Origin of the sequence: Arthrobacter sp. B1I2, from assembly GCF_030816485.1 — a bacterium.
Lineage (GTDB): Bacteria > Actinomycetota > Actinomycetes > Actinomycetales > Micrococcaceae > Arthrobacter.
Genome location: NZ_JAUSYC010000001.1, coordinates 1,588,032 through 1,814,357 on the forward strand (window position 1 = coordinate 1,588,032; position 226,326 = coordinate 1,814,357).

The following is a 226,326-nucleotide window of genomic DNA, read 5'->3' on the forward strand; positions in this document are numbered from 1 at the left end:
CGTCAAGGTCAGCAAGCTGAAGGCCATCGGCGCCATGGTGGTCCAGGGTGGTGCGGAGTACGCGGCCGCTTACCAGGCCGCCGTCGTGCACGCAGAGGAAACCGGCGCGGTCTACTGCCACGCCTATGACCAGCCTGAAATCGCCGCCGGCGCCGGAACGGTGGGCTCCGAGTTGCTGGAACAGTTGCCGGACGTGGCCACCGTGCTGGTGGCAGTGGGCGGTGGCGGGCTGATGGCGGGAGTAGCCGCCGCCGTCGAAGGCTTTGCCAAAGTGGTGGCCGTGGAACCGGAAACCGCGCCCACCCTGCATGCTGCCCTGGCGGCGGGGGAACCGGTGGACGTCGCGGTATCGGGCATTGCCGCGGACTCCCTGGGTGCCCGCCGCGCCGGCGGCATCGCGTTCTCCGTCGCGCTCCGCTGCGGCGTCGAAAGCATCCTGGTCTCCGATGAACAGATCGTTGCCGCGCGCTCAGCGCTGTGGAACGACTACCGGATGGTGGTTGAGCACGGCGCCGCAGCCGCTTACGCCGCGCTGGCCTCCGGTGTGTACGTGCCGGGGAAGGATGAACGCGTTGCCGTCATCCTGTGCGGCGCCAACACGGATCCGGCCACGCTCTAGGCACAAAAAACACAAGGGACCGGCCGGCTGTCCCGCAGCCGGCCGGTCCCTTGAACAGATTGTTTAGCCGCCGGCCTGGCCGCAGAACTTGCTGTAAGTGCTGCCGGCTTCCTGGTAGCCCGACTGGAGATCGGCCAGCTTGTCCTTGTCCGGGTTTTCCTTGGCCTGCTCATCCGTGTAGGCGAGGATCGAGGCCAGCGCGGGCTTGAGATCGTCCGAGGCAACCGCGTGGATGGGGCGGATCTGGTTGGCGAGGTTGTTCATGCCCGTCTTGCCGGCGTTGTTGGCGGGGTTCGACACAACGGCCTGGATCCGCTCACAGGTTTCAGCGGTGGACAGTTGGTGTGTGGCGGAGCAGGCCGTGGCGGAAGCAACGAGGCCGGCGGCAAACAGGGCTGTGGCGAATTTCTTCATGGGTCCCTCGGTAGTGGTCAGAGGTTTCGATTGTAAGCAGATTGGGTACCCCGATGCCTTCGCAAGCCCGAGACCTGAGCTTAAACTGGCAGCACCAATCGTGCGGAGCTTCCGCAGATGGGCCCCGCGCGCATCAACCCAGTCTAAGGATCCAGCATGCGCCAAACAGTACGCCGCCGTGCCGCCGCAGGGCTCGCGGCCTCTCTTTCATTGCTTCTTCCCACTGCCCTTCCGGCCTCGGCCGCGTCGCCTTCCGGTGAGATAGTGCTCGACGGCGCCACCTCCGCCGAGGGCATCGCGGCAGGGGAGGGCAAGACTTTCTATGCCGGGGAACTCACCACTGGTGATATTTTCCGCGGTGACATCCGCAAGGGCACTGCCACCCGCTTCATTGACGCACCGGCGGGCCGCGCCGCCGCCGGAATGAAGGCCGATACATGCCGCCACCTGCTGTTTGTGGCGGGTGCCAACACCGGCAAGGCGTTCGTCTACGACACCAATACCGGTAAGCCCGTTGCCGACGTAGACCTGGCCAAGGGATTCATCAATGACGTCACGCTGACCAGTGAGGGCGCCTGGTTCACCAATTCGGCGGCCGCGGAACTCTACTTCCTGCCAGTGGACGAACACGGGGATTTGGGCAAGGTGAAGACCCTCAAGCTGAGCGGTCCGGCAGCGGACGTCAAGCAGGGGTTCAACCTCAACGGGATTGCCGCGTCCGAGGACGGCAAAGTGCTGATCGTGGCCCACTCCCTCAACGGAGCCCTCTACACGGTCAATCCAAAGAACGGCAAGAGCGCTGAAATCAGGGGCGTCAAGGTTCCGTTTGTGGATGGCATCCTGGTGCGGGGCGATAACGTGTGGGCGGTTCAAAACCAGCTGAACCAAATAACGCGCCTTGATCTTTCCACCGATCTGTCCTCCGCCGTGGTCAGGAACACCATCAAGAGCGACGCGTTCAATATCCCCACTACCGTTGCCCTGTTCGGGGAGGACACTCTCGCTGCGGTTAATGCGCAGTTCAACCAGCCGCCCAGCCCCTTCGAGGTTGTGCTGGTTCCGGCCTGGAAGTAGCGCCTCAAAACGCAAAGCCGGCCGGCCGTAGAAACTGCCAGCCAGCTTTGCGTGGGATGAATCAAATAGTCCGGGGCGCCTTGGCCAGATTGCCCTTCAGCTCTGCGGCGCTCTGGCGTGCCACGTAGGCCGGGCGGTCCCGCTCCACGCGCCAGCTCTCGGACAGGGTCCCGACATTGACGGTGTCGAAACCGAACTCGTCGTAGAGGCGGGTGACCAGTTCTGCGGCTTCCGGGAAGTCGCTGGCGGTGGCCAGGGCGCGGCGGTTTTCAGTGCCGGCGGGAGTTCCGTCGGTGGTGATGTCCTTGGCCATGATGTGGTTGAAGCCCTTGGCCACCTTGGACTGGGGCAGGTGCTCCTGCAGCAGCCCGGAGGTGGTTGCTTCACCGTTGTCCAGGGCGGGGATCCTGCCGTCGCGCTCCCAGTAGTAGTTGTTTGTATCGATCACAATCTTTCCGGCCAGCGGCTCCACCGGGACGTCCTTGTAGCTCTTCAGCGGCACGGTGACCACTGCGAAGTCGCCGGCCGCAGCCGCCTCAGCTGCGGTGGCCGCCCGGGCCTTGGGGCCAAGCTCCGCCACCAGGTCCTGGAGGGTTTCCGGCTCGCGGGAGTTGCTGATGACTACGTCGTAGCCCAGTTCCACGGCCTTCCGTGCAACCTTGCTTCCAATATGTCCTGCACCGATGATTCCGATTGTTGTCATATTTGCGGCAACACCGGCCTGCGCACAGATATTTCTGCCGGTTGCCGGGAATAAAAAGCCAGGAGCGCGCTACTTTCCCAAGTAGCGGCCGGGCCGGTGGTTCAGGGCGACGACCAGGTTCAGGAGGGTGGCGCCGGCCGCGGACAGCAGCACCATCAGCGGCGGAACGAGGACGAGCGAGGCCAGGACGATGGCCACGTCCAGCACCATCTGCACATATCCGGCCCGCCATTTCAGTTTGTCCTGCAGGAGCAGGGCCAGGATGTTGAAGCCGCCCAGGCTGGACTGGTGGCGGAACAGGATCAGGAGTCCGACGCCGGCGAGCAGGTTCCCGCCCAGCACGCCGTAGACCGGGTCAAGGTGCAGCGACCCCAGCGCAGCCGGGTGCAGGCTGGCCATGATGGACACCAGCGCGATGGCTGCGCCGGTACGGAGGGCGAAGTTCCAGCCTTTCTTCCACACCGCCAGGGCGAAGAACGGCAGGTTCACCGCGAAGAAAATGACGCCGAACGGCAGCGCGACCGAATAGCTGAGCAGCAGCGCCAGGCCGGCGGTGCCGCCCGTCACGGCCCCGCTCGACTTGAGCAGGAACAGCCCCAGCGACGCCGCGAAGGTGCCGGTCAGGATGCCCAGGACGTCCTCAACCACGGAATGACGGAGGGCCGACGGCGGCGCTGAAGGTGCCGCCGTCGGCCTTTCCATGTGCCGGCTTGCGGCAGCAGGGGCTGCCTCGGCGGGAGTTTCGGTGGAGGTACTCATTGGGCCGCGCCCGCTTCAGGCAGGAACCGCCCGCGGTTGGCCAGGACGGCCATGACGCGGTCATTGGTGGCAGCATCCGCCAGGGTGATGCGCACCCCGTCCACGGCGTAGCCGCGGGCCAGGATGTCAGCCTCGGAGAGCGCGTCCAGGAGTTGTAGGCGCAGTTCGTCGGACGCGCGGAGCCAGTAGAAGTTGGCCTGGCTCTCCGGCACGTCCCAGCCGTACCCGCGCAGGGCCTCGATAACCCGGGTACGTTCCGTGGCCACCGCCTCGGTACGCTCGAGGATCTCGTCCCCGGCCGCAAGCGAGGCAACCGCGGCGGCCTGCGCCATCCTGTTGACGCCGAAGGGGACGGCGGTCCGGCGGAGGCCCTCGGCAATGTCCGGGCGGGCAATGGCATAGCCGATCCGCAGCCCGGCCAGCCCGTACGCCTTGGAGAAAGTCCGCAGGACGCAGAGGTTGGGGTGGCGGCGGTAGAAGTCGAGCGAGTCCACGCCGGGCCCGCGCTGGAACTCGATGTAGGCCTCGTCCAGCACCACCAGCACGCGCGGCGGAACCGACCGGAGGAACTCCTCCAGGGCCTCCGGGCTGATGGACACGCCGGTGGGGTTGTTGGGCGAGCACAGGATCACCAGCCGGGTGCGCCCGGTGATGGCGGCGGCCATGGCCGGAAGATCGTGATGCTCGCTGGCCAGCAGGGGCACGGGAACCGAAACGGCGCCGGCCACCGCCACCAGGATGGGATACGCCTCGAAGGACCGCCACGCGTACACCACCTCGTCGCCGTGGCCGCAGACCGCAGAAATGATCTGCTGCAGCACACCGGAGCTTCCCGGGCCGGCGGCAACCTCCTCGGCGCTGACGCTGAAATGCCGGGCAATGGCTTCCCGTGCCTCCACCGCCCCCATGCTCGGGTACCGGTGGATCCGGCCTGCCTCGGCTGAGATGGCCTGGCTGACGGACGGCAGGGGAGTGAAGTGGCTTTCATTCGAGGCCAGGGCGGCGGTCAGGTCGGACTGTGCGCTCTTGCCGGCCACGTAGGCGGGAAGTTCGGCGACGGCGGCACGGACCTCGGGAGTGGCGGCTTCGGGAAGGGTGCTGGTCATGGACAGCATGGTCCGGGATAACAGGACGTCTGCGCAACAGAGCTGTTGCTGGCAGGACAGATCCGGCCGTTCTGCGTGGCTGGGATGGCAAAATGCTCACTATGCACCTCATCGATGCCCTTGACGCAGAGATCCTCCTCACACTCGACCGGGACCCGCAGGCCACCGTCCTGTCCCTCTCCAGGACGCTGGGCGTGGCCCGTAATACGGTGCACGCCCGGCTCCGCCGCCTCGTTGGCGACGGCAGCCTGGCCCCCTTCAGCCAACGCGTTCGGACCGGGGCGCTGGGCCTGCCGCTCATTGCCTTTATTTCGATTTCCATCAGCCAGTCCTCCAGCGACGTTGCCGTGGCGGCGCTGCAGACCATCCCGGAGATCATCGAGATGCATGCCACCACTGGCGATGCCGACCTGCTGGCCAAGGTGGCCGCCAGGGACCCGGCCGATCTACACCGCATCACCAACGCGATGCTGGCAATTGACGGCGTCGTCCGCACCAGCACTGCCATGTCACTGGTGGAAGTGATGCCCACCCGCACACTGCCGCTGCTGCAGGCGGTTGCGCGGAAGTAGCGGCGGCGGCCTCTTAGGTCAGCTGTTCCAGGGCGTCAATGAGGGCGTCCACGAATGCGGTAAGGACGGCAGGCTGGGTCCGGCCGGTCATGGTCTGGATCTGGCCCTGGCGCTGGCGCAGGACGGGATGCTCCAAGCGTACGGCCACCAGCTCCTCCCGGTCGCGGCGGTCCAGCGACAGGCCGCCCACCAGCGAAACGCCCACGCCCGCCCGGGCGAACTGAATCACCGGGTTGATGTGGTCGCTCTGCAGCGTGATGGTGGGGGTGAGGCCTTCGATCTGCATGGCGAGATCGAAGAGTTCCCGCTGGCTGGACCCCGGCGCGGTGACGGCAAGTTTGTAGCGGCACAGGTCCTGGAGGGTCGCACTGGGCTGCGCCGCCAGCGGATGGTCCGGCGCCACTACCGCGAAAGCTACAGGGGTGGGCATGGAATGCTCCACTGTCACCTTGGACTGCGGCCCCAGGGAAAAGACAGCGGCCACATCGGCTTCTCCTTCGGCAACCCGGCGCGTGCCTTCGGTGGAAGCCACGACGTCCAGGTGGAATTCGACGTCGTCGTGCTTTCGGCTGAAATTTGCGATGGCTGACGGGACCCAGACCCGGCCGAAACCTTCCGCGCATGCCACGCGGAGCGTGCGGGTCTTGCGCTGCATGGAGACCAGCAGTTCTTCGCGGACCGCCGCTCCCTCTGCTTCCGCCCGCCGCACGTAAGCGAGCAGCAGCCGGCCGGCCTCGGTGAGTTCAACTCCCCGCGCATGCCGGTTGAAAAGGGCCATGCCCAGTGAGGTTTCCAGCTTCTTGATCTGGCGGCTGATAGCGGACGCGGACACGTGGAGCCTTCCGGCGGCATCAGTCAACGTGCCCTCCTGCGCCACCGCGTCGAAGTACAGCAGTGCCGGTGTCAGCATGTTCATTACGGCCCCGATTTATCTATGGTTTGCATTCAAGTCAAAGCTGATCGACAAAATGATACTGGTTGTTTTCCATTCCGCGACCTAGTTTGGAACTCACATTCCAACGTCAAAGGGCCAAAATCGATGCAGCAGCGTGAACAGCTCCTCGGAGCAGCAGGGGATTATGTGGACTCGGGCAGCTTTGAGAGGGACCTCGCCACGCTCGTCTCCTACCCTTCGGAAAGCTCGACGACGGAGGGCCGCGTTGCACTGAAGTCATACCTTGACGAAGTGATAGAGCCCGCGCTGGCTACCCTGGGTTGCTCAGTGGAGCGGTTCGACTCCTGGCGTGGCGGCCTGAATTCCTTCCTGCTGGCCACCCGGCACGAAGGCGCCGGCCTCCCTACCGTCCTCTGCTACGGCCACGCAGACGTAGTGGAGGGACAGTCCGCGGGCTGGACCAACGGCCGCAGCCCCTGGAGCCTTGGCGCCGAAGCCGACCGCTGGTATGGCCGGGGTTCGGCGGACAACAAGGGCCAGCACTGGATCAACATCGTGGCGCTGCGGCTCCTCCTTGAGCAGCGCGGCAGCTTGGGTTTCAACCTGGTGTTCCTCCTCGAAGGCGCGGAGGAGATCGGTTCGCCCGACCTCGCGGACTTCGCAGCCGAACACCGTGATGCCCTCCAGGCGGACGTCTTCATTGGCTCCGACGGGCCACGGCTGGCAGCGGAAAGCCCCACTGTTTTTCTGGGTGCCCGCGGGGGCGTGACCTTCCACCTCACGGCCGATCTCCGCAGCAGGTCGTACCACTCTGGAAACTGGGGCGGACTGCTGCGCAATCCGGCAACGACGGTGGCCGCCGCCGTCGGTTCCCTGGTGGACGGGCACGGCATCATCAAGTTGCCGGAGCTGCTGCCAGCAGGGATTCCGGAATCTGTGGCCGCGGCCCTGGAACTAATCGATGTGGTGGCCAACCCCGGCGACCCGGCATCAGATCCCACTTGGGGCGACGGTTCGCTCAGCCCCGCCGAGCGGCTGTACGCCTGGAACACCCTGGAAGTCCTGGCCTTTGGGGCCGGCAATCCGGACAAGCCGGTCAACGCCATTCCAGGGTCCGCCCGCGCCACCCTGCAGTTGCGGTTCGTGCCTGGAACCGACACCGCGAATCTCGAATCCGCCGTCCGGCGGCATCTGGACGCCGCCGGGTTCGGCATGGTGGACATCACGGTGGGCAACTCCTTCGAGGCCAGCCGGCTTGATCCGGGAAGTCCATGGGTTTCCTGGGCCCTTGGGTCGCTCGAACAGACCACGGGCCGCAAGCCGGTACTGCTGCCCAATATCGGCGGGTCGCTGCCGAGCTTTGTATTCGCCGATGTTCTCGGCCTGCCCACGCTGTGGATTCCGCATTCGCACCCCGGCTGCCAGCAGCACGCTCCGGACGAGCACCTTCTGAAATCCGTCGCCCGGGAAGGCCTCCAGATCGCCGCCGGACTGTTCTTCGACCTCGCCGTGGCGGCCAGTCCTGCCGGCGCTGACACCGGCGCAGACAACACCGCCATACCCGCCAGCTCCGTTTCCTGAACCCCTGGAGTTTCCATGACCATTCCGCAACAGAAGAATCAACCAAGTCCTGCCCAGACGGGTCTTGCCCATTCGATTCCTAATCAGTCGAGCTCCAGTCAGGGCGAGGCGCCGCAGTCCGCTACCCGCGGGATCATCGCCGCGACCATAGGGAACGCGCTCGAATGGTTCGACATCGCCATTTATGCGCTTCTGGCCATCTATATCGGCCGGAACTTCTTCCCCAGTGATGATCCTGGTGTGGAGCTCATCCAGGCCTTCGCGGTATTCGGTGTCTCGTACCTTATCCGGCCGCTTGGGGGACTGGTACTGGGGTCTTTTGCGGACCGGCACGGGCTCAAGAAGGGCCTTTCCGTCACCATCCGGCTCATGGTCTTGGGCACCGCCCTGCTTGCCTTCATGCCGAACTATGGAACCATCGGCATCCTGGCTCCCATCGGGATCGTCCTGGCCAGGCTCATCCAGGGCTTCTCCGCCGGTGGCGAGTTTGGCGCAGCCACCGCCTACTTGATCGCACAGAACAGCAAGCGCAAGGGGTTTCTGGGGAGCTTCCAGTTCGCCAGCCAGGGCCTTGGCGGCCTGATCGCTGCCATCTTCGTGGCTGTCCTGACCACCGTCCTCACCGACGCCCAGATGACCGAGTGGGGCTGGCGCATACCCTTTTTGTTCGGCCTGCTGGTGGGGCCGGCCGGCTTCCTGATCCGGAAGGAAATGCGCGAGGTCCCCGCACCCACGGATGCAGGGGGCAAGAAGCACTCGCCCATCAAGGAAGTGTTCGCCACCCAGAAGACCGGGATGCTCATTGCCGGCGGCGCTTTGGCAGTCTCCACCGCGCTGAATTTCATCCTCCAATACATGCCAACCTTCGCGATCAAGCAACTGGGGCTTGAACCGGGCATCTCGTTCACCTCGCTGATCATCACCGGCGTCATCCTGACCTTCGGAACGCCCCTGGTGGGGCACCTCTCGGACAAATTCGGCCGCCTGGCAATCATGGTGCCCACTGTGATCGTGCTGCTGCTCGCCGTCGTACCGCTTTTCATGTGGGTAATCAGCGCGCGCTCCTTTCTGGTGCTGGCACTCGTGATGACGGTCCTGGGCCTGCTCAAGGCCGCTTACTTCGGCGCCCTGCCATCTGTCATGTCCGATTCCTTCGATACCCGGGCCCGGGCCACCGGCCTCTCCTTCAGCTACAACACGGCGGTGGTTGCCTTCGGCGGTTTCACCCCCATGATCGCCACCTACCTGGTTCAGCAAACCGGCCAGGCGGTGGCGCCGGGCTACTACCTGGCTGTAATCGCGCTCATTAGCCTTGCTGCACTGGCAGCGGGAGTGAAGCTGCGCGGCATCCGCTGACCTACCCCGACGCCCGGTCACTTCTGGCACATTTTCCTCTCGACGCCCCCTCATCTATGACGGATTCTTCCGAGGCGCCCGCTCACTTTCCCCTTCAGAAGGCGGAAGGTGAGCGGGCGTTGTTGGTGTGGCATGAGCGGGCCTGCGCAGGTGCACAAACAAACGTAATAGAACAAATACTCCCAAGCTGTATCGGTCAAACCCTTGACTGGATTTGTAAGGCACTGATAAACCTAGAGGGCAGAAAACGTTTCCTGCCGTTTCCAATCCCCCCTCAAAGTCCCTTGGGGAGGGGGAATCGGGCTATAAATGAAACGTTCCAAACTGTCGTGCGGCAGACTCAGCTGCCGCCGCATCAAAGGAGATGTTCTTTTGGCAAACCCCTCAATGTGTTCCCCGAAATCCCCAGCGGGCAGGGCGTGGAAGGCGGCGCCGGCCGCAGCGGCGGCCACGCTCACCGCAGCGGCCCTGGCCTTCACCGGCGTCCCGTTTGCTGTTGCTGATCCCGGTCAGGGCAGCCCCGCCGCTCCGGCCGCCCCCGCAAAGTCCGGCCTGACCCGCCAGGTGGAGAACCTGGACCGGGCCCCCGTTGCTGTGCTGACGGATCAGGGCGTCACCCTGGGCTGGCGGATGCTGGGCCTGGACAAGGACAGCGTGGGCTTCCACGTCATCCGCGACGGCGTCCAGATCACCGACGAGCCCATCCGCAGCACCACCACCTATGTGGACCCGGCGGGTACAGCGGCTTCCAAGTACGTCATCAAGACAGTGGGCAACGGCAATGGGCAGGACAAGCTCAGTGCCGAGTTCAGCCCGCTGGCGCAAAACTACCTGCCCATCAAGCTGGACAAGCCGGCCGACGGCGTCAGCAAGGATGGCAAGCCCTATACCTACAGCGCCAACGACTCCAGCGTTGCGGACCTGGACGGTGACGGCGCCTACGAGATCATCCAGCTCTGGAACCCGTCCAACGCGCAGGACAATTCCAAGTCCGGGTTCACCGGAAACGTCTACGTTGACGCCTACAAGATGGACGGAACCAAGCTGTGGCGCATCGACCTGGGCCACAACATCCGGGCCGGCGCCCACTACACCCAGATGCTGGCCTATGACTTCGACGGCGATGGCAAGGGCGAAGTGGCCTTTAAGACCGCGGACGGAACCACCGATGCGGCCGGTACCGTAATCGGGGATCCGGCGGCGGATTACCGCAACAGCGCCGGCTACGTCCTGTCCGGGCCGGAATTCCTCACGGTATTCAATGGCGCCAGCGGCACCATCATGGACACGGTTCCGTATGATCCGCCCCGCGGTAGCGTTGCCGCCTGGGGTGACGGTTACGGCAACCGTGTGGACCGGTTCCTTGCCGGTGTGGCCTACCTGGACGGTGAGCACCCGTCCCTGATGTTCAGCCGCGGTTACTACACTCGCACCGTCCTGGTCACCTACGACCTGGTGGACGGCAAGCTGGCCAAGCGGTGGAAGTTCGATTCCGACGTTGCCGGCGCCGAGTACAAGGGCCAGGGCAACCACAACCTGTCCGTGGCGGACGTGGACCAGGACGGCAAGGACGAGTTCGTCTTCGGCTCCATGACCATCGACGACGACGGCACACCGCTGTACAACACCAAGCTGGGCCACGGCGACGCCATCCACACCGGTGATCTGGACCCCTCCCGGCCCGGCCTGGAGACCTTCGCTGTCCATGAGAGCATGAGCCAAAGCGGCAACCGCGGGGCCACTTTCCGCGATGCCGCCACGGGCGAGGTGCTCTGGAGCATCCCGGCTGTCATGGACACCGGCCGGGGCGCCACCGGTGACATCGATCCGCGTTTCCCCGGCTCGGAAAGCTGGGCTGTGGGTGGTGACGCTGCCTGGAATTCACCGGTCGGGTTCCTGATGTCGGCCAAGGGCGAGCGGATCTCAGACAAGATTCCGGCTGCGAACTTCATGGCCTGGTGGGACGGCGACCTGCTCCGCGAGATCGTGGACCACGACTTCGATGCAGCCACCCAGGTGGGCGTTCCGACGATCTCGAAGTGGAACTGGGAGACCCAGGCCAGCGACAGGCTCCTGACCGCCACCGGCGCCAGGACCAACAATGGCACCAAGGGCAACCCGTCCCTGCAGGCGGACCTGCTCGGCGACTGGCGCGAGGAACTCGTGTACCCGTCGGCCGACAGTACTGAACTGCGGATCTACACCACCACCTCACCCACCGACGTGCGGCTCCGCACGCTGATGCACGATCCGATGTACCGCACCGGTGTGGCCCGGGAGACGGTTGGCTACAACCAGCCCCCGCACCCGAGCTTCTTCATCGGCCAGGACATGCAGACCCCGGCCATCCCGGCTGTCTACTACGCAGGTAAGGCCAAGTAAGAAACCGGACAGCAAAGTGCCGCCCGCCTTGGGGGAAGGCGGGCGGCACTTGCTTTTGCGGGTGGCGGTCAGTGGCCGCCGAGGTTGCCACCGACAGGCGGCAGGCCGCCGTCGTTGCGGTCGTCCCCGCGCCGTTCTCCGGCGCTCAGGTTCTCACCCTCGAGTGTTTCATCGGACTCACCCGTGGTGTCCACCAGGCCGTTGGTCTGGTCGAACGTGTGGCCGATCCTGCCGTCATCCAGGTCGGCGAGGGAGCCGGAGGTGCCGGCTGCCGACGTCGTGCCGGCCGTTGCGCCAGCTGTCCCCGTGCCCGGGTAGGCGCTGCCCGTGGTGGCTCCGGTGGTGAGGGGCTCGGCCGGGACTGCGCGGGCGGTGCCGGTGGATGAAGTGTCTGTCGTGGTCGTGTCCGTCGTCAGCGGGGTAACGGTGGCCGGCTCGCCGGGAGTTACTGGCGTTACCGTTTCATCGGCAGCCGCTGTTTCTCCCTTGTTGCCGCTGGCGGCCATTGCCGCTGCTGCGCCTGCAGCTGCTGCGATGCCCACCCCGGCGGCAACCTTGCCGGAGACGCCGGCCTTGCCGGAATCACCGCGGGATGCGCCCGCGTGCTCAACGCCGGGCGTGCCCACAGTGGCGCCGGGGTTGACGGTACCGCGCCAGGCGCCGCTCGCGTAGCCTTCGTCTTCGATGAATTCCTTGAACTTCTGCAGATCCGATTCGGCCTGCCGGTCCACGACGTTGAGCTTGTCGCCCACCTTCTCGATGAGGCCTTCGGGCTCGTACTCGAGGGTCAGCTTGATGGAGGTCTGGCCACCGCCAACGTCCTCGAAGTCCACAGCGCCGGCGTTCGTGGCGCCTTCGGTGGCGGCCCAGGCAACCCTGCGGTCCGGAACCTGTTCCAGGATCTTGGCTTCCCACTGCCTGCGGATGCCGCCGATCTCGGCCACCCACTCCAACCGGTCGTCACTGAGCTGCGTGACACTCTTGACGCCGCCCATGAAGTGCGGGAACTCCTCGAACTGGGTCCACTGGTTGTAAGCGGTGCTCACCGGTACGTTCACCAGAATGCGTTTTTCCACCTTCGTGCTCATAACGTCTCCTTTGCTTTGTTACCGGGAACTGATGAGTCGGGAAAAATCATCAGCATGCTTACCAACATACCTTTTGGGTTGGAATGTTTCCAGAGCCTAACTTTGCTGGACAAAAGAAAACCGCGACGGCGGCACCTGGCCGGGTGCCGCCGTCGCGGTTTGTTCCATGCTGGCTGCGTCAGACCAGGTAATCGCCGATCAACGCCAGGTTCTGGATGACTGCAAGCCCGAACTGGGCGGTGTCGTTCGTGGAGACGGTGGGCGCTTCATCCACCGGCAGCAGCACGTGTGGCGGCTCAATCCTGCGCAGCGTGAATGCTGACTGGTGGTTCAGGTGCTCCCCGCCCTCGGCAAAGCTCTCCCATGCCCGGGCCGCCAGGTCACGGTCATGCAGCCTCGCCGCCGCGTAGGCCGTCAGCCGGCTGTGCGCCTGGGTGAGGTAGATGCCCTCAAGCGGCTGTCCCACGGCGTCCACCTGCTCCTCCTTGGTGGCCAGGAAGAGCCGGCAGTACTGCAGCCAGGCCCGCTCGAACTCCGGATCCGGCAGCAGGTCCACCAGTTCGCTGCAGATCTCCACCAGCCCGAACACGGCACTGAGGTGCGAAACCTGGATCTGCTCCCGCCCGGTATCGAACCGTCCCTTGTCCAGGTCGTACAGGGCCTCGCCGGTGAGGAAGCCGTACTTGAGCGCGCCGATGTCCGCCATGGTTCCCAGCAGCCGGTCGCGCGACCGTGGGTTGCCGGTGCGTTCCCAGTCCGTGAGCCAGGTGGCGGCGAGCGAGCCCCAGTCCGTCCCGAGGCCCACGCCCAGGGCGCCGCGGTTGGGGCGGTAGGTTGCTGCGTCCGGCCGGACCTTCCGGACGGGGTCCAGGCCCAGGAAGTTCTGGTCGCTGTCCACCAGTTCGGTGAGCAGGTCCCCGGTGCGCTCGTCCGCCGTGAGGTAGTAGTAGAAGCGGCGGTAGGCGGGCGTGCTGATCCGGAGCTGCTTGGCGCTGCAGCCCCAGTGCTGGACGTTGTGCCGGGAGCCCAGTCCCTTCCACGGACCCAGATGGTAGACGTCCACCTCGCCCGTGTGCCGCGTCATGGCCTCGGCAAAGCGGAAGATGTCAGCCCTGCCCGAGCGGAGGTAGGAATACCAAAGCCAGAGGTCCGGGGACAGCTCCGAGTTGTCCCAGGCGTAGCCGCCCACGTCGTACCGCCACACATGCCGGTCGAAGTCGTAGGTGTGCATGACGTCGCCGTAGTTCCAGAAGCCATACCAGCGGCGCTGCTCCACCTGGCCGGCGTAGAAATCAAACAGGAAATCCAGCCGGTCCTCGAGCCGGGCCCGCGCGGGAGTGCTCCGGTCCACCGGATCCCAGTCGCCGAAGACACCTGCCGAATGCAGGTACTCCGGAGTGGCCTGCAGCAAGGCGGGGGTGGAGGCGGACGCGGCGTCGGCCGCGAGGCTTTCGGTGGCCGGGGTGGCGTCATAGGCGAACAGGGTTAGCTCATGTGTGCGGGCAATCCCCGTAGGGTTGCCGAAGCCGGGCTCGTAATCCTCATAGGTGATCTCCAGGCCTTCGAGCTGCTCCTCGAACGTGTCCTGGCCCAGGCCGTCGTGGTAGAAGCGCAGGTCCATGGGCTGCGCTTCGGGCGAGTAGAGCCAGGCGGTCAGCGACGCCTCGCCGGTAGCTGCGCCGCGGATGTCCAGCTGGCCTGGGTGGGACTGCCAGAAATCCTTGACGCCCACGCCGAATCCGCCGCGGGTATCACTCAGGGAGCAGAAGCCCGCCGCGCGGGTTCCGCCGGAGATTCCCACCCAGCCGCGTCCGGCGGCGGTGCGCTTGCGCAGCTCGAAGCCATCAGCGGTGAGCTGGCTGAGCGTGTAGTCACCCCAAGTGGGGATCAGGTGGAGCCGGCCCGAAACTTCCGGGTTCCAGGTATCCAGCGGGGGAGTGGGGCGGCCGGTGATCTGCGCCTCCCGCACCTCCATTCCGGGGTCGCGGCGGAGTCCGGTCAGGCCGCGCACCGCTTCGGTGAGGAACCCGCCGTCGGCTCCGGCGATGCGGATGTGCCGGTTGTGCAGCTCGTCCTCCAGCGGCACCGTGAACCGCACGCCGAGTCCGGCCAGGAAGTCGCTTTCCGCGTCCCCGTCCCAAATAAAGGAGTGCACCATGCGCACGCTGCGGGCGTTCGCGTAGAAGTAGAGGCGCACCACGAAAGGCAGCCACCCCTTGCTTCCGCTTCCCGGCGTATCCGGGTGGTGCCGGCCTTCCAGCCGCACCACGGCGCGCACGGGGCCGCTTTGTTCCAGGACGACGGCGGTGAGCTTGCCCGTGAAGGCGTCCCGGCCCACGGTTCCCGCGCCTTCCGGAACACGGCCCTGCACCAGGCTGACCAGCCGGGCGTCCCGGGCAATCTCCCGCCCGTCCCGCCAAAGGCTGCTGAAGAGGGCGGACCCGTTGCGGTTGATCACCATCTTCAGGACCCCGGTATCCACGGTGAGTGCGTTGGCGCCTTCGGTGACCGTGACTGACGGACCGCCCGACGCCGGCTGGCTGCCGGCGGTGGCCGCGTCGCCGTCGGCCGTCACGTGGTAGGTGCCCGAGGGCGTGTCCGTGGCCGGCAGGGCGATGCCCGCCCACTTCAAGGACCCGTCCGGCCACGTGGCCAGCGGCCACGCCTGGCTGGGGATGGGTGTGCCGTCCCCGTCTGCAACTGCCACGGCCGCCGCGCCTGGCACGGTGCCCCGCGGGAACGGCATGCCCCAGGTGGTGCCGCCGCTGGTTTCCGCTGGGGTTTGGCCGTCGATCCACCTGATAAGGGTGCTGTCCGTCATGTCATCCAATTCCACTGGTGTTTGCTGCGCTAGAAGTCCCGGCTCAAATAGGAAAGCGCTTTCTCACTTCGCTCTACAACGTAGTAGACCAGCGGTGCGCGTGCAAGGGGTTTCTGCCAGGCGGGACAGGAGTATGGGAAGCCCGGGGAAAGCGGGGAGGGGACTACTTCGCGGCGCCGTCCCCGTCGTCGTCCGGTCCTTCGGCGGGGTCCTGGGTATGCATGCGGAGGTCCTGCGGGTCCGCGTCCGGATCGCCTTCCGCAGGTGCCTGGTTGTGGACCCGGTCGTCGTCATCCTTTTCTGGATGCTCAGTCATGACTGCTCCTTTGGTGGCGGTGGCGTGCGGTACCCCTCATTCAGCGCCCAGCCGCCTGGCCTGTCAAGGACCATCCACACCCTCTGGCCGGAGCCGTCCTTGTGCACTGGACTGGCGGAGCAGTGAGCACCAACCGCCGTTCCCCGTCCTCGTCCGGCCACCTCGGGGACCTGGAGCCGGACGCCGCCAAGCTCTCCCGCTAGTTTCGCCGGTGTCCACCGGGCATGCGGATGCCCGCCGTCCCAGCAACGGCGGGCATCCGAGTCTATGGGCAGGCGTGTCAGTCCAGCGGCAGGGTTACCGTTACGCTGGTGCCTTCGCCGGGGACGGAACTGATGTCCACCGCGCCGCCCGCTTCCTGCACGGCGACCGCCATGAGCCGCAGCCCGTAGCCGTGGTGCCGCCCGCAGGTGGCGAGGCTGCTGTCAAAGCCCGTGCCGTCGTCGGCCACTACCAAACGGATGCCGTGGTCAACGGCTGCCAGCTGGATGTTGAGCGTGGACGCGGACGAAAACTTGAACGCGTTGCTCAGCACCTCGCGGGCGGACTGGTACAGGAGGGACGCACAGTCCGCAGGGATCTCCAGGCCCCAGTGGGGAGTGTCCCAGTGGACCGTGGTCCCGTGCTGCCGCAGGGGGGCCGTGAGCCGGTCAATGCACCCGGCCAGCCCCAGCGTGTGGAAATCCAGCGGCTGCTTGTCCGTCAGCACGCCTCCCACGGTTGTGACTTCGTTGTCCAACGCTGCTTTGCTTCCCATGACTTCCTGGCTCCCCAACAGCTGGTTTGGTCTTATGGCTCCAGCCTGGACCTGCAACGTCTAGGGATCGCAAGGTTTGCCTCAAGATCCCATCAATTCCTTGTGCCGGGCGTGACGCGGGGCATAGGTCCGGCGGCGTTCCCTGTGTTTCATTTCCGCGGGACGGGGGACGGATGACGTATGCCTACTTGGTTAATGTCACTTGCATGGGGCACCGGTGCCGGCGCTGCCCTGGTCCTGGGAGCAGCCGTGTCCTGGCGGTGGTCGATTCCGTCCAAGATCGTCTCCACGGTCATGGCCTTCGGCGCGGGCGTGCTGATCTCGGCCCTTGCCTTCGAGCTCGTGGACGAGGCTGTCCAGGGCGGCGGCCTCTGGCCCACGGTGGCGGGGTTCCTGGCCGGTGCGGTGGTGTACGTGGGCGCCAACATGCTCCTGGCCCGGGCCGGAGCCAAGCACCGCAAGCGCTCCGGGGGCCAGCAGCCCTCCGAGAAGGACGACCCCGGCAGCGGCACGGCCATCGCCGTCGGCGCACTGCTGGACGGTGTCCCCGAGTCCGTGGTGCTGGGCGTCGGCCTGCTGGCCGGGGGAGCAGTCAGTCCTGCCATGCTGGCGGCGGTCTTCATCTCCAACGTGCCCGAGGGACTCTCCGGAACCGCCGGCATGAAGAAGGCCGGCCGGAGCAGGGGCTACGTGTTCGGGCTCTGGGGCGGCATTGCGGTTCTCAGCGGGCTGGCTGCGCTGCTGGGATACGTGGCGTTGGAGGGTGCGCCGGAGGAACTGGTGGCATTCATAACCTCGGTGGCTGCCGGCGCGATCCTGGCGATGCTGGCGGACACCATGATTCCGGAGGCCTTCGAGGAGCACCACAACCTGACCGGACTGACAGCGTCCGTGGGCTTCCTGACGGCGTTCACCATCCACCATCTGGGGTGAGGGAGCGGGGACGCAGCCGTGGTGGTTAGGGACCCCCTAGGCGCCAGCCAGGACCGGAGCCGTGAGTCTGCCGTCCCGCATGGTGGCCACAACGTCAGTCAGCGGCACGAACTCGGTGTCATGCGTGACCATCACCGTGGCCACCCCGAACTCCCTAGTTACCTGGCGCAGCAGGCCGATGATCGAGGCGCTGCGTTCGTGGTCCAGCGCCGCGGTGGGCTCGTCCACCAGCAGCACCTTGGGGTTCCCCATAAGCGCCCGGGCAATGTTCACCCGCTGGCGCTGGCCACCGGAGAGCTGGTGCGGCAGCCTCCGGGCACTCGCGGAGAGTCCAACGATTTCCAGCAGTTCGGCAGCCTTCGCCCGGGCCGCCTTGGCGGGCCGGCCGCGCAGGAGGTCGCTGATGATGAGCTGTTCGACGGCGGTGAGCGAGGGGATCAGATTGGGCTGCTGGAAGATGATGCCCACCTTGCTGCGCCGCAGGGCCGTGAGCTCCTTGTCCTTGAGGCCGGTGGTAACGGTCCCGTCGACGATGACCTGTCCGCGGGTGGGGCGGACCAGGGTGGCGGCAACGGCCAGGAGGCTGGACTTGCCGGAGCCTGAGGGCCCCACGAGCGAGACCAGCTGCCCGGCCTGCGCCGTGAGGCTGACCGCGTCCAGGGCGGTAGTGGTTCCGCTGCCGTCCGGATACTCGAGGGTGACGTTGACCAGGCTCAGCGGAGCGGGGGTGGAGGAAGGCATTGATTTTCCTTTCAGGAAGCGGGAGGGGTTAGTTGCCGCCGAGGGCCAGCAGCGGATTGACTTTGGTGGCGCCCCGGACCGCCAGGGCGGCGCCGGCCAGGCCCAAGGCGACGATCCCGACGGCGGGCACGACGGTGGTAGCGGCGTCCAGCAGGAACGGGGCAGCCTGGGCGGCGAGGGAACCGGCCGCGACGCCCACGGCGCCACCCACGCCGGCTCCCGCCACCAGGACGATCGCAGCCTGTGCCATGGCGTCCCGGAGAATGTAGGAACTGGGCGCGCCCATGGCTTTCAGGACGGCGATGTCACGGGTCCGCTGGATGGTCCAGACGGTCAGGAACGCCACGATCACCAGGGCCGAGATCCCGTAGAGGAACGCCTGCATCAGGGTCAGGGAGCCGTTCTCGCTCTTGAAGGAGCCCAGCGCCTGGAATGATCCAGTGCGGGACTCGCTGACCGTGTGCGCGGCTGCGTTGGCGGCGGCCTCGTCCACCTTTGCCTCGTCCGCGTAGGTGACGGCGACGACGGTGGCCAACTGCCCGCCGTCGGACACGTGCGCCGCCTTGGCCCACGCCGGGAGTGCCGTCCACACCACGCTGGTGTGTGCGTACCACTGGTCCGGCACCACGGCCGCGACGGAAAGCTCCACGCCGCCCAGGGACACCGTGTCCCCCTGGCCAACGGACAGTGCCTCGGCTACCGAACTGCCCACCACAGCCGTGCCGGCGGTAACCCCGGCCGGTGCCAGCTGACTTCCCGGCGTGATGCCGAAGACAGCCACGTTGGCCGTGCCCGACCCGCCGGCCGTTTGCGCCCGGGTCTGCGTAATTCCGAGCGGCTCGGCGGACCGGACGCCGGGCTGGTTCCTCCAGCTGTCCACCTGCGCCGTCGTCACGGAGCTGTCCGTGTAGGACGCCTTGGGAACGGCGGACCCCGGGGCGCCGAAAGCGACGGTATCCACCGGCCGGGCACTGGCCGCGCCGAGCTTTTCGATGGCGGAGGTTGATTGCTCGGCGAGTCCCGCTGTCAGGCCGGACAGCATGACCAGCAGCAGGGTGATCAGGGCAACGACGCCGCCCATCATGGCGAACCGGCCTTTGGCGAAGCGGATGTCGCGGATTGCCAGGAACACGTTGTTTCTTCTCTCAGCAGGGGTGGATTCTTCTGTCCTTCCACTCTCCCGGGGGCAGACTGTTGCGGCATCGCGGGGACGGTTGATCCGCGGGCATGGAAAGGTTGAACGCGGAGTCAACCTTTCGGTTGGTCCCGTGCCGGCCGTCGCGGCATAAGCTGATGAAATGCCTGCCACGCCCCTGCCCCCATCATCCACGGAGGCTGCCTGGGGCCCGGCGAAGGGGCCGTTGAACGCCCTGGAAAATGCGTCGTCGGCGGCGATCCTCCGGGTCCTGCGCGTCACCCTCCACACGGGGTTTGCCGTGCTGCTGGCCGTGGCCCTGGTCCGGATGCTCATGGCCGGAGGTTCGCTGCGCTGGCTGTGGGCGGCCGCCGCCGTCGTCCTTGCTGCCGTCTACCTTGCCGGGACGGTCCTCGAAAAACGCCATGCCGAGGCCCGGACCGGGTTCAATCCCCGCCGCTACGGCCTGCTGTGGCTGGGCCTGGTCACGGCACTGTGGGCGTTCCTGCTTGCCGGCAGCGCCGACTTCGCCTGGCTGGCCTTCCCAATCTTTTTCCTGCACCTTCACCTGCTGCCCCGGCGTGCTGCACTGCTGATGATCGCGCTGATGACCGCGGCGGTGATTGCCTCCCAGTGGGCTGCGAGTGGTGCCCCAGTACCGCATGTGGCGGCCGTGGTGGGACCCGTGCTGGGTGCGGCCTTTTCCGTGATTACCGGCCTCGCCTACGCCGCCCTGTACCGGGAAGCCGAGAACCAGCGGCGCGCGGCGGACGAGCTGCGCCGTACCCGGGAGGAGCTGGCCAGGTCGCAGCATGAGGCGGGCATGCTGGCGGAGCGGGAGCGGCTGGCCCGGGAAATCCACGACACCCTGGCGCAGGGGCTCTCCAGCATCGTGCTCCTGGGCCGGGCCGCCGGGCAGTCCCTGGGTGAGGGTGATGCTGCCACAGCCTCCGCCCGCCTGGCACTGGTGCAGCAGACCGCCGCGGACAACCTTGCCGAGGCGCGCAGCTTTGTCCGCGGCCTGGTTCCGCCGCAGCTGGAGGGGCCCACCTTGGTGGAGGCCCTGCAGAGGCTCTGCGACCGGATGGAGACCGCCGCCGCGGCGTCGGGGGTGGCGCTGCGCTGCCGGCTGGAGGTGGACGGTGAGCCGCAGGACCTGCCCCAGCCTGTCCAGGTCGCGTTGCTGCGGGCGGCGCAGTCGAGCCTCGCGAACGTCCGGGAACACGCCGGGGCCGCGACCGCCGTCGTCAGCCTTGCCTTCCTGGGCACGGAGGTAACCATGGACATTTACGACGACGGCACGGGCTTTGACCCGGCGGCTGCGGCAGGTGCCGCGGACGCCGCCGACGGCAGCGGATTCGGGCTGCGCTCGCTGGGGGAACGCGTCACGGCGCTGAACGGTTCGCTGGCCGTGGAGTCCGCGCCAGGGGAGGACACGGTGGTGGCCATCCGGCTGCCGCTGGCTGGTGGAAGCGATGGATGAGGTGCGCGTCCTGCTGGTGGATGACCACCCCGTGGTCCGCGCCGGGCTCAGGGCCATGCTCACCGGGTTCGAAGGCATTTCCATTGCCGCCGAGGCCTCTGACGGCAGGGCGGCGCTGCACGAACTGGCGCGGCTGACGGCGTTGGGTGAGGCGCCCGACGTTGTCCTCATGGACCTGCAGATGGGGGAGGGGATGGACGGCGTTACGGCCACCGCTGAGATCCGGAAGCTTGATGCGGCTCCGCCCGTCCTCATCCTGACCACCTACGACACCGATGCGGACATCCTCGCCGCGGTGGAGGCAGGGGCCGGCGGTTACATGCTGAAGGACGCGCCGCCGGAACAGCTGCGCCAGGCGGTCCTGCAGGCCGCGGCGGGTGGCACGGTCCTGGCACCCCGGGCGGCGGCACTGCTGATGGACCGGATCAGCAACCCCGGCACCTCGCTCACCCCGCGCGAAGTGCAGCTGCTGGAACTGCTGGCCACCGGCCTGTCCAACCGGGCCATCGCCAAACAGGTCTTCATCTCGGAGGCCACTGTGAAGACGCACCTGGTGCACATTTACGGCAAGCTCGGGGTGGACAACCGGACCGCTGCCATCGCCGTTGCCACCCGGCGCCGGATCATCCGGCCGCCGGGTGCCAAGGGCTGACCTGTCTGCTGGCCGCGGCGGCGTGCTGCACGGGACGCGTCCCGCCAGCCCGTGCAGTACGTTTATTCCACTGTGTTTACAGACGCCGTTGCGTCAAGGTGCCGCTGTTCAAAGGAGAATGAATGTCCCGTCCGGTTCCAGCCGTTGATGCCCTTCTTGCCAAATACGGTGCCGCCGATGCCTGCGCTGCCGAGCTCCTCTGCGACAGTCACGACCCAAACGCCATCGCATTCACGGTGGTTGCAGCGGACTTGTCCCGCGAGGACATTACCTACGGGGAGCTCCGGGAGCGCTCTGAGCGGGGAGCTGCGGCCCTGGCTGGGCTGGGAATTGGTCCTGGCGACGCCGTGGCGACGCTGATGGGCAAGTCGATGGACCTTGTTGTCATGCTCCTGGCCATCTGGCGGCGGGGCGCTGTCCACGTACCCCTGTTTACGGCGTTTGCCTGGCCGGCAATCGAACTTCGTTTACAGGCGTCAGAGGCAAAAGCTGTCATCACGGATGCGGACCAGCGGGCAAAGATCCATGACACCCCCGCGGCCGTCATCGTTGTTGGCGCCGAGACGGCCCTGCCGGACCTTGCACTGACACCGCTCCTGGCCGCGCACGAACCGGGAATCCCGGCCGAAGCCGTGGGAGGGCACGGCGCGATGGTGCTGATCTTTACCTCCGGCACCACAGGCGCACCCAAGGGCGTCCCGGTGCCTGTCCGGGCGTTGGCCGCTTTCCGCCAGTACATTGAGCTCGGATTGGATGTCAGCGAGGACGACGTCTTCTGGAACGCCGCAGACCCCGGCTGGGCCTACGGCCTGTACTACGGGATCCTGGGTCCCATGGCGGCAGGGCGCCGGAACCTCCTGCTGCGCCCGGGATTTTCCCCGGAACTCAGCTTCAAAGTGCTGGAAGCCTTTTCAGTCACCAACTTCGCGGCTGCGCCCACCGTGTACAGGACCATGCGTGCCAAGTCCCCGGCCGGAACGGCTCCTTTCCAGCTGCGGCGGGCGTCGTCGGCCGGCGAGCCGCTGACGCCTGAGGTGATCAGCTGGGCCCGGGAGGTGCTCGGTGTTCCGGTAAGGGACCACTACGGCCAGACAGAACACGGCATGATGATCATCAACGCCTGGCACGACGACGTCAGGACGGAGCTCCGGCCGGGTTCCATGGGACGCCCGTTGCCCGGGTGGAGCTGTGCGGTCCTCAAGGACAACACGGATGAACCGGCCGCGCCCGGGGAAATGGGCCGGGTGGCGGTCAACGTGGCGGAAAGCCCCATGATGTGGTTCGAAGCGTACAAGGATGCCCCCGAAAAGACGGCTGAAAGATTCAGCCAGGACGGGCGTTGGTACCTCACGGGTGACGCCGGCATGGTTGACGGGGACGGCTACTACTACTTTTCATCCCGTGATGACGACGTGATCATCATGGCCGGATACCGCATTGGGCCTTTTGAGGTTGAGAGCGTCCTGGCTACCCACCCGGCGGTCCTGGAAAGCGCGGTGGTGGGCGCTCCTGACGAACTTCGCGGAGAAGTTCTGGAAGCGTACGTCGTCCTGGGAGCCGGGTATAGCGGCGGTGACGACCTGGTGGCCGAACTGCAAACCATGGTCAAGACCCAGTTCGCCGCACATGCCTATCCGCGGCGCATCCACTTCGTTGACGACCTTCCCAAGACCCCGTCAGGAAAGCTGCAGCGCTACATCCTGCGGCAGCAGCGCGCGGCGGGGCATCACAGCTAGCAGGATCTAAACGACGACGGCGGGGCGCGGCACTATGGTTCGATGCCATGGGTGCCGCACACCGCCGTCGTTGTTGCCTGGGTTCGTCTGCCCTTCCTCAGGTCAGACGCTGCCCCTCAGCAGGCCCTGCCGTGCCAGGTCATCCGCCACGATCCGGGCCAGTTCCGCTGCACCGTTCCGGTTGGGGTGCAGGGTATCGCCGGTCATGAAGAGGGCCAGGGTTGCCGCCGGGCCGATTTCGGTGAAGTACGTGGAGGACAAAACGTTCAGATCCACCAGCGGCACATTTTCTTCCTGGGCCAAGGCCACGGTGGAGTGCCGGTACCAGCGGTCCACAGAGCTGTGGACGCCGTCCGCGAAGTCGGTGGCCCGGCCCTGCGGCGTGACCAGGACAGGAGTGGCGCCGGTGGCGGCCACCTGACGGACCATGTCCCGCATGATCTCCTTGAACTCGGCCTCGGTGGTGGCGTTCTTGGCTGCGGTGTCGTTGATGCCCATCTCGAGGAGGAACAGGTCGCCGGGCTTGATGTACTGCAGGATTGCCTCGAGCTGGCCGTCATTGCGGAATCCGCGGGCAATCTGGCCTCCCGTCGCCATGTTGCGGACATCGAAGGCCTCAGGGTCCACGAACTGGGGGAGCAGCTGTCCCCAGCCGCCCTGCACGCTCGATGCCAGGGGGTAGTAATTGGCCACCGTGGAGTCGCCGCCCACCCAGATGGTGCGGTCCATCTCCGGCTGGCGGGAGACTTTCTCGATCTCCATGGAGCTGAGTGTGAATGCCGTTCCGGCCTTGCCCTCGGTGACAAGCAGGTTCAGCTGGCCGTCCGTCACCGGGATCTCGAAGGAGTCCGTGGCGCCGTTGCCGGTCATGTTCATGACCTGGAAGACGCCCTCGGCCGCGATGCTTGCGCGGGATGTGTCGCCTAAAGTGACGGTGATTTTGTACAGGCCCTCTTTCAGGTCCACGTTAAAGGTGTTGGTGCTCTTGGTGCCGAACTCAAGGAAGCGCACGGCATCGCTGCCGGCGCCGGTCCCCTTCGCGGGGACATCGGCCATGTGACCGGGAGTGTTGAAGCCGTAGCGTTTGTCCGCACTGTAAGCGTCCGTTGCGCTGACCCCGCTGTATCCCTTCTCCACTGGCCCGTTGCCGTAGTCGAAGCGATAGTTGCTGGGCTCGGCGTTGGCGGCCGGGACGGCGACGGTAAGCCCGGCCCCGGCGAGCAGGACCGCGGCAGTCAAACTGCCAGCGAACGCACGTTTCGCCGTCGAACTGGTCGCATCTCTGTTGTTCGCGCTAACAAGCATGGTCATCTCCTTTGATGAGCGTGATGAGTGGGTGCTGGCGCCGAAGTCGGCTTGTATCGATTCAACTGACGCGTTACAGCATTTGTAACAGTGCTCGCCAGGAGGAGTCTAGACCCTTCGTCCGGCTGCTCCCGCAGCCGTTATCGGCTATTTCTCAAGGTCTTTTCTCAAGAACTCAACGCGTGGGCAGCGGAAATTTCTATTAGCGCCCGGTCTTCTTGACCCAACTTTGTAGCTTTGTTGCCGCTTCTCTGCTGCTCATTTGAGGTCCGGTTGGAACACTCAAAAGAAAGTGATGCAGCGGAAATTGGGGTGGTTGAAGTGATGTGCCTTGCGCGGAAATCCATGGCAGTAAACAGCCCGTGGCTTTTCCGGCCGGCGGTGATTGCGTGATTACCGTCATAATCCCAGCCCACAACGAAGAAGCGGGAATTGGCGAAGCCCTCAGGTCCCTCCGGAATCAGACAATTGTTCCGGACAGGATCATCGTTGTGGCGGATAACTGTACGGATGCCACCGGGGACATATCCCTGGCCGCAGGCGCCGAGGTTGTCAGGACAGAGGGCAACAGGGACAGGAAAGCTGGGGCCCTGAACTTCGTTCTGGCAGATTTGCTGCCGGATTCCGCGGCCGAGGATCTAATTCTGGTGCAGGATGCGGACTCGCAGCTTTCCCCGGATTTCATCGAGCGCTCCGTGAGCTACCTGTCGGCGGATTCACGGCTCGGCGCAGTGGGAGGCGTCTTCAGCGGCGGCCACGGCGGCGGTTTTGTGGGCCACCTGCAGCGGAACGAGTATGCGCGATACGCGCGGGACGTCCGCCGGTTGAAAGGGAAGTGCCTGGTGGTCACCGGGACAGCGGCCTTGTTCAGGGCCAGGACCCTCCAGGATGTGGTGCAAGCGCGCCTCGACGGCGGGCTCCCGCCGGGAAACGGCAGGGGCGGGGTGTATGACACTTCCGTGCTCACGGAGGACAACGAGCTGTCCTTCGCATTGCTCACACTCAAATACCGCATCCGCTCCCCGGCCGACTGCACACTCGTCACCGAGGTCATGCCCACCTGGCGTGAACTATGGGCGCAGCGGCTGCGCTGGAAGCGGGGTGCGGTGGAAAACTGCGTCCAATATGGGTGGACCCGGGTTACCCGTCCGTATTGGGCCCGGCAGTTCCTCTCGGTGATTGGCGTGCTGGTGACCCTCGCCTACCTCAGTACGGTGGCGGTTGCACTGGCCACGGGGGCGGGAATGCAGATTCAGCCGTTCTGGCTCGCCGTGACCGGTGTCTTCGTGATCGAACGTGTAGTGACTGTGCGCCTCAGGGGGTGGCGGTACATGCTGGCCGCCCTCACCATGTATGAGCTGGTCATCGACCTGTTCCTGCAGGCAGTCCACGCGAAGGCCTATGCAGATGCAGTATTCAACAAGAAGAAAGCGTGGTAACCCATGTACAACAATCCAGCAATTCCCGCGGCAGCTGGTGCCGGGTCCGGAACCCTGGCCATGACCGGTGCGGGTGACGTGTTCTGGTTCGCCTTGGCCGCCTTTGCGCTCCTGGCTCTCGGCCTTGCCATCAAGAGGATCGTCCCCGTCCGCGTCTCGAAGTAGCCCGCCACCAGGGGGCGCCGGCTGGAAGTGCATCAACGCTCCAGCCGGCGGACCCGGGACGACATGGAAAATGCGGCATACCAGTGCGGTATGCCGCATTTTCCATGTCGGGGACTCGGGCCCTAGGTAGTCACGATGACCGGATTGGAACACGCGGAGGCGTCGCAGATTTTGTAGGTGGTGGTGCTGCCGCCCTTGACGCTCGTGGTGAAACTCCCCGTATTGGGAACCGACTTCTGGGTGTTGTTGGTCCAGAGAGTGACGTTCGTACCCGTCGCCCCGCTCCACGTCAGGGCGGTGGACCTGACGGACTTGGACTTGGTGGTGGAGGCGCTGAGTTTGATGGCCGACACTTGCCCTGAAGGCGCAGGTGCTGCGGCGTCTGTGAAGGAAAAGTCCCGGACCACCACGCTCTCGGGCTTCACATGGGCAGGATCGCCGGCCCCTCCGCCTGTTACCCAAAGGTTGAAGTGGATCTGTTCCTTGGCCGGGACCGGCACGGTGGCGCCCTCGAGGACCGTCCGCTTCAGGAGTGGGCCCGTATAGCCTTCGCCGGCAAAGGTCTCGAACGTGATCCGCCCCGGTTCCCACACCATCCGGTGCGTGGTGATGGGGCTGTTCGTCACGTCGAAGGTCACGGTGTTATTGCCTTGGCCTGCCGGTTTTGTGGCATCAAACCAGTAGCCGTGTCCCTGGCTGACCGGCCACGACTGGCCGTAGGCCGCTCCGCCACCCCAGGCCGAAGCCTCGCACAAGTCGATCTCGTTGTAGCCAGGTTCCGCGACCGGGTCGTATGTGAAGAGGCAGCCCCACACGACTTCCTTTTGGAGGGTAGTGCGGTCCTTTTCCACTGTGGTGCTGTAGGTGCCATAGCCAAATCCCTGCCGGGTGGACTGGAATTCCGCTCCCACCGGTGCGTCCCCAGTGGGATTGGTGAGATTCAGGGTGACGTAGCCGTTGGGGTCCGGGTTGCCGACGTTGCCGGCCGCGAAGACCTTGTTGTATTGCGGCGCCCCGCCCCAGAAACGCTTTTCCCAGTTGAAGCCCTTCCAGGTGAAGTCCCCCGCCGGGCCGGGGTTCGGATCGGTGGGGGTGGTGTCCGCGGCTTGCGCAGGGACCATCCCTGCCAGCGTAGCCAGGACGACGGCAATGAGCATCGCCCACGACTTGCCGCGGCGTGAGGGATGGAAGAACGAAAAGCGAAGACAGGCCATGCAAACGCCCCTTATCGGATGCTCCCAGCGAGCAAGGTCGCGCCCCCAGTTGAGCACAGCTTGATCATCAGGCACCTGCCAGGAAAAAGGCAATAGCCCGCTTGGTTTTTGTGGCCTTGAACCGATTCTCAACGTAAGCGGCATTTGCCCTCAACAAATACGCAATTTTCGAGAAAGATCAGCGAAATCACAGGCGGGCGGAAAGAATACGAATTTTAACCAAATGTTTTGGGTAATCTCCTTGTATACGCAACGGTGCAGTTTGCCGGCCATCCAAAATACATTCGACTCCGAATACATTTCGACAGTTCGATTTTCGTGTGCCAGGGTGCCACGGGCGGCAGGAACACAATTTTCTGAACATGGGGGCATGAATGGTGGAGCGCGGCGTGGCCGTGGTGGTGGAAGACGACGACGATGTTCGTACCGTTCTCACCGAAGTACTGCTGCAGTCCGGATTCGCTGTTCAGGCCGCGTCCACAGGGAATGACGGGGTAGAAGCCGTCAGGAACCGTTATCCAGACATCGTCCTAATGGATGTGGGCTTGCCTGACTTTGATGGGTTTGAGGCATTGCGGCGGATCAGGGCATTTAGCGACGCCTATCTGATCATCATCACCGGGCGTGTGGATGAGGCAGATGCCCTGATGGGCTTCGCCGCCGGCGCGGACGACTTCCTCCCTAAGCCGTTCCGGCCCAGGGAACTCCGCGCCCGAATCGGTGCCATGCTTCGTCGGCCAAGGGTTCTCAGCTATACCGAGGCCGAGGCCGAGGGCGCTGCCAGCAAGCACCACCAATCTGATGAGCAGACCGAAACCGGACCGTCCCTGCCGGCAACGAACGAGGCGGCAGGAACAAATGAGCCACTGCGGAACCGCTACGACTTCGCCCACAAGGGACTCACCCTGCATGAGGACTCCCGGCAGGCCACGATAGACAGCGTGCCTGTTGAGCTCACCCGCACCCAGTTCGACCTGTTGTTGGTGCTCATGGAAAACGGCCGGAGGGTCCAGACCAAGGCCGACCTCGTGCGCAGGCTGCGGAATGAGCCGTACAACACGGGCTCGTTCGTCAGCACGGGTGAGGAACGGGCGGTGGAAGTTCACCTTGCCAATCTTCGAAGGCGTCTTGGTGACCGTTCGCGCCGTCCCCGCTGGATAGAGACGGTGCGCGGAGTCGGATACCGCCTGACCCAGTAACGGGGAAAGTCTCGACGACGTCAGGAGCCTTTTGCTCGTGGGGCTGTTAGCGTGGAGGCCCAGCCACAGAAGGAGGAGCGATGTCCATCAATTCACCTGATTCACTGCCGGAGGACGAGCCGCAGGAGGGCGCGGCGGCCGGGGAAGGCAACGCCGACGGCGGGATCCCCGGAGGTAAGGACGGCGTCGGGATTTCCGACGGCGCCGAGCCCAACACCTTCGAACCCGAAGAGGACCCGGACGCCGCGGCCGAGCCAGCTGATTGAGGTCCCTTGAGCACTGCTCAAGGTTGGCTCAAGATTGGCCCAAGCCGCTGTTTTTGGGCAGCTGGGCAAGCTACTGGCCCGTAGTTTTTTAAGTGCTTCCACGTCAGTTCCCCGGCAGGAAGCACTGGAAGCCCCTGCGCTGGAGCTAGACTCGCGCGGGGGCTTCCCCCCAATTTCAGTGGTGCTTCAGCTGCGTGCGGGAGTCAACCAGCGCGAAGTGCTCCACGACGGGAAACGGCTCATAGAAGCGGTGCAACAGCGACCGCCACTGCTGGTACTCCGGGGAGCCACGAAAACCGACCGTGTGGTCCTCCAACGACTCCCATTCGACCAGCAACAGGTAGGTGCTTGGGGATTCGATCGAGCGCGACAGCGACAGCGAGATGAAGCCCGGCATCGAGGCAATGATGGGGCGGGCCTGGCCGAAAGCGGCCTCGAATTCCTTCTCAAGGCCTGGGATGACGGGAAGCAGAGCATGTTCGGTAATCACCGGGCCAGTCTGCCACCCACGCCCGTCTAAGCGTTGTTTATCCAGTAGCGGCGCTTGCCGTTGCGTGTGTCCTCGTACCGGCCGCCGTTCTTTTCGATGGTTGCCCGTGATCCGGCGTTGTCCTCATCGCAGGTCAGCAGGACCCGTTCGATCCCCAGCGCCCGTGCTAAGGGAAGCGCGTCGGCAAGTGCTTTCGCAGCGTGGCCGCGCCGCCTCACGGAGGGCCTGACGCTGTAGCCGATGTGCCCGCCTTCGTTGAGGAGGTAGTCGTTCAGCTGGTGCCTGATCGCCAGCGAACCGAGGAAGGTGCCGCCGTCGACAATCCACAGGTAGGTGCAGGGCACGTACCCGGGCTTCCGCACCGTTTCGGGCAGCGCGTCTTTGACGAGGAGGTCGACGAAGCGGCGGAATACCTGGATGTCGTTGAGATCGTCAAGGGACCAGCCGTCCGCACCCGCACCGTCCTGCCGGGCTCCGGCAAACTCTGCGGCGGCTTCAAGCCAGGACGAGTGGAGGTTGCCGTTTGGGGCGATGAGCTGGGCCATCACAAAATCCTACGTTGCCGGGGAGGTGCAACGGCATAAGGGAGGGACCGGCCGCCGTATTGCGGAGACCCATGGTGGTCTTCCCTGCGCTTCGTGCTGGCTGCTGCCTAACCCGCCTACCGCGCCAGGGCTTTCCGAACAGCGGCCGCCAACGCGCTGCGGTGCTTGTCCAGCCAAGCGATTCGCTGGTCTTCCAACCGGATCTTCGTGTAGTCATTGTCGGAGAGCCGTTCGCCGTGCCGTGACCGGCTGAGCCGCCCCAGGCCGCGCTTCAAACGTTTGGCCTCCAGCAGCAGCGGCAGGGCCTCTATCTCTGCATCGGTAGGCCGCAATTCCCGGCTGTAGGCGGCCAGCAGTTCATTGACCCGGCTGAGGTCGAGGGCGACCTTATTGTCGGCTTCGCCTGGACGGGTGTAGACCTTGCCGACGTCATGGACGGCGACGGCAAGGTCCAGGACGCGCACGTCCGCGTGGGCACTGTCGAAGTCCAGGACGCCCGCTATCTCGCTGCCGTTGAATACCAGGCTGCCTCGCCGGGCACCGCCGTGCACCACCACCCGGGGCAGGTGTGGCAGGACTGCTGTTAATTGTGCGACCAGGAGCGCGGTCCGGGTTCTCAGGGCCGGCTCTACCCCTTCGTCATTTGCCCGTGTGCGCAATTCAACCAGCACGGCGGGTTCGGTCAATGCGGCCGGAAGGTCGGCCACGGTCTGGTGGTACCGCGCGAGTGTTCGTCCCATAGCCCGCACATGCGCCGGCGACGCATCGATGAACGGTGTCCCTTCGACTCCCCGCGTGGCGATCCATAAACGGCCATCCAGCTCGGCGTGGTCCTTGCCGGAGCTGGCGAAGGCCACCTCCGGTGCGGGGAATCCCCGCTCCCGAAGCAGCCGCATGAGGCGGAGTTGGCGGGTGAGTTCCTCATGCGGTTTGGAGCGGTAGGAGCGGCGCAGGTAGTGGACACCATCCGCGGCCTCTACGCGCAGGTGCTCGTTTTTGCCGCCTGCCACGGGGGCAACTGAGTTCCAGCCGCCCAGTGGCCACAGGCTCGCGAGCTCGGACAGCGGGAGCTCCACCCCTGCACGGTCCAGCAGGACGCCCACAGTTGACGTCATGCGCCTGCCCGCCCTTCTGCCACCCGGTAGAACTCCTCCCGGTAGTGCCGGAATACATCGTCTCCGCCGTTGCGCCAGTCGGCGTCCGCGCTTTTCACCTCGCGGTTGAGGCTGTGGAATATATACCGGGCCCAGTGAAACTGCAGGTTTCGCAGCCGCTCGACGCCCGCTGCCTCCCGATACGCGCCGAGGAAAGCATTGCACGGCTGGTCGGCCCGGGAAATGTCGCCGGTGGCTGAGTGAACGCCTTGGCGCAGCCGGTGGAGGAACTCGGCCACATCTCGGGCGGGGTCCGCCGGGGCGCTGCGGTCGAGATCAATCACCGTAACAGTTTCCTTGGTCAGGAAGACGTGGATCGGCCGGTACTGCCCGTGGCTTTGGGCATTGACGCCGTCCACGGTGTCATGGGTAAGGTCGTCCAACCGTTCGAGCATGCCCAATGCCACCTCAGCGTAGCCAGGACGGTCAGTCACCACTTTGACAAGGCGTTTTGCCAAGCTCGTCAGTTCCCCTGTCACCAGTAGGGAGTGTGGAGCCCCGACCCGGAGATCCACCTTATGCAGGTGGGCCAGCCACCATCCGGCCCGTGCGCAGCCCTCGGTAAGTTCAGCGCCGTCGTGGAACACTTCCGACAGTGCCTTGCCCGGGGCACCCCGGCACAGCAGGACCTTTTCGTCCCCGCACCACGCCAGCGGCTCGACAGCCTGGAACGGGGAACCGGTCCCCAGCCCGACATTGCGCAGGGCCTGCAATTTTGCGTGCACGGCAGGGCCGTCGTCGAAGGGGAACAGCTTGGCGAAAACAGGGGGGCCGCCGTCGAGATTGATCTCTACAGTGGCAGCCCCCGATCCGTCCAGCTGAATCACCTTTGTTGTCCACGTACCTCCGTCCGAGGCGCCCGCAAGCGCCGGATTCAAGTGTGGGCGGACACAGCGGTTGAGGAACCCCGGTTCACAGACCCGTTCCGCACGATTGACCTGCTGCTCCTTGATATGGCGGTGCTGGGATCGGATTTGGGTGCGGTTCATGCGTCATCCTTTACTGGGAAGGGGTTATGGGTAATCCAGCGCACTCGTGCGCACTCGCGCTTCAGCAGCAGCGAAAAGCTGAGGGCGTCCTTGGACTGCCGGGGTACTATCGCTTGCTTTGTCAGCAGGTTCTGGCACTTTTTGGCGACCACAATCAGCCGCTGGGCTTGGAAGACCTCCGGCAGGGCCGCGAAGTCCGCGTCCGGTAAGGGGGCATGGCTGCGGTAGTGGCGAAGAAATGCCCGGCCACGGTCAGTGTTGAGGGACGGACCGCTGGGGCGGTTCGGGATTTCCCGGCAGAAAGACCTCAATGCATAGGCCAAATCCAGGGCCAGGAGATCATAGGCGGATCGGTCGAAGTCAAGCACCCCGGTCAGCTGGTGCCCGTTGACCAGCACAGCCGACTGGCCGTAGGAGCCGTGAATCACCAGGGAGCGCAGTTCCTTCTGTCGCTGCCCGAGCCCGACATTCAATTGCTCCATCCGTTCGCCCAGATACCGGGCCTCTTCGGCCACTGCCGCTGCCGCCTGCGGGGTAAGCAGCGGCACGACGACGTTGACCGCCGCGTAGAGGTTTTCCTGCCCAAGTTGTCCCAGGGAAGCCAGCCCTGATGACCGATTCGGCTCTCCTGCCGGCGTTAGCTCCGAGACGATGGAGTGGTAGCGGGCCAGTCCCCGGGCAGCCGCCTCCAGTTGGGCCGGGTCGCCGGGATCGTAGGCGCTTCCCGGCAGCAGGCCCATCACCATGTGCAGGACGCCTTGAGCCTGGAAATAGATGCCGCCGTCCCGCGTCCGCTGGATGGGTGGGGCGGGATAACCGTGCCCTCGCAGGTGCTCAAGAAGGGCGAACTCGAACCGGGCCCCCGCCACGGTCTTCAGATTGTGTGAGCGGCGCAGTACCATCTCGCCGGCATCGGTTTGGACGAACCAGCTGATGTTCGATGAGCCCTTGTCGGTTCGGCGCCAGGAGCGCCAACGGCCGAAGCCATATGCGTTCTGCAGCAGAGGGAACAGCGCGGCTTCATCGACGGCGGTGGCCGGCAGCCTGCCGCCTTGACGGGCCACGGAACTGTGGAGCAGCCCGTGCTCTGCCGACTCGGTTGAGGGATCTGTGACGCCGGACAGTACATGCGTCCTGCTGCGGGTGACACCAGCCGCCAGGTCTGTGGGGCCCGGCTGGAAATTAAGCTCGTTCACGGTCGGCTTCCTCTCCGGTAGGTGGCGGGCTGGTCAGGTTCGACTATGGACTGTGGGGAGGGGTGGCGCCCATTGCCGTGGCTGGTGCCGTTCCACGTAGGGCGTAAGCCGGTGATGCCCTGTAGACGGCACATCTCGCTGTAGAGGCCCCCGCCGGCGAGGAGCCGGTGGTGGGTACCCCGCTCCACTACCCGACCCGCATCAAGGACGATGATCTCGTCCGCTGCCATGGCCGCAGCCATGCGATGTGTGATGATCACTGTGGTCCGCCCGGAGGCCACCTGCCGAAGGGCCTCCAGCAGCGCATGCTCGGATTGCGCGTCCAGACCCGTCGTCGGTTCGTCGAGCACGAGGATAGGGCAGCCCTGCAGCAAACCGCGCGCCAGCGCCAAGCGCTGCTTCTGGCCTCCGGACAGTGTTGCCCCGCGTTCAGCCAGCACGGTGTCGTAGCCGCGGGGCAGCGCCTGTACGAAGTTGTGGGCCTGGGCCGCGCGGGCTGCATCCTGGACCTCTTCCAGCGAGGCATCCGGCCGGCCGTATGCAATGTTCTCCCGGACGGATGCCCGGAACAGCACGGCGTCCTGGGTAACCAGCCCCACCTGGGCGTGCAGGCTCTTGCCAGTCAGGTCACGTAAGTCTGTGCCGTCCAGAAGGACCCGGCCGCTGGTGGGGTCCTGCAGCCGGCACATAAGGGCAGCGATTGTTGATTTCCCTGCCCCGGTGGGTCCGACGACGGCCAGGGAGCTGCCCACCGGGACCGTCAGGTCCACATCCCGCAGGACCGGGCGGTCATGGGCGTAGGCATATCCGACCCCGTCCAGGCTCAGCTGCTTCCGGGGTGGACCGGCGGGAACGGCACCGGGTTTGTCCTGGATGTCAGGGCTGCGCCGGAGGGTGTCAGCGATGCGCGCCGCGCGCACTCCGGCACGAGTCAGCTGCGCGGGCAGCTTGGACAGGGCGCGTGTTGGGCCGAAGAAGTCACGCAAGTACGAGGTGAAGATGACCAGGTCTCCTGGTGTTAGGGCACCTTCGAGCACACGCTGGGCTCCTAGCCAGATCAGTGCTGTGGTGGCTACAGCCACCACAGCATCCACGGCAGCGCCAAACGCCGCGCTTGTGCGCGCCGAGCGCAGCACAGCAGAGACTGAGGCATCGGAGTGGCGGCGGAAGCGCTTGGACTCGTCCTCTTCCCGTCCTGCGGCCTTTACCAGCTTGATCGCTACCAGTGACTCCTGCGCTACCGCCGCCAGGTCGCCCTCGCTGTCGCGCGCGTTTTCCTCCACAGTGCGGATGCGGGCTCGAAAGCTGGACACCGTGAGCAGCAACAGTGGCAGCACCAACAGCAGTGCCAGGCTGAGTTGCCAGTCCATGATGAGCAGCACCCCGGTCATGCCGGCCAGCGTGAGCACGTGCGTTGAGGCGTCAACGAACGTCACGGTAAGCAGTGCCCGCACTTTGTCGACGTCTCCGGTCAGGCGGGTGGTCAGTTCACCTGTTGGTGTTCCTTCGTGGTATGCAAGGGGCAGCCGCTGCAGATGATCGTAGAGCTCGGTGCGGATTGATGCCGCGACACGTTCGCCGACCACGGTCAGGATATAGCTTCGGACCGCACCGACCAGGGAGTCCAGCACGGCGATGCCGGCCAGCGCCACGACGACCAGGATAAGGATGTACTGGATGTCCTGACTGGTGGGGTTCCCGCTGGGCAACAGCACTTCGTCGAAGAGATACTTCAACGGCCACGGCTTGAGCAGCGCGATGCCCGTCCCGGCGACCGCGAGTAGCGCGGCCAGCAGGCAGCCGGGCCATTGCGGGCGCAGGAACGGCCCGAAGGTACGCAAGATCATGTGGGCCTGCATGACCGGAATAGGAGTGCCTTGCGGGTGTGCCGCTGCGGCAGCGATGGGAGTCCGGCGCCTGCTGGTTCGCCTCACCGGGACCACTTTCCCGCGGCGGCGCTGAGGGCCCCTTCCCAAGCGTCCAGCCAGTCTGGGACGAACGCGGAGTCCTTGACCGGGCGCACCACGAGGCGGTAGAAAAGGACCTCTGCGAAGGTACGGGCAACGTAGGCAGGGACCGACCGGACTGCTCCTTCATCGCCGCCGGCAGCCAGGTAGTCTTCCAGGAACGTGTCCACCCAGGGCACGGCGGCCGCCAGGTTTCCATGACGGGAGGCGCCCATGGTCAGGGTCTGCCCGACGAAATGGCCGAGGTCCCGCCCGGCAGGGGCCCATGCGGCGCGGTCGAAGTCGATTACCACGAGACGGTTCCGGTCCAAGTGGATGTTCTTGGGTTGGAAGTCGCCGTGTGTGAGCACGCAGGCCCCGTCCGCCCCGGCCAGCTCCTCAACGGTGGCTGCGGCGAGCTCGGTCACTCTGGCGGCGGCCTGGGGCAAGAGCCCGGCCAACGCCTCCGCATACTCGGCCAGCTTGAGCCGCTCGAAGTCTGCCGCCAGATCGGGCACATGAACACCCCTGACATGGTGGAGGCGGGCCAGCCAGCGCCCTGCTCGGCCCGCTTCGGGCGCGGCGGACCGTGGGTCGCCGTCAAGGAGTGAATGCAGCGTGGTGCTCGGGGCCTCCTCCTGCGCGAGGAGCTGACGGGACGGGTCAAACCCGTATGGTGCAGGGACCCTGAGCTGTGCGTCGTCGAAGCCAACCTGACGCAGGCTCCCGAGCAGCCGCCATGCCTGCTCGCCGCCGCCGGCAAGGTAGGCCTTGCCGATCACTGCCAGCAGAGTCGAGGTACCGGACCCTGAGTCAAGGGCTACGGTCCACCGGACAACGGGCCGGCTTCGGGAGGCGTGCACAACCGAGCGTGTGAGCACTTGCGCCCGTCCCGGAGGCAGGGCATCAAGCGGTGGCGGCGAGGCGAGCAGAGCCTCGGCAATCGCGTGCCTCTGCGCACGTGCATCAGTGTCAGGGTTTGGTGCACTCATGCCCGGTCTCCCGTCAGCTCGCGTGCGGCCAGGGCGGCGAGCCGTTCCCGGGCCGACTTCACCGTTTCTTGGGCGACCTCCTCGTTGATCTCGCCGAGACCGATGAGCAGGTGGAAGGATCTTGCTTGGGCGCGCAGGCTGATGAGGACGCCGTGCCCCGGTTCCGGTGCTTCCGGGTCGCACCACGCGCTGTCTTCGTCGTCGGCCAGCGCTACCCATACCTGTGTTGCCCGGTTGGAGGCGCCCTGCCAGCTGGTTCCTCCAGTACGCTGCAGCTCTGCCACACCGTGGCGGAGTAACCGGTAGTAGTCCGGCGACAGGCACGTATGGACGGTGATCCCGTCTGCGCCCGGGGGCAGGTCATAGGCCACCAGCAGGGAAGGAACAGCGTCATCAAGGACCGCCCTTTTGCACAACCCAAACAGAGGGCTGTCCTCCTGCACATTCCTCAGTTCCGACACGATTATGCCGTCCCCCCAGTGAATGCTGACCTCGTATCGGTCATGGACCCCTCCGCCATCGGCAAGGCCGCCGGGGTGGTTGGCTGGGACGTCCATGTAAGTGTTCAGCTCCTCCTGGCGGTTCCAGTCGTCAGTGGGGTTGCCGATCACCAAAACGCCTCCGTTTGGGCCCCGGTACGCCAGGTAGACCAGCCGACCGCCATGCTCCGGCGCGAGCACCGCGAACAGGTGCTCGCTTCGCATCACCAGCTCCTCGGCGCCGTCGTCGTCAATGTCAACCATCTCGGCCTCTAGCCGGCGGGCCTGCCGGCCGAACCACACGGCGGCGGCGGCCAACACGCGGGCGGCTCTGCCATGGCTGGCCACAGCCTTTGCCCAGGCGGCCGGCAGCCGGTCGGGGTGGTCAGTGTCGTGCCATGCCGTTTCATACCCGGAAGCAAGGACATGCTTCCAGGCCAGCGCCGTCAGCCGGGGCTCTGCACCCGCTTGCTCTGCGTCGGCCACCACACGGCGGGCCCGGGCGAGGTACTCCTGATAAGGGGCCCACGCCTCGTCCTTGGACCAGCCGCTGTAGTCCTCTCCCGCGTGCCAATCGTTGGCCAGTTCCACGAAGGTTCCGCGTTCCACAACCCGAACACCGGGGCTCCTCCGGCGCTGGCGAAGCCACGATGAGAGGTTCACAGGTAAAAGCTTGGGCTGGGTGGCAAGCCAGCGCAGGAACTCCTCATACCGACCGAGTGCACTGGGATGCCACGGCCCCACGCCCGCGCTCCTTTCCATGTCGTCCGCATAGACCAGGATGCTGTCATCACCGGGAGCAGTTGGAAGCTCGGCGGCCCGGGCCAGGCTACGCCAGTGGCTCTTGTCAGCAGGAGGAATCCAGTAGCGCAGCCGGGTGGACATCGGCACGACCTGCAGGCCCTTCCCGCCCTTGATACGGTATGGGCGCAGGGCATCCGAAGGCGGAGGGCTGGCAGGGTCAGCCCCGTCAAATTCAAGCCTGTCGCTGACTCCGTGTGCACCGTCGGAGGGATATAGCAGCCGGTCATCGAGCAGGACGTAACGGTATCCGCCGTTTGGCAGCCGAGGATCGGTCAGGACCTTCGCAAGGCGGTCCGTATCCCACACCCGCTCAGGGACCCAGCAGATTTCCAGGTCGCCCGGGGCGCACCCGAGGTGGTGCCGGTAGAGCCAAAACAACTCCAGCAGTTGCCGCCGGTTGTACTCCCTATCGAAGGCGGTAAGGATGTTTTCCGAGTATGTCCCGCCCGTGAGTGAGACCAGGCCGACGTCGCAAAGCCGGCGGACCTCCGCCAGGAACCAAGGGTGCTGCCAGGCTATGGCTTCAATCAGCGTCCCGGAGAAGTGGAGGTTCAGCGGGACGCGGTACTTCTCGTGCATCCGCAGCAGCGCACTGTACCCCCTGACGAGCGAGGTCAGGCCCTCCCGGTCCTTGTAGCCGTCGGTAATCAGGAACTGATTGGCATGATGGACGAGCGCCAAGGGAAGCGGAGCGGGACACGGCCTCGACGGGTGTCCCGGTTGGCCGATCTGTTCGATGCTCCGGCGGACCTCCACGTTGCTGCGTGAGTGCAGGGCCTCCTCGTACATGGCCAAGTACTCACGCGCAGGCACCCGCCAGGAGAAGTCCGCCTTCATTGCCCGCCGCTGGAGACAGTTCATTTCGGGCACCCGTGAGTAGACTGCAAGTGCGTTGTCCACAGCGGACAGCATGGACGCGACGCGGCGTTGCACGAAGACGAAACCCAGACCTTCGGCCGGGTCCTCGACGTAATCCGTCACGGTGTCCGCGAGGCCACCGGTGCGGCGCACGACGGGGATGGTGCCGTATTTCAGGGCGATCAGCGGCGTCAGCCCGCAGGGCTCGAAAACGGACGGCGCAAGGAAGAAGTCGCTGCCTGCGTAAACCTGCCGGGCCAGGGACTCACTCGAAGTGGGATGGTAGCTTACGCTTTCCGGGGTAGCGCCGGGTGGCGGACTGCAGTTGGCGCCGGTACCGGGGCGCACCCTCGCCCAGCACCACCACCTGGGCTCCCCGGGCGACGAACTGCTCCACAGCGGAAGTCAGCAGGCTGATCCCTTTCTGGGATACCAGCCGGGCAACCATGCCGAAGACCGGTCGGTCTGGAGAGGACTCCAGGTTGCTCAGCTTCTGCAGGACTTTCTTGTTCGCGCTCTTGCCTGCGATAAAGTCCCCGTTGTAGCGGGTGTCGATCCACAGGTCCTGCCCGGGGCTGAACTCGGCGTAGTCGACGCCATTAAGGATGCCGCGGGCGGCGCCCCTGCGCGCGCGCAGCAGCCCGTCCAAACCCGCTCCAAGGGCCGGGGTGAGGATCTCCTCCATGTAACGGGGACTAACGGTGTTAATCCGGTCTGCGAACGCGATACCACGTTCGAGGAGACTTCCACCCTCCGGCAGTCCTATCAGCTGGTTGGTCGCCGCTCCTACAGGCCCCTGATAGGTGATGTTGTGGATGGTGAAGACGATCCCAGTACTTGCTAACGCCTGCCTGTGCAGTCCCTGCCGGGCTTCCTGCGCCACGAGCCCGCAATGCCAGTCGTTGCAGTGGATGATGTTCGGACGCCATTCTTCCTGGGCAGCCAGAGCTGTGACTGCTTTGGAGAACAGCACAAACGGCATGACATCGTTGTCCTGGTAGCTGTACGGTAACTCCCGGTCGAACCACCCCGGAGCGTCGAGTGCGAGGACGTCCACGGCGCTCAAGGACTGGAGCCGGCGAACAATGACGCGCTCGGTGATCGGACCGAACGGCACGTCGATCGTCAGCACCGGGCTGCCTCCGAGGCCTCTGTAGGCAGGGATCACGAGACGGACGTCAAGGCCCAGTTCGGATAATCTCTTCGGCAGAGCACTGCTGACATCAGCCAGTCCGCCCACCTTCATGAACGGGTAGGCCTCGGCACTGGCGAACAGCACCCGTTGCAGAGGAAGGGCCGGGGCAGTGAAAGTGACCTCCGGCGGTTCCACTTTGCGGAGGGCGCCGTCCTTGGTCCCGTTGGTGGGGAGAGATAGTTCACTGCGCATCGCGCTGGCATCCTGCGTGCCGAATCACTCCGGATATTCCGGTGCGGTTCGTTTTAGGGCCAACGTCAAGGCTTTGGCGGAGGAACCGGGCCATGATCTCCGTTCCCATCATTGATCGGGACGGCTCCACCGCCAGTTCCGATTACTGGGACGCCTTATTCAGGCTCATGGGGTGCCATGGCTGTAGGAAAATGCTGAATTGCCACCCGCAACCCGGCAGGCCCCCGGCATCGCGGGGACGGAACTGGCGGCATAAGAACTGAGTAACGCGGCCAGACACGACCTTGCTTTCTGCGAATTTCCCATCGCGGACAAGCGAAACCACGCCCATTCTGGCATAGCGAACTGTGTGTCCTCATCGGGTAATCACCCCCTTTTAATGGGCAATACTTCCCCTTTTTACGGGCAATAACCCCCCACAATGCGGGCGATAACCCCTCTTCAATGTGCGGGCAATATCGGGAATAACCGCAATAACCCCCCACATTTCGGGTAATCACCCTACTTGAACGGCATTATGAGCAGTCCGGGCCGGCTGCGGATGCAGTCGGCCCGGACGGGGGTTCAGGCCACCCTGGTCAGTTCACCGTGTTACGCCAGGTCGAAGTGGTCCAGCTCCATGACCTTGGCCCAGGCGGCCACGAAGTCGTTGACGAACTTCTCCTTGGCGTCGTCGCTGGCATAGACCTCGGCCAGGGCGCGCAGCTGGGAGTTGGAACCGAAGACCAGGTCCACAGGGGTGGCCGTCCACTTCAGCTGGCCGGTGGCAACATCGGTGATCTCGTAGACGTTCTCCTCCGACTCGGACGCCTTCCACTTGGTGCCCGGCGAAAGCAGGTTGACGAAGAAGTCGTTCGTCAGGACCTGCGGCTTGTCCGTCAGCACACCGTGGCTGGAACCGCCCACGTTGGTGCCCAGGGCCCGCATGCCGCCCACGAGCACCGTCATCTCCGGAGCGGAGAGGTCCAGCATGTAGGCCTTGTCCAGCAGAAGGGTTTCCGGCTGAAGCTTCTGGCCCGGGCGCAGGTAGTTGCGGAACCCGTCGGCCCGCGGCGTCAGGTACTGGAAGGATTCGACGTCGGTCTGCTCCTGCGAGGCGTCCGTACGGCCGGGACGGAACGGCACAGTGACGGGGAACCCGGCGTCGGCTGCGGCCTTTTCCACGGCGGCGGCCCCGCCGAGGACGATCAGGTCTGCGAGTGAGACCTTCTTGCCGCCGGCCTGCGCGGAGTTGAACTCCTCCTGCACTTGCTCAAGCGTCTGAAGAACGGTGGACAGCTGCTCGGGCTCGTTGGCCTCCCAGCTGCGCTGCGGCTCCAGCCGGATCCGGGCTCCGTTGGCGCCGCCGCGACGGTCCGTCTTGCGGTACGTGGCAGCGGAAGCCCAGGCCGTGCCGGCAAGCTGCGGGATGGTCAGGCCAGAGTCCAGGAGTTTGGCCTTGAGCTGGGCGATGTCCTGCTCGTTGATCAGCTCGTGGTCCACCTCCGGGACAGGGTCCTGCCACAGCTGGGCCTCCGGGACCCAGGGTCCCAGCAGGTGCGGGCCCACGGGACCCATATCGCGGTGCAGCAGCTTGTACCAGGCCTTGGCGAACGCCAGCGCGAACTCGTCCGGGTTCTCCAGGAAGCGGCGGGAGATCTTCTCGTACTCGGGGTCCACGCGCAGCGACAGGTCGGTGGTGAGCATCGTGGGCCGGTGTTTCTTCTCCGGGTCATGGGCGTCCGGGATGATCTTCTCGGCATCCTTGGCCACCCACTGCTTGGCACCTGCCGGGCTCTGAACCAGTTCCCACTCATGGCCGAACAGGATCTCGAAGAACCGGTTGCTCCACTGCGTGGGCTTGTCCGTCCAGGTCACCTCAAGGCCGGACGTGATGGTGTCCGCGCCCTTTCCGGAACCGTACGTGCTCAGCCAGCCCAGGCCCTGGGCCTCCAAGTTGGCGCCTTCAGGTTCGGGACCGACGTGCGCGTCGGCGTCGCCCGCTCCGTGCGTCTTGCCGAAAGTGTGGCCGCCGGCGATCAGCGCCACGGTCTCCTCGTCATTCATAGCCATCCGCTTGAACGTCTCCCGGATGAACGCCGCGGCGGCCAGCGGGTCCGGGTTGCCCATGGGGCCTTCCGGGTTGACGTAGATCAGGCCCATTTCGGTGGAGCCGACCTCTTCGGACATCTGGCTTTCTCCGATGTAGCGTTCGTCGCCCAGCCATGCGTCCTCGGGGCCCCAGAAGATCTCCTCGGGCTCCCACACGTCCTCGCGGCCGAACGCGAAGCCGAAGGTCTTGAAGCCCATGGACTCCAGGGCCACGTTGCCGGCGAGCACCAGCAGGTCGGCCCAGGACAGCTTCTGTCCGTACTTCTGCTTGACCGGCCACAGCAGGCGCCGGGCCTTGTCCAGGTTGGCGTTGTCCGGCCAGCTGTTCAGCGGCGCGAACCGCTGGCCGCCGTCGCCCGCTCCGCCGCGGCCGTCGTGGACGCGGTAGGTGCCGGCCGCGTGCCAGCTCATGCGGATCATGAGACCGCCGTAGTGGCCGAAGTCCGCCGGCCACCAGTCCTGGGAGGTGGTCAGGACCTCGGTGATGTCCTGCTTGAGTGCTTCGACGTCGAGCTTCTGGAATTCCTCCCGGTAGCTGAAGCCGGGGCCCAGCGGGTTGCCCGCCTGGCTGTGCGCGTGCAGCACGGAGAGATCCAGCTGGTTGGGCCACCAATCCTGGACGGTCCGCGGCCGGTGCCCCTTGGGCTGCGGCGAATCGATCGCCGGGTTTTCACTTTCGCTGCCGTGGGCCGTGGCGCTGCCATGGGCCACCGGGCACCCGCCTTCAACCTTCTGGTCCAGGCCTTGGGCGCTCCCTGGAGTGGGAACCGGAGGATGGTCTTGGCGTTCGGTCATGTGTGCTTATTTCCTTCCGTTGGGCCGAGGCCGCGGTTGGACTCGGGCAGCCGGTGCAAACCCTCCTATTTGAACATGTGGGGGTGAAACCTTTGCGGAGGACTCCTGCAAGGAAAGCGAAGGAGGCGGCGGTTCGAGGACGGCTGACGCCGTGACCCCGGAAATGTCCGACGAATTGAATAATCTTTTGCGGGAGTTCACCCGGCAATAAGCAGGGGCAGCGCAGCCCGTTGAGGCTCTGACGAGGCAAGATAATATTTCCCGGCAAAAACGGGGGTTCAGTTTCCCGTTTGCGGGCTCGTTCGGGTTTGCGGAGGCCCTAGGTGGACCGGCATTTGAGGCGTAAAGTCGCTCGGTATCGCTCCCTCACAATTTTGTCAGGCAGTGTTCCGGGCATCTGCCCGCTGGGGGAAGGAACTGCCATGCAATACAGGTCTGTGCAACAAAGTGGGTCATATCAGCGCACAATGGGGGCGTCAGGGCGTCGTAAGGCAGCAGCAACGGCCGGTGGTGCCACCGGTATTGTTCTCCTCGCGGTGGCCTTGATGTGGCAACAGTCGCCGGCATTCGCGGCCACCACAGTAGGACTTGGCACAGCCGCCTCCTACTCCGTACTCGCCGGCTCCGCGGTGACCAACACAGGTCCAACAACACTTCAAGGGGACCTGGGCGTCAGCCCAGGGACAGCGATTACTGGGTTTCCGCCGGGGATCGCGGGCGGAAGCACCCACGCAGCAGATGCAGTGGCCCTGCAGGCGCAATCGGATGTCATCACTGCCTATAACACGGCGGCAGGACAGCCGTTGACAACCAGTGTTTCAGGGGACCTTGTCGGTATGACACTGACAGACGGTGTCTACAAGTCCACCAGTTCTTTGGCACTCAGCGGGCAGCTCACCCTTGACGGCCAGGGCAATCCCGACTCGGTGTTTGTCTTCCAGGTGGCTTCAACCCTGGTCACCGCTTCAGCCAGCAGCGTCATCCTGATCAACGGTGCACAGGCCTGCAACGTGTTCTGGCAGGTGGGCAGTTCGGCCACGCTGGGTACGGCATCGAGCTTCAAAGGGACCATCCTTGCGCTTACCTCCATCACCGTGGAAACCAGTGCGAGAGTGGAGGGACGGGCGTTGGCCCGGAACGGGCAGGTCTCCCTCGATACAAACGTGATCACCAGCCCCGCCTGCGCTCCAGCGTCAACCACGCCGCCCGCCGCCACAGACACGGCGACGGCGACGGCCACTCCCACGGAGACCGCAACAACTACGGCGACGCCCACTTCGACAACCTCGGAAAGCGCGACCGCAACAAGCTCCGTCACTGCGACTCCGTCCGGAACAACCACGGAAAACCCGACGCCGGCCGCAACAGGAAGTGATGCAACAACCACCAATGCACCAGGCGGCGACGACACTGCATCGTCCGCGCCTGCAACAGCAGTGCCGCTTGCAGGGACGGGGTCAGGGGGCAGGAACCAGGGCACCAACGTGGACACGGCGGCAAGCCTTCCAACCGAACGCCCGGTGGTGTTCGGTGCGCTCGTTGCCGGCCTTGCAGTCACAACAACTCTTGTCTTCGGGGCCCGGTTGATGACAAACAGGCGCCGGAGCAGCCAGGAGTAGGCCTTGCGGCGGGGTTCTGTCCTTTCCCTCGGTGGGACGGCTCTCCTGGCGGCAGTGCTCCTGGGAGGCGCGTCCTCCCCGCCACTAAGTGCAGGGCCGCCGCCGCAGTCCTTGTTCTCGACCAGTCCGCCTACGTCCGCCCCCGTCCTCGTTCCTGAACCGGCCCCTGCACCCATCCCGCCGTCGGATGCTCGGGAGGAACGGGCGGTACAGGCGAGTGCGCAGCAGGCGGAAAGCGCGTCACCGCCAGCGCGCATCACGTACGCCGCTGTGGGGATGGATCAAGCTGTGCTGCCCCTCTCTCCAACGGCACAGGAGACGAGCCTCGGCTCCATCGTTCCTCCCCCCACCACTGATGCCTACTGGCTGACCCCGTACGGTATGCCCGGAGCAGGGTCCACCAACACTACGTACATCGTGGGGCACAGTTGGGAGGGGCTCGCCACGCCCTTCAATGAGATCAGCACCCGCGCAAAAACCGGCGACCTGTTGACTGTGACAACGGCTCAAGGGCCGCTGGTCTTCACCATCGACAAAATCACCACGGAGTACAAAGACACCCTCAAGGACAGTGCCATCTGGGACAAGGTTCCGGGCGGGCTGGTCCTGATCACTTGCTACACGGAGGATCTGTGGGGAACGAACATCATCATCCAGGCCAGCCCGATTCCCACCGACTAGATCCCACAAGGGTGCCGACGGAGAGCAGACTGCGCGTGCCGACATCATTTTGGACGCCGAGCTACGCGTCTGTCCTGGCGCGAATTTCCTGCTGCTGCGGCCAGTTCACTGTTCAGCGGCACCTTGGACGGGTACCAAATACGGTAATACTGGAACAGTCCTTGAGCCGGCGTGACCCAGCCAAAAATTGACGTGCCTGGCGGCACTGTCTTCCCGACGATCTGTCCGCCGGCTCAAGGTCCGTTAAAAGGGGTGTCGAGCCAGGCGGACATGACCTCATAGGAGCCTGTTACGACCAGTCCCATTACCGTTTTGTCTGCCCACCTGGCCCGCGCCCGATCAGTATCGAACTCGACTGAGGGGCGATTTCCATCTTGGCAAGCGAACCAACAAAAGTCATCGCGGGTATCGACACCCACGCCGACACACACCACGTAGCCGTCATCAACGAACACGGCAAACCCCTGGCGGACCAGGAATTCCTAGCCGTGGGATCCGGATACCGGAAAATCATCGATTTCATCACCAGCTACGGCACAGTCATCGCCGTCGGTGTTGAAGGAACAGGGTCCTATGGCGCCGAGCTCGCCAGAACCCTCCGAGGTGAAGGGCTCACCGTGCTGGAGGTGAACCGCCCGAACCGGGCCGCCCGCCGACTCAAGGGGAAGTCCGATCCACTGGATGCCTATCAGGCCGCCAAGTCGGTACTTGAGGGACGGACGAAAGCGATCCCGAAGGCCAAGGACGGCCCCGTTGAATGCCTGCGGATCCTACGTTCCGGGCGTGCATCAGCAATCAAGGCCCGATGTTCGCCGGCAGGCGAGGCCGCGAAGCGGCTAAAGCCATGAGCGAGGGGACCTGGCTGGCGATTGGGGTGATGTTTGGGCTTCTCGGCATCGGGCTCCTGTTCGTCGGTTTGAACCTTCTCCTGCGCCATTGAAATTACTCTGACAGTGCCGCTGCGTTATGCTCCGATGAGCAGCGCTCCAGTCCGGAGCGCTCTCCGGGGGAAGGGCGACGGATGGCCATTTTTGGCCCTGCAATCATCGGCGGTCTGGTCGGAGCCGGATGAAAGAACTCAACGAGGTCTGGCCGATTTTTGGTCTGGTTCTCACCACGCCGAGACTGATCCTGCGACCAATCACCGATGCTGATATTCCTCCCGCCGTTGACGCGGCCCGGAGCGGAATCTACGAGCCAGGCATGAATCCGTTCAGTACCGCTTGGGCGGAACTACCGAAAGCCGAGCTCGGAGCATCCATGGCGCAACGCTTTTGGCGTGCACGGGCTGAAGCTACACCAGCGTCATGGAAACTGCTGTTGGGGGTCTGGCAGGAAAGAGACTTTGTGGGATGCCAAAATCTCGGCGCCCGTGATTTTGCTGTACTCAAGACAGTCAAAACTGCATCGTGGCTTACGCGATCACGTCAGGGCGAGGGATTAGGCAAAGAAATGCGCGCAGCTGCAGCCTGCTACGCGTTCGACTGGATGCATGCAGAGGTATCAGAGTCAGAGGCGATGTCCTGGAACGCAGCATCTTTGGGAGTATCTCGTTCCTTGGGATACGAGCCCAACGGGGTCGAACGGGTGAGCTGGGACGCGAGACGGGAGGAGATTCAAAGGACCCGCCTGACACCCGGCACTTTCAAACGCCCCGACTGGAGACTCCAAGTGACCGGCCACGCCGCAGTTGCTGATTTTCTCGACATCTCGCTTTGAAGACCCGCTGCGGCCGAACCGGAAGCCTGCTGGATCTAATCGAGTCCTACCAACTCGTGCAGCATGGAGTCCCTTTAAAGACCTGAACGAGAAAAATTACGCTAAGGCTGACTGGCCTTGTTCAATTTGACGTCTATAGGAGCATCGCTGTGGGAGAACCGCCCAACTTCTCCTGCCAAAGCACGGATCGCTCCCAGCCTCCGGACGTAAACTGACCCTCGCACCACGTTTGTGGACACTCCGTCAGGTTGGAGCCCCGCCTTGCTCTGGAAGTTGCTTGTCGAATACCTGCGGCCGCACCGGCCGCTGCTGGCCGCCGTCGTGGTTTTCCAGCTGGCTCAGTCCATCGCGTCGCTGTACCTGCCCACGCTGAACGCGGACATTATCGATCAGGGCGTGGCCAGGGGCGACACCGCCTACATCATGTCCACCGGCAGCATCATGCTGCTCATCACGCTGGCGCAGATTGCGTGCGCCGTGGTGGCCGTCTACTTCGGGGCCAAGGCAGCCATGGGGCTGGGCCGTGACCTGCGCGGCGCCATCTTCGAACGGGTGGGCGAGTTCTCCGAGCAGGAAGTCACGAGGTTCGGCGCCCCGAGCCTCATTACGCGGTCCACCAACGATGTCCAGCAGGTCCAGCAGCTGGTGCTGATGTCCGCCACGCTCATGGTGGCCGCGCCCATGCTCAGCATCGGCGGGGTGATCATGGCCATCCGGCAGGACGCCCAGCTGTCCTGGCTGATCGCCGTGTGCGTCCCGGTGCTGCTGATCGCCGTCGGCCTGATCGTCACCCGGATGGTGCCGCTGTTCCGCAAGATGCAGGCGCGGATCGACACCGTGAACCGGGTCCTGCGCGAGCAGCTGACCGGCATCCGCGTGGTGCGGGCGTTCGTCCGCGAGGACATGGAAACGGCCCGCTTCGCCCGCGCCAACACCGACGTCACTGACGTTGCCCTGCGCGCCGGCAGGCTGATGGCCCTCATGTTCCCCGTGGTCATGCTGGTCCTGAACATCTCCAGCGTGGCCGTGATCTGGTTCGGCTCGTTCCGGATCGAGGACGGGTCCATGCAGGTGGGCACCCTGATCGCGTTCCTGAGCTACCTGCTGCAGATCCTGATGTCCGTCATGATGGCCACCTTCATGGCCGTGATGATCCCGCGTGCGTCGGTGTCCGCGGACCGGATCGGTGAGGTGCTGGGCACCAGCTCCAGCGTCCTGCCGCCCGAGAATCCGGTCACCAGCGCGGTTCGGCGCGGCGAGCTGGAAATGCGCGACGTCGGATTCGCCTACCCGGGTGCGGACCAGCCCGTCCTGTCCGGGATCAGTTTCACGGCCCGGGCGGGAGAGACGACAGCGATCATCGGCAGCACCGGCTCGGGCAAGACCACCCTGGTGAACCTGATGCCGCGGCTCTTCGATGTTACCTCCGGGGCGGTGCTGATGGACGGTGTGAACGTCAGCGACCTGGACCCGGACCTGCTCTGGGGGCACATCGGCCTGGTGCCGCAGCGGCCCTACCTGTTCTCCGGGACCGTGCGCAGCAACCTGCTGTACGGCAACCCGGACGCCACGGAGGATGAGCTGTGGGATGCGCTGGAGATTGCCCAGGCCCGCGACTTTGTGGTGCAGATGGAGGAGGGCCTGGACGCGCCCATCTCGCAGGGCGGCACCAACGTCTCCGGCGGGCAGAGGCAGCGGCTGGCAATCGCGCGGGCCCTGGTGAAGCGGCCCGAGCTCTACATCTTTGACGATTCATTCTCGTCCCTGGACACCGGCACCGACGCCCGGCTGCGCCAGGCGCTCAAGCGCAGCACCGCCGGTGCCACCATGGTGATCATCGCCCAGCGCGTGTCCAGCATTACGGATGCGGACCAGATCCTGGTGCTCGACGACGGCAGGATCGTTGCGCAGGGCACGCACCACGAGTTGCTGGAGACTTCGGAGACGTACCACGAAATCGTCTCGTCCCAGCTGGCAGCGGAGGAGACGGTATGAGCACCCAACACCCGGGCGCCCGTCCCGCTGGAGCCGGACACGGCGGCGGTGCGCCCGCTGGAACCGCAGGCGGGGGCAAAGCCGGCCAGGCCGACGTCGTACGCATCCCCCGGCCGCGCGGAGGCCCCGGGCACGGCGGACCCTTCGCCGGGATGAACGTGCCCGCCGAAAAGGCAATGAACTTCAGCGGTTCGGCCAAGCGGTTGCTGGGCACCCTGCGGCCGGAACGAGCATGGCTGATCCTGGTGCTGGTCATGGCCGTCGCGGGCGTGGTGCTGCAGGTGATCGGGCCGCGGCTGCTGGGCGAGGGCACCAACCTGATTTTCGCCGGGGTGGTGTCCAAGCAGCTGCCGCCGGGGGTCACGCAGGCACAGCTGATTGCGCAGCTGCGGGCCGCGGGTGAAAACCAGAAGGCGGACATGCTCAGCGCCATGACGCTGACGCCCGGGACGGGGATCGACTTCGCGGCGCTGGGCAGCGTGCTGACGTGGGCGCTGGTGCTGTATGTGCTGGCGTCGGCGTTCATGTGGGGGACTGCGTATGTGCTGAACGGCGTGGTGCAGCGGACGGTGTTCGGACTGCGCGAGCAGATCGAGGCGAAGATCAACAGGCTGCCGCTGCGGTATTTCGACTCAATCCAGCGCGGTGAGCTGCTCAGCCGGGTGACCAACGATGTGGACAACATTTCGCAGAGCCTGCAGCAGTCGATCAGCCAGGCGGTGACGTCGGTGCTGTCCGTGGTGGGCGTGCTGGTGATGATGTTCCTCCTCTCGCCCACGCTGGCGCTGATCGCGCTGGTGACCATTCCGCTGACGCTGGGTATCACCGCGCTGATTGCCAAGCGCTCGCAGAAGCTGTTCGTGGCGCAGTGGAAGAACACCGGCGAGCTGAACGGGCAGATCGAGGAAACCTACACCGGGCATGCACTGGTGAAGGTGTTCGGCCGGCAGCGCGAGGTGGGGGAGCGGTTCCGGCAGAAGAACGCCGAGCTGTATGAGGCGAGCTTTGGTGCGCAGTTCATTTCCGGGCTGATCATGCCGGCCATGACGTTCATCGGGAACCTGGTGTATGTGGGGATCGCGGTGGTGGGTGGCCTGCAGGTGGCGTCCGGTGCCATGCAGCTGGGTGACGTCCAGGCGTTCATCCAGTACTCGCGGCAGTTCACCCAGCCACTGGCGCAACTGGGGTCCATGGCCAACCTGCTGCAGTCCGGGGTGGCCTCTGCCGAGCGGGTGTTCGAGCTGCTGGATACGGAGGAGCAGTCGGCGGATCCAGTGGGTGCAGGGCTGCAGAGTCCCGACGGTGCCGCCCGGGGCCGGCTGCTGTTTGAGGACGTGTCCTTCTCGTATTCGCCGGACAAGCCGCTGATTAGTGGGCTGTCCTTGGTGGCGGAGCCGGGGCAGACGGTGGCGATTGTGGGGCCGACCGGTGCCGGCAAGACCACCCTGGTGAACCTGATGATGCGGTTCTACGAGCTGGACGCCGGCCGGATCACGCTGGACGGCGTGGACATCACCACCATGACCAGGAACGACCTGCGCTCGCGGATGGGCATGGTGCTGCAGGATACCTGGCTGTTCGGCGGGACCATCCGGGACAACATCGCGTACGGGCGGCCGACTGCTTCTTCGGAGGAGATTCTGGAGGCGGCCACGGCCACGTACGTGGACCGGTTCGTGCACTCGCTGCCCGAGGGGTACGACACCGTGCTGGACGATGAGGGCGCCAACGTGTCCGCCGGGGAGAAGCAGCTGCTGACGATCGCCCGGGCGTTCCTCGCGCGGCCATCGGTTTTGATTCTCGATGAGGCGACGTCTTCGGTGGACACCCGGACCGAGGTGCTGGTGCAGAAAGCCATGAGCGCTTTGCGGTCCGACCGGACGTCCTTCGTGATCGCGCACCGCCTATCCACCATCCGCGACGCCGACCTCATCCTGGTGATGGAGGCCGGCCAGATCGTGGAGCAGGGCACGCATGCTTCACTGCTGGCCGCAGGCGGGGCTTACGCGCGGCTGTACGAGGCTCAGTTCGCGGCGCCGGTGGCGGAGGTTTAAGGACCTGTCTGGCCCGCGTCAAACGTGCTTCTGCGGGCACGCAGGAATCCTATGTAGCTGCCGAAAGGGTGGAAGATCCAAATAGAAGGAGATTGCCATAACGGTGCTGCTGGTCAATTGTTATCTTTTGTTTCTCATTCCCGCACGACTCCAAATTTTTGTCGGTCCTCGGGGATTGCATTCAGTAGCTAGGATTCTGGGATGACCACCGATGAGGAACCAAAAAAGAAGTCAGCGTTCGTTGTATCCCCGATCGGACAGCCTGGGTCCGAGAGCGAGCGAAACGCCAATCTTGCGCTGAGATACATTTTCAAGAAGGCCTTGGACCCCGCGGAGTGGCGCGTGCATCGCGCTGATGAAGGAGAAAAACCCGACTCCATTGGCCACCACGTCATTCGTAGCATTGTTGAAGCGGACCTCGTTATCGCGGACCTCACTGACCACAATCCCAACGTCTTCTACGAACTTGCGGTGGCCCATGGATACCGGAAACCAGTGGTACACCTCATCACGGAGGGCCAGAAAATACCCTTTGATATCACGGACCAACGGACTATTTCATACGATCTCACTGATCCGGCCTCGGTGGACTCGGCCATAACCCGATTGGCGAGGGCAGCAACCGCCGCCCTGGCGAGTCCCGACGAGTTGATAACCCCGCTAAGTAGCTTTGATTCCTTTGACACCTTGCGGCAATCCCTCCGGGATGATGATTCCTCTACTGGTGATGCACTCGCCAATGTGCTGGAGCAAATTACGGACCGTATGGCAGCCTTGGAGAGCCATTTGATGTCTGCTGCCGCCAAGCCCTCGCGCCACAGTGATCCTGATCATCGTTTTGTGCATACTCAAAGGGGTCGATCCAGCCCCGACCCATACCAGCGGGAAGCGGTTGAAATTTTCCAGGACCCGGTCAGATCCGCACAGTTCATAAGTGGTCAGCTTCTCCCGGAGCTCCCTCTCGGGGTAGCTAAAGCCGCTGCAATGATGATGCGCGAAGTGGGCTTAATAGATTTTGATCCAACCGAAATGTCTCGGAGTCAGTTGCAACGTCACCTAAAGGCATCCAGCGCTCAACGGGCCAAGAACGACCAACGGGAAGGTATACCGGAACAAAACTGAGTAGTGCTTAGGTGCGGGCGTGAACTCCGCTGACCGCGGCCAGCCGGTCCGCGGCTTGGTCGCCTGAGCGGGGGACGCGGCAATGTCGGCGTTGAGTGTCCGGACCGCCGTGAGGTACGTCCCCGCCAGTCGGGTTCCCGGTTTCTCCGGCGACGTATTTCAATTCGCCGGCTGCGCTGATTATCGAGTCGAGATCGAAAACGTCCTTGGACAGCTTCTGTCGTTCGCGCTCCACGACGCGCGCGTCCTCGGAATCCCGGGGGTCTCGACACAGGTAACCGCCGGATCTATCGTGCAAATGTGGCGGTTGCCTGACTGGCAGGATGGCACGTGCTGCCGGTCCGCTGTTGCGGCCGTCCGTCATTAGGAGAAAGCAGATGGAACACGTTGAAGAGACCGTTGACGTGGCAGTGCCGGTGCGGACCGCGTACAACCAGTGGACCCAGTTTGAATCCTTTCCGCAATTTATGTCCGGTGTGGAGTCCGTAACCCAGTTGACTGACACCACCAACCACTGGGTTACCAAGGTGGGTGGTGTTCAGCGGGAATTCGATACCGAAATAGTTGACCAGGAGCCTGACGACCGGATTGCGTGGCGCAGCACCGATGGAAAATCCCACGCCGGCATCATCAGGTTTACACCGCTGGATGCCAATCACACGAAGGTCAAAGTCCATTTCGAATGGGCGCCGGAAACCGTCACTGAAAAGGCAGGCGCGGCACTGAAGATCGACGAGATGCAGGTAAAGGCCGACATGCGCAAGTTCAAGGACTTCATCGAATCGCGCGGTACCGAAACTGGCGGCTGGCGCGGCGAAGTCGAGGACAGTGGGCCCCACCGGGCAGTTCTAGAAGTACCAGCGGAATCAGGTGGGGAAGCGACGCCTGACAAAAGATGCGAGCGACGGCGGGACCCCTGCCGTCGTCCGCCAATCGTCCGACGTCGGCTGGAAGGGTCTGTAGGGCGAGGGCGAGCAGCGACGAGGGCAGCGAGGCCCTCCGGCCCTATCGGGATGACGCTGGAAGGCCTATCTTTGACCGGACCCAGCCCGAAGGAAAGGAACGATGATGTTCACCTTGCAGATCAGCTATCCAGTCCGGGATTACGAGGCCTTTAAGAAAGTATTCGACAGTGATCCTGCAGGCCGCGCTGCCTCCGGGGCCAAGTCTGTCCGCCTGTTCCGGGATACCGAGGAACAAAACAACGTGGCCGTGCTCCTTGACTTCGACACCAAGGATGCTGCCAGCGGGTTTCTGAAGAAGCTCCGCAGCGACGTGTGGGACAACCCAGACCTGATAGGGCGACTGATGACCGCGGCGCCCTCAGCCAGGATCCTGGAGGAGACGGCCCGCGAGGGCCAGGGCGTGGCCTGACCGCAGAACATCCGGTGGCCCGCCGTCTTCCGCCTACTCGAACCGAACGGCGTTCCACTCCAGGATCCGCGGATCGGCAAGCCCTTCTGTGACAAAGGGATCCTGGGCAATGAAGCGCTCGGCGTCCTCACGCGAGGCAAAAATCCCCATCGACCCACCAGCCGGGTCCGGTGTCTGGAACGGGCCAAGAGCAATGAGCCCACCGCCGGCAGCACGGAAGGCCTCGTAATAGGCCTTGTGGCGGGGGTAGACCTCGAGGAGCCGCGCACGCTCGGTGCCCTCACGCACGTCATACAACACCACGAATTCCATAGGCAGGATCCTACCCGCGGCCCATCAGCTGAGGCTCGGCAGAATCCTGCTTCGCCCTTAACCCACCCAGTTCACGCGCCGGCAACGTAAAAGCCGTGAACCGTTTTCCCGCGTCCAGCAGTCTTTTCACGCACCCTTCCGCCCGGCATTCCCAAAGCCGGGCGGACATCCCCGAGGTACCAGGAGTACTCCGTGTTCGTGAAAAGCGCCCTCGCCGCCGTCGCCGTCCTCACCACCCTGGCCGGGACAGCCGCAGCCCCCGCCCAAGCCCAAGCCAACGCACCCAAGCCGGCGCCCGTCGTCGTCGGCCAGCCCCTCGCCGGGACGCACGCCCATAACGACTATGAGCATGACCGTCCCCTGTATGACGCACTGGAGCACGGCTTCACCAGCGTGGAAGCGGACGTGTGGCTGGTGGACGGCGAGCTGCTGGTGGCGCATGACCTGGCCGACGCCAAGCAGGGCGTCACGCTCGAGAGCCTGTATCTCGACCCGCTCCAGGACCTCGTCCGCAGCCAGCCCGGCCACAGCGTCTACCCCAAGTGGGACGGCAGCCTGCAGCTACTGATCGACATCAAGAGCGACGGCGAGGCCACCTACGCCGCCATCGAGCAGGAGCTGTCCGAGTATCCGGACGTCATGAGCCGCTACACCAACGGCACCGTCAAGGCCGGCCCTGTCACCGCCGTCATCAGTGGCAACCGCCCGCTGGCCACCATGCAGGCACAGACCAAGCGCTTCAGCTTCTACGATGGACGCGCCGCCGACCTCACCTCCGGGCTGCCCGCGGCGCTGATGCCATTGGTCAGCGACAACTGGACCAAGCTCTTCACCTGGCAGGGCGTCGGACCGATGCCCGAAGCCGAGCGCACCAAGCTGCGCGCCTTCGTGGCCACCGCGCACGCCAACGGCTACCGCGTCCGCTTCTGGGCCACCCCGGACCAGCCCGGCGAGGACCGTGACGCCGTCTGGACAGAACTCGCGGACGCTGGCGTAGACCACATCAACACCGACGACCTCGCCGGGCTCCAGCAGTTCCTCACCGCCCGCGCGGCCTAGGCACCCCAGCAGAAACAGGAACAAACCCATGCCCTCAAAGACCTTGAAAACCACGACGGCGGCGCTCACCCTGGCGCTTTGCCTCCTTGCGTCGCAGCCCGCCTTCGCCGCAACAGCCCAGGCCGCGGACAGCACCAACGACAACCAGGCCTTCACCTTCGCCGCCATCGGCGACATTCCCTACGGGGCTGCCGAGATCGCCAAGTTCCCGTCCCGCATCCAAGACCTCAACGCCGACAAGGACCTGAAGTTTGTAGCACACGTGGGCGATATCAAGAACGGCTCCTCCGTCTGTTCGGACGAGTACTTCTCCTACATCCGCTCCCAGTTCGACACCTTCACCCACCCGCTGGTCTACACTCCCGGCGACAACGAGTGGGTGGACTGCCACCGGACCAATAACGGTGCCTACAACCCCCTGGAACGCTTGGACAAGATCAGGGAGGTCTTCTTCGACGAGCCGGGCAAGACACTCGGCGCCAGCATGCCGGTGAAGTCGCAGAAGGAGCTGGGCCTGCCCGAGGACGTCCGCTTCACCAGGAACCGGGTGGCCTTCTCAGTCCTGAACGTGCAGGGCAGCAACAACTCCCTCCTGCCGTGGACGGGCCTGGGCGAAACGGCGCCCACGCCGGAGCAGCTGGCCGAGGTGGAGCATCGGACGGATGCCGTTGTCGCCCAGATCCGCCAGACGTTCGCTGATGCCAGGCGCAGCAATGACCGCGCCGTAGTGCTCGTGCAGCAGGCGGACATGTTCGATCCGTCCCTGCTGGCCGCCGCCACCGCCGACCCGGAGACCGTGTCCGGCTTCCGTGAGATCGTCCAGGCAATCGTGGACGAAACGAACAACTTTGACGCCCCGGCCTACCTGGTCAACGGCGACAGCCACGTCTTCGCCGAGAACCAGCCCCTCGCAAAAGGCTCACCCTGGCTGAACATCTACGGTTCGCCGGCCGCGGACAACCTGCAGCGCGTCACCGTGGACGGCGCCAACAACGCCGTCGACTACGTCCGATTTAGGGTCGCCGGCAACAGCGCCAAAGGTACGGGCGTGTTGAGCTGGGAAAAGGTCCCCTTCAGCCAGTAAGCACCAGTCAACGACGTCCTGGACGCGTAAGGGAGTCCCTGCTGAAACGGGTTCTGGCAGGCCCCCTTGTGCATCCGCCGCAATGACCCGCAACCCGTTGGGGGTGTCTGTTGGACACTGCCACGGGGCAGCCAGGCTGCGTAGCGTGATGAGGGTGGACAGAAAAAATGACATCCGTGAGTTCCTCTTCTCGCGCCGCGGGAAGATCAGCCCGGAACAGGCCGGACTCCCCAGTTACGGGGAGCTGCGCCGGGTGCCGGGGCTCCGCCGCGAGGAAGTGGCACAGCTCGCCGGAGTGAGCACCGACTACTACACCCGGCTGGAACGCGGCAGCCTCCGGGGAGTCTCAGACTCAGTGCTGGAAGCGGTCGCCTCGGCCCTAAAACTGGACGAGGCGGAGCGGGCCCACCTGATGGACCTGGCCCGGACGGCCAATGCAACCAGACGCCGGACGCCCGGCCGGCCGCCGCAGCAGCGGGTTCGCCCCGGGGTGCTGCGGCTCCTGGACGGGATGACCGGCGTCGCCGCTCTGGTACAGAACGGCCACTCGGACGTCCTCGCCGCCAACCTGCTGGGCCGGGCACTGTACGCCGACGTGTTCAACTCCGAAGTGTCGTCCGGCCCGGAAGTGCCGGGCATGCTGCCGAACCAGGCGCGCTACCTCTTCCTCGACCCGGGAGCCGCGGACCTTTACCCGGACTGGAACGCGGTGGCGGCCACCACGGTGGCCATGCTGCGCTCGGAATCGGGCCGAAACCCGCATGATCGGCTGCTGAACGAACTGGTGGGGGAGCTCACCACCCGCAGTGGGCTGTTCGCCGCGCTCTGGGCCGGGCACGACGTGCGGATCCACACCACCGGAACCAAGCGCTTCCATCACCCGGTCGCCGGGGACCTGTCCCTGCAGTTCGAGACGCTGCATCTGCCCGGCGACCATGGACAGACTCTGTTCACCTTCACGGCAGAGCCCGGCTCGGCCTCAGAAACCGGGCTTGCGTTCCTCGCCAGCTGGGCGTCATCGCCATCCTCCATCCAGGCACGCGCCACGGCGCCTGCAGAAAAACCCATCACCCGAAAGACAGAACAACCCCATGACTGAACAGATCCTTCCCACGAATCCAAACAACAGCAGGACCGGCAAAAAGGTCTGGTTCATCACCGGCGCCGGCCGCGGCCTGGGAACCGACATCGCCAAGGCTGCCCTGGCGGCCGGGCACGCCGTCGTCGCCACCGGCCGCAACCCCGAAAAGGTGGCACAGGCCGTCGGCGACCACGAGGATCTCCTCACCGTGCAACTTGACGTCACCAATCCCACCGACGCGGCTGCCGCCATCCAGGCCGCAGTGGACCGGTTCGGCGGGATCGACGTACTAGTGAACAACGCAGGAAACTTCTACGCCGGCTTCTTCGAGGAAATCAGCCCGCAGGACTTCCGGACCCAGATCGAAACAACCATGTTCGGGTCCATGAACGTCACCCGCGCGGCCCTGCCAGTCCTGCGCGCCCAGCGTTCCGGCCTGCTGGTCACCGTTTCCTCGACTGCCGGCATCGCAGGCGGCGAGTTCCTCACCGCTTACGCTGCGTCCAAGTTCGGCGTGGAGGGCTGGGCTGAGTCCCTGGCCCCTGAGATCGCGCCGTTCGGAATCCGTTCCATCATCGTCGAACCGGGTTTCTTTCGCACCGAACTGTTGACACCCGAATCCACCAGTTACGCGAATTCCACTATTGAGGACTACGCGGAACGTACGGAGCAGACGGTCAAAGCATGGAAGGGCATGGACGGCCAGCAGGGCGGTGACCCGGCCAAACTGGCCGACGCGCTGATCCAGCTGGCAGAGCTGGCCGAGCCGCCGTTGAGGTTCGCCGCCGGAGCCGACGCCGTGGGAACCTTCGAGACGCGGGCCAAGCTGCTTCAAGAGCAGGCGGACGCCCACCGCGAACTCTCGAGCAACCTCGCCTTCAGCGATTCCTGACAAACAGAAGCGGACGACGGCGGTGCCCACGCGCCGTCGTCCGCTTTCTTTTGAGCTGGGCAGGTCCGTTAAGAGAGGCGAAGCTCCATGAAGACGCTGTTGGGGTCCAGGACGTAGTCGGCGAACGGCGGGCATTCGGTAAATCCGTGGCGGGCGTACAGGCGGCGGGCGGGGGCGAAGTAGTCCTCGGTTCCCGTCTCAAGGTAGACGTGCTCAAGGTTCCGGTTCCGGGCGTCGTCGAGGATATGCCGGAGCATGAGGGTCGCCACGCCGCGTCCGCGCGCGGTTGCCGTGGTACGCATGGACTTGATCTCGCCGTGCACTGCCGCCCCGGTCGGAGAATCCAGGAGCTTTAGCGCCCCACACTCCAGCAGGCTGCCGTCCTCGCGCGCCGTCCAGAGCGAGATCGACGGTGCGCACAGCGCCGAGTGGTCCAGGGCATGGACGCTTCCAGCCGGCGAAGTGGCGAACATGTCCGCCAGGTGCTCGCTCAGGAGGCGGTGGACGTCGTCACGGGTGGGGGTGTCCCGGTCTATGGAAATCATCGCTTCAAATTTACCCGTTGCGTACGGGAAACCGGTGTGCCATGATTCCCGTGATCGTGACCCAAGCAGAGGAGGTGAGACCCATGAATGCAGTATCCGTAATGGGTGCTCCCTTGCAGTCCACGGTCGCGCGGCTGAACTAGTCGCCCCGGGAGCGCCGAACAGGCTATTCGCGAAAGGCGACTCCCATGAACACAACCCCTTTTACAACTCCCCACGCCACGAATGCCTCCGGGCGGGCACTGGTCCTCGGTGGCGGCGGATCAACAGGCAACGCGTGGCTGATCGGCGTCCTCGCCGGGCTGGCCGCCGGCGGCTTGGACGTGACTGACGCTGACCTGGTCATCGGCACCTCGGCCGGATCCACGGCCGCGGCGCAGATCGCCGGCGCAGCGCCCGCCGAACTGTATGCCGCCGTCCTCGACGCGCCTCAGCGGACTGCTCCGCCAGGATCCGGCGGCGGACCAGCTCCCGCCAGGCCCGTGGCTGACCACCTGGCACGGACGGGAAGGATCATCGCAGCCGCCACGGACGCGGCTGACATGCGCCGCAGGATGGGTGCCATGGCACTGGAGCTGGCTGCCGCGCACGACGGTTCCGCCCGGTGGCGCCAGACCGTGGCCGCGCGGCTGCCCACGCCAGACTGGCCGCAACACACCCTGCTCATCACGGCGGTCGATGCCCGTACCGGAGAACCGGCGGTGTTTGACGGCACCAGCGGCGTCGAGCTGGTGGACGCCGTGGCCGCCAGCTGTGCCAGCGGTTTCGCCTACGCGATCGGGGACAGTCGCTTTATCGACGGCGGCTACCGTCGCAACGAGAACGCCGACCTCGCAGCCGGGTTCGGGCGCGTCCTGGTGCTCTCGCCCTTCGGCGGCAGGGCGCGCATGCCACTGGAGTGGGGCATGCAGCTCGCCGCGCAGGTGGACGAGCTTCGTGCAGCGGGGAGCGGGGTGGAAACGATCTGCCCGGACAGTGGCTCCGAGCACTTGTTCGGTGCCAACGCAATGGATCTGTCACTGCGCCCGGCGGCCGCCCGGGCGGGTTTCAGCCAAGGTGAGGCGCTTGCAGGGGAGCTCGCCAACTTCTGGCGCTGATGCGTTGTCAGCCCCGAAAAACGGCCACGTCATAACCCCGCCCCAGGGCAGACGGAGAGGGCCTCATAAGGGGAAATTGGAGGGCTGGCCAAAAAAATAAAAGGGCGTAGGGTGGCGGTTAACGCAGGCAAAGAGAGGCGTGATTCCGATGTCCGGAAAGTCCCCCAAAGGTGATGCCGCCAAGAAAGTCGGCAAGTCAATCCTTGAAAAACGGGCCGAAAAGAAAGCAAAGCATGAAAGCGGTGTACTCAACGTCGTAAAGCCGCGCAAAAACCAGCGCTGACCAGGCCAGCGGGCGTCCGGAACTCCTAGCCCGGCCGCCCGCCGCCTGCGGGAAAAACTTCAGAGGCGGACGACGGCGGGTGCCCGCCCGCCGTCGTGCGCGTCACCCGCCTGCTAGGCCTCGACGGTGACGCCGCGCCAGAACGCGATTCGGTTCTCGATGTGCTTGGCCCGGTCCTTGGGTTCCGGATAGAACCAGGCCGCGGCGTCGTTGACCTCGCCGTCCACTTCGAGCGTGTGGTAGCTGGCCTGCCCCTTCCATGGGCAGAACGTGCTCTTGTCGCTGTCCCGCAGGTACGCGGCGTTGACGGCTTCGCGCGGGAAGTAGTGGTTGCCCTCCACTACCACGGTGTCCGCGGATTCAGCGATGACTTTTCCGTTCCAGATAGCCCTGGCCATGAGGTTCCCTTCCGTCGCATGCAGTACGTGTCGTACGGATGCCAACGGCTTGGAAGGCGGGCTTGTTCCCCGGCGGCCGCGTTAGGGCGGGCTCTTGTCGATGACGCAGAACCGGTTACCGTCCGGATCCTCCAGGACCACGAAGTCCGGGTCGTCCGGGTACATGTCCCAGTCCACGCGCTTGGCACCGAGCGAAACCAGCCGCTCCACCTCCGCGCCCTGGTCATCCGCATACAGATCCAAGTGGATCCGCGGGTACGCCTGGACGGGCGTCTCGCTGAGCATGAGGGACAGCTCCGAGCCAGGGCCCGACGCCGGCGTGAGGGTCACCCACGTGTCGTCGCCGGGTTCCCGGGGGACATACCCGATGGCTTCATGCCAGAACTTGGTGGCGGCGGCAACGTCGTTGACGCCAAGGACAATGGTGCCGATGGTCAACATCCGCCCAGCCTAAACCGGATCCACCGGGCCCGGAAGGGATCCTGCGCAGGAAATCGCGGCGCAGCGAGTGCCCGGCTCCACTGCGGAACCGGGCACTCGCTGTGGAAGCAGCTAAGCAGCCACCTCCGACGGCACCAACGTGCAATCCGCCGTTGAACCGGCGAGCTGTGGCGCCCACCCGTCCGCTCCCTGCAGGTAGGTCCTGACCGTGTACTTGCCCGCCTCAGCCCCGGGCAACTGCGGACGGTCCGGGGTAATCTGCGCGCCGGGGCCACGGTTGTTGTACTCGTGGAACCGCGCCTCCCGCCAGGAGAAGCCGCTCATGTCCGTCCATGGCGTGCCTGAGATGTGGGCCCCAAGCCAGGAGTCCCGCACCAGGACCTGGGCAACGGCTTTCGGGTCACCGCTGGGGTGCCAGGGCCTGCCGAGATGGACGGTGTCTTTCGCCGCATCGGAGACAAGCCGGCACTGGTCAAAGAGGTAGCCGTACGCGATGGACAGGTCCTGGCTGCCCGCCGTCACGTAGCCGTTGTTGGTGGTGGAGCCGCGGTCCAGGGACTTGATCTCACAGCCGCTGAAGACAGCGGTGCCGCGGCCGAAGATGAAGTCCACGTCGCCTTCCACGTAGCAGCCCTCAAAGTAGAACCGCGCCTGGACGCCTGCACCGGGGGAGTTGACCAGCAGGGTGTCCTGGTTGCCGAGCAGCCTGACGTTGGACAGCACCGACCGGTCGGCGGTGATGTGCAGCGCCACGGCCTGGCGGTCTTTCATCCCCATGTTGGCGGCCTCGTCGAAATCGTTGCTGATGGTCAGGTTCCGGGCCACGAAGTCCGGCCCGTCAATCCGGACGGACGCGCTGCCCGATGTGCCGAAGTTCCCGCTGCCATCCGGCTTGGGCGTCCCGGAGGCGTTGTTGAAGACCAAAACCACGTCCTCCGGCCTGCTGCCCTGCCCGATGAACGAAATCCGGGGCTTGTCGGCAGGCACCCGCACCGCTTCCCGATAGGTGCCGGGCTGGATCCTGATGACGGTCCGCTGGAGGCTGCCCGCAGGCACAGAATCGACGGCGGCCTGCACGGTGGCGAACGTCCGGCCGGGCCCGACGTCGAGCGTTACCGGTAGATCGACTGGGCGCTCGGACGGCCAGTACATTTCCAGCAGGGGGTCCGCGACGGCGCCGATATTCAGGAAGTAGCCTGGCGGCACGATCCCCTTGGACTGCAGTTCAGCCGCCACGAGACGGGCCACTGACACCGCGCCGGCGGCCTGGAAATGCGTATTGTCCTCCGACCCCTGCGGATACTGCGGGTGCTCCCCGGGAGCGAGGAAAAGGAACTGCGACTTGGTTCCTTCCGGCCCCAGCTGCTGCCAGAGCTCCTTGGAGGAGGCCGTGAGGTCCACCAGGGGAGTGCCGGACGCTGCGGCGAGCTCCCGCACAGCCTGCGGATACGCTCCGTGGGAGTCCTTCGCGCTGCCGAACGAATCGAAGCGGCGGCGTTCCACCGGAGTGACCAGCACGGGCTTGCCTCCGCGCGCCCGGGCCCCGTCGATGTACCGGCCCAGGTACTCCTTGAAAGTGGAATCCGGGAGCGTTCCGCGGGCCGGGTCCGTCACCTTTTCGTCGTTGTGGCCGAAAGAGACCAGCAGGTAGTCACCCGGCTGCATCAGGGCCAGCACCCGGTCCAGCAGTCCGGCGTCGGCAAAGCTCTTGGAGGAGGCGCCTGACCACGCGTAGTCAAAGACGGTTGCCTGCGGCCCCAGCAGGAGCGGAAGGGCCTGTCCCCAGCCCGCGCGCGGGCGTTCGGACTGTTGGTAGGCCGACGACGTCGAGTCCCCGACGACGAAGATGACCGGCTTGGTGCGCGGTTTGGTTGGATCCGGGCCGGCTTGGGCGAACGCGCTCGCCATGCCTGATCCCGAGAAGGCCGCGGCCCCGGCGGTGAGCGCCAGGGTGGTAAGGACGCTGCGGCGGCTTGGCAGGATGGCGGGCATCAGTGGTCCGTTCCCGCAGTGAAGATCGGGCCGGTGGAGTCCTTGAGCAGCGCCGGTACAGCCTGGGCGGGGTGGACCTGGGTGCGGAGGGTGGGCGTCCAGGACGTGTCCTCCGCCAACTGGTCTGCGGGTGCCGCTGCGGCATTGTATTCGGCGCGAAGATCCGTGATCTTGCCGTTGACCGCGTTGGCGATGGTGGCGATGGCCGTTCCCTTGTACCGGCCGATGATGTCCCCGGCCTCGATGCCTGCCGGAAGCGTGAAGGCGTTCGCCTCGGCGTAGAGGTGTGAGCTGAATCCCGCGCCCAGGCTGTATTCGTAGGGAATCGCGCTGTCCTCCGCCACCTTGAAGTGGTTGTTGTACACGTCCACTTGGCCGAAACGCACCCGCGGAGCGCGCTGGCCGATGTTTTCGAAGACGTTGTGGTGGATGGTGACCCTCAGCTTGCCGGGGTCGCCACGCGTGGGTGAATCAGTGGAGCCGATCAGGAGCAGCTTGTCATGGTCCGAGAACCGGTTGTAGGACATGGTCACCAGATCCGAGCCGTTGGTGACATCGACGGCGCCGTCATGCACCTGGTATGGGCGGCCGAAGTACAGCGGCTGGGAGCTGTCCAGGTTGGGGGCGTCGGTGAAGGCGGAGTGGTCGATCCAGACGTGCGTGGCCTTGTTGATGACCTGGAGAAGGTCGTACTCGCTGTTCCAGTTGCCCTCGGTACCGTCCGTGGGATCCCAGGCGGGGAAACAGTCGGCGGCATCGCGCAGGGTGAGGTTGCGGACGATCACGTTGGTGGCGCCGTTGACGCGGAGGGCTGCGCCTTTGATGCTGCTGTCCGGCGTGGCGCCAACAATGGTGGTGTTGCTGGGGATGTCCCACCGGATGGTCTTCGCCTGCTTTGCGGCGGCCAGGCGCCTTGCGTTCTCCTGCGGGCCTGCCGGCTCCTGGTCCCTGCCGTAGGTTGCGGGGTCGAAGTCCAGAAGGTACTGCTCCAAGCTGAATCCGGTGCCTGCCGCGTAGCTGTCGCAGGTAAGCGGGGAACCGTCCTCAGCAGTATTGGCGTCGATGCTGCCATGGATCCGGACGATCTTGGGCTGGCTTCCGGCGGTGGCGAAAGCCGCCAGCAACTCGGACTTGGTGGAGACGTCGTAAACGTTGGCGGCTTCTGCTGCCGAACCACCAGTGGTTCCCGTGCCCTCAGATGCCCAGCCGTTTCCTGCGGGAAGCGTCTGGCGCTCAACGGGTGTTTGGGCGGTCTGGGCAGCGGGGTCGGCGACCGGGTTGGGAGACGCCCCAGCCGGTCCGGCAACGAGCAGAGCTCCTGCCACGGCAACCGCTGCAGACATGGATAAGTGCATACTGCGTTTTCGCATGTTCTCTCTTCCGTCATTGGAATGAACTGCGCTCCGGTCCTGGGGCCCATGTGACACCCGTTACTTCGGAACACTGAAAAGGACCATACCGAGAAAACGCTTTCTCAGCAATAGTGCTGGCTCGGCTAGACTCGCCTGCATGGGGGAGAACAACGAAGCCAGTGAACTCGGACCGTCCAAACGCACCAAGGTGCCGGCCGCCGTCGTGCCTTTGTTGGGCGTTGCTGCAGTGTTGAGTGGTTGCCTGATTGCCTACTTGAACCGCGACTTCACCGGCTGGTTTGCCCACGCACCGCTGAGCAACAAACCCTTCAGCGCGAACGGTGCGGCCTTCATAACGCAGGGGACGCAGATCGGCCTGGCCGTCATGGTTGCGGGTCTTCTGTTGCTCGCCTTTTGGGTGGGCTACAGGCTGGGGCGGCAGGCCAGGTCCGGCCCGCAGTAATCCGCGAGCCGAGCGTGCGCCAGGGACCCAGCACGGCCCGCTATGACCGGGAAGGCCATCAGGCTGGAACGCCGCTGTCCGCACCCCGCCCCCGCAATCTGGGCCGCGCTGACCACACCGGAACTGCTGGCCCGCTGGTGGGCGCCCGGCGACATCGCTCCCGTGGTGGGCCACCGCTTCACCATGGACATGGACTCCTGGGGGGCCGGCAGCAGTGCGAGGTCCTCGCTGTGGGCCCAGGAAAATCGATCAGCTTCCTCTTCTCCGAACGCCAGCTGGACACCACAATCACCTGGCGGCTGGAGCCTGTTGACGGCGGCACGGTCCTCCACTTCGAACACGCAAACTTCCAGCTCGGCACCCCCATGGGCCGCCACGCCATCGAAGGCATGGGCAACGGCTGGGCGGGCCTGCTGGACCGCATCGACGGGATCCTCGCCGAAGTCTCCTAATCCCCTGGGCGAACGGACGACGGCGGGACGCGCCCGCCGTCGGAGGTTTCCTTCGGAGCCTTCCGTCCGTTTACGGCCGGACGGCGAAGGGTAACGGGGGAGTATGACTGATTCCGGAGCAGGCGGCGCGAACGATCCCTTTGACGGCAATGACGAGATCGTGGGCGGAACCGACCACCTTGAGACTCCTGAGAGCATTGCGGAGGATGTCCGTCACGACATCCAGTTGGGCCATGTCCAGGACGATGTAGCCCATGTCCTGGAGGAGCGGTTCGAGGAAGCCGGCATTGACGCGCGCCCCGAAGAAGTGGACGACCTCGCCGAGGAAATCGAGCGGGACGCATCCAGCTGACCACAGCCGGGCGGGCCTGAAACGGCGGGTAACGACCTGGGCCAGTGCGCTGGCCGTGTTGGGCGCATGGCTCTACCGAGTCATACCGGTGGTCCAGGTGGCCCGTCCCGTCAATGCGGTGAGTGGGATTTACGGCCAGTCGGCCCGGATGAAGCGGATCGGGCTCTGGATCGTGAGGAGGCAGTCGGACGTCCACTCGGCGACATTGCCTTGGGCGTCCAGAGAAGTCGGCGCTGCTACCTGCTGCGCGTCCTGGTTCCCGGCGTCTTGACTGCCCTCAACTGTGCTTTTCATTTATCCCCCTTGGCAAGCATGTGTGCCCACAGTAAGCACACCGGATTGCTATGGAAAGTGGATTAATCCACTAGCCGGATAAACTGCGCAAATCTTGAGGGTCAGCGCTGATCAGCTCCCGGAGAGGCCGCGCTGCGGGCGGCCGTTTTCCCGGCGCCAGTGCCATCCGAGGCAACCAGCCGAATGACTTCCAGCCGCGTCCCCGGCCCTGCAACCACCAGGACGTGTTGGGCCGTGACGCCCTCCAAGGCCGCCGAAACCTGCCGGGTGACTTCCTCAACGCCGGCAGGGAGGGCGGGCGACGGCGGAAGGCCGGTGCCGGCGTCGTCCGCCCTAAGCCATGTGGTCACCTTGGCGCCGCCGGTGGCGTCAGCGATGCCGCGCGCCAAAGCCTCCGGCTCCACGGCATCCGGTGGATAGCCGCTGATTAGGGTGACCCGCTCAATCACCCGTTTGTGCACCGGCGCCGCGGCAGCAAGCAGGGCCCGATCATGCCGCCACAGCGCGAAATGGTAGCCCGCCACCAGCCCGGCGGCCACCAGGAGGCCGAGCGGCGCGCGGACGCGGTCAAGGAGGCTCCCGCCCGAGACGTCACCGAGCAGGAATTCGAAGAGCCGGTAGCCAATGATCAGCAGCGTAACGACGGCCGCCACAGCGCTGACGCCAAAAAACGCGACCAGGTAGAGGCGGCGGCCTGGCGGAATGTCGTCCGCAGTATGCGGCTGGTGCCTCGGTTTCCAGGCCAGCCACCAGATGGGCGCTCCCACCACCAGGGAACTGACGCCACCCAGGAGGAGGGTTCGGGTAGCGCCTCCCGCCAGCGGAGAGACTGCTGCGGCGAGCAACGCGTTCACCACGACGCCGACGCCGGAAGCGGCTGCCGCAAGAGCCACGGCGGACGTCACCAGAAGGCTGGCCCGGCGGGTGCGGGTGGAGCGGTGGATGGAGGCGGTGCGGTGGTACCGCCATACCGGGGCCCCGATAACGGCGGCAGCGATGGCCGGGGCCAGCGGTTCGAGCAGGTCGTTCAGCGGGTCACTCCTGTCGAACGCCAGCCGCAGGAGGACAAACAGGATGACGCCCAGCCCGCCCAAAGCGGTCATCCCGGCGACGAAGATGCCGACGGCAATGATGGCGACGTCCACCAGCCCAGTCCGGAAGCGCCGTCCGCCTTCCCGGAACCAGTGCCACCACCACACCACCGCTCCGCCTGCTGCCCAGATGAGGGACCGCAGGATGGGAAACCACCAGGGCTCGAGGGTGGCAGTAGACATGAAGCCGCGGATTGCGACGTCCAGAAGTGCACTCAGCGCGGCAATTGCCGCTCCGGCGCCGAGCAACAGGCCAAAAACGGAGCCCACGACGGCGCGCACGTCCTCAAGATGCGACGACGGTTTGCTGGGGTGCTTCCACATCCACCGGTGCCACCACCAGATACCTGCCCACACAAGGCCGCTGGCCAATCGGGACGGCCAATGGCTTTCCTGTCTGTCAACAAGGGATGCGGCAAGGTTCAGCAGCGATGTGGTGGCGATGATGAGCGAAAACGCGTACATGCCGGTGACGTACAGACCCCAACCCGGCGCCCTGCGTTCCGCTACCTCGTCCAGCCTCTTCCATGCAAACCACCACAGCAGCAGCGCCAGTGGGCCGCCGATCAGGGTGAACGCGAGGGACAGGGCCAGCCCCGCCATGTCTCCGGTTGCCAGCACAGACGCCGTCCGGAAGAGGCGCTCCAGCAGTCCGCTCAGGCCTGACGCCGTAATGACCACCAGCGCAAACAGCAGGACGTACAGGATCAGCCGGCGGAGGGTGGCAATACCACTGGCCGGGGCGGTGGCAGCTGTGTCCGTCGGCCCTGTCATGGCTTCACCGGCACTGCCCGGCAGGCGGTCAGGGGATACGGCGGCCGGTCAATCATCCATTTCCCATTCACCTTCAGGAGCGAGAACGCCTCCTCCATTTCATACTCGGACGGGCCGAAAGGTCCGCCCTGGGATGACTGGACGATCGAAACTTTCACGGTGGCTGAATCGGCCCGCTCCGTCGTCGAAACCAATACGACCCTTGCCGGGCGTGGCTCACCGTCGTAGGACCCGCTGCACCTGCTGCGCGCCCCCGTGGTGAGGAAGGATTCCGCGGTGGGAACGTCGCCGTCAATCACTGCCTTGCTGTACCGCTGGACCACTCCGGCGGGGCTGGCCTCATCCAGCGGGGCCGGATCACCTCGCGTGAAAACCACGGCCAGCGCAACCACCACCAGCAAAAGCACCACGCCCACCAGCGCGAGCAGGATCCGGTCCGGTTTTCGCGCTTTCTCGTCCCCCATGCCGCAAGTATGGGGCACGGGCGGCGGATTTCGCCCCCGTCTTTCGACCTCCATATGGAAAAGCCCTGGTCGCGGCGGAAACGGGGTCGGCGGAAGCCCGCTGCACCACTGCCCTTACAGAGGCATCTTTATGAGGCAGTGTTGCACCGGCTGCAACAATCCGGTTCTAATCGCTGTCTTTCATCCGGGTCGTAGCGTCTGCGCCAGGGCGCTCGAAGCGGATGAAAAATGTTTCACCCGGCTATTGACTGTGGTGCGCATCACCATCTAGCTTGAAACAACCACGTTGCAGCAGTTGCAACTCCTACTTTTACTGGTGGTTCAATGAGCATCAAACCAAACTCTTCCCGGGCAGGAGCCATTGCCAGTGCCGTCAATGCTCCTGGCCGGGCAGGCCGCTGCGCGGACAGCACGGTGGCCAGCAAAGATGTACGACGTCGAGTGGTCACCGCGAGCTTCATCGGCAACTTCGTGGAATGGTTCGACTACGCCGTGTACGGCTACCTCGCGGCCGTCATTTCCTCAGTCTTTTTTCCCGAGGCGGACCGGCAAACGGCATTGCTGGCAACCTTCGGCGTCTTTGCGGTTTCCTTCTTCGTCCGGCCACTGGGCGGATTCTTCTGGGGCCACATCGGCGACAGGCTCGGCCGGCGCAAAGCCCTGTCCCTCTCTATCGTCATCATGTCCGTCTCCACCTTCTGCATCGCCCTCATTCCCGGCTATGGAACCATCGGCATGCTGGCCCCGGTCCTGTTGCTCCTGGTCCGCGTGGTCCAGGGGTTCTCGGCATCCGGAGAATATGCGGGAGCCTCAGCCTTCCTGGTGGAATACGCACCGGCCAACCGCCGCGGACTCTATGCCGCGGTAGTCCCGGCAAGCACCGCCGCGGGCCTGCTCCTGGGCTCCCTGATCGCTGCGCTCCTCAGCTCCGTGCTCAGCACCGACCAGCTGCACGAGTGGGGCTGGCGGCTACCGTTCCTCCTGGCCGCACCCATGGGCCTGATCGGCCGCTACATCCGCACCAAGCTGGAGGACACCCCTGCCTTCCGCGCCCTGGCTGAGCAGGAGGAGTCGGTGCCCAAAGCTCCCGCTCTGGACATGTTCCGGACCTACCGCAAACAGCTGCTGATCGCCTGTGGGGCAGTGCTGCTCAATGCCGTTGGCTTCTACGTCATCCTCAGCTACATGCCCACCTACCTGTCCGAGGAACTGGGCTTCGGGCCCACCGAATCCTTCCTGGCCACTACCATCGCCCTGGCCAGCTACATCGGCTTCATCTTCCTGACCGGCATTGCCTCGGACCGGTTCGGCCGCAAGCGGATGCTGATCACCGCCTCCGTACTGTTCATGCTCCTGACCGTCCCGGCCTTCATGCTGCTGGACACCGGCAACTTCCTGGTGATCGTCCTGGTCCAGATCCTGTTGGGCGGGATGCTCACCCTCAACGACGGCACCCTGCCCAGCTTCCTGGCCGAACTGTTCCCCACCAAGGTCCGGTACAGCGGCTTCGCCGTCAGTTTCAACCTGTCCAACGCCTTGTTCGGCGGAACCGCGCCCTTCATGGCCACCCTGCTGATCGGCACGACCCAGAGCAAGCTGGCCCCCGGCTGGTACCTCGTAGCCGCCTCCGCCGTTTCCCTGATGGCCGTGCTGTTCGCCACAGAAACATCGCGGAAGCCCCTGAAGCACCTCTGAAGCCGCCCAAGCAACTCCGGGCAATCAGCGGCCCCAAAGCCAACCCCTACACAAACCAACACCAACTGCGCCAACAGCAGCTGGCACCCATTAGAAAGGCACTACCTTCGTGACTATCACCGCCGATAACGCCTCATCCATCGCCGAACTCGAGCGCCTCAAAGTCCTGCACATTGGCTCGAAGGGCAAGCTCACGTTCTCTGACGCAGAGTTCGAGCGGCGCCTGGGCGGCCTGCGCCAGATCATGGCAGCCAAGGACCTCGATGCAGTCATCCTGACCAGCTACCACGGCATCAAGTACTACTCCGACTTCCTGTACACCACGTTCGGCCGCAACTACGCGCTGGTGGTCACCGCGGACGACTCGGTCACCGTCACCGCGAACATCGACGCCGGCATGCCCTGGCGCACCTCCTACGGCGAGAACATCGTCTACACCGACTGGCGCCGCGACAACTTCTACTTCGGCCTGCAGGAGGCACTGCGCCAGCGCGGCGTCAAAGCCGCCCGGATCGGCGTCGAGGACGACTTCCTCCCCGGCCTGACCCGCGAAAAGATCGCCGCCGCCTTCCCGGGCGCCGAGCTCCTGGACGTCTCGCAGGACGCCATGCGCCAGCGCATGATCAAGTCCCCCGAGGAGATCGAGGTGATCAAGCACGGCGCCCGCATCGGCGACCTGGGCGGCGAGGCCATCCGCGCGGCGATCCGCGAGGGCATCACCGAGTATGAGGTAGCTCTGATCGGCACCGAGGCCATGGTGCACGAGATCGCCAGGACGTTCCCGCACCGCGAGGTCCGCGACACCTGGGTGTGGTTCCAGTCCGGCATCAACACCGACGGCGCGCATAACTGGGCCACCACCCGGAAGCTGCAGAAGGGCGACATCCTCTCGCTCAACTGCTTCCCGATGACCTCCGGCTACTACACCGCCCTGGAGCGGACGCTCTTCCTGGGCCAGCCGGACGAACGCTCCCTGGAACTGTGGAACATCAACGTGGAGGTGCACCGCCGCGGCCTGGAACTTATCAAGCCCGGTGCCGTCTGCAAGGACATCGCCGCCGAGCTCAACGAGATCTACATCAGTCACGGACTGCTCGCCAACCGCACCTTCGGCTACGGCCACTCCTTTGGAGTCCTGAGCCACTACTACGGCCGTGAAGCCGGGCTGGAGTTGCGCGAGGACATCGACACCGTCCTGGAACCCGGCATGGTGGTCTCCATGGAACCCATGATCACGGTGGCGGACGGCCTGCCTGGCGCCGGCGGCTACCGTGAGCACGACATCCTGGTCATCGGCGAGGATACGGTGGAGAACATCACCAAGTTCCCGTTCGGCCCGGAACACAACATCATCCAGGCATAACCATCAGCGCCGGGAAGCGGCGCCACGGGCACGTGGCGCCGCTTCTGCCGTCCATGAGGAAAGATGGTGTTCACCATGACTCCTGCAACAACTTCCGACAGCAACGGCACCGGCACCAACGGCGGGACGGACACGAAAGGCGCCTCCGTCGTCGTCAATGCCATTGCCGTCCTGCGCACCTTCACCGCCGACGAACCCCTGCTGGGCGTCACGGAAATCGCCAACCGCGTGGGCATGCACAAGAGCAGCGTCTCCCGGATCCTGGCCACTTTCGAGCAGGAAAACCTGGTGGAACGGGACCCGGAAACCAAGCGGTTCCGGCTGGGCCTGGGACTCATCGCCGTCGCCGGACCGCTGCTGGCCGAGATGGAGGAGCGGCGCGTTGCCTACCCCGTGCTGCGGCAGTTGACCGAGCAGACCGGCGAGACCAGTGCGCTGATGCTCTGGAACGGGGACGAGGCCATCTGCGTGGAGCAAATCGCCAGCCACCACCAGATCAAGCACACCACGCCCCTCGGCGCCCGGTACCGGGACGCCATGAGCGCGTCCGTCCAGGTGTTCCTGTCCACCCTGCCGGCCGAGCGGGTGCGGGAGCTGCTGCGCAGCGGGACCATCGCCTTTCCGGGAATGGACGACGCCGGGCTTGCGGCTTACGAGGCCAGGCTCCACGACGTGGCGCAGCGGGGATGGGCGGGCAACTACGGCGAATCGTCCATGGATGAGGTGGGCGTTGCCGCCCCGGTCCGCGACCACCGCGGCGACGTGGTGGCGGCCGTCCTGATCCCGGCGCCCCGCTTCAGGGTGTCGAAGGAGCAGTTCGAGAGCCTGGGTGATGCCTGTGTGGCCGCCGCCGCTAAAGTGACCACCCGGTTGGGCGGCCGGCCAGCAACCTGATGTTGCTGGCCGGGACAGCCCTTACGACCAGGTGATGTAGGAGCCGGTCGGGCTCCAGTGGATGACGCCGCCCTGGTAGTTCTGGGCCACGCTTCCGTCATTGCCTGTCGCGTATTCATCGCTGGTGGGGTAGCCGAGGCGACCCGATTCAAACCCTGTGGAGGCCCAAATTGAGCGGATCGCGCCGATGGAGATGTGGGCTCCTGTGGCCGGTGACCAGATGATGGCGCCGCCCTGGTAGTTCTGGTAGACCCCGCCGTTCTTGAGGCCGCCCACTTCGTCGGTGGTCGGGTAGCCGAGGCCGCCGTTTTCAAACCCTGTAGCGGCCCACAGGCCGCGGATTGCGCCGATGGAGATGTGGGCTCCTGTGGCCGGTGACCAGATGATGGCGCCGCCCTGGTAGTTCTGGTAGACCCCGCCGTCCCTGAGGCCGCCCACTTCGTCGGTGGTCGGGTAGCCGAGGCCGCCGTTTTCAAACCCTGTTGCTGCCCACAGACCACGGATCGCGCCAGTTGAGACATGGGCCCCTGACGCCGGCGAGTAGAGGATGCACGCGCGTTCAAAACACTGGTACCCGCCGTTGTCCTTGAGGCCGTACACCTCTGGGGTGGTGGCTGCTCCAAAAGCACCATTCAGCGAAGCTGCCTTCACTGCAATCGGCGTCTGCGCGGGTGGAGGCCCAGCCGTGGTGAAGGTCCACGTCTGGTCCGCGGCCAGGGCGTTGCCGGCAACATCCTTCACACCGGTGGTACCGCCCTTGATCGTCGCAGTGTAAGTGGTCCCCGCAGCCAGGTCAGCACCAGGGTCCAGGGTTGCAACTTTGCCGGGGGCGTCATACGCCACAGCGGCCGCCACGGGAGCCGTCCCGTCCGTCAACGTGAACGTGTTCGTTGTGATCGTGGACGGGTCCATGCCCTCCGAGAACGTCCCTGTCACATTGACCGTCGCTGCCACGCCGGTGGCACCGGCAGCGGGAGACGTGGGCGTCACGGTCGGAGCCGTGGTGTCAGTGCTTCCCCCTCCGGTGGGATCGTAGTAGTGCCAGTACCGGCTTGTGGCGTTGACGTCTGCCAGCAGCAACAGGCCGCTGTCGGCCGTGCCCCACGCCGCACTGTTGACGTTCTGCTTCGTCGACGTCACATTGTGCACAAACTGGTCGGCATCGACGACGCGGGCGGTCTTGGTGGTGGTGAAGCTGATCTTGTCCAGCGGCGTGGACTTTTCGTAGATCGCACCGCCCGAGGTGGTGCAGACACCGGCGTCCGTGGTGCCGGACGGCTTTGGATAGGTAGCGAAGGTACGCAGCCTTTGGGTGCTCTCGTCAATCATGACGATCACCCGGTTTGGACACTCCGCAACGGTAGCGATCGTGTGCGCGGACCAGGTGGTACCACTCAAGGCCAGCAGTTGGATCAGCGGCTGGGACGCGGACGTGTACGAGGTCTTGATGGCCGCGAACACCCGGCCGCCCGAAGAGTCCAGCCACTTTAGGTTCATATGGTCGTCACTGCTGCGCTCTCCCTTCACCGCCGCCACAGGCGTGGTCCAGCCGGCACTCGGTGCGGCAGTGTCGTCGTGGTAGCTCCAATACATGCCGTCGGTGGAGTCCCCCACCTGCCGGCTCCACATCACGCCGACCTTGTTCCCGCCAAACGCGATCACAGCCGAGTTATCGTCCACGGACACATTGCTCAAGGATGCAGGATGTGCAAACGGTGTGCCCCACGTCGCGCCGTCGGTGCCGGTGACGTTCAAATAGATCCGGTTCCCCTGTTGCCACGTGGCCCAGACCCGGCCGGTCGAGTCCTTATCAATGGAGAGGGTCTCGGTCTTTTGGTTGTTGATTTGGGTAGATCCCAGGCTCGTGTACGACTTCGTACTCGAGTTGTAGCTGTAACGCCGCATGGTCGTGGGGAAGTTCGATTCCGCCGGCAGGCCGTCGTCAACGAAACGGTGGCTCGCCACATACAGAGTCTTCCCGTCCCACAGCACGTCATGATGAGTATTCGCCCGGGACTCCGTCACCACACCGGTGCTCGTCCATGAACTTGTCGAGGCATTGAACCGGAAGATGCGGAAACTGGAACTGCCGGCGTCCCAAAGGTTCCCCCACCAGATCCCGTCGTTGAACCACAGCGAATTCGTCTGCCGTTTGGTGCCGGTCGGGGTGGACGTACCGGAATGTGACGGACCCTGAACGCCGACATCACCCGTGGCAGCCGACGCTGAGATCGGTACCACCAGAGCACCCAGCGCAACCAATACCGCTGTCAAGAGTCCCAGGAGTCGCAGATTCTGCCACCGGCGTGGACGAGGACCAGGCAAGTTATCGACGCTCCGCATGAGGAAAAGCATGGAAGTTTTGGCACGTCTACTACTCCCGCCTACGCGGAAAAACGGATAATTAGTCAATTTAGCCCCCAAGAGTTGAATGCCGCCGATTCCCAGTTCGTTCAGTGTTGTTGCTCAAGGCATCCAAAACAATCCCGGGCTCCCCCTAATTGATGCCCCTATAGGTCACTACGGAAGGGAAAAGACTGTGACTTTCAGCGATAAAAGGGGGTCTTTTTGCGTCGCTAAATGGCGGCCTGCTGGTTCGGCAGTGCACGCGGCCGTCTATAAAACGTTGCTTGGGACATTCCGAGATCGCGCGTGACCTGAGCAGCGGGCTCGCCGCCTTCGACCAAGCGGACCGCGCTTCGAATCTGACTGTCAGTAACCCGGCCAGGCCGGCCACCCAATTCCATCCCGCTTTCGCAGTGGCGACATCGCCTCCACCGAGGTTTATAACGCGCAGGCCGCTCCTCGGCTGCGGAGTTCATCGGCGCGTCCCGGACACGCTGTTATCAATGTGAAGGTCATCGCGCCGGACTCCAGCGGCAAGAAGGTCTGCCTGTTGTCGGTCGGTGGATTGCTGCGCGTGGAAACGCGCGCATAGCCAATCAGTTTGGCCATGGGCTGCTCTGATGTGCCCCATAACTAATGGTGGATACAGCGGTTCAACCAGAAGGTTTGGAGACATAGTTACGAGAATCACTGGCGGCGGAAGAACTCTGACGATTCCGCGAAAAATAAGATACTGCAATCGTCACAGTGACCCAGCCTGTGAGACGTCTTGTATCCCAAGGGTTTCGAGACGCCTATGTCTCTTATTAGTTATGTCGGCTGAGGCTAGTGGAGGAGTTTGTGAATGACCCATCCGTCTCCGTGGAAGATCAGAGTTCTGCCTTGGCCGTCAATCCAGACCCAAAAGTATGAGGCGTCTTCGCCGACGTCATCCACCGTGCCATGTTCGGGTGCACATCCGGTCCGTTGGACGACGACTCTGTCGCCCGGGTTCAGGTGAATCCAGTTGTGATAGCTGAGTAGGCGACTTGGCGGGCCAGGGGATGGGACTTTCACTAGCTGAGTGTCTGCATTCACGGTGTTCCTTCCGGTGGATTTGGCGTTTCCGTCCACCAGGTCCTGGTATATAAGGAAAAGGGCGGGGCGGGCACCCGTGTGCACGCCCCGCCCTTTTCCTTTAGTACTGCTAGGTCAGTTCGGGGGTACTACCTGCATGCTTGGGGGCTAGCGCCTCCTGCTCGGCCGAGTTGTCTTCTGCGTCCGCTAGGCCCTCCCTTTTCTGCACCCGGCGGGCCCATGCTGAGGTGACGATTGGGCAGAGCACTGCGGAGACGACGACCGAGGCTGCCACGAGCACTGTGGCGTGTTCCGCAGCCGGCGCGTAGACGGGGTTGGCCGCGGCAATGATGGCGGGGACGAGGGCCGCGTTTCCGGCTGTGGTTGCTGCGGCGAGGCCTGCTACCCCGTCGCCGCCGGTGAGTTTGTCGGCGAGCAGCAGCACTGCGCCGCCGATGAAGACCACGAACAGGCCAAGGGCGATGCCGAGCAGTCCTGCTTCGACGACGGCGTTGAGGTTGATGGTCAGTCCGAGGGCCAGGCCCAGGAACGGAATCATTGCCGGTACCAGCGGGGCCAGGAGATGCCGCATGTTCTTGTCCAGGTTTCCGAGGAGCATGCCCAGTGCCAGCGGGAGGATTGCGCCGACGAGTGCCTGCCAGGGGAAGGCAGCGAGGCCGGCGATGCCGAGGGTGACCATGGTCAGGAAGGGGCCGGATTCGAGCGAGAGGATGGAGTAGGCTCCAGCATCGCGTTTGCGGCCGAACTGGCCCATGAGGGAGATGTAGAGGCCGCCGTTAGTGTCGTTCAGTGCGGCGACGAGTGCGAGGGTTGAGAGGCCGGCAAGGATTCCGGTTTCAATGGGTGCTTCGCCGAGGAAGCGTCCGGCGATGACGCCGATGAGGATGGCGAAGAGGATTTTTGAGCCGAGCAGCACGCCGCCCTTTTTGAGGATGTAGGGCGTTGATTTAACTTCGAGTGTTGCGCCGAGGCATACGAAGAACACGGCGAGGAGGGGTGCTAGGCCGGTGAAGAATGCACCCGTGAAGGAGCCGAAGAATTTTCCGGCGTCCGGGGCCAGGGTGTGAATGACGGCGCCGATGCCAAGGGGCACCAGCATCATGCCGCCGGGGACTTTTTCCAGGGCTTTCTTGATGGGAATCGACATTGATTTCTCCTGTGAATGGCTGGGTTGCTTGGGTCCACGCATTCCGGGGCGGGTGCGCGGGGGTGGGGGTGTTTAGCCGAGGCCTGGGATGAGCAGGACTTTGCAGGCGTCTCCGGTGAGCAGTTCGACGGCTTCGTCGATTTCGCTGAGTTTCTTGCGGTGGGTGATGAGCCAGTCGAGCTCCAGCTTCCCGGAGTCAAGGAGGAGCAGGCTCTGTTCCCAGGTTTCCCAGAGCCGGCGTCCGAAGATGCCGCGAAGGGTGATGCCTTTTTTGTTGATGTAGGCGGCGATGTCGACTTCGGCGGGGCGGCTGGGGTGGCCGACGGTGATGACGGTGGCTTCGCGGCGAACGGCTTCGAAGAGTGTGGTGAGGGTGCCGGGTGCTCCTGAGCATTCGAAGCCGACGTCGAAGCCGCCGCGGCGGCCGGTGAGTTCGCGGCAGCGTTCGATGATGCCGTCGTTGGGGTGCAGGGCGGTCGCGCCGAGCTTTTCGGCTTGGGCGCGCCGGTAGGGGTTGGGGTCGACGGCGATGACATGGCTGGCGCCCATGAGCAGTGCCAGGTTCACGACGACGAGGCCGACCGGTCCTGCGCCACTGACGAGCACGGCCCGGCCTGCGACGGAGTAATTGGCGCGCTGGATGGCGTGCACTGCGACGCCGGCTGCCTCGAGCAGGGCTCCGGACTCGAGGGACAGGCCGGTGGGGAGCTTGACGCAGATGTCCTGCGGGACAGCGGCGTACTCGGCGAAGACGCCGTCGATGTGCATGCCCAGGATCCCGGTGCGTTCACACGTGTGCGCGTCGCCGGTGCGGCAGGGGAAGCACTGGCCGCAGGTCAGGTGGCTTTCGAGGGCGACTTGGTCGCCAACCTGCAGTCCGGTGACGCCGGCTCCGACCTCGACGATGGTTCCTGCGCCTTCGTGCCCGAGGGTGACCGGGAGGTTGAGGTTGAACGCCTGGGCAGAGGGGGTCCATTCGTAGAGTTCGCGGTCGGTGCCGCACAGGGACGCGGCTCCGACTTCGATGACGACGGTGCCTTCTGTTGCCTTGGGGTCGCCGGCGTCAGTGACGTAGGTGACGCCTCGTTCTGCTGCGTTCTTAACTACTGCCCGCATGGGGGCCGCCTTTCGTTGGTTCTGGTGATGCGTGGAGGATTGTGTTGGGGGTGTCAGCTGGGGAGTTGGCCGGCGAAGCGGCGCAGGATGTCGGTGGGGCCGACCTGTCCGCCCTTGAGCAGGAGCCTGCACCCTCCGACAGCGGAGGCGCCGTCGGCTTTCAGGATTGGGCCGGCTGTGACGAATTGGTCGGTCACCCGGAGTTGGCGTACGCCCATGGCGATGAGTGCATGGCTGGAGGTATCGCCGCCGCAGACGGCGATGTCCCGGGTGAGGCCGGCTGTGGCCATCCTGGCGGCGATGCCGCCGATCAGTGTGCCGACGTAGCCGGCGTCCACCGGTTTGCTGGTGCCGTAGCGGGGGTCCGCCGCGCCGCGGGTTGTGTGCACGATGACGTTCCTACCTGCCCGAAGGGCCGCGGAAACGCGTTCATCGAGGGCGGCGACGAGTGCGGTGTCAACGCGCTGGAGCAGTTCGGCAGGCACGGGAACGTCCTCCCAGCCATTGGCGATGGCATCGTTAATCTGCTCGGCCGTGGTGCTGGACGCTGAAGCGCTTACGGCCAGAACCGGTCCGGACGGGCGCTGCGGGCCGGGTGTGCGTGGAGTCTGGTCCGAGATTGAGCGTGCCAGTGCTGCCATGATGCCGCCGGATCCGACGACGATGGATGGGCCGTGGCCGTGTTCTTCCCGCATGAGGGCTTCTGCGATGGCGTCCATCTGGTGTTCGTCGACGGCGTCGACGACAAAGGCCTGTGCCCCGGGATCCCGGCGCCGTTCCGCCCAGGCGTCCTTGAAGGTGCCGTCCTCATACGCTGGCACGTGGATCGCCGCAGGCACCTGGGTGCCGCCGAGCTGTTCGGCCAGGACCTGGCGCAGGTCCGCCTCGGCCATGGGGGTGGACGGGTGGCGGGACATCACCGGGTGGCGGTCCAGCCGGTAGGTTTTGCCGGCGTAGTTGGCGTAGTGGTTGCTGAAGGCGGTGTAACGGCCGAAGCCCGGCTGGGCCGGCGCCACGGGAATGGGGCCGTGCAGGGGGAACCGCTCATGGAGCAGCTGAATCCCGCGGCCTATGCTCCCGACAGTGGTGGAGCTGTCGAAGGTGGAGCACACCTTGTACAGCAGCACGTCCAGGTTCAGGGCCGCAATGCCGGCAAGGTCACGGGCTACCAGGTTGTCGAATGCCGTTCCGGACAGCGAGCGGGCCGGTCCTGCGAACCCGACGACGTCGGTGTCCGTGGGCAGCGGAGCGTCCCCGATGACCAAGGCAGCTTCCAGTCCGTAGCGGTGGGACTGCGCCAGGACGTCGGCGGCTCCGGTGAGGTCGTCCGCGACGAAACCGAAAGCTGGCATTTCAGGCACCTTTCCCGAAAGTCTGGACTGCGTGCAGGAGAGCATCGTCCCCCGTTGAGGCGAGTTTGTCCGCTGCCGTCTGCAGCGGCACCCCTTCCACGGCTGCCTCCCACGCCTGGCGCAGACTCCGCACTCCGGCGCCCGGGCCGTCCGGGTGGGCGGCGACCCCGCCGCCGGCGAGCATCATCAGGTCCGTGGAACCGACCGCTTCGAACGTGGGGCCGGGGGTGGTGACATTCTGCCCGGAGGACAAAACAGGCAGCGGTGCAAAGGTCTGTCCGAGGGGTTCGAGCAGGCTGCGGATGTTGGCCGCGACTTCTTTGTCCAGTTCGTAGAACTTGCTGCCGAGTCCGCTGGCGTGCAGGTGGTCGGCGCCGGCAAGGCGGGCCATCTGCTGCCAGACCCGGTAATCCATGCCCAGGGCCTTGGACCGCATGGAGGCGGCGAGGCCGGCGCGGTGGCCGTGGATCGGTACCTCGGCAAAGCTGCGCAGCAAGGCAAGAGCCGGGAGCCCCATCACGGGGATGTTCAGCATCACGCACGTGCCGCCGGCTTCAACAACCAGGTCGTGGCGCTTCTGCAAGCCGGCGAGGTCGCCGGTGATGTTGAAGGCATACATTGTGGAGTGGCCCGTGACCTGCTCGGCGGCGCGGATTTCCTCGGTAGCGACCGCGACCCGGCGTTCCAGCGGCAGGTACGCCGGATCAGTCATGAGCTCGTCGTCCTTGATCAGGTCAATGGATGCCATCGCCAGATCCCGGACCACCAGGCGGAACTCCTCTTCGGAAAGCCCGACATTGGGTTTGACGATGGTGCCGACCATCACGCCCTGAACGTCACTGATGAGTTTGCGTGTCCCCTCGATGCCGAAGGCCGGGCCAGGGTGGGCGGCCACGAAGTCCTCCGGCAGCTCAATGTTCTGGAGCCGGCAGGCATACAGATCGCCCAGCTCGAAGAGATTGCCTGCAATGGCAGTCTGCAAGGTCGCCAGGTCGGTTCCGACGTTCTCCATCGGGAAATCAACGGTCACCAAGGCAGCGCGGACTTTTTCCGGGTTGGCCCGTGACGGCAGGGAAGGCCGGCAAAAGCCGAGCTCCTGAACATCGGATATCCGGGCGGCGTGCCGTTCCCGGATGCGGGCCGATTCGCCGGGGACCGGCAGGAAGGTGCCGCTGGACTGCTCGCCCGCCATGATGGCCGCGGCCTTCGCGGGGTCAATCTCGGACTCTAGGTAGTAGGTGCAACGCACCGAGCGCGGGTCGCGCATGGATTCTCCAATTCGGGGGTTTTGAAACTCACGTATCTGACTGTCACCTGCGGGTACTTTCACTTCGCTCACGCGCCGACGCGGGCTCAAGCAGGTGACTCGCACTTCGGGCCTGTGCGGTCGTCTGTAATCGCAAGCCCGAAGTTGTACGTACCTTTGATACGTACAATAATGGGTGGCGTAGGTCACGTCAAGACTGGACGACGTCGCTGCTCAGCGTTGGGGAGCCGCGGGAGGGCTAAGATTTGCACAGCGGCAGAGGAGTTAGCGTGAGTTTGGTACCAGCAGACACAGGGTCGGAGCCGGCAGGACGCAGCGGCGGTTTGGACCGGGAAGCCGGAGGCCCGATGCATGCACAAATTCGGGACATCCTGCACCGGCAGATCGTGGACCTTGCGCTGCCCCCAGGCTCCTCTCTGCCAACCGAAGAGGAACTGCAAAGGCAGTTCGGTGTCTCCCGCAGCGTGGTGCGCCAGGCCCTGTCAGGCCTTGCCGACCTCGGCCTGATCCGACGCCAGCGCGGCCGCGGAAGCGTAGTAGCCGCAACGCCCGTCCTCCGCCGGCACGTCCAGCGCGCAGGCGGCCTGGACGAACAGGCTGCCGCGCACGGCCAGCGCCTGCGCACTCACGTCCTCACCGTAGAACCATCCGAGCCGCCCCAGGCAGGCATCGAGGCCCTCAACACCACCAATACCTGGAAAATCGAGCGGGTCCGCTACCTCGACGAGCTTCCCGTTGCGTTCATGCGTACCTGGGTCCCGCGCGACTTCTTCCCGCACTTCACCGTAGAACTGCTCGAAAACGCATCGCTTCTCAGCCTCATGCGCGACCACGGGTATCACCCCGCGGGCGGTCCCCGTCAGGTCCAGGCAGTGTCCTCAGATCCTGACCTGGCGCGGAAACTGAACATCAACACCCGCGAACCACTACTCCTGCTCCAAGGCGTAACCCGGGATGCCCTCGGCCACGGCCTCGAATGGTTCAACGTGTGGCACAGCCCCAACACCGTCTTCGACGTCGATGCACAAGTCACCAGCCAGCCCGGTCGCGTCTCCCAAGAGCACCTCCGCCGCCTACGGAACCTGACCCAGCAACTTGAATCAGAACTAGCCGACCTCGAACGAGGAGCACCCTAAAGGGCGCCCCGACGGCCAATCGACCCCTGACATCCATCGGGACGTCTCAAGATGTTGGGAGTCGACGCTGGCGGGACGCTGGCGCACCCTTCCGGGCCGCCAATGCCTTCTCCCGTTTCTGTCGCCCTGGCGAGCCAGCGGGGATGACCACAGTCGCCGGCGGTGGATATTTCCGGTCTTCCCGTTGCACCTTGAAGCGGGTTCAGGGCCTTAGCACTACCCCTTGTGGCCCCTGACACGTGGGCGTAACGTGCCCATCACAAAGCTCGCCCTTGGAGGCCTCCATGTCCTCGCCGCTACGCCGCGCTATAGCCTTGGCATCAATCTTGTCCTTCGGACTACTCGGGCCCGTCGGCCTCTCGGCGTGCACCGCCACCGAGGCACCGCCCCCCGCACCGACTACCGAGGCGCCGCCCCCCGCATCGACTACCGAGGCGCCGCCCCCCGCATCGACTACGGAGGCTCGCACGATCCCACCGCTGCCGGACAGCGGCGACATCGACGCTGGTACATACCTCGTCACCAGCTTCGCAGAGAATTTCGAGATCACCGTCCCAGACGGCTGGTCGGGCGACGGCGATGGCTTGGGAAAGGACGACCCGGATCACCCGGATGATATGGCGGTCTTCGTGGGTTGGTGGCACTCCGACCATGTGCCGACGGACGCATGCGCGTGGCAGGGCGCGCTCGTCGAAGTCAATCCGTCGGCTAAGGCCTTCGTCGACGCGATGATGGCGCAGACGTCAACGTCCAGCACCCCTCCCGTCGAGGTCGTGGTGGGTGATTACTCCGGTGTCGAGTTCGACCTCTCCGTCGAGGGCGACTTGGACATCAAAGCCTGCGACAACGGTCAGTTTTGCGTTCACTCAGAATATTCGAACCTTTGCACCCGCTGGTACTCGAGCGCCGCTGAGCGCGAAACCTACCGGGTGGTCAACCTGAACGGCCAGCGCGCTATGTTCTGGATGGTCCAATTCCACGAATCGATCAATCCGGAGCTGACCAGAGAAGCACGCGCCGTCTTCGACTCGATCGTGTTCAAGGTCCGACAGGTGACCAGCTGATGCGGTAGGCGATCCCGCCTCACGCAAATGGCACACGAGATCAAACGCGAACGCGTCACCGATTCCGTCGCCAAACGCCGAGAAGCATGCGGTGAGGCGGCTTCGACGCAGCGGTTCACAGGTCAGGGGAGTCCGGCCATCCGGGCCGCCAGGTGCAGTGCCGCCAGCCGCCCCGTGCCGCGCGGATCACCGCCGCACAGCTCGAAGATCCGCTGCAGCCTGTGGTGCATAGACTGCCGCTCCAGGTGCAGTTCACGCGCCGATTGTGCTGTGTTGCAGCCGGAGTCCAGCCACACCTGCAGGGTCTCCAGCAGCTGGGACTGCCGCTGCGCGTCGTGCTCGAGCACCGCCCGCAGCTGCCGTTTGACGAACGCCTCCCGGGCCGAGGCATCGAGGCAGATCAGGGAAAGGCTTTCCACGGCAACGTCCTCCGCATCGACCACCACCAGCCCGCGGGCCGGATACTGCCGGCGCGCCGATGCGTTCCGTCGCCTGATCTGGCGCACCTCCAGGGCGCGGCGTGCTTCAGCCAGGGACCAGGCAGCCTCCGCCACCCCGCCGGCCAGCGGACCCACGGCGATCACCGCATCGTGGTCCCCTTCCAGCCCCTGGAGGGATTCCAGGAGCTGCCGACGTTCGCCAACGGTATCGGTGCTGGGCAGGCCGATCATCACCACCAGCTCGGCGTCGTCCAGGTACGCGGCACACGGAATGCGGTGGGAGCTCAGGAAGGTTTCGACGGCGCCACGCAGCTCCTGCGGTGACGCGGCGTGGATTGCCGCCACCACGGCGGGGGAGTCCGTGTGGAAGCCGGCGCCCGGGGCCAGCTGTTCAAGACGCCACTCCGGGGCGGAGTTGAGCACCGCCCGCATCAGTTCCGCACCTGCCAGCGCGTGCAGCCCGGGAGGCGTATGCTGCAGCAGCGCCAGGCCCAGGATGTCCACGGCGCGTTCGCCGGCCACCTGCGCCAGGGCTATATCCGCCGCATCCGGCACCCGTATCTCGAGCCGGCCCATGAGAACCCCGCGCACGGGGATGTCCACGCTGAGCACTGTTTCGCCAGCCACGCGGTAAAAGCCGCCGTGCCCGACCGGCCCGGAGCCGGCGCCGTCCGGTGTTCCTTCTTCCTGATCCCCGCTCCAGCCCTCGGACGCCGCGCTGCCCAGTGTGACCCCCCACGGCGAGGTGACCTTTACGGCGGAGCCGGTGATGCCGGCCAGCACCCCCAGGATCTTGTCGAGCGAGGCCCCGTGGGCCAGCTCCGCCGCCATGGCGCGGGTAGCGGCGTCAGCCTGCTGGAGGTGCCCCACGGACTCGCTCACCAGCATGGAGTTGATGGCCTGCATGACGCCCACAAACGGCACCACCTTGCGAAGCTCCACCACAGGCAGGCCGTATTCCTCGGCCTTTTGAAGCATCTCGGCCGGGATCTCGGGCAGGGCGCCGCCGGTCTCGATGGCGAGCGCAGCAATCCCGCGCTGGGCCAGTTCGCGCACATAGTCTTCGCGTTTGGCCGGCGCGGCCGTGGCCAGGGTAATTCCGCCGCAGAGCAGCAGTTCACCGCCGCGGAGCAGGGGGGCGATGTCCAGCACTTCGCTTGAATGCACCCAGCGGACCGGCTGCGCATCGACCCCCGCTCCAAGGGGATGGACGACCGGATCGGCGGCGGCGAGGGCGGGGTGGGCGAGTATTTCGCCAAGAAACACTGACACGACGTTCCGTAACGTAGTAGGAGGATCTGTTCGACAGATCGTATCTTGTTCCTTGTGATGGGGGCCACATAGCCTTTGAGTACTTATCCACCTCACGGAGGCCCCCATGCAAGAAAAGCTTTCTTCGGCATCGCACGGGCAACCTGCCCAGGCCGCGACGGACCACAACGCCGTGGACCATGAAGCCTGGCTGCAGCCCATTCCTGAATCAGCACGAACACGCAAGGTATCCGGCCAGTTCTGGATCTGGGCGGGCGCCAACCTGGCACCCATCAACTGGGTGCTGGGGGCACTCGGGATCCAGCTGGGACTCGGGCTGGCGGACACCGTCACCGTCCTGGTGCTGGGCAACCTGATCGGCATGCTGCTTTTCGGCTGCTTCGTCCTCCTGGGCCAGAAGACCGGCGCCACCGGCATGGTCCTGGCCCGGGCGGCGTTCGGCCGCCGCGGCAACTACCTGCCGGCCGCCATCCAGGCCCTGCTGGTCATCGGCTGGTGCGCAGTGAACACCTGGATCATCCTGGACCTGGTCATGGCGCTCTTTGGAACCCTTGGCTGGGTTGACCCGGACGCACCCAACTACGGCTGGAAGATCGGCGTCGCCACCTTCATCATGGCCCTCCAGGTGGCCATCGCCTGGTTCGGCTACAAGGCCATCGCGGCCTTCGAAAAATGGACCGTACCGCCCACCATCCTCATCCTTGCCGTCATGTCCGCGGTCGCCTGGTTCGGCATGGACATCGACTGGGGCTACGCCGGACCGGCCGGCGCCATCCTGGAAGGCTCCGAGCGGATCGCCGCCATGAGCGCCGTCATGACCGCCATCGGCATCGGCTGGGGCATCACCTGGTTCACCTACGCCGCCGACTACTCCCGGTTCGTCAGCACGAGCGTCCCCAAGAAGAAGGTCTACCTGGCCTCCGTGCTGGGCCAGTTTATTCCGGTGGTCTGGCTCGGTGTCCTGGGCGCCAGCCTTGCCACCAACAGCGGTGAGATCGATCCCGGCAAGCTGATCGTCCTGAACTTCGGCGCCATGGCGCTGCCGGTGCTGCTGATGGTGCTCCACGGCCCCATCGCCACCAACATCCTGAACATCTACACCTTCTCCGTGGCCACCCAGGCCCTGGACATCTCCATCAGCCGCCGCAAGCTCAACCTGTTCGTCGGCGTCTTCTCGCTCGCCGCCGTCGTGTTCTTCATCTTCCAGGAGGACTTCGCCGCGGTGCTGGACGCCTGGCTGATTGGCCTGGTCGCGTGGGTGGCTGCCTGGGGCGGCATCATGCTGGTGCACTACTTCTGGCTGGACAAGCGCTGGCCGGGTGAGCCCGACCGCCTGTTCGACGCCGTGGGGACCAAGCGGCTGCCCGGCATCAACTGGGCCGGCGTCGTCGCCCTCGTGGCCGGCATCTTCGCCACGTGGCTGTTCATGTACGGACTGATCCCCATCATGCAGGGCCCCATCGCCGTGGCCCTGGGCGGCTGGGACCTGTCCTGGCTGGCCGGCGGGCTGACCAGTGCCGGGGTGTACGCCATCCTCGGACCGCGGCAGCACATCCGCTACCTCGCCCTGGAGCCCCGCACGGCCAAAACCGTGGATAGCAGCCCTGCGCTGCCCGCCCTCTAACCTCCTCTTCTCCTAGACCTGGCGGGCGCCCTGCGCCCGCCGAAAGGATTCCCGTGAACCAGCCCGCCATCCCGGACCCGCTGCACCCCATCACCTGGCCCGACGGCGCCAAGGCCGCCGCGTCCTTCACCTTCGATGTGGACGCCGAGTCCTGCACCATCGCCCACGATCCCACCAGCACCCGGCGCATGTCGTTGATGAGCCACCAGTCCTACGGCCCCAAAGTCGCCGTACCGCGTCTTCTGGCGATCCTGGCGCGCCAGGACATCCAGGCCACCTTCTTCATCCCCGGCTTCACGGCAGAGTCCTACCCGGACGTGGTGCGGCGGATCGTGGACGGCGGGCACGAGGTGGCGCACCACGGCTACCTGCACGAACCGATGCAGGGCATCGACGCCGCCACCGAAGCCAGCTACATCGACCGCGGCCTTGAGGCCCTGGCCAAGGTGGCCGGAGTCCGGCCGGTGGGGTACCGCGCGCCATGGTGGGAGCTGAACTGGCACTCGCCGGGCCTGCTGGCGGACCGCGGCTTCCTCTACGATTCAAGCCTGCTCGACGGCGACGCCCCCTACCGCTTCGCCGTCGCCACTGATGATCCCCGGGACATCGTGGAGATTCCCGTGGACTGGACCCTCGACGACTGGGAGCAGTACGCCTTCTACCCCGGCGTGACCGGCAGCGGCGTGATCGAAAGCCCCGCGAAGGTGCTTGAGATGTGGACCCTTGAAGCCGAGGCCCACCACTCCCAGGGCAGCTGCTTCGTGCTGACCAACCACCCGTTCATCTCCGGGCGGCCATCCAAGGCCGTGGCGCTGGAGCAGCTGATCGAGCGGGTGAAGGCCATGGACGGCATGTGGGTGACCACCATGGAGCAGATTGCCCTGCACACCAAGGCCACGGTCACCGGGGTGCACACCCACGCGCGGATTGAGGTGCCGGTATTCCCGGGCGCGGGTGCACGGTTTGAGCCGGCCGTGGTGCGGCAGGGGGTGCTGGCCTAGCATCCACAGGCAATGAACGCGGCCGGCGGCGGGAGCTCCCGCTGCCGGCCGCTTCTGGTTGCGCCCATGGACACGGTCTGTTGGCGGTGCCTATGGTGGCGAAAGGGGCCGGCGCCGCCGGCCGGGAGGAGCCATGGATGGAGTTTTCGCGTCACGTCACGGACGGCTCCGCGGACGGCATCGAGCAGGAGCTGTCCTGGCAGATCCCGCTCTATGAGCAGCTCCACCGGCACCCGGAATTGGGCCTTGCCGAACACGAAACGTCTGCCGCCATCGCGGCGAAGCTGGCCGGCTGGGGCTTTGACGTACGGCACTTCGGCGGCACCGGCGTCGTCGGTGTCCTTGCCAACGGCGCAGGTCCCGGTGTCCTGGCCCGGGCGGACATGGATGCCCTCCCCGTCACCGAGGCCACGGGGGCAGACTACGCGTCCGCCGTTCCGGGAGTGATGCACGCGTGCGCGCACGACATGCACACGGTGGCTTTGCTCGGGGCGGCGAAGTACCTGGCTGAACACCGGGAGGGATGGGACGGCACCTACATTGCGCTGTTCCAGCCGGCGGAGGAGACGGCGGCGGGTTCGCAGGCAATGCTCGACGACGGCCTGGCCGCCGGCGTTCCGCAGCCGGACGTCGCGCTGGCCCAGCACGTTATGCCCACCGAGGCGGGAACGGTCGGCACCACCCCCGGGCCTATTCTTTCGGCGGGTGATTCGGTCCGGATCACCGTCCACGGCCGCGGAGCCCACGGGTCCATGCCGCACAAGTCGGTTGATCCGGTGGTGCTGGCCGCCTCGATTGTCCTGCGCCTGCAGACGGTGGTGTCCCGCGAAACGGCACCTGGCGAGTTTGCGGTGCTGACCGTTGGCTCCGTGCAGGCAGGGGCAACGGCCAACATCATTCCGGACCGCGCTGAACTGCTGCTCAACCTCCGCAATTACGACCTGGGGTTGCGGGCCAGGATGATCGACGGGATTGAGCGGATCGTGCGGGGCGAGTGCGCAGCCGCAGGGTCTCCCCAGGAACCCGATTTTGAGTACTACGACCAATATCCCCTCACCAGCAACGACCCCGAGGCCAACGCCTGGGTCACCGCAGCCTTCACCAGGACCTTTGGTGCCGATGCCGTCTACCGCACCAGCCCGCAGACGGCGTCCGAGGACTTCAGCCGCATCCCCGACGCCTTCCGCATTCCCTACGTGTACTGGGTTGTCGGGTCCGTGCCCCCGGACGTCTACCGGCGGGCCGTGGATAACGGCACGGCGGACACCGACATCCCGGCCAACCACTCACCGTTCTTCCTGCCGGCCGTGGATCCCACCCTGCGCACGGCCACCCAGGCACAGGTGGCCGCTGCCTTGGCTTTCTTTGGGCCGGAAGCAGGCGAGGTGCAGGCCTGACGGCAGTGCCGTTTAGCCCGCCGCGGACATCAGGGACCGCATCTGCGCCGCGGCATCGCTGCCCGGCGCGGGCGTGTACACCACGATGTGCAGGTCCGGCCGGTCGGAGGGGGACACCTGGTGGTGTTCGAGCTGCAGCACTCCCACGGCCGGGTGGTGGAAAAGGCGCTCGCGGGATTCGAAGCCCAGAATGTCGTACAGGTCCCAGCCCTGCCGGAACTCCGGGCTTGCTTCCTTGAGCCGTTCCACCTGGTACTGGATGTCCGGGTCGCCCAGCCGCTGCCCGGCTTCGGCCCGGAATTCGGCAAGGAATCGCTTGCTGGTGGTTTCCCAGTCCGGCAGCAGGTCCCGGACGTAGGGGTCAGTGAAAACCAGCCACAAGAGGTTCCGGTCCGCCGGCGACACTGTGGCGATGTTTGGAAACAGCGCGGCGTAGGCCTTGTTCCAGCCGGCCACACCCCAGTCCGGGAACAGGGCGAAGGACGGATTGGGATCCAAGGCATCCAGCAGCCGCTGGATGTGGGGCGGAGCGGAATCGGCGGCGGGGCCGGCAGGTGCGGCGGACGCGTACCCGCCAAGGGACAGGACATAACCAAGTCCCGTGCCCGAAAGATGCAGCGCGCGGCTGACGGCCTCCAGGACCTGGCGCGACGGGCTGATGTCCCTGCCCTGCTCCAGCCAGGTGTACCAAGTGACGCTCACACCGGAGAGGAACGCCACCTCCTCGCGGCGCAACCCCCGGTCACGTGAGCGCCCTATCGGCGGAAGGCCATAATCGGCCCGCAGCGCCTGGTCCCGACGAGCACGCAGGAAGAGGCCAAGTTCTTTGCGGCGCCCGGAATCATTCACCTCGAAATACTATTACTCTGGTACTCCTACTACTAGTAGCAGGAGCGTCTTCCGCCGCGGTCCGGCAGACAGCAGGATGGTAACCATGCCTGCACTCCGCTCTAAAACAGTCACCCACGGCCGCAACATGGCCGGCGCCCGCGCACTGCTGCGCGCCTCCGGCGTCGCCAACTCGGACATCGGCAAGCCGATCATCGCCGTGGCCAACTCCTTCACCGAATTCGTCCCGGGCCACACCCACCTCGCCCCCGTCGGCCGGATCGTTTCCGACGCAATCCTCGCCGCCGGCGCCGTGCCGCGCGAGTTCAACACCATTGCCGTGGACGACGGCATCGCCATGGGACACAGCGGCATGCTCTACTCGCTGCCGTCCCGCGACCTGATTGCCGACTCCGTTGAGTACATGGTCAACGCCCACTGTGCCGATGCCCTGGTCTGCATCTCCAACTGCGACAAGATCACCCCCGGCATGCTCATGGCCGCGCTGCGCCTGAACATCCCCGTGGTCTTCGTCTCCGGCGGCCCCATGGAAGCCGGCCGGGTGACCCTGACCGACGGCTCCGTGCGCTCCCTTGACCTGGTGAACGCGATTGCCGACGCCGTGGACGAGTCCATCTCCGATGCTGACATCAACCTCATCGAAGAGAACGCCTGTCCCACCTGCGGTTCCTGCTCCGGCATGTTCACCGCCAACTCCATGAACTGCCTCACCGAGGCCATCGGCCTGTCCCTGCCGGGCAACGGCTCCGTGCTCGCCACGCACACCGCGCGCAAGGCGCTGTACGAGAAGGCCGGTTCCACCGTCGTCGAGCTGGTGAAGCGCTATTACGACGGCGACGACTCCTCCGTGCTGCCGCGCTCCATTGCCACCGCGAAAGCCTTCGACAACGCCATGGCCCTGGACATCTCCATGGGCGGCTCCACCAACACGATCCTGCACCTGCTGGCCGCGGCCCAGGAAGCGGGCGTGGACTACGGCCTGGCCGAGATGGACGCCAAGTCCCGCCAGGTGCCCTGCCTGGCGAAGGTGGCCCCGAACGTGGCCAAGGACAAGACCTACTACATGGAGGACGTGCACCGCGCCGGCGGCATCCCCGCCCTGCTGGGCGAGCTGAACCGCGGCGGCCTCCTGCACAAGGATGTCCACTCCGTGCACTCCGACGACCTTGACGGCTGGCTGGATGACTGGGACATCCGCGGCGGCAAGGCCACCGGGGAAGCGAAGGCACTGTGGCACGCGGCTCCCGGCGGCGTCCGCTCCTCCACCGCGTTTTCCCAGTCGAACGAGTGGACATCGTTGGACACCGACGCCGCCGAAGGCTGCATCCGCTCCGTGGAGCACGCCTACTCCAAGGACGGCGGCCTGGCTGTGCTCCGCGGCAACGTGGCCATCGACGGTGCGGTGGTGAAGACCGCCGGCGTGGACGAGTCCATTTGGATCTTCGAAGGCCCCGCCGTGGTGTGCGAGTCCCAGGACGAAGCCGTGGAAAAGATCCTGAACAAGACTGTCAAGGAAGGCGACGTAGTGGTCATCCGCTACGAAGGCCCGCGCGGCGGTCCGGGCATGCAGGAAATGCTCTACCCGACGTCATTCCTCAAGGGCCGCGGCCTGGGCAAGAAGTGCGCCCTCATCACGGACGGCCGCTTCTCCGGCGGCACCTCCGGCCTGTCGATCGGGCATATCTCCCCGGAGGCTGCCTCCGGGGGCGCCATTGCCCTGGTGGAGAACGGCGACATCATCAGCATCGACATCACGCAGCGCTCCCTCCAGTTGCAGGTCTCCGACGAGGTCCTCGCCGAACGCCGCGAAAAACTGGAGGTCAACGGCGGTTACAAGCCCAAGGACCGGGACCGCCAGGTTTCCGCTGCACTGCGCGCCTACGCCGCCATGGCCCTGTCCGCGGACAAGGGCGCAGTCCGGGATGTGTCCCTGGTAGAGCGCTAAAGCGTTCCTGGCGGGGGAGGGGCAGAGGGCAGGTCCTCCGGCCCTCCTCCGCCCGGGGATAACGCGCCACATTTGAAGGGTCATCACCAGGCCCAAGGAGGATGTGGTGCGCAGGTCCATCAAGTCGCTTCAGGCAGCGTCCCTGGCAATTCTGTTCCTGGCCGGCTGTTCGCCGCAGCCGGGAAGTTCCCAGCCCCCGTCCTCCGCGGCGGGCACTGCCGGGACGTCAGCGGCGGCGACCGGCACGCCCGCCGCACCAACGCCGTCGAACGTTCCTTCCTCACCTTCAGCCGGGCCCGGTAATTCCGCCACCAGCACCGCCGCGGCGGAGTGGACCACGTTTACGACGGCGGATGGCACCATGGCGTTCGACCTTCCTGCCGCCTGGCACGTCAAGGATCCGGCAGGGGAGTTAGCCGAGGGTGGCGGGGCTTTCGCCGAGGTACGGAACCAGGCCGGGAAGGTGATGGCGACGCTTAGGACCAACATGGCCACCGGGTCCACCTGCACCGAGAGGTACCCGTACGAAGTGCTGGACAGCGCGGGCATCCCGGTACTGGTCCAGGGCGGCGTGGTGCCACAGTTCGTTTTCGAAACCCGCGGAAACGCCGCGACGCCGGGCTTGTACAGTACCCCCGCGGCCGGCTACGGCATCACCTCCGGCCCCGCGGCAAGCGGGCCTGACGCCTGCCCCATCTTCCAGTTTTTCCGGTGGCCGCCGAACGCTGCCATGTTTGGAGCCTCCTACGACCCGGACAACAACGCAACACCCGGCGACCCGTCATTGCCCTATCTGGAACTCGCCCGGAAGTACCGGGACACGGCCGAGTACGCGGACATCAAGAAGATGATCACGTCGCTGCGGCCGGCGGGCTAAGCGACAAGGCAGCCGGGCGGCCAGCACAACGGGACGAAAGGCCCCACCTGCTGTCACACCCCTCCGGTACCCTTTTCACATGGTGCAGGGAGTTGCCGATTACCGGGCTGAAGGCATCCTGCTCGCCGGGGCAGGACGGGCCATCCTGCTGCAGCTTGCCAACCCGGCCATCGGCCGCGGGGTAGCGGCCCACAGCACGTTCACCCGGCGCCCTGTGAACCGGCTCAAGGGCACGCTCACCTACGTCTACGGCATCGTGTACGGAACCGAGGAACAGGTGAGGGAAGTCCGCCGGAGGGTCAACCAGGCGCACGTGCCGGTGCGCCGCACCGCGGATGAATCTTCTGCCGGCTACAACGCCTACGACCCTGCGTTGCAGCTCTGGGTGGCAGCAACGCTCTACGACACCGCGCTCACCATCGTCGAGAAGATCCACGGCCCGCTCGACGGCGATGCCGCCGACGCCATGTACCAGGACTACGCACGCATCGGCACCGCACTGCAGGTTCCAGTGCACATGTGGCCCAAGGACCGGGCAGCTTTCGGCCGGTACTGGGAGGAGCAGCTTTCCTCCCTCCATGCCGAGGAAGAAGGCGTGCGTGTTGGACGCGGCCTGCTGTTCCCCAGGCACACTGCTCTTTGGTACCGCGCTGTCATGCCGACTGCGAGGTTTCTCACGGCCGGGCTCCTTCCCGACCACGTGCGGAAGGATTTCGGCCTTCCCTGGAGTGACCGCCACCAGCGCCGGTTCGACCGGACGTGGCGTGTCCTTGCCGTGGCCTATCCGGTCCTGCCGCAACGCATCAGGCACTGGTTCAAGGACTACTGCCTGGCCGAACTTGAAAAAGACCTTCGCAGGAGCCCGCAAAACCTGCAGCAACAGGGGTCCCGTGCGTAGTTCCACCCCGCTGGAGCAGCGGATCGACGAGCGCGCGCGCCGCTTCCTGGCCACCGCAGCGGCTGGCGGCGGCAAGGCAAAACTCACCGAGTTCGTCGTCTTTGGCCTCAAACAGGGCTGGGCCTGCATCTTCGGCGCGGCCCTGCTGGCCGTGCTCATGGCGGCCAGGCTCTGGTACCCGGACACCGCCGGGCTGGCGCGCAACGACTTCCTGACGATCGCCGCCGTCGTCATCCAAATCCTGATGGTGGTGTTCAAGCTGGAGACCCTGCGGGAACTGCGGGTCATCGTGCTGTTCCACCTGGTGGGGACCGTCATGGAGCTGTTCAAGACGGATATGGGTTCCTGGTCCTACGATGCCGAAGGCTTCCTGCGCATCGGCGCCGTTCCGCTCTTCAGCGGGTTCATGTATGCCGCCGTGGGCTCGTACATGGTGCGTGTCTACCGGCTGTTCGACCTCAGGTTCGCCGCCTACCCGCGCCGCTGGATCACCGCGATCCTCGCCGCCGCCATCTACGCCAACTTCTTCACCCACCACTACATCTGGGACCTGCGCTGGGTGCTGCTCGCCGCCGTCGTCATTGTCTATGGCCACTGCGTGATGCACTTCCGCGTGTTCCGCCGCCAGTTCCGGATGCCCCTGGTTGTCTCTTTCCTGCTGGTGGCGCTGTTCATCTGGCTCGCCGAGAACATCGCCACCTGGTCCGGGGCCTGGCTCTACCCCAGCCAGGTGGACGGCTGGCACCCGGTGGGCCTGGAGAAACTGGTGGCCTGGTTCCTGCTGATGATCATCTCCGTCGTGCTGGTGGCGTGGGTCTACAAGCCGCTGCCGCCGGAGAAGGACAACGGACGACGGCGGAAGGTTCCGTCATCCGCCGCGCTGCGGTAAGGGGGGTCTGGCAAAACCCGTTTCAACAGGGCCCTCGCTAGGGCTTCGGGAGCGCGCTTTGATGGAGGTTATGGCCTCCGAAACCACTGTCATCAACACCAGCCAGCAACAAAGATCCGGCGCCCCCGAACGGAATCCGGCCAACTGGGGCGGCGTCTTTGCCATGTCCCTGTGTGTCTTCGCCCTGATCGCCTCCGAGTTCATGCCTGTCAGCCTGCTCACTCCGATGGCCTCCGAACTCCAGGTCTCTGAGGGAATGATTGGGCAGGGCATCGCGATTTCCGGCGTCTTCGCCGTCCTGACCAGCCTGTCGGTCTCCACCCTGGCCGGCAGCATGAACCGCAGGACACTCCTGCTGGGCCTGACGGCGCTGATGGCGGTCTCCGGGGCGCTGGTGGCCACCGCACCCGGATACTTGCTGTTCATGGTCGGCCGCGCCCTCATCGGTGTGGTCATTGGCGGCTTCTGGTCCATGTCGGCAGCCACCGCCATGAGGCTGGTGCCGGCGCACCAGGTGCCGCGGGCCCTGGCGATCTTCAATGGCGGCAATGCCCTCGCCACGGTCGTGGCTGCACCCCTGGGAAGCTACCTTGGCGCCGTCATCGGCTGGCGCGGCGCGTTCTTTTGCCTGGTGCCGGTGGCGGTGCTTGCCCTGGTCTGGCAGTGGATCAGCCTGCCGTCCATGAAGGTGGAGAAGCGGCCATCCGGCAACGTCTTCGGGATTTTCGCCGGGCTTAAGAGCCGGCCTGTCGCCTGGGGAATGGCTGCGTGTGGCTCCTTCTTCATGGGCCAGTTTGTCCTGTTCACCTACATCCGCCCGTTCCTGGAGACCGTGACCCGCGTCGACGTTGCCACGGTGTCCCTGGTTTTGCTGGTGATCGGCGCGGCAGGTTTTGTGGGGACGCTGCTGATTGGCCGGTTCCTTGGGAAGAGCCTTTACCGGACACTGGTCATCATTCCGGTGCTCATGGCGGTCATTGCCGCAGCGCTCGTTCCCGCCGGCGGCTGGATCGTCGCCGTCGTGGTTCTGTTGGGACTGTGGGGTCTGATGTCCACGGCCGCACCCGTCGGCTGGTGGAGCTGGGTGGCGGAGGCCATGCCACACGACGCCGAAGCCGGCGGCGGCCTGATGGTCGCCGTTGTCCAGACGTCCATCGCCATCGGGTCGACGCTCGGTGGCGTGCTGTTCGACTCCGCTGGCTACCGGTCCACTTTCCTGGCGGCCGCGGCCATTCTTTCCATCGCCGCGGTCCTGTCATTCCTGACATCCCGGGCCACGGCCCACCAGACCACGTAACCGACCTACCAGGAGGAAATTATGAAGTACGCAAAGAGCGGCGGCCAGACAGCAGCCGGGCCGCAGGAATGGTTCACCGGAACGGTGCAGATCGACGGGATCCGGAACCCTGACGAGCAGTCAGCCATCGGCTGCGCGCACGTCCGGTTCGCCCCCGGTGCCCGCACCGCCTGGCACCACCACCCCAAGGGCCAGACCCTCTACGTCACAGACGGGATAGGGCTGGTGGCCCGGCGGGGCGGGGAGGTCCAGGAGATCCGACCCGGCGATGTGGTTTACATCGAGCCTGGTGAGGAGCACTGGCACGGGGCAACCCCGGAGCGGTTCATGGCGCATGTCGCCATGCATGAAGCCGACGGGAACGGACAGGTGGTCACCTGGCTCGATCACGTGACCGACGAGGAGTACGGGGCCTAATTCCGCTCCGCCCCTGGAGTTTTTGGGCAGATACCGGCACTTAAAGGCTATTTTGCCCGCGGTATCTGCCCAAAAACTCGGGAGGGGTCAGTCGTCGTAGGTGTTCGCGATGTATACATCGCACGGCGCATTGTGCGCCACGCTGTTGGCGACGCTGCCCAGGAGCCGGCCGATGCCGCGCATCCTGCGGTTACCCACCACGATCAGCCGGGCGTCCAGGCGGATAGCTTCCTTGATGAGGGAATCGGCGGGCTTGCCGCGGGCCGCGAAGTGGGTGACCTCCACTCCCGGCCGGGACTTGCCCAGATCTTCCGCCACCATCTCCGAACTGTCGGCGTTGGAGATCCTCACCTTGTCCGAGCCCACACCGAAGGTTTCGGACGTTTCGCTTTCAAAGGCGGTCACCACATGAAGCGAGGCGCCCAGCGACTCCGCCAGGCCCAGGGCTACTTCCGCAGCCTTCCGTGCCGACGGGCTGGCATCCACACCTACAACCACAACTCCACTCATCTTTCAGCTCCTTCTGCTGGTCCTGGCTTAAACGTTCATCTGCCAGTCTAGGGAGTACCCTCCCGGAGCCCTCTTCTATCACTCAATTTCAGTGGCCCACTCCGGCGAGCCCGGCCGCGCCATGCGCGTACTGGTTGGCCGGCCGTGGCAGGCCGTAGTGCTCCCGCAGCGTCCGGCCGGTGTAGTCGGTGCGGAACAGGCCGCGCTCCTGCAGGATGGGCACCACCTGATCGACAAAGGTTTCCAGCCCGGACGGGAGCACCGGCGGCATGATGTTGAAACCGTCCGCCGCGCCGCCGTCGAACCATTCCTGGATGGCGTCCGCTACCTGGACCGGCGTTCCGGTGAAGGTGCGGTGCCCGCGGCCGCCGCCTAGGCGGCCGATCAGCTGGCGCACGGTGAGCTTCTCCCGGCGGGCCAGCTGCACGATCAGGGTGTAGCGGCTCTTGGCGCCCTCGATCTCGTCCTCGCTGGGCAGGTCCGCCGGCAGCTGGCGGTCCAGTGGCAGGTCCTCCGGGTCCACGCGCAGGGTTTTGGCCAGCTGGATCCGGGCGTACTCGGGCTTGATCAGCCGGTCCAGTTCCCGCTCCAGCTCCAGGGCTTCCTCCACCGTGGCACCGATGACGGGAACGATGCCAGGCAGGATCTTGATGCTCTCAGGGTCCCGGCCCGCAGCCGCGGTCCGTGCCTTGAGGTCACGGTAGAACTCCTGCGCGTCGGCGAGGGTCTGGTGCGCGGTGAACACGGCGTCCGCGTACCGGGCCGCCAGGTCCTTGCCGTCCTCGGACGAACCGGCCTGGACGATCAGCGGGTGCCCCTGCGGCGAACGGGGCACGTTGAGTGGGCCGCGGACCTTGAAGTGCTTGCCTTCGTGGTCAATCACACGGATTTTCCCAGAGTCGCCCCACACACCTTCCGCCTTGTCCGCCAGCACCGCGTCGTCCTGCCAGCTGTCCCACAGCTTCTGCGCCACCTCGATGAACTCGGCGGCACGTTCGTACCGGACGGCGTGGGCGGGCTGGTCGTCCACACCGAAGTTGCGGGCCGCGTCGGGGCCCGCGGTGGTCACCACGTTCCAGCCCGCCCGGCCCCCGCTCGCCCAGTCCACGGAGGCGAAGCGGCGGGCCAGGTTGAACGGTTCGTTGTAGGTGGTGGACGCGGTGGCGATCAGCCCGATCCGTTCCGTGGCGCCGGCGATCGCCGTGAGAAGCACGGTGGGCTCGAGCTTGCCGGCCGGGCGGCGGCCCACCTCGCCGAACAGGACGGGGGAGTCGGCGAAGAAAATGGAGTCCAGCTTGCCGCGCTCGGCGGCGCGGGCCAGCTGCTTGTAATGCTCAACATTGGTGCTGGCCTGCGGATCGCTCTCCGGCAACCGCCACGAGGCTTCGTGGTGGCCGGTGCTCATAAGGAAGGCATTCAGGTGCAGTTGGCGGGGATTTTCAGACGTCATGGCGTGCTCCTTGGAAAGTTGGAAATTAGTGGCCGACGGCGGCCGGTTCGGTATTGGGCACGGGCTCGACGCCCAGCGCGGTGAGCAGGTCGCGGCGGAGGGCTTCATGCCCGGCGGCATCAGCGGAAGAGCGGATGTCCGGCGACACCGGGCGGACGGTGGCGATGCGGCCTTGATCCAGGACCACGATCCGGTCCGACAGCGCGATGGCCTCGTCCACATCGTGCGTGACCAGCAGGACGGCGGGGCGGTGCACGGCCACCAGGTCCTGGAGCAGCCCGTGCATCCTGATCCGGGTCAGCGCGTCCAGGGCACCGAAGGGCTCGTCGGCCAGCAGCAGCTGGGGTTCGCGGACCAGGGAACGGGCCAGCGCCACGCGCTGCTGTTCGCCGCCGGAAAGCTGGTGCGGCCATGCTTTTTCACGTCCGGCCAGGCCCACTTCGGCCAGGGCCTTGCGGGCCCGGGCGCATGCGTCTTGCTCCTGAACGCCCAGGGTGACATTGCCCAGCGCGGTGTCCCAGGGCAGGAGCCGCGAGTCCTGGAAGACCACCGAGACGCGGTCCGGGACGCTGATTACGCCGCTGCCCTGGACGTCGTGGTCCAGCCCGGCCAGGGCGCGCAGCAGGGTGCTTTTGCCGCAGCCGCTGGGGCCCAGCAGCGCAACGAATTCGCCGGGCGCGATGTCCAGGTCCACGCCGTTCAGGACGCCTTTGGGGCCGAAGCCGCGGATGAGGCCGCGAACGGAGACCGCGGAGCCTGCAGGGGCGCCGGCCGGACGGGTGTCGACGGCGGTCAGCCCGCTAGGGTGCGCTGCCATGAGAGGGCCTTTCGTTCGATGAAGCGGACAATGCCGTCGGAGAGGAGGCCCAGGATGCCGTAGACGGCCAGGCCCAGGACGATGATGTTGGTTTGGCCATAGGTGCGGGCGAGCTCCATCATGTAGCCGATGCCGCTGGTGGCGTTGATCTGCTCCACCACCACCAGGGACACCCAGGCGCCGGTGACCGCGAAGCGCAGTCCCAGGAAGAAGCCGGGCAGGGCGCCGGGGAGGACCACCTTGCGGATGAAGCCGGCCCGGGTCAGGCCCACGGTCTGGGCCAGTTCAACGAAGTGCAGGTCGATCCCTCGCAGCCCCGCGTGCGTCTGCAGGTAGACCGGGACAAAGACGCCCAGGGTGATGGTGAGGACCTTCATGGTCTCGTCAATGCCGAACCACAGGATCAGCAGCGGAATCAGGGCCAGGCCCGGGATGGCGCGCTTGATCTGCACAGGCCCGTCAATGAGGGCCTCGCCCGCCCGGCTCAGACCGGACAGGAGCGCCAGCGCCGCGCCCACCAGGATGCCGAAGAACAGCCCAAGGCTTGCGCGCTGGGCGGAAACGGCAAGGTTCTCCTGGAGCCGGCCGTCGGCGATCAGTTCACCGGCGGTGGCCACCACGGTCCAGGGTTCGGACAGGATCCGTGGGTCCAGGAGCCCTGTTGCGGAAGAGACCGTCCACAGCAGCAGCAAAGCCGACGGGCCCACCCAGGCGAGCCGCCGCCGTCGTCCCGGCCCCAGCCTCCTGCCCGTGGGCCGCACGTCCTCCCGGACGGCAAGCGCAGGATCCTGGTGTGGCGCCGCCAGGGGACGGTCCAGTACCGCGCTCATGCTGCGCCCGCCTTTCGGGCGGAAGCGAAAGCGGTGCCTGCGATGGCCTCAAACCGGGTGTCGTACAGGTCCGCTGCCTTCAACTGAGGCTTCTTCTGCTCGCGGGCCAGGAGGTCGATGGTTTCCTGGTGCCGGGCGATCGCCTCGGTCCAGGCAGTGGGCAGGTCGCGCTTGCCCGTGGCATCGATCAGGTACTGGCCATCCTCGCGGGACAGGCCCTGGTCCTTGACGTAGTAGCCCTCCCGCCACTCGGCGGGATGGTCCTCGATCCAGCGCTGGGCCTTGCCCCAGACCTCGACGTACTTGGCAAGGGCGGCGGCTTTCGCGGGATCGGCGAGGACTTTGGCGGGGGAGTAGAGGAGGCTGGGATCGTCCCGGAGCCCGTGGCGGATGGTGGTGGCGCCGTCGGCCTTGTACTTGGCCAGGTACCGCTTGATCTGCACGCCGCCCAGCGGAGCGGCGTCCACCTGCCTGCTGGCCAGCGCCGTGGCGTAGGCGTCCCCGGTGCTGGGCAGCTCCACGAGTTTGACGTCCTCCTGCTTGAGTCCGGCCTTGTCCAGGATCCGCAGGACCAGGGCGCCCTGTGCCTGGCCCGGGCTGTAGGCCACCTTCTTGCCGCGCAGCTCCTCGAGCCGGCTGATGCCCGCCCCAGGGGCGACGCCGAGCTCGTAGATGGGATGGTTCACGGCGTCCTGCCGGTAGCCGGCCGCGACGATGCGGACATCCAGTCCGGTCCAGGTGGCGTGAATGGGCGGAATGTCCGCCACAGAGCCCACGTCCAGGGCGTTGGCGCGGAAAGCCTCGGTGGTCTGCGGGCCGCCGGAAATGTTGGCGAACTCCACCGTGAAGCCGTCCAGGTCCTTGGCCAGGCCGGACAGTTCCAGCGCAACCTTGATGCTGGGATCGCCCACCTTGATGGTGGTTCCGGCAGGAACCGACGCAGCCAGTGGTTCCAGGGCGCCCTGACTGATGCGCCCGCCGCCTGCGGTGGCGCTACCACCGCAGGCAGACAGCAGTCCGACGGCGGGAATCGCCAGGAGTGCGCCCAGGGCACGGCGGCGGGAGAAGGTCGAGCTGCCGGGGCTGGAGTGGGGCGGGGATGCTGGGAAGGACATGGTGTTCCTTTCAGGGAAGATTCCGGGTACGACGGCACCCGGGCGGTGTGCCCGGGCGGGCGTGGGAGGTGGATGGGACCGCCTGCGAGGCGGCGTGCGCGTGCTTCTGGCTGGTGCGCCTTGGCTGGGTGCTTGGGGTGGTGCATACGGCGTGGCCGGTGCCGTGCAATCACCTAAGCACGGTCCGCAGGGCGTTGGCCAGCATCACGAAACGGACGCTAAACGCTAGGAAACGGCGCTACTTATGACGCCATCCGGAGGACAAACGCGGACAAACGGGGCAACCCGGCGACATGATCCGCAATGCGGATTAATGTGACTGGACCGCCTTCGCCATGCGAGCCACTGAACGTTCTAACGCCGCAGCAGCCCTTCAACCTGGTCGCCGATGAATGCGCCGTCCCGGTCCATCCAGTAGCGGCGCCTAACGTTCAGCGCCACACTTGTGTCCATGGTCTGGATGCCGGGCAGCGCGCCGATGTCTTCGGTGATGAAATCCGCCAGGCTCCGGGGATCGCGGAAGACTCCGTGAAAGACCACCGGCGCCTGCCCGGTGACCATCGAGATCATGCGGGCAGACTCGAGGCCGCTGAGCTGATCCAGCACGTCCGCAATTGATTTGGGTTTGACCTGCAGGGAGACCACGGCGGCGAGGGGAAAGCCGACGGCGCAGGGCTCCACCTCAACGCGCGGCGAAATCGACCCTGTACCCAGGAGCATCTGGATGGCCCGGTAGGCGGAGGAACTGCTGACATTCAGGGTGCGCGCCACTTCCGCGGCAGATGCACGTGCGTTGCGTCCCAGCTCACACATCGTGCCGAATTCCAGATCCGATAGTTCGTCCATTGATGCCAGGGCAGGCTGGTTAGCGGGAACCTCGTGGGCTGCCAGCGCGTCCTTCTGCTCATCCGTCAATCGCTGGAACCGCCAGTTCTGGCCTACCCGGCGGGAGTCCAGGACCAGCCGCGTTTCGATCGACCTGATGCCCGGCAATGACGGAATCCGATTGCTGATGAGGTCATTGATATCTGATCCGAGCAGGGGAAACAGGTCTGCATAGACATCTCCGGTGCCGGAAGTGGTCATGACGAACTGGATCTCGGGGAAGGCTTTGAGCTTTTCTGCCACTTCTGCTGCGCGCCCCGGCTCACAGCAGATCCAGAGCTGATGGGGGTTTCCGGAGAGAACCAACGGCCACGCAAATCTGCCGATCACCTTCATGAGCCGCTCATTCTGAAGCCTGTTGAGCCTACGGGTAATGGTGCTGGTGGGTACTCCCAGGATTTCGCCCAGGGCATTCGCCGGGACACGGGGCGCCACCTGGAGGGCAGCAATGATGTCCAGGTCCGTGTCATCCATGAGTGGAATGGTGAGCCTCCGCCGTTGTGTTGGTCCCGTTGTACTACGTCAAGACTACCCGTCAGCGCCGATCTGGAACAAAGAAAAAACCATCTGCTGGGCTTTTTTTGAACGATTTTCCCATCGGCCCTTGTTCTTCCCTTTGATTTCCTCTAGCTTGGTATATGAGAGCTGGATCACTTTCCAAAAATTCCCATGCCAAAGACTGAATCGGCCCCTTTTCGCGGTAGCCGGACCGTCAGCACCTAAGAAATGAAAAGGAGCACACTGTGAACAACGCCCCGTCGTGGCAATGGCCCGAACAGGAGTGGCGAGCGCACGTGAACAAGGTCCGTGCCGGCCAGTCCCTTGTCCACCCGGACCCGGCCCTGCGCTGGAAGGGCGGTGCCGCAGCGGCCGTCCTGTTGTCCTTCGACTCCGACCATGAGACTCCGTCACTGCGTGACGGCGAGACCTCACCGGGGCGGATGGCGCAGGGGGAGTACGGAGCACGGGCGGGAGTACCGCGGATCCTGGAACTCCTCCGCCGCTACGAGGCTCCCGCGTCCTTCTATATCCCCGCAGTATGCGCGCTTCTCCGTCCCGATGAAGTACCCACCTATGTGGAACAGGGGCACGAAGTGGCCGTGCATGGGTGGATCCACGAACGGAACACCCTGCTGAGCCATGAGCAGGAACTGGATTTGCTTGGGCGGGCAACGGACGTGCTGGAGCGCCAGGCCGGAACCCGCCCGGTTGGCATCAGGACCCCATCCTGGGACTTCTCCGCGTCCACCCTCGATGTCATCCGTGAGCTTGGGTTCCTTTACGACTCATCGCTCATGGCGGACGACGAACCCTATGAACTGCTCGCTGACGGTACGCCTACCGGGATTGTGGAGATCCCGGTGGAATGGATCCGGGATGACGCGCCCTACCTGATGATGGACCGCTTCACCGGCCTTCGTCCCTACATGCCGCCCCGCCAGCTCCTCCAGATCTGGAAGGACGAGTTCGACGCAGCCTATGCCGAGGGCGGAGTCTTCCAGCTCACCATGCACCCGCACATCATCGGCCACCGTTCACGGCTGATGGTCCTGGCGGAGCTCATGGACCACATCCGATCCCACAACGACGTGTGGATCACCACCCACGCAGAACTGGCAACCCACGTTGCCTCCCGACTCACAACGAGGACGTCTGTCTCATGACACAACAACTGAACGTGGCCGGAGTCCACGAAACCAAACTTTCCCCTCAGGGACGCAAAGCGATCGTCGCGGGGAGCATCGGCAACGCCGTTGAATGGGTGGACTGGGCCGTCTACACCACCTTTTCGTCGATTTTTGCCCATCATTTCTTTCCCAAGGGCGATCCCATCGCTGCCCTCCTGGCGACGCTCGCCATCTTCGCAGTGGGATTCGTCATGCGGCCCGTTGGTGCGGCGCTCATGGGCGCATATGCAGACCGGCACGGACGGAAGAAAGGCCTGGTCCTGACCATTGGCCTGATGGCCGGAGCCACTGCGTTGATCGGTCTCGCGCCCACGTATGAAGCCGTGGGGCTCCTCTCGCCGGTCGTCCTCGTGGTGGCCCGCATGGTCCAGGGCTTCGCAGCGGGAGGCGAGTTCGGTTCCTCCTCGGCATTCCTGGTCGAATCCGCCGCGCCCCGCCGCCGCGCCTTCGCTGGCTCCTGGCAGCAGGTGTCAGTCGGAGCCGGAGTTCTGCTCGCCTCCGGCATGGGGGCGATCATCACCAGCACGCTGTCCAAGGACGCCTTGGACAACTGGGGATGGCGGCTGGCGTTCATCGTAGCTGCACTTTTGGGCCTGGTGGGCCTGTGGCTGCGCTCCTCTGTCGAGGAAACGGAGTCGTTCGTCAACGCGAAGAACCTCTCAGAAACGGCTGGTGAAAAGCGCCGCAACGCCGTATTCACCATGTTCGTGAAGCATCCTGCGGCCACGCTGCGGGTATTCGGCGTCACGATTGCCGGCACACTGCTCTACTACATGTGGGTCTCCTACATGCCTACCTATGCGGCCGTGGCGACCGGAATCCCCCTGAGCCAGGCCCTGCTCGCGAACTTCATCGCTGTTGGCCTGTTCCTTGTCCTCCTGCCGTTCGCCGGACTCCTCTCGGACAAGATCGGCCGCAAACCTACGATGACCGCTTTCGCAGGTGGCTTCCTGCTCTTTTCCTGGCCTGCCTTCGCCCTGCTCAACGGCAACTTCTGGATGCTGTTGCTCATTGAAGTCATCGGTATCGTCCTGCTCCTGGGCTATTCGGCAAACTGCGCCGTGATCATGGCCGAGCAGTTCCCGGCTGAAGTGCGGGCAACCGGGATCGGGCTGCCCTATGCGCTCGCCGTGGCAATATTTGGCGGAACTGCGCCGTACATCACCACCTGGATGAACACCAGCGGATTCGGCGGGTTCGTATGGCTCTACTGTGCAGTGGCGGCCGCCATCGGTGTGACGGTGTACATGACCATGCCGGAGACCAAAGGCAAGGTCCTCGATTGAGCCCGCATGCAGTCATCACTGGAGCGGGAAGCGGCATTGGCCGGCAGGTCGCAAACAGGTTTGCAGGACTCGGCTACCGGCTCACGCTGGTGGATATCGATGCCGCCTCCTTGGCCTCAACGGCTAAAGCATGCAAGGAAGCCGGCGCTGAGGACGTAAACACCCTGGCAGTGGACCTGGCAACTCCTACGGGCCCCGAGGAGATGCTCGCCGAATCGTGGGCCACCGCTCCCGTGGATGTGCTGGTCAACTCGGCCGGAATCTACCCGGCCACCCCCTTCCTGGCCCTGGACGCTGACACATGGGATGCGGTGCAAAACCTCAACGCCAGGGCCCCCTTGTTGGCGACGGTGGCTTTGGCACAGCGGGCCATCGAAGCAGGACGGCACGCCAGCGTCGTCAATATCTCCTCGGGCGCTGCCCTTCGCGCCCGTCCCGGAGCCGCCCCCTACTCCACGTCCAAAGCTGCCTTGGAAATGGCGACGCGTGCCTCCGCCCTGGAGCTCGGGCAGTACGGCATTCGTGTGAACGCCGTCGCCCCAGGCTTCGTGACGGTGAACAGCAGCGCCAATCCGGTGACGGAGGAATACGCCGCCGCCGTCTCGGGCAACCCCTTGGGACGCCGCGGAGAGCCCGACGACATTGCCCGCGCCGTCGTCTGGCTGGCCGGAGCCGAAGCCGATTGGATCACGGGTGAAACCCTGCGCGTCGATGGCGGCTCGTCGGCCGGCGCAATGAACCTTCCCCTCCACTGGGCCACGAACAAAGCGACCCGCCGCGAGGACAACGACTTGATAGGAAGCCATGACGGATAGTACGTACACAGTAGTAGGCGCCGGTGCGATCGGCGGCACCTTAGCCGCGCACCTGCACGCGCAGGGGGTCCCGGTCCAGCTGGTTGACGCCGATGTCCATCACGTCGCAGCCATTCGCAAGAATGGCCTGCAGATCAAGACTCCTTCGGGAGTAATGGTGGCGGACGTACCGGTGTACGGCCTCGACGACGCCCCTGACCGCCTGGACCGTGTCCTCCTGGCGGTCAAGGCCCAGGCGACCGACAGCGCTGCTGCCTGGATAGCTCCCAGGCTCGGCAGCGATGGATATGTGGCGTCCATGCAGAACGGCCTCAATGAGGCAACCATCGCCGCGCACGTTGGCGCCGACCGCACTGTCATTGCCTTTGTCGATCTCTTTGCCGACGTACTGGAACCGGGCGTCATTAACGACGGCGGCAGCGGGGCGATGGCGCTGGGCGAATACTCGGGCGGGACAAGCGACCGGGTACGGCAGTTGGCCCACGACCTTCGCCATTGGGGTTCCCCCACCGTGACTGGCAACGTCGCCGGTTTCCTTTGGGCCAAGCTCGGCTTCGGTGCAATGCTCACGGCCACCGCGCTGGCGGACGCCGACATGAGCGAGCTGATCGACCGGCACCGGCCTGCCATGAACGAACTGGCCGCGGAAGTCTTCGATGTTGCAGCAGCCGAGGGCATCAGCCTTGAGGGATTCGACGCCTTCGACCCTGCCAGCTACGTTCGCGGGGCCGATCCCCTTAAGAACTCAGAGGCCACTGACGACCTCATTAAGTGGCTGTCCACGCAGACCAAGACCCGTTCAGGCATCTGGCGGGACATCGCCGTGCGGAAGCGTCCCACCGAGGTTCCCACCCAGTACGGGCCGGTCATCGATTTGGCCGCGAAGCACGGACTGAAGCTGCCCCTCATCGAGGAACTTGTATCGGCCATCCGGCAACTCGAAACCGGATCCATCCCAATGGCTGAAGAACACCTTTTTGCCCTCGACCGTAAGGCCATCGCGCGATGAACACCCTTCAAGACCTGCCATCGTGGATTTCACGGAAGCGGGAGGACATGATTGGGGACCTGGCCGCCTACGTTTCCCAGGAAACCCCCTCTGATGACAAAGCGTTGCTTATGACCGGTCTCGCGTGGGTGGAGGAGTGGCTTCAGGCACGCATCGACCAGCCGGCTTCCCGCCGGCTGGTCGACGGCGGCACATGGGGCGACTCCCTGGTACTGGATTATCCGTCGGAGAGCGATGCCGAGGGCTGGATCACCGCCCTCTGCCACTATGACACCGTGTGGTCCGCCGGGACCCTCCGCGACTGGCCCGTGCTTGTGGAGGGGGACCGCTTCTCAGGCCCCGGCGCCTTTGACATGAAGGGCGGCCTGGTGCAACTCGTATGGGCCCTTCGCGCGGCCAAGGAACTCGGGCTGCCCCGACCCAACGTGAGGCTGGTCCTGAACGGGGACGAGGAAGTGGGAAGCCCCGCATCGCGACCTGTCATCGAAGCAGAAGTAGTCCGTGGAGACGCTGTGCTCGTCTTCGAAGCCAGCGCCGGCGGCGCGCTGAAGACGGCGCGGAAAGGGGTGGGCATCTTCCAGGTCAGGGCCACAGGCAAGGAAGCGCACGCCGGGCTGGATCCCGAAGTGGGCGCCAGCGCCATCGATGAGATAGCACGCGTAATCCTCCAGCTGCACGCCGAAGCGGACCTCGCCAAAGGAACCACTCTGAATGTGGGTCTGGTCCATGGAGGGACACGGACGAACGTCAAGGCCGGCTCCGCGGTCGCAGACCTCGACGTCCGGGTGTCATCCGAGGCTGAGGTCCAGCGGATTGATTCGGTCCTCGATGGTTTGGTCCCCCGCAGCCCCGAAGCCAGCTTGAAGGTCAGTGGTGCCTGGAATCGGCCCGTCATGGCCCGTTCCCCGGAGACCGCGCGGCTGTTCGCAGAGGCAGAGCAGGTGGCGGACCTGTTGGGATTCCCGCTCGCCGAAACGTCCGTGGGCGGCGCCAGCGACGGCAACTTCGCAGCGGCACTGGGTCTTCCCGTTCTCGACGGGCTCGGCGCGGTCGGCGACGGCGCGCACGCGCGGCATGAATGGATCAGCATTGACGGCATGCTCGAGCGGACCTGCCTCGCGGCCGGCCTTCTCGCAGTCCTGGCCGAACCGGCTGAACTCGGGCGGCATGGCGAAGCCGATGCAATGGTTGGATGAGTGGGCATTTGGAAATGAGTACGTCAATTGAGAAATTTTCGCGCCCGCTGAAGCTGCGCGGGCTTAAGATTCCGAACAGAATCTGGATGTCCCCCATGTGCCAGTATTCGGCCACTGAAGACGGTGTCCCCACGAGCTGGCACATGGTCCACTACGGGTCCAGGGCTGTGGGTGGTGCGGGGATGGTCATGGTGGAGTCAACGGCGGTGGGCCCTCGCCATCGGACGACGGCGCACGATCTCGGTATCTGGAGCGCGCCACAAGTCGGTGCGCACCGGAAGCTGGCAGCCCAGATCAAGGACCTTGGCGCCATTGCCGCAGTCCAGTTGCAGAGTGCCGGGCGCAAAAGCTCGCACATGGTCCCGTGGCTCGGAAAGGGGCAGAATGGGGCGGTCCCTGTGGAGGACGGGGGCTGGATTCCCATGGCCCCGTCCGCCACGCCGTTCGGGCAGCTGACCGTTCCGGATGCGATGACAACCGCCGAAATGGAAGGGACCGTCGAGGCATTCGCCCAGGCCGCCGTTAACGCTGCGGAGGCCGGCTACGATGTCGTCGAAATCCATGCAGCGCACGGGTACCTGCTCCATCAATTCCTCTCGCCGGTAACGAACCGCCGAACTGACGAGTTTGGCGGCGGGCTTGAGAACCGGATGCTGCTGCCGCTGAGGGTCTGCAAAGCCGTTCGGGATGCCTTCCCGCAGGATAGGCCCGTCTTCGTGCGCATCACAGCCACGGACTGGATCGACGGCGGGATCACCATCGATGAAGCCCTCGTGTTCGCCGCCCGGCTTGCCGCACTCGGCATCGACCTCCTCGATGTGACGTCGGGTGCTTTAGCCATCGATGCGCCGCCGCCCAACAAGCAGGGCCTCAACCTGGAATTCGCCGAGGTCCTGAAGGATATCGCCGGCGTCGCGGTGGCCCCGGTGGGCCAGCTTTCGGACCCTGAGCTGTTGCGAAAGGTCGCTGAGACGTCGTCCGTGGACGCAGTAATTGTTGGGCGGGCGCTCCTGCGCGATCCCTATTTCGCGCTCCGGCTCACAGCCCATCCGCCCAAGGAGAGGTGGCCCAGCCAGTATCACCGCGCGCTGTAGCAGGAGGAACCCTACAGGGCGCGCACCTGGCCCCGGGCCGCCTCGGCGATCTTTTCGGTGGCCGCCCAGGAGGACAGGAGTTTGAGGGCTTCGGCGGACGGGCTGCCCGGAGTGGCGGGGTAGACCGTCAAAGTATGTCCGGGGTCCTCTTCCAGTCCCAGCACCTGGTAGTTCAGCTCGAGCAGCCCCACCACGGGGTGCTGGAAGAACTTGGTCCCCGCGTAATGGCGGCGGACGTTGTGCGCGGCCCAAAGGGTGCGGAATTCGTCGCTGCGCATGGACAGCTCACCAATGAGTTCGGCGATGCCCTTGTCATGGGGATTGCGGCCGGCCTCGCGGCGGAGGATGGCCACGTTGGTGTTCGCAGCCCGGTCCCAATCGGTGTAGAAGTTATGGGCACGCGGGTCAAGGAAGATGAACCGGGAGTGGTTGGCCGGCCGTGACGGGTTGCGGTACATGTCCGAGTACAGCGCGTAGCCCAGAGTGTTGGCAGCCACGATGTCCATCCGGTTGTTGCCGATGAACGCCGGCGCTTCGGTGATGGCGTCCAGGAGGTACTGCAGCTCCTGCCGGACCCCTGAGGGTGCCGGGGCGGAGCCCGGGGCACGCCTGCGTCCCGATGTGTTGGCCGCCCGGGCCAGGTCGTAAAGGTGGTCGTGCTCGGCGCGGTCCAGCTCCAGGGCGCCGGCAATGGCGTCCAGCACGCTGTCCGAAACGCCGCTGAGGTTCCCCCGTTCAAGGCGCGTGTAATAGTCCACGCTGACCCCCGCAAGCCGGGCCACCTCCTCGCGGCGCAGCCCCGGTACGCGCCGCCGGCCGCCGTACGGTTCGATGCCCGCCTGCTCCGGGGTGATGCGCCCACGGCGGGAGGACAGGAACTGTCGGACCTCGGCTCGGTTATCCATAGGGAACACGTTACGACGATCGGCCTGACCGTAAGGAGGTTCTGCCAGAACCAGTTACAGCAGGGCCCTCGCTATCTTTCCGCGCGGCCGGTTTGATGGGGATTGTCCACTTTCAGCATTGAGCATTTGGAGGACGCATGCGCGCCACAGTGATGCACGCCCCGGGAGATGTCCGGGTAGAGGAACGCGCCAAACCCGCCATCCACCGGCCCACCGATGCGGTCATCAAGGTCACCGCTGCCTGCGTCTGCGGGTCCGACCTGTGGCCCTACCGCGGCGCGGACACGCTTCCGAAACCCATGCCCATGGGGCACGAGTACGTGGGCATCGTCGAAGAAGTCGGTGCCGACGTGAACGATGTCCAGCCCGGCCAGTTCGTCGTCGGCTCCTTCTTCGCCTCGGACAACACCTGCGAAATCTGCCGCTCCGGCTACCAGAGCGGCTGCGTCCACCGGCAGGGCGTGGGCGGCGCCCAGGCCGAGTACCTGCGCGTCCCCCTCGCGGACGGCACCCTGGTGGCCGTTCCAGGAATGCCCGACGCCGGCAAGGTTCCGTCGCTGCTGGCGGCCTCCGATGTGCTGGGCACAGGATGGTTCGCCGCCAAGGCCGCCGAAGTGGGGCCCGGCAAGACCGTGGCGGTAGTGGGCGACGGTGCCGTGGGCCTTTTGGGCGTCCTGGCAGCCAGGCAGTTGGGCGCCGAACGGATCATCGCCATGTCCCGCCACGCTGACCGGCAGGCCCTGGCCCGCGAGTACGGCGCCACGGACATCGTGGAGGAGCGCGGGGACGACGGCGTGAAGAAGATTAAGGAACTCACAGACGGGCTCGGAGCACACTCCGTCATCGAAGCCGTGGGCACGCAGGAATCAATGCTGCAGGCGATCCACGCCACGCGTGCAGGTGGTCACGTCGGGTTCGTGGGCGTGTCCCATGACGTGGCCCTGCCCGGCCGGGACCTGTTCTACTCGCACGTGCACCTGCACGGCGGCCCGGCGCCTGTCCGGCAGTACCTGCCCGAGCTGATCGACCTCATCCTGCGTGGTGAGATCGACCCCGGAAAGGTGTTCGACCTCGAACTCCCGCTCGAGCAGGCGGCAGAGGCGTACAGGGCCATGGATGAACGCCGCGCCATCAAGGTGCTCCTCCGCCCATGACCGCAGTTCCCCCTGGTTATGACGGCGGCCAAGGGTAGGACTGCCAAGACCAGGTACAACAGGGCCACGCTGGCCCAACCATTTCCGGGGTTTGATTCGAACAACCCCGGTAGCATTTTTGTTATCCCCCAACAGATCACAGGAGAACCATGACTACCGTCAAGGCTTATGCATCCCCGTCCGCCACGGAGGACCTGGTGGCAACCACCATCGAGCGCCGCGAGGTGGGTCCCCATGACGTCCTGATCGACATCAAGTTCGCCGGCATCTGCCACTCCGACATCCACACCGTCCGCGGTGACTGGGGCCCGCAGCAGTACCCCCTGGTGCCCGGCCACGAAATCGCCGGCATTGTCACCGAGGTGGGCGCCGAGGTGACCAAGCATAAGGTGGGTGACCGCGTTGGTGTTGGCTGCATGGTCAACTCCTGCGGCGAGTGCGCCAACTGCCAGGCCGGAGAGGAACAGTACTGCCTCAAGGGCAACGTTGGCACGTACGGCGCCGTGGACCGTGACGGCACCATCACCCAGGGCGGCTACTCCACCCACGTTGTGGTGACCGAGGACTTCGTGGTGACCATTCCCGAGGGCATCGAACTCGACGTCGCCGCGCCGCTGCTGTGCGCCGGCATCACCACCTACTCCCCGCTGCGGCACTGGGGCGCCGGCCCCGGCAAGAATGTCGCCGTCGTCGGCCTCGGCGGCCTGGGCCACATGGCCGTCAAGCTCGCCCACGCCATGGGCGCCGAGGTGACCGTCCTGTCCCAGTCACTGAAGAAGCAGGAAGACGGGCTGCGTTTGGGCGCTGACAGCTACTTCGCCACCAGCGATCCCGGCACGTTCGAGCAGCTCGCCGGCAGCTTCGACCTGATCATCAACACGGTCAGCGCATCGCTCGATATCAGCTCCTACCTGGGCCTGCTGAAGCTTGACGGTGCCCTGGTAAACGTCGGCGCCCCCGCCGAGCCGCTCCCCGTCAATGCCTTCGCGCTGATCGGCGGACGCCGTTCCTTCGCCGGTTCCATGATCGGTGGCATCCGCGAGACCCAGGAGATGCTCAACTTCTGCGCTGAGCACGGCCTGGGCGCCGAGATCGAGGTCATCCCGGCCGAGAAAATCAACGAGGCCTACGAGCGCGTCCTGGCATCGGACGTTCGGTACCGCTTCGTGATCGACACCGCCACCCTCTAGGGCACCACGTATGCGCGGCGGGCCGGCTCCGAAAGGCGCCGGCCCGCCGTCTGGCTTTAAAAAGCGGACGACGGCGGGCCGAACCTCACGGCCGAAGGCTCGCGAGGATTGACTCTGCCGAGCCCCCAAGGGTGTTTCGGTAGTTGACGCCGGCCCACAGGTTCAGCCAGTCCGGCTCCCCGGCGGCTGCGGCCGCGGCGCGCAGGGGAGTGGTGAGGTGGTGGATTTCCGGGTAGCCGTAGGGCGCGGCGCCATCATGCCGGCGCATGAATTCGTTCTGCAGCCCCCGGGCGTTGCGGCCGGAGAAGGCACGGGTGACGGCGGTGGTGGTGAAACGGTGCGACGACGTCAGTGCGGCCCGGTGCGCCGCCTTGGTTCCCGCCTCATCAGCACGAAGGAATGCCGTTCCGGCCTGGACCGCAGCGGCGCCGACGGCCAGCGCAGCCCGGGTGTGCTCCGCTGTGGCAATCCCGCCGGCTGCGATGAGGGGCACCTCAAGATCGGCCAGCTCTTCGAGGATGCCATGGAGGGGAACCTCGGTAGGAGGAGCAGCCGCCTTGAACGTTCCGCGGTGGCCGCCGGCTTCCGGGCCCTGGACGCACAGGGCGTCAGCGCCTCCTGCAAGGGCCTGCAGCGCTTCGTCACGGTCCGTGACGGTTGCAACCACATACACCCCGTGTTGCTGGAGGGCTTCCACTACGCTCGATTCGGGAAAATCGAAGGTGAACGAAACAACGGCCGGTGCGAGCTCCAGCAATGCGTCGAGCTTCTTGTCCCAGTCGTCATCGTCATGACGTGGCTGTCCCAGGCTGACGCCGAAACGTTCGGCGTCCGGAGCCAGCGATTCTGCGTATTTCTGAAGGGATTCGTGGCTGATGACGGAGGCTTGGGGGACAAAAAGGTTGACCCCAACCGGCCGGTCTGTAAGGGACGTGACTGCTTCAATCTCGGCGCGCGTGGCGGCGGCGGTCTTGTAGCCCGCCGCCAGGAATCCCAGTCCGCCGGCCGCGCTGACAGCGGCGGCGAGATGCGGGGTGGAGGGCCCGCCGGCCATGGGTGCCTGGATGACGGGCAGCGCCAGGGACTTGAGGCTGAACCGGCTGGCTTTCCGCTGGGTATCCATATGGCCTCCTGTGATTCTCGCGTACCCGACGAATGCTACGCCGTTCTGCGGAAGCGTGTCAGCGTGTGGAAGCGATCCGCACCACCGTTGCTGGCAGCAAAAAAAGCGCGGACGACGGCGGGTGGTGGCCGCCGTCGTCAGCGCCTCCTGGCGGGTGGAGTCCCTAGAGGGCCAGCGCGCGCTCATCGCCGCGGACGCTCAGCGTGAAGGTGTTGGGACCGCTGCACGTGACGGCGATGCGGCAGGTGGTGGTGTTGTGGCGCGATGAGAGGTCGGTGACCGCGGAATCGAGGGTTTCGTGGAGCGAGGCACGGTCCCAGATCTTCAGGGTCACGGATTCGGCAGTGTTAAACATCATTGTTCAGTACTTTCCTGTATCAAGCCGGCTTTGACGCCGGGCAATGGCCTGTCCGCGCTCGGAGGGTCGGTGGCCTGTGCTCACCGGTGGGCCTCGTTGCGTCACCAGGATGTCAAGGGCGGATGTTCCCGGCCCTGCTTATCCATAGTGCCCAGCCCGGAAGAACTGACTCAACCAAATCGCGTTTTATTGCAGGTGATTCTCATCACCTGTGGGCGGGGACACAGCTTCTACTCGCTGAAGTGGGTTGAGATCTTTTCTTCCCCGGAGATTGACGTAATAACTGACACTGCCACTTCCCGTAGTTTGACGTTCCGTGAGCTGGAGGCTGTGGTGAGAATGCTGAAGGCCGTGTCCCGGCTACACCTGTTTTGCGCCATGATGGCCCCGATTGCCATATCGATGACGGTCCGCGACTGCATCGCCGCGGACAGGTCCTCCCGTGCTTCACTGAGCTGGGTGATCCGCAGGATCAGCCGCAGGGAGCTGGCTGCCTGGCTTGCGAACACCTCCACGGTATCGATGTCCTCCGTCGAGAATCCGTTGCTGCGGCCGGAGTACAGATTCAGCACAGCCTCTGCCTCCCCGGCAAGATCCAGCGGAACGGCGAGGATGGAGCACACGCCGTGCTCCAAGGCAGTCCTGACGTAGGGCTGCCAGCGCTTCTCGGCGGACAGGTCGGGAACAAGGAGGGTGGACCGGTTTCGGAGCGCGGTGAGGCAGGGGCCATCTCCGAACCCGTTTTGCAGCTCATCAAGGGCCTTGGCCGCGGCATCGCTGGCGGCGACTGCTTCAGGCCTCCTGTGCCGGAGCACCGTAACTCCACTGTGGATTGTGTTGCCCGGTACGGACAGTCGGGAAGCTGCCCGTACTGCCAGCTCCGTAAGGAAGCCCTTGATGTCGCGGCTCTCCAGGACCAGTAGCTGGAATGACGGCTCGGTGTCTGCCCGGGTCAGGCCATCGGGATCCTGTGGCAGTTCCCGGCTGTCCGTCATTGGGCATCATCCCGTGTTAGTTCGGTCATGGCAGTGGCAACGAGCCCCACCTGGGCCGCCGGCAGGTGGAGGGCTTCATTCAGGTAGGCGTCGAGGGACAGCTCATCGACGTCACCGCCAATGCCGTAGTAATACGTCCACAACTTGAGGAGTGGAACCCCGGCGTGCCGGAAGCGCCATGCTGCTTCCCGCCTTTGCTCGTCGGCTTCAAGCAACTGGTCCGGGCCCCCGGTCCATTCGGCATTCATCATTCCTCCCCATCCGGAGGGGCGGTAAATCGTCCCCTCGACACGATGTCCTGGGCAATTTCCTGGATCCGGCGGTTGCTTGATTGAGCAGCGGCCTGGAGGAGTTCCAGTGCCCCATCCCGGCCTCCGTGGGCCTGAAGCATGACCAGCGCAACCGCCGCGTCCACCACTGCACGGGACTTGAGCGCAGCACGAAGGTCCTCGGGGAAAATTTCGGGGGCGTGGAGCCGCAGGGCGAGCCGAAGGATACGGGACATCGAAGCGGCCTGGCCCTCTACCAGCCTGACGGTGGCCGGGCCGAATGCGTGGGCAGTATGCGCGTAGCAATTCAGCGCGGCCTGGGAGAGGGGGTCTGTGTGGATGGGGACCGCCAGGGCCGACCGCACCCCGAGCTTTTCAACGGCATAGGCGTATGGGCCCCACCTTTGCTCAAGCTGCAGGTCTTCGATCAACACTGTGTGCTGCTCCCTGAGGGCGGTGAGGCAGGGGCCGGTGCCGAAGGCGTACTGCGTCTCGTCCAGCCGCCGGCCCTCTTCACTGCTGTAGGCAAAGGTGGAGAGTGCACCGTCCCGCTCGACCGTGACAGTACATTCCACTGGTGCGCCGTTTCCGCCCAGCTGAGATGCGGTGATCGTCGCAAGACCGAGGAGGAATTTGGGAAATTCGGGAGTGTCGAGCAATAGATCCTGGTACTCGTCCGCCGTGGCGACTGCATCGTTCTTGGCCATCGGGCCTCGATCCCTGGTTGCGCCAGTGACTATTGCTGCTGGCTGTCGGCCCGCCGCTCTCAGCGCGGAAGGCCCGGGGCGTTTCTATCTCCGGATCCTGCCACCGTCCGGAGTCTCCTGTATTCGACACTACGCCTGTGCAGGGGTTTCGGAAACAGCGGCGGATGCCGGTCGCCGGCGACCGTGACCGCTACGGAGCGTCCGCTGCGGCACCTGGTTCGCTGCCGCCGTCGTCATTCTTTTTCGCCGGCGCCGGGTCCGTGGCGAAGTCGTTGGAGTACGGGGCACGTGGCCGGGGCCGTTCGTCAATCAGTTCGTTCGCGGCGAGCGCCAGCAGGTCACGCTGGACCGGCGGCAGCGAGAGAAGTCCCTGCAGATAGGCTTCAACCTCGTATTCGCCGGCGTCCCCGGACATGCCGAAGTACTTCAACCACAACTCTGATACGGCGATACCTGCTGCCTTAATGGCTTCGCGGAGCCGGCGTCTTTGTTCCGGTTCGTGTGGATCAAATCCCATCCGCGCTGCCTAAATGCCGGATGCCGGCGTCCCGGCCAGAATGGATTCGCCAACGTCCAGCAAGGTGGAACGCTCCTGCCTCGCCTGCTTCATCAGCTCTTGCAACGCTGCCTGATGGGTGATGCCCAGGCGTTCCATCAGGACACCGCACGCCCGGTTGATCACGTCCCTGCTTTGCAGCGATGACTGCAGCCCCTCCGTCATCTTGTGCGGAGCCTCGCTCCCCTGGACATGCGACAGGAGAGTCGCGGCGGGAGCTGCGAACAACTGGACAAGCCGCAGGCTGGACGCGTCGTAGGAAGACGGCGTGGCGGCATACAGTTTCATGGCGCCAATCGCTTCCTTGCCGGCGATGAGGGGCGCACTGACGACGGATCTGATGGGCAGTTCCCGGATTGAGTCCCGCCACTGAGGCCAGCGCGGGTCGGCATGGACATCCTCGACCAGGACGGGTTTCTCCGCTGCCCAGGCCGTCAGGCAGGGGCCTTCCCCCAGCCGGTACTGGGCGGCGTCAGCCTGTTCCACCACACCGTCCGTGTAGCCGCTGCTGGTCCGGCGGCCCCGGGTGTCGAGCAGGGAAATGCCGGCCCCGATGGTGCCGGGGACTGACTCCTTCGCCGCCTGGGCCAAGAGGCTGACGGCGGAGTCCACCTTCTCTTCCGTGAGCAGCAGTCCCTGGATCCGAGCAATAACGGAGCTGAGCTCGTCAATGGGGAGATGCTGGGGCATCTACCCAGCATATGCCAACCAACTCCCGCGTTTCCCTGCGGCCCGCGCCTTGCAACAGTAGGATGGCTCCATGTCGAGTTCAGTAGATAACGATTCCGTGCGCCAGCTGCAGCAGATCCTGGTGGGAGCTGAGGGCATCGTGGATTTCCTGTCCGGGCTCTCCGGCATGGCAGCGGCGGCTGTCTCCGAAGCTGCAAACGATAGGGTCGAGTGTGCTGTCACGCTTAAAATCCGACGGCGGCCCATCACTGTAGCGGGAAGCAGCGCGCGTGCGGTGGAGCTTGACCACATCGAACAGGCGCTGGGCGATGGTCCTTGCGTCCGTGCCCTCCGGGAGCTGACTCCGATCATGATCGACGACGTCGCAAAAGATCCGAGATGGCCCGACTTTAACAAAAAGCTGGCCGAGCACAGAGTGCACAGCAGCCTTGGCGTGCCGCTGGAAATCACAGGTGATGCAAGGGCGGCGCTGAACTTTTTCGCCGCCAAACCACGGGCTTTCACCGCGGATGTTTACGACAAGGCAGTGGGTTTTGCTGGTGCGGCGCACAACACCATGCAGCTCTCAGTGCGCATCAACACGATAGAGAGCCGGGCCGACGACCTTGAAGCAGCCCTGGAAAGCCGCACCGCCATCAACCTGGCGTGCGGTGTGATCATGGCGCAGAACCGTTGCTCGCAGGAGGAGGCCATGGAAATCCTCACCAAAGTCTCCAGCAACCGCAACCGGAAGCTCCGGGACGTGGCCAGGGAACTGATCGAGCAGTTGTCCGGCAGCAGCGTCCGCACCCACTTCGACTCCTAGCCGGCACCCGGGTTCCCGGTTCGCTCAGCGGGCAGGGCGGACTGATACCACGGCCCTTGCGCCGCTGCGCTGGACGTCCCAGCAGTTGCCGCTGCCGATGACTTCGTAGTCCAGGTCTCCCGCGGCCGCCAGCACCACGGCGGTGTTCTCGTCAATGGCCACCGCCCTTTCCACCAGGCCCGCTGCCACGGCGCCCACTGCGCGGCTCAGTGTTCCTGCCTGGGCAGCATGGACATCCACCGTGAACGGTGCCAGCCCCAGGCCCTCACGAATGTCCACTGGATCCAGGCCTTCCGAGCATTCCTCTCCGCATACTTCCACCGCGTTAATCCGGTATCCGCCAATCAGTGCACGCTGGGGCGCCACCATTGCGCCGGCGGAAAAGCCCAGATACGGCGTCCGGCGGGCAACCGACCGCCGCAGCGCTGCGGCCGCCGGGTGAAGAGCCTCCCAATAGGCCGGCGTCAGGCCGCCACCCACTACGATCGCATCCACGTCTTCGAGGGCAGCAGCGTCGGGAGATATTCCTGCCTCGAGCGGCATAACCGAAACCGCGCACTCGATCCTGGCCTGGAGCGGCTCCGTGTACGCCGCCGCGAGGTCCGGCAGGTTTCCGCTGCCTGGGTGCACGGCCACGGCGATGCGGGCTGCACGGCCGGGCCCGGCATGCTCCCGCGCCTCGAGTGCGAACCGGTCGAAGATGTCCGGGAAAGCCAGCGGATCCGGGCCCGCACCGGCGAGGAAGATGCTCATGGGCTTCAAGATACCGGCAGGCCCATTGACGGGCGTCAGCGCGAGCGGTAACGTACAACCAAATGGTTGTATATGAGTTGAATGAGGCCGAGTTGGACCGCCTCTTCCAGGCGTTCGCCGATTCCACCCGGCGGGACATCGTCCGCCGGGTCACTGTCGGCGAGTACTCCGTTTCCGGCCTGGCAGCCCTCTACGCCATGAGTTTCGCCGCCGTCCAAAAGCATGTGGCGGTGTTGGAGCGCGCATCCCTGGTCACCAAGGAGAAACGCGGACGGGAGCAGATCGTGCGGGGCAATCATGAAGGACTGCAAAAAGCCCGGCGGCTGCTCGACGAATATGAACAGACCTGGCGGCAGCGTGCCGCCAGGATGGCAGACATTCTCGCTGAAGGTTAGGAAGGCATTGCCATGGCAGTCATCAGTATGGACAAGAACCCGGAGGCGCTGACCCTCACGCTGGTCGCGGAGTTCGACGCCGGCGTCGAACGCGTGTGGCAACTTTGGGAGGACCCCCGCCAGCTTGAGCGCTGGTGGGGTCCGCCCACTTGGCCCGCTACGTTTCACAAGCTGGAGTTTGTCCCCGGCGGCCGGGCCAACTACTACATGACCGGCCCTGACGGGGAGAAAGCCCACGGCTGGTGGGAGTTCACGGCGATCGAGGCCCCGCGGCGCCTGCAGTTCGATGACGGGTTCGCCGATGGCGACGGCAACCCCACCGGCGACCTGGGCGTCACCCACGCCACGGTCACACTGGAGCCAGTGGGGGAGCGGACGCGTATGACCATCCAGTCCGCCTTCGAGTCCGAGGAACAGCTGGAGCAGATGGTGGCCATGGGCATGGAGGAGGGCCTGAAGGGTGCTGTCGGCCAGATCGACGGCATCCTCGCCGAGCACGCCAACGCCTGATTGCACGGCAGCATCCTTTTCCACGAAACCAAAGGTGGGATGACGACGGCGGGACGTTCCGCCGTCGTCAGCCCACCTTGGCGTTGAACGCGCCCGTCCGCCGCTGAATACTGGAAGGTGGATCAAAGCGAGGGGAAGGCGGTGGCAGCAATGAGCGGCGGGGCAGGGGACTTTCGGAAGCGCCTGGAGCGGGCAGCAGAGGTCCGGTCATACCGCGGCGCCGGCATCAGCGCCGAGGAGGAAGCCGGGCTGGACGCCCTCGATGAGAGGGAGCGTGAGAAGCGCAGGAAGGTCAGCGACGCCGCCCGCGCGGAATACCTGGTCCGCGACGCCATGGCGCAGGGCAAGTTCGACAACCTCAAGTACGCGGGCAAGCCAATTCCGGGCCTGGACGAATCCTACGATCCCGACTGGTGGGTCAAGGGGTTGATCCAGCGCGAGAACATCAGCGGCCTGGGCCCGGCGGCCATCCTGCTCCGCGCCGAGGACGCCGAACTCGACGCCAAGCTGGACGTCCAGTACACAGAGCAGCAGGTCCGGGACATCCTGCAGGATTTCAACCGGCGCGTGATCGACGCCCGCCGCCAGTTGCAGGGCGGCCCACCGGTGATCACCAAGACCCGGGACGTGGAGGAGGAAGTGGAGCGCTGGCGCACGCGACGGGCGGCGCGTATTGAGGAAGTTCCCGCGGAGCCGGAGCCCGAGCGCTCCTGGTGGAAGCGGCTGTGGAAAGGGGCGGGCTAGGAGGCGGAGTTCCGCTGTTCGTAGAGCTCGCACCGGGCGTTATAGTACTTCTCCGTCTGCCCCTGGTGGGCCAATCCAATCCTGGTGCAAACCCGCTGCGAGGCCGTGTTGGCCGGGTTGGTCACCGCAACCACATTCGGCAGTCCGCTGTCGAACGCGTAGCCCAGGACCGCCCGGGCTGCCTCAGTGGCGTAGCCGTTCCCCCAGTGGTCGGGGTCTCCAGCAGGACTGCCCAGACCGCATGGACGGCGTCCAGATTGCGCCAGGTCTCGATCCGTTCCTCTGCCTCAGCAATGCCGGTCATGATCCGGGGAAGGTTGCCGATGAAGCGCTGCACCTCCCAGCGCGAGTAGAGGTCCAGCACAAAGGCGGCGTCGTCCGGCTCCCACGGGCGCAGGATAAGCCGCTCAGTATCCAGGATCTTCACGTCACCCATCCTGCCAAAGGGGGGGCGACATGCGGGCTGGATTTGGTTTTCCACATAGGGCTTTTTGCTTGCTGTCGTTGTCAGGCCCTGGTGGAAGACTTTGGTTATGGAAGCGGTTGTGGGAACTGGCCCAGTTATTGGGGCGCATGCTCGAACGCCCTTACTTGCTGTTGATGCGCCTTCGATTGGTGATGTCTTGAGGCTGCTCGCTGCAGTTCCGCTGGCTGCTGATGGGGGGGGAAGATTCATCAGCTGCGGGAGCTGGAGGATCTGAAATCTGCGGTCGGCGCCCGGCAGGCCGATACCGCGGTGGCCTTCGACGTTCAGCAGCGGCGGGAGCAGGCCGCCGCCGGGGTGCCCGTCGATGAGCAGGGCGCCGGGGTCGGCGCCCAGATCGCGTTGGCGCGGCGGGAGTCACCGGCCCGGGGTTCACGCCTGCTGGGGCTGGCCAGAACCCTTGCAGGGATGCCGCACACGTTCGCCGCGTTCCGGGCTGGGCTGTTGAATGAGTGGCGGGCCACGCTGATCGTGAAGGAAACCATCTGCCTCAGTGCCGGGGACCGGGCCGGGGTGGATGAGGAACTCGCCGCGGACACCGGCGCCCTCGACCGCGCCATTGTGGCCGCCGTCCGGGCCGCCGCGTACCGGCGGGACCCTGCCTCGGTGGCGAAGCGGGCCGCCCGCGCGGTCACGGAACGGACCGTGAGCCTGCGCCCGGCACCGGACACCATGACCTGCCTGACCGCCCTGCTGCCCGCCGCCCAGGGCGTCGCCGCCTACGCAGCCCTGACCCGGGACGCCGACACGGCACGCTCGGCCGGGGATGACCGGTCCCGGGGCCAGGTCATGGCCGACACCCTCGTCGAACGCCTCACCGGCACCCCCGGCGGGATCAGCGGGGTGCAGATCCAGCTCATCATGACCGACCGCACCCTCCTCCAGGCCGACGCCGAACCCGCCCGGCTCCCCGGCTACGGCGTACTACCGGCAGCCCAGGGCCGGGACATCGCCCTCAACAGCGCCGGCCACAACGAACCCAGCCTGTGGGTCCGGCGGCTCTACACCGCCCCCGGCAGCGGGGAACTGCTGGCGATGGACTCCAAAGCCCGGCTCTTCCCCGCGGGCTTGAAGCGCTTCCTTCACATCCGGGACGATACCTGCCGCACCCCGTACTGCGACGCCCCGATCCGCCACCACGACCACGTCACCTCCTGGCACAACGGCGGACCCACCAGCGCCGGCAACGGCCAGGGCCTCTGCGAAGCCTGCAACCACACCAAAGAAACACCCGGCTGGACCGCAAAACCCGTCCCCGGCCCACGCCATACCGTGGCAACCATGACCCCAACCGGCCACACCTACCGCTCCACCGCCCCACCACTACCCGGGACGCCAGCGCGGGTGACCGTACCGCCCGTGCCGCGCGACCACCGTCGTGCTTTCCTGGCCCATCGCAACAACATGGGCGACGGGACGGACGCGCGGGGGGTGTCTGCCGCGCTGGTCAGGCCAGGATCAGGGTCTAGGGCTTCGGATTGGGATTGGGGTTTGGCCCAATCATCGAGGCAGGAGGCGGTGCGAACGGGGCTGCAGGATAGAGCGGTGCCACCTTGAGCATGTAGTTGGCCCACTGTGGTCCGGCGATCATGAAACCGTCCAGGCGGGGGTAGAAAGTGCCGTTGATGGTTACGTTCTGTCCTGCCCGCTTTTGGCCTTCCAGCGCATCCCCGAAGAAGGACGCAGTGACCAGGCCGGTGGTGTACCCCACCACCCAGGTGGACCCGTTGTTGTTCGAGGTTCCGGTCTTGGCCGCGGTGGGAACCTTGTCGTGCACCTTGGGGTTGATCCAGACGCCGGAGCCCTTTTTCAGGACATCCTGCAGCACCGAGTTGACGCCCCGGGCCACGTCCGGTTTGACGGCGTCGTGGCAGTCAGGGGCCTGGGCAGGCAGCTTTGCCCCCGCTGCATCGGTGATGTCAACCAGGGCGATGGGTGCGCAGTAGCGGCCGTCTGTGGCGAAAGTGGCAAAGGCGTCCGCCAGGGTGAGGGGGGCAACGCCGGTGCCGCCCAGCAGGTTGCCCAGTTGATGCATGTTGACCGGCGCGCCATCCAGGCCGCTGCGCAGGCCCACGGCGTCCACCATTTTCTGGATGCCGCAGAAATCCAGCTGGGCAGCCGAGGCAAAGGTGGCTGTGTTGATCGAGTTATACAGGCCGTAGTTGACGGGCATGCGCCGGTAGAAGCCCTCCTCAGCGTTCTGCAGGTCGTCCGCAGCACCAAGGGCAGGATTTGCCTGCGCGGTGCTGTAGGCTCCCAGCACCTTCCCGCAGCTGTCCTTCCACGCGAACCCCAGGGGATAGACGCGGCGCGAAGCGTCCACTTCAGCAGTCAGTGACTTGCCTTCGTTCAGCCACTCCGCGAACGTGAAGGGCTTCATGGTGGACCCGGGCTGGAACCCGCCGGCGCCGTTCAGGTCGTTGCCCTGCGCGTCCTTCGCATCCACATTGAAGTTCAGGTTGGTATCGAACTTGCCCGGTTGCGGAAGGAATACCGTGTTTTGGGCCATCGCCAGGATCTTGCCGCTGCCAGGCTGGATGCTTACCAGGGAAGCTGCCCACCGGTCCGGATTTGCGCCTGCAGTCCCGTCCACCTGGGCCTGGGCGGCGGCCTGAAGCCGGCTGTCCAGGGTGGTGGTGATGGTGAGGCCCCCCCGGTACAGCCTCCGCTCACGTTCAGCTTCCGTTGGGCCGTAGGCGGGGTTGTTCAGGATCAGGTGGGAGATGTAATCGCAGAAGTACGGCGCGATGGCCGCGTTTGCGCAGCCCTGCTGTTGGGGGGTGATCTTCAATTCAACAGGGGTGGCCACAGCCTCATCGTGCTGGGCCTGGCTGATCTTGTTCAAGCGCAGCATCTCTGACAGGACCTGGTTGCGGCGCACAATCGACTTGTCCGGGTTTGTGGCCGGGTTGTACAGAGTGGGGCTGTTGACCAGCCCGGCCAGCAAGGCTGCCTGGGGAAGTGCGAGGTCCTTCGCGCTGGTGCTGAAGAAGTAGCGTGCAGCGGCTTCAATCCCGTAGGCATTGCTGCTGAAGAACACGATGTTCAGGTAGCCCTCAAGGATCTGGTCCTTGGTGTACTTCTTCTCCAGGGTGACGGCGAGCTTCATCTCCCGCAGCTTGTCGCCGAGGTTCTTCTGCCCGTTAAGGACCACCTCGTCCGGCCTGTCCTGCGAGAGCTGCGCCTCGTTCAGGACGTTGGTGACGTATTGCTGGGTAATGGTGGAGGCCCCCTGCTCTCCGCCCTTGGTCAGGTTGGACACCACCGCCCGCAGGATGCCTTGCGGGTCCACGCCGGCGTGCTCGTAGAACCGGCTGTCCTCGATGGCAACAATGCCGTCCTTGATGAAGGGTGACATCTGGTCCAGCGGCACTTTTACGCGGTTCTCCGAGTAAAAGGTGGCGATCGGCTGCCCGTCGGAGGTCAGGACTTTGGTGGCTTGCGACGGTGGCTGCACCGTCAGTTCCGTGGGCAGGCCTTCAAAGAACCCAATAGAAGAACTGACCCCCATCCCCGCGGCGGCCACCGCCGGCACCACCAGGCTGGCCACCAGGACGCCGCACATGACACTGGCCGCAAAGAACCCCAGGATCCTTCCCAGGGCCACGGCAAAACCGCGCCTGCGCTTCCGCTTCTTCACCATTCCTCAGCCCTCGTCCTTGAAGGTGGGAACAGAATACGCTCCTGCGAAAGGGCGAAACAGAGGCAGAAGGTCAGGAATTGATCACGGCAAACCATTGACCAAGCGATAGTTACCGATATATCGTTAATTATCGCCGAAGAGTAGGCGATGACTACCTGAACGAAAGGACGATGCCACCATGAAAGGCATATTTGACGAAAAACATCCCGGACCTGAATTTGGGAAGGGCCGCTTCGAGCGGGGAAGGGGCCGCCGGGGGCCGCACGGGCACCGGGGTGCCGGCTTCGGACCCGGGTTTGGGCCCGGCTTTGGCCCTGGTTTCGGGCCAGGCTTTGGTCCTGGTTTCGGCCCGGCGTTCGGGCGGGGCGGCCGGCGGGCCAGCCGGGGCGATGTCCGCGCGGCCATCCTCTCGCTCCTGGCAGAGGCGCCATCCAATGGTTACGGATTGATCAAGACCATCGCCGCAAAGACCGGCGGAATGTGGCGGCCCAGCCCCGGATCCATTTACCCCACGCTCCAGCAGTTGGTGGATGAGGGCCTGATCGAGCCCCTGAGCGAAGGCCGCGGGACTGAGTTTGCCCTGACGGACGCGGGCAGGGCCTACGTGGCGGAGCACGCTGAGGAGATGGAAAACGCCTGGAACGCTGAACCGGACAGTGCTGACCGGGACTTCCACCAAAGCATCGGCAAGCTCATGGGCGCCATCCATCAGTTCCGCACGGGTGTGACGGAGGAACAGCGTGCTGCCGCCATCGAGAAGATGGATGAAACGCGCCGCGCGCTCTACAAGATCCTTGCGGACTAGAACCGTTCGGACTGGAACCGTGCGGACTGGAACCTACGCGAAGGAGTCTTCCTTGGCGTGCCGCTCCACGGGAACCGCAGCGGTGGGGATGTGGGCCGCGGCCTGGCGCAGGGGGTTGTAGCCTGCTCCCGCTTCCCCGAACGCATAGGCGGTCTCGGCATGCTCGGACAGGTCCACCCCGGCCGTCTCCGCCTCGTGGCTGACGCGGAAGCCCACGGCCTTGTTGATGACCCGGGCGATGACTGCCGTGCCAATGCCGGAGAGCAGCAGGGTGATGACGACGGCGGCTGTCTGGGCGATGAGCTGCTGGACACCGCCGCCGTACAAGAGGCCGCCGCCCTGGCCGTCCACCGGGAGGGCGATGAAACCCAGGGACAGGGTGCCAATGAGGCCCGCTCCCAGGTGGACGCCCACCACGTCCAGGGAGTCATCAAGGCCGAAGCGGTACTTGAGGTCCACGAATACACAGCATGCCGCACCCGCCACCAGGCCCAGGCCAATTGCCGCCAGTGGGCTGATGTTCGCGCAGGACGGGGTGATGGCCACCAGGCCTGCAACAACGCCGGACGCGGCACCCAGGGAAGTGGGGTGTCCGTGGCGGATCTTTTCGGTGACCAGCCAGCTCAGCATGGCGGCCGCAGGCGCTACCAGGGTGTTGATCCAGATCAGGCCGGCCTGTTCCACACTGGTTGCGGCGCCGCCATTGAAGCCAAACCAGCCGAACCACAGGATCGCCGCGCCCAGCATGATGAAGGGCAGGTTGTGGGGCCGGTGGTTGGGGTCCTTCGCGAAGCCGTGCCGCTGGCCGACAATGACTGCCAGCACCAGTGCGGCGGTTCCTGAGCTGATTTCCACGACGGCGCCGCCGGCGAAATCGATGACCTGGCCGAAGATTGCTGTGACGGCTCCGCCCGCACTCATGAGCCCGCCACCCCAGACCATGTAGGCGAGGGGGCAGTAGATCGCCGTGATCCACACGGGCACGAACAGGGCCCAGGCGCTGAACTTTGCGCGGTCTGCGATGGCACCGCTGATCAGGGCCACGGTGATGATGGCGAAGGTGGCGCTGTAACCGGCCTTGAGAAGCTCCGGCGAGCCCATCAGGTTCTGCAGGCCGAAGCTGGTGAAGGGATTGCCGAAGAGCCCCAGGACGCCGTCACCGGTGGTCATCGAGTAACCCCAGAGAACCCACACCACGCCAACGATCCCGGCGGAGATGAAGCTCATCATGATCATGTTGAGGGCAGCCTTGGCCCGGGTCATGCCGCCATAGAAGAGGCCCAGCCCGGGGGTCATGAGCAGTACCATTGCGGCCGAAATCATCAGCCAGACGTGTTGGGCAGTGATTTCCACCGGTGGGTCCCTTCGCAACGTGATCTTGGTGCAGGGCCCGTTTGGCCCCGTGGCATTTCCCCCGGGGTCTATCTTTGGCGTTGCGTGTTTCAGCCAATGCCGCTTAAAGTTGCGGCCACGTTACACAAACCGCTCCCGCGTGAAGTTCACGTATCCGCTATGTTTCGGGAATGTAAACGGCACCTCCACCCGGACCCGCTTAGACCGTCGCTGCCCCCTCTGGTTCCCCGTCGCGGCGGGCCCCACAGCCCGCTGAAGGTGAGAACCGCCGTCGTGCGCTGTTTTGCTTCTGTTTCGAGGCTATGAACGGCGGCTCACCGGATTAGAACCTGCGGGCGTTGCCGGGCTAAAACCTGCGGGCGTTTGCCAGGACCGGAAGTTTGGCCCGTACATCGTCCACGGTTGCGGGATCGATATCGGCGACTGCGAGTTCGGGCTTCCCGCCAAGGGCCACCACCGCCTTGCCCAAGGGGGTGACGACGGCGCTGTGGCCGATTCCGGTAGGCGCCGTCCCCGCGGGACCCGCGCCGATGGTTTCCGGGTCGCCCTGGCCGCAGGCCACCACAAACGTGGTGCTGTCCAGCGCCCGGGCGCGCACCAGGAGGTCCCACTGCTCCGCTTTGCCAACACCCGCGCCCCAGGAGGCGCACACGATATTCACCCGCGCACCTGCATTGGCGTTGGCCGTGAACAGGCCCGGGAAACGGACGTCGTAGCAGGTGGCCAGGCCGAACAGGGTCCCGTCCAGCTCGAACGTTACGGGTGCCTCCCCTGCATCCACTGTTTTGGATTCGGTGAAGCCGAACGCGTCAAAAAGGTGGACCTTGTCGTAGGACGTCTCCACCCCGCGGCCCGTCACCAGCAACGTATTGCGGACCCGGCCGTCCTTCCCGGGGGTGAACATGCCGGCCACGATCGCGATGTCCAGTTCCTTGGCCATCCTGCGGACCTCGCCGGCCCAGGGGCCGTCAAGTGGCTCGGCGATGTCCCTCAGGGAGTGGCCAAAGGCCCGCATGGCGGCCTCGGGAAAAACCACCAACTGCGCGCCGGCATTGCCGGCCTGCGCGGCGTAGTCCCACATCAGTTCAAGGTTGGCGGCGGTGTCGGCATTGCTGATGATCTGCGCTACTGCGATACGCATGGAAAAGCTCAATCTGTTGGGTGGCGGAAAAGGGTGCCCGGATCATTCTGGCCCGGGCACACAGGGTGATGCGGCGGTGAGGCGTTACTGCCTGTAGCCCTCAACCTCGCTGACGGGGCGGGCCTCCGCATCGTTCGGGTTTTCGCCCGAGTCCTTCTTGGCCCGGCGCTGGCGCAGCAGGTCCCAGCACTGGTCCAGGCTTTCTTCCACGTACTTGAGCCTCGCCTGGTCCGGCGCCTGCCCCTCCCCGGATCCCTCGCGCAGCGAGTGCTCTTCCTCCACGAGGGACTGGATGTGCGTCAAAATGTCCTGATCATTCATGGCTTCCCCTAACTCCGGTCCGGTCCCCTTCAGCGTACGTATCAGGTGCTGAAGCCACCAGTCCCCGCGCGGTACCATCAACTTCATGCCCACTGCGCTCGATATGGCAGGTCCCATCCTGGAAGTGCTCACCTGGTTGTGCCTGCCCGCCGGACTGGGACTGCTCTTCTACACCGGATTCCTCCGCCGCTTCGTGCACCCCTGGGACGTGGCCGAGGCCGTGGTGTATTCCGACCACACCGGGGTGGGGTTCCGCTGGTTCGACCGGAAACACCAGGTGCACAACGCCCCAATGTCCCCCTACGACATCAAGGACATGGCGGTGGGCGACACCTTGCCCATCTACTACCACCCCAAGCGCCCAACACAGTGGCAGACCGCCATGCCGGAAGAGGCGGGCAGGACGGCGTCGGTCCTGGGCCGCTGCCTCACGGCGATCGGCTCGGTGGCGCTGCTGGCCGGCTTTGTCCTGCCGATGTTTTAGGGCTGCCGGCTGACGAGGACCACAACAATGCCCAAGCCGCCAAGCGCGACGCCGGCCAAAGCGGTCCAGAGCACGGCGGGCAGGTCCGCCTCGATGCTTTCGCCTGCCAGGCCGCGGGACCTGGCCAGGTAGCGGCGGCGCTGCGTGAGATAGATGGCAAGGGCGGCGGCACCGGATACTGCCGGCAGCATCAGGATCAGCGGCCCATAGGTGGGAAGCCAGCGCAGGAAGAAGGCGCTCGCCGTCACCAGCGCCAGCATGGTCCGGCCCCAGGCGAGGGCGGTCCGTTCGGGCTGGAGGCCCGGATCGCCGTGGCCACCGGGTGGGCGGGATGCCACGGAATCAGCGCCAGAGGACAAAGACCAGTACGACGGCGGCAGCCAGCGCGCCTGCCCCGGCCAACAGGGGCACAAAAAGCGGCAGGGGCAGCGGGGCCTTGGTGCGCATGCTCCGCTCCACCCGAAGCCACCGCACGGCCGCACCACCGCTGAGCATCATGCCCAGCAGAAGCAGGAGGACGGCCAGGCCTTTCCGGACAGGCTCAATGAAAAGGCCGGATGTGAACGCCTCGATAGCGATGCCGCCCGCCAGCAGTGCGAGCGAAGTGCGGATCCAGGCCAGGAAGGTGCGCTCGTTCGCAAGCGTGAAGCGCGGATCCGGTTCCTCGCCGCCGGGCAGCAGCCGTTCGGCGATTCTTCCGCGCGAGGGCGGGACCGCTCGGCCGGGTGGCTGCTCGCTGTTGATCACCGGGCCAGTTTAGCCGTGGCGGCCACGTCCTTATCCGCCACTTCGCGGGGCAAACATGATCACGGCAACACCCAGCAGGCAGACCAGGGAGCCTGCGATATCCCACCGGTCGGGACGGAAGCCGTCAAAGGCCATGCCCCACGCCAGTGAACCTGCCACGAACACTCCGCCGTAGGCCGCCAGGATCCGTCCGAAGTGCGCGTCCGGCTGGAGGGTGGCCACGAAGCCGTACACCCCGAGTGCGATCACGCCCAACCCGGCCCACCACCAGTCTTTGCCTTCGCGGACCGATTGCCACACCAGCCAGGCGCCGCCGATCTCCGCTGCAGCGGCCAGCACGAACAGCACAATGGTCTTGAAAACACTGACGGTTTCTTCGGGAATACCCACGCAGCCATCATGCCAGCCGGGAATGCAGCCACTCCCCGGACAGTTGGGGGAAGTATGGAGCGTATCGGATTCCTTTCATTCGGCCACTGGGGCCCCGGCCATGGTTCCCGCACCAGGACAGCGGCGGACGCGCTGCTCCAGGGGATTGAACTGGCTGTTGCCGCTGAAGAGCTTGGCGTGGACGGCGCGTTCTTCCGGGTCCACCACTTCGCCCGCCAGCAGGCGTCACCTTTCCCCCTCCTCTCAGCCATCGCCGCACGAACCAGCCACATCGAAACCGGCACCGGCGTCATCGACATGCGCTACGAAAATCCGTTGTACATGGCGGAGGAGGCCGCAGCGGCAGACCTGATCAGCGGCGGCAGGCTGCAGCTGGGCATCAGCCGTGGTTCACCCGAGCCCGCCCGGGAAGGCGCGTCAGCCTTTGGCTACCGCCCGCAGCCGGGGGAGACCGATGCGGACATGGCCCGCCGCCATACCGCGGCTTTCCGCAGGGCCATCACCGGCGCCGGGATGGCTGAGGCCGACCCCAGGTATGCCGGCGGTGCCACCGGCCTCCTTCCCGTCCAGCCCCAGTCCCCGGGACTGGCGGAACGGATCTGGTGGGGCGCGGGCAGCAGGAAGACCGCAGTGTGGGCTGCGGAACAGGGCATGAACCTCATGAGCTCCACACTGCTCACCGAGGACACCGGCGTTCCCTTCCATGAACTCCAGGCCGAGCAGATCCAGCTGTTCAGGGACGCCTGGGCCGCAGCAGGGCACGCACACAACCCGCGTGTCTCGGTCAGCCGCAGCGTCCTTCCCATAGTGGATGAAGAGGACAACTACTACTTTGCCGGCACCGCCCTCCGGGACGGCCGCGACCAGGTGGGCGTCATCGACGGACTGACCGCCAGGTTCGGCAAGAGCTACGTGGGCGCACCGGACGTCCTGGCTGGGCAGCTTGCAGCCGACACCGCGGTGCAGGCTGCAGATACCCTGCTGCTGACGGTTCCGAACCAGCTGGGCGTGGAGTTCAACGCCAAGCTCCTGGGCGCCATCGTTGGGCACGTGGCCCCGGCGCTGGGATGGCGCCGCCGGTAGCGCGGGGAATCTTTCGCGAGACCCAACCGTTATACTTCAAGTGTGCGATGCGGGGGCTTCGCACCCCTACTACTGTGTGACTGCGGAACGGTCGTACGACGGAGAGAGAGAAATATGGCTCGCGCCGCCTTAGGCTTAACCACATGATCCGGCTACGACAGCTGGCCCAAGCGGCCTCCGTGCTTACCACCCCGTTGGCACCCGAAGACATCCTCGCGCTTTTCAATCCTGTCTACTCAGCCCGCCAGCTGCGCGGTGTGGTGACCCGGGTGGTCCAGGAGACCGCCCATTCGGCCACCATCTTCTTCCGCCCCGGCCGTGGCTGGAAGGCGCACATGGCCGGGCAGTGGGCCCGCATCGGCGTCGAACTCGACGGCGTCCGGCACTGGCGCTCCTACTCGCTCAGCGCCCCTGCCGGCAAGGACCCGGCCATCACTGTCACCGACGTCGGCGCCGTCTCCGGCACGCTGGTACGCACCACCAAGCCCGGCGACGTCCTGTTCCTGGCTCCGCCGCAGGGTGATTTCGTGCTTCCGGAGCATCCCCGCCCCCTCCTGATGGTCACCGCGGGCAGCGGCATCACTCCGGTGATGTCCATGATCCGAACGCTTGTGCCGCGGCGTCCTGATGCTGACGTCGTGCTGGTCCACTCCGCCCGCACCCCGGGTGACAGCCTGTTCCGCGAGGAGCTGGCCGAGCTCGCGGACCAGTTCCCCAATTTCCGGTTGGCCCACTGGTACACCGGCGAACAGGGCCGCATGGATTTCTCCAGCACCAAGGAGTTGGACGAGATCTGCCCCGACTGGAAGGACCGCGCCGCCTACGCCTGCGGCCCGGACAGCTTCCTCGACGACGCCGAAGCCCTCTGGAAGCGCGCCGCGCTGACCACCCGCGGGCCGGGGACCGATGTGGCGGTGGCCGGAGACCCCGGCAACCTCATGATCGAACGCTTCAACACCACCTTCAACGCCGGGGTAGGGCACGACGGCGGGCTGGTCACCTTTGAAGCCTCCGACCGGGAAGTGGAGGCCGACGGCGACACCCCCATCCTGGACATCGGCGAGGACGCCGGGGTGCTGATGCCGAGCGGCTGCCGGATGGGCATCTGCCACAGCTGCCTTACACCGCTCCTGGCCGGGCAGGTCCGTGACCTGCGCACCGGGGAAATCCACGGCGAACCCGGCCAACTGATCCAAACGTGTGTCTCGGCAGCCGCCGGACCCGTCAACCTCGAACTCTGAGGAGCAGTACGTATGTCTGTCATCTCACCCGCAAAGACCAATGCCGACGCAGGCGCCAAAGCCGGCACCTCAAGGACCCGTCCCGGAAAGCTGGCCGAATCGGGAAGTCCCACCGTCCGCCCGCCGGCGGCCGCCCACCTCAGTGACGAGCAGGTGGCGGAGCTCGGACGCGAACTCGACGCAATCCGGGATGAGATCCTGGCCAAGCGGGGCGCGGAAGACGCCGCCTACATTCGCCGCATGATCAAGATCCAGCGCGGTTTGGAGATCTCCGGCCGCGCCGCCCTGCTGGTCAGCAAGAACAAGGCCGCCTGGGTTACGGGCACCACGCTGCTCAGCCTGGCCAAGATCCTGGAAAACATGGAACTGGGCCACAACATCCTGCACGGCCAGTGGGACTGGATGCGGGATCCGGACATCCACTCCACCACCTGGGAATGGGACTTCGTCACCCCGTCGCGGTCCTGGCAGCACACCCACAACGACCTGCACCACCGCTGGACCAACGTGGTGGGCAAGGACAACGACGTCGGATACAACCTCCTGCGCATGGACGAGAACCAGCCGTGGAAGCCCATTAACCTGGCAAACCCGCTGTTCAACGCTATCCTCGCGCCGGTCTTCGAGTGGGGCATCGCCATCTACGACCTCGAACTCACCGAGTACAAGGAAGGCACCAAGTCCAAGGAGGCCCTGCTGAAGGACCTCAAGGCCCTGGGCAAGAAGGTGGTCACCCAGTTCACCAAGGACTACGCCGCCACCCCTGCCGTGGCAATGCTGACCGGCTCCGGGAAGCAGGCCCTCTATGGCACGCTGGCCGCGAACGCGGTACGTAACGTTTGGGCGCACGCCGTCATCTTCTGCGGCCACTTCCCCGAAGGCACTGACACCTTCACCGAGGAAATGGTGGAAGGCGAAACCCGCGGCGACTGGTATGTCCGCCAGATGATCGGCTCCGCCAACATCTCCGGTTCCAAGTTCATGCACCTCATGACCGGCAACCTGTCACACCAGATCGAGCACCACCTCTTCCCGGACCTGCCGTCCAGCCGCTATGCCGAAGTGGCGCCCAAGGTCCGCGAGATCTGCCAGCGCTACGGCCTGAAGTACACCACCGGGCCGCTGCTGAAGCAGGTGGGTTCGTCCTGGGCCAAGGTCTTCAAGCTGGCGCTGCCTGGGAAGGCCGCCCGGGCCTGACGCTTACTGGCCGGCAAGAGAATGCCCTGCGGACTCCGCGGGGCATTCTCTTGTTAACGGGCCTTCGTGTTAGCCGCGCGCTGTTGGCCGCGCGCCCTGTCAGTGGGCTGTGGCGGCCCCGGTGCCCGGCACCAGGGTCATGTCGTCCAGCTTGGGCAGTTCATGCCTGAGGTGATGCTGTGCCCTGTCCAGGATGTCTTCGGCCTGGGACAGGCCCATATCGGCCAGCAGGATCCTTGCGGAGCCCTGCAGCCGGTGCCCGGACCACCGCAGCTGCAGGTGCTGGACCGCAAGGACACCCGGGGTCCCTTCCAGCGCCCTCTCGGCACGGGCCACCAGCTCCGGTTCGATGCCGTCCATGAGCCGCCGCCCGATGCTGCGGACCGTCCCCCACAGCAGCACCATGATGGCGGCGGAGATGATCAGCCCGACGATGGGGTCCGCCAGCGGAAAGCCGAGCATGACGCCAGCGGCGCCGATCACCACGGCGAGCGAGGTGAAACCGTCAGTCCTGGCGTGCACGCCGTCCGCCACGAGCGCCGCGGAACCGATCCTGCGGCCAACCCGGATGCGGTAGATCGCCACCGCCTCATTTCCGGCAAAGCCGATCAGTCCCGCGGCCATGACCCAGCCGAGATTCTGCAACGGCTGGGGATGGATCAGCCGGTCCACTGACTGCCAGCCGGCCACCACGGCCGAGAGGGCCACCACGGCCACGATGAACAGGCCGGCCAGGTCCTCAGCCCTGCCGTAGCCATACGTGTACCGGCGCGTGGCCGCCCTGCGCCCCAGGATGAAGGCAACCCACAGGGGCACCGCGGTGAGTGCGTCCGAGAAGTTGTGGATGGTGTCCGCGAGCAGGGCCACCGAACTGCTGAACAGGACCACCAGGAACTGCAGCACCGTGGTGGCCAGCAGGACGAACATGCTGATCTTCAGCGCCCGGATACCCTCGGTGCTGGCCTCCATGGCGTCGTCAATGGAATCAGCGGCATCGTGGGTGTGCGGAACAAACAGCTCGATCAGCCAGCCCTTGAAACCGGAGTGGTGATGGTGCCCGTGGTCATGGTCATGTTCATGCCCATGTTGGTGGTCATGGTGGTGGCCGCCGTGGTCCTCCGTGTGGGGATGGCTGTGCGTGTGCGTTGACTCCTGGTGCGGCCCGCTCATGGGGCGCTCGTCTCTGCAGGGTGGGCTGCGCGGTGGTGGGCAGGCTCGCCGCCCAGTGCGTGCTCGGCCTGGAAGATCGCATCTGCTACCAGCTGCCGGGCATGCTCGTTTTCCAGGCGGTAGAGCACCCGCGTCCCGTCCTGCCGCGTGGACACCATCCTGGCCAGCCGCATCTTTGCCAGATGCTGCGAAACGGCCGCAGGGGACTTGCCCACCACGTCCGCCAGGGCTCCCACGGCCATCTCGCCATCACGGAGCGCCAGGATGATCCGCACCCTGGTGGCATCCGCCAGCATGGCGAAAACCTCCACGGCCAACTCCACGTACTGGCTGTCCGCTCCAAGCGGGCAACCACTATTATCTGCATTCATGCGCATATAGTGTCACAGCATCGGCCGCTCCGCATGTTTGGCAACCGTCGGCGTGGTCCACCAAAGGCTGCCGGAGCGGAGGTGCGCCCCTAGAGTAGGAGTTGCAGGGCCCGGCGCTCCGCCGGACCGCTTCGATCTGATCAGTCTCGAAAGGAATCTGCCTCCATGGCTTTCATCACCGTAGGTACTGAGAACAGCACTGACGTCGAGCTCTACTACGAGGACCACGGCTCCGGCCAGCCCGTCGTGCTGATCCATGGCTACCCGCTGGACGGATCCTCCTGGGAAAAGCAGACCGCGGCCCTGCTGGACGCCGGCTACCGGGTCATCACCTATGACCGCCGTGGCTTCGGCAAGTCCAGCAAAACTGCTGAAGGCTACGACTACGACACTTTCGCGGCGGACCTCAACACCCTGCTCACCACCCTGGACCTGAACGACGTGGTGCTGGTGGGCTTCTCCATGGGTACCGGCGAGGTGGGCCGCTACCTTGGCACCTACGGTTCCGCCCGGGTAGCCCGGGCCGCGTTCCTCGGTTCCCTGGAGCCGTTCCTGCTCAAGACCGATGACAACCCCGACGGTGTCCCGCAGGACGTATTCGACGGGCTCAAGGAAGCGGTCACGGCCGACCCCTACGCGTTCCTGGCAGGCTTTTTCAAGAACTTCTACAACTCCGATACCTTCCTGGGCACCCCGCGCCTGAGCCAGGAAGCCGTCAATGCCAGCTGGAACGTGGCCGCCGGAGCGGGGGCCACCGCCTTGGTGGCCGCCCAGGCCACCTGGCTCACGGACTTCCGGCAGGACATTCCCAAGATCGATGTTCCGGCCCTGATCGTGCACGGCACCGCCGACAACATCCTTCCCATCGATTCCACCGGCCGGCTGTTCGCAAAGGCCCTGCCGGACGCGGAGTACGTGGAAATCGAGAGCGCCCCGCACGGCCTGCTGTGGACGCATGCCGCCGAGGTCAATGAGGCCCTGCTCGGCTTCCTGTCAAAGTAGGACCCGGACACGTCCGACGGCGGCAGGCGCCGCCGCCGGACGTGCCAGGAAACCGGGGGTCACCCACGCGGTCCACCACCACCGCCCGGGCCCTGCGCCGCGGTGTACTGGCCTGCCGTCACCGTCCCCACTTGCGTGGCCCCGTCCAGGCTGCCACCGCCGAGGCCCGCGGCCGCGGTGGCCGTGCCGCCGGTGTATACGGTGTACTGCTGGCCCTTGATGATGTCCGGCGAGGAGAACACCAGCGAGGCTGCGGCCTTGGTGGTGGTGAAGGCCGCCACCACCTTGCCGGCGGAATCGGCAAGCTGGATCACGGTCCCGGCCGGAACCGACGAGCCAAGGGTCACCTGGACACCGGACTGTGTGGAGGAATCACTGGGGGTCACCACCATGCCCGAACTGCCGGCGGCGGCAATGGTTCCGCCCGTCACGGCCAGCTCGCCGTTGACATCAAGGGCGCCGTTGTTGTTGCCGGTGGGGCCGTTGACCATAACGGTGCCGCCCGAGATGCTGGCGTTGCCATTGGAGTCGAGGCCGTCGCCCTGCGCGTTGATCGTCAGGACGCCCCCGGTGACGTCCACGCTGTAGTCGCCCACTTCCATGCCTCCGCCGCCCATGCCGCCACCGCTGGAGGAGGAAGAACCGCCCGAGGCGTTCACGCCGTCGTCGTTGGAAGTGACGGTGGTGGTGCCGCCGGACACCACGATGTGCTGGGCCTCCAGGCCCTCCTCGGACTTCGCCACAGTTGTGGTGCCGCCGGCTATGGTCAGCGTGTTGTAGGCCTTGACCCCGTCATCCGCGGCGGAGACGTTCAGGGTGCCGCCGTTGACCAGGACCCAGCCGCGGCCTTCATCCTGGTCGTTGTCGGATTTGAAGCCGTCGTCCCCGGCGGTGACCTGGTAGGCGCCGTCCAGTAGGACCGCGTAGTCCTTGCCCACGATTCCGTCGTCGGCCGCCTTTACGGTGACGTTGCCCGACGCGAGGACCAGCCCGTCCTTGGACGAGATGCCGTCGTTGAAGTTGCCCTCCACTGCCAGGGATCCGCTGCCCGCGATGGTCAGGTCAGCCTTGGAGTACAGCGCGGCGTTGGGTGCATCGGTGCCTTGGTCCGCGTAGGTGGAAGCGTCGCTGAGCGAGCTGGTGGTGCAGTCCGCCAGGTAGAGGATGGCCTCGTCGGCGCTCTGGACCACGAACGGCGAGCCGCTGGAGTTCGAGATGCGCGCGCCGTCGAGGATGATGCGGACGGTGTCGCTCTCGCCGGCGGCCACCACAATGCGGCCGTTGGCCAGGGAACCGCTGAGCCTGTAGGTGCCCGCGGCGCTGATGGTGACCGTGTCGCCGTCCACCTTCACGGCGTCCGATCCCGAGGCAACGGTGGCGCCGTCCGCAAGGGTCACGGCCACTTCGCTGGAAGCATCCCAGGTGAGGTCGTCGGCGTCGTAGTGGGTGTCCTCCGCCAGGGTGTCCAGGGTGTCCAGGGCGACGGCGGCAGTAGCGCCGGCTGCAGCGGTGGACGAGGTGCCGCCCACGCTTGAGGCAGTGCCTGCGGTGGTGCTGGGTGTGGAGCAGCCTGCCAGGCCAAGCGAGAGGGCCAGGGCAGCCACGGACAGGGAGGTGCGGAGCTTTTTCATGGAATGTCCTTTGAAGTTTGGGATGAAGGGGTAAGGGCGCGGTGACGTGGGTCAGGCGGCCCGGGGCATGGGCCGGAGTGCCATATGGCGCAGTGTCCGGTTCCAGCGGTTGGCGGGAAGTCCGGGCCGGAGGGCCGCCATTCCGGTAGCGAACTTGGAGATCCGGGAAGGCCTGACACCGGCAGCCCAGAGGTGCCGGTCCAGCGGGCCGGCCGTGGAGCCTGACTTGGTTTCCAGGATGACGGCGCGGTGCAGGACCCAGGACTCGTGGCCGGGGCGCTGCCAGGTCACCTCAGTGTCGATCGTGGCGCGGCTGCCCGACTCCGGCAGGTACAGCGTTGTGCGCCGGTAGCGGGTTTCCAGTACGGGTTCCAGCGGAAGCGCGGGTACCTTAATCCCCGATGCGCCGAACGTTTCCAAGATGTAGGCCAGCCCCTCGGGCGTCAGCCGGGCCCGGTCTTCGAGCCGGGACGGGATGCGTTCCTTGACCGTGGCCTCGCGCGACCCCTCGGTTTTCACCTCCAGGAAGCTCAGCGCGCTGTCCACATAGGTCCTGGTGCGGATCTTGTAGCGGCGGCGCCTGCCGTGTGCGGCCAGCAGGTAACTGTCCAGGTTGGCGGTATCGAAGTACACGGAGTCGTAGGCGAAGCTGCGGGAGCCGTCCATGTCCAGGACGCGCATGCCGGTGCGGACAGAGGCCAGGAGTTGGCCGGCCAGCTCCAACGGAACAATGTACTTCCGGTCTACCCGGGTCTGCAGTGCCGCCTGGGCGTTCAGTTCCTCCAGGCTGACGGGGGGAAGGAAGCGGAGATGGTCGACGGCGGTGCCCACGGCGGCGCTCATGCCGCACCGGTCTGCGCAGCGGCTGGTTCAACGGCGCGGGCTGGTTCAACGGCAGCGGCGGGTGCCGGGGCGGGGGAGGGGGCGGCGTAGGCGGGGGCCGTCAGGGGCGCGGCGGGGAATGCGGCCGGGGCGTAGGCGAACCGCACATCCACGATGGTTTTGTCATTGACCAGGTCCAGTTCGGAGATGGTGGCCGAGTGGACCTTCCCGTGGAGCACCTCTTCCAGCCGGGCGTGAAGTTCGCCGTCTTCGGAAATGGCGCGGTCCAGGATCACCGTCTGGTGCCGGTAGGCCGGCAGCACCCGCGGATGGTCGCCGATGAACATCACCAGCAGGATCAGTCCCATCAGGGACAGCGTCAGCCACAACGGTTCGATGCCCAGTCCGGCGATGAGGCCCAGGGCCAGGGCCGAGAAGTAGTAGGCAACCTCGTGCTGGGCCAGTTCGGTGGAACGGAGCCGGATGATGGACAGGACGCCGAAGAGTCCCAGTCCCAGGCCCAGGCCTGCCGCGGAACCGGAGAGGGCCGTGGCCACGGCCAGGACGCCGACGTTCATCCCCAGGTAGGACACCACCAAGTCGCGGCGGCGGTGCCGGCGCAGGTACAGGGCGAAGGTGAGGATGCTGATGGCCGCGAGGTCCGCGACGATGAAAGGAAGCGAGTTCATGTGAATTTCTCCGGGTGGTGACGGTTGGCTGGTATAGACGATGCCCGGCCAAACTGTGCCGGGGCTGTGCCTGGCCCTAGGCGGAAATATGAGTGCGGGACCGGGAACCGGCTGACAGCTCCATGGCGGCCCCACCCGTGAAAAGGAAGCGCTGCTGTACTGCGAAACTGACCACGAGCAGGGTAATCTCCGCCAGGATCTTTGCAGGCAGGGCCGGCACTGCGATGGCTTCAAAGGCCCGAATGAGCCCGAAGTTCGCGGCCAGCAGTACGGCCGCCAGGCCGAAGTAGCGCACCCCGGCTTTGCGGGGGGATGTGTCCCTGCCGCGCTCAAATACCAGGTGCCGGTTGACCAGGAAGTTCACCGCCGAGCTCACCGCCCTGGCGCCGACTACGGCCAGCAGCAGGGAGTCGATGGCAGCCGTGAGCAGCACGAACACCACGGTGTCCAGCAGGAAGGCCGTAAAGGAGGAGGCAAGGAATTTCAGCAGCGGGGCGTAGATCCGCGCCGAGTCGGCGAGCGGCCGGAAGTGCGAGCCGGAGTTGTGGTCCAGGTAGACCGTGGCGATGGTGACGGACTCGATGGAATAGCCGTTGTTCTTCGCCTCGAGAAGCAGGTTCAGCTCATACTCGTAGCGGTCTCCGCGCACGGAGCGCAGCCAGGGAAGCATGGCGGCCGGGTAGCCGCGGAGGCCGGTCTGGGTATCCGGAATGCGCTCGCCGGTGGCCAGGGCAAAAAGGAGCCGGGTGGCGGAGTTGCCCAGCCGGCTCCGGGCCGGGACATTCCCGGTGAAGCTCCGGGAGCCCAGCACCATGGTGGACGTTCCCCACTGCTGGTCCCGGTTCTCCCGCACCCGGTCCGCCACCCGAAGGATATCCGCCACGGCATGCTGCCCGTCGCTGTCCGCACACACCACGTCCCGGCCCGGCAAGTTGTCCGCGATAAAACCGAATCCGGCCCTGAGGGCAAAGCCCTTCCCCTGGTTGCGGGCGTAGCTGACCACGTGGCACCCAAGTGTCCTGACGCCGTCGAACACGTCCCGGAAGGCAGGGCCGCTGCCATCATCCACCACCACAACGGGCACTTCCGGCCTGGTGCTCCGGATGGAACGGATCAGGGCGGGAAGCTGCCGGTCCGGCTCAAAGGCCGGGATCAGGATGACCATTGCTGTCCCTACTGCCCGATGTAGAGGATGTCGGAGGTGCCGCGTTCCTTGTCCTGGCCCAGCGGATTGTTCACCAGCGCACCGTTGAAGTACATGGTGGAGGAACCGCCGCCGTCGATGTTGTACGCCGTCGTGGCGCCCAGGCCCTGCATGATTCCGGCCAAGCCGGTCATGGTGACGCCAGCGCTGTAGCCCGGGCTCCGCCCGTCCACCACCACGAACACCAGGTGGTTCTGGTCGATGACGCCCACGGCGGTGCGCGGCTGTTCGCCCTGGATGGAGTGGTTGCCGAAGTTGGTGTCCACCTCCACGTCTTCGATTCCGGCGGCTACCTGGCCGTTGTCCAGCAGCGACGGGCCGAAGGAGAGGGTGTTCCAGACGCCGTCGGCCACCAGCTGCGCGGCCGTGGTAGCGGTTTCGTCATAGACCTTCACGGTCCCGTCCCGGTAGAAAGCCAGTCCCTGGCGTGCCCCGGCATCCCGGAACACCACGCCGTTGCGGATTACGATGCCGGTGTCGCGGAAGCCGTAGTAATCGCCGTTGATGGCGAAGACCGCGTTGTTGGCTTCCGCGATGGCGGACGTGTTTTCGGTGATGTTCCCACCGAAGCTGTTGTTGGCGAATGCGGACTGCAGGGCAGTGGCATCGGAGAGTACGACGTCGGCGACGTAGTAGGTGACCGTGCTGTCACCGCTGCCCGTGGTCACCTTCGAGATCGAGATGTTGGATGAATCGGAGACGTAGGACGTCGCTGTGGTGACCGCGCCGTTGGTGCCGCCGGACGCGGTGGAGGTGTCCGCCGTCGTGCCTGCCTGGCTGGCCTGGTACGCGGAGACGTCGGAGATCTCAACGTGCGGGACCACATACCGGTCAACGGCCCAGGCGGCGGCCCCACCGGCCGACAGCGTGAAGGCTACCGCCCCTGCTGTGACGGCCCGGCGGAAGCGTCCGGGTTTGCGTGTTGCTGATCGCTGCTGAGATGTCATGCCTCATTTCTAGGCAGGCAACTTAGCAGCGGGATTTGCCCGTTATGTGTGGCACCTGTGAAACCGGCGGACCGCCGTCCTGGCTAGCCGTCGTAATGTGTGCGCGCCGGTCCCTGGCCCAAGGCGTTGACCACGGCGGCTGCCACATCATGCAGCTTGGTGTTCCGGGTGCTGGACGCGGTCCTCAGGATGCCGAAAGCGTCCTGCTGGCTGCACCGGTTCTGGGCCATGATGATTCCGACAGCCATGTCGATGACCGTGCGGGACTCCAGCGTGGCCCGGAGGTTCGCGGCCGTTTCGCTGTAGTGCGCAAACCGCACCGCGAGGCGGAGCGCCAGCGAGGTCTGGCTGACGAAATCTTCGGCAAACTTCAGCACGCGGCCTTCGAACCGGTGGGGGCGGCGGGAGTACAGCAGCAGCGACGCCTTGGTTTCCCCCTCAAGCCGGAACGGAACCGCCGCTACGGACCGGACTCCCTGGGCAACCGCGGCGGTGGCGTAGTCCGGCCAGCGGGCATCGTCACTCAGGTCCGGCGCGTGGACAATTTCCTGGGCGGTTGAAGCCGTCAGGCCAGGGGTGTCGGTGAACCTGTGTTCAAGCCGGCCGATGGACTTTGCGTCCTGGCTGCTGCTGGCGACCGTGGCGGATTTGCGTTGCCGGAGGAGGGTGATGGCGCACAGCATTTCGTCGCCCGGTTCGGAGAGATTGCGTGCGGAGACCTGTGCCAGCTCATTAAGGAAGTCCTCAACGTCGGAGCTGTTGAGGACAAGTTCATGCAGGTGCTCGGTAATGGATGTATCGGTTTTTGTTGTTGACTCGCTGGCCACGGTTTTCTGGTGCCATTCGTTCAGGTCAAAACGAGCCAGCAACACACGTACGCCCCGCAACTGGGCGGGGAGCCGGTGATGGTCGCTGGATCGACGAACTTTCCAACGGCCTGCTGCTAAACCGATAACCAGAAGTATATACATTCCCGGCCCGTTCAAAGCGTCAGCTGGCTGGCCTGGAAGGGCGGAGGCTGGCGCGGGCCCGGCCTGCCCGGCACAATGAAGCAGGCGCCGGTGCTGCTGCGGGCTGGCCCTGGGATCAATGGCTCAAGCCAGTTGCTGCTGGGTTGCGGAGGGACGGGAACATGACCAGGCTGCTCATCATTGGTCCACCGGGTTCCGGCAAGGGAACGCAGGCCGGACACCTGGCGCGGCACTTCCGGATCCCTGCCGTCTCCACCGGGGACATCTTCCGGAGCAACGTCAACCAACATACCGAACTCGGGAACCAGGCCGCCAGGTACCTGGACGGCGGCCGCTTCGTACCGGACCACCTCACCAACGCGCTGGTCATGGACCGGCTCCTCCACGAGGACGTGAGGCGCGGGTTCCTGTTGGACGGCTATCCGCGCACAGCGCAGCAGGTAAGAGAACTCGACCGCATGCTCGCGGCGCAGGCGCAGGCGCTGGACGCTGTCATCGAGCTGCAGGCGCCCGATGCGGAACTGGAAGAGCGGATGCACAGGCGAGCCCAGGAACAGGGGCGCACGGACGACACCATCGACGTCTTCCGGCGCCGGCTGGACCTCTACCACCGGCAGACGCATGAAGTAGTCTCGGTGTACGCGGGCCGGGGCATTCTTGTGTCCGTCAACGGCAGCGGGGATCCGGACGGAATTACCGCCCTGGCGATCGCCGCCGTCGAAAAGTTCCTTGCAGCCCCGCGGCACCCGTCCTGACCGAACACCGCATGGTGAACGCACTCGAGCAGAAGGAAACACTGATGAGAATTGCTGTTACAGGCGGAAGCGGAAAACTGGGGCGGCACGTGGTGCGCCGGCTGACCGGCGACGGCCACCAGGTCCTCAACCTGGACCGGGCGGGGGAGCGCAGCCCGGACCTGCTGGTGGTGGACCTGCGCAACTACGGCCAGGTTGTGGACGCCCTGCTGGGCGTTGATGACCGGCATGACGGGTTCGACGCCGTGGTGCACCTGGGTGCCATTCCCGCCCCGGGCATCCTCCCGGACGCCGCCACATTTGAGAACAACATGCTGTCCACCTACAACGTCTTCCAGGCCGCGCGCCGTGCAGGCATCAAGAAGGTGGTGTACGCCTCCAGTGAGACGGTGCTCGGGTTGCCGTTCGACGTCGACCCGCCCTACATTCCCGTGGATGAGGAATACCCGCCGAGGCCGGAAAGCACCTACTCGCTGGTGAAGCGCCTGGAGGAGCAGATGGCCGTGGAGATGACGCGGTGGGACCCGGATCTGAGCATCACGGGTTTGCGGTTCTCCAACGTCATGGACGAGGCCGACTACGCAAGGTTCCCCTCCTTCGATGCGGACGCGATGCTGCGGAAGTGGAACCTGTGGGGCTACATCGACGGCAGGGACGGCGCTCAGGCCGTGGTGCGGGCGCTGGAGAACGCCAAGCCGGGGTTCGAGGCCTTCATCATCGCCAACGCGGACACGGTCATGAGCCGGTCAAGCGCCAGCCTGGCGGCCGAGGTCTTCCCCGACGTCAAGGTCACCAGGGAACTGGGCGAGCACGAAACAATGCTGTGCATCGACAAGGCGCGGCGCATGCTCGGTTTCGAGCCCGAGCACAGCTGGCGCAACCACGCGCCGGCCGCGTCCGGTGGTGCCCAAAGCTAGGAATTTACGGCAGCCCGCAGGAATCTCCAAGGGTTGGCACAGGATCATCCAAGGAGCCGGAAGCGTTGTGCTTCCGGCTCCTATCCTTTTGGTACCAGGGGCGGAATTACCTGCCCCGCAGTTTTCCCCGCCACTTCAAGGACCCCACCATTCGTACCCGATTCTTCGTGCTGCCGGCCCTCACGGCCCTGCTGTCCGCCGTCGCCCTTTCCACCGCGTCCCTGCCCGCCGCCGCGGCTCCTGTCACTGGCCCGCCCGCCGAGGCGGCCGGAGCCGGCAACGGCACCGGCCGCTATATCGTCCGGTTCGCCCCCACTGCCGATGTCGCAGCCGAGGTGTCCGGACTTCGCGGGCAGGGCCTCGCCGTCGGCCGTACCTTTGGACACGCAGTCCGCGGCGCCGTGGTCACCGCCAACCCGGCCCAGGCGGCAACCCTCAGGAGGTCCGGGAAAGTGTTGTCCGTGGAGCCCGACGCCCCCGTCAAAGTTTCGGGGACCGAGCAGCCTGCTCCCTGGGGCCTGGACCGTGCTGACCAGCGGGCGCTTCCGCTTTCCGGTTCCTACTCCTGGACCGCGGCCGGCACCGGCGTGACCGCTTACGTGGTGGACACCGGCATCCTCGCATCGCACTCCGACTTCGGCGGCCGGGTGGCAGCAGGCTGGACCGCCGTGGCGGACGGCAACGGCACTACTGACTGCAACGGCCACGGCACCCACGTGGCCGGAACCGTGGCCGGCGCCACGTACGGCGTGGCCAAGAGCGCCACCCTGGTGCCGGTCAGGGTGCTCGACTGCGCCGGGTCCGGCTACAACTCGGACGTGGTGGCGGGCCTGGACTGGATCGCCGCGAACCACGCCGCAGGGGCGCCCGCGGTGGCCAACCTCAGCCTGGGCGGAGCTGCCAGCAGTACCGTGGACGCCGCCATCCAGGCAGTCATTGACGACGGCGTCACCACCGTGGTTGCCGCCGGAAACTCCGCCGTGGACGCCTGCACCGCTTCACCCGCCCGCGTCCCGGGCGCCGTGACGGTGGCAGCCAGCGACTCCGCCGACAAGCAGGCGTCGTTCTCCAACTTCGGGTCCTGCGTGGACCTGTACGCTCCCGGCGTCGGCATCACCTCCACCTACTACACCTCCACCACCGCCACGGCATCCATGTCCGGAACCTCCATGGCTGCGCCGCACACTGCCGGGGCCGCCGCCGTCCTGCTGTCACAGAATCCCGCACTGACGCCGGCCCAGGTGGCCGGGGCACTGGTATCCAACGCCACCGCCGGAGTGATCGCCGGGGCCACCACGGGAACCCCGAACCGGCTGTTGTACACGGCCGCGGACGCGACGGCACCTGCTCCTGCTCCTGCCCCGACCGTCACCTCCGTCGCGCCGGCCGCCAGGGCCACGGCAGTGGCAGCCGGCACGAACGTATCGGCCGCCTTCAGTGCCGCTGTGCAGGGTGTGTCCGCCGCGACCTTCGTGCTCAGGAATGCAGCCGGCACCACCATTGCGGCCACCGTCACCTACAACGCCACCACCAGGACGGCCACCCTTGATCCGGCAGCAAACCTGGCCGCCGACACAAGCTACACCGCCAGCCTGGCAGGTGGAACCTCGGCCATCCGCGATGCCGCGGGCACGCCGCTGGCCTCCATCAGCTGGACGTTCACCACCGGCCCGGCGCCCACCGTCACCGGATACTCCCCGGGCAGCAACGACCTCCTGGTCCGCCGGAGCAGCAACATCAGCGCCACCTTCAGCGAGGCAGTCCAGGGCGTCGGCACCACCACGTTCACACTGAAAAACACGTCCACGGGCGCCGTGGTGGCGGCAGCGGCCTACCGCAATGGCACCACCAACCAGTGGGTCCTGGACCCCCAGGAACCGCTGGCCGCAAAGACCCGGTATACCGTGACGCTGACCGGGGGGACCGCCGCCATCCGGGACCTGGCCGGAAACCCCCTCGCAGGCCGGAGCTGGCAGTTCACCACCGGCTCGTTCTGACCGCGTGATGGAGTGAATGGCCCGTCGCCGGGATAATCTTCAGCCTAGGCATTCATCACGGTACGCATTTACGGCGGCGTAGGGACGGGCAGCACATTGGTACAGAAATCAGCAGGTTCCGCAGCCACGAAAAAGAGCAACGGCAGGTGGCACACCTTCCATGAAAAGTTCGTGGTGGAGGAACGCTACGTGGACCCTGACGACCGGCGCGGTCTTTACCGGGCGTCAGCCATCCTGGCCGTGGCGGGGCTGGCACTCTTTATTGCCACGCTTGTCAGCGTGGTCCAGGCCGACGGGCTCTCCGCCGCCGACACCCCCGTGCATGACTGGCTGCTGACAACCCGTTCGGGCGCCGTGACGGCCATCATGATCTTCCTGGCCGTGTTCTTCGGACCCATCGCACTGCCGATCATCGTGCTGGTGGTGATCCTTGTCTGGGGATTCGCAGCCAAACACGCCTGGCGCCCCATCCTGCTCGCGTCCGCGATGCTGACCGGCGTGATTGTTTCGCAGATCATCCTCCACATCGTCCAGCGGTCGCGGCCGCCCGTGGACCAGATGCTGTTCGGTGCGGACCAGACCTTTTCGTTCCCGTCCGGGCACGTCCTGGGAGCCTGCGACTTCCTGCTGGTGGGCGCCTACCTCATCTTCTCCCGGCGCCGGAACCCGCGCGCAGCAGTCTTCGGATTTATCGGGGCCGGAATCGGGATCATCCTCGCTATCGTCAGCCGCCTGTACCTTGGCTATCACTGGACCACCGACGCGCTGGCATCGTTCTCGCTGTCGCTGCTCATCCTTGGCGGGGTCATCGCGCTCGATACCTGGCGGACGGCCAGGATTCCGGGGGAGCCCGTCACCGGAGAGCTGTCAAAGGCGGAATTCCCCCCGGAGTAGTACGTTCCCGGGAAGGAGCCGGTCCGGCCTGCTCCCCGGGCTCACTGCGGCCGCGACCTTGCACGCTTGAGCGCCCGGTGCAGTTTGACGTTCGCTGCCTCCAGCTCCAGGACTTTGGCAACGCCTGCCAGGTTCAACCCCTCCTGCAGGAGCTCCCCGATCCGCAGCAGCACGGCGATATCGTCGTCGCTGTACTGGCGCGTGCCGCCCGCTGTCCGCGAGGGCGTCAGCAGCCCCTTGGTCTCGTACAGCCTGATGTTTTGCTGTCCGGTTCCCGTGAGTTCCGCCGCCACCGAGATGGCGTACAGGGCCCGTGAACCGGGGGAGCGGCCGTCCCGTCCTGCTTCAGGACCTGCCATGTTGCCTCCCAAATCCGCTCCTCCGGTATCTTGCTTCAGTTTCCCACGAGTGCTATAAAAAATCTATATCAATCACCATAGATTAAGCGGGGATGGATGGCTGCAGATCCAGTACCTGGAAACTGAAGGAGTGGGAAATGATGTTAATGCGTACCGACCCGTTCCGTGAGCTGGACCGGCTCACCCAGCAGGTCTTTGGGACCGCCGCCCGCCCGGCGGCCATGCCCATGGACGCGTGGCAGGAAGAGGGGGAATTCGTGGTGGCGTTCGACCTTCCCGGTGTGAAGGTGGATTCCCTTGACCTGAACGTTGAACGGAACGTCCTGACCGTGAGGGCCGAGCGCCAGGAACCGACGCAGGCCAATGTGGAGCTTGTGGCATCGGAGCGTCCCCGTGGTGTGTTCAGCCGCCAGTTGATTCTGGGTGACACCCTGGACACCGAGAAAATCAAGGCCAGCTACGACCAGGGCGTCCTGACCCTGCGGATCCCGGTTGCTGAACAGGCCAAGCCACGCAAGATCGAGATCCAGACCCAGCAGGGCGGGATGCAACAGGTCGGCGCCTAGGACCACGCTTTACCGCACCTTCCCAGCCGGCAGGGGCGCCGGCGGAACAGGAGGCTGGGATGACTGATGTCCCTGATTACTACACCATCCTGGGCGTAGGGCGGGATGCCACCCGGCAGGAAATCTCGCATGCATACCGTGCCCTCATGCGCAGCCACCATCCGGACATGGACGGCGGGCAGGCAACCGGGAAGACCGAAGCGATGGGGGATAAGCCGGCGAAGAAAGGCAATCCCGGGCAAAGGGACGAACTCCTCCGGATCATGCAGGCGTTCAACGTGCTGCGTGACCCCGGGCGCCGCGCCGACTACGACAGGAAGCTGGCGGCAGCGGCACCCACCATCATTCCTGTCCGGAAAGTCCGCGGCACGGGCGGAGTATCCGGGCACACCATCCGCGTCACCCCGGTGCGGTGGGAAAGCGGGCCCTGGTCCTGAACCCAGGGCTATTCATTCAAGGAGGCGGAAAACTGCATGAGCGACTGGCGGCGCTACGATTCTCACCTTATTCCTGCATTCCACGAGCGTTTTGAGCAGCGGTGGGGTGCGGGAACGGCACCCTTCCTGGACCCCGAGGCGCATGAACAGCCCCTGCCGCGGGCCCAGTGGATCAACCCGGCCACAGGTGCCGCGTTGGCGGTGGTCCCGGTCTGGACCGCCGATGAGAGGCAGCAGCGCTCCTTCGGCGTGTTCTACCTCCCGCCCGCCGGGGACATCTGGGTCCTTCGGCCCGGCTACACCGGGTACCTGGAACCGTCCGACGGCGACACAGAACACCTGGTGACACTGCGCAACGATGCCTTCCGCAAGGCAGTCGCGCACGCCAAGGAGTTCCTCTTCGGATCGCAATAGCCGACGTCCCGGGGGCGGACCTGCTGCCCGTCAGCCCTCCCTTGTGCCATCCTGAGACGTACCCTGACCACCGTGACTAAAAGGCTGGACCCAATGCACATCTCCGCCAAGGACCTCGCAGCGATCATCCCTCCGGGGTTCACGCTTGGCGTCGCCACCGCAGCATTCCAGATCGAAGGGGCGCTGGACGAGGACGGCCGCGGACCCGCGGGCTGGGACAGGTTTGCCGCCAAACCCGGCGCCATCGTGGAGGACCACAGCCCCGTGGTGGCCACGGACCACTACCACCGGATGCCGCAGGACGTGGCCCTCCTCAAGCAGCTTGGCGTTGACTCCTACCGGTTCTCCTTTTCCTGGCCGCGCATCCAGCCGGGCGGCACCGGACCGGCCAACCGCGCAGGCATGGCGTTTTACGACCGGCTCCTGGATGAGCTGCTGGCCAACGGGATCGCGCCAATGGCCACCATCTACCACTGGGACACGCCCCTGGAGCTGGATGAGGCGGGCGGCTGGATGAACCGGGACACCGCCTACCGGCTGGGGGAGTACGCCGCGCTCGTGGCGGACGCCTTCGGGGACAGGGTGGCCCGGTGGGTCACCATCAACGAGCCGGCAACGGTGAGCGCCAACGGCTATTCCCTGGGGCTGCATTCGCCCGGCAAGGACCTCGCCCTGGGCGCCTTCCCCACCGTCCACCACCAGCTGCTGGGCCATGGGCTGGCCGTACAGGCCCTTCGCGCCGCACGGGTACCTGGCGAAATCGGCATGACCAACGTCTATTCGCCCATGGTGCCGAACTCCGCCAACCCCCTGGACAGGATCAGCGCCGGCCTCATGGACCTGGGCCAGAACCGGCTCTACGCGGACCCGGTCCTGACGGGCAAGTATCCGGACCTCATCCGCGCGGCCAAGGTCTTCAGCTCCTTTGAACATCCCGAAGAGGACATGGAGATCATTTCCCAGCCTCTCGATTTCTATGGGCTCAACTACTACATGCCCACCAAGGTGGCCGTCGGGCCGGGCAACGGCGCCGTGCCGGCGAGCATGGCCGAGGCCATGGGCAGCGACCTCAGTGCGGCAGGCAGTGGCGGGACGCCCTTCCACGTGGAGGCCTGGCCGGAAGCGGACGTCACCGCCTACGGTTGGCCGGTCAAGCCCGAGTACATGGCCGTGGCCCTGAGGGAGATGGCGGAGCGTTACCCCAACCTGCCTCCGGTGATCATCACCGAAGGCGGAGCCAGCTTCGAGGACATCATTGTCCGGGACAAGTCCACCAACACCAGGTTCATCCCGGACGAGCGCCGGCTGAAGTACATTTCCGACCATCTTGAAACCGCGCTGCGCGCCACGGCCCCCGGCGGTGAGGCGGAGTCCGTGGATCTTCGCGGCTATTACGTGTGGTCGTTTTTGGACAACTTTGAGTGGTCGGCAGGATACAAGCAGCCGTTCGGCCTTATGCACGTGGACTTCGAAACGCTGGAGCGGACGCCCAAGGCATCCTACTTCTGGTTCCAGGAGCTGATCGAGGAACGCGACCTGGCTGCCGCGGCTGAGGCGGCGATCGCGCAGGCCGCGGTTCCGGATCTGCTGGGTGGTGAAGATTTCGAGGGCAGTGCGGAAATGGTGGACAGTGAAGCGCCCGACGACGGCGCGCCCCTGGGTGCCAGCGCACAGTAACGCACACCACCGCAAGGCACAGCACCCTAAGTCACAGCACCGTAAGGCGCTGCTGGGTGTGGCGCCGGTCAGCCCCGGAGCAGGTCCAGCATGGCGAGCTGCTTGGCGATGCCGGCGCCATCAGGGGAGTAGATCCACGGCACGCGGGAGGTTGTGTGGTCTCCGTCCTCGGAGTGGCCGCCCGCGAACACCGACTCGCTGACGGACAGCTGCCGGATGGCGATCGCAGCAACCTTGTCCGGGTTTTCGGCGGCAAAGGCGGAGTAGATGGCCTCGTCGTGCTGGCCGTTGTCACCGATCAGGAGCCACCGCATATCCGGGAATTCCTGGGCCAGCCGCTCCAGGTTGCGGTGCTTGTGGTCCTGGCCGCTGCGGAACCAGCGGTCCTGCGTGAGGCCCCAGTCCGTCAACAGCAGCGCGCCCTTGGGGTACATGTTGCGGGTCAGGAACCGCGCCAGGGTGGGGGCTGCGTTCCAGGGGCCGGTGGACAGGTAGATGACCGGCGCCTCGGGGTGTTCAATGGTCAGCCGGTCCAGCAGCACGGCCATGCCCGGCGTGGCCATGCGTGCCCGTTCGCTGAGTACGAAGGTGTTCCACAAGGCCAGGAAGGGCCGGGGCAGGGCGGTCACCATGACGGTGTCGTCGATGTCCGAGACGATCCCGAATTCCACGCCCGGGGCGATCACCTGGATCAGTGCCTCGGCCGGTTCGGTTCCCTCCGCCCGCAGCACCGCGGTGTGCCAGCCGGGGGACAGCTGCACGTCCACCTCGGTGTCAATCAGCCCGCCCCGGTCCGCCGTGACGTGGGTGACCACATCGCCGATGGTGATTTCGACGTCGGTAAACTGCAACGGCACCCCGGTGAAGGCGCGCCAGCCGCGGATGTTCTGGGTGCCGTTCCTGGCTTCGTGCTCGGCCTTGCTCCCCGGCAGGGGACTCTGCGTCAGCAGCACCCGGCCCAGCACGCGCACCCGGGTGGTGGAGCCGTAGCCCTGGTAGGCGATGGTTTGCGGCACGAACTTCCAGCGTTTCGCGAGCCTGATCCGGATGTCGTTGACCGTGTCCGACACATGGTGCGCCAGCCGGAAGAACTGGCTTCCGGAAAGGGCCGTGTGCCCCTTTGTGTTCCGCCGGGGTGGGCGCGCCGTGTCCTGGGCGGTGTTCTGCGGGGCCGTGTCCATGCCACCACTCTGCCACAGCGCGGCAGCACGCATCAGCCCTTGCCGAGGATCGCGCGCAGGGTCTGGGCGTTCCGCACTGCGTTCCCGCCGCCGTCGTTGTTGAAGTAGGCGTAGACATCGATGCCCGTGCCGTCCCACTCACGGATCCGGTCGGCCCACCAGTGAAGGTCGTCGTCGGAGTACGAGCCGCCGTACAGGTGCTGCTGGTCTGGTCCGTGCAGCCGGACGTAGGCAAAGGGGGCGGTGGTCCGCAGGATGCATGGCAGGTTGGCGCCGCTCATGATGCAGTAGGCCGCCTGGTGCCGCTCCAGCAGGGAGAACACCTCGGGGCACTCCCAGCTGGGGTGCCTGAACTCCACTGCAACCCTGATCCAGGTGGGAACCGCGGCGAGGAAATAGTCCAGCCTTGCGTCGTCGCGCTCCAGTTGCGGCGGCAGCTGGACCAGGAGCACGGCACGTTTGTCCCCCAGCTCGTGCCAGCACCGGGCGATCCGCTCCACCCAGACTTCCGGTGAATACAGCTTGCGCGCATGGGTGAGTCCCCGCGGAGCTTTGACTGACATGCTGAACCCGGCCGGCAGGCGGTTGTTCCAGCCGGCGAAGGTGATATCCCTGGGCCAGCGGTAAAAGCTGGCGTTCAATTCCACCGTGCTGAAGTTGGCGACGTAGTACTGGAGCCGGTCCCGGACGGGCAGCCCCGGCGGGTACAGGACGTTCTCCCAGTGGTCGTAGCTCCAGCCGGAGGTGCCGATGTGGATTGCCATTTGCCTCAGGCTACACCGGGGCCTTCCCCTTCCCTTCGCAGCTCTCTGTGGCAGGGTAATGGCATGGCGCGAATTGAAGATTATGCGGTGGTGGGCGATCTGCAGACTGGTGCCCTGATCAGCAAGGAAGGCTCGATCGACTGGCTTTGCCTTCCGCGGTTCGATTCCCCAGCCTGCTTCAATTCCCTGCTGGACACGCCGGACTCGGGGCGCTGGCTCCTGGCACCGGAAAGCGGGGGTGCATGCACCCGGCGGAGCTACCGCGACGGCACCCTGATTCTGGACACCGAGTGGGAGACGCCGGACGGAACGGTGCGGGTCACCGATTTCATGCCGCCGCGCGACTCCGTGGCTGACATCGTCCGGATCGTCGAAGGCATCAGCGGCAGCGTCAGGATGCGCGGTGAGCTGATCATGAGGTTCGACTACGGCCATATCGTGCCCTGGGTGCGCAAGGACAAGCGCGGGCTGCACGCCATTGCCGGCCCGGACGCCGTCTACCTGGTCACTCCAGCGCCCCTGCACGGCGAGAACATGCACACCATCAGCGACTTCACTGTGAACGCCGGTGAGAAGGTGCCGTTCGTGCTGACCTGGGCGCCCAGCCACGTGGGGCGCCCGGTATCCGTGCAGGCAGAAGAAGTCCTGGAAAGCACCTTTTCGTTCTGGCGGGGCTGGTCCTCGCAATGCACCGTCAAGGGGAAGTACCAGGATGCCGTGCTCCGCTCCCTGGTAACGCTCAAGGCACTGACCTACGCCCCCACCGGGGGCATCGTCGCTGCCGTCACAACATCGCTGCCGGAGCAGCCGGGCGGCCAGCGCAACTGGGACTACCGCTACTGCTGGCTGCGGGACGCCACCATGACCCTGCAGGCGCTGCTGGCTGCGGGCTACACCGCCGAAGCCGCCGCCTGGCGGGACTGGCTGCTCCGGGCCGTGGCCGGGGACCCCGCGGACCTGCAGATCATGTACGGGATCCATGGCGAGCGGCGGCTGCCGGAGATGGAATTGCCGTGGCTGGAGGGCTACGAGAACTCAGTCCCCGTGCGGATCGGAAATGCGGCAGCGGAACAGTTCCAGCTGGATGTATGGGGGGAAGTGCTTGACTGCCTCGCGCTGACCCGGAACTCGCTGCTGAAGCACACGGATGAGGCGTGGGATGTCCAGATCGCCCTGATGGAACACCTTGAAACAATCTGGGACCAGCCGGACAACGGGCTCTGGGAAATGCGGGGGCCGCGCCGGCACTTCACCCACTCCAAGGTCATGGCATGGGTGGCAGCCGACCGGATGGTGAAGGGCGTGCGCGAGTCCGGCCTGCCGGGTCCCGTGGAGCGCTGGGAGGCGCTGCGGGACCAGATCCGCCAGGACATCATGGCCAACGGCTTCGATCCTGGGCGGAACACCTTTGTCCAGTCCTACGGCCGTCCGGAACTGGATGCCAGCCTGCTGTTGATTCCCAGGGTGGGCTTCCTGCCTCCCGATGACCCCAAGGTGGTGGGGACCATCGATGCGATCCAGCGGGAGCTGACCCAGGACGGGTTTGTGCTGCGGTACCGGCCGGAACAGAGCGACGACGGCCTGCCGGGGGACGAAGGCGTCTTCCTGGCCTGTTCGTTCTGGCTGGTGGAGGCGCTCCTCGGCGCGGGCCGCTATGAGGAATCGCGGGAACTCTTCGAGCGGCTGCTGGAACTGCGTAACGATGTGGGGCTGCTGAGCGAGGAATGGGCGGTGAAGGCCGGGCGCCAATTGGGCAATACGCCGCAGGCATTCAGCCACTTCGCGCTTGTGACTAGCGCCCTGGAACTCCATCAGGATACGGTTCGGCGCAGTGATACCCCCATTCCGTCGTAGCGGGCGGATTCGTGTTGAGGCGGCGCGGACACGGGGCGAAACTTCTCCTTCGCAGGATAGATAAGTATACTTACTAACACCTCATGGAGTGCTCCCAAGCACAGTGCCGTGATTGATGGAGGAGTGATAGTTATGGCCGGATTTTTCGAACTCGTGGATGCCCCCGACGGTGGATACCGGATCAGGATGATGGACGGAAGCGGGAACCTGATGGCCATCTCGGTCACCTTCCCCACCAAGAGGGCCGCTGTGGCAGGGGTCGCAATGGCCCGGGAAATTGCCGGCACGGGCCTGATCCGGGACAAGAGCCTGAACGGGGCCGGATCCGTCATCCGGGAGCGTGTGCGGCCGGTCAGCTCTCCCAAGGAGGACGCTGTCAGGCGGAAGAAGGCTCCGGAAGAACGACGGACAGCGGTCAGCTCATGACCGAGCCTGCAACGCCCCCTGGCGCACGGCGCCGGGGGGTCCTCTTTGACGTTGACGGGACCCTGATCGACTCGTCGTACATCCACACCATCGCGTGGTGGGGTGCGTTCCGCCAGTACGGCCATGACGTGCCCATGGCGGCCATTCATCAGCTCGTAGGCATGGGCGGCGCGCGGTTGGTGGACAACCTCCTGCCGTCCGGCCGGGACCGCGGCGAGGACGAGGACATCATGGCCAGCCACGGAGCCCTCTATGCGTCCCACTGGCCCTCGCTCCGCGCGCTTGACGGCGCCAAGGAACTGCTGGGCCAATGCCACGCGGGCGGGCTGGCCGTGGCGCTGGCCTCCTCGGCGCGGCAGCGGGACCTTCAGGTCATGCGGACCGTCCTGGACGCCGACGCCTTCATCGACGCCGCCACCAGTGCCAACGATGCCGAGGAAAGCAAGCCCGCGCCGGACATCCTGGAGGCGGCCCTGGCCGCCGTCGGTGTCGACGCTGCGGATGCCGTCTACGTCGGTGACGCAGTCTGGGACATGCAGGCTGCGGCGGCGCTGGGGATCCCGTCCATTGGGGTTACCTGCGGGGGAATCCAGGCAGCCCAACTTCGCGACGCCGGTGCGGTGGAGGTTTACGAGGGGCCGCGGGACCTGCTGGAGAACCTTGGCTCAAGTGCCATCGGCCGGCTTCTTGCGCTGCAGCCGAACCGCTGACGGTGCCACTGCCCGGCAGTGGTCAGAGCGGCTGGCCGCCCGGCACTGAATCCTCGTCGCCGGCGATGGCGGGCTTGGTCCATGACACCACCACCTTCACCGAGCCGTCGTCGTTCCGCTCAATGTCCGTGGCCACCTCGGCCGGCGGAGCGCCCATTTCCGCGATCCGCGCCCGGTAGGTGTTGACCAGTTCCACCAGGCTGTCTTCGGTCCATTCTCCGGGGCGCATGCGGGTGGAGATCTCGACCGGTTCCGGCTGGTACAGCGACATGGCGTTCCTCTTTCACGTGGTCTTCTGCTCTGGTCAACGGTTGCCCTGCTGCCTGATGCCTGCGCCCGGGCCCTTCCTACGCTAGGAGCAGTCTACGGCGGCCACAAGGTTTCATCAGCATGCTTACTTTTTTTCCGGAAAACCGATAGCGTCGAAGAAAGGGTGCCTGCAGGCGTCCTGGCCTGCCCCGGGAGACCCCCAGGGGCACAACAGAGCGAAAGGGAGACTGTGAAAGCACTGACGTGGCAAGGAAAGCGGTCGGTAAGCGTTGAAGAAGTACCTGATCCCGTCATCCAGGAACCAACGGATGCGATCGTCCGGATCACCTCCACCGCCATCTGCGGGTCCGACCTGCACCTCTATGAAGTCCTGGGCCCCTACATGCACAAGGGGGATGTCATCGGCCATGAACCGATGGGCATCGTGGAGGAAGTGGGTAGCGCCGTCACCAACCTCCGCAAGGGCGACCGTGTGGTGATTCCCTTCAACATCTCCTGCGGTTCCTGCTTCATGTGCAGCCAAGGCCTGCAGTCGCAGTGCGAAACCACACAGGTGAAGGAGAAGGGTTCCGGTGCGGCACTGTTCGGTTTCTCCGAGCTGTATGGGTCGGTCCCCGGCGGACAGGCGGAGTTCCTTCGCGTCCCGCACGCCGATTATGGCCCCATTAAGGTGGGGAGTGAGCTTCCGGATGAACGCTACCTGTTCCTTTCCGACATCCTGCCCACGGCGTGGCAGGGCGTGGAATACGCCAATGTCCAGCCGGGTGGCACGTTGACGGTTTTCGGCCTTGGACCTGTGGGCCAGTTCGCTACCCGGATCGGGCTCCACCGCGGTTACCGGGTCGTTGGCGTCGATCCGGTCCCGGAACGGCGTGAAATGGCCGCCCGCCATGGCGTGGAAACGCTTGATTACAGCAAGGGCGTCGCCGACGAACTGCGCGAGATGACAGATGGCAGGGGGCCGAACGGCATAGTGGACGCCGTCGGGATGGAAGCGCACGGTTCCCCCGTTGCCGGCTTCGCCCACCAGGCCCTTGGCCTCCTGCCCGACAAGCTTGCGCAGAAAGCGATGGAGACGGCCGGCGTGGACCGCCTGGCGGTGCTGCATACCGCAATCGACGCGGTCCGCCGTGGCGGCACGCTATCGCTGAGCGGCGTCTACGGCGGCGAGGCCAGCCCGATGCCGCTGCTCACCATGTTCGACAAGCAGCTCCAACTGCGCATGGGCCAGTGCAATGTGCGCAACTGGACGGATGCCCTCCTTCCCCTCGTGGAGGACGACGCCGATCCGCTGGGCGTCATGGATTTGGTCACCCACCGCTCCGGCCTGGAGGGTGCGCCCGCACTGTACGAGAAGTTCCAGAAGAAGGAAGACGGCTGCATCAAAGTGGTCCTGAACCCCGGCGCATAAGCCTGGATATGGCTCGTAAGCCTGTGTACAAAACCAGGTAAGCAGCAGTAGACGCCGTGATGGGCTCCATCACGGCGTCTGCTGCTGCCCGCTGGGACTAGGTGAGGCGCACCTGGCGGTTCATGTCCTTGTAGAGCAGGTAGCGGAACTCGCCCGGGCCGCCGGCGTAGCAGGCCTGCGGGCAGAAGGCGCGGAGCCACATGAAGTCGCCGGCCTCCACCTCCACCCAGTCGTTGTTCAGCAGGTACATGGCCTTGCCCTCCAGGACGTACAGGCCGTGTTCCATGACGTGGGTTTCCGGGAACGGGATCACCCCGCCCGGCTGGAACGTCACGATGTTCACCTGCATGTCGTGGGCCAGGTCGTTGGAGTCAGTGAAGCGGGTGGTCTTCCAGACGTCGTTGGTATCCGGCATGGACGTGGGCTCCACGTCCTTTTCGTTGGTGACGAAGGATTTGGCCTCGAAGCCTTCCAGGCGCTCGTAGGCCTTGCGGATCCAGTGGAAGGAGACGACGTCGTCGGAAACGTTCTCCAGCCCCCACTGTGCGCCGGCGGCCAGGTAGGCGTAGCCACCTTCCTCCAGCTGGTGCAGTTCGCCGTCGAGGGTCAGGTTCAGTTTGCCCTTGGTGACAAAGATGACGCCTTCCACGCCTTCCTCGAACTCTGCCCTGGGTGCCCCGCCGCCGGGACCGATTTCGACGATCAGCTGCGAGAACGTGGTGGCGAAGCCGGAGATGGGGCGGGCGATGATCCAGGAGCGGGTGTTCGAAAAACCCGGAAGGTTTGACGTGACGATGTCCGTCATGACGCCCTTGGGGATCACCGTGTACGCCTCGGTGACGATGGCGCGCTCGGTGGTCAGGTGGGTCTGCGGCGGCAGCCCGCCGGTGGGGGAGTAGTACTTGCCCATGAACAAAGATCCTTTGCTTAGGAGTTGGAAGTGGTGGCGAGCCGCGGGTGCGCCAGTGCGGTGAGCCGGGGAAGTCCGACCGCCGGCAAGCACCTGGACTTCCCCAGCCCCCACTGCGCCGCACTGCACGCCCCGGAGCACGAAGGCGGCCAGGGCACGGGCCGTGGCGGGCTCGTCCATGACGCCGCCTTCGGTCCGCTCCACATAGCTGCGCAGGCGGGCGGCGGCAGCAGGCAGACCCTCACGGTAGAACGCGTAGGTAGCGGCGAACCGGCTGGCCAGTTGGGCCGGGTGCAGGTCCCAGCCCTGGTAGTAGCCGCGCTCCAGCGAGCGCCGGACCAGGCGTCCGTGCAGCTGCCAGGCGTTCTCCACGTTGTCGCCCACCGGGATGATGTTGGTGGATCCGTCCGAGAGCCGGATGCCGGTACCGGCCACGGCCAGCTGCATGACTTCCTTGGCGAAATCGGCCACGGGGTGCTCCATGGACTGGTATTCGGCCGAGATCTGCAGCGACGCCGAGTAGTCGTACGTGCCGTAGTGCAGGCCGCTGATCCGGCCGGGGACGGCATGCGGCAGCTGCGCCACCGGTGACGTGCCCTCCGGCCCGAGGATCAGCTGCGGCGTTTCCACCTGGACCTCGAACCGCAGCCGCCCGCCCGGCAGGGAGTGGACTTCCTCCAGCCGGGACACGGCGTAGTCCATGGCCTGCACCTGGGCCACCGTGGTGACCTTGGGCAGCGTTAGGACCAGCCCGTCGGGCAGTTCACCCGCGGCCGCCAGGCCGGAGACGAACAGGTCCAGGGTGCGCAGCCCGCGGGCGCGGGTGGCCGCCTCGAAGCACTTGAAGCGGATGCCGATGAACGGGGGAGCGGACCCGGCTGCGACTGCGGCGGCCACCGCGGACGCCGCGGCAACCGCGGCGGCGTCCTCGGCGTCGTCTCCCCTGTCCCCGAAACCGTCCTCAAAGTCCAGGCGCAGGTCCTCGATTGGCTCGCTGGCCAGCTTCGCCTCAACGCGCGCGGCCACGGCTTCGGCGAGGCCTGCGTCCTGGCCCAGGAGCCGCCCCAGCTTTTCGAAGCCGCCGTGCGCGTCCGCCGTCGCCGTTGCTTCGGCGCCCCACCCGGCAGTGAGCGACGCCGTGAAACGGTCCGCGGGCACGTACACCGTGTGCACGGGCTGGCGGGAGCCGTCGTCGCCGGGGTAGTTCCGGTCCAGGAGGCGGTCCGTGGCGGCCAGCTGCCCGTCGATGTGTGCCAGGTCCCCCGCCGAGAGCGATGGTTTGGGTGCTGCCATCTCAGCCCACCAGTTCGTAGGCGGGCGTGGTGAGGAAGTCGGTGTAGTCGTCTGAGAGGCAGATGCCCGCGATCAGTTCGCTGGCCGGCCGGTAGTAGCGGCGGAAGGCTTCGTCGCCGAACTCGGCGCGCAGCCGCTCAGTTTCCTCGCCCAGGATCCGCTCTACCAGTTCCTTGGTTACCGTGTTGCCGGTGTCCGCCAGGACGGACTTGTTGCGGATCTGCTGCCACACCTGGGAGCGGGAGATTTCCGCGGTGGCGGCATCCTCCATCAGGTTGTGGATGGCCACGGCGCCGTTTCCGGACAGCCAGACGGCGGTGTAGGCCACGGCGACGTAGAGGTTCAGGCGCAGGCCGGCCTCGGTGACCTGGCCGCCCGCGGAGGACACATCCAGCAGCTGTTCAGCCGTGACGGAAACCTCCGGGCGCTGCTTGTCCACCTGGTTGGGCTTGTCGCCCAGCACGGAGTCGAAGACCTCGCGGCAGGTTGGGACCAGGTCCGGGTGCGCAACCCAGGAGCCATCGAACCCGTCATTTGCCTCGCGGGTCTTGTCCGCCCGCACCTTCTCGAACGCCGCTTCGGTGACTTCGGGGTGGCGGCGGTTGGGGATCACAGCGGCCATGCCGCCCATGGCGAAGGCACCGCGCTTGTGGCAGGTCTTCACCAGCAGTTCGGTGTACGCCCGCATGAACGGGGCCGTCATCACCACCGACGCGCGGTCCGGCAGGACGAACTCCTCGCCGGCGTCCCGGAAGTACTTGATGATGCTGAACAGGTAGTCCCAGCGGCCGGCGTTGAGGCCCGAAGCGTGGTCCCGCAGTTCGTAGAGGATCTCATCCATCTCGAAGGCCGCCGGTATGGTCTCGATCAGGACCGTAGCCCGGATGGTTCCCTGGTTCAGTCCCAGGAAGTCCTGCGCGAAGACAAACACGTCGTTCCACAGCCGGGCCTCAAGGTGGCTCTCCATCTTGGGCAGGTAGTAGTACGGCCCCTGCCCGTTGAGCACCAGCTGTTTGGCGATGTGGAAGAAGTGCAGGCCGAAGTCCACCAGCGCGCCCACTGCGGGTTCGCCGTTGATGAGCAGGTGCTTCTCCGGCATGTGCCAGCCGCGGGGGCGGGCCACCACGACGGCGAGCGGCGCGTCGGTGCGAAGCCGGTACTCCTTGCCCTCGTCCGAGGTGTAGCTGAGGGTGCCCTGGGCAGCGTCGCGGAGGTTCAGGATGGCGTCGATGACGTTCGCCCAGGTGGGCGTGCTGGCGTCCTCGAGGTCCGCCAGCCACACCTTGGCGCCGGAGTTCAGGGCATTGATGGCCATCTTCGCCGGCGAGGCGGGCCCGGTCATCTCAACCCGGCGGTCCTGCAGGGCTGCCGGTGCGGGCGCAACTTTCCAGTCGCCGTCGCGCACTTCCTTGGTTTCCGGCAGGAAGTCCAGCTTGCCGGTATCGGCGACCCGCTGCCGTTTGACGGCACGTGCCGCCAGGAGCTCGTTGCGGGTGCCGGCGAACCGGTTGTGAAGCTCCTCCACGAACGCGAGTGCCTTGGGTGTGAGGATCTCCTCTGCGCGGTCGATCGGCCGGGGATCTGTGACGGTGATGGCCATTTCTGGTCCTTTCCTTGGCTGGAAGTCGGGCGGTCAGGCGGAGGCCAGGGCGGCTTCGGGTGCTGATGCTGCAGCAGCCGCGGTTGCCACGTTGGCGGCGTGGGCTGCAGCAGCCACGGCTGCGGCGACGTCGGCGGTCACGTGCGGGTCGAAGATGCTGGGGATAATGTAGCTGGCATTGAGCTCGTCGTCAGCTACCCGCTTGGCGATAGCCTCCGCGGCGGCCACCAGCATCTCCGGGGTGATGTCCGAGGCTCCGGCGTCGAGCAGGCCGCGGAAGAAGCCCGGGAAAGCCAACACGTTGTTGATCTGGTTGGGGAAGTCGCTGCGGCCCGTGGCCACCACGGCGGCGTGCCTGGACGCAACGGCGGGGTCCACCTCGGGCGTGGGGTTGGCCATGGCGAACACGACGGCGTTTTCCGCCATGGAGGCCACGTGCTCCTCGGCCAGGATGTTCGGCGCGGAGACGCCGATGAAGACGTCGGCGCCCGCCATGGCCTGGTGCAGGCTGCCGGCGAAGCCCTCCTGGTTGGTGTTCTCCGCGATCCAGGTGCGGTGCCCGTCGTCGTACGTCTCTCCCTTGTGGATGGCGCCGGAGCGGCCCGCGGCGATGATGTGCTGCGCTCCCTGTGCCTTGAGGAGCTGGATGATGGCCGATCCGGCTGCGCCGACGCCGGAAACCACAATCTTCACGTCCTCGATCTTCTTGCCCACCACGCGCAGTGCGTTGACCAGGGCTGCAAGGGTGACGATGGCGGTGCCGTGCTGGTCGTCGTGGAAGACCGGGATATCCAGTTCCTCGCGCAGGCGGGCCTCAATCTCGAAGCAGCGTGGGGCCGCGATGTCCTCCAGGTTCACGCCGCCGAACACCGGTGCCAGCAGCTTGACGGTGCGGATGATTTCCTCAGTGTCCTGGGTGTCCAGGCAGACCGGCCAGGCGTCCACATTGGCGAACTGCTTGAACAGGGCAGCCTTGCCTTCCATCACGGGCAGGGCGGCGGCCGGGCCGATGTTGCCCAGGCCCAGCACGGCGGAACCGTCGGTGACCACGGCCACGGTGTTGCGCTTGACGGTGAGGTTGCGGGCGGTGGCGGGGTCCTCGGCGATGGCCAGGCAGACGCGGGCGACACCGGGGGTGTAGGCCCGGGAAAGGTCATCCCGGTTGCGCAGCGGGACCTTGGGGACCACTTCGAGCTTGCCGCCGAGGTGCATCAGGAAGGTGCGGTCCGAGACGTGCTGGACGGTGACGCCGTCCAGCGCATTCAGGGCGTCCTTGACGCGTGCTGCGTGCGCGTCGTCAGTGGTGTTGCAGGTGACGTCCACAACCAGGGTCTCGTGGTGGGACTCGGTGACGTCCAGGGCCGTGATCGCGGCGCCGGCCGCCCCGACGGCCGCTGCAAGTTCGCTGGTGGCGCTGAAGCTTGACGGTGCTTCCACGCGCAGGGTGATCGAATTTCCGGGGCTGGGGTTCGCCATTGAATGTCCTCCTGTTGGGCCTTTTCCGGCCTGTGCTCTGTTCTGAATGTTTTCGTATTATGGATATTATTATCTACTTTATGGAAACACAAGCCCTCTGGTCTTGCCGCCGGGTAAGCGTCGCGGTGGGAACTGCCGTGCTGTATCTTGGGTGTTCTAAACAATTCTTTTCACGATGCGGATAAGAGTTGTCGGATTCCGAGCCGTAGGAGACAACGGAATGGCAGAAAAAGCCTCTGGTGGGGTGCAGTCGGTGGAGCGGGTCTTCGAGCTGCTGGAGCTCATCACCGATGCCGGCGGCGACGTCACGCTCAGCGAGCTCTCGTCCTCCACGGACCTGCCGTTGCCCACCATCCACCGCCTGCTCCGTACCCTGGTGTCGCTTGGCTACATCCGCCAGTTGCCCAACCGGCGCTACGCCCTGGGACCGCGGCTCATCCGGCTGGGCGAAGGTGCCAACAAGCAGCTCGGCGCCCTGGCCCAGCCGCAGCTGAAGATCCTGGTGGACCGGCTGGGGGAGACGTCCAACATGGCCGTGCTGGACTCGGACATGGTGATCTACGTGGCCCAGGTGCCGTCGCTGCACTCGATGCGCATGTTCACCGAGGTGGGCCGGCGCGCCCACACCCACGCCACCGGCGTCGGCAAGGCTATCCTGGCCCAGCTCGATGACGACGCTGTCCGCGGCATCGTGGCCCGCGCCGGGATGCCAACGCCTACCGCCAAGAGCATCGGCGATGTGGAGGAACTCCTGGCCGACCTGAAGCTCATCCGCGAGCGGGGCTACTCCATTGACGAGGAGGAGCAGGAGCTCGGCGTCCGCTGCTTCGCCATGGCCGTGCCCAACGCCCCCACGCCCACGGCCATCTCCGTGTCCGGCCCGGTCTCCCGGGTGGACGAAAACTTCGCCGACAAGGCCGTGCCCATCCTCCGCGAAGCGGCCGAGGCCATCTCCCGCGAGCTGAACCGCACCTGACGCACCCCTTGGAGTTTTTGGGCAGATAACGTGACTTCGGCGGCTGCCACGTCCCGTTAGCTGTCCAAAAACTCCAGTGCCACGCACGACGGCGGTCCCTCCTTTTCGGAGCGGGCCGCCGTCGTCTTTTCCGTGGAGAGTCAGTGCTCTGGCGTCTTCCCGGCTGACTGGACGGGGACTTCCTTGCCGTCGCAGTCGATGAGCCTGCCGTTCTCGAAGCGGTCGCCTTCGGCCAGGCACCGCAGGTCCTCCGCGCGCACCAGCCGCTCGGTGCCGGCCACGAACACCGACTGGTTGTCCGAATTGCCCGCCCGCAGGTGGTTGAACAGCAGGTTCAGCAGGATGGCCATCACGGCGGCGGAGCTGATGCCCGAGTGGAAGATGGTGCCGAACCAGGACGGGAACTGGTCGTAGAAGGCCGGTGCGGCGATGGGGATCATCCCGAAGCCGATGGACGCGGCCACCACGATCAGGTTCATGTTGTTCTTGTAGTCCACCTTTGACAGGGTGCGGATGCCGCTCGCCGCCACGGTTCCGAAGAGGACGACGCCGGCACCGCCCAGGACGGGTGTGGGCACCGCCGCGACCACCCGGCCCAGGATGGGCAGCAGGCCGAGGACCACCAGGATCACGCCGCCGGCGCTGACCACGAACCGGCTCTTGACGCCGGTGATGGCCACCAGGCCCACGTTCTGCGCGAAAGCGCTCTGGGTGAAGGAGTTGAACAGCGGGGAGACGGCGCTGGAGAGCATGTCTGCCCGCAGGCCGTTGCCGATGCGCTTGGAGTCCACCTTGGTGCCCACGATCTCGCCCACCGCGATGATGTCCGCGGACGTCTCGGTCAGGGTGACCAGGATGACGATCAGCATGGAAATGATGGCTGCGACCTCGAACGTCGGCGGGCCGAAGGCGAAGGGGGTGGGGAAGGCGACGATCTCACCCTGGCCCACCTTGGAGAAGTCAGCCATGCCGAAGACCACCGCGATCAGCGTGCCCAGCACCATCGCAAGGAGGATTGACAGCCGGGAAATCGCGGCGCTGCCCACCTTGCTGAGGAGCAGGACGATGGCCATGGTGGCCGCGGCCAGCCCGATGTTCGCAACGCTCCCGTAGTTGGGCGCCTTGTTGTTGCCGCCCATGGCCCAGTTGGCGGCCACCGGCATCAGGGTGAGGCCGATGGTGGTGATCACGGTTCCGGTGACGACCGGCGGGAAGAAACGGATGATCTTCGAGAAGAGCGGTGTGATCAGCAGGCCGATCAGGGAGGCTGCGATGACGGAACCAAAGACTGCCTGGATTCCGCCGCCGCCGTGCACGATGGCCACCATTGTGGAGACGCCGGCGAAGGAGACGCCCTGCACCAGCGGCAGCTGGGAGCCGAAGAAGGGGACTCCGACGGTCTGCAGGATGGTGGCGAGGCCGCCGACGAACAGGCAGGCCGCGATGAGCAGGCCGATGTCCTGGGAATTCATCCCCGCTGCCGCGCCGATGATCAGGGGAGGGGCAATGATGCCGCCGTACATGGTGAGGACGTGCTGGAAGCCGTAGGCAAAAGTGCTTCCGATCGGGAGGCGCTGGTCCTCGGGGCGGGCGGGCCGTGCACCCTTTTGGGTGGCTGCAGAGGCCGGTTTCTTCTTGGTGTTCATGGCAGACTTTCTTGGTTCATGGCAGACGTCATCGTCTGGCTAACTGGTGTCTGGCTAACAGGGTTTGAAGGGTGTGCGTCCGGAGTTTTCGGGCACATATGCGGACTTGAGGGGTGCTGAAGTCGTCTTATCTGCCCAAAAACTCCGGACCGGATGGGGTTGTTGGCAGTGACGGGTCAGCAGAAGCCGGCGATGCCGGACCAGGCCCCCGGGGCCGCCGCAGCGTCTTCACGCTGCACGGTGGCCTCGATCAGGCCGTACGGGCGGTCCGCCGCATAGAAGACCTCGTTCGGGTTGTCCAAACCGAACGGGCTGAGGTCCACCAGGAAGTGGTGCTTGTTGGGCATGGAGAACTTGATCTCGTCGATTTCGCTGTGTGCCTCAAGGACCTTGGCGCCCATGTCGAACAGGGTCTGCTGCAGGGCGTGGGAGTACTTTTCGGTGAAGCCTTCGAGCAGGAGCCCCTTGACGTCGTCGTAGCTCTTGTTGAAGTCCAGGGTGCTGAAGTCGGTGCCGGTCTTGAAGCGCCAGCGGGCCGAAACGTCCGTGGCGAGGATCCGGTCGGTGGTTTCCGGCAGTGTGGTGTAGCGGTCCCGGGGGTAGCCGACAAAGCCGGACTGGGTGGATTTCAGGACGGTCAGGTCCTTGAGCCCGGAGATGAGGTGGCTGGTGGCGCCGTCGCGGACCAGGACGGCGGTCCGGACTTCCTGGCCGTTGCGGACGAACGAATGGTCGTGTTCGCTGCCGTGAGCCTGGATGCGGTTCCATGCATAGGACTCTGCTTCCCAGCGGCCGCCGGTGACCCAGTCGAAGCTGGAGGTGAAGTGCTCGCCGAGGCGCAGCAGGAATGCCTCCGGCGAGCCAATGCCGTCACGGGCGAAGGCGTAGATGGTGTTCTTCTGGGTGTCGGTGGCCACCACGTGGGCGTTGTCGCCCTCCAGGTGGGCCGCGGCGAAGTCGCCCCGCAGTTGCGAGGTGACGCTCAGGTCCTCGATTTCGTGGCGGTCGGTGTCCCGGGTGATTTTGACGACGCGGACTTCTGCCTTGCCGTACTGGTTTTCGCCGAGAATGATCTTGCTGCTCATGGTCTGTTCCCAATCTCCGGTAAGTGGAACCAAGGTTCCATCACTGAAATTAAGCGCGCGTTTCGAGCGCGTTTCCGGTGGAGCCGACCCAACAAAAAAGAGCCGACATCCATTGATGCCAGCTCATTACGACCCTGCCTGCTGCTCCCAGGTTACGTGACCTGCGCCACGAGTTGACTAACAGCGTACCCCCGCAAGCCGGTGGTGTACATCACAGGAAGAAAATCCTGTTTATGACTGGCCGGGGTCCACTTCGCGTTCGCCAGGCCGTTGACGACCGCCGCCCCAGGTCCTAAGCTTCTCGCATATCAATAAAACTTTTCCGAAATACGGAAATAGCAATTTGAATAGGAGGAGCAGATGACCCCCCAGGAGCAAGACGCCGTCGTGGAATTCCCGGCACCGGGGCAGGAGCTGTACCTGCCGTTCGGAGCCACTGATCCCGACTTCTACATTCCTGCCGAGCACGAGCGCCGCAGCGGAGGACTGTCCCGCTGGCTTCGTGCCCTTCCGGTGTTCGGCCGGCAGCGTTTCTGACGCGACTGAGGACCCGCATCTTCGCTGAGGACCCGCAAATTCCCTGGCGCGGCCCAAGTTTCGACGCGTCAGGGAATTTGCGCGTCAGCCTGCAATTTGCGCGTCGACTGGGTCACCCTCAGGAGCCGGGCCGTCCCGGCCACTGCTTGCCCGCCCACGGGTCGTAGTCCGCGATGAGTTCCTCCTGTGCAGGGCGTTCGGCCTCAGGTACGTGCTGCAGGTTCACCCGCACCCGGTACCAGAGCGAGCTGGACCCGCGCATCCCGTCAACCAGGACATCAGCGGGCTCAAGGGCAGGCACGACGCCGGCGTGCCGGGACTTCCATTCGTCGAGCGCCGCGAGCGCTTCCGGCTTTGTCCTGGTCCGGGCCACTTCGATGAGCGGCATCAGCGACTGCCGGCGTCCGGATCCGTTGCCGCTGCGCGGGTCTTTCTCCGCCGGGCCCAGCTTTTCGGCAAGCGCCAGGAGGCCATCCAGCCTGCCCATTGCGCCGTCAATGCCGGCATGCGGGTCCCCAATCTCCGCGAACCTCTCCAGCACGGTGGGCACCGTAAACTGCTCCGGCCGCGCAGTGCGCACCTCTTCCCAGGTGAGTGGGGTGGAGACCCGGGCATCGGGCAGCGGCCTGATGGAGTAGGCAGAGGCAACGGTGCGGTCCTTGGCGTTCTGGTTGAAGTCCACGAACACGCTTTCGCCGCGTTCCTCCTTCCACCACCGTGCGGTGGCCAGGCCGGGAGCCCGGTTTTCCACCTCCCGGGCCAGGGTTTCGGCAGCGAGCCGGACATCCCGGTAGGACCAGTCCGTGGCGATGCGCACCAGGATGTGCAGCCCGCGCGATCCGCTGGTCTTCGGCCAACCCACCAGGCCCGCGTCGTCCAGGACCTCCTGCGCCACGTATGCCACGTCCACGATCTGGGACCAGTCCACGCCCGGCATGGGGTCCAGGTCCACGCGGAGTTCGTCCGGGTGTTCAAGGTCCTCGGCGCGGACCGGGTGCGGGTTCAGGTCCAGGCAGCCGAGGTTTATCACCCAGGCCAGGCCGGCCGCATCGCGGATCACTGCCTCCTCGGCTGAGGTCCCCGACGCGTAGTGCAGTGTGGTGGTGTCGATGAAGGGCGGGTGGTTCTCCGGCACACGCTTTTGGAAGAACGGCTCCGCGTCGATGCCCTTGGGAAACCGCTTGAGCACCATCGGCCGGCCGCCCGCACCCCGCAGCGCCCCGTCCGCCACCGCCAGGTAATACCGCACCAGGTCGAGCTTGGTCAGCCCGGGCTCCGGGAATACCACCTTGTCCGGGCTTGAGATCCGGACTTTAGTTCCATCCACATCGAGAACCTCGGGCGGCGTCTTTGACGGAGTCATGGCGCCACGCTAGCAGTTGGCGCCTTACGCGTCAGCCGTTAACCAGGCGCCGTGCCGCGGCCGAATGTTCCGCGATCAGCCCGGCCATGTCCAGTCCAGGGATCCGTCCGTCCACCACCCGCCACTGCCCTCCCACCATCACCCGGTCTGCCCGGTCGGCGGCGCACAGGAGGAGTGCGGCAATGGGGTCGTGGCTGCCGGAAAAACGCAGGTCATCGAGCTTGAACAGTGCCAGGTCCGCCTGCATCCCTGGTGCCAGCCGACCCAGCCCGGGCCGTCCCAGGACGGCCGCAGATCCGCTGGTGGCCCAGCCCAGTGCCCGCTCCACCGGCACGTCGGCCCCGTAGCGCAGCCGCTGGAGATAGAGGGCCTGCCGCGCTTCCAGGATCATGTTGGAGGCATCGTTCGACGCCGAGCCGTCCACGCCCAGCCCCACCGGGACGCCGGCGTCCTCCAGCTCCAGGACCCGGGCGGTGCCTGACGCCAGCCGCATGTTGGAGGTGGGGCAATGCGCGACGGCGGTCCCCGCGGCACCGAGGCGGGTGACCTCCGCGTCGCTGAAGTGGATGCCGTGCCCCAGCCAGGTGCGGTCCGTCAGCCAGCCCACGCTGTCCAGGTAATCCACCGTCCGCAGGCCGAACCGTTCCCGGCAGAAGTCCTCCTCGTCCAGGGTTTCGGCCAAGTGGGTGTGCAGCCGGACGTCGAGCCGCTCAGCAAGCGCAGCGCTTTCGGCCATGGTCTCCCTCGTCACCGAGAACGGCGAACAGGGCGCCATGGCAATCTGGATCACGGCGTCGTCGCCGCGCTCGTGGTACTGGCCAACCAGCCGCTCGCTGTCCGCCAGCACCACCTCCGGCGCCTGGACGGTGGACTGGGGCGGGAGGCCGCCGTCGTCCGTTCCCAGGGTCATGGACCCGCGCGTCAAGGTCGCCCGCATCCCCAGCCGCCGTACCGCCCCGACCTCGATGTCCACCGCATCTTCAAGGCCGGCGGGAAAGAGATAGTGGTGGTCGGCGGCGGTTGTGCAGCCGGAGAGCAGCAGCTCGGCAAGGGCCACCGTGGCGGCCAGTTCCAGGTCCTTCGGCGTAAGCCGGGCCCACACCGGATAGAGGTTCTGCAGCCAGGGGAACAGCGGTGCATTGGCCACCGGCCCCCAGGCGCGGGTGAGGGTCTGGTAGAAGTGGTGGTGCGTGTTGATCAGGCCGGGCAGGATGACGTGGCTGCCGGCGTCGAACGTTTCGGTGCAGGGTGCGGACGGCTGTTGCCCCGCGGCCAGTACTTCGGTGATGACGCCGTCGCTGACCACCAGGCCGCCCGAGGCGTCGAGGCTGTTGGCCGTGAAGGCTGCCAGGGGGTTCCGGATCCAGAGCCGGGAATCGGGATGGGGCTGGGGCATGGGAGGTCCTGTTCTGAGGGCGGTGGCATTAATCCAGCTCAGTGAGGTCCTGTCTGCTGATCCAGGTGCCGCGGCTGCGGGCAGCGGCGGGTGGGATTCAGACTAGGGATCAAGCCTGACCTGCGTCAACGTCTGCAGAATGTGACCGGCCGGCCGGCACATCCGTGAAAAGGCCGAAACATGGATTTCACATAGCGAAATTAAATTTCCAGAAAACTATGGCGTGGCCCACAAAGCGGTGCTAATCTCGATTCTGCCAAAGGCGGGCGCCCGAACCCGGGAAGCTATCTACCAGGCGCAACTTAACCTTCACAGCACATGCTGAAGCCTGGTAACCGTTCGCACCTGGTTCTACTGGTCCTGCACGGCAACAGGCTTCCCGGCAAAAAGGAAGTCGCATCATGAGTACCACCGTCACGGCCGAACAGTTTTTGGCCCGCTCCATCCGGCTGGCAACGGCCAACGTCCTCAACAGCGGCGGCCCCTTCGGCGCCATGATCGTCACGGCGGAGGGGCAAACGTTCGACGGCGTCAACCGCGTCACAGCGGACAACGACCCCACAGCCCACGCCGAAGTCACCGCCATCCGCAACGCCTGCCGCGAACTGGGCACCTTCGACCTCACCGGCGCAGTCCTCTACACCAGCTGCGAGCCATGCCCCATGTGCCTGGCCTCCGCGCTCTGGGCCCGGGTGGGCCGCGTGGTCTACGCGGCCGACCGCCACGACGCCGCCTCCGTCGGGTTCGACGACGCCGTCTTCTACGAATACTTCGAAAACCAGGACAGGGACTCCCTGATGCCGGTCTCCAGGCTGGAACTGGGCGATCCCCATGCCCCGGCCCCGCTGGAGCCGTTCAACACCTGGAACGCGCTCGAATCCAGGATCGATTACTAGGCGGCTGGGATGACCATCCTGGACCACTCCCACGAGGAGCAGCCGGCTCCAACCACCAGCACCTCCCGGCGGGCCCCCCGCACGCCGGCGCAGGGACCACAGACACCCCAGCCGCCGGCGTCGGAATCCTTTGTGGACCGGTTCTTCCAGGTCACCCGGCGCGGCTCAACCCTTGCCCGTGAATTCCGCGGCGGCCTGGTCACCTTCTTCACCATGGCGTACATCGTCATCCTGAACCCCCTGATCCTCGGCGGGTTCAGCGCGGACAACGCCCCCACAGACGTCGCCGGCGGCTGGCTCTCCGCCGCACAGGTAGGCGCCGTCACCGGACTCACCGCCGGCGTCATGACCATCCTCTTCGGCCTGATCGCCAACCTGCCGTTCGGGCTCGCTGCCGGCCTGGGCATCAACTCCTTCCTGGCCGTCTCGGTGATCCAGGAAGTCACCTGGCCCGAGGCCATGGGCCTGGTGGTGATCAACGGCCTCCTGATCGTCCTCTTCGGCGTCACCGGAGCCCGGACCGCCATCTTCCGGGCCGTCCCCAAGGAACTGAAGGCCGCCATTACCGTGGGCATCGGCCTGTTCATCGCCTTCATCGGCTTCGTGGACTCCGGCTTCGTCCGGCCCACCGCAGGCGGTCCACCGGTCCAGCTGGGCGACGGCGGCTCCATTACCTCCGTGCCCACGCTCGTGTTCGTCGTCGGTCTTCTGGCCATGGGGATCCTGGTGGCGCGCAAGGTCCAGGGCGGCCTGCTTATCGGCATCGTCGGCACCACCGTGCTGGCCGCCGTCGTGGAAGCCGTCCTGAAGCTCGGCCCGGCCAGCGCCACCAACCCCGGCGGCTGGCACCTGAACACCCCGGTCCTGTCCGGCCGGCTGGTCTCGGCACCGGACCTGGGCCTGGTGGGGCAGTTCGACCTGTTCGGCTCATTCGCCAGGATCGGCGGCCTCGCGGCCACCATGCTGGTGTTCACCCTGGTGTTCACCAACTTCTTCGACGCCATGGGAACCATGACCGGCCTGGCCAGGAGCGCCGGCGTCGCGCACAAGGACGGTACCTTCCCGAGGCTGAAAGCGGCCTTCATCGTGGAAGGCTTCGGCGCCGTGGCGGGCGGGGCCACCTCCGGTTCCTCCAACACGGTGTACATCGACTCCGCGCGGGCATCGGCGAAGGGGCGCGGACCGGCCTGGCCTCGGTGGTCACCGGTGTGCTGTTCCTCGGTTCGATGTTCCTCACCCCGCTCACCAGCGTGGTGCCGCTCGAGGTTGCCGCCGCCGCCCTGGTGGTGGTGGGCGCCATGATGATGGCCCAGATCCGCGAGATCAAGTTCACCAAGTTCGCCGTGGCCCTGCCGGCATTCCTCACCATCGTCACCATGCCGCTGAGCTACTCGATCGCCAACGGCATCGGCGTGGGCTTCGTGAGCTGGGCCGTTATTGGGGCGGCATCCGGCAAGGCGAAAAAGATCCATCCCCTGATGTGGGTGGTCAGCGCCGGGTTCCTGGTGTACTTCGCCCGCGGACCGATCAACCACCTGCTGGGCGGCTGAGCGTTGCCCCAACCACTGCCAGGAGCCGGGTCAACGCTTGGCCCGGCCCCTGGCAGGACCGACAATGGAGACCACCGCCGCGCGGAAGAAGGAGTGCCGCCATGCTTGATTTGATCCCTTCGCTCGGCCCCTGGATGCCCCGGCTCGCAGGCCAGCCGTTTGCCGTGGCCACCATCGCGGCCGCCTCCGGTTCGGTGCCCCGTCCCGTGGGCACGTCCATGCTGGTCACCGAAGCCGGCGAGGTGCTGGGCAGCCTCTCCGGCGGCTGCGTGGAGGGCGCCGTGGTGGCGCTCGCCCAGGAGGCAATGGACGACGGCGGCACGCGCCTTGAGGCCTTCGGATTCAGTGCCGCGGACGCCTTCGCCGCCGGGCTCACCTGTGGGGGAGAACTCGACATCCACATCCAACCCGTGCCGCCCGCCGTGCCGGGCGAAGCTGGGCATCCGCTGCGCACCGCCCTCCGGCACCTCGCTGAAGCCGGCCCGGACCAACCCGTGGCGCTGGTGCGGGTGCTGGGCAACCCGGGAGGCGGCGCCGTCGTCCTTCAGCATCCGGCCACCTTCCGCCTGGCTGCGTCCCCGGGGCTGTCATCCCTGCTGCACGGGGAGGCAGTGCTGCAGGTGGAGTCCATCCTGCGCAGCGGCGGCACCGGCCTGGTCCGCCTTCCGCAGCCGGGGGGCTGCCCTCCGGACCGCGGCGGCCGGGACAGGCACCTTGGGCCCGGGGAACAGGCCATCCTGGTGGAGTCGCGGCTGGCACCGCCGCGGATGCTGGTGTTCGGCGCCAACGACTTCGGCGCGGCGCTGGTCCCGGCCGCCAAGCTGCTGGGCTATCACGTGACCCTCGTGGATGCCCGCCCGGCCTTTGCGTCACAGCCCCGTTTTGCCGCCGCCCACCAGGTGGTGGCCGACTGGCCGCACCGGTACCTGGCAGCGGAAGCGGCTGCGGGCCGTACGGACAACCGCACCGTGGCCGCCGTCCTGACCCACGATCCGAAGTTCGATATCCCGCTGCTGGAAACCGCACTGGCCCTGGACTTCGCGTACGTGGGGGCCATGGGGTCCCGCCGGAGCCACCTCCAGCGGGTTGCGGAGCTCCTTAGTGCAGGCGTCCGGCCGGAGCGGATTGCCCGGCTGCACTCACCCATCGGACTGGACCTCGGCGCCGTCACCCCCGCCGAAGTGGCCGTTTCCGTCACCGCGGAAATTATCGCCGCCCGCAGCCGCACCGCCAGCTGCCTGCCGCTGAGCGAAACTTCCGGCACCATCCACCCGCACCCCATCCCCCCGCAACCCGCGCCCGCCCCGGCGCCCACAGACTTTGACAGGCAGGAGATCGCATGGACATGAACACCATCGAGGCGGTGGTCCGCACCACCGACCCCGGCCAATGGCGCGACGGCGACGCCTGGCTGGCCGGCGGGACGGTCCTTTTCTCCTACGGCAGTTACGCCTTCGGGCCGCAGCCGCTCAAACGGCTCCTGGACCTCGGCGCAGCAGGCTGGACGCCCATGACCGTCACCGACGACGGGATTGAGCTCGCCGCCACCTGCACCATCACCGAGCTGTACGGCCTTCCCGCCGCACCGGAAACATCCGGCAGGGCCTGGCCGGCGCTGGACCTGGTCCGCGCATGTTGTGACTCCTTCGTGGCCTCCTTCAAGGTATGGAACATGTCCACCGTGGGCGGCAACATCTGCACCTCACTTCCCGCCGGGCCAATCACCTCCCTCTGCGCCGGGCTGGACGGCACGGCCACCATCCTGGCTCCCGGCGGCGGCAGCCGCACCGTCCCGGTGGCGGACTTCATCACCGGTGACGCCAGGAACTGCCTGGCACCCGGCGAACTGCTCCGCAGCGTCCACCTCCCGGCGTCGGCCCTTTCCGCCCGCGTGGCGTTCCGCCGCCTGTCGCTGAGCAACCTGGGCCGGTCCGGGGTGCTGCTGATTGGAACGCTCGACGGCGGGACCTCCCTGGTCCTCACGGTCACCGCGGCCACCAAGCGGCCCGTGCAGCTGCGCTTCGACGACGTGCCGGCGGCGCACCACCTGGCGGCGGCGCTTGACGCCGCAATCCCCGCCGCGCTCTACCACGATGACATCCACGGACTTCCCGCCTGGCGCCGGGACATGACCTACCTCCTCGCCGAGGAGATCCGCGCTGAACTCGCCGCCCCGGAAGGAGCCCCCGGTCTTCAAATCTCCGGTGATTTCTGGCCGCCGCACGCCCTGCCCGGGCAGGCCGGCGACGCACTCTTGAAAGGGGCCTGAACATGGCCATCGACATCAACGGATCACCTGCGGACGCCGCACCCCGCCCCGGCCAGTGCCTGCGGACCTTCCTGCGCGAGCAGGGCAACCTGGGGGTGAAGAAGGGCTGCGACGGCGGCGACTGCGGCGCGTGCACCGTGCACGTGGACGGCGTGCCGGTCCACAGCTGCATCTACCCTGCCGTGCGGGCAGAAGGGCACACGGTCACCACCATTGAGGGCCTGGCTGCCACCTCCGGCGGCCCGGACCAGCTCCACCCCATGCAGCAGCAGTTCATGGAGCGGCAGGGTTTCCAGTGCGGGTTCTGCACGGCCGGCATGGTAATGACGGCCGCAACGTTTGACGACGACCAGAAGGAGAACCTGCCCCGGAACCTCAAGGGCAACCTCTGCCGCTGCACCGGGTACCGCGCCATCGGCGACGCCATCTGCGCGGACGCCGGCCACCCCGATCCGCACGGCCCAGGCTCGGGCATCGCGGGGGAGGGGCAGCCGGATCCGGAGCCCGGACAGCTGGGCGACGACGTCCCCGCCCCGGCCAGCCGCGCAGTGGTGACTGGTACGGCCCGCTACACCCTGGACATCCCCCGGGAACAGCAGCAGGGCCTGCTGCACCTGAAGATCCTGCGCTCGCCGCACGCCCACGCCCGGGTGGTCTCCATTGATAAGGCGGCGGCTCTGAAGGTTTCCGGCGTGGTGGCCGTCTTCACGCACGAGGATGCCCCCGCCCGGCTGTTCTCCACCGCGCAGCACGAGCTCTTCACCGACGACCCGGACGATACGCGGGTGCTCGATGACGTGGTGCGGTTCATCGGGCAGCGGGTGGCCGCCGTCGTGGCGGAATCGGTGGGCGCCGCGGAAGCCGGGGTCCGTGCCCTGCAGGTGCAATATGAGGAACTGCCGGCTGTCTTCTCGCCGCAGGACGCGCTGCTTCCGGGCGCGCCGCTGGTCCACGGGGACAAGGACGCGTCCAGCTCCCGGATCGCCCGGCCTGAACGCAACGTGGTGGCTGAGCTGCACTCGGAGCTGGGAAGCGTGGCTGAGGGCTTCGCTTCTGCCGACTTCATCCACCAGCAGACCTACCAAACGCAGCGGGTACAGCACGTGGCACTGGAAACCCACGCGGCCATCGCCTCGGTGGATGCTGAGGGGCGTTTGCAGGTCCGCACGTCCAGCCAGGTCCCGTTCCTGGTCCGCCGTACGCTGTGCCGGGTTTTCGGGCTGGAAGAGGACCAGGTGCATGTGGTGGCCGGGCGCGTGGGCGGTGGGTTCGGCGGCAAGCAGGAAGTCCTCACCGAGGACCTCGTGGCGCTCGCGGCCCTGGAACTGAAGCGGCCCGTCCAGCTGGAACTGACCCGCACCGAGCAGTTCGCCGCCACCACCACCCGGCACCCGTTTACCATCAAGCTCAAGACCGGGGCCACGGCGGCCGGTGACCTGACCGCGCTGGAACTGGACGTGCTCACCAACACCGGGGCCTACGGCAACCACGGCCCGGGGGTGATGTTCCACGGCTGCGGGGAATCGCTGGCGGTGTACAAGTGCGCCAACAAGAAGGTGGACGCGCATGCCATGTACACCAACACGGTGCCGGCCGGTGCGTTCCGCGGCTACGGGCTGAGCCAGATGATCTTCGCCATCGAGTCCGCCATGGATGAACTGGCCGCCGGCATCGGGATGGACCCGCTGGAGTTCCGCCGCCGGAACATGGTCCGCGAAGGGGACCACATGCTTTCCACCCAGCCAGACCCGGAGGAGGACGTCCATTACGGCAGCTACGGGCTGGACCAGTGCCTGGACCTGGTCCGGGACGCGCTGGACAGGGGCCGCGAACGCTACCGGGCCGCCGGCCTGGACAACCTGGGCCCGGACTGGATGACCGGTGAGGGCGCCGCGCTGTCCATGATCGACACCGTGCCCCCGCGCGGGCACTTTGCCCACACCCGGCTAAGGCTCCTGCCGGACGGAACGTACCAGGCCGACGTCGGGACCGCTGAGTTCGGCAACGGCACCACCACGGTGCACACCCAGCTTGCGGCGACGGCGCTGTCCACCACAGCCCTGCGGGTGGCCGTGCGGCAGTCGGATACGGACCTGATCGAGCACGACACGGGCGCCTTTGGTTCCGCGGGCACCGTGGTGGCCGGAAAGGCCACCCTCGCCGCTGCCGAGGAACTGGCCGTCCGCATCCGGGCGTTCGCCGCCGGGATCCGTCAGACCCAGGCCTCCGCCTGTGTCCTTGACGGCGACGCTGTGGTGATTGGTGGGACCCGGGTGGCACTTTCCGAACTCGCGCAGGCCGCCGCGGAAGCCGGCGTCGAACTCGCCGCCGAAGGGCGCTGGGGCGGCACGCCACGCTCCGTCGCGTTCAACGTGCACGGCTTCCGGGTGGCGGTGAACCGCGGCACCGGCGAACTGAAGATCCTGCAAAGCGTCCAGGCTGCCGACGCCGGCGTGGTGGTCAACCCGCGGCAGTGCCGGGGCCAGATCGAGGGCGGCATCGCCCAGGCGATCGGCGCGGCGCTGTACGAGGAGGTGGTGGTGGACGACGCCGGGAAGGTCACCACGGACATCCTGCGGCAGTACCACATCCCCACCTTTGCGGACGTCCCGCGCAGCGAGGTGTATTTCGCCGATACCAACGATGCGCTGGGGCCGCTGGGAGCAAAATCAATGAGCGAAAGCCCCTTCAATCCCGTAGCGCCGGCACTGGCCAACGCCATCCGGAACGCCACCGGAGTGCGGTTCACGCAGCTTCCCATCGCACGGGACCGGATTTACCTGGGACTCAAGGAGGCGGGGCTTGTCCCGGATCCCGTATCCTTGGCGGCAGCACCGCCGTCGGGCCGTTAATTTCCGCCGGCAAATTCACCCAGCTCCGGGACAACCCCATATAGTCGGGGGATGGAACAGCGGATTTTAGGCAAGACCGGACGGAACGTGTCCGTCGTGGGGCTGGGCACCTGGCAGCTCGGCGCGGACTGGGGCAACGTTGACCCGGCGCAGGCCCAGGCCATCCTGGCGGCATCGGTGGAAGCGGGTGTCACGTTCTTCGACACGGCCGACGTCTATGGCGACGGCAAGAGCGAACAGGCCATCGGGAAATTCCTGGCGGACAACCCCGGCCTCGGTGTCACCGTGGCCACCAAGATGGGCCGCCGGATGGAACAGCGTCCGGAAAACTACACCCTGGCCAACTTCCGCCAGTGGGTGGACCGCTCCCGGAAGAATCTGCGCAGGGACACCCTGGACCTGGTCCAGTTGCACTGCCCGCCCACGCCCGTGTACAGCAACAACGAGGTCTACGACGCCCTGGACACCCTCGTCGCCGAAGGGGCCATCCGTAACTACGGTGTCAGCGTGGAGCGCACCGATGAGGCCCTCGAGGCGATCCGCCACGAGGGAACAGCCTCGGTCCAGATCATCCTCAACGCATTCCGGCTCAAGCCGCTGGATGAAGTCCTTCCCGCCGCGAAGGCCGCCGGGGTGGGCATCATTGCCCGCGTGCCGCTGGCTTCCGGCCTGCTGTCCGGCAAGTACACGAAGGACACCAGCTTCGCGGAGAATGATCACCGGAACTACAACCGCCAGGGCGAAGCCTTCGATGTCGGTGAGACCTTCTCCGGCGTGGACTATGAGCTGGGCCTGAAGGCCGTGGCGGAGTTCGAGCAGCTGGTGCCGGAGGGCACCACCACGGCGCAGGCGGCCATCGCGTGGATTGCGGCGCAGGACGGTGTCAGTTCCGTGATTCCCGGGGCACGCAACGTGGAGCAGGCCAGGGCCAATGCCGCCGCAGCCACGGTCAGCGTCGGTAAGGAATTCGATGACGGCGTCCGTTGGATCTACGACCACTACTTCCGCGAGGCTATCCACCCGCGCTGGTAGGCCGCAGGTCCGCAACGGTCACGGGCGCATAAGTACCGGGGAGTCTGCTGGTGGGCAAACGATCGGATTACCGAACCGTGCTGCGTTCCCTGCCTCCTGACCAGTGGGTGGCGTACCTGAATGCGGAATCGGGCCTTCCAGGGCCCAGAGGCAACATCGAGCTCGCGGAAGCTTTTGCCGACATGGCTGACCCTGCCCTGATCCGGTGGTGCTCGGGGAGCCAGGATGAGTATCTGGCGACGTGCGGTGCCGTAGGGTGGGGGCGCCTGTTGACCGAAGGCGACGGGCAGGCCGCGCAGACCCTGAGGGCATTGGCCTCCGATCCCCGCTGGCGGGTGCGGGAAGGCGTTGCCATGGCCCTCCAGCGGCTGGGCGACACCAATATGCCCGCGTTGTGGGCCCTGGTCCAGGATTGGGTGGCTGGTCCGCCGCTGGTCCAACGCGCCGTTGCGGCCGGTATCTGTGAACCCCGTCTTCTTGGCGCGCCGCAGGACGCCGCACGTGCCTTGGAGGCGCTGGACCGGATCACGGCCTCTGTTGTGGGTGCGGATGCCGGCACCCGGCGTACCGAACCATTCCGGGTGCTGCGGCAGGGCCTGGGTTACTGCTGGAGTGTTGCCATAGCGGCGTCTCCCGCGGCGGGCTTCCGGCTCCTGGAGCGGTGGGCGGCCACCCCTGACAGGGACGTGCGCTGGATGGTGCGGGAGAACCTCAAAAAGGCCCGGCTGGCCAAGGCCGACTCCGCGGCTGCTGCACGCGTGGCCGCGGTGCTGGATCAGGCCGGTCAATGACTGGTGTGTCCATCAGCTCGTTTGTCCGCCGGCTCGCCGCCGTGGAGACAGGCTCCGGGTGTACCAATTTCTTCGACCAGGCTCTCCCGGAGAACGCGCTGCGCAGGCACAACCTCGAGATCTACCTGCAGGAGATGCTGGACCGGCGGCCCAAGGTACTGCTGGTAGGGGAGGCGCCGGGGTTCAGGGGAATGCGGATCACCGGGGTGCCCTTCACCAACCGGACCATCCTTGACGGCCCGGCCAACAGCTTCGGGCTCTTCGGGCCCGGGAAGGGTTACGTGCTGCCGCCCGACGCTGCGGGAATTGCCGCCGAACCAACTGCAACGGTGCTGTGGCAGGTCCTGGAAGAGGTGGGCCTCCTTCCGTTGCTGTGGAGTGCATTTCCCTGGCATCCGCATCAGCCGGGGAATCCCTTGTCCAACCGCACGCCCAAACCCTCGGAAACGAAGCTGGGGACGCCTTTCTGGCAGGAGCTCTCGGAGCTGTTCGGCATCAGCTCGATTGTGGCGGTGGGCAACGTGGCGCAACACAGCCTGTTGCGCAGCGGCCTTGCGGCACCCAGGATCCGCCATCCCGCCCACGGCGGCCGGTCCGGATTCAAACGGGGACTGGAGCAGCTGCTGGAGGCCGGGATGGGTGCCTGCTAGGGGTGTCGCCTCTTGACCCGTTGTTATGCCGTTTGCGGGGCCTTACCAGCTGCGCGTTCGATATTCCGCTTCAGGACGGACATCATTCGTGCCTGCATGATCCAGACCACGAGGGGAAGCCAGAAAGAGAGCCACCGGGGGCGCAAGACCTCATAGCCGCCGATGACGAGCCGGGTGCGCCCTCCGGGCAACTCCTTAAGCAGGAAGCCCCAGAGCCCTTCCGTATAGGCAGGCGGCCGTGGCTGTGCCGCGTCAAGGGGGCGCCCCATCAGGTCGCTCAACCCATGCAGCCCCAGGAAGCGGTTCGGCTCGAGCGCTGCCACCGTCCAGGCGTCCACCGGGCCTTGGCTGCGGGTCCAGTACTTCACTTTGTCACCGAGCGAAATGTCCTGCCACTCCGGGTGGACTGTCCGGGCGCTCGGGCGCCCCGCATTATCCAGATGGTCCCAGGAGTACCAGCCGCCACGGTCCCCGCCCATCTGGACAAGCCACGGCCATACCTCGTCCGGCGGGGCGTTGATGGTGACGGCCATGGTTGCCCCTCTTTTGCCGTTGGGAACCACGTCGGCGCCGGGATACGGGCCGTAAACTTCCTCATCTGTTGCGCCCCAGTGATTGAGCCGGGGGCGTACCCAGACTCCATACAGGGCAGTTGCCGTCCCTGCCGCGCCCGCCAGTTTGCGTCCCAACATCATGTAAGAAGCGTGGCACCGCCTGCACCGGCGGGGAAGGGACCAAAGTCGCGCTGCCTGTTGAAGGCTGCGCCCTAACCGAGCAGATGGAGCTGGTCCGGCGTATCCACGTCCTCGCCGGTGGACTGGTCGCTGCAGTCCACCTCATCCACCAGGTCCGGATGCGCCTGCAGGAAGCCGCGCGCCCCGGCGTCGCCCGATACCGTTGCGCACACCGCTTGGCGCAGGGAGGCATCGATGAGCAGGGGATGCCCGCGGCGGAGTCCCGCCTCACCTTGGCTGTCACGACGGCGGTACGCGGCGGCGGTGATCCGCCCGGGGCGGTGGCGGGACAGCAGCCGCTCCACCGTTCCCGGGGTAAGGCCCGGCTGGTCCACGAGGGCGATCAGCAGGTGGTCGGCCGGGTCTGCGGCCTGGTGACCGAGGAGGAAGGAGCTTCCCATGCCTGACTCCCAGCCCGGGTTGGCCACCACCCGGCAGCCATCCAGACTGGCAGCGGCTTCAACGTCTGCCGCTCCGGCGCCGAGGACCACCACCACCTCCCGGCAGCCGCCGTCGAGCATCCTGCCCGCGATGCTTTCCACCAGCGGCCGCCCGCGGTACGGCAGTAAAGCCTTCGGGCCCAGGCCCAGGCGGGTGCCCGCACCTGCGGCCAGCACTACGCCGGTGGTCCTGACCTCATCCGCGATCCCCATAGCTGCACCCTATTGGAGTTTTTGGGCAGATATCGTGACTTCTACCGCTTGGAGGTCCTTGTAGCTGCCCAAAAACTCCAAGGGTTGTCAGGCGTCCCCGCCTGCCCGGCCCGTCGTGCCGGCGCTGACGTCCAGGAGTTTGTAGCGGTCCATAGCGTACGACGGCGTGCCCTCCTCGATCTCGCCCCTCGCGGCGAGCATCTGCAGCGCTTTAACCACGATGGAGTGGGTGTCGTTTTTGAAGAAGCGGCGGGCTGCTGCGCGGGTGTCGGAGAAGCCGAAGCCGTCGGCGCCGAGGGTGGCGAATTCGTTGGGGACGAATTGGCGGATCTGGTCCGGGACGGCCTTCATGTAGTCACTGACGGCGACGATGGGGCCGGTGGCGCCTTCGAGTTGCTGGGTGACGAACGGGGTGCGGGCGGGCTGGCCGGGGTTGAGGAAGGCTTCCTCTTCGGCGGCGAGTCCGTCGCGGCGCAGTTCGTTCCAGGAGGTGACGGACCAGACGTCGGCGGAGACGTTCCAGTCGTCGGCCAGGACGCGTTGTGCTTCGATGGCCCAGGGCACGGAGACGCCGGAGGCGAGGATCTGGGTGCGGGGACGATTATCTTCACGGCCTGCGACCTGCGCCGGGGCGAGCAGGTAGATGCCCTTGATGACGCCTTCGATGTCGAGGTTTTCGGGTTCGGCGGGCTGGATGATGGGTTCGTTGTACACGGTGAGGTAGTACATGACGTTCTTGTCTGTCGAGTCCGGCCCGTACATGCGTTCGAGGCCGGAACGGATGATGTGTCCGATTTCGTAGCCGTAGGCGGGGTCGTAGGTGAGGACTGCGGGGTTGGTGGAGGCGAGCAGGGGGGAGTGGCCGTCGGCGTGCTGGAGGCCTTCGCCGGTGAGGGTGGTCCGTCCTGCGGTGGCGCCGATGATGAAGCCGCGGGTCATTTGGTCCGCGGCGGCCCAGAAGGCGTCGCCGGTGCGTTGGAAGCCGAACATGGAGTAGAACACGTAGACCGGGACCAGGGGCACGCCGTGGGTGGCGTAGGAGGTTCCGGCGGCGGTGAAGGCTGCCACGGCGCCGGCTTCGTTGATGCCGGGGTGGATCAGTTGGCCCTGTGCGGATTCCTTGTAGGCCAGGACCAGGTCGCGGTCCACGGAGAGGTAGTTCTGGCCCTTGGGGTTGTAGATCTTCGCGGTGGGGAAGAACGCGTCCATCCCGAAGGTCCGGGCTTCGTCGGGGATGATCGGGGCGATGTGCTTGCCGAAGTTCTTATCCCGCATCAGGTCCTTGAGGAGCCGGACGAACGCCATGGTGGTCGCGGCCTGCTGTTTGCCGGAGCCGCGCTTGGCGACCTCGTAGGACTTGTCCTCGGGCAGCACGATCTGGTCGTGGGTGTTCCGGCGTTCGGGGACGGAGCCGCCCAGGGCGGCGCGGCGTTCCATCATGTACTTGATTTCGGGGGCGCCGGTGCCGGGGTGGTAGTACGGGGGCCGGTACGCGTCCTTCTCGAGCTCTTCGTCGGTGACGGGGATCCGGAGGTGGTCGCGGAACTTCTTCAGGTCATCGAGGGTGAGTTTCTTCATCTGGTGGGTCGCGTTGCGGCCCTCGAAGTGCGGGCCCAGGCCGTAGCCCTTGACGGTGTGGGCGAGGATGACGGTGGGTTTGCCCTTGAATTCGGTGGCTGCCTTGTACGCGGCGTAGACCTTGCGGTAGTCGTGGCCGCCGCGTTTGAGGTTCCAGATCTGGTCATCGGTCAGGTCCGCGACGAGGTCCTTGGTCTGCGGGTGGTTTTGCCGAAGAAGTGTTCGCGGACGAACCCGCCGGATTCGGCCTTGTAGGTCTGGTAGTCCCCGTCCACGGTCTCGTTCATGATCTTCACCAGGGACCCGTCGGTGTCGCGGGTGAGCAGGTCATCCCATTCCCGGCCCCAGACGACCTTGATCACGTTCCAGCCCGCGCCGCGGAAGAACGCCTCGAGTTCCTGCATGATCTTGCCGTTGCCGCGCACCGGCCCGTCCAGGCGCTGGAGGTTGCAGTTGATCACGAAATTCAGGTTGTCCAGGTTCTCGTTCGCCGCCAGCTGCAGCAGGCCACGGGACTCGGGTTCGTCCATCTCACCATCGCCCAGGAACGCCCAGACCTGCTGGTCCGAGGTGTCCTTCAGGCCCCGGTTGTGCAGGTACCGGTTGTTCTGCGCCTGGTAGATCGCGTTCATCGGCCCGATGCCCATCGACACCGTGGGGAATTCCCAGAAGTCCGGCATCAGGCGCGGGTGCGGGTAGGAGGACAGGGCGTGCCCTTCCCGGGACTTTTCCTGCCGGAACCCGTCCAGGTCCTCCTCGGAGAGCCGGCCTTCCATGAACGCCCTCGCGTACATGCCGGGGGAGGCGTGGCCCTGGAAGAAGACCTGGTCCCCGCCGCCGGGGGCGTCCTTGCCGCGGAAGAAGTGGTTGAACCCGACCTCATACAGGGTCGCCGCACCCGCGTAGGTGGAGATGTGCCCGCCGACGCCGATATCGGGCCGCTGCGCCCGGTGGACCATGACCGCGGCGTTCCACCGCATGTACGCCCGGTACCGGCGCTCAAACTCCTCGTTGCCCGGGAACTCCGCTTCCTGGTCCACCGGGATCGTGTTCACGTAATCGGTGGTGGTCACCATCGGCACCCCGACGCTCTGCGCGCCCGCGCGCTGCAGCAGGCTCCGCATGATGTATTGGGCACGCTCGGTGCCCTGTTCCCTGATCAACGCATCCAGGGACTCAACCCACTCGGCAGTCTCTTCCGGATCACGATCAGGCAGCTGGTTAGTCAACCCGCTGAGGATATGGGAGGTCTCTTCTCCTGCAGCCACGGCAGCCTCTTTTCATCTTTGAACGCATGGGTGCTTAGGTTTTCGTATTGTGAGAAAACACTTTTGCTCTTCGAGATTATGTAGAGGTGGACGTACGATGCAATTATGACCGGCCCGGCAAGGAGAACACGATGAGCACCACTGACCAGATCTGTAGAGTCGCCGTCGTCACCGGGGCCGGGTCCGGCATCGGCCGGGAGGTAGTCCGCCAGATGCTGGCCGAAGGCTACTGCGTGGCACTTGCGGGCCGCCGGGAGGCGCAGCTGAAGGAAACGGCTGGAGGGCACGCTGACGCACTCGTGGTGCCCTGCGACGTTACCCGGCCCGACGACGTCGAGCGGCTTTTCGCCGCAGCCCGCCAAGAGTGGGGGCGCGTGGATGTGCTCTTCAACAATGCCGGCGTATTTGGTCCGGCGGCCGGGGTGGACGAAATCAGCCTGGAGGACTGGAACGCCACCGTCGCCGTGAACCTCACCGGGTCCATGCTCTGCGCAGCGGCAGCAGTCCGGGCCATGAAAGGGCAGAAGCCCCAGGGCGGGCGGATCATCAACAACGGCTCGATTTCGGCGCATTCGCCCCGGCCACGGACCGTGGCCTACACCGTCACCAAGCACGCCATGACAGGCCTGACCAAGAGCATCGAACTGGACGGCCGGGGCTATGGCATCACCTGCGGACAGATCGATATCGGCAACACAGCCACGGAGATCATGGACACCATCGGCGTCGGCTCGGGGGCGTTGCAGGCGGACGGCAGCCGGAAGGTGGAACCGATGTTTCCCGTGGCGGACGCGGCGCGCGCAGTGCTGATGATGGCCAATATGCCGGCCTCGGCCAGCGTGGGATCGGTGGTCGTCACCGCAGCGGGCATGCCGTTCATAGGCCGCGGCTGACGCCCCCACCTCCGGAGTTTTTGGACAGATAACGGGACTTCCGGGCCGGCAAAGTCCTTGTATCTGTCCAAAAACTCTGCGGAAGTTGCAGTGGCCTGTGGATAACCTCCCGAGGGGTGCCGACAGGTGGCTCAATGGAGCATGAGCAGATTGTCACCCTTGCCTGAAGGTTTGAACTTTCTGCCCTTTTCCATTGCGGAAGCTGAGCGTGCAGGCCTGGCAACGAGCAGACTTTTCGCTGCAGACCTGTACCGGCCCAGCCGCGGACTGCGCGTGCCGAAATCAGCGCCGCCGGAACTGGCAGCCCTCGTCCGCACGCACACCCGTCAGGACGCGGAAACTTTCGCAAGCCTGATAACCGCCGCCCAGATTCTCGGCTTTCCGCTGCCTCCCTGGGCGGAGTTCAGGCCGGACGGCGGCGGCCCTGTTACGGCCGCCGTGGAACCTGTGCCCTGGGGCAAGAAATCAGGCAGTCATTTTCGTCAGCCGGGGCGGTTCCTTCACCTCTCCAGGAAAGGCGGCGGCTCCCTTCCCCGGCGCAGAGGCATCGCCGGACATTTGCTGAAGGTCCGCGACGGAGACCTCATCTACATCGACGGGCTGCGACTGACATCAATTCCCCGGACCTGGGTGGACCTTGGTTCCGTCCTGCCGGTGGACGACCTCATCGTCGCGGGGGATGCCATCATCAGTGAGCATGCGAGGAATTTCGGTGAGCCCAGGCGCCCGATGGTGCCTCTGGCTGAGCTGCGGGGATTCGTGGATGGGGCCAACGGGATCCACGGCGTCCGGAAGGCGAGGGAAGCGCTTGACCGTGTGCGTGTAGGCGTCGATTCACCACCGGAAACGAAACTCCGCCTGATGCTGGACGGCGCCGGGCTTCCGGAGTTCAAGCCCAATTGCCGGGTGGACGACGTATTCGGGAGGCCGGTGTGGACGGATCTCGGAAGCCGGCGTTTCCGCACTTGCGTCGAATACGAGGGCTTGCACCACCTCTCGCCGGAGCAGCAGGCCCTGGATTCTTACCGGGACCAGCGCGTGGTGGAAGCGGGTTGGCGGCAGGTCAAGATTAATCGCATCGATATGGAGCGGGGGCCGGAGTGGGTGGTGTCGAGAGTCTCCCAGGCTCTGCGGAAACAAGGGTGGCAGCGGTGAGTTTTTTGGACAGCTATGACGACTTTGGGGGCGCGGAGGTCCCCGTATCTGCCCAAAAACTCAAGGGGTCGTAGGGGTGACGGGTTAGAGCGGCAGGAGCGTCGAGAGGTCCGCGCGGAGGCCCGAGGCAGCAACCTTGTGGGCGGCTACGGCGTCTGCCCAGCCCAACTGGCCGGTCACCAGCGCAAGCCAGGTGGCGGCGTCGCACTCAATCACGTTGGGCGGGGTGCCGCGCGTATGCCGCGGGCCCTCAACGCACTGGGTGACGCCAAACGGCGGCACACGCACCTCCACCGAGTTCCCCGGCGCACGCGCCGTCAGCTCCTCCAATGAGTATCTGACGGCAGTGGCCAGGACGGTCCGCGGCAGGGGAGCATCCGACGGCCGCCGGGCAGCTTCCTGCCACGCCTTCAGTGCTGCTTTGCCTTCCAGGACGTCAATACGACGGCGGGCTACGGCCATGCGTTCAGTCTTCCTTTCAGGGGTGACCAAGTCAGTCCAGGAGCGCGGAAACCGCCGGGCCCAACCTGATCTTCCCCACCGGACGGCCGCCGCCGAGCACGGGTTCAACCACCTGCTCCAGGGCGCTGGCAACTCCCGGGATCTCCACGGCCCCCGCCGCGGCAAGGAGGGTCAGGGCCACCAGCGAGGTGGCGCGGACGTTTCCATCAAGGATCTTGACCGCAACGGAAACCCCCTGGGGCGTGGCCATGGCCAGGACTCCCTCAGCCCCGATTTTGGCGATGATCTCCAGTTCGTCCATCACCAGGGTGTTGGCTTCGCCGCGGCCCTGCACCGCCCACGGGTAATCGAGCATGGAGGTGGCGATGGTGGCGGCCCTGGCGCTGAAGCTCTGGTCGCCGGGAGCCTTGGCCAAGTGGGAGTAGGCCCGGGCCAGGCCTTTCAGGGAAACAGCTGCCACCGGGGCGCCGCAGCCGTCGATCCCCAGGTGCGCGATCTTCTCGCCGGTGTATTCCTCGATGACGGTGCGGACCCGCTGCTGCAGTGGATGGTTCGGCTCCAGGTAGCTGTGCGTGTCCCACCCGTTTTCGGTGCAGGCCCAGAGGAAAGCGGCATGCTTCCCGGAACAGTTGTACGCCAGCCGCGACTTCCCCTTTTCCGAGCGCACCAACCAGTTCCGGGCCGTTTCATCCTGCGGCCAGGCTTCCGGACACTGCAGCTGGTCCTCACGGACTCCGGCCGCCTTGAGCATGCCCGCCACCACATCCATGTGGTCCAGGGATCCCGTGTGGCTTCCGCAGGCAATGGCCACCTGGGCACCCCGCAGCGGAACACCCGACTGCATGGAGGCCAGCGCCTGGAACGGCTTGAGCGTGGATCGCGCGAAGATGGGCGTGTTGATGTCACCGAGCTCGGTGACCACCGAGCCGTCGGCGGACAGGAGGACGGCTGAACCGATGTGCCGGGACTCCACAAAGCCACTGCGCTCGATCACGGCCAGTTCGACGGCGGAGTCCACGGTGAAGGTGGCATGCGGGTTGTGCGGCATACTGCCAGTCTATGGGCCAGCCCCGCAGATGCCCGGTCAGCCCGGCGGCGCGTAGCAGCTATTGCACGGTGACCATCACGGACTGCCAGCCTGATGCGCCGTCAGGGACCGGATCGGCGCGTTGGTCCGTCTGGACCTCCCCGTTCCCGTCGGTGGCCCGGACCTTGATGTAATGGGGGCCGGGTGTGGCATCCCACTCGTAGGACCACTGGCGCCAGGTGACGGTGGAAGCTTCAGTGGAGAGGGTGGCTTCCACCCAGTCGCCGTTGTCGATCTGGAGTTCCACCTTGGTGATGCCGCGCGTCTGGGCCCATGCGGTACCGCCCACGGCGACTTTCCCCGCGGGGACTTTCGCGAAGGATTTGGGCACGTCCACACGTGCCATCGTCTTAATGGGCCCGCGCTCGGACCAGCCGCGCTCTGTCCAGTAGGCCTTGCTGTCCGCGAACCGGGTGACCTCCAGGTCCACCACCCACTTTGTGGCGGAGACGAACCCGTACAGCCCGGGAACCACCATCCGCACGGGGTAGCCGTGCTCCAGCGGCAGCGGCTCGCCGTTCATGCCGATGGCCAGCATGGCGTCCCGGTCATCCTGCAGGACCTCCAGGGGAGTGGAGGCACTGAAGCCGTCGATTGACGTGGACAGCACCATGTCCGCCCCGTCCTTGGGCCTGGCGCGGGCCAGGACATCGCGGATGGGAAGGCCCAGCCACTTGGCGTTTCCGGCCAGGTTGCCCCCCACGGGGTTGGATACGCAGGTCAGGGTGACTTGGGATTCGATCAGTTCGGCGTCAAGCAGGTCCTGGAACGTGAGGGTCACTTCCTGCTCCACCAGCCCATGCACACGCAGCTCCCAGTCATCAACGTTGACTTCCGGGTACGCTCAGGGCCGTATCGATGCGGTAGAACTCACCGTTGGGCGTCACCCACGGCGGAACGCCGGGGACCGGGGACTGGACCCCGGCCGGCACCGGGGCTGCGGCCCTTGCCGGCGACGGCAGGCTCAGCGCTTCCCGGGCCTGGGCCACATTGCTGCGCGCGGCAGCCAGCAGCCGTCCACCCGTTGCAGCGATGCCCGCCGCCACGGCAGTGATCCCGGCAGCAGCGAAGAAGCGGCGCCGACTGGTGCCATGGCTCCCAGCCTGTTCGCCGCCGTCGGCCGCTTTATCCGCCGGCGACTCCGGCCACGCCTTCAGCCCCCACAGCGGCACCATCAGGCGGCGGAGGACCATCAGCCCGGCGACGGTTCCCAGCACGGAAGGGATGGCGTCTGCGGCGCCCACACCCGAACGGGTCACCACGCAGGCCACAATCACCACCCCCATGAACAGGACACCCAGGACACCCAGCGCCCATTTCCGGTAGGCCACCACGCCAAGGATGCAGGCGAGCACCGCGATCGTCAGGCCCATGCCTACGAATAGGGCCGCCTTGTCATTGGTGCCGAAGGTGGCGATCGCAAAGTCCTTCAACCTGGGCGGCGTGAAGTCGATGAAGGTGGACCCCAAGGCAAACAGCGGTGTTGCCCTGGCGGTGAAGAAGGCCCCGATCAGCTCCGCAACGGCAAGGACGACGGCGGCTGCCACCACGCCTGCCAGTGCGGCCATGGGGGCGGGGCCGGTAATCCGTTCTCGCAGCTTTGTCATGTGTATGGTTCGGAGCGGGCAGGAGTCCGGATTGACCCGGCGGGGGAGGACACAGCTTAGGAGCGGGAAGGGTGCACAAAGTACCCTTGGACACTGTGAAGGTACTCGTCATTGGCCCCGGAGGCCGCGAACACGCCATTGTCCGCTCCCTGCTTGCCGACCCCAACGTGTCCGAGGTCCACGCGGCGCCGGGCAATGCCGGCATCAGCAAGCTGGTTCCCACATACAAGATCAACGGCAACGATCCCGAGGCGGTTGCGGAGCTGGCCACCCGGCTCGGCGTGGACCTCGTGGTGGTGGGGCCGGAGGCTCCGCTGGCCGCAGGCGTATCCGATGCCGTGCGCGACGCCGGTATCCCCGTGTTCGGGCCCAGCAAGGCAGCAGCCCAGCTGGAGGCGTCGAAGGCTTTTGCCAAGGAAGTCATGGCGGAGGCCGGCGTCCCCACGGCCATGGCCATGGTGGCCGCCAACGCCGAGGAAGCAGCATCGGCACTGGACACCTTCGGCGCCCCGTACGTGGTGAAGGACGATGGGCTCGCCGCAGGCAAGGGCGTGGTGGTCACCCGGGACCGCGACGAAGCCCTGGCGCACGCGCAGTCCTGCTTCGACGCCGGCGGCTCGGTGGTCATCGAGGAATTCCTGGACGGCCCGGAAGTCTCCTTGTTTGTCCTCTGCGATGGGCAGAACACGGTGGCGCTCTCGCCCGCCCAGGACTTCAAGCGCATCTTCGACAACGACGAAGGGCCCAATACCGGCGGCATGGGCGCCTACACGCCGCTCGAGTGGGCCCCCGAGGGACTGGTGCAGGAAGTCCTTGAACGGGTAGCCCAGCCCACCGTCAACGAAATGGCCCGCCGCGGCACTCCGTTCGTCGGCGTGCTGTTCGTCGGCCTGGCCCTCACGTCGCGCGGCACCCGCGTCATCGAATTCAACGTCCGCTTTGGCGACCCCGAAACCCAGGCGGTCCTCGCCCGGCTCAAGACCCCCCTCGGTGCGCTGCTCATGGCAGCCGCCAAGGGCGAACTGGACAAGGCAGAAGAGCTGCGTTGGGCCAAGGAAACCGCCGTCGCCGTTGTTATCGCCTCGGAGAACTACCCGGACACACCCCGCACCGGCGACCGCATCCGCGGGCTCAAGAAGGTGGAGGAACTCGACGGCGTGCACGTCATCCACGCCGGAACTGCCCTGGATGAGGAAGGCAAAGTAGTGTCCGCCGGCGGGCGGGTCCTGGCCGTCGTCGCCCTGGGCGGCGACCTGGTGGAGGCACGCGAGAAAGCGTACGACGGCGTCGAGCTGGTCAAGCTGGACGGATCCCAGTTCCGCACCGACATCGGACGCAAAGCCGCCCGCGGGGAAATCAAGGTGCCGTACGGTGCCACGGGCGCGATGCCCATCGTGAAAGCAAAGGCCTGACCTATGACTGCAACCCCAGAGAACCGCGGCTACGCCACCAAAACCCTGGACCTGCCGGGCTGGACGCACATCTACTCCGGCAAGGTGCGCGACCTCTACGAACCCGCCGACGAGTCCATCCTGCAGCGCCTTGGGCAGGATTGCGTGCTGGTGGTGGCCAGCGACCGGATCAGCGCCTACGACCACGTGCTGTCCAGTGAAATCCCGGACAAGGGGCGGATCCTCACCCAGTTGAGCCTCTGGTGGTTCGACCAGCTGGGTGTGGAACACCACGTGCTCGGTTCCACATTGGAGGACGGTGTGCCGGCTGAGGTCGAAGGGCGGGCCATGATCTGCAAGAAGCTGGACATGTTCCCGGTGGAGTGCATTGCCCGCGGCTACCTCACGGGTTCCGGGCTGCAGGAATACAAGGCCTCCGGTACGGTGTGCAACATTCCGCTGCCGGAAGGGCTGGTGGACGGGTCCAGGCTCGAGCACGCCATCTTCACGCCCTCGGCGAAGGCCCTGGTTGGTGAGCACGACGAGAACATCACCTACGACGCCGTGGTGGCCCTGGTGGGGGACGACATCGCCGGCCGACTGAGCGAGCTGACGCTCAAGATCTACACAACGGCGGAAAAGATCACCCGGGAGCGCGGCATCATCCTGGCCGACACCAAGGTGGAGTTCGGCTACGATGCGGTTTCAGGGTCAATCACCCTGGGCGACGAGGTGCTGACCCCGGATTCCTCGCGTTTCTGGGACGCCGCCACCTATAAGCCGGGCCAGGCCCAGCCTTCCTACGACAAGCAGTATGTGCGGGACTGGCTGACCTCGGCCGGGTCCGGCTGGGACAGGTCCTCGGACACCCCTCCGCCGGCGCTGCCCGCGGACGTGGTGGAGCGTACCCGGAGCAGGTACGTCGAAGCGTACGAGAAGATCACCGGCGAGAAGTTTTCCTAGATCAGACTGAAGCCAGGTAAGCCCGCTCCGGTGGGTTTGCCTGGCTTTGGTCAGCTGGCTTTCGCAGCCGCCTCGGCCCGTTTCTGTGCCAGTTTGATCTCAAGGATCGCGTCCAGCGCCTGCTGGACCCTGTCCTGTGCACCTGCCGCAGCGAAGGCCTTCTGGGCTTCCTCGAGATGCACCAGCGCCTCCTCGGTTTCTCCAGAGGCCTTCAAGGACTTGCCAAGCAGCAGTGAGACCTCCCCGGCTGTGTGCTTGGCGAGCTCCCCACGCTCGGCGTGGATTTCGCGAAGTTTTTCGACGGCGGCAACGATGTCTCCGGTCAGGTACAGCCAGCGGGCTCGAATGAACGCGACCTCGAGCTGATCTGACTTGTTTCCACCGACAATGGACAACGCCAGTTCTGCCCTCTCGATTGATGACAGCGTCTCCGGCTCCACGATGCCCGAGGAAAGCCGAACGGCTGCGGAGGCCTTGTTGAACCGTGCCCACAGTTCGATGTCGTTGGCGGGAGAGAGCAGGCGGGCAGCCCGCTCGTGGTGCTTGACGCCTTCCGCGTAGTCGTGGCGCATAAAAGCCACGTTTCCTACAACCCACGCCACCTCTCCGGCAAGCTGGCTCATTGACAGCTCGTCAACGTGATCGATCATCGCCTGGCAATATTTCCAGGCCTCGTCCAGCCGTCCGCTTTCAGCGAGAGCACCGATCAGAGCATGATGGGCGTTGATGATCAGGGTGGAGCCCTTTGGGAGTTGCTTGCAGAGGTCCACAGCCTGGATCCCCTGGTCCACGGCAAGGCTAAGCTGGCCTTGTCCCTGGTAGATGCCGGCCAGCATCTGGTGGGCCCGAACGGCAAGGCCAGCCGATTCCCTGGCCATGGGGTGCTCCAGCAGGTGCTCCATGATCTTCTGCGCTTCGCGCCAGTTTCCCTGCTTGATGAGGCATTCAGCCTGCATGTACGTCATGTTCCACCACGCACTGGTGTTTCGCCCCTCAAGGGCAATCTTCGCAGCTGTGGCAGCATGGCTTGCTGCCAGGGGATAGTCACGAAGGTCCCACGCCTGCCGTGCGTAGAGGCCTGCCAGGACGTATTCAGCGTCGCTCACGGAAATAGGTTGGCTCCACGCCTCCAGAGCCTTGGGCGCCAACTCCAGCCTCCGCGCCAATTCTTCAATTACTTCAGCCGTCGGTTCCCGGCGGCCGGTTTCGAGCAGCGAAATGTAGCTGGGTGAATACAGGTCCTTGCCCAGTTCGGCCTGCGTCAGTCCACGCTCAAGGCGCTCCGCGCGGAGTTTTTCTCCGAACCCGTTGCCCACGCGTTTCCTCCTTCTGGCCATTTAGGCCCGCCGAATGCTTGACAGCCCCTGTGGAAAATATTTTACAATGTGTGTCAACAAGGACAGTGCTGGCTTTGTAACGAATCCGACTCGTATTGAGGAACTTATATGTTGAAGAAGATCGCAACCGCGGCCGTCCTGGCTGGGGCCCTGGCTTTTTCTGCGGCGGCTCCGGCCGTCCTGTCTGCAGGTTCCGTCGCCGATAATTCGGGTGCGTCGGTAGCTGTAGGTAACTGGCCTGATCCCGCCTCCGGAAAGGTGAAGAAGGACAAAAAGACCGACACCACCGTCACCACGTACGTGGGCAACTGGCCTGATCCCGCATAACCAGCTTCCTCACACCAGGAGGCGAGGGCGGCCCCGGAGCAACAGCTCCGGGGCCGTTCCTTTTAACCTGGAGGATACTGGCTGTGACCTAATTGAGATACAACAAGAGGGTCTCCGCAAGGAGACCCTCTTTTTGTAATGGTCGGGATGACAGGATTTGAACCTGCGACCTCTTCGTCCCGAACGAAGCGCGCTACCAAGCTGCGCTACATCCCGATCCGCTGCAAAAGCAACTTTACAAGGATAGCCGATCCCGGGCCCCTATGCGAAATCCTCGGCCGCCCTACCGAAGACGCGCTTTAGACCAGGGACTCTTTCCACGCCCCGTGCAGGTCGGCGAAGCGCCCGCCGCCGCCGATCAATTCCTCAGGGGTGCCATCCTCCACGATCCGTCCGTCGTGCACCACCAGGACGCGGTCAGCCGTCTCCACTGTGGACAGCCGGTGCGCGATGATCAGCGCCGTCCTGCGTGCCGCCTCCGTGCCGGCGAGCAGCCGGGCCAGCCCGGCCTGCACAAGGCGTTCGGACGGGATGTCCAAAGAGGACGTGGCCTCATCCAGGATCAGGACTGCCGGCTTGGCCAGGAAAGCCCTGGCGAAGCTGATCAGCTGCCGCTGCCCGGAGGAAACCCTGCCGCCGCGCTTGTTGACGTCCGTGTCGTAGCCTTCGGGGAGTTCCAGGATGAACTCGTGGGCGCCCACTGCCTTGGCCGCCTCTTCTATTTCCGCACGGGACGCTTCCGGCCGGCCCAAAGCGATGTTGTCCGCCACCGAGCCGCTGAACAGGAAAGCTTCCTGGGTCACCATCACGATGTTACGGCGGAGGTCGGAAGTGGCCAGGGCACGAAGGTCCACGCCATCAAGGGTCAGTGTGCCTGACGTGACGTCGTAGAACCTGGCAATGAGTTTGGCCAGGGTGGACTTTCCTGCACCGGTCTGCCCCACCAGCGCCACGGTCTGCCCGGCCGGGATCTGCAGGTCCAGGCGGGGGACCACCAGCGGGCCGTCACCGTAGCGGAACTCGACGCCCCTGAAGTCAATGCGCCCAGTGGCGCTGGGCAGGGCCACCGGGTTCTTCGGGGGCCGGACCGTGGGCACCTCTTCGAGGAGTCCGGACACCTTCTCCAGGGCTGCCTGCGCGCTCTGGAACGAGTTGTAGAACATGGCCATCTGGTCCACCGGCTGGAAGAACCGCTTGGTGGAGAGGATGAGGGCCAGGAGTACGCCCACGGCCAGGTCGCCGCCCAGTACGCGGAATCCGCCGAAGAGCAGGACGACGGCCACGCAGACGTTGCCGATCAGCACCAGGCCCGGCTGGAAGATGCCGTTGAGGTTGATGGAGCGGACGGTGACCAGGCGGTAGTCCTCGGCGAGTTTCCCGTAGCGCTCCGAGTTTTCCTTCTCTTTGCGGAACGCCTTCACTGCGCGGATGCCGGTCATGGTTTCCACGAAATGCACGATCAGCCGGGCGGAGACCACGCGGGATTCACGGAAGGCGATCTGGGAGTGCTTCTGGTACCAGCGGGACAGGAAGAACATGGGCACGCCGGCAGCCAGCACCAGCAGGCCGCTCCGCCAGTCCAAGGCAAAGATGGTGACGGCGGTAAAGGCCATGAAGAGCATTCCCGAGGCGAGGGAGCTGACCCCCGAATCGAGGAGTTCGCGCAGTGCCTCCAGGTCCGAGGTTTGCCGGGCGATGATCCGGCCGGAAGTGTACCTTTCGTGGAACTCCAGGCTGAGCCGCTGCGTGTGCCGGAACACGCGCACCCTCAGGTCCAGCAGCATCGCCTGGCTAAGGCGCGCAGTGGAGGTGACGTACAGGGCGGTGAGCCCCGCCGTCGTAATGGCTGCCAGGAGGTAGGCGACGCCGGTGATCACCAGTGGGAGGTTGTCGCCGGCCTGAATGGCGGGAAGGGCATGGTCGATCCCGAAGGCGATCAGCGCAGGGCCTGCCACCCGTGCGGCCTGGGAAAGGACCACCATGGCGATGGTCAGCCAGAACCGTACCCGCACCGGACGGATCAGCGAGCCCAGCAAGGCGAGTGACCGCCGCCGGACGGCCCTGCTGTCGCTCTTGCTGAGGTGGGCGTTGTCTTCGTTGGCGGTGCCGAACGTTGCGCTGCTCATCGGGTCACTTCCTCAGCCTGGTCTTCCAGTGCCGACAGTTCGGAGTCCAGGTCCCGCGGTTCCGGGTCCAGGCTGGCGATGACGTACCGGTAATGGTGGTTGCTGGCCAGGAGTTCCGTGTGCGTTCCGACGGCGGTGATGCGGCCGTCCTCGAGCAGGGCCACCCTGTCAGCGAGGGCCACAGTGGACGGCCGATGGGCCACGATCAGGGTGGTGGTGTCCTTCAGGACCTCGCGGAGCCGCGCCTCCACCAGTTCCTCGGTGTGCACGTCCAGGGCGGACAGCGGATCGTCCAGGACAAGGACGCGTGGGCGGGCGGCGATGGCGCGTGCCAGGGCGATCCGCTGGCGCTGTCCGCCGGACAGGCTCAGGCCTTCCTCGCCGATCAACGTGTCCACGCCCTCGGGCAGGGAGTACGCGAAGTGCGCCTGCGCCACGTCGAGCGCTTCGTCCAGGACCTCCTCGGAGCGGACCGGGGCGCCGAGCAGGACGTTGTCCCGTACGGAGTTGGAGAAGAGCGTGGTGTCCTCGAAGGCCACGCCCACGACCCTGCGCAGTTCCTCCACGTCGAAGTCCCGGATGTCGATTCCGTCGATGGTGATTGCACCGCTGGTGACGTCATACAGGCGGGGCACCAGCTGGATCAGCGCGCTTTTGCCGCTGCCGGTGATGCCCACCAGGGCCATCGTTTCACCGGGCCGGACGTCCAGGTTGATGTCCTTCAGGATTGGCTTATCCGGTGCGTCCTCGAAGGCAAAGGTGGCGTTGTTGAAGTGGAGCGCACCGGCCAGTTCGCTTGGGTTGCGGGGCTCGGCCGGGCTGGTGATGGTGTTCTCCGTGTCCATAACTTCGTAGTGGCGGTCGACGGCGGTCTTGGCAGTCAGTGCCATGGCCAGGAGCATGCCGGAGAACTCCACAGGGGAGGCGATGACAGCCGCGGTGGCGAAGAACGCCACCAGGGCACCAATGCTCAGCTGCCCGCTGGCGCACAGCATGACTCCCACCACCAGCCCGGCTCCCAGCGCGAGCTCGGGAAGCAGGGTGACCACCATGGTGAACGTTGCCTGGTGGCGCGCCTTTTCGATCTCGGTCTGGCGCAGTTCCTCCGCCTGCTCATTGAAGTTTTCCAGGGCCTCGCGGCTGCGGCCGAATGCCTTGAGCACGCGGATGCCGTGGACCGATTCCTCCACGGTGGTGGCGAGGTCGCCGGCCTGGTCCTGGCTGCGCCGTGCCACCTTGCTGAACCGGGTGCGGAACCGGAAGCTGTTGATGGTGATGGGAACGGCGGCGGCGAGGAAGATCAGGGCCAGCTGCCAGCTCATGGCGAACATGGCCGCGATGCCGATAATCACGGTAAGGGTGGTAACCACCAGCATGATGGCGCCAAAGGCCATCCATCGGCGCAGGAAGTTGAGGTCCGTCATGGCCCGGGACAGCAGCTGGCCGGAGCCCCACCGGTCGTGGAAGGAGACCGTCAGGTCCTGCAGGTGGTCGTACAGGGACACCCGCATCCGGGTCTCAACGGTGGTGGCAGGGTTGATGACGAACTGCCGGCGCAGCGCCACCAGTCCCGCTTCGGCGACGCCGAGGACCAGGATCACGGCTGCAGAAGTCCAGACCGCGTCCGGGCTGCCCCCTGGCTGCAGAACAGTGTTGACCAGGACCCTCAACACCTGGGGGATGGTCAGGGCCACGATGCTGGCCAGGAGAGCGCAAAGGAGCCCCAGCAGGAGCCTGGGGATGATCGGCCGGACGTGCGGATAAAGACGGCTGATGGATCGAAAAAATGGAGTCTGCTTGGCCATGCCCGCTTCTCAAGCTCTAAATCGAATGTAGTTTCCTCTAGCAACTACCCTATGCCATGGCGTGAGACGGTTCACAGTAGTCATGGCGCCCGCCGACTGCTTGCCCAGTTATTGCAGACCGTAATCCCGCTTGCCCTATCAGATCTGGTCCCTAAACCCCGGTTATGACAACCACATCTGATGGAGCAACAGGGGTCAGTTGCGGGAGGTAAGGGTCAGCAGGACGGCCTCGGGTTTGCAGGCGATCCTTACCGGGGCGAAGCGCGAGGTGCCGATGCCGCCTGAGACGTTGACCGGCGTCGTGCTTCCGTTGCTTGACCAGTCGTTGAGGCCTTTTGCACGCCAGGTGGGAAGGTCGCAGTTGGCGACGACGGCGCCGTACCCGGGGATGCACAACTGGCCGCCGTGCGTGTGGCCAGCCAGCAGGAGGTCCGCTCCGCTTTCGGTGAAGTGGTCCAGCACCCGCTGGTAGGGGGCGTGGATGACGGCAACCCGAAGATGGTCATTCGCGTCCTGGCTGACCGTTCCGCGCGGCCAGCCGGCATACCGCTCCCGGTTCAGGTGCGGGTCATCGACGCCCGAGAAGTCGAAGCGCATGCCGTTGAGGACCAATGACTGGTGGCGGTTGGTCAGGTCCACCCAGCCACTCATGCCGAAGCCCGAGCGCAGGCGCGGCCAGTCGAGGGCAACCGGCTTGGGCTTCGCCCTGGATGGTCCAAGCAAGTAGGACGCAGGGTTCTTCGGGCTGGGCGCGAAGTAGTCGTTGGAGCCCGGGACAAAGACGCCGGGGAACTGCAGCAGCGGCTTCAAGGCATCCAGCAGCGGGTCCACGGCCTTGACGTGGCTGAGGTTGTCGCCGGTGTTGACCACCAGGTCCGGCCGTAGGTCCGCCAGCGACCCAAGCCAGTCCGCTTTCTTCTTCTGTCCGGGCACGAAATGGATATCGCTCAGGTGCAGAATCCGAAAAGGGGCCCGGCCCGGCGGCAGGATGGCCAGGGTTTCCTCGCGAAGGACGAACTGGTTCTTCTCCCACAGGCCGTAGCCGAACGCAGCCATCCCGGCCGCGGTGCCGGCGCCGGCAGTGACGGCAAAGCCGCGCCCGATTGCGCGGGCGCGGCTTGCCAGGCTATCGATGCTCATGCGCGTTTAGCCGTTTCCTTTTCCGTTGCCGTTACTGTTCCCGTTGCTGCTGGGTGCAGGGGCAGGGGCCGGGGCCGGCGCCTGGGTAGCGGGAGCCTGCGTTGCCTGCGGGGCCGGGGCGGGAGCCTGGGTTGACTGCGGAGCGGTGGTGGCGGGGGTGGTGTTCCGGGTGGTTCCGTTGATCATGTTGCTTGGCGGCGCGGGGAAGGGATTGGTTCCATAGGCGGGAGCGACCTTGGCCATGTAGGTGGAGAACATGGGGCCGGCGATCATGTAGCCGTCAATGCCCTCGTAAAACTTTCCGTTGACAGTGATGTTCTGTCCCGCGCGGTCCTGGGCACCCAGCGGATCGCCGAACCAGGCGGCGGTGGCAAGGCCGGTGGTGTGGCCAACAACCCAGGTGGACCCGTTGTTGTTTGACGTACCGGTCTTGGCACCAATGGGGAAGCTGGTGGTCGTGGAAATCCGCGGCCGGATCAACGAACCCGAACCCCGGTTCAGGACTTCCTGCAGCGCATAGTTCACACCTCGGGCAACCTCTGGCTTGATGGCGTCGCGGCAACTGCTGGTCTGCGCGGGCAGTTGCTTTCCGGTGGCGTCCGTAACCGAGGAGATGGCGATCGGTTCGCAGTACTTGCCGTCGTTGGCGAACGTGGCAAATGCGCTGGCCATAGTCAGCGGCGCGGTCTGGGTGGAACCCAGCAGGTTGCCCAGGGTCATCATGTTCACCTTGGGGTTCGGCTCGCTGCCGTCAGCTGAGGGCAAACCGCTGTGCAGCCCTACGGCATCCACGATCTTCTGGATACCGCAGAAGTCCAGCTGCGCGGCCGAGGCGAACGTCACGGTGTTGATGGAGTTGTAGAGGCCCTCCAGGACGGTCAAGGGACGGTACCACTTGGTCTCAGCGTTCTGCAGGTCATCGGCCGCGTCCAGGCCTGCGTTCTTCTGCGCCGTACTGTAGGCGCCCTGTACCTTGCCGCAGGTGTTCCGCCAGGGGTAGCCCACCGGGTAGACGCGCTGGGCTGCGTTGACCACGGTGTTCATGGTCTTGCCCTCGTTAAGCCACTCGGCAAACGTGAACGGCTTCATGGTGGACCCGGGCTGGGCGCCGCCCATGCCGTTGAGGTCGTTGCCGTCCTTATCCAGCTTGTCCACGTTGAAGTTCAGCTGCGAGTCAAAGCCCTGGCCAGGCAGGAACGTGGTGTTCTGGGCCATGGAGATGATCTTGCCGGTGCCGGGCTGCACGGATACCATCGCCGCGCCCCACTTGTCCGGGTTGGCGCCGGCGGCGGCGTTGGCCTGCTCCTGGGCGGCCGCCTGGGCGCTCGGATCGAGTGTGGTGGTAATGGTCAGGCCGCCACCGTAGATGAGCCGCTGCCGTTCCTTCACGTCCGCTCCGTAAGCCGAATTGTTCTCCAGCAGGTGCAGGATGTAGTCGCAGAAGTACGGGGCAGAGGCCGCGTAGGCGCAGCCCTGCTTGGGCTGGGTGACCTTGGGCTCCACCGGGGTGGCTACGGCGGCATCGTGCTCCGCCTGGGTGATCTTGTTCTGGTTAAGCATCAGTCCCAGCACCAGGTCCCGGCGCTGCTTGGACTTCTCCGGATTCGTGATGGGGTCAAAGGCGGAGGGACTGTTCACCAGGCCGGCCAGGAGCGCTGCCTGCGGCAGGGTCAGATCCTTTGAGGTGGTGCTGAAGAAGTACCGGGAAGCGGCCTCAATGCCATATGCGTCACGGTTGAAGAACACGATGTTCAGGTAGCCCTCAAGGATCTGGTCCTTGCTGAACTCCTTCTCCAGGGCGATGGCAAGCTTCATTTCGCGCAGCTTGTCGCCCACGCCCTTGTTGACACCGTTGAGCTTGATCTGGTCCTCTTCGCCCGCGGCCGCGAGGTTCGAGTTGAGCACGTTGTTGACGTACTGCTGCGTGATGGTGGAGGCGCCCTGCTTGTTGCCGCTCGCAGTGGCGACCAGTGCACGCAGGATGCCGGTGGTGTCAACGCCGCCGTGATCGTAGAACCTGCTGTCCTCGACGGCGATGATGGCTTTCTTCATGTTCGGCGAAATTTGGTCCAGCGGAACCTTGGTGCGGTTCTCCGTGTAGACGTTGGCGATCTCGCTGCCGTCCGCAGCCAGGATCCGGGTGGTCTGGCTCGGGGGATCAACCTTCAGTTCCGCCGGAAGGGAGTCGAAAAAGTCGATGGAACCGCTTGCCGCACTGCCGGAGACGGCCGCCGCGGGGACCAGCAGGCCCGCCACGAGGACACCGCAAATCGCGCTCACACCAAGGAAAAGAAGAATCTTACCCAGTGTGGTGGCAGTGTCGAATAAGGGGTTGTTGCGAGTCGCCATGTTTTCCACTTTACCGGCAACGACTACGCTTTCTCTCATGACCAAATGGGAGTACGCGACGATTCCGCTCATTATCCACGCCACAAAGCAGATCCTGGACCAGTGGGGAGAGGACGGCTGGGAGCTCGTCCAGGTTGTCCCCGGACCTGACGGCAACGGCCTTGTCGCCTACCTCAAGAGGGAGAAGCAGTAGCATGGGCAGCCCCGCAGAAGCCCAGTCCAGCGCCGCAACGGCGCCGGCGTCCGCCGTAGAGCAGCGCCTCGCTGAACTTGGCATCACCCTCCCGGAGGTCGCCGCTCCGGTGGCTTCCTACGTACCCGCCGTGGTCTCCGGCAGCCACGTCTACACCTCGGGCCAGCTGCCGTTTATTAAAGGCAAACTCGAAGCTACGGGCAAGGTGTCGGCCGGTACCGAGGGGTTCGCCGACGAACCCACCGTTTCCCCCGAGGACGCGCAGCGCTACGCAGCGGTGTGTGCTGTCAACGCCCTGGCCGCCGTCAAGAGCGTCATCGGGGACCTGGACCGGATCACCCGGATCGTGAAGGTTGTGGGATTCGTCTCCTCGGATCCTTCGTTCACGGGCCAGCCGGCCGTCGTCAACGGCGCCTCGGAACTGCTGGGCCGCGTCCTTGGTGACGCCGGGCAGCACGCACGTTCCGCCGTCGGCGTTGCCGTTCTTCCGCTCGACTCTCCCGTAGAGGTCGAGCTGATCGCCGAATTCAGCTAAGACCGGACACCCCTTGCCGCATCTCTCACGACGCCTTTTTGCACTTCCCCAGGATCTTGAAGGGGCAGCGCAGAGCTGGCTCGAACACGGCGAACGGACCCCCAGGGCCGCTCGCTATGCCTCATCAGTGGTTCTCCTGCGTGATTCACCCACTGGTTTGGAGACGTGGCTGGGTTACCGGCCCGGCTCTTCGCCGCTGGGTGTCCTGGCATTCCCCGGCGGCTCCCTTGACCCGGCCGACGACGATCCGATGGGTTGGCTTGGCCCCTCACCGCAGCATTGGGCTGAGCAGATGGGAACGGACGACGTCGGGCTGGCGCGACGCCATGTGGTGGGCGCCATCCGCGAACTCTTCGAAGAAACAGGCGTGCTGCTGGCCGGGCCGGACATGTCCAGCACGGTCGAGGCCACATCCACGCCCGAGTGGATGCGTGCGCGCATCGCTGTGGCCGACCAGGAGAAGACGCTTGCCCAGGTGCTGGGCAAGCGCGGCCTCTCCCTGCGCACCGACCTGCTCAAATCCCTCGTCAACTGGCGCAGCCCCGACTTTGCGCACCGCCGGTTCGACACCCGCTACTTCGCCGCCACCCTGCCGCTTGGCCAGGAACCCTCGCTGCTCGAAGGCAAGGGCGTGTGGGGCAGGTGGGTCAACGCGGCACAGGTGATCCAGGAACGGAATACCACAGCCCTGGGTGACGAGGCGGGCCAGGAGAACACCGTGGGCCGCACCCTGGGTGGACTGCTGGTCCCCGGTTCCGAAATCATGCTCGAGAAGATGGCCTCGGCCAACGGCTGCATCGCCTACCTGAGCTACAAGCGCAAGCCCCATGTATATCAGCCCACCCTGGTTGAAGAGGACGGCAAGCTCATGCTCGAAGTCGAGGCCGCCAAGACCGTGGCGGGGGACCACCAGCGCGAACGCTGACGGGCCGGGACCCGGAGTAAAATCGTCAACAAAGCCACACCGGGAGCAAGGGGGCGCCTTTGCGCGCAACGGTCAAGGACGTAGCGCGCCTCGCAGGGGTTTCGCCAAAGACGGTCTCGAACGTCATGAACGGCGTTGTCCCGGTCAGCGGTCCCACCAGGTTCAGGGTGGAACAGGCCATGGCGGAACTGGATTACGTTCCCAACCTATCTGCCCGGGGATTGCGCAACGGCAGGTCGGGTGTGATCGCCCTGGCCTTGCCCGATTTGGCGACCCCCTACTCGGCGGAGATCGCGCACAGCGTCGTGGAAGTAGCCCACGAGCAGGGGTGGAGCGTACAGATCGAGGAGACGGGGTCCGATCCCGCCCGCGAATACGAACTGATGTCCCGGGCACGGTCCAACCTGGTTGACGGGCTCATCCTCAACCCGGTGGTACTGGACGAGAGTGCCGTCAAAGTAGGGGTTTCCCTCCCCCCGGTGGTCCTGCTGGGCGAAGTGTCCCAAAAACTGGCTGACCGTGTATGGGTGGACAGTGTGGCGGCAGCCCGCGACATGACGCTGGCACTCGCCAGGACCGGCAGGCGGCGTATTGCCGTGCTGGGAGCCGCGGAAGGCCGGGGTTCGGCGGCAGCCCTCCTCCGTACCCGTGGTTACCAGGCCGCACTTGAAGAACTTGGCATTGCCTTTGATGACTCATTGATCATCCCCTGCGAAAAGTGGAGCCCGGACACGGCAGCGAAAGCACTGTCCAGCTACCTGGACTCCCAGCCGCTTCCCGAGGCACTGTTCTGCTTCACCGACTCCATGGCCATCGGCGCGCTCAGTGTGCTGTGGAAGCGTGGCATCAGGGTTCCGGACGACGTGGCCGTTGCCGGTTTCGACGATATTGCCGACGCACAGTACGCGGTGCCGTCGCTGACAACCGTGTCCTTCGACAAGCGCCAGGTGGCGGGCGAGGCCTTGCGCCTCCTTACCGAGCGCATGGGCGACCGCGGGGGCCCGCAGAAGGTAGTCGCCATCGACTACAAGGTTGTGGAACGGCAGAGTACGTCCTCCTAGCTTCCGGCAGCTCATCGCAATCTTGGGGCAGGCCGTTAATCGAGACAATCAACTCAGTTTGCGAACGCTAACAATTCTCCATTGCGATAGTCATTACATCGATGTAACGTGAGACCTGCGTCACAGCGGAAGCTGCTGCAGGCAGAGAAGCATGCAGCAGCAAGAGCCTGCGGCGTGGGAATGACTTTCAGCGGACCCATCCAAAGGAGTGACGGGTGAAGCAGTTTGATTTTTTCGAGGGCAGGCAGCTTTCAAGGCGGCAGATGTTGTCGGGAACCGCAGCAATGGGCAGCGTGTTTGCTGCGGCGGCCCTGGCAGGGTGCGGTGGGAACGCCTCCGCTGCCTCTGTCAGGGACATCCAGTTCTGGCATCTCCTGTCCGGCGGCGACGGCATCAAGATGCAGGCCATGATCAGCAAGGCGAATGAGGGCAACCCCGGGTTCAAAGTGCACCCGACCGTCCTTGCGTGGGGCCCGCCCTACTACACCAAGCTGGCCATGGCCTCGGCCGGCGGCCGTCCACCGCAGCTGGCCATCATGCATGCCAGCAGGGTCCCGGGTTATGCGCCCGGTGGACTGATTGACCCTTGGGACCTGGACCTGCTGTCCGAACACGGGGTAACAGCGCAGAGCTTTGCCCCGAGGATCTGGGACAAGAGCCAGAACAATGGCAAGGTCTTTTCGATCGCCTTGGACTCACATCCGTTTGTCATGTTCTACAACCGTGACGTGGCCGGGAAAGCGGGACTGCTTGGCGGCAACGGGCAGTTGCAGGAGGCGCATTCCCCGCAGGAATTCCTTGCCATGGCCCGGGAAATGCAGAAGGTGACGCAGGCCCACGGGCTGTCCTTTGGGTACCTCGGCAGCGGGTCCCAGATGTGGCGCCTCTTCTACACCCTCTACAAGCAGCACGGGGCGGACATGGAGCTCACCCCGGGCAAGCCGATGGTTGCGGACAACGAGGCGGCCATCGAGTCCCTGCAGTTCATGACGTCGCTCTTCGACGACACTGTCGCGGCGCAGAGCGGTGATATCAGCACGGGCATTGCCGAATTCGCCCGCGGCGGTTCAGGCATGCTTTTCAGCGGGGTCTGGGAGCTTCCCACCTTCAAGAAAGCCAAGCTGCCTGTTGATGCCGCCACAATCCCCACGCTTTTCGGGACTCCGGCAGCCTATGCCGACTCGCATTCCTTTGTGCTTCCCCGGCAGTTGAATGTCGATGAAGGGAAGCGGCGCGACGTCTACAAGTTCGTGAGCGACATCCTCAAGGGCTCGCTGTCCTGGGCCGAGGCCGGGCATATTCCCGCCTACCAGCCGGTGGTGCAGTCACAGGCCTACCGCGAACTGACGCCGCAAATCCACTATGCCAACGCCGCGGAGATTATCGCGTACGACCCGGAGGCCTGGTTCAGCGGGTCGGGCTCCGACTGGCAAACCTACTTCGCCGAGACCGTACAGAACGTACTCCTCGGCCGCGACAAGGCTGCTGATGGCTGGGATGCCTTCGTGCGGCGCACCAACACCCTGCTTTCCCGTCCCAACCCGGTTTGAACCGCCAAGCGACATAGGAGTCCAAATGAGTTCCTTAGCAACATCACACGACAGCGAGGGCCAGGCGGGTACGCTGCCTGGGCTGTCACGGAAAAAGCCGATAAACCAGGCGGGGTCCGGGCGGACCCGGTCACAGGGGAGCAGGAACAACCTCAACGGTTGGGCCTTTGCCGCGCCCTTCCTGGCGTTCTTCCTGGTCTTCCTCGTCTGGCCGCTCCTTTACGGCCTCTACATGAGCCTGACCGGCAAGTCACTGACAGGCGCCAACGACAGCATCATTGGCCTTGCCAACTACGCAGAGGCGCTGGCCGACGCCGACATGTGGCATTCGCTGGGCAACACCCTGTACTTCACGGTCATCAGCACCGTCCCACTGGTGATAGTCGCACTCGTCATGGCGGCCCTGCTGAACGTCGGGCTGCCGGCACAGTGGCTGTGGCGGGTTTCCTACTTTGCCCCGTACCTGCTGGCCTCCACCGTGGTGTCACTGTTCTTCACCTGGATGTACAACCCGCAGTTGGGCCTCATCAACGACACCCTGGTGAAAATCGGGCTGCCGAAGGTGGCCTGGCTGAACGATCCCGGTGTAGCGATGTGGGCTATCGTCATCGCCACACTGTGGTGGACGGTGGGCTTCAACTTCCTCCTGTACCTGGCAGCGATGCAGAACATCCCCGCCCAGCACTATGAAGCAGCGTCACTGGATGGCGCTGGCGCCTGGCGGCAGTTCTTCTCCATCACCCTGCCGCAGCTGGCCCCCACCTCCGTCATGATCGTGCTCCTCCAGATCCTGGCCTCATTGAAGATTTTCGACCAGGTCTACCAGATGACGGCCGGCGGCCCCGGCGGTGCAACCAGGCCCGTGGTGCAGTACATCTTCGAATCCGGCTTCACCGGGTACCGGCTGGGTTATTCCGCAGCCATCTCCTACATCTTCTTCGGGCTGATCGTGGCTGTTTCAGTCCTCCAGTTCTTCATCACACGCCGCAGGAGTGCATAGCCATGGCAACTGAAACCCTCACCCGTCCCGGTACCTCCGCTGCGGCCTCCGCCGGGCACCGGAGGACCGGCCGCAAGATGACCCCGGGTCGGGCAGCGGTCCTGGCGGTCGCCGCGCTGCTGGCCGTCCTCTGGCTGGTGCCCTTCGCCTGGGCAACCGTCACGGCTTTCAAGAGCGAGACAGACGCCGCTTCTCCGAAGATCAGCTGGATCCCGGCGTCGGGCTTTACCGCCGATGCCTTCGTGAAGGTGTTCCAGGACGGCAACATCCCGCTGTGGACGTGGAACTCCCTGTATACGTCCGCTGCCATTACGGTCATTACCCTGGTCATTTCAGCGCTGGTGGCCTACGCCCTGTCCCGCATCGAATTCCGGGGCAAGAAGGTCCTGATGACGGTCATTATCGCGTCCATCATCATCCCTCCGCCGGTCCTGATCATCCCGCTGTTCTACCAAATGGTGGCACTGCACATGATCGACACGTCATGGGCCATCATCCTTCCGCAGGTCATCCACCCGGCCATGGTGTTCGTGCTCAAGAAGTTCTTCGACCAGATTCCGCGGGAGCTTGAGGAAGCCGCTGTGATGGACGGGGCCAGCCGGATGCGGATCTTCCTGCAGGTGGTCCTGCCACTGTCCCGCCCCATACTCGCCGCCGTCGCGATCTTCGTGTTCATCGGTGCCTGGAACAACTTCCTCTGGCCCTTCATCGCCACCAACGACGGGTCCATCCTGACCCTTCCGGTGGGACTGCAGACGATCAAGAGCGCCTACGGCATCCAGTACGCCCAGAACATGGCATCGGCGCTGCTGGCTGCCCTGCCCCTGATCGTGGTTTTCCTTTTCTTCCAGCGCCAGATCATCAAGGGCGTTGCGACGACGGGACTCGCCGGTACCTGATTCCCGCCTTCGATTTTCCACACAGACCCCAAGCACACCCAAGGAGATTGCACATGTCCCGCGCCAGGATCACCCTTGACCGCGACTTCACCATAGGCGAAGTGCCCCGCCGGCTTTTTGGCTCGTTCGTCGAGCACATGGGCCGCTGCGTCTACACCGGTATTTTCGAACCGGGCCACCCGGAGGCAGATGAAAACGGCTTCCGCCAGGACGTCCTCAAGCTCGTCAAGGAGCTCGGCGCCACTGTAATCCGCTATCCCGGCGGCAACTTCGTCTCCGGCTATGACTGGGAAGACGGGATCGGACCCCGCGAGGACCGGCCCCGCCGCCTTGACGGCGCCTGGCACACCCTGGAAACCAACGCTTTTGGGCTCCACGAATTCGTGGACTGGTCGCGCCAGGCCGGTACCGAAATCATGGAAGCCATCAACCTTGGTACCCGGGGAGTGGACGCCGCCCGCGCCATCGTGGAGTACGCCAACCACCCCGGCGGCACCCGCCTCTCGGACCTGCGTGCCAAAAACGGCCACAAGGACCCGTTCAACATCAAACTGTGGTGCCTGGGCAATGAAATGGACGGTCCCTGGCAGATCGGCCACAAGACGGCGGAAGAGTACGGCCGGCTGGCCCAGGAGGCAGCCAAGGCCATGCGGTTCGTGGATCCGGACATCGAACTGGTGGCCTGTGGAAGCTCGAACTCCGGAATGCCCACCTTCGGGGCCTGGGAGCAGACGGTCCTGTCCCACGCATACCAGGAAGTGGACTATGTCTCACTGCATGCCTACTACCAGGAGCGTGACGGCGACGTGGGCAGCTTCCTGGCCAGCGCCGTGGACACCGACTACTTCATCGAATCGGTCGTAGCCACCGCCGACGCAGTCCGGGCCAAAGGCAAGCACAAGAAGCACATCAACCTGTCCTTTGACGAATGGAACGTCTGGTACCAGCGGGGCCTGGACACGGAGGACCAGCCGCACAACGTCTCCAAGGCCGGCTGGCGTGAGCACCCCAGGGTCATCGAGGACAAGTACAACGTGACGGACGCCGTCGTCGTCGGTACCCTGCTCAACTCGCTGCTCCGCCATGGGGACAGGGTCAAGATCGCCAACCAGGCACAGCTGGTCAATGTCATTGCCCCCATCTTCAGCGAGGAAAATGGGCCGGCCTGGCGCCAGACCATCTTCCACCCCTTTGCCCGGATGGCCGAACTGGCGAAGGGCCAGATCCTGCGGCTGTCCGTTGACTCCGACAAGTACGGCAGCGCGCGCTTTGGTGACACGGACCTGGTGGATGTCAGCGCCACCTGGAACGAGGAAACGGGCCGCGTAGCGCTGTTCTTCGCCAACCGCGGCCTTGAAGAGGCTGCGGACGTGGAAGTCAGCCTGCGTGGATTCGACGCCCGCCGGGTACTCCGGGCTGAGGTCCTGGAAATCCCTGAGGGTGGGGACCGTTTCAGCATCAACAACCAGGAGAATCCCGGCCGGGTGGGCCTGAAGCCGCTGGAGGGAGCAAAGGCAACCGGCTCTGAGCTGCGCCTCAGCCTTCCCGCTTTGTCATGGGCCGTCGTCGAACTGGACGTGGTGAAGAACTGACCCACGCTTAAACATAAAGAAGGCCGCCCCGAGGGGCGGCCTTCTTTATGCGGTCTAGCGGGAACGCTGGCGGAGGCGCTGCATGTCCAGGATGACCACGGCGCGGGCTTCGAGGCGGAGCCAGCCGCGCTGGACGAACTCGGCGAGGGCCTTGTTGACCGTTTCGCGGGACGCGCCAACGAGTTGGGCCAGTTCTTCCTGGGTGAGCTCGTGTGCCACCAGGACGCCGTCGGTTGCGGGCCGGCCGAAGCGGTCCGCCAGGTCCAGCAGGGCCTTGGCCACGCGGCCGGGGACGTCGGAGAAGACCAGGTCGGAGAGGGAGTCGTTGGTGCGGCGCAAGCGGCGGGCCAGGGCCTGCAGCAGCTGGGCCGAAACCTCGGGGCGCGTGCGCAGCAGGGTGTTCAGGCTCTCGTTCTTGAGCCCGGCCAGCCTGGTTTCGGACACGGCGGTGGCGGTGGCGGTGCGGGGGCTGGGATCGAACAGCGCCATCTCGCCGAAGAGCTCGCCCGGGCCGAGGATGGCCAGCAGCGATTCGCGGCCGTCGGGGGAGGTGCGGCCGAGCTTTACCTTGCCGGAGACGATGAAGTACAGCTGGTCACCCTGGTCACCTTCGCGGAACACTGATGCGCCGCGGGACAGGTCCACCTCGGTGAGCTCATCCGTCAGCAGCCGGAATGCGTCGTCGTCGAGCGTGGCGAATAGGGGTGCTCGGCGCAGTACCTCGATGTCCATGAAATCTCCTGAGTAAAAGTATCGGCTGTGGCGCTTGTGCCATTGTTTCAGAATTTTCAACGTTCTGTGACGAACTTGGCAGCCGAAACCCCTGCGGGCAGTTGAATCCATGTCCGCCGGAGGGCGCCGCACGCCACAGAAGATTGTCAGCGTCCGCCACTAGAATAGGGGTTCAACTGTTAATAAGGAGCCTTTGTGGTCGGCCTGACTGTCCTGGACATCGTCCTGATCCTGGCATTGCTGTCATACCTGTTCTATGGCCTCCGCAACGGATTCCTGGTCACTGTTGGCGGCCTCGCCGGGTTTGCCGCCGGTGCCATCGCCGCATTCTTTGCCGTCCCCCTCGTCAGCACGTTCGTCGAGGATTCAGGGTGGAGGCTCACCGCCATCATCGCAGCCGCCGTCGTCCTGATAGCCCTGGGACATGGCCTGGGCACCATGCTGGGGCGGCAACTCCGCGGCGTTGTCCGGATCCGGCCGCTGCGTGCGGTGGACCGGCTGGTGGGCGGGGCATTGAACCTTGCGGTGTCCGCACTGGTGATGTCCATGCTGGCCTTCAGCGTCAGCTCCCTCGGGGTGCCGGTTGTGTCCCAGCAGCTGGCCGAGTCCAAGGTGATCCGTTTCATTGACGGGCTCACCCCAACTCCCGTCAAAGCCACCATGGCTCAGCTGCGTTCCACGGTGATCGGCAACGGTATCCCCACGTTGATCGAAGGGCTGGACCAGGGACAGACAGTCCAGGTGCCCAACACCAGCACCAATACGCCTGCGCTTAACAAAGCGGCGCAGTCGGTCCTCAGGATTGCCGGTACTGCCTACGAATGCGGCCAGAACCAGACCGGCAGCGGCTTCGTAGTGTCCCAGGACCGCGTGGTCACCAACGCGCACGTCGTTGCGGGCGTGTCGCAGCCAGTGGTGGAGATGCCCGACGGCGGTGCGATGCCCGGGCGTGTGGTCTACTTCGATACCAAGCGGGATCTGGCGGTCCTGGCCGTGGACAACCTGCCGTCCCGGCCGCTGCCGCTGAGCCGCGACCTGCCCGGCGGCAGCCAGGCCGCGTTCGCCGGGTACCCGCATGGCGGACCCTTCCAGTCCAAGCCCGCCACCGTGCAGGACATCGCAACGGTCCTGGTCCCGGACATCTATGGAAACAATCCCTCGCCGGAGGACATCTACCGCCTGGCCGGGGATGTGCAGCCGGGGAACTCCGGCGGCCCGCTGCTCACCACCGACGGCCAGGTGGCCGGGGTGGTCTTCGCCAAGGCAACCTCGGACGCCGAAGTGGGGTTCGCCATCACCATGAACGACCTCGATCCGGTCGCGGAGCAGGCCCCGGCACTGTCCTCGCCCGTTTCCTCCGGGCAGTGCATCCAGAAGTAGTACCCGCCCGCTACAGGATCTCGGCCAGGTAATCGATGGCGAGTTTGTAGCCGAAGACTCCGGCACCAACGATCACGGCCGCGCAGACCGGGGACAGGTAGGAGTGGTGCCGGAATTCCTCCCGCTGGTGCACGTTGGTGATGTGCACCTCGACGGCGGGCAGCTGCACTGCGGCCAGGGCGTCGCGAAGAGCCACGGACGTATGGGTGAAGGCACCGGCGTTCAGGACAATGCCCACGGCGGCGCCCCGCGCCGCGTGGATGGCGTCCAGCAGGACGCCCTCGTGATTGGACTGGACGCACTCCACCGCGAAGCCGTGCTGTTCTGCGGCGGAGGCGGCCAGCTGCTCCACGTCGGCAAGGGTTGAGGTGCCGTACTTCTCCGGCTCCCGCGTACCCAGCAGGTTCAGGTTGGGGCCGTTGATGACCAGGATGGTGCCGCGGCCGGCTTCGACGGTGGAGGAGGCTTCAGTCATGCCTGCAAATCTATCGGTTGGCCCCGCCCGCCGCGCATTCTTACGTTCGGAATGTGCGGCAGGCAGGGCAGGACCGGCGGTGGGTCAGAGGGCAGTGACGTTCAGCAGCAGGGCGTGCTCAGGGTTGAGGATGGGCATCGGCAGCCCCACCTCGGCAAGGAACCTGCCGCTTGCCGTTGCGCCGGTGGACAGCCACGCCGGCGGTTGTGTCTGCGTGAAGGTGTGCCCGTAATCGGCGTCGGACTCCGTGGGGAAGACGGCATCCACCCGGTAGCTGCGGTCCGCCTCCAGACCGGGAAGGCCGATCCGTCCCGGCTGCTCGGCAGCGGAGGTGCGCGTGCTGACCAGGGCGAACAGTGCCGCCGTCGTGCCTTCCGCTACGTCTGCGGCGTCTGCCACCACGCCGTGCAGCAGGAGCGCTTCATCCATTACATCGGCGTTGACCCGGCGGCCCGCTGTGGATCAGGTCCCGATGTTCCTTGTACAGCCCCACGAAGCGCCGCAGCTCCTCCCGTTCCTTTCCCTGCACACCGCGGATGTCCCATTCCATGCCGAAATGCCCAAAGAGGGCGGTGATGGCACGGAATGACAGATCGTGCGTGCGGGCAGTGGTGTGCGATGTGGTGGGGCCAACGTGGCTGCCCACCAGTTCCGGCGGGACCACGGCACCCGTCCAGCGCTGGATGGTCTGCCGCTCCAGGGCATCATTGCAGTCCGACGCCCAGATCCGGTCCGTCCGTTCCAGGATGCCCAGATCCACCCGCGCACCGCCGGAGGAGCAGCTTTCAATTTCGACGCCGGGGTGTGCCTTCCGGAGCTCGTCGAACAGTCTGTAGGCGGCGAGGGTCTGCGCGTGGACAGAGGGGCGGCCGGCGTGGCCGTGCTCCGTCAGATCCCGGTTCTGGTCCCACTTGAGGTAACTGATGTTGTTTTCGGCGAGCAGCGCGTCGATCCGGTCGTAGATGTACTGCCAGGCCTCCGGGTTCACCAGGTCGATAATGTGCTGGTTGCGCCATTCCAGGGGCAGCCGGCCGCCGTCCTTGTGCGCTGCGGCAGACGGGCCCACAATCCAGTCCGGATGTTCGCGGGCAATGTCCGAGTCCAGGTTCACCATCTCCGGCTCCACCCACAGCCCGAACTCCATGCCGCGGGAGGTGACGGCATCGATCAGCGGGGTCAGGCCCTGGGGCCACAGGGTCTCATCCACGTACCAGTCGCCCAGGCCGGCGTGGTCGTCGCGGCGGCCGCGGAACCAGCCGTCGTCGAGCACGAAGCGTTCCACACCAAGATCGGAGGCGGATTCTGCCAGCTCGATCAGTGTGTCCAGGTTGTGGTCGAAGTACACGGCCTCCCACGTATTAAGCACTACCGGGCGGGGCTTTCCGGCGGGCAGGCCGGTGGATGCGGTGGGCAGGACGTGATGCGGGCGGGACCGGAACCAGCTGTAGAAGGCCTCCGTGATCCCGTCCAGGCCGCGGTCCGAGTAGGCGGCGAACAGGGCCGGGGTGGTGTAGCTGCCGCCGGGTGCCAGGATGACCTCGGCGGCGCCCAGGAGCTCCGAGCCGCCGATCATGGTGCGGCCGTCGCCAATAGTGTCGGCGAACTGCTCGTGGTTCCCGCTCCAGGCCAAGTGGGTGGCCCAGACCTTGCCGTGGCGGTTGCCAAAGCCCCGGGTGCCGGCGGCGAAGAGCAGCGAGGAATCGTGCCCGGTGCGGCCGTGCCGGCCGGTGCGGACCCACGTGCCCTGCTGGATGGCGCGGCGCTGGGGGTGGCGCTCGCGGCACCAGCGACCGGTCAGGTCGAGAAGTTCGACGGCGTCCGGCGCCACGGGGAGGACAGTGGCCAGTTCATCGACCTGGAAAGGAGTGGTTCCTTCGTTGGTGACGGTATGGCGGAGTTCCAGCAGGCCGCCGTGGTGAAGCGTGAGCGAGGACGAGACGCTGATCCCGGTGTCCGCGTCGGCCTGGACAATGGTGGCGCTGGCTCCCTGGGCGGTGACGGACGAGAGGCGGAGGCGGGAGGAGAAGTCGAGGCCGGCAGCATCTTCGGAGCTGCGGGAGCCGCGCAGCGCGGGGCGCCCGCGCCATGAGGAGGAAGCCTGGGGGAGGAGTCCCGCGGGGACGCGGGCGTCGATGGCGGAGTGCGGGACCGGGGCCGCGAGGATTGCGGGATCGGGCAGGGCAGTGCCCAGGTCCGCGCCCCAGTGGATGACCTCGGCCTCCCCGCTGTCGAAGCTGATCACCAGGCTGGTGCCGGCGGAACGGAGGTGGAGGGGTTCCATAAGGAGGTCTCTTTCGTTGTGTGGGGGATGCACCTGGGGCCAGGGGCAATTCCCTCAATTAGCTGAGGATAGCCGGATGCCGCCGCCGCGAGGAGGGGGCGGCGGCATCCGTTCTGTGGCTGCGACCACATACGCAGCCACGGCCTGGGGCAGGCGCCTACTTGAACAGGGCGTTGACCTGCTCGTTCGCCTGCGTCAGGGAGCTGGCGGGGGCCTTGCCGGACACCACGGCGTCCATGGCCGGCTTCAGGATGCCCTTGACCTTGGCCGTGTTGTCAGTGATGGGGTACAGGAACGTGGTCTTGTTCTTGACGTGCTCGGTGAAAGCGGTCACGTCCACGCCCTTGGCCTTGAACGCCTCGGCAGCCTTGTCGGAGGAAGTCTTCAGCGCCGGGAACACCACAGCCTTGGATGCAACCACGTCCTGGCAGTCGGCGGACGCAAGGTACTCCACCCACTTGATGGACGCGTCCTTCTTCTTGGTGCCGGCCCAGATGGAGTCCGCCAGGCCGTTGAACATCGACGCCCGCTTGCCCTCCGGGCCCACAGGAGTCGGAGCGATGCCAAGGTCGATGCCCTTGTAGCCGGTGTACTGGCCGATCATCCACGAACCGTGTGCGTTGATGGCAGACTTTCCGGCCGCGAAGGTGTCCGCCATGCTGGCGCCGACCGTCGTTTCCAGCCTGGGCATGTAGCCCTTGTCCGCGAGGCCGGCGAACCAATCCATGGAGGCCTGGAACTTGGGGTCATCGAAGTTGTAGTGGGTTCCCCACGGGTTCTTGTCCGTGTGCGACCATCCGGTGGTGTTGGTGAGGTAGCTCCACTCGGTCTGCCCCGAGGAGTCGCCGCCACCGTTGAGGCCGAGCCCGTAGACGTCCACGTTGTTCTTGTCGAAGCCCGCCTCGTCACCACGCTTGCCGTTCTTGTCCACGGTGAGGTGCGCAATGACCTTCTCGTAGGTGCCGCCGTCCTTCGGGTTCCAGGTGAGGTTCTTCATCTGGTCCTCGGTAATGCCGGCGGAAGCAGCCATCGCCTTGTTGTAGAACAGCCCGATGGTGTCCCAGTCCTTCGGCAGGCCGTAGCGCTTGCCGTCCTGGCCTACCCAGAGGTCGGCGAGGCCCTCGTTGTAGGCGCCCACATCGATGTTGTCCTTCTTGACGGCGTCGTCGATGGCCAGCAGTTGCTTGTTCTTGGCCAGTTCGCCGTACCGGCCCAGGTGGTCGGTGAAGACGTCCGGGGCGGTGCCGCCGACAAAACCGTTGGTCAGCGTGCTCCAGTAGTCGTCCCAGCCGCGCTGGGTGATCTTGACGGTGATGTCCGGGTTTGCCTTGTGGAAGTCATCCGCGCACTGCTGGTAGGCGGGGAGCTGGTTGGCGTCCCACAGCCAGTAGCTGATCTCGCCCTTGGCGGATTCTGCGGATCCCCCGCCGCCTCCGCAGGCGGAGAGGGCCAGGACGGCGGCAGCGGCAGCAGCGAGGGTGCCGATTGCTTTCTTCTTCATGACGGGTCCTTTCGGGAACGTACTTCCGGCGGGCCGCCATGGCGCGCCGGGGTAGGGAGGTGGGGAATTGCCGGGTGGTGCGGAAGGGTTACTTGATGCCGGAGAAGCCGATGGAGTTGACGATCTTCTTGCCGAACGCAGCGAAGAGGATCAGGACGGGAAGCGCGGAAACGAGCGTCGCTGCCATGAGGCCGGACCAGTCCGGTGCGCCCTGCGGCGACTGGGACTTGAAGACGCCAAGCCCCACCTGGAGGACGCGGACGTCATCCTGGGACCCCACCAGCAGCGGCCAGAAGTATTCATTCCATTGACCGATAAAGGTGAGCAACGCCAAAGTGGCGATGGGGGCGGCGGCGTTGGGCAGCACGATCTGGAAGAAGATCCGGAGGTGCTTGGCGCCGTCGAGCATTGCTGCTTCCTCCACCTCCCGTGACATGTTCAGGAAGAACTGGCGGAGGAAGAAGATGGCGAACGGCGTCATGAAGACGTAGGGCAGGACCATGCCGGGCATGGTGTTCAGGAGGTCCAGGTTCTTGATCAGCAGGAAGTTGGGCAGCGCCGTAAAGATCGGCGGAACCAGCATGGTACCCAGGAACAGGCTGAAGACCGCGTTGCGGCCCTTCCAGCGGAGCCGTGCGAAGGCATAGGCGGCCATGGCGCTGAAGAAAACGGCGCCGGCGGTGGTGATCGAGGAGAAGATGACCGAGTTGCGCAGGTAGAGCCAGAAGTCGATGGCTGCCCCCGAGCCGCCTTCGGCGACGGCTTGGGCGGGGGACTGCAGCCCGAACACCCGCAGGAATGCGCCGAAGGTGAAGTCCGCCGGCAGCAGGCTGGCCGACTGGGATGCCAGGGACGAGTTGGTGGACAGGGCCGTGCGCAGCACCCAGAGGAAGGGCAGCACCGAGACGGCGATGGCGAGGACCAGGAGGGCCCAGGCCCCGGCGCGCCGGGGATTGAATGGACGACGGCGGCTGGCTGGCTTGGCCAGCGGGACGCGGCTGGTGGTGGTCATGCGGGACTCCTTAGTCCAGGTCCGACTCGTTGCCCTTGAGGAACTTCATCTGGATGAAGGCCACGAGGGCGAGGATGAGGAAGAGAATGACGGCGATGGCGGATCCGTATCCGAAGTCGGATTCCGTGAAGGCACGCTGGTAGATGTAGTACTGGATGACCCGCGTGGCGTTGACCGGACCGCCCTGGGTGGTGACGGCTACGGTGTCGAAGACCTGGAAGGAGCCGATTACGGTGACCACCAGGACCAGCACCAGGACCGGCCGCAGCAGCGGGATGGTGATTTTGCTGAAGGTTTGCCATGGGGAGGCGCCGTCCAGCCTTGCTACTTCGTAGACATGTCCCGGAATGGCCTGCAGGCCGGCGAAGATCAGCAGCGCCGTGTAGCCCATGTGGCGCCAGGTGTTGATCAGGGCCTGGGTGGGGATGGCCCACGCCTCGCTTCCGAAGAACGCGGTGCGGGGTAGTCCCGCCCAATCGATGAACTGGTTCACCACGCCGATCTGGTAGTCCAGCATCCAGAACCACAGCAGCGCGGCAATGACGTTGGACATCAGGTAGGGGAGGAGCAGCGCGCCGCGGATCAGCGTGGATTTGGCCACCTGGTGCATCAGAAGGGCCAGGCCCAGGGCCAGGGCTGTTTGCAGGGCGATGTTGATCAGTACGTATTGTCCGGTGACGGCCAGGGAGTTCCAGAACAGGGGGTCCTTGGCGAGAGCCTGGTAGTTCTCCAGTCCGATCCATTCAGGGTCGCCGAGGATGTTGTACTCGGTGAAGCTGAGGTAGATGCCGCGGACGGTGGGGACCAGATAGAAGAGGACGAATCCGATCATGGCCGGCGCAATGAAGAACATGGCGATCTTCACGTCGCTTTGCCCCCGGCGCAATGGTGTCCGGCGGGCCGCGGGCTCGGCTGGTAGGGCTTTCCTGGTAAGGGTGGTCATCGTCGACCCTTTCCTAAGTGTGATGGAAGTTACAAGCTGCGGATCAATCTACACGAGTAGATCACTATGGGCAATAGATGAATAACGTCTTTCCCCAAAGAGGATTTAGTCCAGTTCCTAAACATTGACTCGAGTAGATCGGAGTGAAACACTCAGGGAAACATCAACCGGAAGGCAAAACAATGACGTTCTCCATCGGCATCGTGGGCGCGGGCCAGTTCGGCACCCAGTTCGCCCACCTGTTCAACCTCCACCCCGGAGTCAGCGCCGTCCACGTGGTGGACGAACTGCCGGAAAGGGCAGACGCGGCGGTGCGGCAGTTCGGCCTCGCCGGTACGGTCAGGGACTTCGACGCGCTGCTGGCCTCGGATATAGACGCGGTGGGACTTTTCACCCAGCGGTGGACCCACGGACCGCTGGTGGAGCGGGCGCTTAGGTCCGGCAAGCACGTCTACTCCGCCGTTCCCATGGCGGTCACCGAGGATGAGATTGCCAGGATCATCGAGGCGGTCCGGGACACCGGGTTGACCTACATGATGGGGGAGACAAGCTACTACAACCCCGCCACGGTCTACGCGCGCCGGGAGCACGCAGCAGGCAGGTTTGGCCGGATCTTCTACGCCGAAGGCGATTACGTCCATGACATGGACCTGGGGTTCTATGACGCCTACCGTTTCAGCGGCGGCGAACGCTGGAAGGAAACGGCCAGCTATCCACCGATGCTCTACCCCACCCACGCGGTGGGAGGGGTGCTGGGGGCCATCCCGGCGCACGCCGTCAGCGTCAGCTGCGTGGGAGTGCGGGATGACCGGAACGATGGCGTCTTCGACAAGGACGTCAGCATGTTCGGCAACGACTTCTCCAACGCCACCGCGCTGTTTGAGATGAGCGACGGCGGCGTGATGCGCACCAACGAGATGCGCAGGGTGGGTTACCCCTCCCACATCCGGGAATCCCGCTTCCGCTTTTTTGGCACCGAGGCCAGCCTTGAACAGCTCGCCAAGGTGACGGTGTGGCAGGACAAGCAGGACGTATACGACATTTCCGACCAAGTGGAGACCCGCCCCAGCATTCCGCTGGACGATCCCTCGTTGGCCAACGTGGCCCCGACCCTGCGCGATGCGTTCGTCTCAGGACTGGCGCCTGTCCATGAGAGCAGCCGGCTGCCCGAAGAGTTCCGCGGCGCGCCCAACGGCCATGAGGGAAGCCATCACTTCCTGGTGGACGACTTTGTCACGGCCGTTAATGACCGCACCCTGCCGCCTGTTAACGCATGGGTTGCTGCCCGCTTTACCCTGCCTGGGATCGTGGCGCACCAGTCCGCCCTGCAGAACGGTGAACGGCTCCCCATCCGTGACTTCGGTGACGCTCCCGGCAACTGTAGCTAGCATGGACACCATGACTTCCCCGGCAGTGCGGCCCCCGCGGGGCGGCCCCGTGACGCGCAAGGACGTGGCGCGCTATGCCGGCGTCAGCACCGCCGTCGTCAGCTACGTTGTGAACGGCGGCCCCAAGAAAGTGGCGCCGGCCACCGAGGCGAAGGTGCAGGATGCGATCCGTGTACTCGGATACCGGCCCAACGCCGCGGCACGTGCCCTCAAGCTCGGTTCCAGTGAAACCCTGGGACTGATCGTTCCGGACAACTCCAACCCCTTCTTCTCCCTGTTCGCCCACGCGGTAGAGGACGCGGCCGCGGAGCTCGGTTACGCCCTAGTGCTGAGCAACTCGGACGGAAACCTGGCAAAGGAACGGCGCAACGTCCGCAACCTGGCTGCCCGGCAGGTGGACGGCGTGCTGCTGGCAAGCGTCCTCTTCGGGCCGGACCTGGAGGTCCTGGAAACCGCCGACATCCCCTCTGTCCTGCTCAACCAGGAACGCGATGCGCCGGGCTTCAACAGCATCGGCGTGGACCTGGCTGCCGGGGCGAAAATCGCGGTGGAGCACCTGATCGGCCATGGCCACACCAATATCGGGCTGGCCATGGGCACCAACGTCTCCGGCACCACCGACGGCCGTGAACTCGGCTGGCGGGAGGCCCTGCAGGAGGCGGGGCTGCCGGAAGGGCCCATCGTGTACAGCAAGTTCACCCGGTCCGGCGGTTACCTTGCCGGGCAGCGGCTGCTTGCATCGGTCAACCGGCCCACGGCCATTTTTGCCACCTCGGATATGCAGGCCATCGGCCTGCTCCGGGCGGTGCATGAGGCGGGCTTCGCCGTTCCCGGTGAGATCGCGGTGGCTTCCTTCGACGGGTCCGCCGAAGCAGAGTACTCGTGGCCGCCCCTGACCACGGTGGAACAACCGGTGGCCGAGATGGCTGAAGCCGCGGTGGCGGCCTTGGTGGGCGCCGGCCGCGGAGAAAAACCCCGGCACCGGATCTTTCCCACCAAGCTCCACATCCGGCAATCCTGCGGTTGTCCCTAGGCGGCGGCGAGCCGAAGCTTGCCCACCTTTTCCCGCAGGACGCGCTGGGCTTCTGGCCCCAGTCCCGGATCGGTGATGACCTCGTCCACCTCTTCCAGCGTGGCAATGGAACTGATGCCGAGCATGCCCCACTTGCTGTGGTCCGCCAGCACCACGGTTTTCCGTGCCGCGGCTACGAAGGCCCGGTTCGTTTCGGCTTCGAGGAGGTTGGGCGTGGTGAAACCGGCGGTCGCGTCCATGCCGTGGACACCGAGGAACAGCACGTCCAGGTGCAGCTGTTTCAGTGCAGCCGTGGCGATAGGGCCAACCAGGGCGTCCGACGGCGTGCGTTGACCCCCGATAAGAATCACCGTGGAACTGTAGCGGGCGGAACCTGTTGCCGCGGCATGGTGGAACAAGTCGGCAATGCGCACCGAGTTGGTGACCACCGTGATTTGCGGGCCGTTGACCAGTTCTTTGGCCAGTGCCCACGTTGTGGTCCCGGCGCTGAGTCCCACTGCCATTCCTTGCTGGACCAGCGCCGCCGCTTCAAGTGCGATGGCGCGTTTCTCCGCGGTCAGCTGCGTGGATTTCAGTTCAAAACCCGGTTCGTGGGTGCTGGCGTCGCCGGGGAGCTTTGCCCCGCCGTGGATGCGCTCCAGCTTGCCGCCTTCCTCCAGCAGTTCGATGTCCCTGCGGACGGTCATCAGCGAAACGCCCAGTTGGTGGGCGAGGTCCGAGACACGGACAACCCGTTCGCGCTGGACGGCGTCCACGATTGCCTGGTGGCGTGCTGCGGGGAGCATGGAGTTCCTTTCGTACTGTTGGCGGGGAAGCTGCCTCCCCGTCACGTTCCATGATGGTCTACCCCTTGCTGGAACCCAGAGTCAGGCCCGCAACAAACTGCCGCTGCAGGAGAAGGTAGATCACCAGTGTGGGAATGACGGTGATCACGGCGCCCGCAGCAAGGAGGTTGTAGTTGCTCAGGAACTCGCCCTGCAGGTTGTTGATGGCGGTGGTGATGGGAAGGCGGTTGCCGCTCTGGATGAAGATCAGGGGCCAGAAGTAGTCGTTGTAGATGAAGATGACCTGGAGCGTGCCGAGGGCCGCAAACGCCGGCCGGCAAAGGGGCATGATGATTTCCCGGTACTGCCGCCAGATGCCGGCGCCGTCCACCAGGGCGGCTTCGGTCAGGTCGGCGGAGAGCGCCTTCATGTAGTTGGACAGCACGAAGGTACAGAACCCCATCTGGAAAGCGGTATTGACCGCGATCACGATGATGTAGGTGTTCAGCATGTTCCCGGAATCACTGAACGAGTACGGCACTTCGAAGTGCTTCGCCATTTCGAACAGCGGGGCGGCAAGGACCTGCGGGGGAAGAAGGTTTCCCGCGGTGAACATGATGAGCAGGGTGATGTTGAATTTCCAGTTCACCCGGCTGACCGCGAAGGCCATGAGGGAGGCCAGGAACAGGGTCAGCAGCACAGCCGGCACGGTGATGATGACCGAGTTCCAGAAGTACGTGGCAAACCCGCCCTGGGTCCAGGCCTGGGCGAAGTTGTCTAAGTTGAATTCCCCCGCCACGCTGAAGTAGCCGAACTTGTTGGTGGAGGCCACCGGGCGGAGCGCCGTGAAAAGCGACCAGCCCAGCGGGATCAGCCACATGACGGCCATGACGGCCAGGAAGATATGGGTGCCGTAGTGCCGTTTGGGCCTGCTGCCCGAGCGGGGCGCCGCTGCGGCAGAGGTGCGGCCGGACCGGGCTGTGGTGGTGCTCATGCTCTGTTCTCCTTGCCGAAGGTGCGGCTGAGGTAGAAGACGATGGGGACCAGGGAAATGACCAGCAGCACAACGGCCAGGGCAGAGCCGACGCCGATTACCTGGCCTTCGCCCACGAGGTTTTGGATCACCAGGGCGCTGAGCATTTCCAGGCCGTTGGTGCCGCGGTTGATGACGTACACGACGTCAAACGCGCGCAGTGATTCGATGATGGTGATCACCACGATGACGATGTTGATGGGACGCATGGCCGGGAACACCACCCGGAAGAAGGTCTGCACGGCGTTGGCGCCGTCGATTGCTGCAGCCTCCTTCAGGCTGGGATCCACGCCCTTCAGCCCGGCCAGGTAGAGGAGCATGACATAACCCGCATGCCGCCACGTCGCTGCGATCATGGCTGCCCAGATGTTCACGGAAGAGTCCCCGAACCAGTCAACGGCCCGGGGCGTCCCCGCGGTTCCCAGGAGGAAGTTCAGGAGCCCGTTGTCACGCTGGTAGAAGAGCTGCCAGATGATGCCGATCAGGGCCAGTGAGAGCATCACGGGGGCGAAGAAGATGCTCTGGTAGATCTTGCTGCCGCGGATGTTCTGGTCCAGGAGTACGGCGAGCAGCAGTCCCAGCGGTGTGGCAATCAGGGCCAGGAAGAGGAGCCACAGCAGGTTGTGCTGCACCGCCGGCCAGAAGGGCGGATAGTCCTGCGAGATGTATTGGTAGTTTCCGGTGCCGGCCGGGCGGATGTCGGCCAGGTCCAGGCCGTTCCAGCGGGTGAAGCTGAGCCCCACGGACATCAGGGTGGGCAGCCAGACCAGGGCCAGCTCGATCAGGGTGGGGATCGCCACCATCAGCGACAGGACCAGTTTGTCCCGCCCGGCCAGGCGGCGGACCCGCCCGCCCTTGGTCCGGCGGATACGGCCGCCGCCGGGGTCCCGCGCTTCGGGCGGGATCAGTTCTTGTGCGGTGCTGCTCATGGAAGTCTTCCCTCTCGTGGTGGGACGCAGAAAGGGGACGACGACGGCGGAAGCCTGTGCCGCCGTCGTCGTTCCGGTTCCTGGCTGGGTGCCGCTCAAAGCGGTGCCGGCAGGGCCGGACGTGCCGTCCTGGAACTTATTGCGCGGCGTAGAGTGTCTTGGCCTGGGCCTCAAGGTTCTTGATGTCCATCTTGCCGTCCTTGATGAAGCTCTGGAGGGCCGGAATCATCACGTTGTTGGCCATGGCCGGCAGGGCGTCGCGGTCGAAGAACTGGCTGATGTACTTCGCGTTCGCGATGGTATCTGCACACTTCTTGTTCAGCGGGGTGAACTTGGAGGTGTCCGTGCCTTTGGCGGTGGCGATGTTGGACGAGTCCACGGCCGCATAGGTGTTCTGGGCTTCCGCAGTCCCCAGGAACGCCAGGAAGTCGCGTGCCGTCTTGTTGTCCCCGCCCTTCTTGGACAGCAGGAGGCCGTCGATGGGGGCTTCGACGGCGTCGCGGCCTTCCATGGCGATCTCCGGAAAGGCGAAGAAATCGATGTCCGCGAGCACCGCCGGGTCGGTGAACTGCTGGGTGACGAACGAACCGAGCAGGTACATACCGGTCTTCTTGGCTTCCAGTGCCTTGGCCCCGTCCTGCCAGGTCTGGCCGAGGGCCCCCGGATCCTGGAAGGGAAGGAGCGCGGACCAGGTGTCAAAGACCGCGTTAACTTTTGGCTGGTCCCAGGATTCCTTGTGGGCGCACAGGTCCACATGGAATTGGTAGCCGTTGAGCCGCATGTTGATGTAGTCGAAGGTGCCCATGGCCGGCCAGCCGTCCTTGTCGGCAAAGCCGATGGGAATGAGGCCATCCGCCTTCATCTTCGTGGCGAGGGCCTTGAGCGCGTCAAAGGTCTCCGGTACCTGGTACCCCTTCTCGGCCCAGAGGCTCTTCCGGTAGAAGAAACCCCACGGGTAGTTGTAGTTGGGGACGAAGTACATCTTGCCGTCCGGTCCAGTGGACGCTTTCTTCAGCGCATCGGAGTAGTTGCCGCCGATGGTTTGCCAGACGTCGTCGATGGGCGCAAGGAGTCCCTTGCCCGCGTAGTACTGCATGCGGTATCCGGCGAACCAGGTGAAGGTATCGTCCGGGGAGCCCTGCAGGTAGGAGTTGATCTTGTTCTGGAAATCGTTGTGGGGCACCACGTTCGTGGTGACTTTCTTGCCGGTCTTGGCCGTGAAGGCGTCGGTGACCGCCTGGTACGCCCGTTTGGGGACGTCATCGGAGGACCCGGAACCGAAGGTGAGGCTGTCGGATCCGGAGCCCGTGGCGGACGGGCCGCTTCCGCCCGTGCAGGCCGCGAGGAACGGGATGCCAACGAGGCCTGCCGCGCCTACGCCGACTGTCTTGAGGATGCTCCGCCTGCTCGGAAAAGCAGTTGCAGACGCATCAAACTGTGAAGCCATGTTCTCTCCCTTGAAAAACAGCCACATGTGAGGCACCTCACATTGCTCCGACTATAACCTCGCAAAACAGAACATGGAAGAACGGGAAATAACATTTTGAGTGCTGATTTTTTTGAATCGTCGCAAAACGGGGAATGGCCCCGTTTCCCCTGAATGACAGGGTAAACAGGGCCATTCTGCAGCGTACCGGCCGATACTAAGCCAGTGTTACTTTCTGAGCGACTGTGCGATCTGCTGCATGATCGTGGGGTCGGACAGTGTGGTGGCGTCGCCCGGGTCGCGGCCTTCGGCGACGTCCTTGAGGAGGCGGCGCATGATTTTGCCGGACCGGGTCTTGGGCAGTTCAGGCACCACCAGGATGTTCTTGGGCTTGGCGATGGGCCCGATCTCCTTGCCCACGTGGTTGCGCAGTTCCTGGACGGTGGCATCGCCGTTGTTCACGGCATCGCCGCGGAGGATGACGAACGCGACGACGGCCTGGCCGGTGGTTTCGTCCGTGGCGCCCACGACGGCGGCCTCCGCGACGGCAGGGTGGCTCACCAGGGCGGATTCGATCTCCGTGGTCGAGAGCCGGTGCCCGGAGACGTTCATGACGTCGTCCACCCGGCCCAGCAGCCAAATGTCCCCGTCCTCGTCCTTCTTGGCTCCGTCCCCGGCGAAGTACATGTTTTCGAAGCGGGACCAGTAGGTGTCCTTGAACCGTTGGGGGTCGCCCCAAATGCCGCGCAGCATAGCGGGCCACGGCTCCCGGATGACCAGGAAGCCGCCGTGGCCGTTCGGCACGGACTCGCCCATTTCGTCCACCACGTCCACGGCGATGCCGGGCAGCGGCACCTGGGCCGAACCGGGTTTGGTGGCCGTGACGCCGGGAAGCGGGGCGATCATCTGCGCGCCCGTTTCGGTCTGCCACCAGGTGTCCACGATGGGGGCCTTGTCCCCGCCGATGACCTTCCGGTACCACATCCAGGCCTCAGGGTTGATGGATTCGCCCACGGAGCCAAGGACCCGGAGGGAGGACAGATCGTACTTGTCCGGGATCTCCCTGCCCCATTTCATGAACGTCCGGATCGCGGTGGGGGCGGTGTAGAGGATGGAAACCTTGTACTTCTCGATGATCTCCCACCAGCGGCCCTGGTGGGGGGAATCCGGCGTGCCTTCGTACATGACCTGGGTGGCGCCGTTGATAAGCGGGGCGTAGGCGACGTATGAGTGTCCGGTGACCCAGCCGACGTCGGCCGTGCACCAGTACACGTCCGTTTCCGGATGCAGGTCAAAGACTGCCCTGTGGGTGTAGGCGGTCTGGGTAAGGTAGCCGCCGGTGGTGTGCAGGATGCCCTTGGGCTTCCCGGTGGTGCCGGAGGTATAGAGGATGTAGAGCGGGTGCTCGGAATCGTGGCCCACTGCGGTGTGGTCCGTTGATGCCGTATCCACGGTGTCTGCCCACCAGTGGTCCCGGCCGTCGTGCCAGTCCACGTCCTGGCCGTTGCGCTTGACCACCACTACGTTCTGCACGGTGTGGCCGTCACCGTCTCCTTGGTGGGCCAGGGCGTCGTCCACGGCTGCCTTCAGCGGGCTCGGCTTGCCGCGGCGGTACGTGCCGTCGGCGGTGACCACGAGCTTGGCTTCGGCGTCGTCGATCCGCGAACGGAGCGCTTCTGCGGAGAAGCCGCCGAACACGACGGAGTGGACGGCCCCGATGCGTGCGCAGGCCAGCAGGGTGATGACGGCTTCCGGGATCATGGGCAGGTACACGGCCACCCGGTCACCTTTGACCACGCCCAGGGACTCGAAGGCGTTGGCCGCCTTTTTCACTTCGTCGGTCAACTGCGCGTACGTGTAGGTCCGGGTGTCACCGGGTTCACCTTCGAAGTAGATGGCCACCCGGTCCCCGTTGCCGGCCTCGACGTGCCGGTCCAGGGCGTTGTAGGCGGCGTTGAGTTCACCGCCCACGAACCACTTGGCGAACGGCGCATCAGACCAGTCCAACGCCTGCGTGAAGTCCTTGTCCCACGTCAGCAGTTCCCGCGCTTTCTTTGCCCAGAACGCAGGGCGGTCAGCATCCGCCTCGTCATACTCCGATGCGGTGACAACGGCGTTCGCTGCGAATTCAGGGGTGGGCGGGAAAGCCCGGGTCTCATTGAGCAGGTTTTCGAAGGCATCGCCCTGGTGGCCATGCTGGCCTGCCGGCTGGGCGGAAGCGGACGGAACGGTGGCCGTGGAGCTGGGAGTGTCCTGGGACATGTGAACCTCATCATTCATCGATCTTTGCCGCGCGGGACGCCGCCACCGCATGGCCCCACCGTTCGCACGGCACTGGGCTCCAGCCGGGACGGACATACCGCAAAGAGCTGTTCCGAAAACAAGCCTAATGCTTGCCCCGCATCCTCTGTGCGCCCCGTCACAGATGCGCCCGCGAGCGGCATTTTTTAAGCGGTGAATGGTGCCTTCATGACCCGCCGGGCACCCGGGGAGGCCTGGGCCAGCTAGTGATCAGCCTGCCTGTTGACTAGGCTGAGATGGAATTGTGACTTCACTTCGGACTGCTCCGGCCGGGCTCAAACAGTGCTTCGCCGGACCCGTACCGCATGTCAAGACGGCACAGTTTTCGGGCCCGGAGCGGGCCCGGTGCCGCCACGCTAAGGAGAGCAGAATGAACCAGCAGAGCTTCGGCCAGCGAACGGGCCCGGACACCGAGGCGGGGCCCGGAGGCTCCGGATCCGCCATCGGAGGATCGGGGCACCCGGCATCCGCCGGAAAATCCGCCAAGGAGCAGGCTGCGGGGCAGAAGGCGGCCTCCGGCAAGATCGACCCCAACGCCAACCAGGCCGTGCTGGGTCCGTTCACCGTGCGCGACCTGGCCGTCTTCGCCGGAACCCTGATCCTGTTTGTTGCGTCCCTGCTGCCCCTCTTCGGCGCCCGGTACAACCTGTGGAACCTGAACAACCTGTTCTTCCTGGGACTGGGCATCATCCTGCCGCTGATCGCCAGTGCCCTCTTCGCCGCACGCCGCCTGGCACCTGCCACCAGAATCCGCGTGGGTTCGCTCTCGATCGACCAGTTCGCCTCCGTGGTGGCCTCCTTCGCCGTTGCCTTCTTCTTCCTGTCGGTTGCCGGCGGGTACGTGACCAGCCTGCTGGTGGGCCTGATCGGCTCGCTGGTCCTCTTCGCCGCCACCGTGCTGGGCCGGTTCCTGCCGTACCTGTCCGGCGACTTCAAGGACCGGCCCGAGTCGCCGGCACACATCGTGGCACGCGAAGCCGCGGTCCCGGCGCGGAAGCCGCGCGCACCCAAAGCGCCCAAGCCTGAATCAGGCTCCACTGAGTCCGGCTCCACCCAGTCCAAGGGCGGCGTCAAGGGCGCCGGCGTGTTCGGCGGCGCGGGTGCAGGCTCCTCCGCGGTCCAGCCCGGGTCCTCCGGCCCCAACCCGGAGCCGGCACGCTCCGCCCACGTTCCAGCAACTGCTGCCGTCCCCGTGGCCAATGCCGGCGCCGGAGGTGCCACTGCTGCGGGCCCTGCCGCGTCCGCGCCCGTATCAACCGCCCCCGAAGTCTCCGACCGGGCCCCCAATGCCCCCCATGTGGACGCCGGCCCTCCCACCCAGGCGGCCGACGTCGTACGCCACGACGCCACCCAGGCGGCCGACGTCGTACGCCCCGACGCCACCCAGGCGGCCGACGTCGTACGCCCTGACGCCACCCCGGCGGCGGAGAAGACCCAGCACGGGGATACCCCTGCAGCCAGCGCTCCGCAGGCGGCGTGGGAGCCGCCCGCCGCCACCGCCGTGCACCAGCAGGTCCGTTCCGAGCAACCCATCGGGGCAACGGTGGACCCGTCCAGCCGTCACGACGAGACTGAGGGGCAGCCGGTCCATGAGGCCTTCTGGTTCGCCGTCGCCCAGCACCGCACCGCCTTCGACCCCCGCACCGGTGCGCCTGCCTTCGTGATCGAACCCGGCGGCTGGGTGCTGGCACTCGAGGACCGCGGTCACGAATTCCTGGTCCAACACACGGACGGACGGCTGGGCGTCCTGCGCGACCTCAGCAACATCGAGCGCGGCTGACGCCGGTGGCGGGGCCCCGCAGCAAGGCTGGCCAGGCCGCCGGGATGCCGGTGGTCTCGTCCGAATCCGTCCTTGCGCTGAAGCGGCGCGCACGGCGCATCCACAGGGCCCTGGCCGAAAAGTATCCCTATGCCCATGCGGAACTGGACTTCCGCAATCCGTTCGAACTGCTCGTGGCCACCGTCCTCTCCGCCCAGACCACCGACGTCACGGTCAACCAGGTCACCAAGGTGCTGTTCGCGCGTTATCCCAATGCCCGGTCCCTGGCCGAGGCGGACCCCGGGGAGCTCGAAACCATCCTCAAACCCACGGGATTCTTCCGGGCCAAATCGAGGAACGTCCTTGCGTTGTGCACCCGCCTGGTGGATGACTTTGATGGCGAGGTGCCGGGGCGGATGGAAGAACTGGTCACGTTGCCCGGCGTGGGACGCAAGACGGCCAACGTGGTGCTGGCCAACGCCTTCGGCATCCCGGGTATTTCCGTGGACACGCACTTCGCCCGGCTGGCCAAGCGGTTTGGGTGGACCCAGTCCGAGGACCCCGTGCAGATCGAACAGGACGTGGCGGAGCTGTTCGAGCGGAGGGACTGGACCATGCTGTCCCACCGGGTGATCTTCCACGGCCGCCGGGTCTGCCACGCCCGGAAGCCCGCCTGCGGTGCCTGTCCCGTGGCCAACTGGTGCCCCAGTTACGGGATGGGGGAGACCGACCCCGTCAGGGCAGCCACACTCCTCAAATATGAACTTGCCCCCGGCAGCGAGGCACTGCTGGAGCAGTACCTGTCGGAGCAGCACCGTGCCGCGGAGATCCGGATGGCTTCCCAGGCGAGGACGCCGTGAGCGCACGCGAAGACCTGGCCGGGCTTATCCGGCGGGCAGCATCCGGAACGGCCGGTCCGCCTGATCCGCGCTGGGCGGCGCTGACCGTGGATGCCGCACGTGCCCGCAGGGCCGCCGTCCTGATGCTCTTCGGCGTGCTCGATGACATTCCGGCAGCGTCCGGCAAGCCGCTGGCGCCGGCGGACCTCGACGTCCTGCTCCTGGAGCGCGCCCACACACTGGGGTCCCATCCCGGGCAGGTGGCGTTCCCCGGCGGCGGCATCGACCGGGGCGAGACCGCCGTGGCGGCTGCGCTCCGGGAAGCCGAGGAGGAAACCGGACTGGACTCAGAAGGCGTGGAAGTCCTGGGCACGCTCCAGGAGCTGGGCCTGGCGCACAGCAATTTCCTGGTGACGCCCGTTCTGGGCTGGTGGCATTCGCCGTCGCCGGTCCGGGTGGTGGACTATGCCGAATCCGCCCAGGTTTTCCGCGTCCCGGTCCGGGACCTCCTGGACCCGGACAACAGGGTGATGGCCACCGTCCACCGGGCAGGGCGGACGTTCGACAGCCCCGCCTTCACGGTCAACGGGGTGGTGGTGTGGGGATTTACC

At 65.6% G+C, this 226,326-nt stretch carries 206 protein-coding genes, 1 tRNA gene and 6 pseudogenes (2 of these 213 running past the window's edge); 106 read left to right on the top strand and 107 right to left on the bottom strand.

Features of this window, described 5'->3' with window-relative positions; all coding sequences use genetic code 11:
• Nucleotides 1–619, top strand: the 3' portion of a protein-coding gene (locus tag QFZ57_RS07375; RefSeq protein ID WP_306899164.1) for a threonine/serine dehydratase. It extends 314 nt beyond the left edge of the window; only the last 619 of its 933 coding nucleotides appear in the window; its start codon lies off the left edge, out of view; the stop codon is at nt 617–619.
• A gap of 63 nt (nt 620–682) precedes the next feature.
• Here QFZ57_RS07375 and QFZ57_RS07380 read toward each other — a convergent pair whose 3' ends face one another.
• Nucleotides 683–1,033 (bottom strand): hypothetical protein, encoded by a 351-nt coding sequence (locus QFZ57_RS07380; protein WP_018770711.1) that lies wholly within the window; start codon nt 1,031–1,033, stop codon nt 683–685.
• Nucleotides 1,034–1,189: 156 nt separating this feature from the next.
• On the opposite strand from QFZ57_RS07380, the gene QFZ57_RS07385 reads away from it, so the two are divergent.
• The gene (locus tag QFZ57_RS07385; RefSeq protein WP_306899169.1) at nt 1,190–2,107 is read left to right on the top strand and encodes an SMP-30/gluconolactonase/LRE family protein; all 918 of its coding nucleotides are present in this window, start codon (nt 1,190–1,192) and stop codon (nt 2,105–2,107) included.
• A gap of 61 nt (nt 2,108–2,168) precedes the next feature.
• Here QFZ57_RS07385 and QFZ57_RS07390 read toward each other — a convergent pair whose 3' ends face one another.
• From QFZ57_RS07390 to QFZ57_RS07400, 3 genes are all read right to left on the bottom strand, one after another.
• The gene (locus tag QFZ57_RS07390; RefSeq protein WP_306629804.1) at nt 2,169–2,810 is read right to left on the bottom strand and encodes an NADPH-dependent F420 reductase; all 642 of its coding nucleotides are present in this window, start codon (nt 2,808–2,810) and stop codon (nt 2,169–2,171) included.
• A gap of 69 nt (nt 2,811–2,879) precedes the next feature.
• Nucleotides 2,880–3,569, bottom strand: a complete 690-nt coding sequence (locus QFZ57_RS07395; RefSeq protein WP_373461204.1) for a YitT family protein — start codon at nt 3,567–3,569, stop codon at nt 2,880–2,882.
• Nucleotides 3,566–4,684: a histidinol-phosphate transaminase gene (locus QFZ57_RS07400; RefSeq protein ID WP_306899171.1), complete on the bottom strand. Its 1,119-nt coding sequence runs from the start codon at nt 4,682–4,684 to the stop codon at nt 3,566–3,568. The genes QFZ57_RS07395 and QFZ57_RS07400 overlap by 4 nt, the downstream gene beginning before the upstream one ends.
• A gap of 83 nt (nt 4,685–4,767) precedes the next feature.
• Between QFZ57_RS07400 and QFZ57_RS07405 the strand changes: the two genes are divergently transcribed.
• Nucleotides 4,768–5,247, top strand: coding sequence for an Lrp/AsnC family transcriptional regulator (locus QFZ57_RS07405; protein ID WP_306629806.1), 480 nt, complete (start codon nt 4,768–4,770; stop codon nt 5,245–5,247).
• Between the two features lie 13 nt (nt 5,248–5,260).
• Here QFZ57_RS07405 and QFZ57_RS07410 read toward each other — a convergent pair whose 3' ends face one another.
• Nucleotides 5,261–6,163: a LysR family transcriptional regulator gene (locus tag QFZ57_RS07410; protein ID WP_306899176.1), complete on the bottom strand. Its 903-nt coding sequence runs from the start codon at nt 6,161–6,163 to the stop codon at nt 5,261–5,263.
• A gap of 123 nt (nt 6,164–6,286) precedes the next feature.
• Between QFZ57_RS07410 and QFZ57_RS07415 the strand changes: the two genes are divergently transcribed.
• The 3 genes from QFZ57_RS07415 (at nt 6,287) to QFZ57_RS07425 (ending at nt 11,461) form a co-directional block, all read left to right on the top strand.
• Complete coding sequence (locus QFZ57_RS07415) at nt 6,287–7,723, top strand: M20 family metallopeptidase (RefSeq protein WP_306899178.1); 1,437 nt, start codon at nt 6,287–6,289, stop codon at nt 7,721–7,723.
• A gap of 15 nt (nt 7,724–7,738) precedes the next feature.
• Nucleotides 7,739–9,079 carry an MFS transporter gene (locus QFZ57_RS07420; RefSeq protein ID WP_306899180.1) on the top strand — a complete coding sequence of 447 codons (1,341 nt, stop codon included), beginning with the start codon at nt 7,739–7,741 and terminating at the stop codon, nt 9,077–9,079.
• 372 nt (nt 9,080–9,451) lie between these two features.
• A complete protein-coding gene (locus tag QFZ57_RS07425; protein WP_373461206.1) occupies nt 9,452–11,461 on the top strand; it encodes a rhamnogalacturonan lyase in 2,010 nt (669 codons plus the stop codon).
• Nucleotides 11,462–11,529: 68 nt separating this feature from the next.
• Here QFZ57_RS07425 and QFZ57_RS07430 read toward each other — a convergent pair whose 3' ends face one another.
• The 4 genes from QFZ57_RS07430 to QFZ57_RS07445 all read right to left on the bottom strand — a co-directional run bounded on the left by QFZ57_RS07430 (nt 11,530) and on the right by QFZ57_RS07445 (nt 16,443).
• Nucleotides 11,530–12,549: an SRPBCC family protein gene (locus QFZ57_RS07430; RefSeq protein ID WP_306899181.1), complete on the bottom strand. Its 1,020-nt coding sequence runs from the start codon at nt 12,547–12,549 to the stop codon at nt 11,530–11,532.
• Nucleotides 12,550–12,727: 178 nt separating this feature from the next.
• Nucleotides 12,728–15,370 carry an exo-rhamnogalacturonan lyase family protein gene (locus tag QFZ57_RS07435; protein ID WP_306899183.1) on the bottom strand — a complete coding sequence of 881 codons (2,643 nt, stop codon included), beginning with the start codon at nt 15,368–15,370 and terminating at the stop codon, nt 12,728–12,730.
• A 163-nt stretch (nt 15,371–15,533) separates the two neighbouring features.
• Nucleotides 15,534–15,686, bottom strand: coding sequence for a hypothetical protein (locus QFZ57_RS07440; RefSeq protein WP_306629812.1), 153 nt, complete (start codon nt 15,684–15,686; stop codon nt 15,534–15,536).
• A 280-nt stretch (nt 15,687–15,966) separates the two neighbouring features.
• Complete coding sequence (locus tag QFZ57_RS07445; RefSeq protein WP_306629813.1) at nt 15,967–16,443, bottom strand: sensor histidine kinase; 477 nt, start codon at nt 16,441–16,443, stop codon at nt 15,967–15,969.
• Between the two features lie 180 nt (nt 16,444–16,623).
• On the opposite strand from QFZ57_RS07445, the gene QFZ57_RS07450 reads away from it, so the two are divergent.
• Complete coding sequence (locus QFZ57_RS07450) at nt 16,624–17,376, top strand: ZIP family metal transporter (protein WP_306629814.1); 753 nt, start codon at nt 16,624–16,626, stop codon at nt 17,374–17,376.
• 36 nt (nt 17,377–17,412) lie between these two features.
• On the opposite strand, the gene QFZ57_RS07455 is transcribed toward QFZ57_RS07450, so the two are convergent.
• Both QFZ57_RS07455 and QFZ57_RS07460 read right to left on the bottom strand, forming a co-directional pair.
• Nucleotides 17,413–18,117 carry an ABC transporter ATP-binding protein gene (locus QFZ57_RS07455; protein ID WP_306899186.1) on the bottom strand — a complete coding sequence of 235 codons (705 nt, stop codon included), beginning with the start codon at nt 18,115–18,117 and terminating at the stop codon, nt 17,413–17,415.
• Between the two features lie 28 nt (nt 18,118–18,145).
• A complete protein-coding gene (locus tag QFZ57_RS07460) occupies nt 18,146–19,249 on the bottom strand; it encodes an ABC transporter permease (protein WP_306629816.1) in 1,104 nt (367 codons plus the stop codon).
• A gap of 166 nt (nt 19,250–19,415) precedes the next feature.
• Between QFZ57_RS07460 and QFZ57_RS07465 the strand changes: the two genes are divergently transcribed.
• The 3 genes from QFZ57_RS07465 to QFZ57_RS07475 all read left to right on the top strand — a co-directional run bounded on the left by QFZ57_RS07465 (nt 19,416) and on the right by QFZ57_RS07475 (nt 23,123).
• Entirely contained in the window at nt 19,416–20,735 is a 1,320-nt protein-coding gene (locus QFZ57_RS07465) for a sensor histidine kinase (RefSeq protein WP_306899189.1), read from the top strand.
• Nucleotides 20,728–21,387, top strand: coding sequence for a response regulator (locus tag QFZ57_RS07470; protein ID WP_306629818.1), 660 nt, complete (start codon nt 20,728–20,730; stop codon nt 21,385–21,387). The genes QFZ57_RS07465 and QFZ57_RS07470 overlap by 8 nt, the downstream gene beginning before the upstream one ends.
• Nucleotides 21,388–21,509: 122 nt before the next feature.
• The gene (locus QFZ57_RS07475; protein ID WP_306629819.1) at nt 21,510–23,123 is read left to right on the top strand and encodes an AMP-binding protein; all 1,614 of its coding nucleotides are present in this window, start codon (nt 21,510–21,512) and stop codon (nt 23,121–23,123) included.
• Nucleotides 23,124–23,225: 102 nt separating this feature from the next.
• Here the strand turns inward: QFZ57_RS07475 and QFZ57_RS07480 are convergent, their stop codons facing one another.
• Nucleotides 23,226–24,362, bottom strand: a complete 1,137-nt coding sequence (locus QFZ57_RS07480; protein WP_306899193.1) for a rhamnogalacturonan acetylesterase — start codon at nt 24,360–24,362, stop codon at nt 23,226–23,228.
• Nucleotides 24,363–24,817: 455 nt separating this feature from the next.
• Between QFZ57_RS07480 and QFZ57_RS07485 the strand changes: the two genes are divergently transcribed.
• Both QFZ57_RS07485 and QFZ57_RS07490 read left to right on the top strand, forming a co-directional pair.
• Entirely contained in the window at nt 24,818–25,867 is a 1,050-nt protein-coding gene (locus QFZ57_RS07485; RefSeq protein ID WP_306899195.1) for a glycosyltransferase, read from the top strand.
• Nucleotides 25,868–25,870: 3 nt separating this feature from the next.
• Nucleotides 25,871–26,032 carry a hypothetical protein gene (locus QFZ57_RS07490; protein WP_306629822.1) on the top strand — a complete coding sequence of 54 codons (162 nt, stop codon included), beginning with the start codon at nt 25,871–25,873 and terminating at the stop codon, nt 26,030–26,032.
• A 122-nt stretch (nt 26,033–26,154) separates the two neighbouring features.
• Here the strand turns inward: QFZ57_RS07490 and QFZ57_RS07495 are convergent, their stop codons facing one another.
• Complete coding sequence (locus QFZ57_RS07495; protein ID WP_306899196.1) at nt 26,155–27,246, bottom strand: hypothetical protein; 1,092 nt, start codon at nt 27,244–27,246, stop codon at nt 26,155–26,157.
• Between the two features lie 374 nt (nt 27,247–27,620).
• Here QFZ57_RS07495 and QFZ57_RS07500 point away from each other — a divergent pair, with 374 nt between their 5' ends.
• Nucleotides 27,621–28,445: a response regulator transcription factor gene (locus QFZ57_RS07500; protein ID WP_306899199.1), complete on the top strand. Its 825-nt coding sequence runs from the start codon at nt 27,621–27,623 to the stop codon at nt 28,443–28,445.
• An 80-nt stretch (nt 28,446–28,525) separates the two neighbouring features.
• On the top strand, nt 28,526–28,711 hold the full coding sequence (locus QFZ57_RS07505) for a hypothetical protein (RefSeq protein WP_306629825.1): 186 nt from the start codon (nt 28,526–28,528) through the stop codon (nt 28,709–28,711).
• A gap of 175 nt (nt 28,712–28,886) precedes the next feature.
• On the opposite strand, the gene QFZ57_RS07510 is transcribed toward QFZ57_RS07505, so the two are convergent.
• The 10 genes from QFZ57_RS07510 to katG all read right to left on the bottom strand — a co-directional run bounded on the left by QFZ57_RS07510 (nt 28,887) and on the right by katG (nt 42,437).
• Entirely contained in the window at nt 28,887–29,201 is a 315-nt protein-coding gene (locus QFZ57_RS07510; RefSeq protein WP_306629826.1) for an antibiotic biosynthesis monooxygenase family protein, read from the bottom strand.
• Between the two features lie 26 nt (nt 29,202–29,227).
• Nucleotides 29,228–29,746 carry a GNAT family N-acetyltransferase gene (locus QFZ57_RS07515; protein WP_306629827.1) on the bottom strand — a complete coding sequence of 173 codons (519 nt, stop codon included), beginning with the start codon at nt 29,744–29,746 and terminating at the stop codon, nt 29,228–29,230.
• 116 nt (nt 29,747–29,862) lie between these two features.
• Nucleotides 29,863–30,861: a phosphotransferase enzyme family protein gene (locus QFZ57_RS07520; protein ID WP_306899203.1), complete on the bottom strand. Its 999-nt coding sequence runs from the start codon at nt 30,859–30,861 to the stop codon at nt 29,863–29,865.
• Nucleotides 30,858–31,889 carry a phosphotransferase gene (locus QFZ57_RS07525; RefSeq protein WP_306899205.1) on the bottom strand — a complete coding sequence of 344 codons (1,032 nt, stop codon included), beginning with the start codon at nt 31,887–31,889 and terminating at the stop codon, nt 30,858–30,860. The genes QFZ57_RS07520 and QFZ57_RS07525 overlap by 4 nt, the downstream gene beginning before the upstream one ends.
• A complete protein-coding gene (locus QFZ57_RS07530; RefSeq protein WP_306899208.1) occupies nt 31,886–33,085 on the bottom strand; it encodes a phosphotransferase in 1,200 nt (399 codons plus the stop codon). Before QFZ57_RS07530 ends, QFZ57_RS07525 begins: the two co-directional genes overlap by 4 nt.
• Complete coding sequence (locus tag QFZ57_RS07535) at nt 33,082–34,932, bottom strand: ABC transporter ATP-binding protein (protein WP_306899210.1); 1,851 nt, start codon at nt 34,930–34,932, stop codon at nt 33,082–33,084. The genes QFZ57_RS07530 and QFZ57_RS07535 overlap by 4 nt, the downstream gene beginning before the upstream one ends.
• Nucleotides 34,933–35,015: 83 nt before the next feature.
• Nucleotides 35,016–36,023, bottom strand: a complete 1,008-nt coding sequence (locus QFZ57_RS07540) for an aminoglycoside phosphotransferase family protein (RefSeq protein WP_306899211.1) — start codon at nt 36,021–36,023, stop codon at nt 35,016–35,018.
• Nucleotides 36,020–38,512, bottom strand: coding sequence for a glycosyltransferase (locus QFZ57_RS07545; RefSeq protein ID WP_306899213.1), 2,493 nt, complete (start codon nt 38,510–38,512; stop codon nt 36,020–36,022). Before QFZ57_RS07545 ends, QFZ57_RS07540 begins: the two co-directional genes overlap by 4 nt.
• The gene (locus QFZ57_RS07550) at nt 38,430–39,551 is read right to left on the bottom strand and encodes a glycogen synthase (RefSeq protein ID WP_306899215.1); all 1,122 of its coding nucleotides are present in this window, start codon (nt 39,549–39,551) and stop codon (nt 38,430–38,432) included. The genes QFZ57_RS07545 and QFZ57_RS07550 overlap by 83 nt, the downstream gene beginning before the upstream one ends.
• A gap of 591 nt (nt 39,552–40,142) precedes the next feature.
• Nucleotides 40,143–42,437 (bottom strand): catalase/peroxidase HPI, encoded by a 2,295-nt coding sequence (gene katG, locus QFZ57_RS07555; protein ID WP_306899217.1) that lies wholly within the window; start codon nt 42,435–42,437, stop codon nt 40,143–40,145.
• 545 nt (nt 42,438–42,982) lie between these two features.
• Here katG and QFZ57_RS07560 point away from each other — a divergent pair.
• The 9 genes from QFZ57_RS07560 (at nt 42,983) to QFZ57_RS07600 (ending at nt 53,001) form a co-directional block, all read left to right on the top strand.
• Nucleotides 42,983–44,056, top strand: a complete 1,074-nt coding sequence (locus tag QFZ57_RS07560; protein ID WP_306901551.1) for an ice-binding family protein — start codon at nt 42,983–42,985, stop codon at nt 44,054–44,056.
• A gap of 288 nt (nt 44,057–44,344) precedes the next feature.
• On the top strand, nt 44,345–44,737 hold the full coding sequence (locus tag QFZ57_RS07565) for a class F sortase (protein WP_306899219.1): 393 nt from the start codon (nt 44,345–44,347) through the stop codon (nt 44,735–44,737).
• 374 nt (nt 44,738–45,111) lie between these two features.
• Nucleotides 45,112–45,585, top strand: a complete 474-nt coding sequence (locus tag QFZ57_RS07570) for an IS110 family transposase (RefSeq protein WP_306899221.1) — start codon at nt 45,112–45,114, stop codon at nt 45,583–45,585.
• A gap of 220 nt (nt 45,586–45,805) precedes the next feature.
• Nucleotides 45,806–46,456 (top strand): GNAT family N-acetyltransferase, encoded by a 651-nt coding sequence (locus QFZ57_RS07575; RefSeq protein ID WP_306899223.1) that lies wholly within the window; start codon nt 45,806–45,808, stop codon nt 46,454–46,456.
• Between the two features lie 261 nt (nt 46,457–46,717).
• Complete coding sequence (locus QFZ57_RS07580; RefSeq protein ID WP_306899224.1) at nt 46,718–48,451, top strand: ABC transporter ATP-binding protein; 1,734 nt, start codon at nt 46,718–46,720, stop codon at nt 48,449–48,451.
• A complete protein-coding gene (locus QFZ57_RS07585; RefSeq protein WP_306899227.1) occupies nt 48,448–50,505 on the top strand; it encodes an ABC transporter ATP-binding protein in 2,058 nt (685 codons plus the stop codon). Before QFZ57_RS07580 ends, QFZ57_RS07585 begins: the two co-directional genes overlap by 4 nt.
• Nucleotides 50,506–50,706: 201 nt before the next feature.
• Nucleotides 50,707–51,627: a hypothetical protein gene (locus QFZ57_RS07590; protein WP_306899229.1), complete on the top strand. Its 921-nt coding sequence runs from the start codon at nt 50,707–50,709 to the stop codon at nt 51,625–51,627.
• 377 nt (nt 51,628–52,004) lie between these two features.
• A complete protein-coding gene (locus tag QFZ57_RS21595; protein WP_373461207.1) occupies nt 52,005–52,745 on the top strand; it encodes an SRPBCC family protein in 741 nt (246 codons plus the stop codon).
• The gene (locus tag QFZ57_RS07600; RefSeq protein ID WP_306899231.1) at nt 52,693–53,001 is read left to right on the top strand and encodes a hypothetical protein; all 309 of its coding nucleotides are present in this window, start codon (nt 52,693–52,695) and stop codon (nt 52,999–53,001) included. The genes QFZ57_RS21595 and QFZ57_RS07600 overlap by 53 nt, the downstream gene beginning before the upstream one ends.
• Before the next feature lie 33 nt (nt 53,002–53,034).
• Here QFZ57_RS07600 and QFZ57_RS07605 read toward each other — a convergent pair whose 3' ends face one another.
• The gene (locus tag QFZ57_RS07605) at nt 53,035–53,313 is read right to left on the bottom strand and encodes a YciI family protein (protein ID WP_306899234.1); all 279 of its coding nucleotides are present in this window, start codon (nt 53,311–53,313) and stop codon (nt 53,035–53,037) included.
• Between the two features lie 192 nt (nt 53,314–53,505).
• Between QFZ57_RS07605 and QFZ57_RS07610 the strand changes: the two genes are divergently transcribed.
• The 4 genes from QFZ57_RS07610 to QFZ57_RS07625 all read left to right on the top strand — a co-directional run bounded on the left by QFZ57_RS07610 (nt 53,506) and on the right by QFZ57_RS07625 (nt 57,429).
• Nucleotides 53,506–54,372, top strand: a complete 867-nt coding sequence (locus QFZ57_RS07610) for a phosphatidylinositol-specific phospholipase C/glycerophosphodiester phosphodiesterase family protein (protein WP_306899236.1) — start codon at nt 53,506–53,508, stop codon at nt 54,370–54,372.
• A gap of 28 nt (nt 54,373–54,400) precedes the next feature.
• Entirely contained in the window at nt 54,401–55,456 is a 1,056-nt protein-coding gene (locus QFZ57_RS07615; RefSeq protein WP_306899238.1) for a hypothetical protein, read from the top strand.
• A 148-nt stretch (nt 55,457–55,604) separates the two neighbouring features.
• Nucleotides 55,605–56,555: a helix-turn-helix transcriptional regulator gene (locus QFZ57_RS07620; protein WP_306899240.1), complete on the top strand. Its 951-nt coding sequence runs from the start codon at nt 55,605–55,607 to the stop codon at nt 56,553–56,555.
• Entirely contained in the window at nt 56,548–57,429 is an 882-nt protein-coding gene (locus QFZ57_RS07625) for an SDR family oxidoreductase (protein WP_306899242.1), read from the top strand. Before QFZ57_RS07620 ends, QFZ57_RS07625 begins: the two co-directional genes overlap by 8 nt.
• Nucleotides 57,430–57,497: 68 nt before the next feature.
• On the opposite strand, the gene QFZ57_RS07630 is transcribed toward QFZ57_RS07625, so the two are convergent.
• The gene (locus QFZ57_RS07630) at nt 57,498–57,974 is read right to left on the bottom strand and encodes a GNAT family N-acetyltransferase (protein WP_306899244.1); all 477 of its coding nucleotides are present in this window, start codon (nt 57,972–57,974) and stop codon (nt 57,498–57,500) included.
• A gap of 188 nt (nt 57,975–58,162) precedes the next feature.
• Here QFZ57_RS07630 and QFZ57_RS07635 point away from each other — a divergent pair, with 188 nt between their 5' ends.
• Both QFZ57_RS07635 and QFZ57_RS07640 read left to right on the top strand, forming a co-directional pair.
• Nucleotides 58,163–59,071 carry a patatin-like phospholipase family protein gene (locus QFZ57_RS07635; RefSeq protein ID WP_306899246.1) on the top strand — a complete coding sequence of 303 codons (909 nt, stop codon included), beginning with the start codon at nt 58,163–58,165 and terminating at the stop codon, nt 59,069–59,071.
• Nucleotides 59,072–59,210: 139 nt separating this feature from the next.
• Nucleotides 59,211–59,354 (top strand): hypothetical protein, encoded by a 144-nt coding sequence (locus QFZ57_RS07640; RefSeq protein WP_306632593.1) that lies wholly within the window; start codon nt 59,211–59,213, stop codon nt 59,352–59,354.
• Between the two features lie 113 nt (nt 59,355–59,467).
• On the opposite strand, the gene QFZ57_RS07645 is transcribed toward QFZ57_RS07640, so the two are convergent.
• The 4 genes from QFZ57_RS07645 to QFZ57_RS07660 all read right to left on the bottom strand — a co-directional run bounded on the left by QFZ57_RS07645 (nt 59,468) and on the right by QFZ57_RS07660 (nt 63,528).
• Nucleotides 59,468–59,752: a DUF427 domain-containing protein gene (locus QFZ57_RS07645; protein ID WP_306899248.1), complete on the bottom strand. Its 285-nt coding sequence runs from the start codon at nt 59,750–59,752 to the stop codon at nt 59,468–59,470.
• Nucleotides 59,753–59,833: 81 nt separating this feature from the next.
• Nucleotides 59,834–60,193, bottom strand: a complete 360-nt coding sequence (locus tag QFZ57_RS07650) for a VOC family protein (protein ID WP_306629850.1) — start codon at nt 60,191–60,193, stop codon at nt 59,834–59,836.
• Nucleotides 60,194–60,304: 111 nt separating this feature from the next.
• Nucleotides 60,305–62,185 (bottom strand): pectinesterase family protein, encoded by a 1,881-nt coding sequence (locus QFZ57_RS07655; protein ID WP_306899251.1) that lies wholly within the window; start codon nt 62,183–62,185, stop codon nt 60,305–60,307.
• On the bottom strand, nt 62,185–63,528 hold the full coding sequence (locus QFZ57_RS07660; protein WP_306899254.1) for a pectate lyase family protein: 1,344 nt from the start codon (nt 63,526–63,528) through the stop codon (nt 62,185–62,187). Before QFZ57_RS07660 ends, QFZ57_RS07655 begins: the two co-directional genes overlap by 1 nt.
• Nucleotides 63,529–63,694: 166 nt before the next feature.
• Between QFZ57_RS07660 and QFZ57_RS07665 the strand changes: the two genes are divergently transcribed.
• The 3 genes from QFZ57_RS07665 (at nt 63,695) to QFZ57_RS07675 (ending at nt 64,804) form a co-directional block, all read left to right on the top strand.
• Nucleotides 63,695–64,000 (top strand): hypothetical protein, encoded by a 306-nt coding sequence (locus QFZ57_RS07665; protein WP_306629853.1) that lies wholly within the window; start codon nt 63,695–63,697, stop codon nt 63,998–64,000.
• Nucleotides 64,001–64,230: 230 nt separating this feature from the next.
• Nucleotides 64,231–64,452 carry an SRPBCC family protein gene (locus QFZ57_RS21600; RefSeq protein ID WP_373461209.1) on the top strand — a complete coding sequence of 74 codons (222 nt, stop codon included), beginning with the start codon at nt 64,231–64,233 and terminating at the stop codon, nt 64,450–64,452.
• 103 nt (nt 64,453–64,555) lie between these two features.
• A complete protein-coding gene (locus QFZ57_RS07675; RefSeq protein WP_306629855.1) occupies nt 64,556–64,804 on the top strand; it encodes a hypothetical protein in 249 nt (82 codons plus the stop codon).
• A 129-nt stretch (nt 64,805–64,933) separates the two neighbouring features.
• Here QFZ57_RS07675 and QFZ57_RS07680 read toward each other — a convergent pair whose 3' ends face one another.
• From QFZ57_RS07680 to QFZ57_RS07690, 3 genes are all read right to left on the bottom strand, one after another.
• On the bottom strand, nt 64,934–65,098 hold the full coding sequence (locus QFZ57_RS07680; protein ID WP_306899258.1) for a hypothetical protein: 165 nt from the start codon (nt 65,096–65,098) through the stop codon (nt 64,934–64,936).
• A 101-nt stretch (nt 65,099–65,199) separates the two neighbouring features.
• Nucleotides 65,200–66,963: a DUF5671 domain-containing protein gene (locus QFZ57_RS07685; protein ID WP_306899260.1), complete on the bottom strand. Its 1,764-nt coding sequence runs from the start codon at nt 66,961–66,963 to the stop codon at nt 65,200–65,202.
• The gene (locus QFZ57_RS07690; protein ID WP_306899262.1) at nt 66,960–67,427 is read right to left on the bottom strand and encodes a hypothetical protein; all 468 of its coding nucleotides are present in this window, start codon (nt 67,425–67,427) and stop codon (nt 66,960–66,962) included. The genes QFZ57_RS07685 and QFZ57_RS07690 overlap by 4 nt, the downstream gene beginning before the upstream one ends.
• Before the next feature lie 324 nt (nt 67,428–67,751).
• On the opposite strand from QFZ57_RS07690, the gene QFZ57_RS07695 reads away from it, so the two are divergent.
• From QFZ57_RS07695 to QFZ57_RS07705, 3 genes are all read left to right on the top strand, one after another.
• Nucleotides 67,752–69,122: an MFS transporter gene (locus QFZ57_RS07695; protein WP_306899264.1), complete on the top strand. Its 1,371-nt coding sequence runs from the start codon at nt 67,752–67,754 to the stop codon at nt 69,120–69,122.
• Nucleotides 69,123–69,231: 109 nt separating this feature from the next.
• Entirely contained in the window at nt 69,232–70,485 is a 1,254-nt protein-coding gene (locus QFZ57_RS07700) for a M24 family metallopeptidase (protein ID WP_306899265.1), read from the top strand.
• 63 nt (nt 70,486–70,548) lie between these two features.
• Nucleotides 70,549–71,379, top strand: a complete 831-nt coding sequence (locus tag QFZ57_RS07705) for an IclR family transcriptional regulator (protein ID WP_373461210.1) — start codon at nt 70,549–70,551, stop codon at nt 71,377–71,379.
• A gap of 21 nt (nt 71,380–71,400) precedes the next feature.
• Here the strand turns inward: QFZ57_RS07705 and QFZ57_RS07710 are convergent, their stop codons facing one another.
• The 6 genes from QFZ57_RS07710 to QFZ57_RS07735 form a co-directional block, all read right to left on the bottom strand.
• Nucleotides 71,401–73,620 (bottom strand): Ig-like domain-containing protein, encoded by a 2,220-nt coding sequence (locus QFZ57_RS07710; protein ID WP_306899268.1) that lies wholly within the window; start codon nt 73,618–73,620, stop codon nt 71,401–71,403.
• A gap of 335 nt (nt 73,621–73,955) precedes the next feature.
• Entirely contained in the window at nt 73,956–74,201 is a 246-nt protein-coding gene (locus tag QFZ57_RS21605; protein WP_373461211.1) for a helix-turn-helix domain-containing protein, read from the bottom strand.
• 710 nt (nt 74,202–74,911) lie between these two features.
• Complete coding sequence (locus QFZ57_RS07720; RefSeq protein WP_306899270.1) at nt 74,912–75,949, bottom strand: 2-keto-3-deoxygluconate permease; 1,038 nt, start codon at nt 75,947–75,949, stop codon at nt 74,912–74,914.
• A gap of 72 nt (nt 75,950–76,021) precedes the next feature.
• Nucleotides 76,022–77,065 (bottom strand): zinc-dependent alcohol dehydrogenase, encoded by a 1,044-nt coding sequence (locus QFZ57_RS07725; protein WP_306899273.1) that lies wholly within the window; start codon nt 77,063–77,065, stop codon nt 76,022–76,024.
• Nucleotides 77,066–77,118: 53 nt separating this feature from the next.
• A complete protein-coding gene (locus QFZ57_RS07730; RefSeq protein WP_306899275.1) occupies nt 77,119–78,417 on the bottom strand; it encodes a four-carbon acid sugar kinase family protein in 1,299 nt (432 codons plus the stop codon).
• Nucleotide 78,418: 1 nt separating this feature from the next.
• Entirely contained in the window at nt 78,419–79,684 is a 1,266-nt protein-coding gene (locus tag QFZ57_RS07735; protein ID WP_306899277.1) for a RuBisCO large subunit C-terminal-like domain-containing protein, read from the bottom strand.
• Between the two features lie 347 nt (nt 79,685–80,031).
• On the opposite strand from QFZ57_RS07735, the gene QFZ57_RS07740 reads away from it, so the two are divergent.
• On the top strand, nt 80,032–80,820 hold the full coding sequence (locus tag QFZ57_RS07740; protein WP_306899279.1) for a GntR family transcriptional regulator: 789 nt from the start codon (nt 80,032–80,034) through the stop codon (nt 80,818–80,820).
• 326 nt (nt 80,821–81,146) lie between these two features.
• Entirely contained in the window at nt 81,147–81,884 is a 738-nt protein-coding gene (locus QFZ57_RS07745; RefSeq protein WP_306899280.1) for a hypothetical protein, read from the top strand.
• Nucleotides 81,885–82,006: 122 nt separating this feature from the next.
• On the opposite strand, the gene QFZ57_RS07750 is transcribed toward QFZ57_RS07745, so the two are convergent.
• Nucleotides 82,007–83,596: a PucR family transcriptional regulator gene (locus QFZ57_RS07750; RefSeq protein ID WP_306899282.1), complete on the bottom strand. Its 1,590-nt coding sequence runs from the start codon at nt 83,594–83,596 to the stop codon at nt 82,007–82,009.
• A 106-nt stretch (nt 83,597–83,702) separates the two neighbouring features.
• On the opposite strand from QFZ57_RS07750, the gene QFZ57_RS07755 reads away from it, so the two are divergent.
• The 3 genes from QFZ57_RS07755 (at nt 83,703) to QFZ57_RS07765 (ending at nt 87,618) form a co-directional block, all read left to right on the top strand.
• Nucleotides 83,703–85,220, top strand: a complete 1,518-nt coding sequence (locus QFZ57_RS07755; RefSeq protein ID WP_306899283.1) for a purine-cytosine permease family protein — start codon at nt 83,703–83,705, stop codon at nt 85,218–85,220.
• A gap of 53 nt (nt 85,221–85,273) precedes the next feature.
• Nucleotides 85,274–86,221 (top strand): polysaccharide deacetylase family protein, encoded by a 948-nt coding sequence (locus QFZ57_RS07760; protein ID WP_306899285.1) that lies wholly within the window; start codon nt 85,274–85,276, stop codon nt 86,219–86,221.
• 137 nt (nt 86,222–86,358) lie between these two features.
• Nucleotides 86,359–87,618, top strand: a complete 1,260-nt coding sequence (locus QFZ57_RS07765) for an amidohydrolase (RefSeq protein WP_306899287.1) — start codon at nt 86,359–86,361, stop codon at nt 87,616–87,618.
• 12 nt (nt 87,619–87,630) lie between these two features.
• Here the strand turns inward: QFZ57_RS07765 and QFZ57_RS07770 are convergent, their stop codons facing one another.
• Nucleotides 87,631–88,467 (bottom strand): helix-turn-helix transcriptional regulator, encoded by an 837-nt coding sequence (locus QFZ57_RS07770; RefSeq protein WP_306629874.1) that lies wholly within the window; start codon nt 88,465–88,467, stop codon nt 87,631–87,633.
• A gap of 85 nt (nt 88,468–88,552) precedes the next feature.
• Between QFZ57_RS07770 and ilvD the strand changes: the two genes are divergently transcribed.
• The gene (gene ilvD, locus QFZ57_RS07775) at nt 88,553–90,412 is read left to right on the top strand and encodes a dihydroxy-acid dehydratase (protein ID WP_306899290.1); all 1,860 of its coding nucleotides are present in this window, start codon (nt 88,553–88,555) and stop codon (nt 90,410–90,412) included.
• 129 nt (nt 90,413–90,541) lie between these two features.
• Here ilvD and QFZ57_RS07780 read toward each other — a convergent pair whose 3' ends face one another.
• Nucleotides 90,542–90,775: a hypothetical protein gene (locus tag QFZ57_RS07780; RefSeq protein WP_306629876.1), complete on the bottom strand. Its 234-nt coding sequence runs from the start codon at nt 90,773–90,775 to the stop codon at nt 90,542–90,544.
• On the opposite strand from QFZ57_RS07780, the gene QFZ57_RS07785 reads away from it, so the two are divergent.
• The 5 genes from QFZ57_RS07785 (at nt 90,774) to QFZ57_RS07805 (ending at nt 94,790) form a co-directional block, all read left to right on the top strand.
• A complete protein-coding gene (locus QFZ57_RS07785) occupies nt 90,774–91,289 on the top strand; it encodes a hypothetical protein (RefSeq protein ID WP_306629877.1) in 516 nt (171 codons plus the stop codon). The genes QFZ57_RS07780 and QFZ57_RS07785 overlap by 2 nt on opposite strands.
• 79 nt (nt 91,290–91,368) lie before the next feature.
• Nucleotides 91,369–92,187 (top strand): oxygenase MpaB family protein, encoded by an 819-nt coding sequence (locus tag QFZ57_RS07790; protein WP_306899293.1) that lies wholly within the window; start codon nt 91,369–91,371, stop codon nt 92,185–92,187.
• A complete protein-coding gene (locus QFZ57_RS07795; RefSeq protein WP_306899295.1) occupies nt 92,180–93,076 on the top strand; it encodes a DUF817 domain-containing protein in 897 nt (298 codons plus the stop codon). The genes QFZ57_RS07790 and QFZ57_RS07795 overlap by 8 nt, the downstream gene beginning before the upstream one ends.
• A 70-nt stretch (nt 93,077–93,146) precedes the next feature.
• Nucleotides 93,147–94,373 carry an MFS transporter gene (locus tag QFZ57_RS07800; RefSeq protein ID WP_306899297.1) on the top strand — a complete coding sequence of 409 codons (1,227 nt, stop codon included), beginning with the start codon at nt 93,147–93,149 and terminating at the stop codon, nt 94,371–94,373.
• Nucleotides 94,374–94,394: 21 nt separating this feature from the next.
• Entirely contained in the window at nt 94,395–94,790 is a 396-nt protein-coding gene (locus QFZ57_RS07805; RefSeq protein ID WP_306629881.1) for a (R)-mandelonitrile lyase, read from the top strand.
• 87 nt (nt 94,791–94,877) lie between these two features.
• On the opposite strand, the gene QFZ57_RS07810 is transcribed toward QFZ57_RS07805, so the two are convergent.
• The 6 genes from QFZ57_RS07810 to QFZ57_RS07835 form a co-directional block, all read right to left on the bottom strand.
• Entirely contained in the window at nt 94,878–95,300 is a 423-nt protein-coding gene (locus QFZ57_RS07810; RefSeq protein ID WP_306899299.1) for a universal stress protein, read from the bottom strand.
• An 88-nt stretch (nt 95,301–95,388) separates the two neighbouring features.
• Nucleotides 95,389–96,750: an LLM class flavin-dependent oxidoreductase gene (locus QFZ57_RS07815; protein WP_306629883.1), complete on the bottom strand. Its 1,362-nt coding sequence runs from the start codon at nt 96,748–96,750 to the stop codon at nt 95,389–95,391.
• A gap of 25 nt (nt 96,751–96,775) precedes the next feature.
• A complete protein-coding gene (locus tag QFZ57_RS07820) occupies nt 96,776–97,567 on the bottom strand; it encodes an ABC transporter ATP-binding protein (RefSeq protein ID WP_306899301.1) in 792 nt (263 codons plus the stop codon).
• Nucleotides 97,543–98,397, bottom strand: a complete 855-nt coding sequence (locus QFZ57_RS07825; protein WP_306899303.1) for an ABC transporter permease — start codon at nt 98,395–98,397, stop codon at nt 97,543–97,545. Before QFZ57_RS07825 ends, QFZ57_RS07820 begins: the two co-directional genes overlap by 25 nt.
• Nucleotides 98,394–99,512 (bottom strand): ABC transporter substrate-binding protein, encoded by a 1,119-nt coding sequence (locus QFZ57_RS07830; RefSeq protein ID WP_306899305.1) that lies wholly within the window; start codon nt 99,510–99,512, stop codon nt 98,394–98,396. Before QFZ57_RS07830 ends, QFZ57_RS07825 begins: the two co-directional genes overlap by 4 nt.
• A 354-nt stretch (nt 99,513–99,866) precedes the next feature.
• Complete coding sequence (locus QFZ57_RS07835) at nt 99,867–100,871, bottom strand: Lrp/AsnC family transcriptional regulator (RefSeq protein ID WP_306629887.1); 1,005 nt, start codon at nt 100,869–100,871, stop codon at nt 99,867–99,869.
• Nucleotides 100,872–101,140: 269 nt separating this feature from the next.
• On the opposite strand from QFZ57_RS07835, the gene QFZ57_RS07840 reads away from it, so the two are divergent.
• Genes QFZ57_RS07840 through QFZ57_RS07865 form a run of 6 tightly spaced genes read left to right on the top strand, consistent with a single transcriptional unit; the run spans nt 101,141 to nt 107,485 of the window.
• The gene (locus QFZ57_RS07840) at nt 101,141–102,061 is read left to right on the top strand and encodes a polysaccharide deacetylase family protein (protein WP_306629888.1); all 921 of its coding nucleotides are present in this window, start codon (nt 101,141–101,143) and stop codon (nt 102,059–102,061) included.
• Nucleotides 102,058–103,371, top strand: coding sequence for an MFS transporter (locus QFZ57_RS07845; protein ID WP_306899309.1), 1,314 nt, complete (start codon nt 102,058–102,060; stop codon nt 103,369–103,371). The genes QFZ57_RS07840 and QFZ57_RS07845 overlap by 4 nt, the downstream gene beginning before the upstream one ends.
• Complete coding sequence (locus tag QFZ57_RS07850) at nt 103,368–104,186, top strand: SDR family NAD(P)-dependent oxidoreductase (protein WP_306899312.1); 819 nt, start codon at nt 103,368–103,370, stop codon at nt 104,184–104,186. The genes QFZ57_RS07845 and QFZ57_RS07850 overlap by 4 nt, the downstream gene beginning before the upstream one ends.
• Nucleotides 104,176–105,195 (top strand): ketopantoate reductase family protein, encoded by a 1,020-nt coding sequence (locus QFZ57_RS07855; protein WP_306629891.1) that lies wholly within the window; start codon nt 104,176–104,178, stop codon nt 105,193–105,195. Before QFZ57_RS07850 ends, QFZ57_RS07855 begins: the two co-directional genes overlap by 11 nt.
• Nucleotides 105,192–106,391, top strand: a complete 1,200-nt coding sequence (locus tag QFZ57_RS07860; RefSeq protein ID WP_306899315.1) for a M20 family metallopeptidase — start codon at nt 105,192–105,194, stop codon at nt 106,389–106,391. The genes QFZ57_RS07855 and QFZ57_RS07860 overlap by 4 nt, the downstream gene beginning before the upstream one ends.
• 14 nt (nt 106,392–106,405) lie before the next feature.
• Nucleotides 106,406–107,485, top strand: coding sequence for an NADH:flavin oxidoreductase/NADH oxidase (locus QFZ57_RS07865; RefSeq protein WP_306629893.1), 1,080 nt, complete (start codon nt 106,406–106,408; stop codon nt 107,483–107,485).
• Between the two features lie 11 nt (nt 107,486–107,496).
• Here the strand turns inward: QFZ57_RS07865 and QFZ57_RS07870 are convergent, their stop codons facing one another.
• Nucleotides 107,497–108,390, bottom strand: a complete 894-nt coding sequence (locus QFZ57_RS07870) for a helix-turn-helix transcriptional regulator (RefSeq protein ID WP_306629894.1) — start codon at nt 108,388–108,390, stop codon at nt 107,497–107,499.
• Between the two features lie 137 nt (nt 108,391–108,527).
• Between QFZ57_RS07870 and QFZ57_RS07875 the strand changes: the two genes are divergently transcribed.
• Nucleotides 108,528–109,544, top strand: a complete 1,017-nt coding sequence (locus QFZ57_RS07875) for a zinc-dependent alcohol dehydrogenase family protein (protein WP_306629895.1) — start codon at nt 108,528–108,530, stop codon at nt 109,542–109,544.
• A 149-nt stretch (nt 109,545–109,693) separates the two neighbouring features.
• Nucleotides 109,694–110,734, top strand: coding sequence for an NAD(P)-dependent alcohol dehydrogenase (locus QFZ57_RS07880; RefSeq protein ID WP_306629896.1), 1,041 nt, complete (start codon nt 109,694–109,696; stop codon nt 110,732–110,734).
• Nucleotides 110,735–110,819: 85 nt separating this feature from the next.
• Here QFZ57_RS07880 and QFZ57_RS07885 read toward each other — a convergent pair whose 3' ends face one another.
• The 7 genes from QFZ57_RS07885 to QFZ57_RS07915 all read right to left on the bottom strand — a co-directional run bounded on the left by QFZ57_RS07885 (nt 110,820) and on the right by QFZ57_RS07915 (nt 115,432).
• Nucleotides 110,820–111,857, bottom strand: coding sequence for a nitronate monooxygenase (locus QFZ57_RS07885; protein WP_306899323.1), 1,038 nt, complete (start codon nt 111,855–111,857; stop codon nt 110,820–110,822).
• Nucleotides 111,858–112,020: 163 nt separating this feature from the next.
• Nucleotides 112,021–112,215, bottom strand: coding sequence for a hypothetical protein (locus QFZ57_RS07890; RefSeq protein WP_306629898.1), 195 nt, complete (start codon nt 112,213–112,215; stop codon nt 112,021–112,023).
• 230 nt (nt 112,216–112,445) lie between these two features.
• Nucleotides 112,446–113,210, bottom strand: a complete 765-nt coding sequence (locus QFZ57_RS07895) for a GAF and ANTAR domain-containing protein (protein ID WP_306899326.1) — start codon at nt 113,208–113,210, stop codon at nt 112,446–112,448.
• Nucleotides 113,207–113,458: a hypothetical protein gene (locus QFZ57_RS07900; RefSeq protein ID WP_306899328.1), complete on the bottom strand. Its 252-nt coding sequence runs from the start codon at nt 113,456–113,458 to the stop codon at nt 113,207–113,209. Before QFZ57_RS07900 ends, QFZ57_RS07895 begins: the two co-directional genes overlap by 4 nt.
• On the bottom strand, nt 113,458–114,186 hold the full coding sequence (locus QFZ57_RS07905) for a GAF and ANTAR domain-containing protein (RefSeq protein WP_306899330.1): 729 nt from the start codon (nt 114,184–114,186) through the stop codon (nt 113,458–113,460). The genes QFZ57_RS07900 and QFZ57_RS07905 overlap by 1 nt, the downstream gene beginning before the upstream one ends.
• Nucleotides 114,187–114,376: 190 nt before the next feature.
• Nucleotides 114,377–114,703: a hypothetical protein gene (locus tag QFZ57_RS07910; protein ID WP_306629902.1), complete on the bottom strand. Its 327-nt coding sequence runs from the start codon at nt 114,701–114,703 to the stop codon at nt 114,377–114,379.
• Nucleotides 114,704–114,712: 9 nt separating this feature from the next.
• The gene (locus tag QFZ57_RS07915; protein ID WP_306899331.1) at nt 114,713–115,432 is read right to left on the bottom strand and encodes a GAF and ANTAR domain-containing protein; all 720 of its coding nucleotides are present in this window, start codon (nt 115,430–115,432) and stop codon (nt 114,713–114,715) included.
• A 70-nt stretch (nt 115,433–115,502) separates the two neighbouring features.
• Here QFZ57_RS07915 and QFZ57_RS07920 point away from each other — a divergent pair, with 70 nt between their 5' ends.
• Nucleotides 115,503–116,237, top strand: a complete 735-nt coding sequence (locus QFZ57_RS07920; RefSeq protein ID WP_306899333.1) for a GAF and ANTAR domain-containing protein — start codon at nt 115,503–115,505, stop codon at nt 116,235–116,237.
• Nucleotides 116,238–116,261: 24 nt separating this feature from the next.
• Here the strand turns inward: QFZ57_RS07920 and QFZ57_RS07925 are convergent, their stop codons facing one another.
• A complete protein-coding gene (locus QFZ57_RS07925) occupies nt 116,262–116,990 on the bottom strand; it encodes a Type 1 glutamine amidotransferase-like domain-containing protein (RefSeq protein ID WP_306899336.1) in 729 nt (242 codons plus the stop codon).
• 62 nt (nt 116,991–117,052) lie between these two features.
• Here QFZ57_RS07925 and QFZ57_RS07930 point away from each other — a divergent pair, with 62 nt between their 5' ends.
• The 3 genes from QFZ57_RS07930 (at nt 117,053) to QFZ57_RS07940 (ending at nt 118,639) form a co-directional block, all read left to right on the top strand.
• Nucleotides 117,053–117,385, top strand: a complete 333-nt coding sequence (locus QFZ57_RS07930) for an ArsR/SmtB family transcription factor (protein WP_306899337.1) — start codon at nt 117,053–117,055, stop codon at nt 117,383–117,385.
• Between the two features lie 12 nt (nt 117,386–117,397).
• Nucleotides 117,398–117,895, top strand: a complete 498-nt coding sequence (locus tag QFZ57_RS07935; protein ID WP_306899339.1) for an SRPBCC family protein — start codon at nt 117,398–117,400, stop codon at nt 117,893–117,895.
• Between the two features lie 150 nt (nt 117,896–118,045).
• A complete protein-coding gene (locus QFZ57_RS07940) occupies nt 118,046–118,639 on the top strand; it encodes a DnaJ family domain-containing protein (protein ID WP_306901552.1) in 594 nt (197 codons plus the stop codon).
• Here the strand turns inward: QFZ57_RS07940 and QFZ57_RS07945 are convergent.
• Nucleotides 118,636–119,315 (bottom strand): annotated as a pseudogene (locus QFZ57_RS07945) (GNAT family N-acetyltransferase). The gene QFZ57_RS07940 and the pseudogene QFZ57_RS07945 sit on opposite strands and share 4 nt — an antisense overlap.
• Nucleotides 119,316–119,375: 60 nt before the next feature.
• Between QFZ57_RS07945 and QFZ57_RS07950 the strand changes: the two are divergent.
• Complete coding sequence (locus QFZ57_RS07950; RefSeq protein WP_306899341.1) at nt 119,376–120,680, top strand: HNH endonuclease; 1,305 nt, start codon at nt 119,376–119,378, stop codon at nt 120,678–120,680.
• Here QFZ57_RS07950 and QFZ57_RS07955 read toward each other — a convergent pair.
• Nucleotides 120,589–122,766, bottom strand: a complete 2,178-nt coding sequence (locus QFZ57_RS07955; RefSeq protein ID WP_306899343.1) for a transglycosylase domain-containing protein — start codon at nt 122,764–122,766, stop codon at nt 120,589–120,591. The two genes, QFZ57_RS07950 and QFZ57_RS07955, sit on opposite strands and share 92 nt — an antisense overlap.
• A 178-nt stretch (nt 122,767–122,944) precedes the next feature.
• On the opposite strand from QFZ57_RS07955, the gene QFZ57_RS07960 reads away from it, so the two are divergent.
• On the top strand, nt 122,945–123,571 hold the full coding sequence (locus QFZ57_RS07960) for a PadR family transcriptional regulator (protein ID WP_306629909.1): 627 nt from the start codon (nt 122,945–122,947) through the stop codon (nt 123,569–123,571).
• 33 nt (nt 123,572–123,604) lie between these two features.
• Here QFZ57_RS07960 and QFZ57_RS07965 read toward each other — a convergent pair whose 3' ends face one another.
• The 3 genes from QFZ57_RS07965 to QFZ57_RS07975 form a co-directional block, all read right to left on the bottom strand.
• Nucleotides 123,605–124,924, bottom strand: coding sequence for an ammonium transporter (locus QFZ57_RS07965; protein WP_306629910.1), 1,320 nt, complete (start codon nt 124,922–124,924; stop codon nt 123,605–123,607).
• Between the two features lie 346 nt (nt 124,925–125,270).
• Nucleotides 125,271–126,065, bottom strand: a complete 795-nt coding sequence (locus tag QFZ57_RS07970) for a carbon-nitrogen hydrolase family protein (protein ID WP_306899347.1) — start codon at nt 126,063–126,065, stop codon at nt 125,271–125,273.
• 84 nt (nt 126,066–126,149) lie between these two features.
• Nucleotides 126,150–126,386 carry a DUF2630 family protein gene (locus QFZ57_RS07975; protein WP_306629911.1) on the bottom strand — a complete coding sequence of 79 codons (237 nt, stop codon included), beginning with the start codon at nt 126,384–126,386 and terminating at the stop codon, nt 126,150–126,152.
• 85 nt (nt 126,387–126,471) lie between these two features.
• On the opposite strand from QFZ57_RS07975, the gene QFZ57_RS07980 reads away from it, so the two are divergent.
• Nucleotides 126,472–126,870 carry a hypothetical protein gene (locus QFZ57_RS07980; protein WP_306629912.1) on the top strand — a complete coding sequence of 133 codons (399 nt, stop codon included), beginning with the start codon at nt 126,472–126,474 and terminating at the stop codon, nt 126,868–126,870.
• Here the strand turns inward: QFZ57_RS07980 and QFZ57_RS07985 are convergent.
• From QFZ57_RS07985 to QFZ57_RS07995, 3 genes are read right to left on the bottom strand one after another with little or no spacing between them, the layout of a single operon-like run.
• Nucleotides 126,867–127,208, bottom strand: coding sequence for a DUF202 domain-containing protein (locus QFZ57_RS07985; protein ID WP_306629913.1), 342 nt, complete (start codon nt 127,206–127,208; stop codon nt 126,867–126,869). The genes QFZ57_RS07980 and QFZ57_RS07985 overlap by 4 nt on opposite strands.
• Nucleotides 127,209–127,212: 4 nt before the next feature.
• Nucleotides 127,213–127,617, bottom strand: coding sequence for a YidH family protein (locus tag QFZ57_RS07990; protein ID WP_306629914.1), 405 nt, complete (start codon nt 127,615–127,617; stop codon nt 127,213–127,215).
• Between the two features lie 30 nt (nt 127,618–127,647).
• Complete coding sequence (locus QFZ57_RS07995) at nt 127,648–128,007, bottom strand: YnfA family protein (protein ID WP_306899351.1); 360 nt, start codon at nt 128,005–128,007, stop codon at nt 127,648–127,650.
• 54 nt (nt 128,008–128,061) lie between these two features.
• Here QFZ57_RS07995 and QFZ57_RS08000 point away from each other — a divergent pair, with 54 nt between their 5' ends.
• From QFZ57_RS08000 to QFZ57_RS08010, 3 genes are all read left to right on the top strand, one after another.
• Nucleotides 128,062–129,090: an LLM class flavin-dependent oxidoreductase gene (locus QFZ57_RS08000; protein ID WP_306899352.1), complete on the top strand. Its 1,029-nt coding sequence runs from the start codon at nt 128,062–128,064 to the stop codon at nt 129,088–129,090.
• A gap of 143 nt (nt 129,091–129,233) precedes the next feature.
• Entirely contained in the window at nt 129,234–130,331 is a 1,098-nt protein-coding gene (locus QFZ57_RS08005) for a ferredoxin reductase (RefSeq protein ID WP_306629917.1), read from the top strand.
• A 12-nt stretch (nt 130,332–130,343) separates the two neighbouring features.
• Complete coding sequence (locus QFZ57_RS08010; protein WP_306899354.1) at nt 130,344–131,528, top strand: fatty acid desaturase family protein; 1,185 nt, start codon at nt 130,344–130,346, stop codon at nt 131,526–131,528.
• Between the two features lie 99 nt (nt 131,529–131,627).
• On the opposite strand, the gene QFZ57_RS08015 is transcribed toward QFZ57_RS08010, so the two are convergent.
• Together QFZ57_RS08015 and QFZ57_RS08020 are read right to left on the bottom strand one after the other, a co-directional pair.
• Entirely contained in the window at nt 131,628–132,698 is a 1,071-nt protein-coding gene (locus QFZ57_RS08015; protein WP_306899356.1) for a cation diffusion facilitator family transporter, read from the bottom strand.
• On the bottom strand, nt 132,695–133,069 hold the full coding sequence (locus tag QFZ57_RS08020; RefSeq protein ID WP_306899358.1) for an ArsR/SmtB family transcription factor: 375 nt from the start codon (nt 133,067–133,069) through the stop codon (nt 132,695–132,697). Before QFZ57_RS08020 ends, QFZ57_RS08015 begins: the two co-directional genes overlap by 4 nt.
• Nucleotides 133,070–133,234: 165 nt before the next feature.
• Between QFZ57_RS08020 and QFZ57_RS08025 the strand changes: the two genes are divergently transcribed.
• A complete protein-coding gene (locus QFZ57_RS08025) occupies nt 133,235–134,071 on the top strand; it encodes an alpha/beta fold hydrolase (RefSeq protein WP_306899360.1) in 837 nt (278 codons plus the stop codon).
• Between the two features lie 59 nt (nt 134,072–134,130).
• On the opposite strand, the gene QFZ57_RS08030 is transcribed toward QFZ57_RS08025, so the two are convergent.
• The 6 genes from QFZ57_RS08030 to QFZ57_RS08055 form a co-directional block, all read right to left on the bottom strand.
• Nucleotides 134,131–135,702 (bottom strand): carbohydrate-binding domain-containing protein, encoded by a 1,572-nt coding sequence (locus tag QFZ57_RS08030; protein ID WP_306899361.1) that lies wholly within the window; start codon nt 135,700–135,702, stop codon nt 134,131–134,133.
• A 51-nt stretch (nt 135,703–135,753) separates the two neighbouring features.
• The gene (locus QFZ57_RS08035) at nt 135,754–136,545 is read right to left on the bottom strand and encodes a polyphosphate polymerase domain-containing protein (RefSeq protein ID WP_306899362.1); all 792 of its coding nucleotides are present in this window, start codon (nt 136,543–136,545) and stop codon (nt 135,754–135,756) included.
• Nucleotides 136,542–137,213: a DUF4956 domain-containing protein gene (locus tag QFZ57_RS08040; RefSeq protein WP_306899365.1), complete on the bottom strand. Its 672-nt coding sequence runs from the start codon at nt 137,211–137,213 to the stop codon at nt 136,542–136,544. The genes QFZ57_RS08035 and QFZ57_RS08040 overlap by 4 nt, the downstream gene beginning before the upstream one ends.
• Before the next feature lie 76 nt (nt 137,214–137,289).
• Entirely contained in the window at nt 137,290–138,378 is a 1,089-nt protein-coding gene (locus QFZ57_RS08045) for a bifunctional glycosyltransferase family 2/GtrA family protein (protein WP_306899366.1), read from the bottom strand.
• Nucleotides 138,379–138,386: 8 nt separating this feature from the next.
• Nucleotides 138,387–139,364, bottom strand: coding sequence for a phosphodiester glycosidase family protein (locus QFZ57_RS08050; RefSeq protein ID WP_306629927.1), 978 nt, complete (start codon nt 139,362–139,364; stop codon nt 138,387–138,389).
• Between the two features lie 83 nt (nt 139,365–139,447).
• Entirely contained in the window at nt 139,448–140,191 is a 744-nt protein-coding gene (locus tag QFZ57_RS08055) for a GAF and ANTAR domain-containing protein (protein ID WP_306632458.1), read from the bottom strand.
• Nucleotides 140,192–140,496: 305 nt separating this feature from the next.
• Here QFZ57_RS08055 and QFZ57_RS08060 point away from each other — a divergent pair, with 305 nt between their 5' ends.
• From QFZ57_RS08060 to QFZ57_RS08075, 4 genes are all read left to right on the top strand, one after another.
• Nucleotides 140,497–141,090 carry an adenylate kinase gene (locus tag QFZ57_RS08060; protein ID WP_306899369.1) on the top strand — a complete coding sequence of 198 codons (594 nt, stop codon included), beginning with the start codon at nt 140,497–140,499 and terminating at the stop codon, nt 141,088–141,090.
• Nucleotides 141,091–141,134: 44 nt separating this feature from the next.
• Complete coding sequence (locus QFZ57_RS08065) at nt 141,135–142,007, top strand: NAD-dependent epimerase/dehydratase family protein (protein ID WP_306899371.1); 873 nt, start codon at nt 141,135–141,137, stop codon at nt 142,005–142,007.
• Between the two features lie 167 nt (nt 142,008–142,174).
• Nucleotides 142,175–144,004: a S8 family serine peptidase gene (locus tag QFZ57_RS08070; protein ID WP_306899373.1), complete on the top strand. Its 1,830-nt coding sequence runs from the start codon at nt 142,175–142,177 to the stop codon at nt 144,002–144,004.
• A gap of 96 nt (nt 144,005–144,100) precedes the next feature.
• On the top strand, nt 144,101–144,898 hold the full coding sequence (locus QFZ57_RS08075) for a phosphatase PAP2 family protein (protein ID WP_306629931.1): 798 nt from the start codon (nt 144,101–144,103) through the stop codon (nt 144,896–144,898).
• 41 nt (nt 144,899–144,939) lie between these two features.
• On the opposite strand, the gene QFZ57_RS08080 is transcribed toward QFZ57_RS08075, so the two are convergent.
• A complete protein-coding gene (locus tag QFZ57_RS08080) occupies nt 144,940–145,257 on the bottom strand; it encodes a MerR family transcriptional regulator (RefSeq protein WP_306629932.1) in 318 nt (105 codons plus the stop codon).
• Nucleotides 145,258–145,397: 140 nt separating this feature from the next.
• Here QFZ57_RS08080 and QFZ57_RS08085 point away from each other — a divergent pair, with 140 nt between their 5' ends.
• The 4 genes from QFZ57_RS08085 to QFZ57_RS08100 all read left to right on the top strand — a co-directional run bounded on the left by QFZ57_RS08085 (nt 145,398) and on the right by QFZ57_RS08100 (nt 148,351).
• Complete coding sequence (locus QFZ57_RS08085; RefSeq protein WP_306632459.1) at nt 145,398–145,823, top strand: Hsp20/alpha crystallin family protein; 426 nt, start codon at nt 145,398–145,400, stop codon at nt 145,821–145,823.
• Between the two features lie 59 nt (nt 145,824–145,882).
• The gene (locus QFZ57_RS08090) at nt 145,883–146,260 is read left to right on the top strand and encodes a J domain-containing protein (RefSeq protein WP_306629933.1); all 378 of its coding nucleotides are present in this window, start codon (nt 145,883–145,885) and stop codon (nt 146,258–146,260) included.
• Nucleotides 146,261–146,296: 36 nt separating this feature from the next.
• Nucleotides 146,297–146,674 carry a hypothetical protein gene (locus QFZ57_RS08095; protein WP_306629934.1) on the top strand — a complete coding sequence of 126 codons (378 nt, stop codon included), beginning with the start codon at nt 146,297–146,299 and terminating at the stop codon, nt 146,672–146,674.
• 93 nt (nt 146,675–146,767) lie between these two features.
• Entirely contained in the window at nt 146,768–148,351 is a 1,584-nt protein-coding gene (locus QFZ57_RS08100) for a glycoside hydrolase family 1 protein (RefSeq protein ID WP_306632460.1), read from the top strand.
• 68 nt (nt 148,352–148,419) lie between these two features.
• Here QFZ57_RS08100 and QFZ57_RS08105 read toward each other — a convergent pair whose 3' ends face one another.
• Nucleotides 148,420–149,532: an App1 family protein gene (locus QFZ57_RS08105; protein WP_373461215.1), complete on the bottom strand. Its 1,113-nt coding sequence runs from the start codon at nt 149,530–149,532 to the stop codon at nt 148,420–148,422.
• Nucleotides 149,533–149,564: 32 nt separating this feature from the next.
• On the bottom strand, nt 149,565–150,296 hold the full coding sequence (locus QFZ57_RS08110; protein WP_306899378.1) for a DUF72 domain-containing protein: 732 nt from the start codon (nt 150,294–150,296) through the stop codon (nt 149,565–149,567).
• A 45-nt stretch (nt 150,297–150,341) separates the two neighbouring features.
• On the opposite strand from QFZ57_RS08110, the gene QFZ57_RS08115 reads away from it, so the two are divergent.
• The 3 genes from QFZ57_RS08115 (at nt 150,342) to QFZ57_RS08125 (ending at nt 153,286) form a co-directional block, all read left to right on the top strand.
• Nucleotides 150,342–152,150, top strand: a complete 1,809-nt coding sequence (locus QFZ57_RS08115; protein WP_306901553.1) for a glycoside hydrolase family 15 protein — start codon at nt 150,342–150,344, stop codon at nt 152,148–152,150.
• A 132-nt stretch (nt 152,151–152,282) separates the two neighbouring features.
• Nucleotides 152,283–152,576, top strand: a complete 294-nt coding sequence (locus tag QFZ57_RS08120; protein ID WP_306629937.1) for a hypothetical protein — start codon at nt 152,283–152,285, stop codon at nt 152,574–152,576.
• Nucleotides 152,573–153,286, top strand: coding sequence for an HAD family hydrolase (locus tag QFZ57_RS08125; RefSeq protein WP_306629938.1), 714 nt, complete (start codon nt 152,573–152,575; stop codon nt 153,284–153,286). The genes QFZ57_RS08120 and QFZ57_RS08125 overlap by 4 nt, the downstream gene beginning before the upstream one ends.
• A gap of 22 nt (nt 153,287–153,308) precedes the next feature.
• On the opposite strand, the gene QFZ57_RS08130 is transcribed toward QFZ57_RS08125, so the two are convergent.
• A complete protein-coding gene (locus QFZ57_RS08130; protein ID WP_306629939.1) occupies nt 153,309–153,557 on the bottom strand; it encodes a hypothetical protein in 249 nt (82 codons plus the stop codon).
• Nucleotides 153,558–153,785: 228 nt separating this feature from the next.
• On the opposite strand from QFZ57_RS08130, the gene QFZ57_RS08135 reads away from it, so the two are divergent.
• Entirely contained in the window at nt 153,786–154,967 is a 1,182-nt protein-coding gene (locus tag QFZ57_RS08135; protein ID WP_306629940.1) for a zinc-dependent alcohol dehydrogenase, read from the top strand.
• A gap of 97 nt (nt 154,968–155,064) precedes the next feature.
• Here the strand turns inward: QFZ57_RS08135 and QFZ57_RS08140 are convergent, their stop codons facing one another.
• The 4 genes and pseudogenes from QFZ57_RS08140 to QFZ57_RS08155 all read right to left on the bottom strand — a co-directional run bounded on the left by QFZ57_RS08140 (nt 155,065) and on the right by QFZ57_RS08155 (nt 160,246).
• Entirely contained in the window at nt 155,065–155,877 is an 813-nt protein-coding gene (locus tag QFZ57_RS08140; protein WP_306899382.1) for a bifunctional allantoicase/(S)-ureidoglycine aminohydrolase, read from the bottom strand.
• Nucleotides 155,878–155,894: 17 nt separating this feature from the next.
• Nucleotides 155,895–157,170 (bottom strand): annotated as a pseudogene (locus QFZ57_RS08145) (DUF6986 family protein).
• A 1-nt stretch (nt 157,171) separates the two neighbouring features.
• Nucleotides 157,172–158,770 carry a malate synthase A gene (aceB, locus tag QFZ57_RS08150; RefSeq protein ID WP_306899384.1) on the bottom strand — a complete coding sequence of 533 codons (1,599 nt, stop codon included), beginning with the start codon at nt 158,768–158,770 and terminating at the stop codon, nt 157,172–157,174.
• A 33-nt stretch (nt 158,771–158,803) separates the two neighbouring features.
• Entirely contained in the window at nt 158,804–160,246 is a 1,443-nt protein-coding gene (locus QFZ57_RS08155) for an NAD-dependent malic enzyme (protein WP_306899386.1), read from the bottom strand.
• 220 nt (nt 160,247–160,466) lie between these two features.
• Here QFZ57_RS08155 and QFZ57_RS08160 point away from each other — a divergent pair, with 220 nt between their 5' ends.
• A complete protein-coding gene (locus tag QFZ57_RS08160) occupies nt 160,467–161,222 on the top strand; it encodes an IclR family transcriptional regulator (protein WP_306899387.1) in 756 nt (251 codons plus the stop codon).
• A gap of 140 nt (nt 161,223–161,362) precedes the next feature.
• On the opposite strand, the gene QFZ57_RS08165 is transcribed toward QFZ57_RS08160, so the two are convergent.
• Nucleotides 161,363–162,868 (bottom strand): nucleobase:cation symporter-2 family protein, encoded by a 1,506-nt coding sequence (locus QFZ57_RS08165; RefSeq protein WP_306629946.1) that lies wholly within the window; start codon nt 162,866–162,868, stop codon nt 161,363–161,365.
• Nucleotides 162,869–163,044: 176 nt separating this feature from the next.
• Nucleotides 163,045–163,953, bottom strand: coding sequence for a factor-independent urate hydroxylase (pucL, locus tag QFZ57_RS08170; RefSeq protein ID WP_306899391.1), 909 nt, complete (start codon nt 163,951–163,953; stop codon nt 163,045–163,047).
• Nucleotides 163,954–164,313: 360 nt separating this feature from the next.
• Between pucL and QFZ57_RS08175 the strand changes: the two genes are divergently transcribed.
• Nucleotides 164,314–164,490, top strand: a complete 177-nt coding sequence (locus QFZ57_RS08175) for a hypothetical protein (protein ID WP_306899393.1) — start codon at nt 164,314–164,316, stop codon at nt 164,488–164,490.
• 118 nt (nt 164,491–164,608) lie between these two features.
• Here QFZ57_RS08175 and ligD read toward each other — a convergent pair whose 3' ends face one another.
• Together ligD and QFZ57_RS08185 are read right to left on the bottom strand one after the other, a co-directional pair.
• Nucleotides 164,609–165,853, bottom strand: a complete 1,245-nt coding sequence (ligD, locus tag QFZ57_RS08180; RefSeq protein WP_306899395.1) for a non-homologous end-joining DNA ligase — start codon at nt 165,851–165,853, stop codon at nt 164,609–164,611.
• A 31-nt stretch (nt 165,854–165,884) separates the two neighbouring features.
• Complete coding sequence (locus tag QFZ57_RS08185) at nt 165,885–167,249, bottom strand: 8-oxoguanine deaminase (protein WP_306899397.1); 1,365 nt, start codon at nt 167,247–167,249, stop codon at nt 165,885–165,887.
• A gap of 401 nt (nt 167,250–167,650) precedes the next feature.
• On the opposite strand from QFZ57_RS08185, the gene QFZ57_RS08190 reads away from it, so the two are divergent.
• The 8 genes and pseudogenes from QFZ57_RS08190 to QFZ57_RS08225 all read left to right on the top strand — a co-directional run bounded on the left by QFZ57_RS08190 (nt 167,651) and on the right by QFZ57_RS08225 (nt 177,289).
• Entirely contained in the window at nt 167,651–168,145 is a 495-nt protein-coding gene (locus QFZ57_RS08190; protein ID WP_306899399.1) for a nucleoside deaminase, read from the top strand.
• A gap of 9 nt (nt 168,146–168,154) precedes the next feature.
• A pseudogene (locus QFZ57_RS08195) lies at nt 168,155–169,695 on the top strand (NCS2 family permease).
• Nucleotides 169,696–169,796: 101 nt separating this feature from the next.
• Nucleotides 169,797–171,044, top strand: coding sequence for an XdhC family protein (locus tag QFZ57_RS08200; RefSeq protein WP_306899401.1), 1,248 nt, complete (start codon nt 169,797–169,799; stop codon nt 171,042–171,044).
• Nucleotides 171,035–171,964, top strand: a complete 930-nt coding sequence (locus QFZ57_RS08205) for an FAD binding domain-containing protein (protein ID WP_306899402.1) — start codon at nt 171,035–171,037, stop codon at nt 171,962–171,964. Before QFZ57_RS08200 ends, QFZ57_RS08205 begins: the two co-directional genes overlap by 10 nt.
• A 2-nt stretch (nt 171,965–171,966) precedes the next feature.
• Nucleotides 171,967–174,816 (top strand): molybdopterin-dependent oxidoreductase, encoded by a 2,850-nt coding sequence (locus QFZ57_RS08210; protein ID WP_306899404.1) that lies wholly within the window; start codon nt 171,967–171,969, stop codon nt 174,814–174,816.
• A gap of 51 nt (nt 174,817–174,867) precedes the next feature.
• Nucleotides 174,868–175,848: an aldo/keto reductase gene (locus tag QFZ57_RS08215; protein ID WP_306629956.1), complete on the top strand. Its 981-nt coding sequence runs from the start codon at nt 174,868–174,870 to the stop codon at nt 175,846–175,848.
• A 50-nt stretch (nt 175,849–175,898) separates the two neighbouring features.
• Nucleotides 175,899–176,639: a HEAT repeat domain-containing protein gene (locus QFZ57_RS08220; protein ID WP_306899407.1), complete on the top strand. Its 741-nt coding sequence runs from the start codon at nt 175,899–175,901 to the stop codon at nt 176,637–176,639.
• A complete protein-coding gene (locus QFZ57_RS08225; protein ID WP_306629958.1) occupies nt 176,636–177,289 on the top strand; it encodes a uracil-DNA glycosylase in 654 nt (217 codons plus the stop codon). The genes QFZ57_RS08220 and QFZ57_RS08225 overlap by 4 nt, the downstream gene beginning before the upstream one ends.
• Before the next feature lie 23 nt (nt 177,290–177,312).
• Here the strand turns inward: QFZ57_RS08225 and QFZ57_RS08230 are convergent, their stop codons facing one another.
• From QFZ57_RS08230 to aceE, 3 genes and pseudogenes are all read right to left on the bottom strand, one after another.
• Entirely contained in the window at nt 177,313–177,984 is a 672-nt protein-coding gene (locus QFZ57_RS08230) for a hypothetical protein (RefSeq protein ID WP_306899410.1), read from the bottom strand.
• 71 nt (nt 177,985–178,055) lie between these two features.
• Nucleotides 178,056–178,676 (bottom strand): nicotine blue oxidoreductase, encoded by a 621-nt coding sequence (gene nboR, locus QFZ57_RS08235; RefSeq protein WP_306899411.1) that lies wholly within the window; start codon nt 178,674–178,676, stop codon nt 178,056–178,058.
• Nucleotides 178,677–178,763: 87 nt separating this feature from the next.
• Nucleotides 178,764–181,522 (bottom strand): annotated as a pseudogene (aceE, locus tag QFZ57_RS08240) (pyruvate dehydrogenase (acetyl-transferring), homodimeric type).
• Nucleotides 181,523–181,653: 131 nt separating this feature from the next.
• Here aceE and QFZ57_RS08245 point away from each other — a divergent pair.
• Together QFZ57_RS08245 and QFZ57_RS08250 are read left to right on the top strand one after the other, a co-directional pair.
• A complete protein-coding gene (locus QFZ57_RS08245) occupies nt 181,654–182,415 on the top strand; it encodes an SDR family oxidoreductase (protein WP_306899413.1) in 762 nt (253 codons plus the stop codon).
• Nucleotides 182,416–182,586: 171 nt separating this feature from the next.
• On the top strand, nt 182,587–183,570 hold the full coding sequence (locus QFZ57_RS08250; RefSeq protein ID WP_306899414.1) for an endonuclease domain-containing protein: 984 nt from the start codon (nt 182,587–182,589) through the stop codon (nt 183,568–183,570).
• Nucleotides 183,571–183,654: 84 nt separating this feature from the next.
• Here QFZ57_RS08250 and QFZ57_RS08255 read toward each other — a convergent pair whose 3' ends face one another.
• From QFZ57_RS08255 to QFZ57_RS08265, 3 genes and pseudogenes are all read right to left on the bottom strand, one after another.
• The gene (locus tag QFZ57_RS08255; RefSeq protein ID WP_306899416.1) at nt 183,655–184,032 is read right to left on the bottom strand and encodes a sterol carrier family protein; all 378 of its coding nucleotides are present in this window, start codon (nt 184,030–184,032) and stop codon (nt 183,655–183,657) included.
• Between the two features lie 31 nt (nt 184,033–184,063).
• Complete coding sequence (locus QFZ57_RS08260; RefSeq protein ID WP_306629965.1) at nt 184,064–185,080, bottom strand: asparaginase; 1,017 nt, start codon at nt 185,078–185,080, stop codon at nt 184,064–184,066.
• A 58-nt stretch (nt 185,081–185,138) separates the two neighbouring features.
• Nucleotides 185,139–186,726: pseudogene (locus QFZ57_RS08265) on the bottom strand (molybdopterin-dependent oxidoreductase).
• A 95-nt stretch (nt 186,727–186,821) separates the two neighbouring features.
• On the opposite strand from QFZ57_RS08265, the gene purD reads away from it, so the two are divergent.
• Together purD and QFZ57_RS08275 are read left to right on the top strand one after the other, a co-directional pair.
• Nucleotides 186,822–188,138, top strand: a complete 1,317-nt coding sequence (gene purD, locus QFZ57_RS08270; RefSeq protein ID WP_306901554.1) for a phosphoribosylamine--glycine ligase — start codon at nt 186,822–186,824, stop codon at nt 188,136–188,138.
• 3 nt (nt 188,139–188,141) lie between these two features.
• Nucleotides 188,142–189,080 carry a phosphoribosylaminoimidazolesuccinocarboxamide synthase gene (locus tag QFZ57_RS08275; protein ID WP_306899419.1) on the top strand — a complete coding sequence of 313 codons (939 nt, stop codon included), beginning with the start codon at nt 188,142–188,144 and terminating at the stop codon, nt 189,078–189,080.
• A 50-nt stretch (nt 189,081–189,130) separates the two neighbouring features.
• Here the strand turns inward: QFZ57_RS08275 and QFZ57_RS08280 are convergent, their stop codons facing one another.
• A complete protein-coding gene (locus tag QFZ57_RS08280) occupies nt 189,131–190,396 on the bottom strand; it encodes a helix-turn-helix domain-containing protein (RefSeq protein ID WP_306899421.1) in 1,266 nt (421 codons plus the stop codon).
• A 129-nt stretch (nt 190,397–190,525) separates the two neighbouring features.
• Here QFZ57_RS08280 and QFZ57_RS08285 point away from each other — a divergent pair, with 129 nt between their 5' ends.
• Nucleotides 190,526–190,744 (top strand): hypothetical protein, encoded by a 219-nt coding sequence (locus tag QFZ57_RS08285; protein WP_306629969.1) that lies wholly within the window; start codon nt 190,526–190,528, stop codon nt 190,742–190,744.
• Between the two features lie 139 nt (nt 190,745–190,883).
• Here the strand turns inward: QFZ57_RS08285 and QFZ57_RS08290 are convergent.
• The 5 genes from QFZ57_RS08290 to QFZ57_RS08310 form a co-directional block, all read right to left on the bottom strand.
• Nucleotides 190,884–190,960 (bottom strand) — tRNA-Pro (locus QFZ57_RS08290).
• An 83-nt stretch (nt 190,961–191,043) separates the two neighbouring features.
• Nucleotides 191,044–192,870, bottom strand: a complete 1,827-nt coding sequence (locus QFZ57_RS08295) for an ABC transporter ATP-binding protein (protein WP_306899423.1) — start codon at nt 192,868–192,870, stop codon at nt 191,044–191,046.
• Nucleotides 192,867–194,675 (bottom strand): ABC transporter ATP-binding protein, encoded by a 1,809-nt coding sequence (locus tag QFZ57_RS08300; RefSeq protein WP_306899425.1) that lies wholly within the window; start codon nt 194,673–194,675, stop codon nt 192,867–192,869. The genes QFZ57_RS08295 and QFZ57_RS08300 overlap by 4 nt, the downstream gene beginning before the upstream one ends.
• Nucleotides 194,676–194,870: 195 nt before the next feature.
• The gene (locus tag QFZ57_RS08305) at nt 194,871–195,815 is read right to left on the bottom strand and encodes a metallophosphoesterase (RefSeq protein ID WP_306899426.1); all 945 of its coding nucleotides are present in this window, start codon (nt 195,813–195,815) and stop codon (nt 194,871–194,873) included.
• A 6-nt stretch (nt 195,816–195,821) separates the two neighbouring features.
• On the bottom strand, nt 195,822–198,164 hold the full coding sequence (locus QFZ57_RS08310) for a transglycosylase domain-containing protein (RefSeq protein ID WP_306899428.1): 2,343 nt from the start codon (nt 198,162–198,164) through the stop codon (nt 195,822–195,824).
• 37 nt (nt 198,165–198,201) lie between these two features.
• On the opposite strand from QFZ57_RS08310, the gene QFZ57_RS08315 reads away from it, so the two are divergent.
• The 8 genes from QFZ57_RS08315 to arfA all read left to right on the top strand — a co-directional run bounded on the left by QFZ57_RS08315 (nt 198,202) and on the right by arfA (nt 205,919).
• Nucleotides 198,202–198,357, top strand: a complete 156-nt coding sequence (locus QFZ57_RS08315; protein WP_009359196.1) for a DUF4177 domain-containing protein — start codon at nt 198,202–198,204, stop codon at nt 198,355–198,357.
• Between the two features lies 1 nt (nt 198,358).
• On the top strand, nt 198,359–198,892 hold the full coding sequence (locus QFZ57_RS08320; protein WP_306899429.1) for a RidA family protein: 534 nt from the start codon (nt 198,359–198,361) through the stop codon (nt 198,890–198,892).
• Nucleotides 198,893–198,905: 13 nt separating this feature from the next.
• Complete coding sequence (locus QFZ57_RS08325; protein WP_306629975.1) at nt 198,906–199,817, top strand: NUDIX hydrolase; 912 nt, start codon at nt 198,906–198,908, stop codon at nt 199,815–199,817.
• Nucleotides 199,818–199,876: 59 nt separating this feature from the next.
• The gene (locus QFZ57_RS08330; RefSeq protein ID WP_306899432.1) at nt 199,877–200,878 is read left to right on the top strand and encodes a LacI family DNA-binding transcriptional regulator; all 1,002 of its coding nucleotides are present in this window, start codon (nt 199,877–199,879) and stop codon (nt 200,876–200,878) included.
• 263 nt (nt 200,879–201,141) lie between these two features.
• A complete protein-coding gene (locus QFZ57_RS08335) occupies nt 201,142–202,428 on the top strand; it encodes an extracellular solute-binding protein (protein ID WP_373461300.1) in 1,287 nt (428 codons plus the stop codon).
• A 25-nt stretch (nt 202,429–202,453) separates the two neighbouring features.
• A complete protein-coding gene (locus QFZ57_RS08340) occupies nt 202,454–203,428 on the top strand; it encodes a carbohydrate ABC transporter permease (protein ID WP_306899435.1) in 975 nt (324 codons plus the stop codon).
• Between the two features lie 2 nt (nt 203,429–203,430).
• A complete protein-coding gene (locus QFZ57_RS08345; protein WP_306899437.1) occupies nt 203,431–204,327 on the top strand; it encodes a carbohydrate ABC transporter permease in 897 nt (298 codons plus the stop codon).
• Between the two features lie 53 nt (nt 204,328–204,380).
• On the top strand, nt 204,381–205,919 hold the full coding sequence (arfA, locus tag QFZ57_RS08350; RefSeq protein WP_306629980.1) for an arabinosylfuranosidase ArfA: 1,539 nt from the start codon (nt 204,381–204,383) through the stop codon (nt 205,917–205,919).
• 54 nt (nt 205,920–205,973) lie between these two features.
• Here the strand turns inward: arfA and QFZ57_RS08355 are convergent, their stop codons facing one another.
• Nucleotides 205,974–206,651, bottom strand: a complete 678-nt coding sequence (locus QFZ57_RS08355) for a Crp/Fnr family transcriptional regulator (protein ID WP_013602309.1) — start codon at nt 206,649–206,651, stop codon at nt 205,974–205,976.
• Nucleotides 206,652–206,846: 195 nt separating this feature from the next.
• Between QFZ57_RS08355 and QFZ57_RS08360 the strand changes: the two genes are divergently transcribed.
• Entirely contained in the window at nt 206,847–208,031 is a 1,185-nt protein-coding gene (locus QFZ57_RS08360; protein WP_306629981.1) for a MarP family serine protease, read from the top strand.
• A gap of 10 nt (nt 208,032–208,041) precedes the next feature.
• On the opposite strand, the gene aroQ is transcribed toward QFZ57_RS08360, so the two are convergent.
• From aroQ to QFZ57_RS08385, 5 genes and pseudogenes are all read right to left on the bottom strand, one after another.
• Entirely contained in the window at nt 208,042–208,506 is a 465-nt protein-coding gene (gene aroQ / locus QFZ57_RS08365; protein WP_306629982.1) for a type II 3-dehydroquinate dehydratase, read from the bottom strand.
• A gap of 84 nt (nt 208,507–208,590) precedes the next feature.
• Nucleotides 208,591–210,787, bottom strand: a pseudogene (locus QFZ57_RS08370) (alpha-galactosidase).
• Nucleotides 210,788–210,944: 157 nt separating this feature from the next.
• On the bottom strand, nt 210,945–212,288 hold the full coding sequence (locus tag QFZ57_RS08375; protein WP_306899449.1) for an ABC transporter substrate-binding protein: 1,344 nt from the start codon (nt 212,286–212,288) through the stop codon (nt 210,945–210,947).
• Nucleotides 212,289–212,376: 88 nt separating this feature from the next.
• The gene (locus QFZ57_RS08380) at nt 212,377–213,300 is read right to left on the bottom strand and encodes a carbohydrate ABC transporter permease (RefSeq protein WP_306899450.1); all 924 of its coding nucleotides are present in this window, start codon (nt 213,298–213,300) and stop codon (nt 212,377–212,379) included.
• 10 nt (nt 213,301–213,310) lie between these two features.
• Nucleotides 213,311–214,243 carry a carbohydrate ABC transporter permease gene (locus QFZ57_RS08385; RefSeq protein WP_306899452.1) on the bottom strand — a complete coding sequence of 311 codons (933 nt, stop codon included), beginning with the start codon at nt 214,241–214,243 and terminating at the stop codon, nt 213,311–213,313.
• Between the two features lie 182 nt (nt 214,244–214,425).
• Here QFZ57_RS08385 and QFZ57_RS08390 point away from each other — a divergent pair, with 182 nt between their 5' ends.
• On the top strand, nt 214,426–215,631 hold the full coding sequence (locus QFZ57_RS08390) for a Gfo/Idh/MocA family protein (protein WP_306899454.1): 1,206 nt from the start codon (nt 214,426–214,428) through the stop codon (nt 215,629–215,631).
• Nucleotides 215,632–215,641: 10 nt separating this feature from the next.
• Nucleotides 215,642–216,664, top strand: a complete 1,023-nt coding sequence (locus tag QFZ57_RS08395) for a LacI family DNA-binding transcriptional regulator (RefSeq protein ID WP_306899456.1) — start codon at nt 215,642–215,644, stop codon at nt 216,662–216,664.
• Here the strand turns inward: QFZ57_RS08395 and QFZ57_RS08400 are convergent.
• The 5 genes from QFZ57_RS08400 to acs all read right to left on the bottom strand — a co-directional run bounded on the left by QFZ57_RS08400 (nt 216,661) and on the right by acs (nt 223,078).
• Nucleotides 216,661–217,449 carry a DeoR/GlpR family DNA-binding transcription regulator gene (locus QFZ57_RS08400; protein ID WP_306899457.1) on the bottom strand — a complete coding sequence of 263 codons (789 nt, stop codon included), beginning with the start codon at nt 217,447–217,449 and terminating at the stop codon, nt 216,661–216,663. The two genes, QFZ57_RS08395 and QFZ57_RS08400, sit on opposite strands and share 4 nt — an antisense overlap.
• A 58-nt stretch (nt 217,450–217,507) precedes the next feature.
• The gene (locus QFZ57_RS08405) at nt 217,508–218,422 is read right to left on the bottom strand and encodes a carbohydrate ABC transporter permease (protein WP_306899459.1); all 915 of its coding nucleotides are present in this window, start codon (nt 218,420–218,422) and stop codon (nt 217,508–217,510) included.
• Nucleotides 218,419–219,390, bottom strand: a complete 972-nt coding sequence (locus QFZ57_RS08410; RefSeq protein WP_306899461.1) for a carbohydrate ABC transporter permease — start codon at nt 219,388–219,390, stop codon at nt 218,419–218,421. The genes QFZ57_RS08405 and QFZ57_RS08410 overlap by 4 nt, the downstream gene beginning before the upstream one ends.
• Nucleotides 219,391–219,526: 136 nt before the next feature.
• On the bottom strand, nt 219,527–220,837 hold the full coding sequence (locus QFZ57_RS08415) for an ABC transporter substrate-binding protein (RefSeq protein WP_306899463.1): 1,311 nt from the start codon (nt 220,835–220,837) through the stop codon (nt 219,527–219,529).
• Nucleotides 220,838–221,044: 207 nt separating this feature from the next.
• Complete coding sequence (gene acs / locus QFZ57_RS08420) at nt 221,045–223,078, bottom strand: acetate--CoA ligase (RefSeq protein WP_306899464.1); 2,034 nt, start codon at nt 223,076–223,078, stop codon at nt 221,045–221,047.
• A 409-nt stretch (nt 223,079–223,487) separates the two neighbouring features.
• Here acs and QFZ57_RS08425 point away from each other — a divergent pair, with 409 nt between their 5' ends.
• The 3 genes in view from QFZ57_RS08425 to QFZ57_RS08435 are tightly spaced (at most 44 nt apart) and all read left to right on the top strand, a layout consistent with a single transcriptional unit that may run on beyond the window.
• Entirely contained in the window at nt 223,488–224,897 is a 1,410-nt protein-coding gene (locus tag QFZ57_RS08425) for a hypothetical protein (protein WP_306899466.1), read from the top strand.
• 44 nt (nt 224,898–224,941) lie between these two features.
• Nucleotides 224,942–225,736, top strand: a complete 795-nt coding sequence (gene nth / locus QFZ57_RS08430) for an endonuclease III (protein ID WP_306901555.1) — start codon at nt 224,942–224,944, stop codon at nt 225,734–225,736.
• Nucleotides 225,733–226,326, top strand: the 5' portion of a protein-coding gene (locus tag QFZ57_RS08435) for an NUDIX hydrolase (protein ID WP_306899468.1). Its footprint extends 84 nt past the window's final position; the window shows 594 of its 678 coding nt (coding positions 1–594); its start codon is at nt 225,733–225,735; its stop codon lies off the right edge, out of view. The genes nth and QFZ57_RS08435 overlap by 4 nt, the downstream gene beginning before the upstream one ends.

Excerpts from the sequence above, each read along its gene's own strand:
- QFZ57_RS08175 (WP_306899393.1), top strand. The coding sequence starts at position 164,314 with ATGACCCCCCAGGAGCAAGACGCCGTCGTGGAATTCCCGGCACCGGGG.
- QFZ57_RS08375 (WP_306899449.1), bottom strand. The coding sequence starts at position 212,288 with ATGAAGAAGAAAGCAATCGGCACCCTCGCTGCTGCCGCTGCCGCCGTC.
- QFZ57_RS07605 (WP_306899234.1), bottom strand. The coding sequence starts at position 53,313 with ATGGAATTCGTGGTGTTGTATGACGTGCGTGAGGGCACCGAGCGTGCG.
- QFZ57_RS07885 (WP_306899323.1), bottom strand. The coding sequence starts at position 111,857 with ATGGATACCCAGCGGAAAGCCAGCCGGTTCAGCCTCAAGTCCCTGGCG.
- QFZ57_RS08260 (WP_306629965.1), bottom strand. The coding sequence starts at position 185,080 with ATGCCGCACAACCCGCATGCCACCTTCACCGTGGACTCCGCCGTCGAA.
- QFZ57_RS08105 (WP_373461215.1), bottom strand. The coding sequence starts at position 149,532 with ATGGACACGGCCCCGCAGAACACCGCCCAGGACACGGCGCGCCCACCC.
- QFZ57_RS08400 (WP_306899457.1), bottom strand. The coding sequence starts at position 217,449 with ATGCTCCCCGCAGCACGCCACCAGGCAATCGTGGACGCCGTCCAGCGC.
- QFZ57_RS07910 (WP_306629902.1), bottom strand. The coding sequence starts at position 114,703 with ATGGGATTTGATCCACACGAACCGGAACAAAGACGCCGGCTCCGCGAA.
- pucL (WP_306899391.1), bottom strand. The coding sequence starts at position 163,953 with ATGAGCAGCAAGATCATTCTCGGCGAAAACCAGTACGGCAAGGCAGAA.
- QFZ57_RS07895 (WP_306899326.1), bottom strand. The coding sequence starts at position 113,210 with ATGACGGACAGCCGGGAACTGCCACAGGATCCCGATGGCCTGACCCGG.
- QFZ57_RS07955 (WP_306899343.1), bottom strand. The coding sequence starts at position 122,766 with ATGGTGAAGAAGCGGAAGCGCAGGCGCGGTTTTGCCGTGGCCCTGGGA.
- QFZ57_RS08060 (WP_306899369.1), top strand. The coding sequence starts at position 140,497 with ATGACCAGGCTGCTCATCATTGGTCCACCGGGTTCCGGCAAGGGAACG.
- QFZ57_RS21595 (WP_373461207.1), top strand. The coding sequence starts at position 52,005 with ATGGAACACGTTGAAGAGACCGTTGACGTGGCAGTGCCGGTGCGGACC.
- QFZ57_RS07790 (WP_306899293.1), top strand. The coding sequence starts at position 91,369 with ATGGTGCAGGGAGTTGCCGATTACCGGGCTGAAGGCATCCTGCTCGCC.
- QFZ57_RS08085 (WP_306632459.1), top strand. The coding sequence starts at position 145,398 with ATGTTAATGCGTACCGACCCGTTCCGTGAGCTGGACCGGCTCACCCAG.
- QFZ57_RS07725 (WP_306899273.1), bottom strand. The coding sequence starts at position 77,065 with ATGCGGGCAGTAGTTAAGAACGCAGCAGAACGAGGCGTCACCTACGTC.
- QFZ57_RS07495 (WP_306899196.1), bottom strand. The coding sequence starts at position 27,246 with ATGGCCTGTCTTCGCTTTTCGTTCTTCCATCCCTCACGCCGCGGCAAG.
- QFZ57_RS07900 (WP_306899328.1), bottom strand. The coding sequence starts at position 113,458 with ATGAATGCCGAATGGACCGGGGGCCCGGACCAGTTGCTTGAAGCCGAC.
- QFZ57_RS08030 (WP_306899361.1), bottom strand. The coding sequence starts at position 135,702 with ATGAAAAAGCTCCGCACCTCCCTGTCCGTGGCTGCCCTGGCCCTCTCG.
- arfA (WP_306629980.1), top strand. The coding sequence starts at position 204,381 with ATGTCCCGCGCCAGGATCACCCTTGACCGCGACTTCACCATAGGCGAA.
- QFZ57_RS07685 (WP_306899260.1), bottom strand. The coding sequence starts at position 66,963 with ATGACAGGGCCGACGGACACAGCTGCCACCGCCCCGGCCAGTGGTATT.
- QFZ57_RS08020 (WP_306899358.1), bottom strand. The coding sequence starts at position 133,069 with ATGAATGCAGATAATAGTGGTTGCCCGCTTGGAGCGGACAGCCAGTAC.
- QFZ57_RS07780 (WP_306629876.1), bottom strand. The coding sequence starts at position 90,775 with ATGGTGCCATCCGCCGTCGTAAACGTGGTCCACTCCGCCGCGGCGGTG.
- QFZ57_RS07785 (WP_306629877.1), top strand. The coding sequence starts at position 90,774 with ATGGCGTTCGACCTTCCTGCCGCCTGGCACGTCAAGGATCCGGCAGGG.
- QFZ57_RS08095 (WP_306629934.1), top strand. The coding sequence starts at position 146,297 with ATGAGCGACTGGCGGCGCTACGATTCTCACCTTATTCCTGCATTCCAC.
- QFZ57_RS07415 (WP_306899178.1), top strand. The coding sequence starts at position 6,287 with ATGCAGCAGCGTGAACAGCTCCTCGGAGCAGCAGGGGATTATGTGGAC.
- QFZ57_RS07680 (WP_306899258.1), bottom strand. The coding sequence starts at position 65,098 with ATGAAAAGCACAGTTGAGGGCAGTCAAGACGCCGGGAACCAGGACGCG.
- QFZ57_RS07585 (WP_306899227.1), top strand. The coding sequence starts at position 48,448 with ATGAGCACCCAACACCCGGGCGCCCGTCCCGCTGGAGCCGGACACGGC.
- QFZ57_RS07705 (WP_373461210.1), top strand. The coding sequence starts at position 70,549 with ATGGTGTTCACCATGACTCCTGCAACAACTTCCGACAGCAACGGCACC.
- QFZ57_RS07635 (WP_306899246.1), top strand. The coding sequence starts at position 58,163 with ATGAACACAACCCCTTTTACAACTCCCCACGCCACGAATGCCTCCGGG.
- QFZ57_RS08100 (WP_306632460.1), top strand. The coding sequence starts at position 146,768 with ATGCACATCTCCGCCAAGGACCTCGCAGCGATCATCCCTCCGGGGTTC.
- QFZ57_RS07765 (WP_306899287.1), top strand. The coding sequence starts at position 86,359 with ATGGAGTTTTCGCGTCACGTCACGGACGGCTCCGCGGACGGCATCGAG.
- QFZ57_RS07675 (WP_306629855.1), top strand. The coding sequence starts at position 64,556 with ATGACTGATTCCGGAGCAGGCGGCGCGAACGATCCCTTTGACGGCAAT.
- QFZ57_RS08160 (WP_306899387.1), top strand. The coding sequence starts at position 160,467 with ATGGCAGAAAAAGCCTCTGGTGGGGTGCAGTCGGTGGAGCGGGTCTTC.
- QFZ57_RS07855 (WP_306629891.1), top strand. The coding sequence starts at position 104,176 with ATGACGGATAGTACGTACACAGTAGTAGGCGCCGGTGCGATCGGCGGC.
- aceB (WP_306899384.1), bottom strand. The coding sequence starts at position 158,770 with ATGGCCATCACCGTCACAGATCCCCGGCCGATCGACCGCGCAGAGGAG.
- QFZ57_RS08340 (WP_306899435.1), top strand. The coding sequence starts at position 202,454 with ATGAGTTCCTTAGCAACATCACACGACAGCGAGGGCCAGGCGGGTACG.
- QFZ57_RS07500 (WP_306899199.1), top strand. The coding sequence starts at position 27,621 with ATGGTGGAGCGCGGCGTGGCCGTGGTGGTGGAAGACGACGACGATGTT.
- acs (WP_306899464.1), bottom strand. The coding sequence starts at position 223,078 with ATGTCCCAGGACACTCCCAGCTCCACGGCCACCGTTCCGTCCGCTTCC.
- QFZ57_RS08275 (WP_306899419.1), top strand. The coding sequence starts at position 188,142 with ATGACTGCAACCCCAGAGAACCGCGGCTACGCCACCAAAACCCTGGAC.
- QFZ57_RS07445 (WP_306629813.1), bottom strand. The coding sequence starts at position 16,443 with ATGGGAAGCAAAGCAGCGTTGGACAACGAAGTCACAACCGTGGGAGGC.
- QFZ57_RS07430 (WP_306899181.1), bottom strand. The coding sequence starts at position 12,549 with ATGAGCACGAAGGTGGAAAAACGCATTCTGGTGAACGTACCGGTGAGC.
- QFZ57_RS08200 (WP_306899401.1), top strand. The coding sequence starts at position 169,797 with ATGCTTGATTTGATCCCTTCGCTCGGCCCCTGGATGCCCCGGCTCGCA.
- QFZ57_RS08040 (WP_306899365.1), bottom strand. The coding sequence starts at position 137,213 with ATGAACTCGCTTCCTTTCATCGTCGCGGACCTCGCGGCCATCAGCATC.
- QFZ57_RS07975 (WP_306629911.1), bottom strand. The coding sequence starts at position 126,386 with ATGAATGATCAGGACATTTTGACGCACATCCAGTCCCTCGTGGAGGAA.
- QFZ57_RS07860 (WP_306899315.1), top strand. The coding sequence starts at position 105,192 with ATGAACACCCTTCAAGACCTGCCATCGTGGATTTCACGGAAGCGGGAG.
- QFZ57_RS08285 (WP_306629969.1), top strand. The coding sequence starts at position 190,526 with ATGTTGAAGAAGATCGCAACCGCGGCCGTCCTGGCTGGGGCCCTGGCT.
- QFZ57_RS07645 (WP_306899248.1), bottom strand. The coding sequence starts at position 59,752 with ATGGCCAGGGCTATCTGGAACGGAAAAGTCATCGCTGAATCCGCGGAC.
- QFZ57_RS08130 (WP_306629939.1), bottom strand. The coding sequence starts at position 153,557 with ATGTCGCTGTACCAGCCGGAACCGGTCGAGATCTCCACCCGCATGCGC.
- QFZ57_RS07490 (WP_306629822.1), top strand. The coding sequence starts at position 25,871 with ATGTACAACAATCCAGCAATTCCCGCGGCAGCTGGTGCCGGGTCCGGA.
- QFZ57_RS08165 (WP_306629946.1), bottom strand. The coding sequence starts at position 162,868 with ATGAACACCAAGAAGAAACCGGCCTCTGCAGCCACCCAAAAGGGTGCA.
- QFZ57_RS08255 (WP_306899416.1), bottom strand. The coding sequence starts at position 184,032 with ATGGCCGTAGCCCGCCGTCGTATTGACGTCCTGGAAGGCAAAGCAGCA.
- QFZ57_RS08380 (WP_306899450.1), bottom strand. The coding sequence starts at position 213,300 with ATGACCACCACCAGCCGCGTCCCGCTGGCCAAGCCAGCCAGCCGCCGT.
- QFZ57_RS08065 (WP_306899371.1), top strand. The coding sequence starts at position 141,135 with ATGAGAATTGCTGTTACAGGCGGAAGCGGAAAACTGGGGCGGCACGTG.
- QFZ57_RS08405 (WP_306899459.1), bottom strand. The coding sequence starts at position 218,422 with ATGAGCACCACCACAGCCCGGTCCGGCCGCACCTCTGCCGCAGCGGCG.
- QFZ57_RS08210 (WP_306899404.1), top strand. The coding sequence starts at position 171,967 with ATGGCCATCGACATCAACGGATCACCTGCGGACGCCGCACCCCGCCCC.
- QFZ57_RS08215 (WP_306629956.1), top strand. The coding sequence starts at position 174,868 with ATGGAACAGCGGATTTTAGGCAAGACCGGACGGAACGTGTCCGTCGTG.
- QFZ57_RS08015 (WP_306899356.1), bottom strand. The coding sequence starts at position 132,698 with ATGAGCGGGCCGCACCAGGAGTCAACGCACACGCACAGCCATCCCCAC.
- QFZ57_RS07560 (WP_306901551.1), top strand. The coding sequence starts at position 42,983 with ATGTGGCAACAGTCGCCGGCATTCGCGGCCACCACAGTAGGACTTGGC.
- QFZ57_RS08125 (WP_306629938.1), top strand. The coding sequence starts at position 152,573 with ATGACCGAGCCTGCAACGCCCCCTGGCGCACGGCGCCGGGGGGTCCTC.
- QFZ57_RS08005 (WP_306629917.1), top strand. The coding sequence starts at position 129,234 with ATGATCCGGCTACGACAGCTGGCCCAAGCGGCCTCCGTGCTTACCACC.
- QFZ57_RS07690 (WP_306899262.1), bottom strand. The coding sequence starts at position 67,427 with ATGGGGGACGAGAAAGCGCGAAAACCGGACCGGATCCTGCTCGCGCTG.
- QFZ57_RS08110 (WP_306899378.1), bottom strand. The coding sequence starts at position 150,296 with ATGGCAATCCACATCGGCACCTCCGGCTGGAGCTACGACCACTGGGAG.
- QFZ57_RS07515 (WP_306629827.1), bottom strand. The coding sequence starts at position 29,746 with ATGGCCCAGCTCATCGCCCCAAACGGCAACCTCCACTCGTCCTGGCTT.
- QFZ57_RS07970 (WP_306899347.1), bottom strand. The coding sequence starts at position 126,065 with ATGCGTATCGCAGTAGCGCAGATCATCAGCAATGCCGACACCGCCGCC.
- QFZ57_RS08245 (WP_306899413.1), top strand. The coding sequence starts at position 181,654 with ATGAGCACCACTGACCAGATCTGTAGAGTCGCCGTCGTCACCGGGGCC.
- QFZ57_RS07410 (WP_306899176.1), bottom strand. The coding sequence starts at position 6,163 with ATGAACATGCTGACACCGGCACTGCTGTACTTCGACGCGGTGGCGCAG.
- QFZ57_RS07960 (WP_306629909.1), top strand. The coding sequence starts at position 122,945 with ATGAAAGGCATATTTGACGAAAAACATCCCGGACCTGAATTTGGGAAG.
- ligD (WP_306899395.1), bottom strand. The coding sequence starts at position 165,853 with ATGACTCCGTCAAAGACGCCGCCCGAGGTTCTCGATGTGGATGGAACT.
- QFZ57_RS07890 (WP_306629898.1), bottom strand. The coding sequence starts at position 112,215 with ATGATGTTTAACACTGCCGAATCCGTGACCCTGAAGATCTGGGACCGT.
- QFZ57_RS08120 (WP_306629937.1), top strand. The coding sequence starts at position 152,283 with ATGGCCGGATTTTTCGAACTCGTGGATGCCCCCGACGGTGGATACCGG.
- QFZ57_RS08205 (WP_306899402.1), top strand. The coding sequence starts at position 171,035 with ATGGACATGAACACCATCGAGGCGGTGGTCCGCACCACCGACCCCGGC.
- QFZ57_RS08385 (WP_306899452.1), bottom strand. The coding sequence starts at position 214,243 with ATGACCACCCTTACCAGGAAAGCCCTACCAGCCGAGCCCGCGGCCCGC.
- QFZ57_RS07835 (WP_306629887.1), bottom strand. The coding sequence starts at position 100,871 with ATGGATGACACGGACCTGGACATCATTGCTGCCCTCCAGGTGGCGCCC.
- QFZ57_RS08230 (WP_306899410.1), bottom strand. The coding sequence starts at position 177,984 with ATGATGTTGGGACGCAAACTGGCGGGCGCGGCAGGGACGGCAACTGCC.
- QFZ57_RS07540 (WP_306899211.1), bottom strand. The coding sequence starts at position 36,023 with ATGAGTGCACCAAACCCTGACACTGATGCACGTGCGCAGAGGCACGCG.
- QFZ57_RS07620 (WP_306899240.1), top strand. The coding sequence starts at position 55,605 with ATGAGGGTGGACAGAAAAAATGACATCCGTGAGTTCCTCTTCTCGCGC.
- QFZ57_RS07400 (WP_306899171.1), bottom strand. The coding sequence starts at position 4,684 with ATGCTGTCCATGACCAGCACCCTTCCCGAAGCCGCCACTCCCGAGGTC.
- QFZ57_RS07925 (WP_306899336.1), bottom strand. The coding sequence starts at position 116,990 with ATGAGCATCTTCCTCGCCGGTGCGGGCCCGGATCCGCTGGCTTTCCCG.
- QFZ57_RS07930 (WP_306899337.1), top strand. The coding sequence starts at position 117,053 with ATGGTTGTATATGAGTTGAATGAGGCCGAGTTGGACCGCCTCTTCCAG.
- QFZ57_RS08090 (WP_306629933.1), top strand. The coding sequence starts at position 145,883 with ATGACTGATGTCCCTGATTACTACACCATCCTGGGCGTAGGGCGGGAT.
- QFZ57_RS07625 (WP_306899242.1), top strand. The coding sequence starts at position 56,548 with ATGACTGAACAGATCCTTCCCACGAATCCAAACAACAGCAGGACCGGC.
- QFZ57_RS07830 (WP_306899305.1), bottom strand. The coding sequence starts at position 99,512 with ATGTCCTTCCCAGCATCCCCGCCCCACTCCAGCCCCGGCAGCTCGACC.
- QFZ57_RS07920 (WP_306899333.1), top strand. The coding sequence starts at position 115,503 with ATGTCGAGTTCAGTAGATAACGATTCCGTGCGCCAGCTGCAGCAGATC.
- QFZ57_RS07380 (WP_018770711.1), bottom strand. The coding sequence starts at position 1,033 with ATGAAGAAATTCGCCACAGCCCTGTTTGCCGCCGGCCTCGTTGCTTCC.
- QFZ57_RS08395 (WP_306899456.1), top strand. The coding sequence starts at position 215,642 with ATGACTTCCCCGGCAGTGCGGCCCCCGCGGGGCGGCCCCGTGACGCGC.
- QFZ57_RS08035 (WP_306899362.1), bottom strand. The coding sequence starts at position 136,545 with ATGAGCGCCGCCGTGGGCACCGCCGTCGACCATCTCCGCTTCCTTCCC.
- QFZ57_RS07535 (WP_306899210.1), bottom strand. The coding sequence starts at position 34,932 with ATGATCTTGCGTACCTTCGGGCCGTTCCTGCGCCCGCAATGGCCCGGC.
- QFZ57_RS07825 (WP_306899303.1), bottom strand. The coding sequence starts at position 98,397 with ATGAGCGCGGTACTGGACCGTCCCCTGGCGGCGCCACACCAGGATCCT.
- QFZ57_RS07590 (WP_306899229.1), top strand. The coding sequence starts at position 50,707 with ATGACCACCGATGAGGAACCAAAAAAGAAGTCAGCGTTCGTTGTATCC.
- QFZ57_RS07575 (WP_306899223.1), top strand. The coding sequence starts at position 45,806 with ATGAAAGAACTCAACGAGGTCTGGCCGATTTTTGGTCTGGTTCTCACC.
- QFZ57_RS08320 (WP_306899429.1), top strand. The coding sequence starts at position 198,359 with ATGGGCAGCCCCGCAGAAGCCCAGTCCAGCGCCGCAACGGCGCCGGCG.
- QFZ57_RS08190 (WP_306899399.1), top strand. The coding sequence starts at position 167,651 with ATGAGTACCACCGTCACGGCCGAACAGTTTTTGGCCCGCTCCATCCGG.
- QFZ57_RS08335 (WP_373461300.1), top strand. The coding sequence starts at position 201,142 with ATGTTGTCGGGAACCGCAGCAATGGGCAGCGTGTTTGCTGCGGCGGCC.
- QFZ57_RS07845 (WP_306899309.1), top strand. The coding sequence starts at position 102,058 with ATGACACAACAACTGAACGTGGCCGGAGTCCACGAAACCAAACTTTCC.
- QFZ57_RS07650 (WP_306629850.1), bottom strand. The coding sequence starts at position 60,193 with ATGTTGACCATCGGCACCATTGTCCTTGGCGTCAACGACGTTGCCGCC.
- QFZ57_RS07630 (WP_306899244.1), bottom strand. The coding sequence starts at position 57,974 with ATGATTTCCATAGACCGGGACACCCCCACCCGTGACGACGTCCACCGC.
- QFZ57_RS08000 (WP_306899352.1), top strand. The coding sequence starts at position 128,062 with ATGGAGCGTATCGGATTCCTTTCATTCGGCCACTGGGGCCCCGGCCAT.
- QFZ57_RS07600 (WP_306899231.1), top strand. The coding sequence starts at position 52,693 with ATGATGTTCACCTTGCAGATCAGCTATCCAGTCCGGGATTACGAGGCC.
- aroQ (WP_306629982.1), bottom strand. The coding sequence starts at position 208,506 with ATGACTGAAGCCTCCTCCACCGTCGAAGCCGGCCGCGGCACCATCCTG.
- QFZ57_RS08045 (WP_306899366.1), bottom strand. The coding sequence starts at position 138,378 with ATGGTCATCCTGATCCCGGCCTTTGAGCCGGACCGGCAGCTTCCCGCC.
- QFZ57_RS07815 (WP_306629883.1), bottom strand. The coding sequence starts at position 96,750 with ATGACGTCTGAAAATCCCCGCCAACTGCACCTGAATGCCTTCCTTATG.
- QFZ57_RS07980 (WP_306629912.1), top strand. The coding sequence starts at position 126,472 with ATGCCCACTGCGCTCGATATGGCAGGTCCCATCCTGGAAGTGCTCACC.
- QFZ57_RS07865 (WP_306629893.1), top strand. The coding sequence starts at position 106,406 with ATGAGTACGTCAATTGAGAAATTTTCGCGCCCGCTGAAGCTGCGCGGG.
- QFZ57_RS08050 (WP_306629927.1), bottom strand. The coding sequence starts at position 139,364 with ATGACATCTCAGCAGCGATCAGCAACACGCAAACCCGGACGCTTCCGC.
- QFZ57_RS07525 (WP_306899205.1), bottom strand. The coding sequence starts at position 31,889 with ATGAACCGCACCCAAATCCGATCCCAGCACCGCCATATCAAGGAGCAG.
- QFZ57_RS07450 (WP_306629814.1), top strand. The coding sequence starts at position 16,624 with ATGCCTACTTGGTTAATGTCACTTGCATGGGGCACCGGTGCCGGCGCT.
- QFZ57_RS07820 (WP_306899301.1), bottom strand. The coding sequence starts at position 97,567 with ATGGCAGCGCACCCTAGCGGGCTGACCGCCGTCGACACCCGTCCGGCC.
- QFZ57_RS08310 (WP_306899428.1), bottom strand. The coding sequence starts at position 198,164 with ATGGCGACTCGCAACAACCCCTTATTCGACACTGCCACCACACTGGGT.
- QFZ57_RS08185 (WP_306899397.1), bottom strand. The coding sequence starts at position 167,249 with ATGCCCCAGCCCCATCCCGATTCCCGGCTCTGGATCCGGAACCCCCTG.
- QFZ57_RS07935 (WP_306899339.1), top strand. The coding sequence starts at position 117,398 with ATGGCAGTCATCAGTATGGACAAGAACCCGGAGGCGCTGACCCTCACG.
- nboR (WP_306899411.1), bottom strand. The coding sequence starts at position 178,676 with ATGGGGATCGCGGATGAGGTCAGGACCACCGGCGTAGTGCTGGCCGCA.
- QFZ57_RS08155 (WP_306899386.1), bottom strand. The coding sequence starts at position 160,246 with ATGGCGAACCCCAGCCCCGGAAATTCGATCACCCTGCGCGTGGAAGCA.
- QFZ57_RS08140 (WP_306899382.1), bottom strand. The coding sequence starts at position 155,877 with ATGGGCAAGTACTACTCCCCCACCGGCGGGCTGCCGCCGCAGACCCAC.
- QFZ57_RS07475 (WP_306629819.1), top strand. The coding sequence starts at position 21,510 with ATGTCCCGTCCGGTTCCAGCCGTTGATGCCCTTCTTGCCAAATACGGT.
- QFZ57_RS07810 (WP_306899299.1), bottom strand. The coding sequence starts at position 95,300 with ATGAGTGGAGTTGTGGTTGTAGGTGTGGATGCCAGCCCGTCGGCACGG.
- QFZ57_RS08425 (WP_306899466.1), top strand. The coding sequence starts at position 223,488 with ATGAACCAGCAGAGCTTCGGCCAGCGAACGGGCCCGGACACCGAGGCG.
- QFZ57_RS08390 (WP_306899454.1), top strand. The coding sequence starts at position 214,426 with ATGACGTTCTCCATCGGCATCGTGGGCGCGGGCCAGTTCGGCACCCAG.
- QFZ57_RS08295 (WP_306899423.1), bottom strand. The coding sequence starts at position 192,870 with ATGAGCAGCGCAACGTTCGGCACCGCCAACGAAGACAACGCCCACCTC.
- QFZ57_RS07455 (WP_306899186.1), bottom strand. The coding sequence starts at position 18,117 with ATGCCTTCCTCCACCCCCGCTCCGCTGAGCCTGGTCAACGTCACCCTC.
- QFZ57_RS07435 (WP_306899183.1), bottom strand. The coding sequence starts at position 15,370 with ATGACGGACAGCACCCTTATCAGGTGGATCGACGGCCAAACCCCAGCG.
- ilvD (WP_306899290.1), top strand. The coding sequence starts at position 88,553 with ATGCCTGCACTCCGCTCTAAAACAGTCACCCACGGCCGCAACATGGCC.
- QFZ57_RS07730 (WP_306899275.1), bottom strand. The coding sequence starts at position 78,417 with ATGCCAGCTTTCGGTTTCGTCGCGGACGACCTCACCGGAGCCGCCGAC.
- QFZ57_RS07880 (WP_306629896.1), top strand. The coding sequence starts at position 109,694 with ATGACTACCGTCAAGGCTTATGCATCCCCGTCCGCCACGGAGGACCTG.
- QFZ57_RS07915 (WP_306899331.1), bottom strand. The coding sequence starts at position 115,432 with ATGCCCCAGCATCTCCCCATTGACGAGCTCAGCTCCGTTATTGCTCGG.
- QFZ57_RS08415 (WP_306899463.1), bottom strand. The coding sequence starts at position 220,837 with ATGGCTTCACAGTTTGATGCGTCTGCAACTGCTTTTCCGAGCAGGCGG.
- QFZ57_RS08010 (WP_306899354.1), top strand. The coding sequence starts at position 130,344 with ATGTCTGTCATCTCACCCGCAAAGACCAATGCCGACGCAGGCGCCAAA.
- QFZ57_RS08300 (WP_306899425.1), bottom strand. The coding sequence starts at position 194,675 with ATGGCCAAGCAGACTCCATTTTTTCGATCCATCAGCCGTCTTTATCCG.
- QFZ57_RS07695 (WP_306899264.1), top strand. The coding sequence starts at position 67,752 with ATGAGCATCAAACCAAACTCTTCCCGGGCAGGAGCCATTGCCAGTGCC.
- QFZ57_RS07440 (WP_306629812.1), bottom strand. The coding sequence starts at position 15,686 with ATGACTGAGCATCCAGAAAAGGATGACGACGACCGGGTCCACAACCAG.
- QFZ57_RS07905 (WP_306899330.1), bottom strand. The coding sequence starts at position 114,186 with ATGGCCAAGAACGATGCAGTCGCCACGGCGGACGAGTACCAGGATCTA.
- QFZ57_RS07550 (WP_306899215.1), bottom strand. The coding sequence starts at position 39,551 with ATGCGCAGTGAACTATCTCTCCCCACCAACGGGACCAAGGACGGCGCC.
- QFZ57_RS07875 (WP_306629895.1), top strand. The coding sequence starts at position 108,528 with ATGCGCGCCACAGTGATGCACGCCCCGGGAGATGTCCGGGTAGAGGAA.
- QFZ57_RS07420 (WP_306899180.1), top strand. The coding sequence starts at position 7,739 with ATGACCATTCCGCAACAGAAGAATCAACCAAGTCCTGCCCAGACGGGT.
- QFZ57_RS07800 (WP_306899297.1), top strand. The coding sequence starts at position 93,147 with ATGGCCTCCGAAACCACTGTCATCAACACCAGCCAGCAACAAAGATCC.
- QFZ57_RS07940 (WP_306901552.1), top strand. The coding sequence starts at position 118,046 with ATGAGCGGCGGGGCAGGGGACTTTCGGAAGCGCCTGGAGCGGGCAGCA.
- QFZ57_RS08025 (WP_306899360.1), top strand. The coding sequence starts at position 133,235 with ATGGCTTTCATCACCGTAGGTACTGAGAACAGCACTGACGTCGAGCTC.
- katG (WP_306899217.1), bottom strand. The coding sequence starts at position 42,437 with ATGACCGAACGCCAAGACCATCCTCCGGTTCCCACTCCAGGGAGCGCC.
- QFZ57_RS08410 (WP_306899461.1), bottom strand. The coding sequence starts at position 219,390 with ATGAGCAGCACCGCACAAGAACTGATCCCGCCCGAAGCGCGGGACCCC.
- nth (WP_306901555.1), top strand. The coding sequence starts at position 224,942 with ATGCCGGTGGTCTCGTCCGAATCCGTCCTTGCGCTGAAGCGGCGCGCA.
- QFZ57_RS08305 (WP_306899426.1), bottom strand. The coding sequence starts at position 195,815 with ATGAGCATCGATAGCCTGGCAAGCCGCGCCCGCGCAATCGGGCGCGGC.
- QFZ57_RS07720 (WP_306899270.1), bottom strand. The coding sequence starts at position 75,949 with ATGTCGATTCCCATCAAGAAAGCCCTGGAAAAAGTCCCCGGCGGCATG.
- QFZ57_RS08315 (WP_009359196.1), top strand. The coding sequence starts at position 198,202 with ATGACCAAATGGGAGTACGCGACGATTCCGCTCATTATCCACGCCACA.
- QFZ57_RS08225 (WP_306629958.1), top strand. The coding sequence starts at position 176,636 with ATGACTGGTGTGTCCATCAGCTCGTTTGTCCGCCGGCTCGCCGCCGTG.
- QFZ57_RS07740 (WP_306899279.1), top strand. The coding sequence starts at position 80,032 with ATGCATGCACAAATTCGGGACATCCTGCACCGGCAGATCGTGGACCTT.
- QFZ57_RS08080 (WP_306629932.1), bottom strand. The coding sequence starts at position 145,257 with ATGGCAGGTCCTGAAGCAGGACGGGACGGCCGCTCCCCCGGTTCACGG.
- QFZ57_RS08355 (WP_013602309.1), bottom strand. The coding sequence starts at position 206,651 with ATGGACATCGAGGTACTGCGCCGAGCACCCCTATTCGCCACGCTCGAC.
- QFZ57_RS07870 (WP_306629894.1), bottom strand. The coding sequence starts at position 108,390 with ATGGATAACCGAGCCGAGGTCCGACAGTTCCTGTCCTCCCGCCGTGGG.
- QFZ57_RS07505 (WP_306629825.1), top strand. The coding sequence starts at position 28,526 with ATGTCCATCAATTCACCTGATTCACTGCCGGAGGACGAGCCGCAGGAG.
- QFZ57_RS07385 (WP_306899169.1), top strand. The coding sequence starts at position 1,190 with ATGCGCCAAACAGTACGCCGCCGTGCCGCCGCAGGGCTCGCGGCCTCT.
- QFZ57_RS07735 (WP_306899277.1), bottom strand. The coding sequence starts at position 79,684 with ATGCGCGACCCGCGCTCGGTGCGTTGCACCTACTACCTAGAGTCCGAG.
- QFZ57_RS07665 (WP_306629853.1), top strand. The coding sequence starts at position 63,695 with ATGGGGGAGAACAACGAAGCCAGTGAACTCGGACCGTCCAAACGCACC.
- QFZ57_RS07520 (WP_306899203.1), bottom strand. The coding sequence starts at position 30,861 with ATGACGTCAACTGTGGGCGTCCTGCTGGACCGTGCAGGGGTGGAGCTC.
- QFZ57_RS07470 (WP_306629818.1), top strand. The coding sequence starts at position 20,728 with ATGGATGAGGTGCGCGTCCTGCTGGTGGATGACCACCCCGTGGTCCGC.
- QFZ57_RS07615 (WP_306899238.1), top strand. The coding sequence starts at position 54,401 with ATGCCCTCAAAGACCTTGAAAACCACGACGGCGGCGCTCACCCTGGCG.
- QFZ57_RS08345 (WP_306899437.1), top strand. The coding sequence starts at position 203,431 with ATGGCAACTGAAACCCTCACCCGTCCCGGTACCTCCGCTGCGGCCTCC.
- QFZ57_RS07405 (WP_306629806.1), top strand. The coding sequence starts at position 4,768 with ATGCTCACTATGCACCTCATCGATGCCCTTGACGCAGAGATCCTCCTC.
- QFZ57_RS07395 (WP_373461204.1), bottom strand. The coding sequence starts at position 3,569 with ATGAGTACCTCCACCGAAACTCCCGCCGAGGCAGCCCCTGCTGCCGCA.
- QFZ57_RS21605 (WP_373461211.1), bottom strand. The coding sequence starts at position 74,201 with ATGAACTCCGCAGCCGAGGAGCGGCCTGCGCGTTATAAACCTCGGTGG.
- QFZ57_RS07465 (WP_306899189.1), top strand. The coding sequence starts at position 19,416 with ATGCCTGCCACGCCCCTGCCCCCATCATCCACGGAGGCTGCCTGGGGC.
- QFZ57_RS07805 (WP_306629881.1), top strand. The coding sequence starts at position 94,395 with ATGAAGTACGCAAAGAGCGGCGGCCAGACAGCAGCCGGGCCGCAGGAA.
- QFZ57_RS07655 (WP_306899251.1), bottom strand. The coding sequence starts at position 62,185 with ATGCCCGCCATCCTGCCAAGCCGCCGCAGCGTCCTTACCACCCTGGCG.
- QFZ57_RS07660 (WP_306899254.1), bottom strand. The coding sequence starts at position 63,528 with ATGTCTGCAGCGGTTGCCGTGGCAGGAGCTCTGCTCGTTGCCGGACCG.
- QFZ57_RS07390 (WP_306629804.1), bottom strand. The coding sequence starts at position 2,810 with ATGACAACAATCGGAATCATCGGTGCAGGACATATTGGAAGCAAGGTT.
- QFZ57_RS07755 (WP_306899283.1), top strand. The coding sequence starts at position 83,703 with ATGCAAGAAAAGCTTTCTTCGGCATCGCACGGGCAACCTGCCCAGGCC.